The organism is Agrobacterium sp. InxBP2 (assembly GCF_026191755.1).
Lineage (GTDB): Bacteria > Pseudomonadota > Alphaproteobacteria > Rhizobiales > Rhizobiaceae > Agrobacterium > Agrobacterium pusense.
The window spans coordinates 113,459-342,743 of the sequence record NZ_JAINDY010000034.1 but is presented as its reverse complement, the minus strand read 5'-3'; the positions used below and the strand labels follow the sequence as shown (position 1 = coordinate 342,743).

The 229,285-nt window shown below is 59.5% G+C and carries 208 protein-coding genes, 1 tRNA gene and 1 other RNA gene (2 of these 210 cut by a window edge); 96 read left to right on the top strand and 114 right to left on the bottom strand.

Annotated elements, in window-relative coordinates; translation table 11 throughout:
* From lpxC to K7A42_RS23410, 5 genes are all read right to left on the bottom strand, one after another.
* Positions 1 to 38, bottom strand: the start of a protein-coding gene (gene lpxC / locus K7A42_RS23430; RefSeq protein ID WP_282455961.1) for a UDP-3-O-acyl-N-acetylglucosamine deacetylase. Its footprint begins 922 nt before the window's first position; only the first 38 of its 960 coding nucleotides appear in the window; the start codon lies at positions 36 to 38; the stop codon falls past the left edge of the window.
* 271 nt (positions 39 to 309) lie between these two features.
* Positions 310 to 2,064 carry a cell division protein FtsZ gene (ftsZ, locus tag K7A42_RS23425; protein ID WP_004442782.1) on the bottom strand — a complete coding sequence of 585 codons (1,755 nt, stop codon included), beginning with the start codon at positions 2,062 to 2,064 and terminating at the stop codon, positions 310 to 312.
* A 91-nt stretch (positions 2,065 to 2,155) separates the two neighbouring features.
* Positions 2,156 to 3,487: a cell division protein FtsA gene (ftsA, locus tag K7A42_RS23420; protein WP_004442783.1), complete on the bottom strand. Its 1,332-nt coding sequence runs from the start codon at positions 3,485 to 3,487 to the stop codon at positions 2,156 to 2,158.
* Positions 3,484 to 4,416: a cell division protein FtsQ/DivIB gene (locus tag K7A42_RS23415; RefSeq protein ID WP_022556596.1), complete on the bottom strand. Its 933-nt coding sequence runs from the start codon at positions 4,414 to 4,416 to the stop codon at positions 3,484 to 3,486. Before K7A42_RS23415 ends, ftsA begins: the two co-directional genes overlap by 4 nt.
* Positions 4,404 to 5,330: a D-alanine--D-alanine ligase gene (locus K7A42_RS23410; RefSeq protein WP_004442785.1), complete on the bottom strand. Its 927-nt coding sequence runs from the start codon at positions 5,328 to 5,330 to the stop codon at positions 4,404 to 4,406. Before K7A42_RS23410 ends, K7A42_RS23415 begins: the two co-directional genes overlap by 13 nt.
* A gap of 236 nt (positions 5,331 to 5,566) precedes the next feature.
* Between K7A42_RS23410 and K7A42_RS23405 the strand changes: the two genes are divergently transcribed.
* Together K7A42_RS23405 and K7A42_RS23400 are read left to right on the top strand one after the other, a co-directional pair.
* Entirely contained in the window at positions 5,567 to 5,695 is a 129-nt protein-coding gene (locus tag K7A42_RS23405) for a hypothetical protein (protein WP_267889667.1), read from the top strand.
* A 175-nt stretch (positions 5,696 to 5,870) separates the two neighbouring features.
* Positions 5,871 to 7,175 carry an MFS transporter gene (locus K7A42_RS23400; RefSeq protein WP_004442787.1) on the top strand — a complete coding sequence of 435 codons (1,305 nt, stop codon included), beginning with the start codon at positions 5,871 to 5,873 and terminating at the stop codon, positions 7,173 to 7,175.
* 89 nt (positions 7,176 to 7,264) lie between these two features.
* Here the strand turns inward: K7A42_RS23400 and murB are convergent, their stop codons facing one another.
* From murB to mraZ, 12 genes are read right to left on the bottom strand one after another with little or no spacing between them, the layout of a single operon-like run.
* Positions 7,265 to 8,230 (bottom strand): UDP-N-acetylmuramate dehydrogenase, encoded by a 966-nt coding sequence (gene murB, locus K7A42_RS23395; protein WP_004442789.1) that lies wholly within the window; start codon positions 8,228 to 8,230, stop codon positions 7,265 to 7,267.
* Positions 8,227 to 9,642, bottom strand: a complete 1,416-nt coding sequence (gene murC, locus K7A42_RS23390) for a UDP-N-acetylmuramate--L-alanine ligase (protein WP_004442790.1) — start codon at positions 9,640 to 9,642, stop codon at positions 8,227 to 8,229. Before murC ends, murB begins: the two co-directional genes overlap by 4 nt.
* On the bottom strand, positions 9,639 to 10,775 hold the full coding sequence (murG, locus tag K7A42_RS23385; protein WP_004442793.1) for an undecaprenyldiphospho-muramoylpentapeptide beta-N-acetylglucosaminyltransferase: 1,137 nt from the start codon (positions 10,773 to 10,775) through the stop codon (positions 9,639 to 9,641). Before murG ends, murC begins: the two co-directional genes overlap by 4 nt.
* A 6-nt stretch (positions 10,776 to 10,781) precedes the next feature.
* A complete protein-coding gene (gene ftsW, locus K7A42_RS23380; protein ID WP_004442795.1) occupies positions 10,782 to 11,936 on the bottom strand; it encodes a putative lipid II flippase FtsW in 1,155 nt (384 codons plus the stop codon).
* 5 nt (positions 11,937 to 11,941) lie between these two features.
* A complete protein-coding gene (gene murD, locus K7A42_RS23375) occupies positions 11,942 to 13,351 on the bottom strand; it encodes a UDP-N-acetylmuramoyl-L-alanine--D-glutamate ligase (RefSeq protein ID WP_037089883.1) in 1,410 nt (469 codons plus the stop codon).
* 3 nt (positions 13,352 to 13,354) lie between these two features.
* Positions 13,355 to 14,455 carry a phospho-N-acetylmuramoyl-pentapeptide-transferase gene (mraY, locus tag K7A42_RS23370; protein WP_003522196.1) on the bottom strand — a complete coding sequence of 367 codons (1,101 nt, stop codon included), beginning with the start codon at positions 14,453 to 14,455 and terminating at the stop codon, positions 13,355 to 13,357.
* Positions 14,456 to 14,478: 23 nt separating this feature from the next.
* Positions 14,479 to 15,912: a UDP-N-acetylmuramoylalanyl-D-glutamyl-2,6-diaminopimelate--D-alanyl-D-alanine ligase gene (locus K7A42_RS23365; RefSeq protein WP_004442800.1), complete on the bottom strand. Its 1,434-nt coding sequence runs from the start codon at positions 15,910 to 15,912 to the stop codon at positions 14,479 to 14,481.
* Entirely contained in the window at positions 15,909 to 17,378 is a 1,470-nt protein-coding gene (locus K7A42_RS23360) for a UDP-N-acetylmuramoyl-L-alanyl-D-glutamate--2,6-diaminopimelate ligase (RefSeq protein WP_004442802.1), read from the bottom strand. Before K7A42_RS23360 ends, K7A42_RS23365 begins: the two co-directional genes overlap by 4 nt.
* Before the next feature lie 57 nt (positions 17,379 to 17,435).
* Positions 17,436 to 19,178 carry a peptidoglycan D,D-transpeptidase FtsI family protein gene (locus tag K7A42_RS23355; protein WP_004442804.1) on the bottom strand — a complete coding sequence of 581 codons (1,743 nt, stop codon included), beginning with the start codon at positions 19,176 to 19,178 and terminating at the stop codon, positions 17,436 to 17,438.
* Complete coding sequence (ftsL, locus tag K7A42_RS23350) at positions 19,178 to 19,735, bottom strand: cell division protein FtsL (RefSeq protein WP_004442805.1); 558 nt, start codon at positions 19,733 to 19,735, stop codon at positions 19,178 to 19,180. The genes K7A42_RS23355 and ftsL overlap by 1 nt, the downstream gene beginning before the upstream one ends.
* Before the next feature lies 1 nt (position 19,736).
* On the bottom strand, positions 19,737 to 20,762 hold the full coding sequence (rsmH, locus tag K7A42_RS23345) for a 16S rRNA (cytosine(1402)-N(4))-methyltransferase RsmH (protein ID WP_044459621.1): 1,026 nt from the start codon (positions 20,760 to 20,762) through the stop codon (positions 19,737 to 19,739).
* Between the two features lie 14 nt (positions 20,763 to 20,776).
* Positions 20,777 to 21,217, bottom strand: coding sequence for a division/cell wall cluster transcriptional repressor MraZ (gene mraZ / locus K7A42_RS23340; RefSeq protein WP_282455960.1), 441 nt, complete (start codon positions 21,215 to 21,217; stop codon positions 20,777 to 20,779).
* 618 nt (positions 21,218 to 21,835) lie between these two features.
* On the opposite strand from mraZ, the gene K7A42_RS23335 reads away from it, so the two are divergent.
* The 3 genes from K7A42_RS23335 to K7A42_RS23325 are packed head-to-tail and all read left to right on the top strand — an operon-like array spanning position 21,836 to position 23,999.
* Positions 21,836 to 22,237 (top strand): DUF350 domain-containing protein, encoded by a 402-nt coding sequence (locus tag K7A42_RS23335; RefSeq protein ID WP_174150170.1) that lies wholly within the window; start codon positions 21,836 to 21,838, stop codon positions 22,235 to 22,237.
* 9 nt (positions 22,238 to 22,246) lie between these two features.
* The gene (locus K7A42_RS23330) at positions 22,247 to 22,840 is read left to right on the top strand and encodes a DUF1190 domain-containing protein (protein ID WP_282455959.1); all 594 of its coding nucleotides are present in this window, start codon (positions 22,247 to 22,249) and stop codon (positions 22,838 to 22,840) included.
* Between the two features lies 1 nt (position 22,841).
* A complete protein-coding gene (locus K7A42_RS23325; RefSeq protein WP_282455958.1) occupies positions 22,842 to 23,999 on the top strand; it encodes a glutathionylspermidine synthase family protein in 1,158 nt (385 codons plus the stop codon).
* A 25-nt stretch (positions 24,000 to 24,024) separates the two neighbouring features.
* On the opposite strand, the gene rnpB is transcribed toward K7A42_RS23325, so the two are convergent.
* From rnpB to K7A42_RS23295, 6 genes are all read right to left on the bottom strand, one after another.
* Positions 24,025 to 24,427: RNase P RNA component class A (rnpB, locus tag K7A42_RS23320), an RNA gene on the bottom strand.
* A gap of 56 nt (positions 24,428 to 24,483) precedes the next feature.
* Positions 24,484 to 25,674, bottom strand: a complete 1,191-nt coding sequence (locus K7A42_RS23315) for an NAD(P)/FAD-dependent oxidoreductase (protein ID WP_282455957.1) — start codon at positions 25,672 to 25,674, stop codon at positions 24,484 to 24,486.
* 60 nt (positions 25,675 to 25,734) lie between these two features.
* A complete protein-coding gene (locus K7A42_RS23310) occupies positions 25,735 to 26,922 on the bottom strand; it encodes an FAD-dependent oxidoreductase (RefSeq protein ID WP_113381185.1) in 1,188 nt (395 codons plus the stop codon).
* Between the two features lie 88 nt (positions 26,923 to 27,010).
* On the bottom strand, positions 27,011 to 27,550 hold the full coding sequence (locus K7A42_RS23305; RefSeq protein ID WP_004442810.1) for a lytic transglycosylase domain-containing protein: 540 nt from the start codon (positions 27,548 to 27,550) through the stop codon (positions 27,011 to 27,013).
* Positions 27,551 to 27,798: 248 nt separating this feature from the next.
* The gene (locus K7A42_RS23300; protein WP_107339236.1) at positions 27,799 to 28,578 is read right to left on the bottom strand and encodes an N-acetylmuramoyl-L-alanine amidase; all 780 of its coding nucleotides are present in this window, start codon (positions 28,576 to 28,578) and stop codon (positions 27,799 to 27,801) included.
* Entirely contained in the window at positions 28,575 to 29,315 is a 741-nt protein-coding gene (locus K7A42_RS23295) for a J domain-containing protein (RefSeq protein WP_034498855.1), read from the bottom strand. The genes K7A42_RS23300 and K7A42_RS23295 overlap by 4 nt, the downstream gene beginning before the upstream one ends.
* 327 nt (positions 29,316 to 29,642) lie before the next feature.
* Between K7A42_RS23295 and K7A42_RS23290 the strand changes: the two genes are divergently transcribed.
* The 7 genes from K7A42_RS23290 (at position 29,643) to K7A42_RS23260 (ending at position 37,408) form a co-directional block, all read left to right on the top strand.
* Positions 29,643 to 30,854, top strand: coding sequence for a pyrophosphate--fructose-6-phosphate 1-phosphotransferase (locus K7A42_RS23290; RefSeq protein ID WP_004442813.1), 1,212 nt, complete (start codon positions 29,643 to 29,645; stop codon positions 30,852 to 30,854).
* 52 nt (positions 30,855 to 30,906) lie between these two features.
* The gene (locus tag K7A42_RS23285) at positions 30,907 to 31,542 is read left to right on the top strand and encodes a LysE family translocator (protein WP_022556608.1); all 636 of its coding nucleotides are present in this window, start codon (positions 30,907 to 30,909) and stop codon (positions 31,540 to 31,542) included.
* Between the two features lie 123 nt (positions 31,543 to 31,665).
* A complete protein-coding gene (locus K7A42_RS23280) occupies positions 31,666 to 32,745 on the top strand; it encodes a lytic transglycosylase domain-containing protein (protein ID WP_282456034.1) in 1,080 nt (359 codons plus the stop codon).
* Between the two features lie 333 nt (positions 32,746 to 33,078).
* Positions 33,079 to 34,329, top strand: coding sequence for a DUF3419 family protein (locus K7A42_RS23275; protein WP_282455956.1), 1,251 nt, complete (start codon positions 33,079 to 33,081; stop codon positions 34,327 to 34,329).
* A complete protein-coding gene (locus K7A42_RS23270; protein WP_037089868.1) occupies positions 34,326 to 35,045 on the top strand; it encodes a class I SAM-dependent methyltransferase in 720 nt (239 codons plus the stop codon). Before K7A42_RS23275 ends, K7A42_RS23270 begins: the two co-directional genes overlap by 4 nt.
* A gap of 234 nt (positions 35,046 to 35,279) precedes the next feature.
* Positions 35,280 to 36,059 carry a GH25 family lysozyme gene (locus K7A42_RS23265; protein WP_004442823.1) on the top strand — a complete coding sequence of 260 codons (780 nt, stop codon included), beginning with the start codon at positions 35,280 to 35,282 and terminating at the stop codon, positions 36,057 to 36,059.
* Positions 36,060 to 36,181: 122 nt separating this feature from the next.
* Positions 36,182 to 37,408 carry a lytic murein transglycosylase gene (locus tag K7A42_RS23260; RefSeq protein WP_282455955.1) on the top strand — a complete coding sequence of 409 codons (1,227 nt, stop codon included), beginning with the start codon at positions 36,182 to 36,184 and terminating at the stop codon, positions 37,406 to 37,408.
* Positions 37,409 to 37,872: 464 nt separating this feature from the next.
* On the opposite strand, the gene metF is transcribed toward K7A42_RS23260, so the two are convergent.
* The 3 genes from metF to ettA all read right to left on the bottom strand — a co-directional run bounded on the left by metF (position 37,873) and on the right by ettA (position 41,591).
* Entirely contained in the window at positions 37,873 to 38,766 is an 894-nt protein-coding gene (gene metF / locus K7A42_RS23255; protein ID WP_167497160.1) for a methylenetetrahydrofolate reductase [NAD(P)H], read from the bottom strand.
* Position 38,767: 1 nt separating this feature from the next.
* Positions 38,768 to 39,781, bottom strand: coding sequence for an ArsR/SmtB family transcription factor (locus K7A42_RS23250; RefSeq protein ID WP_004442828.1), 1,014 nt, complete (start codon positions 39,779 to 39,781; stop codon positions 38,768 to 38,770).
* Between the two features lie 160 nt (positions 39,782 to 39,941).
* The gene (gene ettA, locus K7A42_RS23245; RefSeq protein WP_022556616.1) at positions 39,942 to 41,591 is read right to left on the bottom strand and encodes an energy-dependent translational throttle protein EttA; all 1,650 of its coding nucleotides are present in this window, start codon (positions 41,589 to 41,591) and stop codon (positions 39,942 to 39,944) included.
* A 147-nt stretch (positions 41,592 to 41,738) separates the two neighbouring features.
* On the opposite strand from ettA, the gene K7A42_RS23240 reads away from it, so the two are divergent.
* From K7A42_RS23240 to K7A42_RS23225, 4 genes are all read left to right on the top strand, one after another.
* Positions 41,739 to 42,719, top strand: a complete 981-nt coding sequence (locus K7A42_RS23240; protein ID WP_037089860.1) for an alpha/beta hydrolase — start codon at positions 41,739 to 41,741, stop codon at positions 42,717 to 42,719.
* A gap of 167 nt (positions 42,720 to 42,886) precedes the next feature.
* Positions 42,887 to 44,089, top strand: coding sequence for a CaiB/BaiF CoA transferase family protein (locus K7A42_RS23235; RefSeq protein WP_282455954.1), 1,203 nt, complete (start codon positions 42,887 to 42,889; stop codon positions 44,087 to 44,089).
* Positions 44,086 to 45,753 (top strand): thiamine pyrophosphate-binding protein, encoded by a 1,668-nt coding sequence (locus K7A42_RS23230; RefSeq protein WP_037089856.1) that lies wholly within the window; start codon positions 44,086 to 44,088, stop codon positions 45,751 to 45,753. Before K7A42_RS23235 ends, K7A42_RS23230 begins: the two co-directional genes overlap by 4 nt.
* Before the next feature lie 67 nt (positions 45,754 to 45,820).
* A complete protein-coding gene (locus K7A42_RS23225) occupies positions 45,821 to 46,585 on the top strand; it encodes a HugZ family protein (protein ID WP_037089855.1) in 765 nt (254 codons plus the stop codon).
* Positions 46,586 to 46,854: 269 nt separating this feature from the next.
* On the opposite strand, the gene K7A42_RS23220 is transcribed toward K7A42_RS23225, so the two are convergent.
* From K7A42_RS23220 to K7A42_RS23210, 3 genes are all read right to left on the bottom strand, one after another.
* Entirely contained in the window at positions 46,855 to 47,196 is a 342-nt protein-coding gene (locus tag K7A42_RS23220) for a RidA family protein (protein ID WP_037089854.1), read from the bottom strand.
* Positions 47,197 to 47,246: 50 nt separating this feature from the next.
* Entirely contained in the window at positions 47,247 to 47,585 is a 339-nt protein-coding gene (locus tag K7A42_RS23215; RefSeq protein WP_003522797.1) for a TIGR01244 family sulfur transferase, read from the bottom strand.
* A 218-nt stretch (positions 47,586 to 47,803) separates the two neighbouring features.
* Positions 47,804 to 48,637: an aldose 1-epimerase family protein gene (locus tag K7A42_RS23210; protein WP_282455953.1), complete on the bottom strand. Its 834-nt coding sequence runs from the start codon at positions 48,635 to 48,637 to the stop codon at positions 47,804 to 47,806.
* Between the two features lie 155 nt (positions 48,638 to 48,792).
* Between K7A42_RS23210 and K7A42_RS23205 the strand changes: the two genes are divergently transcribed.
* Positions 48,793 to 50,178: a L,D-transpeptidase family protein gene (locus K7A42_RS23205; protein ID WP_006697737.1), complete on the top strand. Its 1,386-nt coding sequence runs from the start codon at positions 48,793 to 48,795 to the stop codon at positions 50,176 to 50,178.
* Positions 50,179 to 50,235: 57 nt separating this feature from the next.
* Here K7A42_RS23205 and K7A42_RS23200 read toward each other — a convergent pair whose 3' ends face one another.
* From K7A42_RS23200 to K7A42_RS23165, 8 genes are all read right to left on the bottom strand, one after another.
* Entirely contained in the window at positions 50,236 to 51,441 is a 1,206-nt protein-coding gene (locus K7A42_RS23200) for an MFS transporter (protein WP_282455952.1), read from the bottom strand.
* Between the two features lie 46 nt (positions 51,442 to 51,487).
* Positions 51,488 to 52,135: a TetR/AcrR family transcriptional regulator gene (locus tag K7A42_RS23195; RefSeq protein ID WP_282455951.1), complete on the bottom strand. Its 648-nt coding sequence runs from the start codon at positions 52,133 to 52,135 to the stop codon at positions 51,488 to 51,490.
* 145 nt (positions 52,136 to 52,280) lie between these two features.
* Complete coding sequence (locus K7A42_RS23190) at positions 52,281 to 52,997, bottom strand: ParA family protein (RefSeq protein WP_004442847.1); 717 nt, start codon at positions 52,995 to 52,997, stop codon at positions 52,281 to 52,283.
* Between the two features lie 286 nt (positions 52,998 to 53,283).
* The gene (locus K7A42_RS23185; protein ID WP_282455950.1) at positions 53,284 to 54,429 is read right to left on the bottom strand and encodes an iron-containing alcohol dehydrogenase; all 1,146 of its coding nucleotides are present in this window, start codon (positions 54,427 to 54,429) and stop codon (positions 53,284 to 53,286) included.
* Positions 54,426 to 55,814, bottom strand: coding sequence for an aldehyde dehydrogenase family protein (locus K7A42_RS23180; RefSeq protein ID WP_282455949.1), 1,389 nt, complete (start codon positions 55,812 to 55,814; stop codon positions 54,426 to 54,428). The genes K7A42_RS23185 and K7A42_RS23180 overlap by 4 nt, the downstream gene beginning before the upstream one ends.
* 18 nt (positions 55,815 to 55,832) lie before the next feature.
* Entirely contained in the window at positions 55,833 to 57,200 is a 1,368-nt protein-coding gene (locus K7A42_RS23175) for a glutamine synthetase family protein (protein ID WP_022556628.1), read from the bottom strand.
* Positions 57,201 to 57,264: 64 nt separating this feature from the next.
* Positions 57,265 to 58,779 carry an amino acid permease gene (locus tag K7A42_RS23170; RefSeq protein WP_022556629.1) on the bottom strand — a complete coding sequence of 505 codons (1,515 nt, stop codon included), beginning with the start codon at positions 58,777 to 58,779 and terminating at the stop codon, positions 57,265 to 57,267.
* A gap of 214 nt (positions 58,780 to 58,993) precedes the next feature.
* Positions 58,994 to 59,767 carry an N-formylglutamate amidohydrolase gene (locus K7A42_RS23165; protein WP_006697732.1) on the bottom strand — a complete coding sequence of 258 codons (774 nt, stop codon included), beginning with the start codon at positions 59,765 to 59,767 and terminating at the stop codon, positions 58,994 to 58,996.
* Between the two features lie 174 nt (positions 59,768 to 59,941).
* Between K7A42_RS23165 and K7A42_RS23160 the strand changes: the two genes are divergently transcribed.
* The 8 genes from K7A42_RS23160 (at position 59,942) to K7A42_RS23125 (ending at position 68,434) form a co-directional block, all read left to right on the top strand.
* Positions 59,942 to 60,820 (top strand): MurR/RpiR family transcriptional regulator, encoded by an 879-nt coding sequence (locus tag K7A42_RS23160; protein ID WP_282455948.1) that lies wholly within the window; start codon positions 59,942 to 59,944, stop codon positions 60,818 to 60,820.
* A gap of 288 nt (positions 60,821 to 61,108) precedes the next feature.
* A complete protein-coding gene (locus K7A42_RS23155; protein ID WP_006697730.1) occupies positions 61,109 to 62,215 on the top strand; it encodes an ABC transporter substrate-binding protein in 1,107 nt (368 codons plus the stop codon).
* A 100-nt stretch (positions 62,216 to 62,315) separates the two neighbouring features.
* The gene (locus K7A42_RS23150; protein WP_004442861.1) at positions 62,316 to 63,200 is read left to right on the top strand and encodes an ABC transporter permease; all 885 of its coding nucleotides are present in this window, start codon (positions 62,316 to 62,318) and stop codon (positions 63,198 to 63,200) included.
* Positions 63,197 to 63,979, top strand: a complete 783-nt coding sequence (locus K7A42_RS23145; RefSeq protein ID WP_004442862.1) for an ABC transporter permease — start codon at positions 63,197 to 63,199, stop codon at positions 63,977 to 63,979. The genes K7A42_RS23150 and K7A42_RS23145 overlap by 4 nt, the downstream gene beginning before the upstream one ends.
* 12 nt (positions 63,980 to 63,991) lie before the next feature.
* A complete protein-coding gene (locus K7A42_RS23140) occupies positions 63,992 to 65,050 on the top strand; it encodes an ABC transporter ATP-binding protein (RefSeq protein ID WP_022556631.1) in 1,059 nt (352 codons plus the stop codon).
* Positions 65,051 to 65,145: 95 nt separating this feature from the next.
* Positions 65,146 to 66,189 carry a zinc-dependent alcohol dehydrogenase family protein gene (locus K7A42_RS23135; RefSeq protein ID WP_282456033.1) on the top strand — a complete coding sequence of 348 codons (1,044 nt, stop codon included), beginning with the start codon at positions 65,146 to 65,148 and terminating at the stop codon, positions 66,187 to 66,189.
* Positions 66,190 to 66,248: 59 nt separating this feature from the next.
* Positions 66,249 to 67,025 (top strand): AAA family ATPase, encoded by a 777-nt coding sequence (locus K7A42_RS23130; protein WP_112635562.1) that lies wholly within the window; start codon positions 66,249 to 66,251, stop codon positions 67,023 to 67,025.
* 77 nt (positions 67,026 to 67,102) lie between these two features.
* Positions 67,103 to 68,434: an MFS transporter gene (locus K7A42_RS23125; RefSeq protein ID WP_004442867.1), complete on the top strand. Its 1,332-nt coding sequence runs from the start codon at positions 67,103 to 67,105 to the stop codon at positions 68,432 to 68,434.
* A gap of 69 nt (positions 68,435 to 68,503) precedes the next feature.
* On the opposite strand, the gene metH is transcribed toward K7A42_RS23125, so the two are convergent.
* A complete protein-coding gene (metH, locus tag K7A42_RS23120) occupies positions 68,504 to 72,277 on the bottom strand; it encodes a methionine synthase (protein ID WP_282455947.1) in 3,774 nt (1,257 codons plus the stop codon).
* A gap of 179 nt (positions 72,278 to 72,456) precedes the next feature.
* Between metH and K7A42_RS23115 the strand changes: the two genes are divergently transcribed.
* The gene (locus tag K7A42_RS23115; RefSeq protein WP_037089834.1) at positions 72,457 to 73,716 is read left to right on the top strand and encodes an AGE family epimerase/isomerase; all 1,260 of its coding nucleotides are present in this window, start codon (positions 72,457 to 72,459) and stop codon (positions 73,714 to 73,716) included.
* A gap of 130 nt (positions 73,717 to 73,846) precedes the next feature.
* On the opposite strand, the gene K7A42_RS23110 is transcribed toward K7A42_RS23115, so the two are convergent.
* On the bottom strand, positions 73,847 to 74,407 hold the full coding sequence (locus tag K7A42_RS23110) for a dual specificity protein phosphatase family protein (protein ID WP_034498853.1): 561 nt from the start codon (positions 74,405 to 74,407) through the stop codon (positions 73,847 to 73,849).
* A 199-nt stretch (positions 74,408 to 74,606) separates the two neighbouring features.
* Positions 74,607 to 75,059 carry a hypothetical protein gene (locus K7A42_RS23105; protein ID WP_112553951.1) on the bottom strand — a complete coding sequence of 151 codons (453 nt, stop codon included), beginning with the start codon at positions 75,057 to 75,059 and terminating at the stop codon, positions 74,607 to 74,609.
* 436 nt (positions 75,060 to 75,495) lie between these two features.
* On the opposite strand from K7A42_RS23105, the gene K7A42_RS23100 reads away from it, so the two are divergent.
* A complete protein-coding gene (locus tag K7A42_RS23100; protein ID WP_022556638.1) occupies positions 75,496 to 76,128 on the top strand; it encodes an outer membrane protein in 633 nt (210 codons plus the stop codon).
* Positions 76,129 to 76,339: 211 nt separating this feature from the next.
* Entirely contained in the window at positions 76,340 to 76,705 is a 366-nt protein-coding gene (locus tag K7A42_RS23095) for a hypothetical protein (RefSeq protein ID WP_006699675.1), read from the top strand.
* Between the two features lie 177 nt (positions 76,706 to 76,882).
* Here K7A42_RS23095 and K7A42_RS23090 read toward each other — a convergent pair.
* A tRNA-Ile gene (locus K7A42_RS23090) sits at positions 76,883 to 76,958 on the bottom strand.
* Positions 76,959 to 77,136: 178 nt separating this feature from the next.
* Here K7A42_RS23090 and K7A42_RS23085 point away from each other — a divergent pair.
* Entirely contained in the window at positions 77,137 to 77,880 is a 744-nt protein-coding gene (locus K7A42_RS23085) for an SIMPL domain-containing protein (protein WP_022556640.1), read from the top strand.
* 155 nt (positions 77,881 to 78,035) lie between these two features.
* Here the strand turns inward: K7A42_RS23085 and K7A42_RS23080 are convergent, their stop codons facing one another.
* Together K7A42_RS23080 and K7A42_RS23075 are read right to left on the bottom strand one after the other, a co-directional pair.
* On the bottom strand, positions 78,036 to 78,371 hold the full coding sequence (locus tag K7A42_RS23080; protein ID WP_004442876.1) for a hypothetical protein: 336 nt from the start codon (positions 78,369 to 78,371) through the stop codon (positions 78,036 to 78,038).
* Positions 78,372 to 78,521: 150 nt separating this feature from the next.
* Positions 78,522 to 78,944, bottom strand: coding sequence for a secondary thiamine-phosphate synthase enzyme YjbQ (locus K7A42_RS23075; RefSeq protein ID WP_282455946.1), 423 nt, complete (start codon positions 78,942 to 78,944; stop codon positions 78,522 to 78,524).
* A 253-nt stretch (positions 78,945 to 79,197) separates the two neighbouring features.
* Here K7A42_RS23075 and K7A42_RS23070 point away from each other — a divergent pair, with 253 nt between their 5' ends.
* Positions 79,198 to 81,750 (top strand): HWE histidine kinase domain-containing protein, encoded by a 2,553-nt coding sequence (locus tag K7A42_RS23070; RefSeq protein ID WP_282455945.1) that lies wholly within the window; start codon positions 79,198 to 79,200, stop codon positions 81,748 to 81,750.
* A 78-nt stretch (positions 81,751 to 81,828) separates the two neighbouring features.
* Here the strand turns inward: K7A42_RS23070 and K7A42_RS23065 are convergent, their stop codons facing one another.
* From K7A42_RS23065 to K7A42_RS23050, 4 genes are all read right to left on the bottom strand, one after another.
* Positions 81,829 to 82,746 (bottom strand): DUF930 domain-containing protein, encoded by a 918-nt coding sequence (locus K7A42_RS23065; RefSeq protein WP_282455944.1) that lies wholly within the window; start codon positions 82,744 to 82,746, stop codon positions 81,829 to 81,831.
* Between the two features lie 193 nt (positions 82,747 to 82,939).
* Positions 82,940 to 84,994, bottom strand: a complete 2,055-nt coding sequence (rpoD, locus tag K7A42_RS23060; RefSeq protein WP_004442883.1) for an RNA polymerase sigma factor RpoD — start codon at positions 84,992 to 84,994, stop codon at positions 82,940 to 82,942.
* Between the two features lie 393 nt (positions 84,995 to 85,387).
* Entirely contained in the window at positions 85,388 to 87,373 is a 1,986-nt protein-coding gene (dnaG, locus tag K7A42_RS23055; protein ID WP_282455943.1) for a DNA primase, read from the bottom strand.
* 390 nt (positions 87,374 to 87,763) lie between these two features.
* On the bottom strand, positions 87,764 to 88,213 hold the full coding sequence (locus K7A42_RS23050) for a GatB/YqeY domain-containing protein (protein ID WP_004442886.1): 450 nt from the start codon (positions 88,211 to 88,213) through the stop codon (positions 87,764 to 87,766).
* 338 nt (positions 88,214 to 88,551) lie between these two features.
* On the opposite strand from K7A42_RS23050, the gene carA reads away from it, so the two are divergent.
* Entirely contained in the window at positions 88,552 to 89,757 is a 1,206-nt protein-coding gene (gene carA, locus K7A42_RS23045; protein WP_137068851.1) for a glutamine-hydrolyzing carbamoyl-phosphate synthase small subunit, read from the top strand.
* A gap of 37 nt (positions 89,758 to 89,794) precedes the next feature.
* Here the strand turns inward: carA and K7A42_RS23040 are convergent, their stop codons facing one another.
* Positions 89,795 to 91,192, bottom strand: a complete 1,398-nt coding sequence (locus K7A42_RS23040) for an MATE family efflux transporter (protein WP_142184914.1) — start codon at positions 91,190 to 91,192, stop codon at positions 89,795 to 89,797.
* A gap of 330 nt (positions 91,193 to 91,522) precedes the next feature.
* Here K7A42_RS23040 and K7A42_RS23035 point away from each other — a divergent pair, with 330 nt between their 5' ends.
* Positions 91,523 to 93,613: a methyl-accepting chemotaxis protein gene (locus K7A42_RS23035; RefSeq protein ID WP_077987414.1), complete on the top strand. Its 2,091-nt coding sequence runs from the start codon at positions 91,523 to 91,525 to the stop codon at positions 93,611 to 93,613.
* A gap of 286 nt (positions 93,614 to 93,899) precedes the next feature.
* Positions 93,900 to 94,379 carry a DUF2938 domain-containing protein gene (locus K7A42_RS23030; RefSeq protein WP_107339155.1) on the top strand — a complete coding sequence of 160 codons (480 nt, stop codon included), beginning with the start codon at positions 93,900 to 93,902 and terminating at the stop codon, positions 94,377 to 94,379.
* Positions 94,380 to 94,409: 30 nt separating this feature from the next.
* On the opposite strand, the gene K7A42_RS23025 is transcribed toward K7A42_RS23030, so the two are convergent.
* Positions 94,410 to 95,327 (bottom strand): neutral zinc metallopeptidase, encoded by a 918-nt coding sequence (locus K7A42_RS23025; protein WP_004442894.1) that lies wholly within the window; start codon positions 95,325 to 95,327, stop codon positions 94,410 to 94,412.
* A gap of 98 nt (positions 95,328 to 95,425) precedes the next feature.
* Complete coding sequence (locus K7A42_RS23020) at positions 95,426 to 95,914, bottom strand: DUF2306 domain-containing protein (RefSeq protein ID WP_035209300.1); 489 nt, start codon at positions 95,912 to 95,914, stop codon at positions 95,426 to 95,428.
* 92 nt (positions 95,915 to 96,006) lie between these two features.
* Between K7A42_RS23020 and K7A42_RS23015 the strand changes: the two genes are divergently transcribed.
* The 3 genes from K7A42_RS23015 (at position 96,007) to K7A42_RS23005 (ending at position 100,885) form a co-directional block, all read left to right on the top strand.
* Entirely contained in the window at positions 96,007 to 96,825 is an 819-nt protein-coding gene (locus K7A42_RS23015; RefSeq protein WP_244455582.1) for a LytTR family DNA-binding domain-containing protein, read from the top strand.
* A 158-nt stretch (positions 96,826 to 96,983) separates the two neighbouring features.
* On the top strand, positions 96,984 to 100,472 hold the full coding sequence (carB, locus tag K7A42_RS23010; protein WP_107339153.1) for a carbamoyl-phosphate synthase large subunit: 3,489 nt from the start codon (positions 96,984 to 96,986) through the stop codon (positions 100,470 to 100,472).
* 209 nt (positions 100,473 to 100,681) lie between these two features.
* Positions 100,682 to 100,885, top strand: a complete 204-nt coding sequence (locus K7A42_RS23005) for a hypothetical protein (RefSeq protein ID WP_006699640.1) — start codon at positions 100,682 to 100,684, stop codon at positions 100,883 to 100,885.
* A gap of 18 nt (positions 100,886 to 100,903) precedes the next feature.
* Here the strand turns inward: K7A42_RS23005 and K7A42_RS23000 are convergent, their stop codons facing one another.
* From K7A42_RS23000 to K7A42_RS22990, 3 genes are all read right to left on the bottom strand, one after another.
* Positions 100,904 to 102,043 carry a GGDEF domain-containing protein gene (locus K7A42_RS23000; protein WP_282455942.1) on the bottom strand — a complete coding sequence of 380 codons (1,140 nt, stop codon included), beginning with the start codon at positions 102,041 to 102,043 and terminating at the stop codon, positions 100,904 to 100,906.
* A gap of 136 nt (positions 102,044 to 102,179) precedes the next feature.
* Positions 102,180 to 103,622 (bottom strand): UdgX family uracil-DNA binding protein, encoded by a 1,443-nt coding sequence (locus tag K7A42_RS22995; protein WP_035209291.1) that lies wholly within the window; start codon positions 103,620 to 103,622, stop codon positions 102,180 to 102,182.
* Positions 103,622 to 104,854 (bottom strand): putative DNA modification/repair radical SAM protein, encoded by a 1,233-nt coding sequence (locus tag K7A42_RS22990; RefSeq protein WP_035209288.1) that lies wholly within the window; start codon positions 104,852 to 104,854, stop codon positions 103,622 to 103,624. The genes K7A42_RS22995 and K7A42_RS22990 overlap by 1 nt, the downstream gene beginning before the upstream one ends.
* Before the next feature lie 221 nt (positions 104,855 to 105,075).
* Here K7A42_RS22990 and greA point away from each other — a divergent pair, with 221 nt between their 5' ends.
* Together greA and K7A42_RS22980 are read left to right on the top strand one after the other, a co-directional pair.
* Entirely contained in the window at positions 105,076 to 105,552 is a 477-nt protein-coding gene (gene greA, locus K7A42_RS22985) for a transcription elongation factor GreA (protein WP_003522847.1), read from the top strand.
* Positions 105,553 to 105,637: 85 nt separating this feature from the next.
* The gene (locus K7A42_RS22980) at positions 105,638 to 106,693 is read left to right on the top strand and encodes a glycosyltransferase family 4 protein (protein ID WP_282455941.1); all 1,056 of its coding nucleotides are present in this window, start codon (positions 105,638 to 105,640) and stop codon (positions 106,691 to 106,693) included.
* Between the two features lie 19 nt (positions 106,694 to 106,712).
* Here the strand turns inward: K7A42_RS22980 and K7A42_RS22975 are convergent, their stop codons facing one another.
* Positions 106,713 to 107,180, bottom strand: coding sequence for an Lrp/AsnC family transcriptional regulator (locus K7A42_RS22975; protein ID WP_004442906.1), 468 nt, complete (start codon positions 107,178 to 107,180; stop codon positions 106,713 to 106,715).
* Between the two features lie 249 nt (positions 107,181 to 107,429).
* Between K7A42_RS22975 and trxB the strand changes: the two genes are divergently transcribed.
* The 4 genes from trxB to K7A42_RS22955 all read left to right on the top strand — a co-directional run bounded on the left by trxB (position 107,430) and on the right by K7A42_RS22955 (position 111,434).
* Positions 107,430 to 108,404: a thioredoxin-disulfide reductase gene (gene trxB, locus K7A42_RS22970; RefSeq protein WP_035209282.1), complete on the top strand. Its 975-nt coding sequence runs from the start codon at positions 107,430 to 107,432 to the stop codon at positions 108,402 to 108,404.
* Positions 108,405 to 108,428: 24 nt separating this feature from the next.
* Entirely contained in the window at positions 108,429 to 109,325 is an 897-nt protein-coding gene (locus K7A42_RS22965) for a LysR family transcriptional regulator VtlR (RefSeq protein ID WP_034498849.1), read from the top strand.
* A 596-nt stretch (positions 109,326 to 109,921) separates the two neighbouring features.
* Positions 109,922 to 110,212, top strand: coding sequence for an ArsR/SmtB family transcription factor (locus K7A42_RS22960; protein WP_282455940.1), 291 nt, complete (start codon positions 109,922 to 109,924; stop codon positions 110,210 to 110,212).
* A gap of 106 nt (positions 110,213 to 110,318) precedes the next feature.
* Positions 110,319 to 111,434 (top strand): alkene reductase, encoded by a 1,116-nt coding sequence (locus K7A42_RS22955; protein ID WP_006699634.1) that lies wholly within the window; start codon positions 110,319 to 110,321, stop codon positions 111,432 to 111,434.
* Positions 111,435 to 111,481: 47 nt separating this feature from the next.
* On the opposite strand, the gene K7A42_RS22950 is transcribed toward K7A42_RS22955, so the two are convergent.
* Positions 111,482 to 111,871 (bottom strand): DUF6220 domain-containing protein, encoded by a 390-nt coding sequence (locus tag K7A42_RS22950; protein WP_244455577.1) that lies wholly within the window; start codon positions 111,869 to 111,871, stop codon positions 111,482 to 111,484.
* A complete protein-coding gene (locus K7A42_RS22945) occupies positions 111,871 to 112,908 on the bottom strand; it encodes an NAD-dependent epimerase/dehydratase family protein (RefSeq protein ID WP_282455939.1) in 1,038 nt (345 codons plus the stop codon). Before K7A42_RS22945 ends, K7A42_RS22950 begins: the two co-directional genes overlap by 1 nt.
* An 89-nt stretch (positions 112,909 to 112,997) precedes the next feature.
* Here K7A42_RS22945 and K7A42_RS22940 point away from each other — a divergent pair, with 89 nt between their 5' ends.
* Positions 112,998 to 113,942, top strand: coding sequence for a LysR family transcriptional regulator (locus K7A42_RS22940; RefSeq protein WP_006699631.1), 945 nt, complete (start codon positions 112,998 to 113,000; stop codon positions 113,940 to 113,942).
* 102 nt (positions 113,943 to 114,044) lie between these two features.
* On the opposite strand, the gene K7A42_RS22935 is transcribed toward K7A42_RS22940, so the two are convergent.
* Entirely contained in the window at positions 114,045 to 114,311 is a 267-nt protein-coding gene (locus K7A42_RS22935; protein WP_004442919.1) for a DUF2188 domain-containing protein, read from the bottom strand.
* 195 nt (positions 114,312 to 114,506) lie between these two features.
* Between K7A42_RS22935 and K7A42_RS22930 the strand changes: the two genes are divergently transcribed.
* Positions 114,507 to 115,613 carry a calcium:proton antiporter gene (locus K7A42_RS22930; protein WP_282455938.1) on the top strand — a complete coding sequence of 369 codons (1,107 nt, stop codon included), beginning with the start codon at positions 114,507 to 114,509 and terminating at the stop codon, positions 115,611 to 115,613.
* 59 nt (positions 115,614 to 115,672) lie between these two features.
* On the opposite strand, the gene K7A42_RS22925 is transcribed toward K7A42_RS22930, so the two are convergent.
* Positions 115,673 to 116,875: a pyridoxal phosphate-dependent aminotransferase gene (locus K7A42_RS22925; RefSeq protein ID WP_004442922.1), complete on the bottom strand. Its 1,203-nt coding sequence runs from the start codon at positions 116,873 to 116,875 to the stop codon at positions 115,673 to 115,675.
* A 213-nt stretch (positions 116,876 to 117,088) separates the two neighbouring features.
* Between K7A42_RS22925 and K7A42_RS22920 the strand changes: the two genes are divergently transcribed.
* From K7A42_RS22920 to K7A42_RS22905, 4 genes are all read left to right on the top strand, one after another.
* A complete protein-coding gene (locus K7A42_RS22920) occupies positions 117,089 to 118,012 on the top strand; it encodes an EAL domain-containing protein (protein WP_022556666.1) in 924 nt (307 codons plus the stop codon).
* Between the two features lie 136 nt (positions 118,013 to 118,148).
* Positions 118,149 to 118,460, top strand: coding sequence for a hypothetical protein (locus K7A42_RS22915; RefSeq protein WP_004442924.1), 312 nt, complete (start codon positions 118,149 to 118,151; stop codon positions 118,458 to 118,460).
* A gap of 152 nt (positions 118,461 to 118,612) precedes the next feature.
* Complete coding sequence (locus K7A42_RS22910) at positions 118,613 to 119,515, top strand: DMT family transporter (RefSeq protein ID WP_048902730.1); 903 nt, start codon at positions 118,613 to 118,615, stop codon at positions 119,513 to 119,515.
* A gap of 445 nt (positions 119,516 to 119,960) precedes the next feature.
* Positions 119,961 to 120,176, top strand: a complete 216-nt coding sequence (locus K7A42_RS22905; RefSeq protein WP_003494703.1) for a cold-shock protein — start codon at positions 119,961 to 119,963, stop codon at positions 120,174 to 120,176.
* 86 nt (positions 120,177 to 120,262) lie between these two features.
* Here K7A42_RS22905 and K7A42_RS22900 read toward each other — a convergent pair whose 3' ends face one another.
* The gene (locus K7A42_RS22900; RefSeq protein ID WP_004442926.1) at positions 120,263 to 120,907 is read right to left on the bottom strand and encodes an MBL fold metallo-hydrolase; all 645 of its coding nucleotides are present in this window, start codon (positions 120,905 to 120,907) and stop codon (positions 120,263 to 120,265) included.
* A gap of 229 nt (positions 120,908 to 121,136) precedes the next feature.
* Between K7A42_RS22900 and K7A42_RS22895 the strand changes: the two genes are divergently transcribed.
* From K7A42_RS22895 to K7A42_RS22880, 4 genes are all read left to right on the top strand, one after another.
* Entirely contained in the window at positions 121,137 to 121,736 is a 600-nt protein-coding gene (locus K7A42_RS22895) for a DUF1236 domain-containing protein (protein WP_004442927.1), read from the top strand.
* Between the two features lie 237 nt (positions 121,737 to 121,973).
* Positions 121,974 to 122,480, top strand: a complete 507-nt coding sequence (locus K7A42_RS22890; RefSeq protein ID WP_022556671.1) for a MarR family winged helix-turn-helix transcriptional regulator — start codon at positions 121,974 to 121,976, stop codon at positions 122,478 to 122,480.
* A 2-nt stretch (positions 122,481 to 122,482) separates the two neighbouring features.
* Positions 122,483 to 123,196: a response regulator gene (locus tag K7A42_RS22885; RefSeq protein ID WP_006699625.1), complete on the top strand. Its 714-nt coding sequence runs from the start codon at positions 122,483 to 122,485 to the stop codon at positions 123,194 to 123,196.
* Positions 123,197 to 123,227: 31 nt separating this feature from the next.
* Positions 123,228 to 124,607: an ATP-binding protein gene (locus tag K7A42_RS22880; RefSeq protein WP_022556672.1), complete on the top strand. Its 1,380-nt coding sequence runs from the start codon at positions 123,228 to 123,230 to the stop codon at positions 124,605 to 124,607.
* Between the two features lie 14 nt (positions 124,608 to 124,621).
* Here K7A42_RS22880 and K7A42_RS22875 read toward each other — a convergent pair whose 3' ends face one another.
* The 4 genes from K7A42_RS22875 to K7A42_RS22860 form a co-directional block, all read right to left on the bottom strand.
* Complete coding sequence (locus tag K7A42_RS22875; protein ID WP_112554068.1) at positions 124,622 to 124,963, bottom strand: tRNA-binding protein; 342 nt, start codon at positions 124,961 to 124,963, stop codon at positions 124,622 to 124,624.
* A gap of 11 nt (positions 124,964 to 124,974) precedes the next feature.
* Complete coding sequence (proC, locus tag K7A42_RS22870) at positions 124,975 to 125,793, bottom strand: pyrroline-5-carboxylate reductase (protein ID WP_004442932.1); 819 nt, start codon at positions 125,791 to 125,793, stop codon at positions 124,975 to 124,977.
* A gap of 1 nt (position 125,794) precedes the next feature.
* Positions 125,795 to 126,295, bottom strand: coding sequence for a YbjN domain-containing protein (locus tag K7A42_RS22865; protein WP_004442934.1), 501 nt, complete (start codon positions 126,293 to 126,295; stop codon positions 125,795 to 125,797).
* A gap of 426 nt (positions 126,296 to 126,721) precedes the next feature.
* Entirely contained in the window at positions 126,722 to 126,985 is a 264-nt protein-coding gene (locus tag K7A42_RS22860; RefSeq protein ID WP_004442935.1) for an accessory factor UbiK family protein, read from the bottom strand.
* A gap of 308 nt (positions 126,986 to 127,293) precedes the next feature.
* Here K7A42_RS22860 and lgt point away from each other — a divergent pair, with 308 nt between their 5' ends.
* From lgt to K7A42_RS22830, 6 genes are all read left to right on the top strand, one after another.
* A complete protein-coding gene (gene lgt, locus K7A42_RS22855) occupies positions 127,294 to 128,106 on the top strand; it encodes a prolipoprotein diacylglyceryl transferase (protein WP_282456032.1) in 813 nt (270 codons plus the stop codon).
* Between the two features lie 16 nt (positions 128,107 to 128,122).
* Positions 128,123 to 129,223 carry a class I SAM-dependent methyltransferase gene (locus tag K7A42_RS22850; protein ID WP_004442937.1) on the top strand — a complete coding sequence of 367 codons (1,101 nt, stop codon included), beginning with the start codon at positions 128,123 to 128,125 and terminating at the stop codon, positions 129,221 to 129,223.
* Positions 129,224 to 129,374: 151 nt separating this feature from the next.
* A complete protein-coding gene (gene pgeF, locus K7A42_RS22845; protein WP_153776209.1) occupies positions 129,375 to 130,169 on the top strand; it encodes a peptidoglycan editing factor PgeF in 795 nt (264 codons plus the stop codon).
* A gap of 1 nt (position 130,170) precedes the next feature.
* Entirely contained in the window at positions 130,171 to 131,322 is a 1,152-nt protein-coding gene (locus tag K7A42_RS22840; RefSeq protein WP_282455937.1) for a M24 family metallopeptidase, read from the top strand.
* Between the two features lie 89 nt (positions 131,323 to 131,411).
* Positions 131,412 to 132,146 (top strand): hypothetical protein, encoded by a 735-nt coding sequence (locus K7A42_RS22835; RefSeq protein WP_137068869.1) that lies wholly within the window; start codon positions 131,412 to 131,414, stop codon positions 132,144 to 132,146.
* 220 nt (positions 132,147 to 132,366) lie between these two features.
* Positions 132,367 to 133,299, top strand: a complete 933-nt coding sequence (locus tag K7A42_RS22830; protein WP_003522877.1) for a ribose-phosphate pyrophosphokinase — start codon at positions 132,367 to 132,369, stop codon at positions 133,297 to 133,299.
* Between the two features lie 229 nt (positions 133,300 to 133,528).
* Here the strand turns inward: K7A42_RS22830 and K7A42_RS22825 are convergent, their stop codons facing one another.
* The 4 genes from K7A42_RS22825 to K7A42_RS22810 are packed head-to-tail and all read right to left on the bottom strand — an operon-like array spanning position 133,529 to position 136,997.
* Complete coding sequence (locus K7A42_RS22825; RefSeq protein ID WP_282455936.1) at positions 133,529 to 134,377, bottom strand: phosphatase PAP2 family protein; 849 nt, start codon at positions 134,375 to 134,377, stop codon at positions 133,529 to 133,531.
* Positions 134,367 to 135,875, bottom strand: a complete 1,509-nt coding sequence (locus K7A42_RS22820; protein ID WP_282455935.1) for an ArnT family glycosyltransferase — start codon at positions 135,873 to 135,875, stop codon at positions 134,367 to 134,369. The genes K7A42_RS22825 and K7A42_RS22820 overlap by 11 nt, the downstream gene beginning before the upstream one ends.
* Entirely contained in the window at positions 135,850 to 136,137 is a 288-nt protein-coding gene (locus K7A42_RS22815; RefSeq protein ID WP_035209260.1) for a lipid-A-disaccharide synthase N-terminal domain-containing protein, read from the bottom strand. The genes K7A42_RS22820 and K7A42_RS22815 overlap by 26 nt, the downstream gene beginning before the upstream one ends.
* A gap of 20 nt (positions 136,138 to 136,157) precedes the next feature.
* The gene (locus K7A42_RS22810) at positions 136,158 to 136,997 is read right to left on the bottom strand and encodes a glycosyltransferase family 2 protein (RefSeq protein ID WP_282455934.1); all 840 of its coding nucleotides are present in this window, start codon (positions 136,995 to 136,997) and stop codon (positions 136,158 to 136,160) included.
* Between the two features lie 189 nt (positions 136,998 to 137,186).
* Between K7A42_RS22810 and K7A42_RS22805 the strand changes: the two genes are divergently transcribed.
* The gene (locus K7A42_RS22805) at positions 137,187 to 139,451 is read left to right on the top strand and encodes a methyl-accepting chemotaxis protein (protein WP_322784321.1); all 2,265 of its coding nucleotides are present in this window, start codon (positions 137,187 to 137,189) and stop codon (positions 139,449 to 139,451) included.
* Between the two features lie 142 nt (positions 139,452 to 139,593).
* On the opposite strand, the gene adh is transcribed toward K7A42_RS22805, so the two are convergent.
* From adh to K7A42_RS22790, 3 genes are all read right to left on the bottom strand, one after another.
* Complete coding sequence (adh, locus tag K7A42_RS22800; protein ID WP_004442948.1) at positions 139,594 to 141,111, bottom strand: aldehyde dehydrogenase; 1,518 nt, start codon at positions 141,109 to 141,111, stop codon at positions 139,594 to 139,596.
* Between the two features lie 173 nt (positions 141,112 to 141,284).
* On the bottom strand, positions 141,285 to 142,244 hold the full coding sequence (locus K7A42_RS22795; RefSeq protein WP_006699467.1) for a helix-turn-helix domain-containing protein: 960 nt from the start codon (positions 142,242 to 142,244) through the stop codon (positions 141,285 to 141,287).
* Positions 142,245 to 142,338: 94 nt separating this feature from the next.
* A complete protein-coding gene (locus K7A42_RS22790; protein ID WP_282455932.1) occupies positions 142,339 to 144,420 on the bottom strand; it encodes a putative bifunctional diguanylate cyclase/phosphodiesterase in 2,082 nt (693 codons plus the stop codon).
* A 302-nt stretch (positions 144,421 to 144,722) separates the two neighbouring features.
* Here K7A42_RS22790 and K7A42_RS22785 point away from each other — a divergent pair, with 302 nt between their 5' ends.
* The 5 genes from K7A42_RS22785 to K7A42_RS22765 all read left to right on the top strand — a co-directional run bounded on the left by K7A42_RS22785 (position 144,723) and on the right by K7A42_RS22765 (position 150,024).
* Positions 144,723 to 145,331: a 50S ribosomal protein L25/general stress protein Ctc gene (locus K7A42_RS22785; RefSeq protein ID WP_004442950.1), complete on the top strand. Its 609-nt coding sequence runs from the start codon at positions 144,723 to 144,725 to the stop codon at positions 145,329 to 145,331.
* 298 nt (positions 145,332 to 145,629) lie between these two features.
* A complete protein-coding gene (locus K7A42_RS22780) occupies positions 145,630 to 148,017 on the top strand; it encodes an EAL domain-containing protein (RefSeq protein ID WP_282455931.1) in 2,388 nt (795 codons plus the stop codon).
* A gap of 17 nt (positions 148,018 to 148,034) precedes the next feature.
* Positions 148,035 to 148,748 carry a substrate-binding periplasmic protein gene (locus K7A42_RS22775; protein ID WP_048902733.1) on the top strand — a complete coding sequence of 238 codons (714 nt, stop codon included), beginning with the start codon at positions 148,035 to 148,037 and terminating at the stop codon, positions 148,746 to 148,748.
* 99 nt (positions 148,749 to 148,847) lie between these two features.
* Positions 148,848 to 149,564 carry an aminoacyl-tRNA hydrolase gene (gene pth / locus K7A42_RS22770; protein ID WP_022556690.1) on the top strand — a complete coding sequence of 239 codons (717 nt, stop codon included), beginning with the start codon at positions 148,848 to 148,850 and terminating at the stop codon, positions 149,562 to 149,564.
* 7 nt (positions 149,565 to 149,571) lie between these two features.
* Positions 149,572 to 150,024, top strand: coding sequence for a GNAT family N-acetyltransferase (locus tag K7A42_RS22765; protein WP_035209248.1), 453 nt, complete (start codon positions 149,572 to 149,574; stop codon positions 150,022 to 150,024).
* 3 nt (positions 150,025 to 150,027) lie between these two features.
* On the opposite strand, the gene clpS is transcribed toward K7A42_RS22765, so the two are convergent.
* Positions 150,028 to 150,339 (bottom strand): ATP-dependent Clp protease adapter ClpS, encoded by a 312-nt coding sequence (gene clpS, locus K7A42_RS22760; RefSeq protein ID WP_006699463.1) that lies wholly within the window; start codon positions 150,337 to 150,339, stop codon positions 150,028 to 150,030.
* Positions 150,340 to 150,580: 241 nt separating this feature from the next.
* On the opposite strand from clpS, the gene ychF reads away from it, so the two are divergent.
* The 3 genes from ychF to K7A42_RS22745 all read left to right on the top strand — a co-directional run bounded on the left by ychF (position 150,581) and on the right by K7A42_RS22745 (position 152,918).
* A complete protein-coding gene (ychF, locus tag K7A42_RS22755; protein ID WP_004442957.1) occupies positions 150,581 to 151,684 on the top strand; it encodes a redox-regulated ATPase YchF in 1,104 nt (367 codons plus the stop codon).
* A gap of 296 nt (positions 151,685 to 151,980) precedes the next feature.
* On the top strand, positions 151,981 to 152,454 hold the full coding sequence (locus K7A42_RS22750; protein WP_004442958.1) for a MaoC family dehydratase: 474 nt from the start codon (positions 151,981 to 151,983) through the stop codon (positions 152,452 to 152,454).
* A complete protein-coding gene (locus tag K7A42_RS22745; protein ID WP_004442959.1) occupies positions 152,451 to 152,918 on the top strand; it encodes a MaoC family dehydratase in 468 nt (155 codons plus the stop codon). Before K7A42_RS22750 ends, K7A42_RS22745 begins: the two co-directional genes overlap by 4 nt.
* Before the next feature lie 43 nt (positions 152,919 to 152,961).
* Here the strand turns inward: K7A42_RS22745 and K7A42_RS22740 are convergent, their stop codons facing one another.
* From K7A42_RS22740 to petA, 4 genes are all read right to left on the bottom strand, one after another.
* Positions 152,962 to 153,504, bottom strand: a complete 543-nt coding sequence (locus tag K7A42_RS22740; RefSeq protein WP_282455930.1) for an adenine phosphoribosyltransferase — start codon at positions 153,502 to 153,504, stop codon at positions 152,962 to 152,964.
* A gap of 225 nt (positions 153,505 to 153,729) precedes the next feature.
* A complete protein-coding gene (locus tag K7A42_RS22735) occupies positions 153,730 to 154,617 on the bottom strand; it encodes a cytochrome c1 (RefSeq protein WP_004442961.1) in 888 nt (295 codons plus the stop codon).
* A gap of 22 nt (positions 154,618 to 154,639) precedes the next feature.
* Entirely contained in the window at positions 154,640 to 155,923 is a 1,284-nt protein-coding gene (locus tag K7A42_RS22730) for a cytochrome b (protein ID WP_004442963.1), read from the bottom strand.
* Between the two features lie 14 nt (positions 155,924 to 155,937).
* Positions 155,938 to 156,516 (bottom strand): ubiquinol-cytochrome c reductase iron-sulfur subunit, encoded by a 579-nt coding sequence (gene petA / locus K7A42_RS22725; protein WP_004442965.1) that lies wholly within the window; start codon positions 156,514 to 156,516, stop codon positions 155,938 to 155,940.
* A gap of 309 nt (positions 156,517 to 156,825) precedes the next feature.
* Between petA and K7A42_RS22720 the strand changes: the two genes are divergently transcribed.
* On the top strand, positions 156,826 to 157,758 hold the full coding sequence (locus tag K7A42_RS22720; RefSeq protein WP_113381223.1) for an endonuclease/exonuclease/phosphatase family protein: 933 nt from the start codon (positions 156,826 to 156,828) through the stop codon (positions 157,756 to 157,758).
* A 9-nt stretch (positions 157,759 to 157,767) separates the two neighbouring features.
* Here the strand turns inward: K7A42_RS22720 and K7A42_RS22715 are convergent, their stop codons facing one another.
* From K7A42_RS22715 to K7A42_RS22705, 3 genes are all read right to left on the bottom strand, one after another.
* Positions 157,768 to 159,636 carry an ABC transporter ATP-binding protein gene (locus tag K7A42_RS22715; RefSeq protein WP_004442969.1) on the bottom strand — a complete coding sequence of 623 codons (1,869 nt, stop codon included), beginning with the start codon at positions 159,634 to 159,636 and terminating at the stop codon, positions 157,768 to 157,770.
* A 144-nt stretch (positions 159,637 to 159,780) separates the two neighbouring features.
* Positions 159,781 to 161,631: an ABC transporter ATP-binding protein gene (locus K7A42_RS22710; protein ID WP_045532037.1), complete on the bottom strand. Its 1,851-nt coding sequence runs from the start codon at positions 161,629 to 161,631 to the stop codon at positions 159,781 to 159,783.
* 377 nt (positions 161,632 to 162,008) lie between these two features.
* Complete coding sequence (locus K7A42_RS22705) at positions 162,009 to 162,884, bottom strand: phosphodiesterase (RefSeq protein ID WP_037089774.1); 876 nt, start codon at positions 162,882 to 162,884, stop codon at positions 162,009 to 162,011.
* A 234-nt stretch (positions 162,885 to 163,118) separates the two neighbouring features.
* Between K7A42_RS22705 and K7A42_RS22700 the strand changes: the two genes are divergently transcribed.
* The gene (locus K7A42_RS22700; RefSeq protein WP_004442975.1) at positions 163,119 to 163,592 is read left to right on the top strand and encodes a tRNA (cytidine(34)-2'-O)-methyltransferase; all 474 of its coding nucleotides are present in this window, start codon (positions 163,119 to 163,121) and stop codon (positions 163,590 to 163,592) included.
* A gap of 173 nt (positions 163,593 to 163,765) precedes the next feature.
* Positions 163,766 to 165,418: a Na/Pi cotransporter family protein gene (locus K7A42_RS22695; RefSeq protein ID WP_022556698.1), complete on the top strand. Its 1,653-nt coding sequence runs from the start codon at positions 163,766 to 163,768 to the stop codon at positions 165,416 to 165,418.
* A 59-nt stretch (positions 165,419 to 165,477) separates the two neighbouring features.
* Here the strand turns inward: K7A42_RS22695 and K7A42_RS22690 are convergent, their stop codons facing one another.
* Positions 165,478 to 165,753 (bottom strand): hypothetical protein, encoded by a 276-nt coding sequence (locus tag K7A42_RS22690; RefSeq protein WP_004442978.1) that lies wholly within the window; start codon positions 165,751 to 165,753, stop codon positions 165,478 to 165,480.
* A 128-nt stretch (positions 165,754 to 165,881) separates the two neighbouring features.
* Between K7A42_RS22690 and hemF the strand changes: the two genes are divergently transcribed.
* From hemF to K7A42_RS22675, 3 genes are all read left to right on the top strand, one after another.
* Positions 165,882 to 166,793 (top strand): oxygen-dependent coproporphyrinogen oxidase, encoded by a 912-nt coding sequence (hemF, locus tag K7A42_RS22685; RefSeq protein WP_004442979.1) that lies wholly within the window; start codon positions 165,882 to 165,884, stop codon positions 166,791 to 166,793.
* A 121-nt stretch (positions 166,794 to 166,914) separates the two neighbouring features.
* The gene (locus K7A42_RS22680; RefSeq protein WP_112554090.1) at positions 166,915 to 167,181 is read left to right on the top strand and encodes a hypothetical protein; all 267 of its coding nucleotides are present in this window, start codon (positions 166,915 to 166,917) and stop codon (positions 167,179 to 167,181) included.
* A 119-nt stretch (positions 167,182 to 167,300) separates the two neighbouring features.
* On the top strand, positions 167,301 to 167,486 hold the full coding sequence (locus tag K7A42_RS22675) for a DUF1059 domain-containing protein (protein WP_004442982.1): 186 nt from the start codon (positions 167,301 to 167,303) through the stop codon (positions 167,484 to 167,486).
* A gap of 26 nt (positions 167,487 to 167,512) precedes the next feature.
* Here the strand turns inward: K7A42_RS22675 and K7A42_RS22670 are convergent, their stop codons facing one another.
* From K7A42_RS22670 to K7A42_RS22660, 3 genes are read right to left on the bottom strand one after another with little or no spacing between them, the layout of a single operon-like run.
* Positions 167,513 to 168,769 carry a CCA tRNA nucleotidyltransferase gene (locus tag K7A42_RS22670; protein WP_282455929.1) on the bottom strand — a complete coding sequence of 419 codons (1,257 nt, stop codon included), beginning with the start codon at positions 168,767 to 168,769 and terminating at the stop codon, positions 167,513 to 167,515.
* Positions 168,766 to 169,404 (bottom strand): CoA pyrophosphatase, encoded by a 639-nt coding sequence (locus K7A42_RS22665; protein WP_153776220.1) that lies wholly within the window; start codon positions 169,402 to 169,404, stop codon positions 168,766 to 168,768. The genes K7A42_RS22670 and K7A42_RS22665 overlap by 4 nt, the downstream gene beginning before the upstream one ends.
* A complete protein-coding gene (locus tag K7A42_RS22660; protein ID WP_077987389.1) occupies positions 169,401 to 170,030 on the bottom strand; it encodes a DUF1285 domain-containing protein in 630 nt (209 codons plus the stop codon). The genes K7A42_RS22665 and K7A42_RS22660 overlap by 4 nt, the downstream gene beginning before the upstream one ends.
* A 175-nt stretch (positions 170,031 to 170,205) precedes the next feature.
* Between K7A42_RS22660 and K7A42_RS22655 the strand changes: the two genes are divergently transcribed.
* The 5 genes from K7A42_RS22655 to K7A42_RS22635 all read left to right on the top strand — a co-directional run bounded on the left by K7A42_RS22655 (position 170,206) and on the right by K7A42_RS22635 (position 177,564).
* On the top strand, positions 170,206 to 171,216 hold the full coding sequence (locus K7A42_RS22655; RefSeq protein ID WP_004442986.1) for an AAA family ATPase: 1,011 nt from the start codon (positions 170,206 to 170,208) through the stop codon (positions 171,214 to 171,216).
* Between the two features lie 25 nt (positions 171,217 to 171,241).
* A complete protein-coding gene (locus K7A42_RS22650) occupies positions 171,242 to 172,168 on the top strand; it encodes a DUF58 domain-containing protein (protein ID WP_004442988.1) in 927 nt (308 codons plus the stop codon).
* Positions 172,165 to 174,975, top strand: coding sequence for a DUF4159 domain-containing protein (locus K7A42_RS22645; RefSeq protein ID WP_282455928.1), 2,811 nt, complete (start codon positions 172,165 to 172,167; stop codon positions 174,973 to 174,975). The genes K7A42_RS22650 and K7A42_RS22645 overlap by 4 nt, the downstream gene beginning before the upstream one ends.
* Position 174,976: 1 nt before the next feature.
* On the top strand, positions 174,977 to 177,061 hold the full coding sequence (locus K7A42_RS22640; protein ID WP_282455927.1) for a hypothetical protein: 2,085 nt from the start codon (positions 174,977 to 174,979) through the stop codon (positions 177,059 to 177,061).
* An 89-nt stretch (positions 177,062 to 177,150) separates the two neighbouring features.
* A complete protein-coding gene (locus K7A42_RS22635) occupies positions 177,151 to 177,564 on the top strand; it encodes a GNAT family N-acetyltransferase (protein WP_282455926.1) in 414 nt (137 codons plus the stop codon).
* Between the two features lie 19 nt (positions 177,565 to 177,583).
* Here K7A42_RS22635 and K7A42_RS22630 read toward each other — a convergent pair whose 3' ends face one another.
* Positions 177,584 to 178,537 (bottom strand): LysR substrate-binding domain-containing protein, encoded by a 954-nt coding sequence (locus tag K7A42_RS22630; RefSeq protein WP_022556707.1) that lies wholly within the window; start codon positions 178,535 to 178,537, stop codon positions 177,584 to 177,586.
* Between the two features lie 86 nt (positions 178,538 to 178,623).
* On the opposite strand from K7A42_RS22630, the gene K7A42_RS22625 reads away from it, so the two are divergent.
* Positions 178,624 to 179,589, top strand: coding sequence for an MBL fold metallo-hydrolase (locus K7A42_RS22625; protein ID WP_282455925.1), 966 nt, complete (start codon positions 178,624 to 178,626; stop codon positions 179,587 to 179,589).
* A 56-nt stretch (positions 179,590 to 179,645) separates the two neighbouring features.
* Here the strand turns inward: K7A42_RS22625 and K7A42_RS22620 are convergent, their stop codons facing one another.
* Both K7A42_RS22620 and K7A42_RS22615 read right to left on the bottom strand, forming a co-directional pair.
* On the bottom strand, positions 179,646 to 180,959 hold the full coding sequence (locus tag K7A42_RS22620) for an MFS transporter (protein WP_112554104.1): 1,314 nt from the start codon (positions 180,957 to 180,959) through the stop codon (positions 179,646 to 179,648).
* Between the two features lie 336 nt (positions 180,960 to 181,295).
* Positions 181,296 to 181,865 (bottom strand): GNAT family N-acetyltransferase, encoded by a 570-nt coding sequence (locus K7A42_RS22615; RefSeq protein ID WP_107339111.1) that lies wholly within the window; start codon positions 181,863 to 181,865, stop codon positions 181,296 to 181,298.
* 295 nt (positions 181,866 to 182,160) lie between these two features.
* Between K7A42_RS22615 and K7A42_RS22610 the strand changes: the two genes are divergently transcribed.
* A complete protein-coding gene (locus K7A42_RS22610; protein ID WP_004443005.1) occupies positions 182,161 to 183,153 on the top strand; it encodes a glutathione S-transferase family protein in 993 nt (330 codons plus the stop codon).
* 15 nt (positions 183,154 to 183,168) lie between these two features.
* On the opposite strand, the gene K7A42_RS22605 is transcribed toward K7A42_RS22610, so the two are convergent.
* Positions 183,169 to 183,660 carry an NUDIX domain-containing protein gene (locus K7A42_RS22605; protein ID WP_004443008.1) on the bottom strand — a complete coding sequence of 164 codons (492 nt, stop codon included), beginning with the start codon at positions 183,658 to 183,660 and terminating at the stop codon, positions 183,169 to 183,171.
* A gap of 65 nt (positions 183,661 to 183,725) precedes the next feature.
* On the opposite strand from K7A42_RS22605, the gene K7A42_RS22600 reads away from it, so the two are divergent.
* Positions 183,726 to 184,691 carry a metallophosphoesterase family protein gene (locus K7A42_RS22600; protein WP_282455924.1) on the top strand — a complete coding sequence of 322 codons (966 nt, stop codon included), beginning with the start codon at positions 183,726 to 183,728 and terminating at the stop codon, positions 184,689 to 184,691.
* 198 nt (positions 184,692 to 184,889) lie between these two features.
* On the opposite strand, the gene leuA is transcribed toward K7A42_RS22600, so the two are convergent.
* The 4 genes from leuA to K7A42_RS22580 all read right to left on the bottom strand — a co-directional run bounded on the left by leuA (position 184,890) and on the right by K7A42_RS22580 (position 188,625).
* Positions 184,890 to 186,599: a 2-isopropylmalate synthase gene (gene leuA / locus K7A42_RS22595; RefSeq protein WP_006699443.1), complete on the bottom strand. Its 1,710-nt coding sequence runs from the start codon at positions 186,597 to 186,599 to the stop codon at positions 184,890 to 184,892.
* A gap of 318 nt (positions 186,600 to 186,917) precedes the next feature.
* Positions 186,918 to 187,160 (bottom strand): type II toxin-antitoxin system BrnA family antitoxin, encoded by a 243-nt coding sequence (brnA, locus tag K7A42_RS22590; RefSeq protein WP_004443014.1) that lies wholly within the window; start codon positions 187,158 to 187,160, stop codon positions 186,918 to 186,920.
* Entirely contained in the window at positions 187,120 to 187,410 is a 291-nt protein-coding gene (locus tag K7A42_RS22585; protein ID WP_004443015.1) for a BrnT family toxin, read from the bottom strand. The genes brnA and K7A42_RS22585 overlap by 41 nt, the downstream gene beginning before the upstream one ends.
* A 36-nt stretch (positions 187,411 to 187,446) precedes the next feature.
* Positions 187,447 to 188,625, bottom strand: coding sequence for a benzoate/H(+) symporter BenE family transporter (locus K7A42_RS22580; RefSeq protein WP_282455923.1), 1,179 nt, complete (start codon positions 188,623 to 188,625; stop codon positions 187,447 to 187,449).
* Positions 188,626 to 188,899: 274 nt separating this feature from the next.
* Here K7A42_RS22580 and K7A42_RS22575 point away from each other — a divergent pair, with 274 nt between their 5' ends.
* Complete coding sequence (locus tag K7A42_RS22575) at positions 188,900 to 189,982, top strand: esterase-like activity of phytase family protein (RefSeq protein ID WP_282455922.1); 1,083 nt, start codon at positions 188,900 to 188,902, stop codon at positions 189,980 to 189,982.
* A 79-nt stretch (positions 189,983 to 190,061) separates the two neighbouring features.
* On the opposite strand, the gene K7A42_RS22570 is transcribed toward K7A42_RS22575, so the two are convergent.
* Complete coding sequence (locus tag K7A42_RS22570; RefSeq protein WP_282455921.1) at positions 190,062 to 190,706, bottom strand: NrsF family protein; 645 nt, start codon at positions 190,704 to 190,706, stop codon at positions 190,062 to 190,064.
* Entirely contained in the window at positions 190,703 to 191,251 is a 549-nt protein-coding gene (locus K7A42_RS22565; protein WP_006699438.1) for a sigma-70 family RNA polymerase sigma factor, read from the bottom strand. The genes K7A42_RS22570 and K7A42_RS22565 overlap by 4 nt, the downstream gene beginning before the upstream one ends.
* A 182-nt stretch (positions 191,252 to 191,433) precedes the next feature.
* On the opposite strand from K7A42_RS22565, the gene K7A42_RS22560 reads away from it, so the two are divergent.
* Entirely contained in the window at positions 191,434 to 191,676 is a 243-nt protein-coding gene (locus K7A42_RS22560; protein WP_282455920.1) for a pentapeptide MXKDX repeat protein, read from the top strand.
* Positions 191,677 to 191,747: 71 nt separating this feature from the next.
* On the opposite strand, the gene K7A42_RS22555 is transcribed toward K7A42_RS22560, so the two are convergent.
* A complete protein-coding gene (locus tag K7A42_RS22555; protein ID WP_003523060.1) occupies positions 191,748 to 192,329 on the bottom strand; it encodes an ATP-dependent Clp protease proteolytic subunit in 582 nt (193 codons plus the stop codon).
* A 233-nt stretch (positions 192,330 to 192,562) separates the two neighbouring features.
* Here K7A42_RS22555 and K7A42_RS22550 point away from each other — a divergent pair, with 233 nt between their 5' ends.
* Both K7A42_RS22550 and K7A42_RS22545 read left to right on the top strand, forming a co-directional pair.
* Positions 192,563 to 193,153, top strand: coding sequence for a HupE/UreJ family protein (locus tag K7A42_RS22550; protein ID WP_004443023.1), 591 nt, complete (start codon positions 192,563 to 192,565; stop codon positions 193,151 to 193,153).
* A 100-nt stretch (positions 193,154 to 193,253) separates the two neighbouring features.
* Positions 193,254 to 194,006, top strand: a complete 753-nt coding sequence (locus K7A42_RS22545) for a DUF2076 domain-containing protein (protein ID WP_184288160.1) — start codon at positions 193,254 to 193,256, stop codon at positions 194,004 to 194,006.
* 25 nt (positions 194,007 to 194,031) lie between these two features.
* Here K7A42_RS22545 and queF read toward each other — a convergent pair whose 3' ends face one another.
* The 4 genes from queF to K7A42_RS22525 all read right to left on the bottom strand — a co-directional run bounded on the left by queF (position 194,032) and on the right by K7A42_RS22525 (position 197,144).
* The gene (gene queF, locus K7A42_RS22540; RefSeq protein ID WP_004430149.1) at positions 194,032 to 194,496 is read right to left on the bottom strand and encodes a preQ(1) synthase; all 465 of its coding nucleotides are present in this window, start codon (positions 194,494 to 194,496) and stop codon (positions 194,032 to 194,034) included.
* A 16-nt stretch (positions 194,497 to 194,512) separates the two neighbouring features.
* Positions 194,513 to 195,415 (bottom strand): cation diffusion facilitator family transporter, encoded by a 903-nt coding sequence (locus K7A42_RS22535; protein ID WP_004443025.1) that lies wholly within the window; start codon positions 195,413 to 195,415, stop codon positions 194,513 to 194,515.
* Between the two features lie 160 nt (positions 195,416 to 195,575).
* The gene (locus tag K7A42_RS22530) at positions 195,576 to 195,974 is read right to left on the bottom strand and encodes a glyoxalase superfamily protein (protein ID WP_006699433.1); all 399 of its coding nucleotides are present in this window, start codon (positions 195,972 to 195,974) and stop codon (positions 195,576 to 195,578) included.
* A gap of 66 nt (positions 195,975 to 196,040) precedes the next feature.
* The gene (locus K7A42_RS22525; protein ID WP_004443027.1) at positions 196,041 to 197,144 is read right to left on the bottom strand and encodes a branched-chain amino acid ABC transporter substrate-binding protein; all 1,104 of its coding nucleotides are present in this window, start codon (positions 197,142 to 197,144) and stop codon (positions 196,041 to 196,043) included.
* A gap of 286 nt (positions 197,145 to 197,430) precedes the next feature.
* Here K7A42_RS22525 and K7A42_RS22520 point away from each other — a divergent pair, with 286 nt between their 5' ends.
* Positions 197,431 to 198,606 (top strand): DUF3095 domain-containing protein, encoded by a 1,176-nt coding sequence (locus K7A42_RS22520; protein ID WP_037089968.1) that lies wholly within the window; start codon positions 197,431 to 197,433, stop codon positions 198,604 to 198,606.
* 127 nt (positions 198,607 to 198,733) lie between these two features.
* On the opposite strand, the gene K7A42_RS22515 is transcribed toward K7A42_RS22520, so the two are convergent.
* The 4 genes from K7A42_RS22515 to K7A42_RS22500 form a co-directional block, all read right to left on the bottom strand.
* The gene (locus K7A42_RS22515; RefSeq protein ID WP_003524068.1) at positions 198,734 to 199,054 is read right to left on the bottom strand and encodes an ArsR/SmtB family transcription factor; all 321 of its coding nucleotides are present in this window, start codon (positions 199,052 to 199,054) and stop codon (positions 198,734 to 198,736) included.
* Positions 199,055 to 199,591: 537 nt separating this feature from the next.
* A complete protein-coding gene (gene choV, locus K7A42_RS22510; protein WP_004443032.1) occupies positions 199,592 to 200,638 on the bottom strand; it encodes a choline ABC transporter ATP-binding protein in 1,047 nt (348 codons plus the stop codon).
* A complete protein-coding gene (gene choW / locus K7A42_RS22505; protein WP_004443035.1) occupies positions 200,635 to 201,486 on the bottom strand; it encodes a choline ABC transporter permease subunit in 852 nt (283 codons plus the stop codon). Before choW ends, choV begins: the two co-directional genes overlap by 4 nt.
* Positions 201,487 to 201,673: 187 nt before the next feature.
* The gene (locus K7A42_RS22500; RefSeq protein WP_373887382.1) at positions 201,674 to 202,576 is read right to left on the bottom strand and encodes a choline ABC transporter substrate-binding protein; all 903 of its coding nucleotides are present in this window, start codon (positions 202,574 to 202,576) and stop codon (positions 201,674 to 201,676) included.
* A gap of 373 nt (positions 202,577 to 202,949) precedes the next feature.
* On the opposite strand from K7A42_RS22500, the gene K7A42_RS22495 reads away from it, so the two are divergent.
* From K7A42_RS22495 to K7A42_RS22485, 3 genes are all read left to right on the top strand, one after another.
* A complete protein-coding gene (locus K7A42_RS22495) occupies positions 202,950 to 203,531 on the top strand; it encodes a thymidine kinase (protein ID WP_004443038.1) in 582 nt (193 codons plus the stop codon).
* Between the two features lie 111 nt (positions 203,532 to 203,642).
* Complete coding sequence (locus tag K7A42_RS22490) at positions 203,643 to 204,092, top strand: pseudoazurin (RefSeq protein WP_072494710.1); 450 nt, start codon at positions 203,643 to 203,645, stop codon at positions 204,090 to 204,092.
* A 236-nt stretch (positions 204,093 to 204,328) separates the two neighbouring features.
* Positions 204,329 to 205,486, top strand: a complete 1,158-nt coding sequence (locus K7A42_RS22485) for a DUF2333 family protein (RefSeq protein ID WP_282455919.1) — start codon at positions 204,329 to 204,331, stop codon at positions 205,484 to 205,486.
* Between the two features lie 30 nt (positions 205,487 to 205,516).
* Here K7A42_RS22485 and K7A42_RS22480 read toward each other — a convergent pair whose 3' ends face one another.
* Both K7A42_RS22480 and K7A42_RS22475 read right to left on the bottom strand, forming a co-directional pair.
* Entirely contained in the window at positions 205,517 to 206,233 is a 717-nt protein-coding gene (locus K7A42_RS22480) for a helix-turn-helix transcriptional regulator (protein WP_282455918.1), read from the bottom strand.
* 95 nt (positions 206,234 to 206,328) lie between these two features.
* The gene (locus K7A42_RS22475) at positions 206,329 to 206,850 is read right to left on the bottom strand and encodes a TIGR00645 family protein (protein ID WP_004443046.1); all 522 of its coding nucleotides are present in this window, start codon (positions 206,848 to 206,850) and stop codon (positions 206,329 to 206,331) included.
* A gap of 355 nt (positions 206,851 to 207,205) precedes the next feature.
* Between K7A42_RS22475 and K7A42_RS22470 the strand changes: the two genes are divergently transcribed.
* Entirely contained in the window at positions 207,206 to 209,446 is a 2,241-nt protein-coding gene (locus K7A42_RS22470; RefSeq protein ID WP_282455917.1) for a TonB-dependent hemoglobin/transferrin/lactoferrin family receptor, read from the top strand.
* Between the two features lie 56 nt (positions 209,447 to 209,502).
* Here the strand turns inward: K7A42_RS22470 and K7A42_RS22465 are convergent, their stop codons facing one another.
* Positions 209,503 to 210,453, bottom strand: a complete 951-nt coding sequence (locus tag K7A42_RS22465; protein WP_282455916.1) for an extensin family protein — start codon at positions 210,451 to 210,453, stop codon at positions 209,503 to 209,505.
* A gap of 282 nt (positions 210,454 to 210,735) precedes the next feature.
* On the opposite strand from K7A42_RS22465, the gene K7A42_RS22460 reads away from it, so the two are divergent.
* Both K7A42_RS22460 and K7A42_RS22455 read left to right on the top strand, forming a co-directional pair.
* A complete protein-coding gene (locus tag K7A42_RS22460) occupies positions 210,736 to 212,925 on the top strand; it encodes an anthranilate synthase (RefSeq protein ID WP_022556731.1) in 2,190 nt (729 codons plus the stop codon).
* Positions 212,925 to 213,434 carry a GNAT family N-acetyltransferase gene (locus tag K7A42_RS22455; RefSeq protein ID WP_282455915.1) on the top strand — a complete coding sequence of 170 codons (510 nt, stop codon included), beginning with the start codon at positions 212,925 to 212,927 and terminating at the stop codon, positions 213,432 to 213,434. The genes K7A42_RS22460 and K7A42_RS22455 overlap by 1 nt, the downstream gene beginning before the upstream one ends.
* Here the strand turns inward: K7A42_RS22455 and K7A42_RS22450 are convergent.
* Positions 213,431 to 214,375, bottom strand: coding sequence for an HD-GYP domain-containing protein (locus tag K7A42_RS22450; protein WP_282455914.1), 945 nt, complete (start codon positions 214,373 to 214,375; stop codon positions 213,431 to 213,433). The genes K7A42_RS22455 and K7A42_RS22450 overlap by 4 nt on opposite strands.
* 276 nt (positions 214,376 to 214,651) lie before the next feature.
* On the opposite strand from K7A42_RS22450, the gene ade reads away from it, so the two are divergent.
* A complete protein-coding gene (gene ade / locus K7A42_RS22445) occupies positions 214,652 to 216,346 on the top strand; it encodes an adenine deaminase (protein WP_282455913.1) in 1,695 nt (564 codons plus the stop codon).
* A 67-nt stretch (positions 216,347 to 216,413) separates the two neighbouring features.
* On the opposite strand, the gene K7A42_RS22440 is transcribed toward ade, so the two are convergent.
* From K7A42_RS22440 to K7A42_RS22430, 3 genes are all read right to left on the bottom strand, one after another.
* Positions 216,414 to 216,965 (bottom strand): hypothetical protein, encoded by a 552-nt coding sequence (locus tag K7A42_RS22440; protein WP_282455912.1) that lies wholly within the window; start codon positions 216,963 to 216,965, stop codon positions 216,414 to 216,416.
* Between the two features lie 265 nt (positions 216,966 to 217,230).
* A complete protein-coding gene (gene aac(6'), locus K7A42_RS22435) occupies positions 217,231 to 217,686 on the bottom strand; it encodes an aminoglycoside 6'-N-acetyltransferase (protein WP_282455911.1) in 456 nt (151 codons plus the stop codon).
* Positions 217,683 to 219,347 carry an alpha-glucosidase family protein gene (locus K7A42_RS22430; protein ID WP_282455910.1) on the bottom strand — a complete coding sequence of 555 codons (1,665 nt, stop codon included), beginning with the start codon at positions 219,345 to 219,347 and terminating at the stop codon, positions 217,683 to 217,685. Before K7A42_RS22430 ends, aac(6') begins: the two co-directional genes overlap by 4 nt.
* A gap of 155 nt (positions 219,348 to 219,502) precedes the next feature.
* On the opposite strand from K7A42_RS22430, the gene K7A42_RS22425 reads away from it, so the two are divergent.
* Both K7A42_RS22425 and K7A42_RS22420 read left to right on the top strand, forming a co-directional pair.
* Positions 219,503 to 220,423, top strand: a complete 921-nt coding sequence (locus K7A42_RS22425; RefSeq protein ID WP_282455909.1) for a sugar kinase — start codon at positions 219,503 to 219,505, stop codon at positions 220,421 to 220,423.
* 138 nt (positions 220,424 to 220,561) lie between these two features.
* Positions 220,562 to 221,611: a bifunctional monoglucosyl/glucuronosyl diacylglycerol synthase gene (locus K7A42_RS22420; protein ID WP_022556737.1), complete on the top strand. Its 1,050-nt coding sequence runs from the start codon at positions 220,562 to 220,564 to the stop codon at positions 221,609 to 221,611.
* 170 nt (positions 221,612 to 221,781) lie between these two features.
* Here the strand turns inward: K7A42_RS22420 and K7A42_RS22415 are convergent, their stop codons facing one another.
* From K7A42_RS22415 to K7A42_RS22400, 4 genes are all read right to left on the bottom strand, one after another.
* A complete protein-coding gene (locus tag K7A42_RS22415) occupies positions 221,782 to 222,390 on the bottom strand; it encodes a DUF2026 family protein (RefSeq protein WP_282455908.1) in 609 nt (202 codons plus the stop codon).
* Between the two features lie 196 nt (positions 222,391 to 222,586).
* Positions 222,587 to 224,017, bottom strand: coding sequence for a ribosome biogenesis GTPase Der (der, locus tag K7A42_RS22410; protein ID WP_004443070.1), 1,431 nt, complete (start codon positions 224,015 to 224,017; stop codon positions 222,587 to 222,589).
* Between the two features lie 132 nt (positions 224,018 to 224,149).
* Positions 224,150 to 224,821 carry a tetratricopeptide repeat protein gene (locus K7A42_RS22405; RefSeq protein WP_004443073.1) on the bottom strand — a complete coding sequence of 224 codons (672 nt, stop codon included), beginning with the start codon at positions 224,819 to 224,821 and terminating at the stop codon, positions 224,150 to 224,152.
* Between the two features lie 156 nt (positions 224,822 to 224,977).
* Positions 224,978 to 225,562 (bottom strand): NnrU family protein, encoded by a 585-nt coding sequence (locus tag K7A42_RS22400; RefSeq protein WP_006699417.1) that lies wholly within the window; start codon positions 225,560 to 225,562, stop codon positions 224,978 to 224,980.
* A gap of 149 nt (positions 225,563 to 225,711) precedes the next feature.
* Here K7A42_RS22400 and K7A42_RS22395 point away from each other — a divergent pair, with 149 nt between their 5' ends.
* On the top strand, positions 225,712 to 226,695 hold the full coding sequence (locus tag K7A42_RS22395) for a polysaccharide deacetylase family protein (RefSeq protein WP_282455907.1): 984 nt from the start codon (positions 225,712 to 225,714) through the stop codon (positions 226,693 to 226,695).
* A gap of 48 nt (positions 226,696 to 226,743) precedes the next feature.
* Here the strand turns inward: K7A42_RS22395 and sbmA are convergent, their stop codons facing one another.
* The gene (gene sbmA / locus K7A42_RS22390) at positions 226,744 to 228,018 is read right to left on the bottom strand and encodes a peptide antibiotic transporter SbmA (protein WP_006699415.1); all 1,275 of its coding nucleotides are present in this window, start codon (positions 228,016 to 228,018) and stop codon (positions 226,744 to 226,746) included.
* Positions 228,019 to 228,203: 185 nt separating this feature from the next.
* On the bottom strand, positions 228,204 to 229,285 hold the 3' portion of the coding sequence (locus K7A42_RS22385; protein ID WP_282455906.1) for an MFS transporter. The gene runs 109 nt beyond the window's last position; the window shows 1,082 of its 1,191 coding nt (coding positions 110-1,191); the start codon falls outside the window, past its right edge; its stop codon occupies positions 228,204 to 228,206.

Sequence of the window (229,285 nt, the reverse complement as noted above, 5' to 3'; positions counted from 1 at the left end):
GCGATAGTTGTCTGAAATCCGAGCAGTCCGATAGTCATTAGTGTATGCCTTTTTTGCAAACCGCGCCGCTTGGGGCCAGCGCCGTTCAAGTTTTCAAGCCGGGTTTTAACGACCGGCGAAGTCAGTCTGTTCCTTTACCCAGCCTCATACATACGCACATGTACGTGCCACGACAAATCACTGTTCGTTTCGGATTGTTACATGCGTAAGTAGCTGACAACGCTAATTAATTTAGTGTTAATAACGTAAAATAAACAAAACGCCCGGATCGTCGGATCCGGGCGTTTCGAGAGGCTATTGGAATCGCATTCAGTTGGACTGGCGGCGCAGGAAGGCCGGGATTTCCAGCTGGTCATCATCGTGGTGGCTGGACGATGCAGGCGTTGCACGGCCGTGATCGTCGAGCTGGCCGCGACGCGGTGCGTAGAGGCTTGCTTCCGGCGAAAGCGGTGCGCGGCGCTGCGGTGCCATGCTCGGCGCATCCATCATGTCGGAAGGAACTTCTTCTTCTTCGCGGCGACCAAGCGAGTTGGTGATGCGCTTCAGAAGACCCATCGGGCCACGCTCTTCCTGGGCAGCAGGAGCAGCATGGGTGCGGTGGTCCAGCTCGGCCTTAACGACCGGCGGGAAGTCTTCGACCTTCGGCATGCGGACCGGCTCAGGCTGGCGGGCAACCGGTGCAGGTTCCTGATAGACGGGAGCCTGCGGCTGCTGCATGCGCGGTGCCGGAGCAGCATGCTGTTCCGGAGCGTGATAGACCGGTGCCGGAGCAACCGGAGCCGGAGCGGCCTGCTGAACCGGCTGGGCCGGACGAAGTGCCGCCGGTGCTTCAGCCGGAGAGGATGCGAACAGCTTGCTCTGCGGACGGAAGTCCTGGGCCGGCTGCTGATGTGCGGCAAAACCGAGTTCACGTTCCATTTCGGCTTCTGCCGAACGGATGGTCTGGGCGATCGGGTCTACGGCCTTCGGTGCCTGCGAAACTGCGGCAGGCTGTACTGCGGCCGGAGCGGGAGCAACGGCCGCGGAAGGACGGATAAGCGGCTTTGCAGCGGCGGCTGCGGCGCGCATTTCGGCAACGTTCTGTTCGCCGACGCCCGCAACGCGGTCAATGCCGGTTGCAACGACGGAGACGCGGATGAGGCCTTCAAGCGCTTCATCGAAGGTTGCGCCGAGGATGATGTTCGCATCCGGATCAACTTCTTCGCGAATACGGGTCGCAGCTTCGTCGACTTCGAAGAGGGTGAGGTCGCGACCGCCGGTGATGGAGATCAAGAGGCCCTGTGCACCCTTCATCGAGGTTTCGTCGAGCAGCGGGTTGGCGATCGCCGCTTCCGCGGCCTGCATTGCGCGGCCCGGACCGGAAGCCTCGCCGGTGCCCATCATCGCGCGGCCCATTTCGCGCATGACCGAACGGACGTCGGCGAAGTCGAGGTTGATGAGACCTTCCTTCACCATCAGGTCGGTAATGCAGGCAACGCCGGAATAGAGAACCTGGTCGGCCATGGCGAAGGCGTCCGCAAAGGTCGTCTTGTCATTGGCAATACGGAAGAGGTTCTGGTTCGGAATGACGATCAGCGTATCGACGGACTTCTGCAGTTCCTCGATGCCCTGTTCGGCAAGACGCATGCGGCGGCCGCCTTCGAAGTGGAAAGGCTTGGTGACGACGCCAACCGTCAGGATGCCCTTGTTGCGCGCAGCCTGCGCGACAACAGGAGCAGCACCGGTGCCGGTGCCGCCGCCCATGCCGGCGGTGACGAAGCACATATGCGTGCCGTTAAGGTGATCGATGATCTCGTCGATGCATTCTTCAGCGGCAGCGCGCCCGACTTCCGGCTGGGAACCGGCGCCGAGACCTTCAGTGACGTTGACGCCGAGCTGAATGACCCGATCTGCCTTCGTCATGGTCAACGCCTGGGCATCCGTGTTGGCGACAACGAAGTCGACGCCCTGGAGGCCAGCCGTGATCATGTTGTTGACAGCGTTACCACCACCGCCACCGACACCGAAGACGGTGATGCGTGGCTTCAGCTCTGTGATATCAGGCTTCTGCAGCTGTATCGTCATTTTAACATTCCTTCTTTCTCTGGCCGCATCGCCCCGCTGGCCGATTCTTGAAACTCAACTCTGAAACCTCCGGCTTGCGCCCCGAGGCTACTCAAAAACTCTCTTTCAGCCATTGCCCCACCCGGGCTATCCGGCCGCTACCGTTACCAAACGGCGAGAACATTCCGCCTTGCGCCGCATGAATTTCGATGTCCGCCACCTGCGGATAGATCATCAGTCCGCAGGCGGTTGAAAACGCCGGGCCCTTTGCCGCGACCGGAAGACCAGCCACGCCCATGGGGCGGCCGATGCGAACGTTGCGGGCAAGAATGCGCCGCGCCGTTTCCGGCAGCCCCGTCAGCTGGCTCGCGCCGCCGGTCAGGACGACGCGCTTGCCGACGATGGGGCTGAAGCCGGACTTCTGGATACGATCACGGATCAATTCCAGCGTCTCTTCGATACGTGCCCGCACGATGCGGGTAACCAATGCTCTTGAAACTTGCGATGGTTGATCGCGATCATCTTCGCCAATCGGCGGGATCGAAATCATGTCGCGCTCATCCGCGCCATTCAGCAAAGCCGAACCATGCACCACCTTCAGTCTCTCCGCATCTTCGATTCGTGTCGAGAGGCCTCGTGCAAGATCTGTTGTAACGTGATGGCCGCCAAGGCCGATCGCGTCCGTATGGATGAGCCGGCCCTCGGCAAAAACCGAGATCGTCGTCGTGCCGCCGCCCATGTCGATGGCGGCGCAGCCGAGTTCGACTTCATCGTCCACCAGTGCTGCTAGACCGCTGGCATAGGGCGTCGCGACCATGCCCTCGACGGACAGATGCGCGCGGTTGACGCAAAGTTCGAGGTTCTTCAGCGCCGTGCGTTCGACAGTCACCACATGCATGTCAACGCCGAGAAGATCGCCGTACATCGACAGCGGATCGCGGATACCGCGCTCGCCATCCAGCGAATAGCCCGTCGGCAGCGAATGCAGGATCGCCCGGTCCTGACGCATGGACTGCTGGCTTGCCGCCACCAGAACCTTGCGCAGATCGCTTGCTTCCACTTCCTGCCCGCCGAGATCGATGCTCGCGGTGTAGATATCGCTTGCTAGTCTTCCTGCCGAAACATTGACGATCAGGCTGTCGACGGTCAGGCCCGCCATGCGCTCAGCCGCATCGACTGAAAGACGAATGACGCCTTCCAGCGCGTCGAGGTCAGCAATCACGCCAGACTTCACGCCGCGCGAACGCTGGTGGCCGATGCCGATGATTTCGACCTTATGGGTGCGGCCAGGCAGGATTTCGCTTTCCTGACGCGGCGTCAGCCGGCCGATCATGCACACGACCTTGGTCGACCCGATGTCGAGCACCGAAACGATGTGGCTGCGCTTGGAAGAAAGCGGCTTCAGACGAGGCAGACCGAAATGGGAAGAACCGAAAAAGCTCATGTGTTCTTCTCCGCTTTCTTGAGAGCCTTGGTGCGCGCATCGACGGCAGCCTGGCGGCGTTCGGCGGCACCTTCGGTCAGCTGGATCGTTGTACGGTCGGACAGGCGCAGGTCCACGGCAGCGACATCGCGCGACAGAACTTTCTCTTCCAGATCGAGCCGCGCCAGCAACTGCAGCGCCTGCGGCAGGTTTTCTTCTGGCAGCTTGACGACGATGCCGTTGTCGAGATGCAGGTCCCAGCGGCGGCCGGCGATACGCACGTAGGCTCGGACGCGGCTGCGGATTTCCGGCCAGTCAGCCAGCTGCTCGACGAAACCGGCAGCACCGGTTTCCGCGTCGCGGCCGACGAAAAGCGGCAGCGAGGCAAACTTGTTGTCACGCAGCGGCGCGATGACACTGCCGCTCTTTTCGATCAGCGACAGCTCCGAGCCGTGCTGCCAGATGCCGAAAGCCTCACGCTCCTTCAGACGAACCTCGACCGTCTTCGGATAGATCTTGCGGATATCGACATCCTCAACCCAGGGAAGCTGCACCAGCTTGCGGCGCGCGGCGTCGATGTCGAGCGCGATCAGGGACGTGCTGCCATCGAGACCGAGAAGCTGGAAGACATCGATTTCGGAGGTCTGCAGGTTGCCGGAGACCTTCACGTCCTCAACGGCGAAACCGGCCGCGGAGGTCGTTGCCTGCGTGACGATATTCGTATGGCCGCCGAGTGACATGCCATAAAGCCCGGTCGCCGCATAAAAGGCGACGGCCGCAATCGTACCGGTATGGGCGGGAATGTGGATACGTCCGGTCGCAAGGCTGACGCCGAAACGCACGACGCGACGCAGCGGACGCGGCAACACCATGCGATCGTCGGCACTGGCCGCCGCCGCGAATTGCTCGCGCTTTTTTGCCGTCGACTTTTTGCCGATCACCGCAAACACGAAGCGTCCTCCACCATCCAGCTGACAAGGTTACCAAAGGAGCGGCCAGCATGGGCCGCCATTTCAGGCACCAGGGAGGTCGGCGTCATGCCCGGCTGTGTATTCACTTCAAGCCAGATAACTTCGCCATCTTCTGAGAAACGGTCGTCGTAACGAAAGTCTGAACGGCTTACGCCACGGCACCCGATCGCCCGATGCGCCATAACCGCCAGTGTTTGAATTTTTTGGTAAATTTTCGGTGAAATTTCTGCGGGAATGACATGTTTCGAGCCACCAGCAGCGTATTTCGCGTCGTAATCATAGAAATTGTGACCGAGCGGCACCACTTCGGTGACGCCCAGCGCCTCGCCGTCGAGCACCCCGCAGGTCAGTTCGCGGCCATGGATATAACGCTCGACCATGACATGGTCGCCGTATTTCCATTCAGAGGACGTGAGTATCTGCGGCGGGTGCGACTGGTCTTCCTTGACGATAACGACGCCGAAGCTCGAGCCTTCGCGCACCGGCTTCACCACATAAGGCGGCGCCAGCGGATGTTCGCTGGTGAAATCGAAGCGGTTCATGACTCGCTCGGCGGCGACAGGAATGCCGGCAGCAGCAGCAACCTTCTTGGCCTGCGCCTTGTCCATCGCAAGCGCCGAGGCGAGCACGCCGGAATGGGTATAGGGAATGGCGAGATATTCGAGGATGCCCTGAATGGTGCCGTCTTCGCCGAAGGGCCCATGCAGCGCGTTGAAAGCGACGTCCGGGCGCAGCGCATCAAGCACGGCGGCGACATCGCGGCCGACATCGACACGGGTGACCTTGTAGCCCTCGTCTTCCAGAGCCTGCGCGCAAGCGTTGCCCGACGACAGGCTGACCGGCCGCTCCGACGAAAATCCACCCATAAGAACAGCTACGTGCTTGCCGCTCATCGATACCTCTGACACCAACTCTCCGTTACGGACCACGCTCCGAACCGACCGGATTTCACGAACGGTGATTCTGGCACATGACCCTTGAGACCAGTTAAACGCCATTAAGGTTAATGAATCGTTTACTTTCGTTAACCGCCGCGCCCAACATGCCGAGTTTGTTAAAGAATCAGCATTGATCCGAATTCCCTCCTTGGAATCAGAGAGTTGCGCGGAATGCAACATGCAGGTTTTCAATGATCGGAAATAAAACGACGCCGGCGCGTCTGCTGCCGCGCGACAAAGGCAAGGCCGAAACGTTAACAGACGGGATTATTCCCCAGGCAAATTATCTGCCGTTTCAGGGTTTTAAAACCGCAGCCTGAATCAGTCTCTCAATCGACGAACGTTCTCCGAGGCCGTGACCACACGTGTCGCCCTGATGGATCACATTATCTGCATTATTTCTTTTTTAGCATTCCATAAGAACAAAAATTGCGTTAACGCAGATGTCGCCTCCCAAGGCATGACATTGCAATCATCCAAAATGGAACCAATACCATGACCGACGCGATATCTCCGGTATCGCCGACCGCTGACAATTCGAACGCTGTAAAGACAAATTCGCCTGCACGAGTTCTCACTGCCAGTCTGGTCGGTACGACCATCGAGTTTTTCGATTTCTACGTTTACGCCACGGCCGCAGTGCTCGTGTTCCCGACATTGTTCTTCCCGAACAATGATCCGATGACGGCGCTTCTGGCGTCTTTCGCAACTTTCTCCATCGCCTTTTTCGCCCGCCCCCTCGGCGCCGTGGTCTTCGGCCACTATGGGGACCGCGTTGGCCGCAAGACGACGCTTGTCGCGGCGCTGCTGACCATGGGTGTCTCGACGGTCGTGATCGGCCTGCTGCCGTCCTATGAGACGGCCGGCGTTCTGGCGCCGCTGCTGCTCGCACTTTGCCGCTTCGGCCAGGGCTTCGGTCTCGGTGGCGAATGGGGCGGTGCCGTCCTGCTCGCGACGGAAAACGCCCCTCCCGGCAAGCGCAGCTGGTACGGCATGTTCCCGCAGCTTGGCGCACCCGTCGGCCTGTTCCTCTCGTCAGGCGTGTTCTGGATCCTGCTGCACTTCATGTCGCAGGAAGCGCTTCTCAGCTGGGGCTGGCGCATTCCCTTCGTCGCCTCGATCATCCTGATCGCGGTCGGCATGTGGGTTCGCCTGTCGATCACCGAAACGCCCGACTTCCAGAAGGCCATCGAAAAGGAAGAACGTGTGGCCGTGCCGGTTGCGGAACTGTTCCGCAACCACAAGCGCAGCCTCGTGCTCGGCACCTTTGTGGCGCTCGCCACCTTCGTGCTCTTCTACATCGGCACGGCCTATCTGCTCTCCTACAACGTCAAGGTCCTGAAAATTCCGTTCCTCGACGCGCTGGAAGTGCAGATCCTCGGCTCCGTCGTTTTCGGTATCTTCATTCCGATTGCCGGCAAGCTTGCGGAAAAATTCGGTCGCCGCGAAATTCTGATCCTGACGACAGTGCTGATCGGCCTGTTCTCCTTCCTGCTGCCCGGCCTGATGACCGGCAGCGAAGGCTCGATCTTCGTCTTCGCGGCTCTCGCGATGATGCTGATGGGCATGACCTACGGCCTGATCGGAACGGCGCTCGCCGCCCCCTTCCCGACCCGCGTCCGCTATACCGGCTCTTCGATCACCTTCAACATGGCCGGCATCTTCGGCGCGTCGCTGGCGCCTTACATCGCCACATGGCTGCAGGTGAACTACGGCATGGGCTATGTCGGCTATTACCTCTGCGTATCCGCGCTCATCACGCTCGCCTGCATTCTTCTGTCCCGCAAGGACGAAGTCTGAGTCCATAGATACCGACAGTAACAAAAAGCCCGCGAAACGAGAGTTTCGCGGGCTTTAATGTGTTTACATCTTAGCAAGGCCGACTGGCATCAAGCCCCCAGAAAAGGCTCCACTTCACGACCGGGCATGAACAGCCCGAGCCGCTTGATTTCCCACTCAAGCCGAATGCCCGATTTGTCAAACACGCGCTTGCGGATGGTCTCGCCTAGATATTCCAGATCGTAACCGGTCGCATGGCCGGTATTGATCATGAAATTGCAATGCAGTGATGACATCTGCGCGCCGCCGATCACGAGACCACGACCGCCCGCCTCATCGATAAGCTCCCATGCGGAATGACCTTCGGGGTTCTTGAAGGTCGAGCCGCCGGTCTGTTCGCGGATTGGCTGCACGGTTTCACGGTGATGACGCACCGCATCCATATCGGCGCGGATTTTCGCCTTGTCCTCGGGATAGCCCTCGAAGAGCGCACCGGTGAAGATCAGGCCTGCGTCGGCGCCGGAATGACGATAGCTGTAGCCCATATCGGCATTGGAAAGCACATGCTGGTTGCCCTGACGGTCGACCGCGTAGACTTCCACGACACGTTCACGCGTCTCGCCGCCGTTTGCGCCCGCATTCATGCGCAGCGCTCCGCCGATGGAGCCCGGAATGCCGTAATAGAAGTGGAAGCCGCCAATGCCATTATCCATGGCCATGGCTGCAATATGCTTGTCCGGGCAGATCGCGCCCGCCTTGATGCGGTTTTCACCGGCAAGCTCCACCTGGCCGAAGCCCTTGGCGGACAGGCGCACGACCACGCCCGGAATACCGCCGTCACGCACCAGAAGGTTCGAGCCGACGCCAACCACGGTCAGCGGCACATCTTCCGGCAGAATTTTCAGGAAGGCAATCAGATCATCCGTATCGTGCGGCTGGAACATCACCTCCGCAAGACCGCCGGCTCTGAACCACGTCACGCGGTCCATAGGCGCATCCGGTGTCAGACGTCCCCGCAATTCCTTTACCCCGTCGCCGAGCCTCCCCAGCAATTTAACCCCATCGACCTGTCTCATTCAGACTTTCCTGATATGCTCTTCAATTCCGAAGGCAGCGACGCTGCCCATTGCGTGATATTCCCAGCCCCCAAGAGAACCACGAAATCACCCGGATTCGCAATGGCTGCGACCTGTGACGCAAGGTCCTCCCGCTTTTCGAGGAAACGCGCGTCACGGTGGCCAGCGGCCTTGATGGCCGAAACCAGCGCTTCGGAGCTTGCGCCTTCGATGGGATCTTCGCCCGCTGCATAAACCGGAGCAAGAAGAATCGTATCGGCATCGTTGAAACAATGCGCGAAATCATCAAACAGGCTCGAAAGACGGCTGTAACGGTGGGGCTGGTGCACGGCGATGATGCGGCCCTTGCAGGCTTCCCGCGCCGCCTTCAGCACGGCCTTGATCTCGACCGGGTGGTGACCGTAATCGTCGAAGACCTGCACCCCGTTGGCTTCGCCCGTCAGCGTGAAGCGCCGCTTGACGCCGCCGAAGGAGGCAAGCCCCTTCTTGATGTCGGCTTCCGAAATACCGAGACGATTGGCAACCGCGATTGCCGCTGTCGCATTCGAAACGTTATGGCGGCCGGGCATCGGCAGGACGAGGTCCTTGAAAGAGAAAATCTTGCCGGTGCGGCGACGGCGGATTTCCACGTCGAAGACCGAGCGCGTACCATCGATGCGCACATTCGAAAACCGCACGTCGGCCTGCGGGTTCTCGCCATATGTGATGACCTTGCGGTCCTCGATCCGGCCAACCAATGCCTGTACTTCGGGATGATCGAGGCACATGACGCCGAAACCGTAGAAAGGCACATTCTCGACGAACTGACGGAATGCGGCGCGTACGGCGTCGAAATTGCCGTAATGGTCGAGATGTTCCGGATCGATATTGGTGATGACGGCGACGTCGGCCGGCAGCTTCAGGAAAGTGCCGTCGGACTCGTCGGCCTCCACCACCATCCACTCACCCTCACCCATGCGGGCATTGGTGCCATAGGCATTGATGATGCCGCCATTGATGACGGTCGGGTCGAGATTGCCGGCTTCCAGGAGCGTGGCGACCATGGAGGTCGTCGTCGTTTTGCCGTGCGTGCCGCCGATGGCAATGGCGTTACGGAAGCGCATCAGCTCGGCCAGCATTTCCGCGCGGCGCACGATCGGCAGGTGCTTTTCCCGCGCGGCGACGAGCTCCGGATTGTTCTTCTTGATAGCGGTCGAAACGACGACGACCTCTGCATCGCCGATATTGTCAGCCGTGTGGCCCACAAAAACCTCGATGCCCTTGTCACGCAGACGCTGCACATTGGCGCTGTCGGCCTGGTCCGATCCCTGCACCCGGTGGCCGAGATTGTGAAGCACTTCGGCAATGCCGCTCATGCCGATCCCGCCTATGCCGATGAAATGCACAAGGCCTATGGCTTTCGGCATCTTCATGCCCCAACTCCTTCAATATTCTTCTTGAATTCCTGTACGGACCGGCCAGAGGCAATCGCCTCCACCAGATCGGCCAGCACATCCGCCGCGTGCGGTTTGCCGGTTGCCTTCGCCGCCGCCGCCGTTGCGGAAAGCCGCTCGGGTTCGGCAAGCGCCGAGGACAGCAGGCCGGAGAGCTTCTGCGGCGAGAGCTCCGCCTGCTTGATGACGCTTGCCCCACCCGCCGCCGAAAGCGCAGCCGCGTTCGCCGCCTGATCATGATCCAGCGCATGCGGATAAGGCACGAGGATCGACGGACGGCCGATCACCGAAAGCTCCGATACCGTCGAAGCGCCCGAGCGGCTGATGACCAGATCGGCCTCGCCGATACGCGACGCCATATCGCCGAAGAAGGGCGAAACATCCGCCTTCACGCCGAGCTTCTGGTAGGACGCGATGACGCTGTCCTTGTCTTCCGGCCGCGCCTGCTGGGTGACGACGATGCGCTTGCGCTGCTCGTCTTTCAGGAGGCAGATTGCGGCGGGTACCGCGCTCGAGAAAAACTGCGCGCCCTGGCTGCCGCCAAAGACAACGAGCTGGAAAGGCTCGCCTGTCTGCGAGGCCGTGTAGGGTATTTCAGATGCCGCCAGCACCGCTGGGCGCACCGGATTACCGGTCGCGACGGTCTTGTCGGAATATTGACCATTGGCGGGCGGCAGGAAGCCGCCGGCAATTGCCTTTACCCGCCCGGCAAGTGCCTTGTTGGCGCGGCCCATCACGGCGTTCTGTTCGTGAATAATCGACGGCACTCCAAGCCCGGTGGAGGCCAGCAGCGGCGGCACGGTCGGATAGCCGCCGAAACCGACAACCGCGACCGGCTTCAGTTTTGCGACCAGCCGACGCGCCGCGCGCAGGCCAACCCAGAGCTTCCAGAGCGAACCCGCCACGGAAATTGGGTTTTTGGAGCCGATGGTGGCAGACGGAACCACATGAATTTCATCTGCCGGAAACTTGCCCGCATAACGCTCGGCGCGACTGTCGGTGACGAGATGCACCTGATAACCGCGTGCCTTCAGCGTATGCGCCAGCGCTTCTGCCGGAAACACATGGCCGCCGGTTCCACCGGCGGCAAGAAGAACAATACCCTTGCTCATGATCGTTTACTCCGCGGGAACGCCGGAACCAACGCGGAAGAAACTCCGCTCCTGCGCCCGCTTTTCGGGTCTGTGGCGTGTCAATGCCAGAAGGAAACCGGCGGTCACGCATATCGCCATCATTGACGAACCACCATAGGAAATCAGCGGCAAGGTCATGCCCTTGGCAGGCATCAGTTCCAGATTGACGCCGATATTGATCATCGACTGCATGCCGATCTGCAGCACAAGGCCAGCCACGGCGAAGCGGCAGAAATCGTCCTTTTCCTTGAAGGCGTGCGACAGGCCGCGCAGCACGATGAAGGCGAAGATGGCAACAAGAAACATGCAGAAAACGATGCCGAATTCTTCCGCCGCAACCGAGAAGATGAAGTCGGTATGGCTATCGGGAATGATGCGCTTGACGATACCCTCACCCGGTCCGCGACCGAACCAGTCGCCACGAATGATCGCTTCACGCGCCGTGTCCACCTGGAACGTGTCGCCCTCACCCGTCCAGAAACGGTCGATACGGCCGGCCACGTGCGGCAGCATGAGGTAGGCGGAGATGATGCCGCCGACGCCGAGACCACCGAGCATGATGATCCAGAACCACGGCACACCCGCCATGAAGAACATGCCGCCCCAGACAACGGAAGTCAGGATCGTCTGGCCGAAGTCAGGCTGGGCGATGAGAAGTGCGGCCACGATTCCGAAGGTGATGATCGCAAAGAGATTGCCCGGAATTTCCGGATGGCGCGCCCGCTCCGCAAAAAGCCATGCGCAGACGATGACGAAAGCCGGCTTCATGAATTCCGAAGGCTGGATCGAGAAAGTGCCGATGGAAATCCACCGCCGCGCGCCCTTCACCTCGATGCCGAAGAACAGTGCAAAGATCATCATCAGCAGCGAGGCGATCAGCATGATGACCGCCACGCGGCGCACCTGGCGCGGCGACAGGAAGGACAAGCCGACCATGATCGCCAGCGATGGCACCATGAACATGGCCTGACGCTCAACAAAAAAGAAGCTGTTGAGGCCGATACGCTCGGCAACGGCCGGCGACGCCGCGAAGGACAGCATCAGGCCGATGCCCATCAGCGCGATGAATGCCGCCAGAAAGAAACGGTCGATGGTCCAGAACCATTCCGCGACCGGACCGCGATCAACTCGGCTTACCATGGCCTTCAGCCCCCTTTTCCAGAGTGAACGAGCATCGTCATGCCATCGAGCGCCGCGACCTGCGCGACAAACGAATCACCTCTCACTTCAAAGTTCTTATATTGATCGAAACTTGCGCAAGCCGGGGACAACATCACGATATTGCCGGGCGTCGCGTCTTTTTCCGCATCCGCCGCCGCATGCTGCACGGCCTTGTCCAGGGTGCCGGATATTTCGTAGGGCACCGCTTCACCGAGCGTCGCTGCAAATTCCGCCGCCGCCTCGCCGATCAGATAGGCTTTTGCAATGCGCGGGAAAAGCGGTGAAAGGCTGGCAATCCCGCCGGCCTTCGGCAGACCGCCGGCGATCCAGTAAATGCGGTCAAAGCTCGAAAGCGCAGGTGCCGCCGCATCGGCATTGGTGGCCTTGCTGTCATTGACGAAGGTGACATTGCCGCGTCGGCCAACCGGCTGCATGCGATGCTTGAGGCCGGGGAAGGATTTGAGACCTGCACGAACTTCATCCTCGGAAACACCGACTGCAAGGCAGGCCGCAATTGCCGCCGCCGCATTTTGCGCATTGTGGCTGCCGCGAAGCGTCTGGATACCGTCGAGATCGACCAGTAACGACGAAGTTCCCCCATGCGCCCGCAGGATGCGGCTGCCCTCGGCATAAAGACCTTCGGAAACAACATTGCGCTTGGAAATGCGCTCGACCCTGACGCCGGCACGCTCAACGCGATCGGCAATCAGCGTCGAGTAGCTGTCATCGACACCGACAATCGCCGTGCCGCTGCCGGCAACGAGCCGTTCCTTGACGTCGGCATAGTGCTGCATCGTACCGTGCCGGTCGAGATGATCGGGGGTGAGATTGAGAAGAATGCCGGCTGTTGGATTGATCGTGGGCGCCAGGTCAATCTGGTAGGACGAGCACTCAACAACGTAGAAGCGTCCCGCCTTCGGCGGATCGAGGCTAAGCACTGCCGTGCCGATATTACCGCCGAGCTGCGTATCGCGACCAGCCGATTTCAGAATATGTGCGATCAGCGCCGTGGTGGTCGACTTGCCGTTGGTCCCGGTAATCGCAATGAAGGGGCAATCCGGCGCGTGGGCGCGACGTTCTCGGACAAAGAGCTCGATATCGCCGATGATCTCGACGCCGGAGGCTTTCGCCAGATCGACGGACCAGTGCGGCTTCGGATGCGTCAGCGGCACGCCCGGTGCCAGCACGAAGGAGGAGAAACTCGACCAGTCAATCGTCCGAAGATCCGCCGTCTTGATGCCCTCGGCCTCGGCCTTTGCAACGCTGTCAGGATTATCATCGAAAGCCACGACGTCGGCACCGCCGGCGACCAGCGCCCGGGCCGTGACAAGACCCGAACCGCCGAGCCCGAAGAGAGCGACTTTCTTACCCTTAAACGACGTGACCGGGATCATCGCTCACCTCAGCTTCAGGGTAGCGAGGCCAAGCAGCGCGAGGCCAACGGAAATGATCCAGAAACGGATGACCACCTGGCTTTCCGTCCAGCCCTTTTTCTCGAAATGGTGATGGATCGGCGCCATCAGGAAGACGCGCCTGCCGGTGCGCTTGAACCAGAAGACCTGGATGATGACCGACAGGGTTTCCATGACGAAGAGACCGCCGACGATGACCATGACGATCTCGTGCTTGGTGGCGACTGCGATGGAGCCGATCAGGCCACCCAGCGCGAGCGAACCCGTATCGCCCATGAAGATGGCGGCGGGCGGCGCATTAAACCACAGAAAACCGAGGCCGGCACCGATGACGGCGCCGACAATAACGGCGAGTTCACCCGTGCCGGGCACGAAATTGATCTGCAGGTAATTGGCAAAAACGGCGTTACCGGCGAGATAGGCGATCACACCGAAAGTGGCGGCCGCGATCATGACCGGCACGATGGCGAGCCCGTCGAGACCGTCGGTCAGGTTCACCGCATTCCCCGCGCCGACGATGACGAAAGCACCGAACAGCACGAAGAAATAACCGAGATTGATCACAAATTCCTTGAAGAAGGGAAAAGCGATGGAGCTGCCGAGCGTGCCGCCATGCGGTGCCGAGGCAAGCGCCATCTTCATCATGAAGAACACGGCAATCGCCGCGATCAGGAATTCGATGCCGAGACGAGCCTTGCCGGAAAAACCCTTGTCGCTCTGTTTCGTCACTTTCAGATAATCGTCGTAGAAGCCGATGGCTCCGAAACCAAGCGTCACCATTAGAACGGCGACGACATAGACATTCGACAGGTCGCCCCACAGAAGCGAACCGCCGAGAATGCCGGCGAGGATCATCAAGCCGCCCATGGTCGGGGTGCCGGCCTTCTTGAAATGCGTCTGCGGTCCATCGGCGCGGATCGGCTGGCCTTTGCCCTGGCGCACGCGCAGCGAATTGATGATGGCCGGTCCAAACAGGAAGACGATCAACGCAGAGGTGAACATCGCCGCCCCCGCCCGGAAGGTGATGTACCGGAACAGGTTGAAGATTTGAATTTTATCCGACAGTTCGACGAGCCAGATCAGCATAATTGCCCTTTCAAAAGGCTATTTCAGACTTGGCGTTCCGTCTCGGGGAATGCCGGATACTTGTCAAGCAGGGCGGCGACAATCTTGCCGAAACCAAGCCCAAGTGACGATTTTACCATCAGCGCGTCTCCCGGTTGCACCCATTGCAGGGCGAAATCGGTGAGTTCCGCCGTCGTCGGGAACCAGATGACGGTGACGCTGTCAGGCAGCGCGTCCCGCAAAGCGGCCATCGCCTCGCCTGCCAGCCACACATGTTCGATACCCGCCGCAAGCAATGGCCCGGCCAATTCCTCATGCAGTTGTGCCGAAAATTCGCCCATCTCCAGCATGTCGCCGAGAACGGCAACGCGACGGCCATGGCCCTGCGTCGGCGTTTCCGCCAGCACCGCGATTGACGCCCGCATGGAGGCAGGATTGGCGTTGTAGCTTTCATCGATCAGAAGGAAGGAGCCGCCGTTGATCTGCAGATGGTGGCGCTGGCCACGCCCCTTCACCGCCTCAAGCGATCCCAGCGCTTCGAAAGCACGGTCGAGATTGGCGCCCGTGATCGCCACTGCGCCAAGCACCGCCATCGCATTGTCCGCAATGTGCCGGCCCGGAATGTTGAGATGCAGCTCGCTGGTTTCGCCGTTCAGGATCGCCCAGATCGTCGAGCCAGTCGTCGTGCTCTCGAAATCCGCGAGGCGGAAATCCGCCTTGGCATGCTGACCGAAGGTCAGGATGTGTTCGATGCCCTGCTCCTGCGCGGCCTCTTCAAGCTGCTCGAACTGGGCATTGTCACGATTGAGGATGACGGAACCGCCCTGCTCCACGCCCTCGAAAATCTCCGCCTTGGCGGCGGCGATCTCTTCGATGTTGTTGAAGTTGCCGAGATGGGCAGGCGCGATGGTGGTGATGATCGCCACATGTGGGCGGACCATCTTCACCAAAGGCCGGATTTCGCCGGAATGGTTCATGCCGATTTCGAACACGCCGAATTCAGTATCGGCGGGCATGCGGGCAAGCGTCAGCGGCACACCCCAATGGTTGTTGAAGGAAGCCACCGCCGCATGCACCCGGCCCGATGGCGCGAGCGCCTGCCGCAGCATTTCCTTCGTCGTCGTCTTGCCGACCGAGCCCGTCACCGCGATGATGCGCGCCGATGTTCTTTGACGCGCCGCGATGGCAAGCTTGCCAAGGGCTGCAAGAACATCTTCGACCACGATCATCGGCACCGTCAGGCGGCCGAGCGCTGGCAGCTTGGCTTCAGCAACGACCAGAAGTCCTGCCCCGTTGGCAACCGCGAAACTCGTATAGTCGTGACCGTCGACACGATCACCCTTGATGGCGAAGAAAGCTTCACCCGGCTTCACCGTCCGGCTGTCGATGGAAATGCCGGTGATTCCTGTCGGCAGGTTGCCCACCGGGCGTCCTGCGGTGATGGCGATCATATCGGCGACTGTCCATAACCAGCTCAAATTTTCGATCCTTCCAGCGCTGCCAGTGCAGTGCGCACCTGTTCATGATCGGAAAAAGGCAGTGTCACGGAGCCAACGATCTGCCCTTCTTCATGCCCTTTGCCCGCGACGATCAGCGTATCGCCATGCGACAGCATCGATACCGCATGGCGGATCGCCTCGGACCTGTCGCCAATTTCCAGAGCGTCGGGCGCCGCCGCCATCACCTCGGAGCGGATCGTCGCCGCGTCTTCCGAGCGCGGATTGTCGTCCGTGACGATGACGATGTCGGAAAGACGGGTCGCGACCTCGCCCATGATCGGGCGTTTGCCCTTGTCGCGGTCGCCGCCGCAGCCGAAAACGGTGATGATGCGGCCGGAGGTGAAGGGCCGGACCGAGGTCAGCACGTTTTCCAGCGCATCGGGCTTGTGGGCGTAATCCACATAGGCAAGCGCGCCGTTTTTCGTTTGTCCCACTAATTCGAGACGGCCGGCAGCGCCGACAAGCTTTTCGAGCGCCTTGAGCGCCGTTGCGGCGGGAACACCCGTCGACATGGCAAGACCGGCGGCAACAAGCGCATTGGCCACCTGGAAATCACCCGCGAGCGGGATATCGACTTCGTGGATGACGCCGTCATGATGCACTTCGATCATCTGCTTGTGGCGGAAATGCTCAACGCGCTTCAAAGCGAGATATTGCCCGTTCCGTCCGACGGTGCGGACATCGAGACCCGCTTCGCGCGCCGCATGAACCGCCTTGTCCGACCAAGGATCGTCGGCGAAGATCACGGCGGGAGCGCCTTTTTCCATCAGCGTATCGAAAAGCCGCATCTTCGCGGCCATGTAATCCTCGACGGTCGGATGGTAATCCATATGGTCGCGGCCAAGATTGGTAAAGCCGGCGGCAGAAAGGCGCACGCCATCGAGGCGGCGCTGGTCGAGACCGTGGCTGGAAGCTTCCATCGCCGCGTGGGTGACGCCCTCGCTCGCAAGCTCGGCCAGAAGCGCATGCAGCGTCACCGGATCGGGCGTCGTCAGCGCGCCATAATCCTCCCGGCCGGGAGCGATGACACCGGTTGTGCCGATCTGGGCTGCGGCATGGCCGGCGAAAGCCCAGATCTGCCGCACGAAGGAGGCAACCGAGGTCTTTCCCGCGGTGCCAGTGACGGCGACCATGGTTTCCGGTTGTTTTCCGTAAAAGCGGGAGGCGGCAAGGGAGAGATAAAGGCGTGGGTCGGTCACGACCAGAACCGGCACTTCGGCTTCCACCGCGTGCCCGGAAACAACGGCAACGGCACCCTTGGCAACCGCATCCTTTACATAGGTCGCACCATCAGCCTTGGTGCCAGAAACCGCAACGAACAGGCTGCCCGGCGCAGCCTTGCGGCTGTCTGCGGTGATCCCCCCGATTTCGATCGCCCCGATCTCAGACAGGAGCAATTCTTTCAATTCCGGAAACGCATTTCCGGATATATCTCGCAAATTCATCGACTGTTTCCGTCTTGTCCCCCCGGCACGAATCGCCGGAACATCATAAGCTAACAATCAATAAGACACGAGCAAGGCCGAGCCATCCTTGCCGAACTTCGGCTTCACACCCAGCACCGCCGCCGTGCGGCTGATGATATCGTGCACCATGGGTGCTGCGGACGTGCCGGCGAGTGCCGCGCCATTGCCCTTGTCGGTCTTCGGTTCGTCGATGAAGGACAGCACCACATATTGCGGATCATCCATCGGGAAAGCCGACAGGAAGGCGTTGAAGTTCTTGTCGTGCACATAACGGCCGTTGACGACCTTATCGGCCGTGCCGGTCTTGCCGCCGACGTTGAAGCCATCGACGCGCGCATTTCGGCCTGAACCGTTGACGCCGTTCCATTCGAAGAGGAAGCGCATATCCTTGCTGGCGCCGGGTTTCAGCACCTGCTTTGCCACCTGATCCGCCTGTTCACGGGTGCGCGGCAGGAAGGTCGGCTCGATGAGTTTGCCGCCATTGACGAGTGCCGCACCGGCAACCGCCGTCTGCAGCGGTGTGGTTGAAACGCCATGGCCGAAGGAGATGGTGATGGAGTTGATCTTCTTCCACTCACGCGGCTGCGAAGGCAGCGCTACTTCAGGCAGTTCGGTCTGCATGCGGGTGAGAAGACCAAGCCGCGTCAGGAATTCCTTGTGCCCTTCGGTGCCAACGGTATCGGCAATCTTGGCCGTACCGATATTGGACGAAAACTGGAAGATTTCCGGCACCGAGAGCATGCGGCCCTTGCCGTGGAAGTCCTTGATGGTGAAGCCGCCGATGCGGATCGGGTAACGCGCGTCGAACATATCACCGAGGCGGACGCGGCCCGAATCAAGACCCATGGCAATGGTGAAGGATTTGAAGGTGGAGCCCATTTCGAACGTGCCGTTCGACATGCGGTTGAGCCAGCCTTCTTTCGCGCCTTCGGCCGGGTTGTTCGGATCATAATCCGGCACCGAGGCCATGGCCAGCACTTCGCCGGTATGCACATCCAGAACCACGGCACCGGCGCCGATCGCCTGGAACTTGGTGATGGCCGAAGTCACGACTTCGCGCACGATGGACTGCACGCGCAGGTCGATGGAAAGCTTCACAGGCTCGAGCGGCTGATCGCTCGTCATGCCGAGCGCCGTGAGATCGGCAAGACCCTGGCTGTCGACGTAACGCTCCATGCCGGCAACACCGCGGTTGTCGATATTAACGTGACCGACGACATGCGCTGCGGTCGGCCCGCCGGGATAGAAGCGGCGTTTTTCCGGACGGAAGCCGATGCCGGGAATGCCGAGCGCGAGAATCTGGCTCTGCTGCTTTGGCGTCAACTGGCGGCGCAGCCACTGGAACCGCGAATTGGAGGAGAGCTTCTGATAGGTCGTGCGCTGGTCGAGATCCGGCAGGACGGTGCGCAGCTTTTCGATGGCCTCGTCAATATCGACGATACGATGGGGCTCGGCAAACAGCGAGACGGTGCGGATATCGGTGGCCAGCACCTCGCCGTTACGGTCGAGAAGATCAGGGCGCGACGCCATCAGCCTGTCGGCCGGCGCGATGCTCGACACCGTCTCCTGCTCTGCCATGCCATATTGCACCAGACGGCCGCCGACGACGGCGTAAAAGGCGACGAAACCGAAAATGAGAAGGCCGACGCGGCTTTTCGCCTGCGCCGCGCGCTTCTTGCGCGCGCCTTCAAACGCCGCATGATCGGTGTGGATGCCGGTCGTGCTGGCGGAAAAGTGAGCCTTGCTCTTCAAAACCATGGCGCGGGAGAGAAAAGACATCAGCGGTTCACCGATCCTGTTATCGTGTCGTCCATGTCGGTTTCATCACCGGCGGTGGCGGAGGCAACGGGCACGGGTGCCGGTGCCGGGCGAGAAACACGGGCACGCGGCGTAGGCACCGGCACGCCGTTGACGGCAATCTGGCCTGCCGGCGGTGATTTTGGCTTGGAAGCGCCACCCAGCGTCGCGCCGGGTTTGGAGCCATTGACGGCAGCGGCGATGACATCCTCGACGCTCATGCCTTCAGGCTCGGGAGGCTGCGGCAATTGCGAACGCAGCATCGGCAGCTCGCGCGGCTGCGCCAGTTGCGTCGGCAGTGTCGGCGAAAGACCGAGTTCCGTTTGATAGGCATTGACGAGACGGTGCAGACGGTTCGGCTGCGTCAGCAGCGCCCAGTCAGCGCGCAGGAGATCGATCGTATCTTTCTCAAGCTTGATTTCCGCCTCCAGCTTGCGGACCTCCTCAAGCTTGAGATCGGCCTTGTGCTTGATCGAATAGGTCACGACCGCCGCAGCGACCATGACCCCCATCAAGATGACATCGAAAGTGCGCAGCATATCAGCCTCCCATCTTTTCAAGGCTGGCGAGATCGGGAAGCTCGAATATCGAGAAATCCGCAGCGCGCGCCGGTGCCGTGGTGCGCAGGCCCGCGCGGAGCTTGGCCGAACGGGCCCGCGGATTGAGCTCCGCCTCCTCGTCGCTGGCAGCAATCATCGGCTTGCCGATATTCTCGAAAATGGAGGGCTTGTCCTCCACCATCGGCAGATGCCGGGAACCGGCTGCCTTGCCCGAACGGTCGGAGAAGAATTTCTTGACGATACGGTCTTCCAGCGAATGGAAGGTGACGACGACCAGCCGACCTCCGGGCTTCAGAACCTGCTCGGCGGCAAACAATGCCTGCGCCAGCTCACCCAGCTCATCATTGACGAAAACACGCAGCGCCTGGAAGACCCGCGTTGCCGGATGAATCTTGTCCTTGGCTTTCCGTGGCGTGACGATCTCGATCAGGCCCGCCAGATCGCGCGTGGTGCGGAAAGGCTCTTCCGCCCTCTTCTTCTCAATGGCGCGGGCAATGCGACCCGGCTGCTTTTCTTCCCCGAGAAAACCGAAGATGCGGATGAGATCACCAACCTTGGCGCGGTTGACGACATCGGCTGCCGAAACGCCGGAAGCGGACATGCGCATGTCGAGCGGGCCGTTCTTCTGGAAGGAAAAACCGCGCTCGGCCTCGTCGATCTGCATGGAGGATACGCCGATATCGAGAACGACGCCATCAAGGCCGCCCTCGGGCGCATGTTTCGCGAGATCGGAAAATTGCGATTGGATGAGCGAAAGCCGGCCGCCATTGGCTGCGACCATTGCCTGACCGCCGGAGATCGCCGTTGGATCGCGGTCTAGTGCGATGACATTTGCGCCGTGATCGAGAATGGCCTGGGTATAGCCGCCGGCGCCGAAAGTGCCATCCAGAATAATTTTGCCGGGGGCGGGTTCAAGCGCGCTGATGACTTCACGAAGCAGCACGGGGATATGGCGCTGAGGTCCGCCATCGGCATCAGAAGATCGTCCGCCAGAATTCGCCGCCATTGAGTGTCCCCGTCCTAGGCGGGGCGAGCAGCCGAAAAACCGCGCCCCGCTCTTGCTTCCGCCTGCGCCGCCAAAAACGCATCCGGTTGCCAAAGCTGAAAATGATCCGCTCGTCCGACGAAGGTGACCTCGGTAGAGATGCCGGTGAATTCCCGCACAAAATCCGTCACCATCAATCGACCTTCCTGGTCGAGCTTCATGAAAACACCGCCGCCGTGAACCAGCACCGACATTGCGTTCGCTTCCGGCGAGAAGGCATCCATGGACGCAATCTGCCGCTCGTAGCGCTCCAGCAGATCCGGACCGCCGACACTGATTGCCGGAAACGCAAAATCCTGGAGACAGTAAAGCTCCTGAACGCCGCGCTTGGCCAGCACCGAACGAAACGGAGACGGAACCGAAACGCGCCCCTTGGCGTCGATCCTGTTCGTCACGTTCGATAAAAAGCGGTCCATTACTCAACTCGCCAAAACCGCATGCCGCAAAGCGATTCATCCGCCCCGCAGCCGACACCGGTACGCACGACACATCGCCAAGCGCCAGGGCGACATGCCCTGCAGCAGCCCCTTGCAGGCTCCTCACTCGTTTCAGCGATTGCGGGTCAAAAACACGACCCAATGTGGTGTGCATTTGGGATACCATGGGACACTATGGGCGTCAATGGGATGAAGCCGGCACGATACCGCCTTCGCATCGGAAATTCATAAGCCGTTAAGTTTAACGAATGGTTTACTTTGCGAACCGATACGACATCAAAACGATGAAAGCCTGGGCCAACGTGCCCATTTTCTGATTGAGAAACAAATGCTTGCCAGTTCACGCGGAACATACGTCAATTAAATCTCTCAAGTGCGCTGACGCCGCCAGGGGAAACCGCAGCCGGTGGGCATCGACCATCCATAGCATTTTGCGACAGATCAATTGCTGCGGCCCGGTTTGTGCCGGAGCGACACACGTGTGCGCTTCAGCCAGAACCGTCATTCTCCCTCAACAACAACACGGCGACGGGTTGACTTTTTAAACTTTCAATTGATTTTGATTTCTGAAGTTGTGTTTTTCATTGTGAGATAATGATGTTGAATTACGTGGCAGGCTTGCCTGCCTTCATAAGTTATTTTCTGACCACCCTGCTCTGCCTCGCAGCTTTTTCCGCCGTTTACACCCGCCTTACTCCCCATCGCGAAGGAGAGTTGATCAAGGCCGGCAACATTGCCGCCGTCGTCGCCTTTTTGGGGGCGTTGATCGGCTTCAGCCTGCCGCTGGCCTCGGCGGCTGCCAACTCCGTCAGCCTTCCCGACTATGTGATCTGGGCAGTGATCGGGTTGCTGGTTCAGGTTCTTGCATTCTACATCGCCAAGCTCAGCATGACCGACCTGCACCTCAAGATAACCGAGGACAATGTGGCGGCCGGGCTCTGGAGTGGCGGCATCGCTGTGGTCATCGGGATTCTGAACGCCGCCTGCATGGCCTATTGAGGAACGGACATGTATTTGGACGTGACAGAACATCCGCGTCTTGCGCTCGGTACGATTGCCGCAATAGGCCTCTTTATGGCTTTTTCACCGGACGAAGAGGTACTTTATACCTCAGTGGAAAAATGCCTCGCCTCAGGTGTTTATCCCAAGGCCTGCCAGGCGGCATCCGAAGACGCCAGCCAACATCACCTCGCAACCGCACCGAGATTTCGCAATATGGTCGCGTGCGAGATGGAATACGGTGCGGGAAACTGCTCTGAGCTGAAGCAAAATCTCAATTCCACCAACCCCACCGGCACCGGCGTTTTCACGCCTTCACCAGCCGGATTTGTGATGCCTCGGTCCGTCGAGAACTTTGCTGACTATAGCGATTATCGACGCCGACAGAAAAACGGCACATCGGGTTCCTCGGGCGCGATGTCGGCCTATCGAAAACGCAACGGCGATCTCGTCACGCCGAATGTGAGAGCGGGCGAACAGAACGGCGGCTCGTTCGGAGGCGGTCCAAGCGGCGCGCTGGCAAATGACGTGAAGACGCTCAACGCCAAAACGAACGTCAAGGGCCGTGGCGGATTTGGCGGTCACTCCTTCTCCGGAAGCTGACATGCGGCGCATCACAGTTCCGCCGCGCCCGGATTGGCGCGAGAAAGCCAATGCCGTTGGCTTCTCCTTTCACGAAATGCATGGCGAGCCTTATTGGGTGGATGATGCTGCCTATTGCTTCGGGCTCGATGAAATCGAGCGCGAGATCGAAGAGCCGAGCCAGGTTCTGCACGATATGTGCATGGATCTGGTCGCCGACATCGTAAACAGCGAGGAGGCACTGGCCCGCCTCGCCATTCCTCGCGATCATCATGATATGATCCGGAATTCCTGGCGGCGGGGTGACCGGCACCTATATGGTCGCTTCGATCTTGCCTACGACGGACACGGTCCTGCAAAACTGCTCGAATACAACGCCGATACGCCCACATCCGTCTTCGAAACGGGATATTTTCAATATAATTGGCTGACGGATCAGGTTGCCCTTGGAAACCTGCCGACGCAAACAGACCAATTCAACTCGGTTCAGGAGGCTCTCATCGAGGCCTTCGGGCAATTCTCGAAAGACAGGATTTTCCATTTCGCGGCGGTGAGCGACGATCAAGAAGATTGCGGCACGGCGATTTACCTTATGGACTGCGCCATTCAGGCCGGCCACCGCGCCCAGTTTCTCGACATCAGGGATATAGGCATCGATGCGAGCGGGCGTTATGCCGACCTCCAAAGTCGTGTCATCGAGCGCTGCTTCAAGCTTTATCCCTGGGAATATATGTTACGCGAGTCGTTCGCCGCCCAGTTGCCCGAACAAAGTGGCGTTTTCGTCGAACCGGCATGGAAGGCCGTGTTATCGAACAAAGGCCTGCTGCCCATGCTTTGGCGGCGCCACCCCAATCACCCAAATCTGCTACCGAGTTTCTTCGTCGACGATCCGGCAATAAATGAACTACGGGATTACGTGGTGAAGCCACTTCTCTCGCGTGAAGGCGAAAATGTGAGCCTTTACCAAAACGGTCGGGAGATATTCTCGGCGCCAGGCGGTTACGGTCAGGAAGGATATGTTTTTCAAGCCTACGCGCCTTTGTTCAAGAGCGAGTTTGGATACGCCGTGCTCGGCAGCTGGATCGTCGCCGACCGACCCTGCGGGCTCGGCATCAGGGAGGACGCCTCGCCCATCACGGCAAATCTCTCCCGTTACGTTCCCCACATCATCGAGGGATGATCCTCGCCGAAATTCGGAAGGAAAATTCGCCAGTTGGCCTGTAAGCCGGGTTCTGTATGGCCCCGGTTTGACCCGGAACGTGGCAGCCATTCATCTGGGACGGCATTTGCATGCCGCCTCGCGCAACCCACCCGGATGACGGGCCCGGAAACCGGCTGTGAACGGGCTTTCGCCCGCCCCGTGTCATCCCTATTCGGTCTTGCTCCCGGTGGGGTTTACCTTGCCGCCGCTGTTACCAGAAGCGCGGTGGGCTCTTACCCCACCCTTTCACCCTTACCATGCGGATGCATGGCGGTTTGCTCTCTGTGGCACTTTCCCTGGGGTCGCCCCCGCCGGACGTTATCCGGCACCGTATTTCCGTGGAGCCCGGACTTTCCTCACCTTACCGTCTTTCGACATTGGTAAAGCGCGGCTGCCCGGCCAACTGGCATGGGCTGCATAACCATGTTCCGCAGCGAAAGCCACCGAAAAGCGACGGCCAAGATTAAAGAAATGCGGGTTTGAAATCCGTCGAGAAAGCACCGTCGGCGATTTCTCCGTCTCGTAGCAGCAACGCGCCAAGCCGTCCGATCTCATCGGAGCTCTTGGCCGCCGTGCCGTTTCCGCCGGTCAAGACCGCAATGCGCGGCGAGGCTGTGAAACCAATGGCCGGATAACCGCTGCCGGTTTTGGAGACGACACAGGCGGCCATCGAGACACGCGAGAGATCGATGGCAGGCACCAGCGTTCCGACGATGTCAGCGAGATGATCCCGCACGCTTTCACGTCCGCCGGAATGGAACCATTCCCGGATTTCCGGATCACTGCCGAGCCGCTTGTCATCGGGATCGCCGCCAATCTTCAGGTAGAATTTGCCATCGGGATAGCGGACCGGCGGCAGAAGATAGATATGTTTTGTCGTATCGCGCGGCTCGTAGATCAGCGACGGCATGCCGGCATATTGATCCAGATCACCCCCATCTATCTCAAAGAAAGCAACGGTGCGTGCATAGACATCCAGCGCTACCGGCTGGGGCAACAGATCTTTGGTAATCGAGAAGCCGCCAGCCGCCACCAACACCCGGTCTGCGGTGTAAACCGCACCTGATGCCGTATGAACCGATGCCCGGCCACTTTCTTCCCGGGTGGAAACAACGATATCGTCGATCAGCGTAACACCCGCCTTTTCCGCCAGTATGGCCTGTGCTTTCACCAGCGCGCGGGGATTGACGTAACCGGCATTTTCCCTCTCGAAGACGCCTTCGCAGCTCTGTTCAAAGGAGAAATAGGGAAAGCGGCTTTTCAGGCTCTGGTCATCCAGGAGTTCCGTGGAAACCCCGAGCCGAGCAGCCGCCTTCAGAACATCATCGACAAAGGGATTGGCGCCGCCCCGCTCAGGCCCAACCATCAGGCAGCCGACCGGCGCGTAAAACTCGACACCGCTGCGTGTGGCAATATCGCCATAACGTGCAATGGAACGGTTGGCGAGCAACGCCCAGTCGGCATCGCCATCGATGGTGCGGGTAATCCGCGCCTCGTCATAATGGCTGGCGAAGACGCCTTGATGCGATTTTATATCTGCAGGCTCACCGGGACCGATCAGCGCGACGCCATCCACTGTTTCGGCCAGATGGCGGGCGGCGGCGGCGCCCATCATGCCGCGGCCCACGACGATATATTTGAAATGTCCCGACATGCCGCCCCTCTTTACCCGCTCACTTCCGTCGAAACCTTTTAGCCGCTTCGCCCGAAAATGTCAGACGAAAACCGGGGCCATTTCGGCGGCGAACTCATCCTCTGCCAGCTGACCGTTCAAAAGCAGCACGGCTCCCAGCCGTCCGATTTCGTCCGAAGATTTGGCGGAAACGAAATTGCCGCCGGTCAGAACCGCGATGTTGGAAGATTGCGTATAGCCGATGTAGGGATAGCCGCTGCGGGTGATGGAGGCGACACAGGAGCCGGAGGTCACGGGGCAGCCGGCAAGCTCCGGCATCAGTGATAGCGCCCGCTTCTTCAAAAACTCCACCTCCTCAGGCGTGCCGTCCGAATGGAACCAGCCAACCGCGTCAGCCAGCGTTTCCAGCCTGCCCTTCTCGCTCTCGCCGCCGATCTTCAGATAGACCTTGCCGTCGGGATAACGCACCGGCGGCAGGATGTAGACGATGTCGTCCTCGGTCTCCGCGAGGACGATGGTGGATGGCATCGCTCCAAACAGGGCCTGCCTTGCCTCGTCCAGCTCGAAAAACACGATGGTTCGGCCCGTTGCCGCCATATCGACCGGCGATGGAAGAAGTTCTGCCATGTTGGTAAAACCGCCGGCGGCTACGATGACCTTTTCGGCGGTGTGGATGGCCCCTTCGCGGGTCGAAACCTCAACGCCACGGGAGGTATCGCGAATATGCGTCACCGTCTCGCGCAGCAACCGTGCGCCCTGCGCTTCCGCAATGGCGCACTGCGCTTTCACCAGGGCCCGTGGATTGACGTGACCGGCATTCCGCGCCTCGAAATAACCGCCTTGATCGGCTGGCAGGGAGAACATCGGAAACCGGTCGGCAAGCACATCATGGCCCAGCGTCTCTATGCCGAGGCCTAGACGGTCGGCCGAGGAAAGGGCGCGCGAGACATAATCACCGGCAAGACCCTTGCCGTTGCCGGTGAACAGGCAGCCCGCTTCGGTGAAAAAGCGGATGCCGCTCTTAGCCTCGATCTCGGCATAACGGTGGATGGAACGTTGCGCCAGTTCCGCCCAGACGGGATCACCGTCAAACCCGCGAGTGATGCGCGCCTCGTCGTAATGGCTTGAGAACACGCCCTTATGGGTCTTGGGATCGGCGGGTTCACCCGGGCCGATCAGCGCCACGTCATCCGTTTGCACTGAGAGATGCCGCGCCGCAGCCGCTCCCATCATCCCGGCCCCGACGACGATATATTTGAAATCAGGCATGTCATGCTCCGTATCAGCTTTGCTTCTGACTACAGCATGACGGGTGGGAGCGGAATCGCTTTTCGCAATTTCTCAGACGATGGAGGCCTCAGCCGGCCAGCAGCGCCTGCACCTTGCCGCAATAACGCTTGGAGACCGGGTTCATGCGGGTAGCGCCATGGCCGGCATTGTACCGCAGGATCGTGCTGCAAACCTGACCGCCGCCCAACTGATGCGCCGTCGCCAGATATTGCATGCCCCAGCGAATGTTGGTCTCGGGGTCGTACAGCGCCTTGGTCGTGCCGCGATAACCCATCATCCGCGCCGTTGCCGGCTTGATCTGCATCAGCCCGACTTCGCCGGCGCTGCCACGAGCCTTGGGGTTGAACTTGCTTTCAACCGAAACCACGGCATGCGCCAGATTGGTGGGAACGCCGTAACGCTTGGCATATTTGACGATCAGATCGGAATAATCGTTCCTGAGCGAAGAAGGCAGGCTCTTTTCTGGCATGGGATAACCGGGCTTGCGGAAGAAATTCTCCAGCGTCACGGTCTTGGTCTTCACGTCTTCATCTTTGGCAAAAGCAATCCCCGCCTGCGAAGCGAGTACAGCAATACCCACTACGACAGCAACAACAACCCTGTTCATATGTAGAAAAAGTCTCCAGATCGGAGGACCGGAACAATGAATCGGCACAATTAGTCAACGCCCGGAAAGTCGATCGCGACTCTCCGCTGTCCGGTCTCCTTGATTGATATTGACGGCAGGTTCCCCTGAAGAACGTCACCGCATACAGTGCTGTTCTTAAACTTCCTCAATGCGGATTAACTGTGGCAACCCAAAAAAAGCGACTTGCGGAGCGCGGCAAACCGGGATTCGTTTTCCAGAAACTGCGTTCAGGCGACCGAAAATTTCGGCAGGCTGGCAATCAGCCGGTGCAGGGTGTCAATGGTGGAAAAATCCGCAATGCCATCCACCAGTGCGGGCCGGAAATGCCTCTGGAACGCCGCCACGGCGCCCTCGGTTTTTTCACAATAATTGCCCGTTATTTCAACGCCGTAACCATAGATGGACAGCATAGACTGCAGCGCTTCGACGGGCTGGCCATGGTCGCCGCGCTGGAAAAAACGCCCGCCGCGGATTGGCGCGGGTTCAACCCAATGGCCGACACCGTGCTGCGACAGGATGTCCCACGGGAATTTTTCGCCCGGATCGACCTTGCGGATCGGCGCCACGTCCGAGTGGGCAAGCACCCTTTCAGGGGCGATATGCCACCGCTGGCCGCAATCGCGACATAATTCGATGACGGCTTCCACCTGCTCCATGGGGAATTCCGGCAGCCCGCCGGGATGACCCTGATTGGCGATTTCGATGCCGATGGAGCGGGAGTTAATGTCCTCGTCCCCGGCCCAGGAGCTTTTTCCCGCGTGCCATGCACGTCGGGTCTCCGGCACAAGCTGGACGATGCGCCCGTCTTCGAAAACAAAGTAGTGGCTCGATACCTGGCTTTCGGGATTGCAGAGCCACGACAGAGCGCCATCGGCTGTCGTCATGCCGGTATAATGAAGAAGAATGATATCGGGACCGGGCACGCCGATCCTCTCGCCGTGATTAGGCGAAGGCGCAACAGTTGCGCCCCCGAAATCCGGGGTAAAATCCGGCAGACATTCACTCATGCGACGCGGCGTTCTTTCTCGATGGCCGCATAGGCGGCGTTGAGAGCCGCCATACGCTCATTCGCAGCCGCATGCAATTCCATGGGAACGCCACGGGCGATGAGCTTGTCGGGATGATGCTCCGCCACCAGCGAACGGTAACGCTTGCGGATATCCAGGAAGTCGTCGGACGGCGAAACACCGAGCACGCGGTAGGGATCGCGCCCATCCATATGCACATGCCGCGCCATGATCGTTTCGAAATGATCTTCGGTGATATGGAAGATTTCCGCGATACGGCCGAGGAAGGCAAGCTCACGCTCGTGGATCAGGCCATCCGCCTTGGCGATATGAAACAGGCCGTCGATGACGCTTTCCAGCATCTCGCAATTATCGTGACCGGAACCGCAAAGACCGGCCAGCCGCTCCGCATAGGCTTCGTAACCCGCAACGTCCTGACGCGCGAGGTTATAAAGACGGGCTACGTTTTTGGCTTCTTCTTCCGGAAAATCGAAAATCTGCCTGAAGGCCCGCACCTCGGCATCGTTGACGATGCCGTCGGCCTTCGCCATCTTGGCGGAAAGCGCGATAATGGCCACGGAAAAAGAGACCTTGCGGCGCGTTTCCGGATCACCTTCGAACAGGGTGCGGATGGCTTCCACCACGCGACCAAGCGCGTTGCCTGCCGCGTCGCCGATTGCGCCGAGCAGCCGTTCCCACAGGGATGAAATTTGCAAACAGGCGAAATCGAACATCATGACCGCAAGCATGACGGGATATTGCCGCGAATGCAATATCCACAGCGGGTAAGCGGCATTAACTTTTATTCATCTTTGCGACAGTTTTGCTTCAGGAACAAGATAGCGGGGTGAACGGAACTCCGGGTTTTCCACAGGGCCTGGGCCCGTGTCGGCAATGGGCCTATTGAAACGATTATATTTGCCCGGTCAGGTCAAGCCGCTGAAAAAGCGCGAGAAATCGGCGTTTTTCTTGATAAATTCACTTTACACCTACACGCGGCTGTCGCATCCATTTGCCAGACATGTCCAGACATGTGTTTGAGTATACGCAAAAGGAGAGCCATGATGGCCAAACAGAAAGTCGCAATGCTGACCGCGGGTGGCCTTGCGCCCTGTCTCTCTTCGGCCGTGGGCGGCCTGATCGAACGATACAGCGATATAGCGCCTGAGATCGACATCATCGCTTACCGCTCCGGTTATCAGGGCGTGCTTCTGGGTGATCGCATCGAAATCAGCAAAGACATGCGGGAAAAGGCGCATCTGCTGCATCGTTACGGCGGCTCGCCGATCGGCAACAGCCGCGTCAAGCTTACCAACGCTGCCGATTGCGCCAAGCGCGGCCTCGTCAAGGAAGGCGATAATCCGCTTCGTGTCGCTGCCGAGCGGCTGGCGGCTGACGGCGTCACCATTCTTCATACCATCGGCGGTGACGACACCAATACGACCGCAGCGGACCTCGCCGCCTATCTCGGCGCCAACGGCTACGACCTCACCGTCGTCGGTCTGCCGAAGACGGTGGACAATGACGTGGTTCCGATCAAGCAGTCGCTTGGCGCCTGGACGGCCGCCGAAGTCGGCGCGTCCTTCTTCGACAATGTCAGCAACGAGCAGAGCGCAGCCCCCAAAACCTTCGTTATCCACGAAGTCATGGGCCGCCATTGCGGCTGGCTGACGGCGGCTACCGCCCGTGCCTATATCCAGAAGACCAACGGCAACGAATATGTCGAAGGCCTGATGATGAACACGCAGATGAAGAACATCGACGGCATCTACCTGCCGGAAATGGCCTTCGACATCGAAGCGGAAGCCGAGCGCCTGAAGGAAATCATGGACAGACATGGCTACGTCACGCTGTTCGTCTCCGAAGGTGCCGGCCTCGATTCCATCGTCGCTGAACGCGAGGCTTCCGGCGAAGCGGTAAAGCGCGATGCCTTCGGCCATGTGAAGATCGACACGATCAATGTCGGCGGCTGGTTCCAGAAGCAGTTTGCCAGCCTCATCGGCGCGGAACGCTCCATGGTGCAGAAATCGGGCTATTTCGCCCGCTCTGCCCCCGCCAATGGCGACGATCTGCGCCTCATCCAGGGCATGGTCGATCTCGCCGTGGAAAGCGCACTCAACAAGGTCTCCGGTGTAACCGGCCACGACGAAGACCAGAATGGCAAATTGCGGACCATCGAATTTCCGCGTATCAAGGGCGGAAAGCATTTCGACCTCTCTGCCAAATGGTTTACCGAAGTGATGGAACATGTCGGTCAGCCGTTCACAGCGGCCTGATTTTACGGTAGGCTAAAATAAGACGGCGACAGGGAGGGCAAGGAGGAAGAGAATGTCTGGACAGGCCTGGCTGATTTTTTGCGCAGCATGTGCCGTGGTGTTCGCACTCCCCTCTCCCCTTGTATTTTCTGTCGCCTCTTATGCCGCCATCCGCGGCAAAAAGACGCTTTTGGCTTCCGTCAGCGGCGGCGCTCTCGGTATCGTAACCGCCATGACGATTTCAGCCATTCCTGTGGCCGGCTTTGCCTATATGCCGCAGTCTTTCGTGGAAATCGTGCAATGGGCCGGGCTCGGTTGGCTGATGCTGTTTTTCCTGTGGACTTTCGCCACTCCCGCCGCCCAGGCGGCCAATGCCGATAATGACAATCTGGCTGGCAAGTCCGGGAGCGGAACGTTCCGCGATTGTTACGCAACCGCTGCCCTGAGACCGCGCTATTTCACCTTCTTCCTGGCGCTGTTGCCGCAATTCATCTCCACCACCGGCAATGCGGTAGAGACGTTTGCCGTGGCGCAGGCCGCAGTCCTGCTTCTGGCTCTGGCCATTCTCATCGTGCAGGGGCTGTTTCCCGAATCGACTCTGGCACTGGTGCGGCGCATGTCTGGCGACAAGAAAATCCGCCAGAAGTACCGCACGCACTTTATTTCCGGCCGCGCGGTCAGCGCCGGATACAGGCGCATCGCGGCCTGAAACACTGCAAGTCGCCTCCCGGCTTGCCGCTTTCCTTACAATAGGTTAATGAAGCTCGACGGGACACTGCCTGCTTCGCTCGACGCGGGGGTATCGAAAGACAGGCATAACGAAGGCGGCAACATGCGAAATTCGGGCAAATTCCGCGGAAGAAGGACACTTCTTCTGTCTTCCACCGTGGGTCTGGCACTGGCATTGAGCGCATGCACCAGCGTCGAATATACCGCGAAGGATGGGCCAAAGGGCCCTAAAATCGCAACGGTCAACCCCGCGACCACTCCTGCGTCGACATCCGCGCAGCCGGCAGCGACCGAGGCCGCAGCAGCAACCCCGACAGCTGCATCGGTTCAGACCGCCGAAACCGCAGCCTCTTCTCAGGCAGCAGCACTTCCCACAGCCGTCGCCGTCAAGGGCGGACGCGTGGCGCTGCCGCCGGCTTCCGAAATAGCTGCCGCCGCTGCGATCACTGCCCAGATGCAGCCGCAGCAGACCGAGGTCGCCCAAGCCGCCGTGGCGGCATCTGCACCCACCGCGGCCGCAGCACTCGCACCGGCAAGCGCCGCTCCCGCGGCGGCAGCCATCGAAACGGCGGCTGCGGCGGCCAAACCTGCCTCCCATAATGCCGCGGCCGATCTGCCGCAGGTGGTTGCCGTCAAGGGCAGCTTCCCGCCGGCACCGCCGCCGCCCGGCTCACCCTCCATCGGCACCGAACTGACGGCCGAACGCAAAGTCATTCCGCTGCCCAAGCCGGACAGCACCGTTCTCGCCTATGCCGCCGGGCCGACCAACGCCGCCCTTGCCGCCATCCGGCAGAATGAAGCGATGACTGCGCCGCTTAATACGCCACCTGCCGGACGCGAAAAACTGAGCGGGCTGATTTCCAAATACGCCAGCATGTATGATGTACCGGAAGATCTGGTTCATCGCGTGGTGCAGCGCGAAAGCCGGTATAATCCCGGCGCCTATAACAGCGGTAACTTCGGCCTGATGCAGATCAGGCACGCTACGGCACGCTCCATGGGCTTCGATGGCCCCGCCTCGGGCCTGTTCGACGCCGAAACCAATCTCAAATACGCCGTAAAATATTTACGCGGCGCATGGGTGGTAGCGGGCAACGACCGCGACAACGCCGTCAGGCTTTACGCGCGCGGTTATTATTACGATGCAAAACGCAAGGGCATGCTGCACGTTCTGCGCAAGTGATCGCCTTTGGCGTCGCTCTGAGCGCGGTGCAGCCGTTTGCCTTCCTTGAGCGTCGGGCATTTTCCATTCGCCATCCCTGGTTTTGTCCCAAGGATTTGAAAACCTCGCAAATATCAGGACGTGCAGATCCTCGTGACGAGCCCGAGGCGACGTATCCGTAGCGGCGCCAGTTGCCTCCCCATCCGTCGCTGGGGCGGTTCTTTGTGTCCCGCACTGCCGGCCCCGTCTGGTTTTCCAGCGTCTCCATCATTCCCCGCCTTCGCCCACAGCCCCTGTCATCAAACTGTAGCGTCACGGCTGTAGACGCCTCTCAATCGACTGAGAGGTGAACAAATGACGAGTGCGGCACCCAAGACCGGCTTCAGCAAGAACACGAAACTGAAGTCCGCATTGCTCCAGCACAAGGCTCTCTCGAAAAGCGGCCTCTCCGAACGGTTCTTCGGCGTTCTCTTCTCCGGTCTCGTCTATCCGCAAATCTGGGAAGATCCCGAGATCGACATGGAGGCGATGGAGCTGGGCGAAGGTCACCGTATCGTCACCATCGGTTCCGGCGGCTGCAACATGCTGGCCTATCTCTCGCGCAACCCGGCCAGCATCGACGTGGTTGACCTCAATCCGCATCACATTGCGCTGAACAAGCTGAAGCTCGCCGCCTTCCGCCATCTGCCCGCCCATCAGGACGTGGTGCGTCACTTCGGCCGCGCCAATATGCGCAGCAATAGCCACGGTTACGATCGCTTCATCGCCGAACATCTTGATGCCACGACCAAGGCCTACTGGTCGAAGCGCATGCTTTCCGGCCGTCGTCGCATTTCGGTGTTTGACAGGAACATCTATCACACCGGCCTGCTCGGACGCTTCATCGGCGCAGGCCATCTCATGGCCAGGCTGCACGGTGTGAAGCTCACCGAAATGGCCAGGGCCCGGACGCTCGAAGAACAGCGCCAGTTTTTCGACAGCAAGGTCGCGCCGCTCTTCGAAAAGAAGGTGGTCCGCTGGTTGACGAAACGCAAAAGCTCCCTCTTCGGTCTCGGCATACCGCCCCGCCAATATGACGAACTGGCAAGCCTTTCCGATGACGGCACGGTTGCCTCGGTTCTGAAGCAGCGGCTGGAAAAACTCGCCTGCAACTTTCCGCTGAGCGACAATTATTTTGCCTGGCAGGCCTTTGCACGCCGTTATCCGGAGCCGCATGAAGGCTCTTTGCCCGCCTATCTCAAGTCCGAATATTACGAGACAATCCGCAACAATACGGCGCGCGTCGCCGTGCATCACGCCACCTACACCGAGCTTCTCTCCAAAAAGCCGGCAAGCGCCGTCGACCGCTATATCCTCCTGGACGCGCAGGACTGGATGACGGATGTGCAGCTCAACGAATTGTGGTCGCAGATCAGCCGCACCGCCGCATCGGGCGCCCGCGTCATCTTCCGCACCGCAGCCGAAAAGAGCGTGATCGAAGGCCGGCTTTCCCCCGATATCCGCAATCAGTGGGTCTATCTGGAAGAGCGCTCCAGCGAGCTCAACGCCTTGGACCGCTCGGCCATTTATGGCGGTTTCCATATTTACCAGAGGGCTATGGCATGAAAACCGTCGGTGAGAATGTAAGTCTTGCAGATAGTGCACATGCGAGCCTGATGGACCGCATGTATCGCCACCAGCGACATATCTACGATATCACCCGCAAATATTACCTTCTTGGCCGCGACCGGACCATTTCCGGCCTGAACGTACCAAAGGGCGGCACGCTCCTGGAAGTCGGCTGCGGCACCGGTCGCAACCTGCTGCTGGCCGGCCGCAGGTTTCCTGACGCCAAACTATTCGGCCTCGACATCTCCGCCGAAATGCTGCTGACCGCAGCCGAGAATTTCGCCGGCAGGGCGGAACGCCCGATTTTGCGCGTGGCCGACGCCACCGCTTTCCGCCCCGCCGAGTTCGGTCAGCCCGACGGGTTCGACCGGGTCATGATTCCGTATGCGCTGTCGATGATACCGGACTGGGAAAAGGCAGTGGAACAGGCGCTCAAGGCGCTGAAACCCGGTGGCGCGCTGCATATTGTCGATTTCGGCCAGCAGGAACAGCTGCCGAAGTGGTTCCGCACGCTTCTGCACGGCTGGCTCACGCGCTTCCATGTCACGCCCCGCGCCAATCTTCGCTATGTTCTGGCCAATATGGCAGGCCGTTTTGATGGCAACCTCGAATTTGAGGAAATCGCCCGTGGTTACGCCTGGCGGGCTGTCATTACCCTTCCGGTCACTGAAGCGCAGCAACCGAAAATCCACCGCATCCTGGCCGAGGCCTGATTCCAGAGGGCAGAACGGACCCCGCGCAGCGCCGAGGGGCGTCACCGTCAAGGCTCCTGCAGCGCCTTATTCGGCGATGGATGCGCAAATCGCTTCAAAATCCAGCGACTGTCGGGTGCAAAAAGCACGTTGCCACTTGCCATATCAGTTTGTTTACCATGTTATGCGTAAATCGGGAGATACGGCGCGCCGTTTTGGCGGCCGTATAGGGGCAATATTTTCATCAGGGTTCCAATGCGGCTGCGTTTATCGGCACTATTGTCGGCTTTGCTATTGATCGGCGGCTGCACCTCCACGAGTTACGATCTGCTCGAAACCGCGTCCGTATCCAAGCCAAAATTTTCCGATACCGACCCGCAGGATTTCGGCGTCAACAACCCGCACCGCCATGAGGTGCACGGCATCGACGTGTCCAAATGGAATGGCGATGTCGACTGGCAGACCGTGCGCAAGTCGGGCGTGTCATTCGTCTTCATCAAGGCAACGGAGGGGTCGGATCGAATCGATCCGAAATTCGGCGACCATTGGCGCAGCGCCGCAGCCGCGAATATTCTGCATGCGCCTTACCACTTCTATTATTTCTGCTCGACGGCAGACGCGCAGGCCGACTGGTTTATTCGCAACGTGCCGAAGGACGCCGTTACGTTGCCACCGGTTCTCGACGTGGAGTGGAACCCTGCCTCCCCCACCTGTAAGACGCGCCCGGCCCCCGGCATCGTACGCGCCGAAATGCAGCGCTTCCTCGACCGCATCGAAGCCCATTACGGCAAACGTCCGATTATCTATACCTCGGTTGATTTCCACCGCGACAATCTCGTCGGCCAGTTCAAGGACTATCATTTCTGGGTGCGGTCCGTCGCCGCGCATCCGACCAAGATCTATGAAGACCGGCAATGGGCCTTCTGGCAATACACCGCAACAGGCGTCGTACCCGGCGTAAATGGCCCGACCGACATCAACGTCTTTGCCGGAAGCGAGAAAAACTGGCGGAAATGGATCGCTTCGGCCAAATAGAACGGCCAAGAAGCAACACTTTCCAAAATTCGGCGTTGTTCCACCACGTCAGATCGCCCGATCCGTTTTTTTGTCGCAAACATATGGGTAAAGCGGGCTAACAACCTATCGAGGAAATTCCCATGCCCACGTTCCGGTCGCGCAGCATCATCTTTGCCGCCGCTTTGTCTCTTTTGTCTTCCAGCGCAGCCCTCGCCACGCCACCGGTTGCATCGCCTGACGATCCCAAGCAGGTCGCCTGCGGTGGTGATCTCGGTACGTTTCTTGAAGGCGTCAAGGCCGATGCGCTTGCCAAGGGCATTCCGGCAGATGCGATCCAGAAGGCATTGGCGGGCGCACAGATCGACCAGAAGGTGCTATCGCGTGACCGCGCGCAGGGCGTTTTCCGCCAGACTTTCCTCGAATTCTCGCAGCGCACCGTCAGCCAGGCCCGCCTTGATATCGGCCGCAGGAAGCTGCAGGAGCTCTCCTCCACCTTCGCCCGCGCCGAAAATGAGTTTGGCGTGCCCGCTGGCGTCATTGCCGCCTTCTGGGCCATGGAGACCGATTTTGGCGCCGTTCAGGGCGATTTCAATACCCGCAACGCGCTGGTAACCCTGTCGCATGATTGCCGCCGCCCGGAGCTCTTCCGTCCGCAGCTGCTCGCGCTGATCGAAATGGTTCAGCATGGCGATCTCGATCCTGCCACCAATACGGGCGCATGGGCCGGCGAAATCGGCCAGGTGCAGATGCTGCCGAAGGATATCATCGCCTTCGGCGTCGATGGTGATGGTGACGGCCACATCAACGTCAAGAGCAGTGCGCCCGATGCCATTCTGACGGGTGCAAAATTCATCCAGCACCTCGGCTTCAAAAAGGGAGAACCCTGGATTCAGGAAGTTTCCCTGCCCGAGAACCTGCCCTGGGAAAAATCCGGCCTTGGCGGCCCGCTGACCGCCGGCGAATGGTTTGCGCTTGGCGTCACCCCGCGCGATGGCAACAAGAACTTCGCCTCCCTTCCCGCCGCACTCATCATGCCGCAGGGCCGCAAGGGTCCGACTTTCCTCACCTATCCGAACTTCAACATCTATCTGGAATGGAACCAGTCGTTCATCTACACGACCTCGGCCGCCTATTTCGCTACCCGCCTGATGGGCGGCCCGGTCTATGACAAGGGCAACCCAGATCCCGGCTTTGATGACGCCACCATGAAGCAGCTTCAGTCCAAGCTCGAAGCACGCGGCCACAATGTCGGCAAGGTGGATGGAATTCTCGGTTCTGGCACCCGCGTCGCCATCCAGAAGGAACAGCAGCGCCTCGGCATGCCGGCGGACGGCTGGCCTACGGCAGCTCTTCTACAGGCGCTTTAACCTGTCTTAACGCTGCTCTCCGACCCTTAATCTGTCGGTCGGAATCAAGGCGGAAATCGTTAATCTCGACCGGATGACTGGGGATAAAACCCCGGTCATTTACTTTTTTTAAACACATGAAGCACTGCGTGATAAGAAAATAACCATTCATTTTCAAATAATTACGGAAATTCCTTTTTTGAGGCCCTGAAAGACGTGCTGCGCCGCATCACAAAAACCGCTTTTCAACTGCCACAAAACGGTCATATTATCGAAGCTGTCAACAAGAGGAGGCACCCATGGGACTTACAAAATCTCTCAATGCCTTGGCAGTCGGTTTGGCGTTTTTGTTCGTAGCGATGATGCTTTTCATCTGACGAGACGTGAAGACCAAACGCAGTGAAGAACCGTAGATGACACGAATTAAAAAGCGCAGGCCCCGAGGGACCTGCGCTTTTTTCTGTCCGAAAATAGACTGGCTGAAATCACGCGGCGCTGCGGCGCAGACGCTCCAGGCCCAGATTTTCAAGCACGGCATCCACCAGCGGCGCGCGGTTCATGGTATAGAGGTGGAACTCATTGACGCCGCGCCGCTGGAGATCGGCGATCTGCTCGGCCGCAACCTCTGCGGCCACGCGGGCGCGGCCCTCCAGATCCTCGTCATAGCCTTCAAAACGCTCATCCAGAAACGCAGGAATGCTTGTGCCGCAACGTCCGGCGAAACGCTTGAGCTGGGTGAGATTCTGGATCGGCATGATGCCCGGAACCACCGGAATGGTGATCCCCGCCGCCGTAACCCGTTCCATGTAGCGTTCGAACACGTCATTATCGAAGAAGAACTGCGTCAGCGCCCGGGTAGCGCCATTATCCGCCTTGCGCTTCAGCATGTCGATATCAACAGCTTCACTTGCGCTTTCCGGATGCTTTTCAGGATAGGCGGAGACGGAAATCTCAAAGTCGCCCAGCTCCTTGAGGCCCTTTACCAGCGCTGCGGCGTTCTCGTAACCCTGCGGATGCGGCTGGTAAGCCGTGCCGATACCGGTGGAGGGATCACCGCGCAGCGCCACGAAATGACGAACGCCCGCATTACGAAACTCGTCGACGACCTGATGCACCTCATCGCGGCTCGCGTCCACGCAGGTCAGATGTGCAGCCGTCGCCAGATGGCTGTCGCCGATCATCCGGCGCACCGCGTCCAGCGTCGGCGCCTTGGTGGAACCACCGGCACCGTAGGTGACGGACACGAAGTCCGGGTTCCACTTCTTGAGCTCGGCAACCGTTTCCCAGAGCTGGGTTTCCATCTCCGGATTCTTGGGCGGGAAAAATTCGAAAGACAACCGGATGTCGCCATCACGGCGTGCGGTTTCCGACCTCAACATATCATGCCCTCCCAGAGCGAAGTAAAACCGCCTCTTGCGCCACATCGTCTGCCATCAGCAGCCGCTGGTCGCGGGCAACCCAAATCGTGACGTCCAGAGCTTCGTCGGACGCCTTTTCAGAATGCAGATCGACGGCACGCTCCAGAGAAAGCCCGGCCTTCTTCATCCACTCTTCCATCAGCGGGTGCGAGAAGCCTAGCCGCACATGCGCGTGCTCGTCGCGCAGATATTCAAAGGAATGCGGCGCAAGATCGATGACGATCAACCGACCGCCCGGACGCAGCATACGCGCGGCTTCCGAAAGGGCGATCTCCGGCTGGTCGAGAAAATGCAGCACCTGATGGATGACGATCAGATCGAAATCCTGTCCCTCAAGCGGCAGATTGAGAATATCGCCATGGCGCACAGAGGCGTTCACCACGCCCGCCTTGTCCAGATTGGCGCGTGCTACCGAAAGCATGTCGCGGCTCGCATCCACGCCGATGGCACGGCGATAAATGCCGCTCAGAAGCTGCAGGATACGGCCGGTGCCCGTGCCGAGATCGAGCAGCGAATCGACGGGCGTGGTGCCCACCAGCTTCAGCAGCGCGCCTTCCACGGCTTCGTCGCTGACATGCAGGCGACGCAGTTCGTCCCAGGCGGACGCATTACGGCTGAAATAATCCTGCGCCCGCTCCGCCCTCACCCGCTTGACGGCGGCCAGTCGCTCACTGTCACGCTGAAGAACCGCGTCGGAAGGCGAGGCCGCTGCAAGCAACTGCCGAACGACACCCGCAGGCTCGCCATCCTGCCGCAAGCGAAAATAGGCCCACGCACCTTCCTGATAACGCTCGATCAGCCCCTCTTCCGTCAAAAGCTTGAGGTGACGGGAGATACGCGGCTGCGACTGGCCAAGGATTTCGGTAAGGTCGGTCACCGTCAGATCGCCGGCCGAAAGAAGCGCCAGCAACCGGAAGCGCGTCGGCTCACCCGCCGCCTTCAGGAGATCCACCAATTTGTCCAGACCGAACGCCACTCTGCCGCGCCTCGCAAGCTAATCAAGATATAAAGATATCTTTATGTCGATGTGGCGCGAGATGCAAGCGCAAAGTGCCGCGCGAGACGATCATCTCCACTTATTACACGGAAAAAGGCCCGCTTTGCGGCGGGCCTTTTTTGAAGTGATGACAAACGGATCAGCGTGTCAGACGCTTGTAGCTCACGCGGCCGGGCTTGATGCTTTCCGGGCCGAGGCGACGGACCTTGTCCTTTTCGTAGTCTTCAAAGTTGCCTTCGAACCATTCCACGTGGCTGTCACCCTCGAAAGCGAGAATGTGGGTCGCGAGGCGGTCCAGGAACATGCGGTCGTGGCTGATGATAACGGCGCAACCGGCGAAGGCTTCCAGCGCTTCTTCGAGCGCCGCCAGCGTTTCCGTATCAAGGTCGTTGGTCGGTTCGTCGAGCAGCAGTACGTTGCCGCCCGCCTTCAGCATCTTGGCAAGGTGCACGCGGTTGCGCTGACCACCCGAGAGGTTGCCGACCTTCTGTTGCTGATCGCCGCCCTTGAAGTTGAAGGCGCCACAATAGGCGCGCGAGTTCACTTCGAACTTGCCGAGCTTGATGATGTCGTTACCACCGGAAATTTCTTCCCACACGGTCTTGTCACCCGCCAGCGCGTCGCGGCTCTGGTCGACGTAACCGAGCTGGACGGTATCACCGACCGTGATCGAACCGCTATCCGGCTGCTCCTGACCCGTGATCATCTTGAACAGCGTGGTCTTGCCAGCGCCGTTCGGGCCGATGACGCCGACAATACCGCCCGGGGGCAGCTTGAAGGACAGGTTCTCAATCAGCACGCGGTCGCCATAGGATTTGGTGAGGTTCTCAGCCTCGATGACGACGCGGCCCAGACGCTCAGCGACCGGAATGACGATCTGCGCATCGCCGGGACGGCGGTTTTCCGCTGCTTCCACCAGCTCGTCATAGGCCTTGATACGCGCCTTGGACTTCGTCTGGCGGGCCTTGGGGCTGGAGGCGATCCATTCCTGTTCGCGGCTGATGGCCTTCTGACGCGAAGCATCTTCGCGGGCTTCCTGCTGCATGCGCTTGGCTTTCGCCTGCAGATAAGCGGAGTAATTGCCCTCGTAAGGAATGCCGCGACCACGATCGAGCTCGAGAATCCAGCCCGTCACGTTGTCGAGGAAGTAGCGGTCGTGGGTGATCATCATCACGGCGCCGGGATAGTCGCGCAGGTGCTTTTCGAGCCAGGCGATGGTTTCAGCGTCCAGATGGTTGGTCGGTTCGTCGAGCAGCAGCAGGTCCGGCTGCGACAGCAGCAAACGGCACAGTGCCACGCGGCGGCGCTCACCACCCGAAAGGCCGGTCACCGGCGAATCGCCGGGCGGGCAGCGCAGGGCGTCCATGGCCATTTCGACCTGATTTTCGAGGTCCCACAGGTTCTGGCTGTCGATGATGTCCTGAAGCTTCGCGCCCTCTTCCGCCGTTTCGTCGGAATAGTTCATCATCAGCTCGTTGTAGCGGTCAACGATCGCCGTCTTGCTCGCCACGCCTTCCATGACGTTTTGCATCACGGTCTTGTTTTCGTCGAGCTTCGGCTCCTGCTCGAGATAACCGAGCGTCGCACCTTCAGCGAGCCAGGCCTCACCGGTATATTCCTTGTCAAGGCCGGCCATGATCTTGAGAACGGTCGACTTACCCGCGCCGTTCGGGCCGAGGATACCGATCTTGGCGTCAGGGTAGAAGGAGAGATGCACATTCTCCAGAACCTTCTTCGCGCCATAGGACTTGTTCAGCCCAGCCATGTGATAGATGAATTGACGTGCCATTGTAGCGAATGCTCCACATCGGATTTTTAAGAGTACGTATCGGGAAATTTGCCGCTATGTAGGGTAAATAGGACCTTGGGGCAACCTCTGGCACGATTATGACCCCATGATTATGACACGCTGCGCGATGAGACGACGGGTGCGACGATGAATGAGACGACCGATAACTTCGCATTCAGCCGGATTGAGAGGCTGGAAGCCCCTTCTGGCGCATCCATCGCCTTCCGTCATCAACCTTCCGCCCTTGCTCCCGCCCGCGGCGTGCTGATGATCTGCCACGGCCTTGTGGAACATGCCGGCCGTTACCGCCGTTTTGCCGACGTCATGTCGCAGCAGGGTTTCGAGGTCTATGCCCACGACCATCGCGGCCACGGTCGCACGAAAGCAGCGGATGCGCCTCTTGGCCGCTTTGCCTGGAAGGATGGCGCGGACAAGGTCGTGGCCGACGTCATGGCGATGCGCCGGCTGGCCGGCGAGCGGCATCCCGGCCTGCCGGTGATCCTGTTCGGCCACTCCATGGGGGGCCTCGTGGCGCTCAATACCGCTGTCAGTTACCCCGACCCCTTCGATGGTCTGTCGATCTGGAATTCCAATCTCAATCCCGGTCTTATGGGCCGTTTCGCGCAGATTGTGTTGCGGCTGGAAAAAATGCTGAAAGGCTCGGATGTGCCGAGCGCCATCCTGCCGAAAGCCACTTTCCGCGCCTGGAACGCGAAAATGCCGGAAAAGCGCACCCATGCGGACTGGCTGAGCCACGACAAGGCGGCGGTTGACGCCTATGTGGAAGACCCGCTCTGCCAGTTCGAGGCGAGCGTTTCTCTCTGGCAGGATGTCTTTGCACTCTCCTATCGCGGCCCGAAACTTATCGAGCGTCTGCCGAAGGCTTTGCCGCTTTTGCTGGTGAGCGGTGATGAGGACGCCGCCACCAATGACGGCAGGGAGATCGTGTGGCTTGCCGAACGTTTCCGGGAGGCGGGCTTCAGCCATGTCGAGCACACGATTTACAAGGGCATGCGGCACGAAACCCTGAACGAAATCGGCTGGCAGCCCGTCGTAGCGGATTTCGCCGCCTGGTGCGGCCGCGTCGTGGATGACAGTAAAACGCCCTCCCCGTCATTCCGGCCTTGAGCCGGAATGACGGAATTAGGGGACTCTCAAAATACCGAATGTCGAAGCTGCCGTGTCAGCCCCAGTTTAGTGCCGTTCCAAAACGGAATAAGTCCATGAGATAAAATCACATGCGACGCGGCAAGCAGCGGTCTATAAACCGGCAGACACCAAGTACCGGGGGATAGATGACCGACAAGCCGAACAGGAAACCGCCGCTATCGGGCATCCGCGTCATCGAATTGGCGCGTGTTCTCGCCGGTCCCTGGGCGGGGCAGATGCTGGCCGATATGGGCGCAGACGTTATCAAGGTCGAAAACCCCGAAGGCGGCGATGATACACGCGCATGGGGACCGCCCTTCGTTGAGAGCAATGACGGAGAAAACCTCTCCGCCGCCTATTACCACGCCACCAATCGCGGCAAACGCTCCATCGTCGCCGATCTCAAAACACCCGAGGGCTGCGAACTGGTGCGCCGGCTGGTGCGCACCGCCGATGTCGTCATCGAGAATTTCAAGCGCGGCGGACTTGCAAAATATGGCCTCGATTACGAAAGCCTCAGGGCGCTCAATCCGAAGCTAATCTATTGCTCCATCACCGGCTTCGGCCAGACCGGGCCCTATGCCGATCTCGCCGGATACGATTATATCGTGCAGGGCATGTCCGGCTTCATGTCGATTACGGGCGAAGCCGACGGACAGCCGATGAAGGCGGGCGTGGCGGTTGCCGATATCTTCACCGGCATCTATTCCGTATCGGCCATTCAGGCGGCCCTGATCCACGCCCTTCGATCTGGCGAAGGCCAGCATATCGACATGGCGCTTCTCGATGTGCAATCGGCCGTTCTCGCCAACCAGAACATGAATTACCTGATCTCCGGCAGGCCTCCCGTCCGGCTCGGCAACGCCCACCCGAATATCTCCCCCTATGAGGTGGTGCCAACGGCCGACGGCTTCCTGATCCTCGCGGTCGGCAATGACGGTCAGTTCCGCCGCCTCTGCAATATCCTCGGCATCGGCTCGATCGCCGATGACGAACGTTACGCGACAAACAAGGCCCGCGTGGCGCATAAGGTCGAGGTGCGGCAGATCATTTCCACGGAGACGCTGAAATGGCAGAAGCGCGATCTTCTGACCGCCTGCGAGAAGAACGCCGTCCCCGCCGGACCGATTAATTCCATCGAGGAAATGTTCGCGGATCCGCAGGTGAAGGCACGCGGCCTCCGTATCGATCTGGAAGCGGAAGACGGCACTGTCATCCCCGGTGTCCGCACACCCATTATCATGTCTCAGACGCCGCTGCGTTATGAACGCCCGAGCCCTAAGCTCGGCGAACATCAGGCGCAGGTGCTGGCCGAACTGGAAAACATCGAAAGGACCACGACGCCATGACTGCAGCCGGAATGAAAAGAACAGGCGGGCAATTGATCGTCGAAGCGCTGAAGGCCAATGGTGTCTCCCGCGTTTCCTGCGTTCCGGGCGAAAGCTATCTGGCCGTTCTGGATGCGCTTTATGAAAGCGGCATCGAAACCGTGGTCTGCCGTCAGGAAGGCGGCGCAGCCATGATGGCCGATACCTGGGGGCGGCTGACGGGCGAGCCTGGCATCTGCATGGTGACCCGTGGCCCCGGTGCCACAAATGCTTCGGCCGGTCTGCACATTGCAAGGCAGGATTCCATTCCGATGATCCTGTTCATCGGTCAGGTGCAGCGGGATGCCCGCGAGCGCGAGGCCTTTCAGGAAGTGGAATATCGCCGCGCCTTTACCGAATTCGCAAAATGGGTGGGCGAGATCGATGATGCCCGCCGCATTCCCGAATTCGTTACCCGCGCTTTTGCCGTCGCCACTTCCGGCCGCCCCGGCCCCGTGGTGCTGACGCTGCCCGAAGACATGCTGGTGGAAGAGGTCGAAGCTCCCGAGGCAAAGCCCTATACGCCCGTCGAGGCACATCCAGGCCTGTCGCAAATGGCCGCCTTCGCCAAAATGCTGGGCGAGGCAAAACGCCCGGTCTTCATCGCCGGCGGCACCCGCTGGTCCGAGGAAAGCGTCACGGGCTTCAAGGCTTTTGCGGAAAAGCACAAACTTCCCGTGGGCTGTTCATTCCGCCGCCAGATGCTGTTTGATCATCTGAGCCCCTCCTACGCAGGCGATGTCGGCATCGGCATCAACCCGGCACTGGCCAGGGAAATCAAGGAAGCCGACCTCGTGGTGCTGCTCGGTGGCCGCCTCTCCGAAATGCCCTCCTCCGGTTATACGCTGCTCGATATTCCCTACCCGTCGCAGAAGCTCATCCATATCTATCCGGAGGCGGAAGAGCTTGGCCGCGTCTATCGGCCGGACCTCGCTATCTGCGCCTCCCCGAACGATTTCGTTGCCGCCCTTGCCTCCATCGATCTTGCCGGCAATGCCGCCTGGGCCGATCGCACGGCCTCAATGCATGAGGCCTATCTCAAATGGTCAACGCCGCCACAGACAGGCCCCGGCGCCGTGCAGATGGGTCCGATCATGGACTGGATCGAGGCGAACGTTGCTGAAGACGCCATCTTCACCAATGGCGCCGGCAATTACGCCACCTGGCTGCACCGCTTCCACCGCTTCCGCCGTTTCCACACGCAATCGGCCCCGACATCAGGTTCCATGGGTTACGGCCTGCCGGCGGCGGTGGCCGCCAAGCACCTGTTCCCGGAGCGCGAGGTGATCTGCTTTGCCGGTGACGGTTGCTTCATGATGCACGGGCAGGAATTCATCACCGCCGTGCGTTACGGGCTGCCAATCATCACCGTGCTGGTCAATAACGGCACCTATGGCACGATCCGCATGCATCAGGAGCGGGAATATCCCGGTCGTGTCAGCGGCACCGATCTCGTCAATCCGGATTTCAACGCCTTTGCCAAAGCCTATGGCGGACACGGCGAAACGGTAGAAAGAACGCAAGACTTCGCCGCCGCCTTCGAACGGGCACGGGCAAGCGGCAAACCGGCGATCATCGAGGTGAAGCTGGATGCGGAAGCGATCACGCCGACGCGTACCCTGACGCAGATCAGAACCCGAAGCTGATAACGCGCATGGACATGGCTTCGGCATGGTGTAAATCCTGACTGTGACTCACAGCTTAGGAAACGCCATGCCGGATACAGCCCCTCCCGTCATCACCCCACGCGGCGCGAAGATCGAGCCCTCGGCCGGCGCGCCTTTCGAGGCAGTGCGCGTGGCCCGCGATGTGCTGCACACGTCCCGCACGGCAGCACTCGCCACGCTCGATCCCGTCAGCGGTTATCCCTATACAACCGCGACCAATATCGGCATCGAGCCGGATGGCACGCCGTTCTTCTTCGCGGCCGGGCTGACGCTGCACGCCCGCAATATGGAAAGCGATTCTCGTATCTCGCTGACACTCGCCCCTTTCGGCAAGGGTGACGCGCTGACGCTGCCGCGCCTGACACTGGTGGGCAGGGCGGAACAAATCAGCCCGGATGAAGTGCCGATCGCCATCGCGCGCTACATTGCCCGCTACCCCAAAGCGAAACTTTATCTCTCCCTTCCCGACACAAGGCTTTACCGGCTGCGGACGGAAGGCGTGCAGATTAATGGCGGCCCGGCCCGCAACAACAGCAATATCATCCCCGCCGATCTGCGGACCGATCTGTCAGGCGCAGAAGAACTGATGGCGGCGGCGGAAAGCGAAGCGACCCGCCTTAACGCCATCAAGGGCGAAGCAGCTCGGCTCGCCGTTCTAGCTGGCGCAAAGGCTGGCCGATGGACGATCACCTCCATCGATCCGGATGGTATCGATTTCGCCTCGGCCAGCGATCTGGCCCGGCTTTGGTTTACGGAGCGGGTGACGACGCTGAAGCAGTTTGAGAAGGCGCTTGCTTCGCCGGTGAGGTGACGGACGCAAGCGATTCAAAAAACATGAAAATTGCTTCTACTTGGCATTTTGTGGCCATGTCGCCGCGCCGCGCCGTCACCCCGGACTAGATCCGGGGTCCAGCGCGATCAAGTCCTTGATCGCGAAAGACTCTTTTCACGGCGCAGACGCGCCGTGGCTGGATGCCGGGTTAAGCCCGGCATGACGGGGGCGAGTTTTTGACCCCATCCCATCAAAAAGGCCGGGCCGCATTCCGCGACCCGGCCTTTTCTTGAAGATCAGACTGATGCTCAGAGAGCAGCGGTGACGATGAATTCAACCTTGTAATCAGGCGTTGCCAGCGCGGCTTCGCTGGTGGCGCGGGCCGGCGGGTTTGCCGGGTCGATCCAGCCTTCCCAGACAGCGTTCATTTCGCCGAAGGTGGACATGTCGGAGAGGTAGATGATGGTCTGCAGGATCTTCGACTTGTCGGAACCGACAGCGGCCAGCAGGCGGTCGACTTCAGCGAGAGCCGACTTGCTCTGTTCCGTCACGCTCGTACCTTCGCCAACCTGGCCGGCCAGATAAACGGTGTTGCCGTGAACGACGGCGCCGCTCATGCGCTTGCCCGGCTCGATACGCTTGATGGTCATGGAAAACTCCTGTTGATTGGCACTTGAAAAATAGAATGATGCGCGAAAAATCAGCCGCGCAGGTGATGGGTCTTTTCGTAGATCGCCGTGGAGCGCGCGCCGGAACGGCAATAGCCGAGCATCGGGCGCTGCAATTCATCGAGCGCATCCACCATGCCGGCAACGGCATCGGCGTCGACGCCATAGCGGCCGACCGGCACATGCATGATCGTCAGGCCAAGCTGCTCTGCACGCTCGGCAATATCGGCAAAAAGCGGCTGACCGTCTTCTTCGCCGTCCGGGCGGTGGCAGACGATCGACTTGAAGCCGAGTGCCTTGATCTCATCCAGATCGGCGACGCTGATCTGTCCAGTTACCGAATATTCGTCGTCTATGCGCCTGATATCCATGTCATGCCTCCTGAAACCGGCGTCCGCGCTGCTGGCCGTCATCCTTAGAGCGTTTCCAGTAAAAGCGGAAACGCTTTTACGTCCGGACAACGCGTAAAATCAAAGAGCTAGATCGTTTTGGCGATTCGAAGAAAAGCCAAAACGATCTAGAAATCCGCATCCGATGTAAGCGGTCAAATCCCATGCGTCAATGATGCCCGGTCTTCATTCGGTACGGCTCAGAGGATGGAAAAGCGCAGACCGAAGGAACGGCTTTCGCCCGGCTGAAGAATATTGAACTCACCGGCTGCCTCAAGCTCGCTACGCCCCACCCAGCGATGCGAAACCGGCTCGATGCCGAGCACGTTCGCCGGTGCCTGCTGGTTGCGCCACATCTGCAGATAGGGCAGCGTCTCCGTGCGAAAACGCACGGTGAGCGTCTTCCCGCCAATGGCCGCAATCGGGCCGAGTTTCAATTCCGCCCATTCAGTCTTGCCGGCCGAGACACAGAAAACAGTGCCCGGCTCCTCGCCAAAACGCCAGCCATGGCCGCCGCCATCCAGCATTGCGCCTTCAAGCCGCACCGCATCGTCAAACAGGCGGGCGCCGACATTCATATGGTACATCAGGAATACTGGAATCTGCCGCCCGGACGTATTGACGATCCTGTCATCGAGGCTGACCTCGCCGCTTTCGCCATCGATCTTCCATGTCCGTTCCAGCAGCGCCGTGCCGCCATCCGCAAGCTTCACGGGAACCTCGACGCGCGCCAGCGCATTGGACTCGAGAACATCGAACGCGGTGATCGTTGCGGGATGCGAGGAGAAGGAGCCATGCAAGGGATATCGACGCCCCTCGCGGTCACCATCAATCGGTTCGGGATGACGGATATGATCGGGACCACAGGTAAAAAGAAAGCCTTCAAGCGAGTGGTCGATACGCGCATCGCCATCATCGGGAATGGCGCGGCCGGGCGCGATGTCTATGCCATCGACGACGCAGGCGCCGATATCGAAAACGGAGGTCTCATCGAGGAAAATGCGTGGCGATCTGCCAGCCTGAAACGAACGCAAGACAACCTCCCTGTGGCAGTAAAAACGCATGGTTCACGGAAACGCTACTAACCGTGACGGAAATTAAGATTGCATTAACCGCGAATTCACCTTTTTCACAATAGGGTCAAGATTACGGTGTGTTTATCGGTGACGAAGCAAGGGATAGCAGAATCGTGAAACAGTTTCTTAACGCAGCTCTGGGCCTGACGATCGCCGTGGCGTCGATTTTCGCTCCGCTACAGGCTGGCGCGCAGCAGCGTTATGGCGAACAGACCATGCTGGTTACGCCGGATGGCCGCGTTCTCGATTTCATGCCGGAACGTGGCGACATCGTCATCAGCCGTGACGCGATGGGCCGTACCGTGTTCTACGACCAGTACGGCAACCTGCTGGCCACCGAAATGCCCTCCGGCTACCAGCAGCGGCAGCAGGTACGCCAGCGCGACACCACCTATTATCCACCCGCCCCCGGTGGCCAGTATCGTGAGCCGCCGCGCGACTACGGTTATCAGGACAACGGCAACGTGCGCGATTATCGCGAATATCGCGGCGACGGCTCCGATGAGAATCTCTACACCGGTTCCGTGCCAGCCCCCGGCGCGGTGGAAAGCGGCCCGCTCGGCCAGCCGATGCCGGAAGAAAGCACCACGGCCGCCGTTCCGCAACCGGACCACCTGATCGAGCGGCATACGCCGGTAACGACGCCGGTCAACCGTTCCCGCCAGGAAATCGTCGCGCTCCAGACCTTCCTCGACCGCGAGGGCATCTCCCCCGGCGTGATCGACGGGAAGATGGGCGACAATGTCAACAAGGCCATAGCCGCCTGGCAGGACATGACGGGCGAAAAGCTCGACCCGAACAATTCAGAAGACATTCTGGAACGCCTGCGCGCCTCGGGCGGCATGCCGATTGTGGATTACACGATCACCGCCGCCGATGCCGCCGGCCCCTACGTGGCCTCCATCCCGGACGACTATGCCGAGAAATCGCAGCTTCCTGCCCTTTCCTTCACGTCGACCTCGGAAGCGCTGGCCGAACGCTTCCATATGGATGAGAACTATCTGAAAGAGCTGAACCCCGGCGTCGATTTCTCCGTGCCCGGCACCATCATCAAGGTCGTCAATCCCGGCGAGGCGAAGAAGGGGCAGGTCGCCCGCATCGTTGCGCACAAAGGTATCAAGCAGGTCTTCGCCTATGGCCAGGACGGCAATCTGATTGCCGCCTATCCCGCCACGATCGGCTCCACGGACACGCCCTCGCCAAGCGGCACCCATACGGTAGAGCGTATCGCGCTCAATCCGGGCTACACCTATAATCCCAAGATCAACTTCAAGCAGGGTCAGAACGACAAGATCCTGCAGATCCCGCCGGGCCCGAACGGTCCTGTCGGCACGGTCTGGATCGCCCTGTCGAAGCCGACCTACGGCATTCACGGCACGCCGGAACCCTCGAAGATCGGCAAGACGAACAGCCATGGCTGTATTCGCCTGACCAACTGGGATGCCACCGAACTGGCGAAAATGGTCCGTCCCGGTGTGGTGGTCGAATTCGCGGAATAAATCGACTGGGAGAAAAGGAAAAAGCCCGGTGGTCCGGGCTTTTTTAGTTATGACGTTTCAGTCGCGCTTTTCCGTCAGGAAATATAGCAGCGCGGCTACCGGAAGAGCAAAGCCGATCCAGGAGGCGGCTTGCCATTCGCCAACCGCATAGGCCCAGCCGCCAACGGCGGAACCAATTGCACCGCCCATGAAAAATGTCGCCATATAGATGCCGTTCAGGCGGCTGCGGAATTCCGCCCCCAGCGTGAAGATCGCCCGCTGCCCGAGCACCAGATTGGTGGTGACCCCGAAATCCAGAACGATTGCGGCAATGACAAGAATGGCGAGCGCCAGATGCGATCCCTCGGGCGCAAGATGCGTGACGGCGAAAGAGAGTGCTACCGCCAGCAGTGCGAAGAATGTCGCCGCCCGCGTCCATCCGCGATCGGCCATCCGCCCGGCAATCGGGGCGGCGACGGTGCCGGCCGCACCAGCCAGTGCGAAGAGTGCGATCTCACCCTGGCTGAGATTGAAATGCGGCCCACTCAGATAAAGAGGCGTCGTGGTCCAGAACAGGCTGAAGGCCGCGAAGAGAAAGGCATGATAGATCGCCCGCCGCCGCAGGACCGGCGTGTGAAGCGCCAGCCGGCCCATCGAAGCCATCAAGGCGCCATAGCTCAGCCGCGCTTCAGGCATACGGGTCGGCAGGAGCCGGAAAAGCACCACGGCAAGAAGCGCCATGACGGCCGCAGACGTCAGAAACACACCGCGCCAGGAGACAACTTCCGACAGAAGGCTGGAAACCGGCCGCGCCAGCATGATGCCGGCCATCAACCCGCTCATGACATTGCCGACCACCCGCCCGCGAATGGCGTGCGGCGCCATATGGGCCGCATAGGGAACGATGACCTGCACCGCCACCGAACTGACCCCTACCAGGAAGGCTGCGATCAGAAACGGCGTCGCATGTGGCGCGAATGCTGCGGCCGCAAGGGAAAGAACCGCCATGGAGACGGAGCCGACGACCAGCTTGCGGTTTTCCACGAGATCGCCGAGCGGCACGACAAACAGCAGACCGACACCGTAACCGATCTGTGTCAGGGTCACGATCAGCCCCGTCGCGCCAGCGGAAAGACCAAGCTCCGCACCGATGATGCCGGCAAGCGGCTGACCATAATAAAGATTGGCCGCGATCAATCCGCAGGCTGTCGCCAGCAGGAAAGTCAAAGCCGGGGAAATGGATGGTGCCTGAATATCATCCCCATCAATTACACGCGTCGTCATCATTTTCTCCAATATGGAAACAATCGTTTCCTAAATATTCACAAAATTACTCGGCAAGCCTCATGGCAATATCCACCACGGCCACCATGTCTTTAAGGCTCCGCCCTGTCTTTCCCACCACGCGCATACCGTACATCATGCACAGCATCGCCCGGGCAAGATCATCGGGATCGGCCTTGGACCGCACGGAACCATCCCTCTGCCCTTCGGCAACGAGGCGGGCGATGATCCGCTCCCTCGCCTTCACGGCCCTCTCGACCACAACGGCGATGTCGTCGTCCAGTGCCGCCAGATCGGCAGCAGCACCAACCACCAGACATCCGTCTGAGCCGACACCGCCGTGGGATCGTTCGGCGTAAAACATCAGCCCCGCTCTCAGCCGCTCATAACCGGTGTCGAAACCGGCCACAGCTGCCTCAAAACGCTCGGTCTGTATGATCCTGTAGCGTTCCATCGTCGCGATGAAGACGGCTTTCTTATCCTTGAAGGCCTTGTAGAGGCTTCCCTGGGCCAGCTCCATCGCATCGGTAAGATCGCCTACCGAGGTGGCGTGATAACCGCGCCGCGAGAATACCTTGATCGCGCCATCGAGCGCGCGTTCAAGATCGAACTCGCGCGGTCTGCCGCGATGGCGCTGTTCCGGGGAATGGGGCTGGCTGAAATTGCTCATGAGCGGAATATAGGAAACGATCATTTCCAAATCAAGCAAAAATTTCGCGCCATGAAGAGGACGTGGGAGCGCCTCGTAAAGGCCGCCTCTTCTCCGCATTTTGGTGGGGAACCCATTTCACCAAACCGTCGCACCGTCGCCGCAACCGGGCGGGATTCGCAACGCGAGGTCAGGCAGCCCTGCGTGTCACGAGACGTGCCAGGTGCGCAACGCGCCTCGGAAGTCTTTTCGGCAGGAGGTTGATGACTTCCTCGGCAAAGGCCGCCGCATTTTCTACCGCCTTGTCGATATTGCTAACCTTCTTGCCATCCAGACAGAGAAGCGTGCCGCCATAGTCGAAAATATCGCGATAGGCCGCCCGCTCGACAATCGCCGTGTTGAGCACGGAGACGTTCTTTTCCGCCAGCAGCATCTTGACGAGCAACAGCGAACGCGTTGCCACCATGGCGTTGACCCGTGTCAGCACGATGGAATGGGCGATCGCCTTACCCATCTTGCGGTTCAGGAATTCGATGTGATCGAGAACTTCGGCAGCGCCACGCGCATCCATGGCCGATCCCTGTACCGGGATCAGAACATGATCGGAAATACCGAGCGCCATGGTCAAAAGCGGCGTTTTTGCGCCGGGCAGGTCAATGATGAAACAGTCTGTATTGGCCCGGTTTTCGCGAATGTGGCCTTCAAGCGAAGCCATCGTCACATGCGAAATCACTGACAGGTTTTCTACCATGCCCGAGAGTTCGTACCAGCGGGAAATCCACAATTGCGGATCGGCATCCAGAACCGTCACCCGATGGCCGCTACGGGCGAGTTCGGTCGCCAGAAGCAGCACAGCCGTGGTTTTTCCGGCGCCGCCCTTGGTATTGGCGAAAGTGATGACTGACATGATACCCCCTGTTTGTCAGAGCCGTTTCATGCTCATTCACGCACCGACGCACTTCATGGTGCTTTCCATAATCTTAACGAACAGGGTTAATAAAACGCTAATAACGATTACGCCGCGGAACAAAAAGCCCGCGATGGCGTCGCGGGCTTCATGGATTAGAGGTCGTATGGTCGCTCGGCACCGATGCGGGGTACAGCGTCGCCGCAGGTTTCTTCTCCCCGCCGGGGAGAAGAAACAAGCGGCACCCTCTCAGCCTCTCACAAACCTGGCGATCAAAGGTAACTCCTTAAAAGCAAGCCTCAAAAAGTGCCTTGGTATTCTCAAGCGTCATCGGCACCGGATTGCCACCGCAGCTCGGGTCCTTGATCGCTTCCGCCGCCAGTTCGTCGATACGATCCGGCTTGATGCCCATGGCGGTGAGGTTCTCAGGCACGCCGAGTTCCTTGCGAAGCTCCAGCACATAGTCATAAAAGCCGTCGAAACCGCCGGAAATGCCAAGATAGGCAGCGGCGCGGGCAATCTTGTCCTCGATGGCAGGACGGTTGAAGCGCAGCACGGCCGGCATGACGACGGCATTGGTCATGCCGTGATGGGTGTTGTAGACAGCGCCGATCGGATGCGAGAGCGAATGGATGGCGCCGAGGCCCTTCTGGAAGGCAACCGCCCCCATGGCCGCCGCCGCCATCATGTTGGTGCGCGCTTCGATATCCGTGCCATCCTTATAGGCGCGCGGCAGGAATTCCTTGACGAGACGCAGGCCCTCCAGCGCCACACCGGCACTTATCGGATGATAGAAGGGCGAGGAATAGGCCTCCAGGCAATGGGCGAAAGCATCCATGCCCGTGCCGGCCGTGATGACTTTCGGCATACCAACCGTCAGTTCCGGATCGCATATGACGACACCGGGCAAGAGCTTCGGATGGAAGATGATCTTTTTCACATGCGTCTGCGAATTGGTGATGACGCTGGCGCGACCGACTTCCGAACCGGTGCCGGCCGTCGTTGGAACAGCGACAATGGGCGCGATCTTTGAGGCGTCTGCGCGGGTCCACCAGTCGCCAATATCCTCGAAATCCCAGACCGGGCGGGTCTGCCCGGCCATGAAGGCGATGGTCTTGCCAAGATCGAGGCCCGAGCCGCCGCCGAAAGCGACGACGCCGTCATGGCCGCCATCGCGATAAGCTTTCACACCCGCTTCCATGTTGATTTCGTTCGGGTTCGGATCGACCTCGGCGAAGATCGCCCGGCCGAGACCCGCCTCTTCCAGCACATCCAGCGCATGCGCGGTGATCGCCATATTGGCAAGGTCGCGATCCGTAACGAGAAGCGGCTTCTTGATACCAAGCGTCTTGCAGGCTTCCGCCAATTCCTTGATCCGGCCACGGCCAAGCTTGACGGCGGTGGGATAGCTCCAGTTGGCGACGATATTCATTTCGTGACTTTCTTCAGATGGTAGGATTTCGGACGGGTCAGGTTCTGGAAACCGAGGACGGAGAGCGAACCGCCACGGCCCGTTTCCTTCACACCGGTCCAGCAAAGCGCCGGGTCGAGATAATCAGCGCGGTTCATGAACACGGTTCCGGTTTCGATCTCGCGGCCGATGCGCCCGGCACGGGCGGCATCTTGTGTCCAGAGCGAAGCGGTCAGCCCGTATTTGCTGTCGTTCATCAGCGCGATGGCTTCGTCATCGTTCTTCACCTTCATGATGCCGACCGCCGGGCCGAAGGTTTCTTCGGCCATGAACTCCATGGAGTGATCGACGTTGACGAGGACTTGCGGCGCGACATAGGCGCTTTCGCCATCATCGGCAGGGAACAGCTTTGGATCGACCAACGCCTTGGCCCCCTTCGAGACGGCATCGGCAATCTGCGCACGAACCACCTTGGCAAAACGCTTGTTGGCCATCGGCCCGAGCGTGGTTTCCTGCTCCAGCGGATTGCCGAGCTTGTAGTTCGACACCCACGCGACCGACTTCTCGACAAAGGCGTCATAGAGGTTTTCGTTGACGTAGATGCGCTCGATGCCGCAGCAGCATTGCCCGGAATTATAGGTGGCGCCATCCATCAGCGTATCGACGGCGGCATCGAGGTCGGCATCTTCCATGACGTAACCGGGATCCTTGCCGCCGAGTTCAAGACCTAGACCGGTGAAGGTGCCGGCAGCGGCGCGCTCGATCGCGCGGCCACCTTCCACCGAACCGGTGAAGTTGACGAAGTTGAAAAGGCCCTCGGAAATGAGCGCCGAGGTCGTGCCATGGTCGAGGAAGACATTGATGAAGACATCGTCAGGCACACCGGCCTCGACAAAAGCCCGCACCATGCGCTCGCCGACCAGCAGCGTCTGCGCCGCATGTTTGATGACGACCGTATTGCCGGCCATCAAAGCCGGCGCGACGGTGTTGATCGCCGTCATGTAAGGATAGTTCCAGGGCGCTATGACGAAGACCACGCCATGCGCCTCACGCTCGATGCGGCGTTCGAAATTGCCGCTTTCCTCGATGACGAGCGGCGCCAACGCATCGGCTGCAATCGAGGCGACATAGTTGGAGCGTTCGTTGAAGCCTTTGAACTCGCCGCCATAGCGCACCGGACGGCCCATCATATGGGCAAGTTCCGGAACGACCTCGTCCACCATTTCGTTGAGGCGTGCGACACCTTTCAGAACCAGCTGAACGCGGTCCTCAAGCGGGCGTCGAGCCCAGTCCTTCTGCGCCTTGCGCGCCTTTGAAACGGCGGCCCGTGCCGCCTCCAGCGACATCGCCTCCCGCTCGGCATAAACCGAGCCGTCGATGGGCGAGATATTCTGGATCATGGTCATGATGTTTTCCCGTAATGATTAGGCTCTTTCGAAACCGCGCGCCACTTCCCAGTCGGTCACGCGGCGGTCGTATTCTTCCTGTTCCCACGCCCCGGCGCGGACGTAATGATCGATCACATCGTCGCCGAAGGCGCTGCGCAGCATTTTCGATCCGTCCAGAAACGCGGTGGCGTCACGCAATGTCTTGGGTATCTCGCGCACGTCCTTGCCGCCATAGGCATCACCGACAAATTCGGGCTCAAGTTCAAGTTTATTTTCGATGCCGTCAATGCCTGCTGCAAGCAGGGCGGCCATGGCGAGATAGGGATTGAGATCGGAGCCGCCCACGCGGCATTCGATGCGGATGCCCTTGGTATCGGCGCCGCAGAGGCGATATCCCGCCGTGCGGTTGTCGAGGCTCCAGATCGCTTTTGTGGGCGCGAAGGTACCCGCCATGAAACGCTTGTAGGAATTGATGTACGGGGCGAGGAAATAAGTAATTTCACTGGCGTGGGCCAGCAGCCCGGCAACATAATGCCGCATCAATTGCGACATGCCGTGCTCCGCATCTTTGTCCAGGAACGCGGGCGTCTTCCCGTCAAGGCTCCACAGCGACTGGTGAATATGTGAGGAACTGCCGGCGGCATTGTAGTTCCACTTGGCGAGGAACGTCACGGCCTTGCCTTTGGACCACGCGATCTCCTTGGTGGCGTTCTTGATGATCGCGTGCCTGTCTGCCATGGTCAGCGCATCGGCATAACGAACATTGATTTCCGCCTGCCCCGCGGACGCTTCGCCCTTGGAATTTTCAACCGGAATACCGGCCCCCTGCAGGCCCTTGCGCAGCGCCCGCATCACATCTTCCTCCTTGGTCGTCTGGAAGATATGGTAATCTTCATTATAGCCGCTGGCGAGGTTCAGCCCCTTGTAACCGCTGGCGCGCGCCGCGTCGAAAGTCTGGTCGAAGAGGAAGAATTCAAGTTCGGTCGCCATATAGGCCTTCAGCCCCATGGCCTCCAGCCGAGCCACCTGCTTCTTGAGAAGTGCGCGCGGCGAATGCGGAACCTCTTCGTGGGTGTGATGATCGAGCACGTCGCACAGCACCAGCGCCGTGCCTTCCAGCCACGGCACACGGCGCAGCGTCGAAAGATCGGGCTTCAGGGCATAATCGCCGTAACCCTTCTCCCAGCTGGAGGATTTGTAACCGGGAACGGTCTCCATCTCCATATCGGTGGCAAGCACATAGTTGCAGCTATGGGTTTCCTCAAAGGCGCTTTCGACGAAGAATTCAGCCTGGAACCGTTTGCCCATCAGACGCCCCTGCATGTCGACAAGGCAGGCCAGAACCGTGTCGATGCGCCCTTCGGCGACATCCATTTTAAGCGCGTCAAATGTGTAGCTCGTCATTTTATCCGTTCCCTTTATTGTCGTGACCGGGCGGCCGGAATGCGGCCGCCCGTTTGTTTAAGCATCAGGCCTTTGCAGCCGCCGCTGCCATGGCAGCCTGCTTGTGCTCCAGCGCGAATTCCTCTTCCGGCGAGAGGATGAGGCGATGACGGCCGATGAAAGCGAAATAGGCGATGGCGACCGCAAACCAGACGGCGACCCAGAGCACGCCCTTTGTGAAGTTCGGATCCTGGATCTGGTAAAGCAGCGTGACGATGGCGATGATGACAGTCAGCACCGCACCTGGAATGCCGAAGGGCGAACGGAACGGCCGCTCGATATGCGGCAGGTTCTTGCGGAGCAGGATGAAGGAAATCGCCTGCATGATGTAGGAGAACATCGCGCCGAACACAGCCATGTTCAAAAGCACGCTGCCGATGATGCTGCCGCCCTGTTCCGCACCCAGCGCGAACCAGATGACCAGCATGACCGCAAGGCCGACGATCGCGCCGGTGATGTTGGCCACGTATGGCGTGCGGTATTTCGAGTGGGTGATCGACAGCACCGTCGGGAAATAACCCGCACGCGACAGCGAATAGATCTGGCGGCCCTGCGCATAGAGGATCGTATGGAAGCTGGCGATGAGGCCGGTAAGCGCGACGAGACCGAGCAGCACCACACCGCCATCGCCATAGATCGCCTTGAAGCCATCAAGCAGCGGCTCAAGCGAGGAGCTGAGATGGAAGGCGCCGACGCCCGGCAGCGACGGGTTGAGCAGCACGATCATGAAGGCCGAAACCATCAGCGTGACCATGCCAAGGATGATACCCTTCGGCATGTCGCGTTTCGGATCGACGGATTCCTCAGCCGCGAGCGGCAGCTGCTCGATGGCGAGGAACAGCCAGACCGCGAAAGGCAGCGTGGCGAGAACGCCCGAAAAACCGAACGGGAAGAACGAGCCACCGCCCTCCGGCAATTCCACCGCCTTGCCATCAGGTCCGACGCCGATGTTGAGCGCAAAACGCGAAAAATCGATATTGGGAATGGCACTGATCCAGAAGAACACCAGAACGGCGAGCGAAATCAGCGTGATGACGAGCGTCACCTTGAAGGAAAGCTCGAGCCCGAAGACGTTGAGCGCAAGGAATATCGCGTAAAACGCTATCCACACGAAAGGTGAATAGGCCGGATCGAGGCCGAGAATGGAGTTCACATAGGCTGTGATGAAGGTGACGACGACCGCCGGCGTCAGAACGTATTCAACATTCTCGCAAAGACCGGTGATGAAGCCGCCCCAGGGGCCCATGGCCGTGCGGGCGAAGGAATAGGCCGCACCCGTGTGGGGCAGCGCCGGGCTCATTTCGGCGATCGAGAATGTCAGCCCGAGATACATGATGGCGATGATGATGCCCGCCACCAGCATGCCGCCCCAGCCGCCGGTGGAGAAACCGAAATTCCATCCGGAAAAATGCCCTGATATGACCGCGCCGACGCCAAGCGACCAGAGCGACCACACGCCCGCATAACGGGATAGTCCGCGTTTTTCGAAATAGGATGCATCAGCTTTCTTGTAGCTGACGCCTGACGATGAACTGTCCATGCCCTTCTCTCCTGATAAGAAAAAAACAAGCCAGTCAGCCGTTATTGGCCGATTGTGCCCCAGTCTTCGGCGCCATCAGGAAACTCCCGGATCGCGCCGCACGCATCTGCTGTTCCCGTACCGCTTCGTTTTCCCGGCTTCTTTGACCGGATGGCGGCAGTCTCCCTTCGATGCCTGACCCCGGTGTGTTCACCATCGGCCGGCCCCTGCTCCCTCACTCGTCGATCGATGCGAGTGCCTTCCCCATAAGCTCGTGTAGAAATGCGGCGATGTTCGCCTGCTCTCCTTCATCGGCGATCAGATCGTTGCGGATCTCGATCATGACGTTCAAAAGCCCGTCCGGCAGCGCATGGAGTCGCAACGTATGCGTCACGCCATCTTCCGGGCCATAAGGATCGTTGCGATTGACCGTGAGCGAGGCCCCTTCGGCGCCTGTCAGCATGGCGTCAGCGAGACGGCTGTCGGTATCATGCAGGATGCCGATCTCAACCTCGCGGAACCGGCCGTGATAAACCGGCGTGAAACTGTGGATGGTCACCACCACCACCTTGCGGCCCTTCGCCTGCCGCTCGGCGATGATCTCGCTCACCCGGTCGTGAAACGGCACATACAGCGCTGACGTTCGGGCAAACCGCTCCGCTTCGGTGAGGTCGAAATTGCCCGGAATATCATATACTTCGCTTTTTACCGGCATGGCGGACGGCGATTCGGGGGGCCTGTTGCAATCATAGACCAGGCGGGAAAACCTCTGATAAATGAGCGTCGCGTCGAGCTTCTCCGAAAGCAGACGGGCAACGGCCAGAGCGCCGGGGTCCCATGCCACATGACTTGAAAGAACCTCGGGCGACAGGCCGAGCGTGCTTAATCTTTGCGGGACGGTGGCCGAAGCATGTTCGCAGACGAGCAGGACATCGCCCGCCGCACCGGCATTCTCGATGCCAACGGCCTGCCCTTCCGCTTCTGTGAAAAACCGCGAACGCACCGTCATGCACGTACCCCACCCGGAAAACCGTCTTCCCTAACGGCGAAAAGAATTCTTCACATTATGGCGGGTGTCAAATGGAATTTTGAAATTTTCTCTTCATTTTTTCATTGACTCAATCACGGGCAGAGATGTTTATTTTAGCGCACACACCGGCAGAAAGACCGGAAGGGGAAAGATTTGCGCAACACCGCGGCCACCGTGTCGGACGTCATCCATGCCCATTACGACGCGCTGACACGTTCCGAAAAACGGCTGGCAGAAAGCCTGCTCGGCAATTATCCGGTGTCCGGCCTCGGCAGCATCACCGCGATTGCCGAAAATGCCGGTGTTTCCACCCCGACAGTGGCGCGGATGGTGCAGAAGCTCGGCTATAAGGGCTACCCCGAATTTCAGGCCCATCTGCACCAGGAGCTGGAAGCGACGATCTCCGGTCCGGTGGCCAAACATGACCGCTGGGCAACCAACGCGCCGGGCCTGCACATTCTCAACCGTTTCGCCGACGCCATTACCGGCAATCTGCGCGATACGCTTGGGGATCTCGATACCGCCGTCTTCGACAATGCCGCCGCGCTGCTTTCCGACCGCAAGCGCAGCATCTACTTCGTCGGCGGGCGCATCACCGGTGCGATTGCCGAATATTTCTTCACCCACATGCAGGTGATCCGGCCGAAGACAACGCTGATGTCGTCCAACTCCAGCGCCTGGCCGCAATATATGCTGAATATGAGCGCCGGCGATGTGCTCGTCATTTTCGACATCCGCCGTTACGAGCACGATATGACGACGCTGGCAGAGGTGGCCAAGGCAAATGGGGTGCAGATCATCCTCTTTACCGACCAGTGGACATCGCCGGTGGCGCGTCATGCGCTGCATATTTTCCGGGTCAAAATAGAGGCCCCGTCCGCGTGGGATTCGTCTGTCGTTACGCTTTTTGTCGTCGAGGCGCTGATCGAAGCGGTGCAGAGCGGCACGTGGGACGAGACCAAGGAACGCATGAACGCACTGGAGGGCCTGTTTGAACAGACACGCCTGTTCCGACGCCCTGACAGAACGTGAATATGCGTAGCCGGCATACGACTTGACGCCGATGCCGCACGCTGATTGGATACCTGCGATCGCTACCAGCACGATAAAGCAGGGGAAAAACCAAGCTGGGGAACGCATCTGGTCTAACGGACAAAAACGGTCAACTCCCGCAATTGCTGGCAAAAAGCCCGATAATGGCGGAAAATGGGTTTAAAGTGGCGGAATCCGGATAAATGAATTGCCATCCAGCCGTCACATTAGCTTCATCGAGAATCCGTATCAGCGTCCGCAATATGAGAACACGAAGAGGAGAAAAAAGTGATCTCTCACTGCCGCCGACTGCTTGCTACAACCACCGCACTGGTCATCGCCTCCACCGCTATTGCCGCCGCTGAGCCGAGCGCCGAACTGATCGCCGCCGCCAAGAAGGAAGGCATGCTGACCACCATCGCCCTGCCGCACGACTGGTGTGGTTACGGCGACGTGATCGCCGCCTTCAAGGCGAAATATCCGGAAATCACCGTCAATGAACTGAACCCCGACGCCGGCTCCGCCGACGAAGTCGAAGCAGTCAAGGCAAACAAGGACAATAAGGGCCCGCAGGCGCCTGACGTCATTGACGTCGGTCTTGCTTTCGGCCCGCAGATGAAGGCCGAAGGCCTGCTGCAGCCCTACAAGGTCTCCACCTGGGACGAAATTCCTGACAACGTCAAGGATCCCGAAGGTTACTGGTACGGCGATTATTACGGCGTGATGTCGTTCTTCGTGAACAAGGATCTTGTCAAGGAAACGCCGAAGGACTGGGCAGACCTTCTGAAGGCTGACTATTCCGGTCAGGTCGCGCTTGCGGGTGACCCGCGCGCCTCCAACCAGGCTATCCTCGGTGTTCTCGCCGCCGGTCTTTCAACCGGAGCAAAATCCGGCAAGGAAGCCGGTGAAGCCGGCCTGAAATATTTCGCCGACCTCAACAAGGCTGGCAACTTCCTGCCGACTATTGGCAAGGCCGGTACACTTGCACAGGGTGCCACGCCGATTATCGTTGCCTGGGACTATAATGCGCTGTCCTGGAAGAAGACGCTGAACGACAACCCGCCGACGGAAGTCGTCGTTCCCGAGAAGGGCGTTCTCGCCGGTGTTTACGTGCAGGGCATTTCCGCTTACGCCCCGCATCCGAATGCTGCCAAGCTGTGGATGGAGCACCTCTACTCCGACGACGGTCAGCTCGGCTGGCTGAAGGGTTATTGCCACCCGATCCGCTTCAACGCCATGGTCAAGGCCGGCAAGGTTCCGCAGGACCTGATCGACAGCCTGCCGCCGGCAGCAGCCTATGAAAAGGCGATCTTCCCGACGCTCGAGGAAGTCGATGCCAACAAGGCGGCCGTCACTGGCGGCTGGGATAGCGTTGTCGGCGCGAACGTGAAGTAAATTGTTGAAAACGCACCCCGGCCGATCAAAGCCGGGGTGCTTCTTTTATAATATAGACCTTTATAGACAGACCGTTTGAAAACGGCGTTTGGGGACAAGGATGCCATCAACCAACACCGGCGGACCATCCGACGCGCGCAGAAAGCTGCCGCTGCATTGGATAGGCGTCGTACCTTTTGCCGTTTTTGTGCTGCTGTTTCTGATTATGCCGACGATGAAGATCGTCGTTGGCGCGTTCCAGCGGACAGACGGAACTTTCACGCTTGAAAACATTGCAGGGCTTTTTACCGCATCCATCCTTTCGGCCTACTGGATCTCGATAAAGATCAGCCTCGCTTCTGCAGCGCTCGGCTGCCTGATCGGCTTTGCCGTCGCCGCGGCCGTAGTGCTCGGTGGTCTGCCGCAGCGTATCCGCGGACCGCTTCTCACCTTTTCAGGCGTCGCCTCGCAATTCGCCGGGGTACCGCTTGCCTTCGCCTTCATCGCCACGCTTGGCCCGGTCGGCCTCCTGACCGTCTTCCTGAAGACGCAGATCGGCATCGATCTCAGGATGCTCGGCTTCAACATCCTGTCCTTCTGGGGTCTCACCGTCACCTATCTGTTCTTCCAGATTCCGCTGATGATCCTCATCATCACGCCCGCGCTTGACGGCCTGAAGCGCGAATGGCGCGAAGCGGCGGAAATTCTCGGAGCCACCGGCTTTCAATATTGGCGCATGGTGGCCTTTCCGATCTTGCTGCCGTCGCTGCTCGGCACCATGTCGCTGCTGTTTGCCAATGCCTTCGGCGCAGTGGCCACCGCAATTGCGCTCACCGGCTCCTCGCTCAACATCGTACCGATCCTGCTCTTCGCGCAGATTCGCGGCGACGTTCTCGGCAATCCGCATCTCGGTTACGCGCTCGCCTTCGGCATGATCGTCGTGACAGGCATTGCCAATGCACTTTATATCTGGCTGCGCGCCCGCAGCGAAAGGTGGCTGAAATGAAGCGTTTCTTCGCCTGGGGCGCGCTGATTTTCGGCCTGCTCTATTTCGCCCTGCCGCTGATCGGCATGACCAATTTCTCGCTGAAAATGCGGCGCGGCGAATATTCTTTCGACGCTTATGCCAAGGTGCTGGGCGACCCGCGCTTCCAGGAGACCTTCAGCTATTCCGTCGTCATGGCGCTGTTCACCATCATTTTCGGCGTCCTGCTGGTGGTGCCGACCGCCTATTGGGTGCGTCTGAAACTGCCGGGCCTGCGCCCCTATATCGAATTCATCACGCTTCTGCCGCTGGTCATCCCGGCCATCGTCATCGTCTTCGGTTATATCAGGCTTTACAACACCTCCAGCTGGCTGCCGCTGACCGGCACGAGCTTCGGCACCAACCTGCTTCTGATGTTCGGTTATGCCACGCTCGCCCTGCCCTATATGTACCGCGCCGTCGATACCGGCCTCAGAACCATCGACGTGGCGACACTGACGGAAGCGGCGCAGAGCCTCGGCGCGGGCTGGACGACCATCCTCTCGCGCATCATCCTGCCCAATGTTCTGGTCGCCGTGCTGTCGGGCGCCTTCCTGACCTTTGCCATCGTCATCGGTGAGTTCACCATGGCAGCCCTTTTGAACCGCCCGGCCTTCGGCCCCTACATGCAGCTGCTGGGTGCCAACCGCGCCTATGAACCGGCAGCGCTTGCCGTGATTTCCTTCGGCATCACCTGGGGTTGCCTCGGTCTGATCCAACTCGTTTCACGCTACCAGAAGGGCGCGCCTCCCAAGGCCTGAGGACAATATTTCATGAGCTTTTTGACACTTAGCAACATCAAGAAATCCTTCGGCTCCGTCCAGGTCGTACATGATTTCAACATGGCCATCGAAAAGGGCGAGTTCGTCTCCTTCCTCGGGCCATCGGGCTGCGGCAAGACCACGGTACTGCGCATGATCGCCGGTTTCGAAATCCCGACCGGAGGCTCGATCGTCATCAACGGCAGGGACCAGACAACGCTCCGGCCCAACCAGCGCAATATTGGCATGGTGTTCCAGGCTTATGCGCTGTTCCCGAACATGAACGTCTATGAAAACGTCGCCTTCGGCCTGAAAGTCGCTGGCAAACCGAAAGCCGAAATCGACGCGCGCGTGAAAGAAATGCTCCAGCTCATCCACCTGGAGCATCTGGCTGACCGTTATCCCTACCAGATGTCGGGTGGCCAACAGCAACGCGTGGCGTTGGCCCGTGCGCTCGCGCCGAAGCCGGAAGTGCTTTTGCTGGACGAACCGCTCTCGGCACTCGACGCCAAGATCCGTGTTTCGCTGCGCGAGGAAATCCGTCAGATTCAGCAGAAACTCGGCATCACCACCATTTTCGTGACCCACGATCAGGAAGAGGCCCTGTCGATTTCCGACCGCATCGTTGTCATGAATGCCGGCCGCGCCGACCAGATCGGCTCGCCCTTTGATATCTACAACACGCCCGCGACCCGCTTCGTCGCTTCCTTCGTGGGCACGCTGAACCTCATCGACGCGATCGTGGCGGACTCCTCATCCAACACCATCCAGGTCGGGGAGCAGCAGATCACCCTGCAAAAGCCGGTCAATGCGGCAAACGGTGAAAAAATCACCCTTGCCCTGCGCCCTGAAGCGGGTTCGCTCGGCAGCGACGCGAAAGGCGATGTCGCCATTTCCGGCACGGTCACCTCCAGCCAGTTCCTCGGCTCGGTCATCCGCACCCGTCTCGATCTCGGCGGATCCACGCTGTCATTCGACATGTTCAACGATCCCGGCACAGCACCGCCCGCCGTCGGTGAGCAGGTCACGCTGAAATTCGCAGCCGGTGACCTGATGCTCATCAAGGACTAAAACGCTTTTCCAGACGCAAAACCGCTTCGCCCATTTGCGGGAGATGGTAGAGCAGGTATGACTTCGAACCTGCATACCAACGATGTGAGGCCATGATGCGCGCGCTTTATTACGAACGATTCGGTGAGACCCCCGTTGTCGCGTCCCTGCCGGATCCGGAACCGACAGATGGCGGTGTGGTCATCGAGGTAAAGGCCACCGGCCTTTGCCGAAGTGATTGGCACGGTTGGATGGGACATGACCCGGATATTCGCCTGCCGCATGTTCCCGGCCACGAATTCGCCGGGGTGATTGCCGCTGTCGGCAAAAACGTCACCCGTTTCAAAACCGGTGATCGCGTCACCGTGCCCTTCGTCTCCGGCTGCGGTCATTGCCATGAATGCCGCTCCGGCAACCAGCAGGTCTGCGAGGCGCAGTTCCAGCCCGGCTTCACCCATTGGGGCTCCTTCGCCGAATATGTCGCCATCGATTATGCCGATCAGAACCTCGTGCATCTGCCCGATACGATGAGCTACGCAACGGCGGCCGGCCTCGGCTGCCGGTTTGCCACCTCCTTCCGGGCAGTGACCGATCAAGGACGCCTGAAGGGCGGTGAATGGCTGGCGGTGCATGGCTGCGGCGGCGTCGGCCTGTCTGCCATTATGATCGGCGTCGGCCTCGGTGCGCAGGTCGTCGCCATCGACATCGCCGAAGACAAGCTCGAAATGGCCCGTCAGCTCGGCGCAACGGCCACCATCAACAGCCGGTCCGTGGCCGACGTCTCCGAAGCGGTGCGCGAGATCACTGGCGGTGGTGCACATGTTTCGGTCGATGCGCTGGGTCACCCGCAAACCTGCTGCAACTCCATCAGCAATCTGCGTCGGCGCGGCCGTCACGTGCAGGTGGGCCTCATGCTGGCAAACCACGCCATGCCCGCCATCCCCATGGCGCGGGTGATCGCGCATGAGTTGGAGATCTATGGTAGCCACGGCATGCAGGCGTGGCGTTATGAGGACATGCTGGCGATGATCGAAAGCGGCAGGCTCGCGCCGGAAAAGCTGATCGGCCGCCACATCACGCTTTCCGAGGCCGCAACCGCCCTGCCCGCCATGGACAGCTTCAGGGAAAGCGGCATCAGCATCATCGACCGGTTCGAATAGCGATAATGGCTTTTGACACGGGGCACCGTTTAAGTGTCTTTCGTCAGGAGGAGCCCAACATGCTGTTTCTCGATAGCGTAACCACAAAAGAGAACCTCGACGGAAGCAACGTCTATCCCTTCTCCGTCCCTGCGCTACGCCATCTGCAACGTCTTGAGTTCAAGACGCCGATCACCTTTTTCGCCGGCAATAACGGTTCGGGCAAATCAACGCTGCTGGAAGGACTGGCGGCGGGAATGACTGCCTATGCCATCGGCAATCACGGTCAGGTAACCGGCGACCTTTACCTTCAGCACGCCGAGACCGTGGCGAAGTCGTTCTATTTCGCCCGCAAGAAATATCCGAAAGTCCGCATGTTTCTGCGCGCCGAAGACGTGCTTGGCTATATCCGCCGCCAGAATGAGGAAGCGCTGGACGATTTTCGCTGGGAGCGGGAAAAGGCACTTAAAAAAGGCGAGGGTTTTCCAGAGGAAACGCCCGAGACATTTCGCAGGATCGTCAGGAACAATATCCTCGACCGCCGTTCCCACGGCGAAGGGTTTATGGACATCATGCAGCAGAGGTTGCACGGTGCCGGTCTTTATTTTCTGGATGAACCGGAAAGCCCGCTTTCAATGCAGAAACAGCTCGAACTCGCCGCGCTCATCCGCCATGCGGCCGATCGAGGCGGGCAATTGATCATCGCCACCCATTCGCCCGTCCTTCTGGCCATTCCAGAGGCAACGATTTATCATTTCGACGAGGATGGCATCACCGAACGTCTTTATGACGAGTTGGAGACCATAATCTTCCTGCGGCGCTTTCTCGACAGCCCATCGAAATACCTGAGTGATTGAACAGCATAAGGCTTGAAATCGCGCTGTGCTTGCCGCATTCCCATAAGTAATACGAAATTTAGAAAAGAAGCAGCCTCATGTCTCCCACCACCACACCGGCGGCAGCCCGGCCCCTCAATAGCCAGGATTACAAAACGCTCGGCCTTTCGGCCCTGGGCGGTGCGCTCGAATTTTACGACTTCATCATTTTCGTATTTTTCGCGACCGTGATCGGCCATCTGTTCTTCCCGCCTGAGATGCCGGATTGGCTGGTGATGATCCAGACCTTCGGCATCTTTGCCGCCGGTTATCTGGTGCGGCCGCTCGGCGGTATCGTACTGGCGCATTATGGCGACCGTTACGGCCGCAAGCGTGTCTTCGCTTTCTCGATCCTCTTGATGGCTCTTTCCACGCTGGGCATGGCACTGATGCCGACCTACGCCACCATCGGCGTGGCCGCTCCCATCCTGCTCATCATTCTGCGCATGCTGCAGGGTGCCGCCATCGGCGGTGAAGTGCCCGGCGCCTGGACCTTCGTTGCCGAACACGTGCCCTTCCGCCGCGTCGGCCTCGCCTGTGGTTTCCTCACCTCCGGTCTTTCCTTTGGCATCATGCTGGGCTCGTTGATCGCCTTTGCCATCAATTCGCTTTTCACGCCGGAAGACGTGGCCGGTTACGCCTGGCGCATCCCCTTCCTGCTCGGCGGCATTTTCGGCCTCATCGCCGTTTATCTGCGCCGCTGGCTGGAAGAGACGCCAATCTTCATGGAAATGAAGAAGTCGAAGTCACTGACGGACAAGCTGCCGCTCGGGCTGGTGCTGAAGCACCATATGCGCGGCGTGATCATCTCCGCCCTGCTGACCTGGGTTCTGTCAGCGGCAATCGTCGTCACCACGCTGATGACGGCGACCTTCCTGCAAAAGCTCTACGGCTATACGCCAACGCAGGCGCTCGCCGGCACCAGCTTCGGCACGCTGTTCCTGATCTTCGGCGTCATCATTGCCGGGGCGCTGATCGACCGTATCGGCTCCGGCCTCTTCTTCATGGGCGCCAGCATCTTCTTCGGTATCGCCACCTTCACCTTCTACAGCTACGCCGGCACCTCGCTTCAGACCATGTTCTTGCTTTACGGCGTCATGGGCCTTTCGGTCGGCATGGCCGGTGCGGTGCCCTATGTCATGGTGCGGGCGTTCCCGGCATCCGTCCGTTTCTCCGGCCTCTCCTTCGCCTACAATGTCTCTTATGCCGTCTTCGGCGGCCTGACGCCGATCGGCGTGACGACGGCGCTTGCGATCAACCCCATGGCCCACGCCTGGTATCTGGTCTTCATCGCCGTCCTCGCCTTCGCGATCGGTCTCTACCTCTATCTGCGCGGCAGCGAGATAGAGAGCCATGTCGGTATTGAGGAACTGGCGGCATTGCGGTCGTAGGTTCCACAGTAAACAAAAAAGCGCGGGCAAGACCCGCGCTTTTTATTTGTCCCGGCAATGCGTGAACCATCAGGCCGCGCTATCGATTTTCTCCTCGCCGTTCGTCGGCACGTAGTTGAGCACAGGGCCGAGCCAGCGCTCCACTTCCTCAACCGGCATATCCTTGCGGCGCGCATAATCCAGCACCTGATCACGCTCCACCTTGGCAACGCCGAAATAATAGCTTTCGGGGTGGCCGATATAGATGCCGGAGACGGAAGAGCCCGGCCACATGGCGTAACTTTCCGTCAATTCCACACCCGCCGCATTGGTGGCGTCGAGCAGGGCAAACAGCGTCTTCTTTTCGGTGTGGTCGGGCTGGGCCGGATAGCCAGGTGCCGGGCGGATACCGGCATAGGCCTCGCCAATCAGCTCATCACCGGCAAAAGCCTCATCCGGTGCATAACCCCAGAACTCCTTACGCACCCGCTCATGCATGCGCTCGGCGAAGGCTTCCGCGAAACGGTCGGCCAGCGCCTTGACGAGGATGGACGAATAATCATCATTCGCCCGCTCGAAACGCTCGGCAATCGCCACTTCCTCGATACCCGCCGTTACCACGAAGCCGCCGACATAATCGGCAACACCGCTATCGACAGGCGCGACGAAATCGGACAGCGCCACGTTGGGACGTCCGTCTCGCTTGGAAAGCTGCTGGCGCAACGTGAAGAAGGTCGCCAGCTCTTCTTTACGGCTCTCATCGGTAAACAGCCTGATATCGTCGCCCACCGCATTAGCCGGCCAGAAGCCGATCACCGCGCGCGGCCGGAACCAGTTCTCCTCAATGATCTTCTTCAGCATCGCCTGCGCATCGCTATAGAGCTGACGCGCCGCCTCGCCCTGCTTTTCGTCATCGAGAATCGCGGGGAAGCGGCCCTTCAATTCCCAGGTCTGGAAAAACGGCGTCCAGTCGATGTAACGGGAAAGCTCTTCCAGATCATAGGTCTCGAACACCTTGGTGCCGAAGAATTGTGGCTTGACGGCGCTATAGCTCGACCATTCAATCTTGTGCGCATTCTCGCGGGCGCGAGTAAGCGGCAGGCGCTGCTTCTCACGCTCGTTGCGGGCGTGAGCCTCTGCCACCTTGGCATATTCGCTGCGAATACCGTCGATATAAGCCGGCTTCTGCTCGGCGGAGAGAAGCGCCGACACGACGCCCACGGCGCGCGAGGCGTCGGTCACATAGATCGCCTGCCCCTGCTCATACCGCGGATGAATTTTTACCGCCGTATGCACACGGCTCGTCGTCGCACCACCGATTAGCAGCGGGATGTCGAAACCCTGCCGTTCCATTTCTGCGGCCACATGCACCATCTCGTCCAGCGACGGCGTAATGAGGCCGGAAAGGCCGATCACATCCACCTTTTCGGCGATTGCCGTTTCGAGGATTTTCGTCGTCGGCACCATGACGCCGAGATCGATGATCTCGTAATTGTTGCAGGCGAGAACGACACCGACGATGTTCTTGCCGATATCGTGCACATCGCCCTTGACGGTCGCCATCAGCACCTTGCCGGCCGCCTTCTTCTCCTCGCCGCCGTTCAGGCGCTTTTCTTCTTCCATGTAAGGAAGAAGCACCGCCACGGCCTGCTTCATCACGCGAGCGGATTTCACCACCTGCGGCAGGAACATCTTGCCCGAACCGAAGAGGTCACCCACCACGTTCATGCCGGCCATCAGCGGCCCTTCGATGACGTGCAGCGGACGCTCCGCCTTCTGGCGCGCCTCTTCCGTATCGGCCTCGATATATTCGGTGATGCCGTTGACCAGCGCGTGCTCCAGCCTTTTCTCGACGGGCAGTTCACGCCAGGAAAGATCCTGAACCTTGGTATCCTTGGCGCCCGTGCCCCGGAAACGCTCCGCGACCTCCAGCAGGCGTTCGGTCGCGTCATCGCGGCGGTTTAGCACCACGTCCTCGCAGGCCTCGCGAAGCTCCGGGTCGATATTGTCATAAACCGCAAGCTGACCGGCGTTGACGATGCCCATATCCATGCCAACCTGGATGGCGTGATACAGGAACACGGCATGCATCGCCTCGCGCACCGGTTCATTGCCGCGGAAGGAGAAGGAAAGGTTGGAAACGCCACCGGAAATATGCGTAAGCGGCATGGTTTCGCGGATGGTCTTAGTGGCCTCGATGAAATCAACGCCGTAATTATTGTGCTCCTCGATACCGGTCGCGACAGCAAAGACGTTCGGATCGAAGATGATGTCCTCAGGCGCCAGGCCGGCCTTTTCGGTCAGCAGCTTGTAGGCCCGCGCGCAGATTTCCACCTTGCGCTGATAGGTATCCGCCTGCCCCACCTCGTCAAAGGCCATGACAACGACTGCCGCGCCGTAATTGTGGACGAGCCGCGCCTGCTGGAGAAACTTCTCCTCGCCTTCCTTCAGCGAAATCGAGTTGACGATCGACTTGCCCTGAACGCATTTCAGACCGGCCTCGATGATCTCGAACTTCGACGAGTCGATCATGACAGGCACGCGGGCGATGTCGGGCTCGGCAGCGATGAGGTTCAAAAACTCCACCATCGCCTTTTCGGAATCGATCAGGCCTTCATCCATGTTGATGTCGATGATCTGCGCGCCGTTTTCCACCTGATCGCGGGCAACGGCCAGCGCCGCCGTGTAATCACCGGCGGTGATAAGCTTGCGGAACTTGGCCGAGCCGGTGACGTTGGTGCGCTCGCCGACGTTGACGAAGGGAATGTCCTTGGTCAGCACGAAGGGCTCAAGGCCCGAAAGCGACATGAAGGGCTTGTGCTCGGGGATCGGGCGCGGCTTGTAATCCTTCACCGCCTCGGCAATCGCCCGGATATGCTCCGGCGTCGAGCCGCAGCAACCGCCAACGATGTTCACGAGGCCGTCGCGGGCGAAACCCTGCACCTGACGCGCCATCATCTCAGGCGTTTCGTCATATTGCCCGAACTCGTTCGGCAGGCCTGCATTCGGATAGGCACAGACGAAGGTATCGGCGACATCGGACAATTCCTGCAGATGCGGACGCATTGCATCCGCACCGAGTGCGCAGTTAAGGCCGATGGTAAAGGGGTTGGCGTGGCGCACCGAATTCCAGAAGGCAGACGGCGTCTGGCCGGAAAGCGTGCGGCCGGATAGGTCTGTGATCGTGCCAGAGATCATGACCGGCAGGCGGATGCCCTTGGCCTCGAAACGCTCCTCGCAGGCGAAGATCGCCGCCTTTGCATTCAGCGTATCGAAGATCGTCTCGATGAGGATGATATCGGCGCCGCCGTCGATCAGGCCGTCGATCTGCTCGCCATAGGCGATGCGCAGATCGTCGAAGCTGACGGCGCGGTAACCGGGATTGTTGACATCTGGCGAAATCGAGGCCGTACGGTTGGTGGGGCCGATGGCGCCAGCGACAAAACGGCGGCGGCCATCTTCCCGCTCGGCGCGCTGGGCGGCGCGGCGGACGATCTGCGCACCCTCGCGGTTGAGGTCATAGACCGCATTTTCCATCTCGTAATCGGCCTGCGCGATGCGGGTCGAGGAAAACGTGTTGGTTTCGAGAATATCCGCACCCGCGATGGCGTAGCGATAGTGGATGTCTTCGATAGCGTCCGGCTGGGTCAGAATCAGAAGGTCGTTATTGCCTTTCTGGTGACAGGCGCAGCCGATGAAGCGGTCACCACGAAAATGATCTTCGTCAAAACCGAGACCCTGGATCTGCGTGCCCATGGCGCCGTCGAGAATGAGGATGCGCTCGCTGGCGGCTTCGCGCAACGCCTTGAAAATTTCCGCGCCGTCGCGCTTTGCCCCTTCAGGGCCAAACAGATCGTCAAACACGGGCATACTCCTCATTTCGATTTGCAAGATCGCACGTCGTCAAGTCACATAAAGATATGTTTATGTCAATATATCTTCAAGGGACAGGCATGGCTTTGCGTCGTTGCGTCACGTTACGAAATATCGCTGACAGATGACAGGTTTATACGGCAAGGATATAAGCCGAAGCAGCAAACCGCATGGAGGACGCGATGTCTGAGGACGATCACAACAGCCGAAACTGGAATACCCTGCCCTGGCACCGCCAGTGGCTGGTAAAGCAGGCCGAGGGGCTTTTCGACTTCTTCCAGTACCGGGCGCTCAATACTGCCGGCGGCTTCTTCGATCTCGATGTCAAGGGCGCGCCGTTGCAGGCAAACGATCCCGTGCGCGGCATCCATGCCTCCGCGCGCATGGTGCATTGCTTCTCCATCGGCCATCTGCTCGGACGTCCGGGCTGTGGCGATATTGTCGACCACGGCATGACCTATCTCTGGAACAGGCATCGCGACAGCGAGCATGGCGGCTATTTCTGGCAGGTTAACGATGCCGGCCCCCTGGACGCCACCAAGCAGGGTTACGGCCATGCCTTCGTGCTTCTGGCCGCCTCCTCCGCCAAGACCGTCGGCCACCCGCTCGCCGACCAGATGCTGGCCGATATTACCGAAGTGCTGGAAACCCGTTTCTGGGAAGAAAAGCACGGCGCGATCGCCGAGGAATTCAACCGCGACTGGTCGCCCATCGATAATTATCGCGGCCAGAATTCCAATATGCATCTGACCGAAGCGTTGATGGCCGCCTATGAGGTGACCGGCGACAAAAACTACCTCGGCAAGGCCGAACGCATCGCCGATCTTCTCATCCGCCGTCGCGCCGGTGAACTGGATTTCCGGGTTCCGGAGCATTTCGACGACAACTGGACACTCGACAAGGACTATCGCGGCAACGAGATGTTCCGTCCCTCCGGCTCCACCCCCGGCCATTGGCTGGAATGGGCGCGCCTCCTACTCCAGCTTTGGGTGTTGGGTGATCGCCGCCACGACTGGATGCCGGTGGCCGCCAAATCGCTGTTCGTGCAATCCATGGCGCTTGGCTGGGATCGGGAAAAGGGCGGCTTCTTTTATACGCTCGACTGGAACGACAATCCCGACAAGCGGGCAAAGCTCTGGTGGCCCATGTGCGAAGCGGCGGGTGCGGCCCATTTTCTCAACGAAAACCTGCCGGCGGACCCGTTCTATGAAGACAGCTACCGCCGCATCTGGAGCACCATCGCCAACAGCTTCATCGACCATGAAAATGGCGGCTGGCATGAGGAACTGACGGAAAATCTGGTTCCCGCTCACACGCTGTTCCCCGGCAAGGGTGATATATACCACGCCCTCCAGGCCTGCCTCATCCCGCTTTTCCCGGCTACGGGCAGCCTGACAAGGGTGATCGGGGAAAGCGGCGGGGTTTATTAAGCGCGTTGTTCGCAACGGCGTTCGAAGACTTCTCCACTGTCATGCTCGGGCTTGTCCCGGGCATCTGCAGCCTATCGGCCGGACGCAACGCGGTTAGATCCCCGGCATTGGGCCGAGGATAAAGCAGCAGTCAGAACCCGATGGTTTCCTCGAAGTCATCCCAGGACTGATACATTTCATAACGCCCGATGCCGGGGATCGGCACATGGCCGTAATAGGGCGAAAGTTGAAACTCGGCGGCCGCCTCGCTCTTGCCTGCCACGGCGGCCACATAGATCGCAGAGGCAAGCCCGGTGCGGTTCGCGCCATGTTCGCAATGGATGAGAACAGGCTTTTCCGCATTGCGCAGCACCGCCGCCAGCGTTTCTGAATCTTCCACCGAGACTTTCTCGCTTGAGCTCAGCGGATAGTCGACCAGCCGGATGCCGTTGTTTTTCGCTGCCTTGCTTTCGGTATCATACCAGGCTTCACGCTTTTCATCGCGCAGGTTGATGATGGTCTTGATGCCATAGGCCTTGGCGTAAGCGGCGATGTCCTTGCCACTCGGCTGAGCCGAACGATAAAGCTCGCCGGGAATGACCTCATGAAAATTCCCCGTCAGCTGGCCGATGCCCATATGTGCGCCGGCCAAAACCGGGAGGGCAACGAGGCCAATAGCCGTGATCTTCAAAAACTTCAGAAAAATACGCAAAACATCAACCCGCGACATCAATCGAATGTGTGGCAGATGACACCGCAAACCGGCGAAAACAAGTCACGCCCCGTCGCGGCCCGTGCGCTTCGCAAGCAGCCGGGGCACGGCAGGCCCATGGAGCGGTTGCAATGCAGGGCCTTTGGACCCAAGCATAAATTCTCAAAATACCGTGATTGCCGGCACCGGCGTGATCTCTTCAATCAAATTCGGCGGAAATGACGGTAACCCGCCACTCCAGCCTTTGCGGTTCCACCCGCTCGTTGTTGCGCAGGCGAAATGTCCGGCAGGCGGCGAAGGTTTCCCCGGCTTCGATCCGCCTTTCGCTGACCTGATAGGGATCGAACGATACGGAAGCTCGAAAGGCCGGTTCGAAGCCCTCCAGCGTGTAGGTCAGACGCTGCACCGCGACATTGTTATCATTGCGGAAGCTGACGCGAATGGGCAGTGCAGGATCCGGACAGGTGGCCTCGAACCCGGCAGTCGCGACGATATGCTCCAACCGCTGGCTGCTGCGACGCCAGTCGTAAATGACAAAGGCAGCCGTGCCGGCCCATATCAGGAGCAGGCAAATGACCACCGGTTTGAGATGCCGCGGAAATGCAATAAGGGTGAGGAGAAGAATGGCGCTGAGAACGGCTCCGACAATCACGTCGCCCCTCCTCCGCTAAAATAAAGCTCCATACGTTTCTGCCCTCCCATGCCCTTCCAGCCACAAACGGCCGCGCGAGGCGGTCGTTTGGGTATTATCTCGACGGCGGCTCAAGCCTCTAGCATATGGCGCGAAGCACCGGCATCGCAGCCGTCAGCCACAACTCTATGGGCGCTCCCCCCGGTGTCAAGACAACCAAGCGTGACAGATAGCGCCGGCATTGCGGTCCTCAGAAGGAACGGCGAAGGGAACCAAACGCCGCCGAAGACGTTCGCAGCATCAGAACAGCATGGCGGGACATAACGAAACGCCGCGGCATGGAGGTCAGTAGGCCAGCCGGCAGGGACGACAAGCCGCCCCTTGGCACCGCCGAAAGCCACCCCATATTAAAAGTTACTAAACTATGCTACATATCAGTCAGCTCAGGGAGAAAACGATGAAAACGCTGATCGTAACGTCGCTCCTGGCCCTTTCGGCCAGCACCGCAATGGCCGCGGATGCCGTCTACGAAACACCGGCGCCCCCGGTCGCACAGGAAACGTTGCCGGTCTTCACCTGGTCTGGTCCTTATCTTGGTATTCAAGGTGGCGCGGGCTGGGCAAATGGTGATTTTTCGGCCGGTGCCCCCATAGGCTCGGATAATTTCGATGGCGGCATTCTCGGCGCCTTCGCCGGTTACAATTACCAGTTCGACAATAATTTCGTTCTCGGCATCGAGGGTGACGTCGACTATAACTGGAATGACAATGATTATGCGGGTGTGAATATCGGCACCGACTGGCAAGGGTCCGTTCGTGGCCGCGTTGGTTATGCCTTCGATCGCGCCCTGCTTTATGGCACCGCCGGCTGGACCGCCACACGCGGTTTCATCGACACCCCCGGCGCCGGCAAGGATAGCGCCACCTTCAACGGCTACACCGTTGGCGCAGGTCTGGATTACGCCTTCACCGACAATGTCTTCGGCAGGCTGGAATATCGTTACAACGATTACGGCGACAAGGACATATTTGGCATCAATACCGACCTTGACCAGCACACCGTCAAGGTGGGCCTCGGCGTGAAGTTCTGATCACAATCGAGTTTTGTAGACCCGAAGCCCGGCCATCCGCCGGGCTTTTTTCGTTGCAGAAGATCAGCGCAGGCTACGATCCGCTCTGCGAAAAAACGGAACAATATGAACTCCGTAAAAATGAAACATTCACAAGCCGTTCAGCAGTTCCGTGCCATCATGCGGGCATAATGAGCCTCTATCTCCCGAAGCAGGCTTATGGAGTAGCCCGATGAAAAAGATAATTCTTTCCACGATTGCCGCGCTTGTTGCCACTGGCAGCATCTTCGCATCCTATGGCAGCGCCGGCGCGCAGGACTATCCCTACCGTCCGCGTTACGATCGCGGTTACGACCGTGGCGGCCCGCCGCCACCGCCCTATCGCGAACACCGTCGCCACAACGATGGCGCAGCCATTGCCGGAGGCCTCGCCGCAGGCGTCATCGGTGGCCTGATCGGCGGCGCCATCGCCAATAATAGCGGCCCCCGTTATTACGAACCGCCACCGCCGCCGCCGCGCTGCTGGTTTGAAGACCGGCGGGTTCCGAATTCCTATGACGGCGGCTGGCACACCGAAAGCATGCGGGTCTGCAACTGATGTCCGATCCTGCGACCCGGTTTGCTTCAAATGGCAAGCCGGGCTGCTTTCAGCGAATGAGATTGCGGGACACGATTTTCATCCCCACCACGCGCTCTCACCGACACTGCGTGAGGCGCGACAGCACCCCTGCGATCAGCACAGAAAATCAACAACCATCTGATTAAAAAAGAAAAATGGTGGGCCTGGAGAGACTCGAACTCCCAACCAAGCGGTTATGAGCCGCCGGCTCTAACCATTGAGCTACAGGCCCCTTCGGAAAACGCTATCCGAAACACCGGTTTCGCAATGGTTCGAATCCGGTGGTCACGCTCTAACGCAATTTTTACAGCCCGACAAGCCATTGATGCTTTCGCTAAACAGTGCCGCCGTATTAGCTACACAATCTAAGGCAATACCCGTTCAAGGGACTCAATCAACGAGGAAACACCATGAAGACAAAATCGGCCCGCCTTTTTGCACTTACCGCAATGACAGCAGCAGCCATGATGCCGCTCTCCGGCCAGTTGCTCGCGCAGGAGGCCACCCCGCGTGAAGCCACAATCAGCGTTTCCGGCGAAGGCCAGGCGGCCATCGCTCCTGATATGGCAATCCTGTCGTTCAGCGTCGTCAAGCAGGCAGAAACCGCGGCCGCCGCTCTTTCGGAAAATTCAAAGGCGCTGGCCGATGTTCTGAAGGCGCTGAAGGAGGCGGCGATCGAGGATCGTGACCTGCAGACCAGCAACTTCTCGGTGCAGCCGCTTTACAAGCATTATGAGCCAAAGGACGGTGTCTATGTCGCTCCCGAAATCACCGGTTACCAGGTATCCAACGGCCTGACTGTTCGGGTGCGGGATCTGAAGAAACTCGGCGCGATCCTCGATACATCCGTCAAGCTCGGCATCAACCAGGGTGGAGACATCAGCTTCACCAACGACAAGCCTGAAGCCACCGTCACCGAGGCTCGCAAACAGGCCGTGGCCGACGCTCTTTCCAAGGCCAAGACCCTGACGGAAGCTGCTGGCGTAAAGCTCGGCCGTGTTATCCAGATCACCGAAAACACGCAGCGCCCGATGCCGGTGCCGCAGGCCATGATGCGCGCCTCCATGGCGAAGGAAGCGGACAGTGTCCCGATTGCCTCTGGTGAAAACAGCTACAGCGTTGTGGTCAACGTCACCTTCGCGCTCGAGCAGTAATCGGCAAGGGGCGGCTTTTGGGTCGCCCGCACCGGCTCGGCCTCCGCCATAGCACAGATAAAATGAAACGCCCCTCGCTACCGTTCAGGAAGCGAGGGGCGTTTTGTCCATCTGCCGGGACGGGGATGCCGGCAGATCGATCAGGATCGCTGCCGTTAGCGGCGGATTACCGGGCAGCCGCGCTCATTGGCGAATACGATGCGGTCACGGCCGTGGCGGTCAAAACCTGCAACGACGACGCGGCGCGGAGATACATCAACAACACGCGCGCGGCGAAGACCCATGCGGCTTGCCTTTTCTTCCGCAAGCCAGGGCGAGCAGCCACGGCGCGGGCGATCCGGGCGGCCCCAGCCGGGACGATGACCATAACCATCCTGAACCTGAACTCGGAACTGTACATCCGAGCCGGCCGAAGCAGCTGGAGCGGTGACGGAAATACCACCAAGGGCGATGAGGGCAGCCAGGCCGGCTTTTGCGAAGGTGCTGAACATGAACTCACTCCGTTTGTTTCTTTGACGTCGGGGGAACATCCCCCGGCGATTGACGAGACCCTAGACTCGCCCATCTGAATATCAGCAGAACCGAATGTTCAGCAGGCGTTCAGGGTGGTTAACGCGCACACCCCGATCAGGATCCGCACATCACGGCGAGATATGCAGCACGACTTCGCGCCGATGCGACTGATCGCGATGTTCGAAGAGATAAAGGCCCTGCCAGGTGCCAAGCACAAGCCTGCCATCCGTGATGGGAGCGCCGATGGAAACCATCGTGAGCGCCGATTTGATGTGGGCGGGCATGTCGTCGGGCCCCTCCAGGGTGTGGACAACCCACCGCATGGAAGGATCGCTCGAAGGCGGGACAAGACGGGAGAAAAACTCCGTGAGATCGCTTCGGACGTCGGGATCGGCATTTTCCTGGATGAGCAGGGAACAGGACGTGTGCCGGACAAAGACTGTCAGCAAGCCTTCCGTTACGCCGGCCTGATTTACAAAGCCTTTTGCTTCAGAGGTAAACTCGTAAAGGCCCTGCCCGTGGGTAGAGATGATTATTTTCTTCTGCGGCACGTTTTTCTTTCAAATAGTCGGGAACAAAATCGGCGCTGCGAACGTTGCCCCATGTCAAATTCTATCCGATGGCGATAAGTATAAGACGACAGGGCGATAACAGCCCATGACAGCAGAACGGAAAACCGCCACTGCAGTTGCATAAAACGGGGAAGGGTTGGCAATATAATAATGAATTATCCAGGCTATCCCTTCCATAGACAAATACGGCATTTACAGCGCAGGACTGACACAGGGTGCGAAAGACTTTCTCATGGCACCCACTGACTATCGTGTCGATCTGACCAATTGCGACCGCGAGCCCATCCATATCCCCGGCTATATTCAACCCCACGGCTGTCTCATCGCCTGCGATAACGCTTTGCGCATGGTGCTGCGGCATTCGGCAAATTGCTGCGACATTCTGGGTGTGGAAGGCGATATCAATGGCCGGACCGCCGAAGAGGTTCTGGGCAAGGACCTCGTACACAACCTCCGCAACGCGCTGACTGTAACCGGGAGGACAACGCGCCCGGCCATGTTGCCCGCAACGGAAATGGGCGACGGCCGAAGCTTCGACATTTCGCTCCACCGCTACAAATCCACCACGATCATCGAATTCGAACCGTCCCGCAGCGAAACCCAGCCCCTGGGCACCGCACGCAAGATGGTGGATCGCATTCGCGAGGCGGACAGCGTGGAAAGCCTCATCTCCAGAACGACCAGGCTGGTAAAGGCGACGCTTGGCTACGACCGGGTAATGATTTACCGCTTTGAGGAAGATGGAGCTGGCAAGGTCGTCTCGGAAGCAAAGCAACCGGAACTGGAAAGCTTCCTCGGCCAATATTTCCCCGCCAGCGACATACCCCAGCAGGCCCGCACGCTTTATCTCAAAAACACGCTCCGCATTATCTCTGATGCCAGCGGCACACGAATTCCCGTGTTGCCCGCCCTCGATATCTCCGGCGAACCGCTCGACCTCTCTTTCGCGCATCTGCGCAGCGTCTCTCCCATCCATTGCGAGTATCTTCGCAATATGGGCGTCGCCGCGTCCATGTCGATTTCGGTGATTGTCGATGGCGCCCTCTGGGGTCTGATCGCCTGTCACCATTATTCCCCGCGTGTCCTGACCATGCCGGTGAGGATTGCCGCTGAAATGTTTGGAGAATTCTTCTCCATGCATTTGCAGGTCCTCAAGCAGAAACGTCGGCTGGACACCGTCAACCATGCCCACGCCGCGCTCGATCGCTTCCTGCGGCTCGCCGCGCACCACGCCAATATCGAAGAACTGCTGATCGACAGTTTTCAGGATTTTGCCGATCTGATGCCGTGTGATGGTGTCGGTCTCTGGGTAGACAACAACTGGCACGGCCATGGCGCAACACCACCGCATGACGCCATTCCAAGGCTCGCGCGTTTCGTCGCCTCGGCTTCGGAAGGCAGGGTCTGGGCGACCCATGCGCTGTCACAGGCGATACCTGAGGCGGAAATCTACGCCGACACGGCAGCTGGAATGCTCGCCATCCCACTTTCTCAGGTGAAACAGGACTATCTCCTGTTTTTCCGCAAGGAGATCGTGCAAAATCTGAACTGGGCCGGCAATCCGGAAAAATCTTATGAAACCGGCCCGATGGGGGACCGTCTCACACCACGCAAGAGTTTCGCGATCTGGAAAGAGACGGTGCATCAGAGGGCGCAGCCCTGGTCCGAAGATGACCGGGAAATAGCAGAAGCCGCCAGAATTGCGCTGGTCGAGGTCGCCTTCCATCACAGCGAGCTAATGGCCGGCGAAAGGGAACGCGCCGAAGTGCGGCAGCGCATGTTGAACGAGGAGCTCAACCACCGCGTCAAGAATGTTCTCGCCATCATCAAATCGCTGGTCGGCAATCCCTCACAGGAAGGCAAGACCCTGCAGGAATATGTGGCTGCCCTGAAGGGCCGTATTCAAGCCTTGTCCTTTGCCCATGATCAGATCATCCGAGGCGAAGGCGGCGGCGCGCTGCGCGATCTTCTCGACGCGGAATTGTCGCCGCATCGTTCCCCGGAAACGACGGTGAAACTCGAAGGTCCCCACGTCACACTTGATTCGCGCGCCTTCTCCGTCATGGCGCTCGTTCTGCACGAACTGGCGACGAACGCCGCCAAATACGGTGCGCTTTCGCAGAACGGTGGGCAATTGCATGTGCGCTGGTGGGTGAACGAAAACCGCGATTGCGAAATCGAGTGGCGGGAAGTGCTGACCACCAAGCTGCCGACGCCATCCCGCGCCGGCTTCGGCACGGCGCTTATCAGCCGCAGCATTCCTTACGATCTCGGCGGACGCAGTACGTTGCGCTATTTGCCCGATGGATTGGAGGCAGAAATTATGCTGCCCTTCCGTCATGTCTCGTCAGCCACCGAAAGTGTCGAAATACCGACAGAAAATGAGCCCGCGCGGCAATCCAGCCGCTATAACCGGGAGGAGCCGTTGAAAATATTACTCGTCGAAGATCAGATGCTGATCGCCATGGACGTCGAAAACATGCTCGAGGATAACGGCATCAAAACCATCGAAACGGCGACTTCGTCTGCGATGGCAATTGAAAAGCTGAAAAGCTATGTGCCTGACGTGGCAATTCTTGACATCAATCTCGGTTCGGACACCTCCATTCCCGTCGCCCGGGAACTTCACCGCCGTGGCATCCCGTTCATGTTCGCTACCGGCTACGCCGATGGCAGCATGGTGCCGGATGAATTCGGCGCTGTTCCGGTTATCAGGAAGCCCTATGACGAGGATGCTCTGATGGCCGGGATTGGGGTTTTGGTGGGCGATACGGAGCGCGTTTGAGCGACAAGTGACAAACGTCAACCGAGAGGTTTTCCGTGCGTTTGGGGGCGGATCATTTTTAATTCGACGACCGATCTGCTACCGACCGGTGAAACCCCGTTTCCTTGCTTCAGCTGGCGTGATGACGTCCCCCATCTTAATTCTGAAGGCCGTCACTGCATAGTTATCGACATCCACCTCGCATTGAAACGTGACATCGCGCCAGACGTCGCCGACGTTGAATGCGCCGCCAGTAGCGTCAAGAACATTGCCCGATATACGTCCGCCCGTGTCGGAAAAGCCATACATGCCACGGGTATCAGCGTAAACCTGTCTTATTTGGGCCAGTGCTTCCGCTTGGCAAAGCTGCACGATACGACGCCGCGGCGGTAGATCGCCAAACATCTGCCGTCTCTGCGCCGGTGTCAGTAAAGCCGATGAAAGCAAACTCTTAGCCGCAGGAAGTTTCGCGGGCTTGTTTTCCCTTGCCTCAGAAGGCTTTTCCTCAGGCGGCTTTGGTTGCGGTACTGGCGGCTGCTCCGGTGACGTTTCTTCTTTCATCGGCGCAACCGCGATCTCTCCCTGCTCGGCGGAAGCTTTGAGGTCGCTGTTGGCGGCGGCGGGCGCAGGCTTTTTCTCGGCCGCTTTCTCGGGCTCGCGCGGCGGTTCTGCGGATGGCTGTGTCTTTTCCGCTTCTTCAGTCTTGCCGGCCTTGTCCTCAGGGTCTGCCTGCGCCTCTTCCGGCCGCATGGCGATGGAAGGCAACGTCGCCTGCGGTTGCGGCACCGGTTTCGCTTCTTCAGCCGGTGGCGCGGGAGGTGGTGGCGGAGGTTGCGGTTTTTCCTCTTTCGCCTTCTCCTCACCGGGCGGCGGGGCCTCTTCTGCCTTTTTTTCCTCAGGCGGTGGCACCAGATCGACGCTGATGCTTTCCGGTTCCTGCGGCTCGGCTACACGCTCCGGCAATTCGAAAAGGAAAATCGCCACGACGACAAGATGCAGAAGAACGGAGACGGGCATCGCCCATCCCTTCCACCGCCACCTGCCTGCCGAAACCTGTTGCATCTTACCGAACCAAATCGAACCCGGACATATCCAGCGGAAGCGGATCGCCTGCCTCACACATAAGGCTTGTCGCAGAGTTCGCCAGTGCGGAAAACAAAAACCCGGCCAGAGCTGACTGACCGGGTTCAATTTTAAAGGAAGCAAAAGCTTAGCTGTCGAGGAAGCTGCGGAGCTTTCTTGAGCGGCTTGGGTGCTTCAGCTTGCGCAGCGCCTTCGCCTCGATCTGGCGAATACGTTCGCGCGTGACCGAGAACTGCTGGCCGACCTCTTCCAGCGTATGGTCAGTGTTCATGCCGATGCCGAAGCGCATGCGCAGAACACGTTCCTCACGCGGTGTCAGCGAGGCCAATACGCGGGTGGTCGTTTCGCGCAGGTTCGCCTGAATGGCGGCGTCGATCGGCAGCAGCGCGTTCTTGTCCTCGATGAAGTCACCGAGATGCGAATCCTCTTCGTCACCCACGGGGGTTTCGAGCGAGATCGGCTCCTTGGCGATCTTCAGAACCTTGCGCACCTTTTCCAGCGGCATGGCCAGCTTTTCGGCCAGCTCTTCCGGGGTCGGCTCGCGGCCAATCTCGTGCAGCATCTGGCGCGAGGTGCGAACGATCTTGTTGATCGTTTCGATCATGTGCACCGGAATACGGATCGTGCGGGCCTGGTCAGCAATCGAGCGGGTGATCGCCTGTCTGATCCACCATGTCGCATAGGTCGAGAACTTGTAACCGCGACGGTATTCAAACTTGTCCACCGCCTTCATCAGGCCGATATTGCCTTCCTGAATGAGATCGAGGAACTGCAGACCACGATTCGTGTACTTCTTCGCAATCGAGATCACGAGACGCAGGTTGGCCTCGACCATCTCCTTCTTGGCGATGCGCGCTTCGCGCTCACCCTTCTGCACCATCGAAACGATGCGACGGAATTCGGCGATGGAAATGCCGGTTTCCGTGGAGAGGTTCTGGATCTCCTGGCGGATTTCCCGGATCGTGTTGCTTTCTTCGCGCGCGAATTCCTTCCAGCCGCGGGCGGCCAGATTGGCGATCGACTTCATCCAGTTCGGATCGAGTTCCGCACCGTGATACTGCTCGAGGAAGCTGTCGCGCTTGACGCCATAGGATTCCGCAAGGCGCAGCAGCCGGCCTTCGTTCTGCATCAGACGCTTTGAAATGTCGTAGAGCTGCTCGACAAGGCTGTCGATGCGGTTCTGGTTCAGCGAAAGCGACTTCACGGCCGTGATCAGCTGATCCTTCAATTCCTTGTAACGGCGCTCCTGGCCGGAAGAGAGCGTACCGGTGCAGGCCAGACGCGCTTCCACCTGCTGATCCTGAAGCTTGCGCAGCTTCTTGTAGGTGTCGGCAATGGTGTCGAGCGTTTCCATGACCTGCGGACGCAGTTCGGCTTCCATCGCGGCAAGGGAAAGATTGGACTCGTCGTCGTCCTCTTCTTCCTCTTCCGGCGGCAGGCCGTCACCACCAACATCGGTGACATCCTCGTCACCGGTCGGAGCACGCAGCTTGCGGGTCTTTTCCTTTTCTTCGGCGGCCTTGCGGTCGGCCTCGATCTTTTCCGGGCTCTGGAACTGCGGCGCAGCCTTGGCTTCCGGGCCGGAATAGGTCGTTTCGAGATCGATGATCTCGCGCAGCAGCGTGGTGCCTTCGTTGAGTTCGTCGCGCCAGATGATCAGCGCCTGGAACGTCAGCGGGCTTTCGCACAGGCCCGAAATCATCGTCTCGCGGCCAGCCTCGATGCGCTTGGCGATGGCGATTTCGCCTTCGCGCGACAGAAGCTCGACAGAACCCATCTCGCGCAGATACATGCGCACGGGGTCGTCGGTGCGGTCGGTTGGTTCTTTCTTCTTGGCGGTCGCAAGCGCGGTGCCGCTGGAAGGCGCAAGTTCGCCACCCTCGGAATCGTCACCATCGGAATCGCCGTCGTCATCGCCACCGGCGGCTTCCTCGGCATCCTCGTCCTCGATCACGTTGATGCCCATGTCGGACAGCATCGCCATCGTGTCTTCGATCTGCTCGGAGGTCACCTCTTCGGACGGCAGGACGGAATTCAGCTCGTCCATCGTCACATAGCCGCGCTTCTTGGCGGCCTTGATCATTTTCTTGACCGCGTCATCCGAAAGGTCGAGAAGCGGGCCGTCCGTCGCACCGTCGCGTTCGTTTTCTGCTTCTTCGTTTTCTTTGACTTTGGTTGCCATCTATCTCGTCGCTTTCCCTGACGCTAACACCTGTTCCGCCGCATCGCCGTCCGCCCCTTGAGCATCCGGCGCATTGCCGCGAATCACTGTCAGACACCTAACGGAGTGATCTTTAATTGCCGATTAACCACGGCAGCCTCAGGCAGAATGCAAGGACAGTGCACCCGGAAATGCTTGCTCATGCAATTTCTATCCGCCAAGGCTCATTCCACCTTACTTTTCCTGAATTGGTGATTCCCGCTATTTCCCGCCCCGTCAAGCCTTTGAAGGCGAGACAGCCACGGAAATTCTTAAAAAGAGCCGCATTTTGCGAATTATCACCAGACTATCCCCTATTTAGGACGCCTGCCGCAAAAGGCAACCCCACACACCTTTCAATTCTTGCCGCGACGATCATCCATGACCGACGGCCGGTCCCTTCACCCGGCCGGACATGACCCCGAAACCATCGATGATGGCCTCCTGATTTTCCATTCGGCCGATCTCCAGCTGAACCTCGGCAAGCGCGCGCACCAGAAGGGTGCCGCGCTCATCATCCGTCGCCTCGGCAATTTCGCGCTCCAGCTCCTTTTTCTGCCAGAGGAGCGACTTTGTCCTTTTGTGCAGGGAAAGCGCCTGCACGTAACCTTCCCGTGCATCCTCCATCGCCGCCTCGCCGGTCGCCGTCCACAGACGGGCATTGCGCACCTGCTGATCCATGGTTTTCAGCAGCACGTCGAAGCCCTGCTGCGACAGGCGCTCGATCAGCCCCGCCCGCGATATCGCAGCCGCATTTTCGGCCGCGTAGGTCAGAACCGTAGACCACAGGCGTTGCAGGTCACGGTTCTCATAGTCGATCGCGGCGATCTCGTCATATTCCTCGAGAAGCAGTTCGGGATGGTTGACGATGGTGATGGCCAGAACGCTTTCCCGAAGCGACGGCTTGGTCTGATAACCCCTGACGAGGCCGGATTGCGCCAGCCGTTCCGAGATACTGCTGGCAGGTGCCGCCATAGCCCCACCCCGGCCCGGTGCGTTGCGCTGAAAGCCACGCCCCGGCGCCTGTGCGCCATTGCGGCGGAAATTGCCACCCTGCTGCCCGCCTGCCTGAAAGCGCGGCTGGAAGAAGGCATTCAGCCTGTCACGCATGTCCTGTTGATAGAAGCGCCGCACCGTCTCGTCACCAATAACGGCCACGATCTGCCGCAGGCGACTCTCAAGCTGGGCACGCTTTTCCGGCGTATCGAAAGTAACGCCTGAGGTCTCGCGGCTCCAGATCATCGCGGCCAGCGGCTTTGCCTCGGAAAGAACGCGGTCGAAAGGCGCCCTACCCTCCAGACGCACGAGATCATCCGGATCCTTGCCGTCGGGCAGAAGCGCGAAGCTGACGGAGCGATCCGGCTTGATATGTGGCAAGGCGAGATCAGCGGCACGGTTGGCGGCGCGAATGCCGGCGCCGTCGCCATCGAAGCAGAGGATCGGCTGCGGCGACATCTTCCAGAGCAGATCGAGCTGGCTTTCGGTCAAGGCAGTGCCGAGCGGTGCGACGGCATTTTCGACGCCCGCCTGATAAAGCGCGATGACATCCATATAGCCTTCGACGGCAATGACCGTGCCGCCCGCCGCCTGTGAGGCCCGACGTGCACGGGCGAAATTATAGAGAACATTGCCCTTGTGAAAGAGCTCGGTCTCGTTGGAATTGAGATATTTCGCCACCGCATCCGAAGCCATGGCGCGGCCGCCGAAGGCAATCACCTTTTCCCGCGAGGACAGGATCGGGAACATGATGCGGTCGCGAAAACGGTCATAGGAAACCGGCACGTTTTCATGGACCACCAGCCCGCAGGCTTCCATCTGCTCCTTGGAAACACCCCTGCTTGCAAGATGCTCCTTCAGCGCGTTTCGACTGTCAGGCGCATAACCCAGCCGAAAAGTCTCGATGGTGCGCCCGGTCAGCCCGCGATCGCGCAGATAAGCCCGAGCCCGAGCGCCGAGCGCCGTTTGCAGCTGATCCTGAAAGAACAGCGTCGCCATTTCCATGACGTCCTGCAGAGAGGTGCGCTCACGCTCCCGCTTCTCCGCCTGCGGATCGGGCTGCGGCATTGAAATGCCGGCCATATCGGCGATCTGCTGCACGGCTTCCGGGAAACTTAAGCCCTCAAGCTCGGTCAGAAAGCGGAAATGATCGCCGGAAACGCCGCAACCAAAGCAATGATACCGCCCCTTGCGGTCCTCACAGTGAAAGCTCGGGCTTTTTTCGCCATGGAACGGGCAGCAGGCCCAATAATCCCCCCGCGGCGAATTGGTCTTCTTCTTGTCCCAGGACACGCGTCTGCCGATCACATCGGAGATGTTCACGCGGTCGCGTATCTCATCAAGGAAAGAGTTGGAAAAGCGCATGGGTTACCTGTTCGAGGCCAGTCTTTCATATAAGCGCAGAATGGCGCCAGCACCAAGCCTATGAACCAGTTCACAGCCACAATACCCGATATTCACAGGGTGGCGCAAAAAGCTGGCAAAGCTCTTTGCGCCCGCTTTGGGCAAATTTGTGGCGCTGCATCATCACTAAAAATTATGTTTTTGTAATTTGAGCAGTCCGTCCGCGCGATGTAAAAACATAGTCACAGTCAAAGTAACGAAATCGCAGAAATCTGCCGACGCCCGCAGGCACGTCCCCCGAAAAAGCCTGCGCTCGAGAGCATTCTGATCCGCCGGAATGCCGTTTCGTCGACAGAAAAAGGCAGGGCAGCCCACATCTGCCCTGCCTTTACTTTTTTGGCATTGCCGAATTTACTTCAGCAAATCCTTCACGACGCCGGAGGCCTTCGCAAAGTCGATCTGACCGGGATAACGTTCCTTCAGCGCATTCATGCATTTGCCCATGTCACGCAGGCCGGAAGCACCGGTTTCGGCGATGACGGCCTGGCAAAGTTCGCGCACCTTCTCGGCCGGAATTTCTTCCGGCATGAATTCCTTGATGATGACGATTTCTTCGCGCTCCTGAGCGGCAAGTTCGGGACGGCCCGCACCTTCATAGATGCTGGCGGATTCTTCCCGCTGCTTCACCATCTTGGTCAGAATTTGCATGATATCTTCATCACTGACGGGGTCCTTGCCCACGCCGCGGTTGGCGATATCGCGATCCTTGATGGCCGTCTGGATGAGACGCACGGTCGAGGTGCGGCGTGCATCACGAGCCTTCAATGCGTCCTTCAAAGCGTTTGCGAACGTGTCGCGCATCATTTTTCTTCTCCTTGGGAAAGCGCTTTCCGCAGCTTCTCGATACGGAAACTTTCCACCTCATTTTGCGAAACGACATAAACGAGCCGACACGCTCAAGCAAATCAAATGCATAAGGCCTTGAATATACGGTGGTTTAATTCCGCGTAAATCTTGGCCCTGCGGTTGACCGTTTGGGCTGCTTTCGTTATTTTCCGGCACCTGCACGAGATTTTAACGAAGGGTCGGAACGCGAGCTTTATCGCGCGCCCCTTTATGTCACGAAGCCTGCGACAAAAATGGCCCCTTACCCCCTGCCTTTCAAGAGGCGGGGTGCGAAGCGGCAGAAACGGAACGAGATGACCGAGACAGCGCCCTGGACTACCCGCAAACCGACCGCAATGCTTGTTCTTGCCGATGGCACGGTGATTGAAGGAACAGGCATAGGCGCAACCGGCAAGGTTCAGGCCGAGGTCTGCTTCAACACGGCGCTCACGGGTTACGAGGAAATCCTCACCGACCCTTCCTATCTCGGCCAGATCGTTACCTTCACCTTCCCGCATATCGGCAATGTCGGCACCAATGAAGAAGATATCGAAGACCTGACGCCCGCCGCGCGCCGCGGCGCCGTCGGCGTCATCTTCAAGGCCGACATCACCGACCCCTCGAACTTCCGTGCCGTCAAGCATCTGGATGCCTGGCTGAAGGCCCGCGGCGTCATCGGCCTCTGCGGCATAGACACCCGCGCCCTGACGGCATGGATTCGCGAAAACGGTGCCCCGAACGCGGTTATCGCCCATGATCCGAACGGCGTCTTCGACATCGAAGCGCTGAAGGCGGAAGCCAAGGCATGGAGCGGCCTCGTCGGCCTCGACCTCGCCATAGAAGCCACCTCCGGCCAGTCTTCCACCTGGGCTGAAACGCCGTGGGTCTGGAACAAGGGTTACGGCACGCTCGGCGAAACCGATGCCAAGTATCACGTCGTCTGCGTCGATTTTGGCGTCAAGCGCAACATCCTGCGCCTGTTTGCCGGTCTCGATTGCAAGGTCACGGTCGTTCCGGCCCAGACTTCGGCCGAAGACATCATGGCGCTGAAGCCGGATGGCGTGTTCCTGTCCAACGGCCCCGGAGACCCGGCCGCGACGGGCGAATATGCCGTTCCCGTTATCCAGAACCTCATCAAGACCGACCTGCCGATCTTCGGCATCTGCCTCGGCCACCAGATGCTCGGCCTTGCGGTTGGCGCAAAGACCGAAAAGATGCATCAGGGCCACCATGGCGCGAACCATCCGGTCAAGGACTTCACGACCGGCAAGGTGGAAATCGTTTCGATGAACCACGGCTTTGCGGTGGATACCAAGTCGCTGCCCGAGGGCGTCGAAGAGACCCACATCTCGCTGTTCGACGGTACCAATTGCGGCCTGCGCATCACCGGCAAGCCGGTGTTCTCCGTCCAGCACCACCCGGAAGCATCGCCGGGCCCGCAGGACAGCCACTATCTCTTCCGCCGCTTCGTCAATCTGCTGCGTGAAAAGAAGGGCGAGGCAGCGCTCGCCGAGCGCTGATACTTTTCCAATCCGGACGTTACATGCGGCCCGCTTCTCAGCGGGCCGTTTTCATTTCACGCTTCACAAGCAGCACGAAGCGGATGGTAAGAAGAACGGCGGCTGTCGAAAGACCGATCACAAAGCCGAACCAGACACCGCGCCCGCCGAAACCGAGCGGAAAAGCCATGGTCCAGGCAAGCGCCAGCCCAATCGGCCAATAGGAGATCAGCGCCAGCATCGCCGGTATACGCGCATCCTTCAACCCGCGCAGCAGGCCTGCCGTGACGGCCTGAATGCCATCGACAAGCTGGAAGATGCCGGCAATCACCACCAGGCTGCTCGCATAAGCGAGCACTTCCGCAGCTTCCGGAAGTTTGGGATCAAGGAACCACTTCGCCAGAAATTCCGGCACCGCCGCAAACAGGATGCCACCGCACAGGGCGATGCCACAGGCGATGGCGTAAATCATGATCGAAGCGCGGATGAGGTTCTTGAAGTCCCCCTGGCCCCGCGCCACGCCGACGCGAACGGTCGCTGCCTGCGAAAGGCCGAGCGGGATCATGAAGGCGATGGAGGCGAGCTGCAGGGCGATGCCGTGCGCCGCAAGCTGCACCGTGCCGATCTGCCCCATCAGGATAGAGGCGGCCGCAAACAGGGTCACCTCGGCAAGAATGGTGATGCTGATCGGCAGGCCAAGACGCAGCACTTCGAAAAGCGCGTGCCAATCAGGCCGCCAGAAACGCACGAACAGCTCGTATTTCTTCGTTTCCTCGCGCGTCTGCACATAAGCCACGATGAAGATGAAGCTGAAGGCGTTGACGATGACCGCAACCACGGCCGCGCCATTCATGCCCATGGCCGGCAGCCCGAAATGCCCGAACACAAGAGCATAGGCGAGTATACCATTCATCACCAGCATGATGATGGTGACATAAAGAATGATGCCTGCGCGGCCGATGGCGCTGACAAGGCCGCGCAGCACATAAAACAGCAGCGCCGGCAGAAGGCCGAACTTGGCGATGGCGAGATAATGGCCGGTCAGTGCCGCTACGTTGGCATTCTGCCCAAGCGCAACCAGAATGCGCTCTGCATTCATGAAGATCGGCAGCGCCAGCAGCCAATAGGCAATGGCCACCCACATGCCCATGCGCAAAGAGCGGCGCGCAGACGTTGCATCACCCTGCCCGTAAGCCTGGGCCACCATGGGTACGACGGCAACGGAGAAGCCCGAGCCAAAAATGAAGACGACAAAGAAAAACTGCCCGGCCAGCACCATGGCCGCCAGCTTCTCTGCACCCAGCTGACCGACGATCACCATATCGGTGGTATGGATGCCAAGCTGCGCGAGCTGCGCGCCGATAAGCGGAATCCCGAGAACAAGCGTAGCCTTGAAATGAGAAAACCACGACCCCGATCCGGAAGGAACGGTTCCTGCAACAACCGACGAAGACATTGTAATTCACCCGAACATTGGCCGTTGCCCGCGATTTGCGCAACGGCAGCACGAGGATGAATAAAATAATCGCTGTCTGCATGCAACCGGCAGCAGTGCATGGTTAAAAATTACGCAGTTCTGAAAAGGCTCGACAAATTCGCAATACGAGCCCTCGCCAAACACAAGTTTAGTCGAATTTTACCATTCGCCTTTATCCATTAGAACATCGAATAGTTCTTCTAAAATCATAAGCTGCATGACGCAGAATATTCCCGCCTTCGAGGCATGTTTCCCCAACCATTGTTCAAGATGACCTTATCGGTGCATCGGGCTTCAAGGATCTGTAGCTTGCCAAAGAAAACCAATCTTATGACGCGCATTCTGGTTGCCGCGTCATCTCTTGTCGTCGCCGCCTTTGCGGGCTTTTCGTATTATATCGACAGCCTTCAGCATCGGGTCACCACCGAAGCGGTGGCGGAAAATATCGATTCTTCCGGCAAGCAGGCCGCCCAGAGCATCGCGAATTGGCTGAATGGCCGCATCATGCTGACGGAAACCGTGGCAAAGACGCTTGCCAAGCTTCCCGAGGACGGTGCGAAGCTGCAGTTTCTGGAGAATGAGGTGCTGACCGCGCAATTCATGTCCACCTATTTTGGCAATGCGGAAACCGGCACCTTCACCACCTTCCCGAAGACACCGCTGCCGGAAGGCTACGACCCGCGCAAGCGCCCGTGGTACCTGGATGCGGTGAAAGCCGGCAAGACGGTGCTGACCGAGCCTTATAACGACGCCTCCACCGGCGGCCTCATCATCACGGCTGCCATTCCGGTCTCCGTCGACGGCAAGCTTGCTGGTGTGACCGGCAGCGACTTCTCGCTCGACTCCCTGGTCAAGATGATCACGTCAGTGGATGCCGGCAAGGACGGTTACGCCTTCCTGGTCAGCAAGGATGGCAAGATTCTCATCCATCCCGATGCAAAATTCGTCGACAAGCCGCTGACCGATCTCTTCAAAGTCGATACGCCGGTGATTTCTTCTGCAATTTCCCAGACGGAAATCGACGGCAAGGGCAAAATCACCAGTTTCATTCCCGTTGCCGGCCTGCCTTCGGTCGATTGGTATCTTGGCTTTGTTGTTGATTCCGATGTTGCCTATGGCGCCATCGGGCAGTTCCGCATGGCCGCCACCATCGCCACCATTCTCGCCGCTACGATCATGATCGGCCTGCTGGCGACCGTGCTCTCCCGCTTCATCGTTCGCCCGGTAACGCAGATGACCTCCGCCATGGAAGGCCTGGCTGCCGGCAATCTCGAGGTCGCCATTCCTGGCCAGGAACGCACCGATCAGATCGGCTCCATGGCTGCGGCCGTTGCCGTGTTCCGCTCGAACGCCATGGAACGCCTGCGACTCGAAGGGGACGCCGAACAGAACCGCACACTTTCCGAACAGGAGCGTAACGAGCGGGAAAGACTGGCAGCAAAAGACGCGGCCGATATTCAGTTTGCAGTCGATTCACTGGCAAAGGGTCTTGCTCATCTCTCCAACGGCGATCTCAATTATCGTATCGATACGCCGTTTGTGTCCCGCATCGATCGCCTGCGCGACGACTTCAACAATTCCGTTGCGAAGCTGAATGCTGCGCTCAGCACCGTCGGACAGAACGCGCTTGCGATCGATGCCGGCGCCGGCGAAATTCGCCAGTCAGCCGACGATCTGGCGCGACGCACCGAACAGCAGGCAGCCTCCGTCGAAGAAACGGCGGCGGCGCTTGAGGAAATCACCACGACTGTCAAGGATTCCGCCCGCCGTGCGGAAGAAGTCGGCCGTCTGGTCGACCGCGCCCGCGGCAATGCCGAACAGTCCGGCGTCATCGTGGAGGATGCCGTGCGCGCCATGGAAGGCATCGAAAAATCATCGTCCGAGATCAGCAACATCATCGGCGTGATCGACGAGATCGCCTTCCAGACCAACCTGCTCGCGCTCAACGCCGGTGTTGAAGCCGCCCGCGCCGGTGAGGCCGGCAAGGGCTTTGCTGTGGTCGCCCAGGAAGTGCGCGAACTTGCCCAGCGTTCCGCCAATGCGGCAAAGGAGATCAAGACGCTGATCAACGCCTCCACCTCGCAGGTGCAGTCCGGCGTCGAACTCGTTGGCAATGCCGGCAAGGCGCTGGAAACCATCGTCCGCGAAGTGCAGGAGATCAATCGCCACATCGACGCGATCGTCACCGCATCGCGCGAACAGTCGACCGGCCTCCAGGAAATCAACACCGCCATCAACACCATCGATCAGGGCACGCAGCAGAATGCCGCCATGGTCGAAGAGCAGACGGCAGCAAGTCATGGCCTCGCCTCGGAAGCGGCGGCGCTGAATGAGTTGCTAGCGCAGTTCCAGCTCGCCACGGCTACGCGGCGGCAGGCGGAATATGGGCGGGCTGCTTAAGGGAGAATGGATATTGGCCGATCGTTATAGCACCGGATCATGGCCAACCGTCACCCACTCTCGACGTTATCCTCGGGCTTGCCCCGAGGACCCAACCACGTCTCATATAAAACATACGTCGCAGATGCTCGACACGCCCGAGCATGACGCAGGTGAAATCTTACGCCTTTCTCACCTCATGGCCGGAGCGATCCGGCCATTTTTTTGTCCACCCTCCTAATAGTCGGTTCCCGCCATTCACTCGATCCGCTAGAGCTTGATCGATCATGATCATGCGGAGGGATTCATGCTGGAACTGATTTGGCGCGGCATTGCCATGGGCATTGGCGGCACCGTGTTTATGGACATATGGGCAATCATACTGCACCGGTTCTTCGGCCAGTCCGCCCCGAACTGGGCGCCGGTCGGCCGCTGGTTCTGGCATGTGCCGAAAGGCAGGATATTTCACGACAGCATCGCCACGGCTGAACCCTACGAGCATGAACTGGCGCTCGGCTGGATTTCGCATTACGCCGTCGGGATTCTCTATGGTGTCATTCTTGCCCTGGTGGTCCCAGTCACCTGGTTTGCAAACCCGTCCTTCATAGCGCCGTGGGTCGTCGGCATCATAACGGTGGGCGCAGGCTGGTTCCTGCTGCAGCCGGGTCTCGGCATTGGCTGGGCCGCATCGAAGACACCGAACCCAACGAAGGTTCGCGTCCTCAACCTCGTGGCCCATACCATCTTCGCCCTCGGCATGTATGTCGTGGCGCTCTTGATGAGCTAAACGAAAAGGGGGCTGAAAAGCCCCCTCTCCTCAGATATTCGCCGAGAAGGTATCGCAGTCCTCGACCCGGCCGCTCTGGAAGCCGCGCTTAAACCATTCCATGCGCTGCGCCGAGGTGCCGTGGTTGAAGCTATCAGGCACCACATAGCCTTGAGTCTGCTTCTGCAGCGTATCGTCGCCGATCTGGTGGGCGGCGTTCAGGGCTTCCTCAAGGTCGCCGGTCTCAAGAATGCCCTTCTGTTCGGTAAATTTGCCCCAGATGCCCGCATAACAATCCGCCTGAAGCTCCACACGCACCGACATCTTGTTGGCGTCCGTCTGGCTCATCGACTGACGGCGGCGGTTGAACTCAGGCAGAACGCCGGTCAGGTTCTGGATGTGGTGGCCGACCTCATGAGCAATCACGTAAGCCTGCGCGAAATCGCCAGCCGCGCCGAAACGCTGGTCCAGTTCCTTGAAGAAGCTGGTATCGAGATAGACCTTACGGTCGCCCGGGCAATAGAACGGACCGCTGGCAGCGGAAGCATAACCACAGGCGGAAGACACCTGCCCGGAGAACAGAACCAGCGTCGGCTTCTGATAGGTTTCGCCTGCCGACTGGAAAATGCCGCTCCACGTATCCTCGGTCTCGGCAAGAACGGTGCGGACGAAGGCGGTCGTCTCGTCGGACGATTGCCCCTGTGGTCGCGTGCCGGACTGCTGGGTCCCCGATTGCGTCGTACCGCCGCCATCCATCGACAGATCGCCGCCGGTCAGCAGCGTCAGTGGGTTGATGCCGAGCACCCAGCTGATCAACAGAATGACCAGAAGACCGCCAATCCCGATACCGCCGCCGCGACGCCCGATTGGCACGCGCATCCCGCCTCGGGAAAAAGGATCACTCGGCCCCGCCGACATGCCGCGCCGATCCTCAATATTGTCCGACTGGCGGCGCCCTCTCCATTCCATGCTATTCTCCCGGCGACTATCGCCTCAACAAGCTGCCTTATAACGGCACTATAATACATCTTGTTCCGGAAGAAAGCAGAGGCGCTCAGCGGAGTCTTTCATGCGGCTCTGCGTCTTTGTTTCAGCACGGTCAGAAACAGGAAGGCAAAGACCAGAGCGCCGGCGGAAATGGCCACAAATCCCGCTCCGCCGCCACCGAAAGCAACCTTATTCATGAGGCGTCCGGGAACGAAGGTGAATCCTCCCGCAATAACGATGCCGCCCAGATAAACGCTCTGCATAATCCGCATATGGCGTCTGATATCGCCACGCCGGGCGAAGTAGATCGATTGCAGACAGCCATATATCGTGAAAGCGGAGAGGAGATGGATCGGGCTGAAACCGTAAAACATCCTCAATTCATGGATGAAGAAGGTTGAAATGGAAGTCGAAACCATCAGCATCACCCAGATCTTGCCGAGCAGCCGGTGGATGGCGGTTCCCTTGGGACGCAGGAAGATGAAGGCCCCGAGAATGGCTGCGGGCATGACGGTGGCGACATGGAATTGCACGGCAAGCGGTGCGTCTAACAGAGGCTGGAATGACATGGGTGCTGTTTCGGCTCGGTTGAAATCACCGGCAATTTCGGCGAAACATGCGGACAGGAAAAACGGATTGGCGCCATCAGCAGGAAAACTTCGTGGATCACCCGTATCTGCAGTCCACGCTTCGTGAAATGCACGCCGTTCTGCAATCGCGCAGGCTGTGGCTGACATTCCTCGCGGTGCTGGCGATCTTCATCGTGACCGGGCCCTTCGGAACGAGCGAAACCATGAGCTTCGCCGACCGGTTGCTTTACTGGACAATCATTCAGGCCGGCGCCTGGATATTTGCCATATCCTTTTCCATCATCGCCAACAGCATCCTTGCCGGCCGCATCGAAAATATGCTGGCGCGCATGATGATCGGCTCGCTGACGGCCGCCTTGCCGATCGGGCTCTTGCTTACCATCACAAACGGGGTCTTTTCAGGCAGGGAAATGGGTTTCGGCCCCTTTGTGCAGAGCAGCCTGTCCTCCCTGCCTCTCTGCGCCATCTTCTGCCTGCTGAGTTATCTCACCGCCTGCCAGTCGTTCGAGACGACGGCCAATGCCTCTAAGGTCAGAGACGAAGACATCAAACACGCTAAGGGCCTCGCACCGCTGCTGGAGCGGATTCCACCGCAAAAGCGTGGCGAACTGCTGCGGCTCTCAGTGCAGGACCATTATACCGAAATCGTCACCACGCGCGGGCGTCAACTCGTCCTCTTGCGTTTTGCCGATGCGCTGAAGGAGATTGGCGAGACGCAGGGCTTGCAGGTGCACCGCTCCCACTGGATTGCCGATACGGATGTCGTCGCGCTGCGTAAACAGACAGGCCGCCTGCTTCTCATGACAAGGGACGGTTCCGAGATCCCCGTCAGTCGCTCCTATGCTGCGGCGGTACAGGCCCGTTTTACCGCGCTTGCCCCTGCCCGTTAAGAGTTTCTGTCGATTCCGGAATTTATGGGGTTCCGTTCTCAAAAACATTTGCCTATAAGCCGCTTCTAGCCTGAAAACATTTGAATTGCGCTCCCCGGCCGGTGATCTTCCACCCTGGCCGGTGTTTTGCGCAACCGAAAAGCGGAACGAGAGAGCCCATGCCGAAGCGCCAAGATATCAAGTCCATCCTCATCATCGGCGCGGGACCGATCGTTATCGGTCAGGCATGTGAATTCGATTACTCCGGCACGCAAGCCTGTAAGGCGCTGAAGGAAGAAGGTTACCGGGTCATCCTGGTCAACTCCAACCCGGCGACGATCATGACCGATCCGGGCCTTGCAGATGCAACCTATGTCGAGCCGATCACCCCTGAGGTCGTCGCCAAGATCATCGCCAAGGAGCGCCCGGACGCGCTGCTGCCGACCATGGGCGGCCAGACCGCGCTCAACACCGCGCTTTCTCTCAAGCGCATGGGCGTTCTCGACCGCTACAATGTCGAAATGATCGGCGCGAAGCCCGAAGCCATCGACATGGCCGAAGACCGGGCCCTCTTCCGCGAAGCCATGGCCCGCATCGGCCTTGAAACCCCGCGCTCGATGCTCGCCAACGCCACGGAAATCAAGGATGCCGACCGCAAGAAGCATGAAGCTGCGCGGGCGGAACTCAAGGGCAAGCTCTCCGGCCCCGAACTCGACAAGGCGCTGGACGACCTCGAAAACCAGTGGAACCTCGGCGAAACCGACCGCAAGCAGCGTTACATGGCCCACGCCATGGCCATTGCCGCCCAGGCCATCGATCATGTCGGCCTGCCCGCCATCATCCGCCCGTCGTTTACGCTGGGCGGCACGGGCGGCGGCATTGCCTATAACCGCTCGGAATTCTTCGACATCGTCTCCGGCGGCCTCGACGCCTCGCCGACGACGGAAGTTCTGGTCGAAGAATCGGTTCTGGGCTGGAAGGAGTATGAGATGGAAGTCGTCCGCGACACCGCGGACAATTGCATCATCATCTGCTCCATCGAAAACATCGATCCGATGGGCGTCCACACCGGTGACTCCATCACTGTCGCGCCAGCGTTGACGCTGACCGACAAGGAATACCAGATCATGCGCAACGCCTCGATTGCGGTGCTGCGTGAGATCGGCGTCGAGACCGGCGGCTCCAACGTGCAGTTCGCCGTCAACCCGAAGGACGGCCGCCTCGTCGTCATCGAAATGAACCCGCGCGTGTCGCGCTCCTCTGCGCTGGCTTCCAAGGCAACCGGCTTCCCGATCGCCAAGATCGCCGCCAAACTGGCCATCGGCTACACGCTGGACGAACTCGAAAACGACATCACCGGCGGCGCCACCCCGGCATCGTTCGAACCGTCCATCGACTACGTCGTCACCAAGATCCCGCGTTTCGCCTTCGAGAAGTTCCCGGGCGCGTCGCCGATCCTCACCACCGCGATGAAGTCGGTCGGTGAAGTCATGGCCATCGGCCGTACCTTTGCGGAATCCCTGCAGAAGGCGCTGCGCGGTCTCGAAACCGGCCTTACCGGTCTCGATGAAATCGAAATTCCCGGTTACGAAGAGGGCGAAGGCTCCAAGAACGCGATCCGTGCTGCCATCGGCACGCCGACGCCGGATCGCCTGCGCATGGTCGCCCAGGCGCTGCGCATGGGCATGACCGAAGAAGAAGTCCACGAGAACTCGAAGATCGACCCCTGGTTCATCGCCCAGTTCAAGGCCATCGTCGATACGGAAGCCCGCATCCGCGAGCACGGCCTGCCACAGGACGCCGAAAACCTGCGGATGCTGAAGGCCATGGGCTTTTCCGATGCCCGCCTCGCCAGCCTGACCTCCAAGCGCCCGAAGGAAGTGGCAGAGCTGCGTAACAGCCTGAACGTCCGCCCGGTCTTCAAGCGCATCGACACCTGCGCCGCTGAATTCGCCTCGCCGACCGCCTACATGTATTCGACCTATGAAATTCCCTTCGTCGGCGCCGCCCGCTCTGAAGCGCAGGTCTCCGACCGTAAGAAGGTCGTCATCCTCGGCGGCGGCCCGAACCGTATCGGTCAGGGCATCGAGTTCGATTATTGCTGCTGCCACGCCGCCTTCGCGCTGAAGGATGCCGGCTTTGAAGCGATCATGATCAACTGCAACCCGGAAACGGTTTCGACCGACTACGACACCTCCGACCGTCTCTATTTCGAGCCGCTGACGGCCGAAGACGTGATCGAGATCATGCGCGCCGAACAGGAAAAGGGTGAGCTGGTCGGCGTCATCGTGCAGTTCGGTGGCCAGACCCCGCTGAAGCTTGCCGAAGCGCTGGAAAAGAACGGGATCCCGATCCTCGGCACCGCGCCTGACATGATCGACCTTGCAGAAGATCGTGACCGTTTCCAGAAGCTGCTGATGAAGCTCGATCTCGCCCAACCGAACAACGGCATCGCCTATTCGGTCGAGCAGGCCCGCCTCGTCGCGTCTGAAATCGGCTTCCCGCTGGTGGTTCGCCCGTCCTACGTTCTCGGTGGCCGCGCCATGCAGATCATCCATTCGGAAGGCCAGCTCCAGACCTACCTGCTCGACACGGTTCCGGGTCTCGTACCCGAGGACATCAAGCAGCGTTACCCGAACGACAAGACCGGCCAGATCAACACCCTGCTCGGCAAGAACCCGCTTCTGTTCGACAGCTACCTGACCAACGCCGTCGAAGTGGACGTCGACGCGCTGTGCGATGGCGAAAACGTCTTCGTATCCGGTATCATGGAGCACATCGAAGAGGCCGGCATCCACTCGGGCGACTCGGCCTGCTCGCTGCCTTCGCGTTCGCTCAGCAAGGAAACGCTCGACGAACTGGAGCGCCAGACGACGGCGCTTGCCAAGGCGCTCAAGGTCGGCGGCCTGATGAACGTCCAGTACGCCATCAAGGACGGCACGATCTACGTTCTCGAAGTCAACCCGCGCGCCTCGCGTACCGTGCCTTTCGTCGCCAAGACCATCGGCGCGCCGATCGCCAAGATCGCCGCCCGCGTCATGGCGGGCGAGAAGCTTGACCCGGCAATTGCCGCCTATGGCGAGAAGCCCGATCCGCGTAACCTCAAGCACATTGCCGTCAAGGAAGCCGTCTTCCCCTTCGCGCGCTTCCCCGGCGTCGACATTCTGCTCGGACCGGAAATGCGCTCGACCGGTGAAGTCATCGGCCTCGACACTGATTTCGCGCTCGCCTTCGCCAAGAGCCAGCTCGGCGCAGGTGTCGACCTGCCGCGCTCCGGAGCGGTCTTCGTCTCGGTCCGTGATGAGGACAAGGAAGGCGTTCTGCCCGCCATCCGCATTCTCGTGGAAAGCGGCTTCAGAGTGCTGGCCACCGGCGGCACCCAGCGTTTCCTTGCCGAAAAGGGCATCAACGCCGAAAAGATCAACAAGGTGCAGGAAGGCCGTCCGCATATCGAGGACGCAATCCGCAACCGTCAGGTCCAGCTCGTCATCAACACCACCGACAGCAACAAGGCGATTTCCGACTCGAAGTCGCTGCGCCGCGCAACGTTGATGCAGAAGGTGCCCTATTACACGACGATGGCAGGTGCCGAAGCAGCCGCCCTCGCCATCAAGGCGCTGAAGGCCGGCAATCTGGAAGTGAAGCCACTGCAGAGCTACTTCAACTAAGAGATCAGCAAGAAAGCCTGACGAACTGAATGAACGCCGCGAACCACCAGGTTGGCGGCGTTTCTCATTGCGTAATACACCTGCAATCCAACGCCGGTATCAAAAAAACATCATTTCCACCCGCAGGCCGATGACGATTTTTCCCTGTCCCGAGAATTCTCCGCCATCGCCGATCACCCAGTTCCTGAAGCCGCATCTGGAGTAAAAGCATGACTGGACGACCGCCCGGCCCGATGCGTGTAGCTTTCCCACTGCGCATCGAACCGGTGATTTTGAACGCTGTCCGCCAGACTGCGAGCGACGAGCTGCGCAGCATTAACGCGCAGATCGAAATTCTTCTGAAAGAAGCCCTTAGGCAGCGTGAGCGAGAGGTAGGCCATGACATGGGCCAAAAATCGAACGAGAGCGAATAGCATCTGAAACGGCAGGCTTTAAGCCGCCAGTGCTTCCCGGACGCAGTTGCGGCCTTCGCTCTTGGCGCGGTACAGCGCGCGGTCGGCCATGTCGGCCAGCGTCTGGAGATCACAGTGTATCTCGCCGCTTGTCGCAATGCCGATGCTGATTGTCACACCGACACGCAGCCCGCCGCAGTCCACCTCTTTCAAAGCAACGGCGTTGCGAATGCGCTCGCCTATCATTGACGCCTTTTGGCTTCCTGCGCCGGGCAGGAAGATGATGAATTCCTCGCCGCCATAGCGGGCCAGCACGTCGCCACTGCGAATACTGCCGCCGATCCGCTTTGCCACTTCCTGCAGGACGCTGTCACCGACGGAATGGCCGAAGCGGTCGTTGATTGATTTGAAGTGATCGATATCGAGCAGCATTGTCGCATCGGTGGGATCAGGCCTTGTGGGCATCGTCTGAAAGAAGAAGCGCCTGTTCTTCACGCCTGTCAGCGGATCCGTATTGGCAAGGATCAACAGTTTCCGCTCCGAGCGTTCAGCCACCAGCACCATCACGAACAGGGCAATCGCAAAGTTGAGCATAATGATGAGGAAGAACGCATTGACGATGTTGATGGAGGCGAGAGAGGGTGAAAGCACCCCCTTTACCACCAGAAGTGAAATCAGCCCCGAGACGGTGGTGATCGCGCCCAGCGCGATGCGGGAAAGAAGCGGCTCTTTGCGCCAGCCGCTAAACAGCACCACGGCCGCGCCGAGATAGGCGAGCGCCGCACAGCCATTGAACAGCGCAGCGCGCAACGCATTGTTCTCCGCCACCTCATACGCGAGGACAATCCCGAGAACCACGACAAGACAAGTCCCAAGCAGAGTTTTCTGCGATACAAAACGGCCGTCGCTCAACGTTTTCAGACCAAGCCAGATAAGCGCATAACCTGCAATACCGAATACGATACTGCCCAACCGCCACAAGGCCGGCGACAATATCTTCCACTCGCCATATCCGGCAAGCGTTGAGCCGACGGCCATTGCCGCAAAGCCCGCGGCAAGAGTGACAGGACCGCGCAGGCCGCGATTGGTCAGCATCAAATAGATAAAACTCATTAGCCCTACGATGTAGGAGCATTTTTGCATTAGTATGACTGTTGCAAGGTCAAGTTCACCAAGCATAATACGCCCGTCTATAAATATTTTGATGAGACATATAAAATGACTCGAATAAATTTCAATTAAAACGAAAAACTAACGATGCGTAAAGCATAACAACGCCAAGTTGATATTCGATAGAATATATACTTAGAAAAGACTATTCAAAATTTCTTACATAAAGCATGTCCTGTTTGAATTTCTTGATTTCCATCTCTTTAGCCTGCTCATCAGGGAGGCGAAGCAGGTAGGATGGGTGCACGGTGACAAAAAGCGTCCGCCCTTCTTGCATTGGCAAGGGACGGCCGCGAATCTCCGAGACCTTTTCTTTGCCGCCGGTCAGCGCATATAGCGCCGTTGCACCCATCGCAACGATCAGCTTCGGCTGAACAAGCGCGATTTCCTGGTTGAGCCACCAGCGGCATTGCTCCACTTCCCCCGCATTCGGCCGCTGGTGGATGCGCCGTTTGCCGCGCGTTTCGTATTTGAAGTGTTTCACGGCATTGGTAACGTAAAGCCCGCCGCGGTCCACACCGATCTCTCTAAGCGTCCTGTCGAACAGCTGGCCTGCGGGGCCGACAAAAGGTTTTCCGGCCAGATCCTCATGATCGCCCGGCTGCTCGCCGACGACCATGATCTTCGCGTTTTCCGGCCCGTCACCAACAACGGTCTGCGTCGCCTTGCAATGCAGGGCACACCGTGTGCAGTGGCGCGCTTCATGCGCCAGCGAAGCAAGCGTGCCACCCGGCAAAGGTGGCTGCTCTTCCCGTGCGGAAGCCGCTGCCTGGAGGCGATGGTGAAACGGCTTCGGTTGGCTCGCCTCCTTCGCCGCCATCTCCAGCACCCGCGCCTCCGCGCCCAGAATCAGGTCAGGGATGAGCTCGGCTTCCGGCAGATTCTTCCAGTATTTCTTCGGCATCTCCGCTGTCATGGCCTTGATCTTCAAGCGGGCCGGGTTGAAAATATTGGCGTAATAGGTCCGCCAGAGATCGTCCGTTTCATCCTTGAGATCAGGCTTGGCGGCAGCCTCCCGTGATGTCTGCAGCAGGTTTCCGTCCCATCGGGCGCTGCCCTTCGGCGAGACAATCAACCAGTCCATGTCGGTGAAGCGACGTTGAAAAAACGGAGCCGTACGTTCGATGATGAAATGGTCCGGTTCGAACCACGCCACGAACCGCCGTCGCCCGCCCTGCCCTTGCGGCAATGGCAGCTCCTTGAAACGCACGAAGGCCGTCATCTTGTGATAATCGCGACGGACAGACTTTTCGAGCAGCCGCACATCGGAAACATCCGGATCGGACTTGAACTGCAGCAGGGCCCGATCCCGTTTCAGCCGCCACAATAGCCTGTAGAGCAGCGCGAAACGGCCGGGATCGCTGTGGCAGATGACAGCCTGCGCCAGTGCGACAAATGCGGCAGGTACGGGAACCGGGGCGCCGACCTCCGTTGGCAATGGCGCACCGGAAAAGTCGAGAAGCCCAAACCCGTCATCCTGCAGCCGCCAGTCGATCTTCTCCGGCGGTATATTGGCCGCAAGCGCCGCGCGCGCAGCATCGCGCCACTCGGTGAAATCCCCCCGCCCCTCCAGCACCGGGCCATACATCACAACAACGACAATTGTTCAGGCTGCGGCGCAAACATCGCGCGCAGATCCGGCCGTTCGATCAGCTTGCCCGGTGTCCATCCCTCTGCGACGATAAAGGCCTTCACCTTTTTGAGAGATACGCCGAAGCGGGCGATATCTTCCAGCCGCAGACTGCGGAACTTCCGCGACGAGAGAATCGAGGCAACCGTCTTGGTGCCGAAACCGGGTACACGCAGCAACATTTCGCGATCCGCCGCATTGACGTTTACCGGAAACTGATCGCGATGCTTCAATGCCCAGGCAAGCTTCGGGTCGATGTCAAGATCCAGCATGCCGTTTCCGCCGATAGCGGTGATCTCGCCGATATCGAAACCGTAAAAACGATAAAGCCAGTCCGCCTGATAGAGGCGGTGTTCGCGCATCAGCGGCGGCTTGATGAGTGGCAGGTTCTTCGACGAATCCGGAATTGGGCTGAACGCCGAATAATAGACGCGCCGCAGACCATAGCTTCCATAGAGCCGCGCGCTGGTGGAAAGAATGGTGCTGTCATCGGCGCCGTCGGCGCCCACGATCATCTGCGTGCTCTGTCCGGCGGGCGCAAAACGCTTGGTTTTTCGCGTTCTGACGGTAGGCTCGCCCGCCTCCTCGATCTTCAGGCGAATATCGGCCATAGAGCGGCGAATATTGGCGGGCTGCTTTTCCGGCGCAAAACGGCCGATGCCGCTATCGGTGGGCAACTCGATGTTGATCGACAACCGGTCCGCATAAAGCCCCGCCTCCTCGATCAATTTCGGAGACGCTTCCGGGATGGATTTTAGGTGGATGTATCCACGAAAGCCATGGGTGACCCGCAGTTCACGCGCCACACGCACCATCTCCTCCATCGTGTGATCAGAGGAACGGATGATACCCGAGGACAAGAACAACCCTTCAATATAGTTGCGCCGGTAAAATTCGAGCGTCAGCCACACCACCTCTTCTGCGGTAAACCGCGCCCGTTCCACATTGCTGGAAGAACGGTTGATGCAATAGGCGCAATCATAGATGCAGAAATTGGTGAGCAGGATTTTCAGGAGCGATATGCAGCGCCCATCCGGCGCATAGGCATGACAGATGCCAGACCCTTCTGTCGAGCCCAATCCGCCAGAGGCTGCGGAGTTCCGTTTCGCCGTCCCGCTCGATGCGCAGGAGGCGTCGTATTTCGCGGCGTCAGAGAGAATGGCCAGCCGTTGCCTGATTGACTTCTTCATAATAATGTTCACTATATGTTCTCTTGAAGATTGTCAATCAGGATGTTCAAGTCATTGGAAAGACGAAGAAATATTGATGCCTCAAATTTGCTGGCATTTCGCTGTCGTCTTCTGATATAGTCCGCTCAGTTATGATTTTGGCATGGTTCCGGAGTTCCCCTCCGGAACCTGTTTCTTTTTGTGTCTGCAGGTAAAGCGACCGGAATGCGAAGGATAAAAAAATGGTAGAAAAAGTACCGATGACCCAGGGTGGATTCGTCAAGCTTCAGGAGGAGCTTCGCTGGCGCCAGCAGGAGGAACGCCCCCGCATCATCGAGGCGATTGCGGAAGCGCGCGCCCATGGCGACCTTTCGGAAAACGCCGAGTACCATGCTGCCAAGGAAGCGCAGAGCCATAACGAGGGCCGCATCACGGAACTCGAAGATCTGACGGCGCGCGCTGAAGTCATCGACCTTTCCAAGATGTCGGGTTCGAAGATCAAGTTCGGTGCCACCGTGAAGCTGGTTGACGAAGACAGCGATGAGGAAAAGACCTATCAGATCGTCGGCGACCAGGAAGCCGACGTAAAGGCCGGCCGTATTTCCATCTCTTCGCCGATTGCCCGCGCCCTGATCGGCAAGGAAGTTGGCGACAGCATCGAAGTCAACGCGCCTGGCGGCGCCAAGGGTTACGAGATCCTCGCGGTTCAGTGGGGCTGATTGCCCCATGCAATGCGCCCGCCAGCGGGCGCATTGCTTTTGACCTGTTGCTCCCCTGAACCAGCCGCAAAGACGGAAGCCCATCTTGTCCCACGTCAGCCTGAAAGATGTGCAGGTGCTTGCGCCGAATTTCAAACGCAGGCTCTCCGGCGTCACCTCTACAATCGTTCAGCTGATACCGGTGCAGAACCGGCTGGGACAGAAGGTCGCCACCATCGGCCCCGGCCTGCCGCCGCATCTGCCGCATGTGCGTTTCCGCGACCTGTGGCGGCTCTGGCAAGGCGGCCCGTTTGGCGGCCCGCGCATCTGGCATGCCCGCCGCAACCTCGAAATGTTGCCGGGAATTTTCATGCGTGATGTGCTGCGCATGAAGGTGAAGCTTCTCTTCACCTCGGCCGCGCAGAGGCGGCATTCCGCCTACACCCGTTTCCTGATCTCCAGGATGGATGCCGTGGTGGCCACCAACATCCGCTCGGGCTCATTTCTTGAAGTGCCCCATCGCGTTGTCATGCATGGCGTGGATACCGAACTTTTCCACCCGGCAACCGGTCCTGAGGACACGATAGCCGCGACCGGCTTGCCGGGACAATATCTGATCGGCTGCTTCGGGCGGGTCCGCCACCAGAAGGGCACCGATCTTTTCGTGCGTGCCATGATCGAACTTCTGCCCGCCTATCCGCAATGGACAGCTGTGGTTTCAGGCCGCGTGACGGCGGAACACAAGGCTTTTGCCGAAACCCTTGAAGCAGATGTCAGGGCCGCCAGCCTCTCAGATCGTATCGTGTTTCAGGGTGAAGTTGATGACATCAAGCCGTGGTACAGGCGGCTGACGCTCTATGTCGCGCCTTCGCGCAACGAGGGTTTCGGGCTGACTCCGCTTGAAGCAATGGCCTCGGAAACGGCCGTCGTCGCCAGCAATGCCGGTGCCTACGAGGAAATGATCGTCACGGGCGAGACCGGGGCGGTTGTTGAAGCGGGCGACTATGCATCACTGAGGGATGCAATAAAGACCTATCTCGCCGATCCCGCCATGGCCAAAGTCCACGCGAGTACCGGACTTGCGCATGTGCGCAGCACTTTTCCGCTGGAAAAAGAAGCGGCCAGTCTTGGCGAAGTCTATGAGGCGTTGCGGCGGGGGTAATGCGTCGCAAGCCGGAAAATCAGATTTCCACGAGACCGACGCGCTTGACCTGACGGATGGTCAGCATGGTGCGCACCGTATCGACATTCTCATCCGCAGTCAGAACCTCGATCACGAAGTCCTGAAATTCCGTCAGGTTTCTTGCGACGCAATGTAACAGGAAGTCGCTTTCGCCGGATACCATCCAGGCCTGGCGCACGAGAGGCCACCCGGCCGTCGCCGCGGCAAAGGCCTTCAGATTGCTGTCCGACTGGCGCTTGAGACCGATCATGCAGAAGGCGACGAGATCAAAACCGAGCTTCGGCGCGTTCAACATGGCGTGATAACCCTCGATTACCCCCGCCTCCTCGAGCTTGCGGACGCGCCTCAGGCACGGAGGAGCCGAGATACCGACCCTTTCGGCCAGTTCCACATTGGTCATGCGCCCGTCGCGCTGCAATTCGCGCAGGATTTTCAGATCGATGGCATCGAGTTCGACGCTGGTCACGGAGGAGTACCTCGTTAAGCTGGAGAACTTCCTTGTACTATTCGGCGCGGGATTCGCAACAATATGCCGCCAGCCGGTCACAAAATTGCGCGTGCATCCACAACTGCCTTGTTGGTAACGCAAGGCTGCCCTTGAATAAAGACACTAGACAACCTTAAATACCCGCCAACGAAGGGGTTATGGCCCGTCCGCCCTGCCGCGGCTGGAAGGCCCTCGCTGAAGACCCTGCTATTGAGAAGGAAATTTCCCATGTCTGCCCGCCATACCAAGGTATTGATCATCGGCTCCGGTCCCGCAGGCTACACGGCGGCGATCTACGCGGCGCGCGCAATGCTGAAGCCGGTGCTGATCGCCGGCATGGAACAGGGCGGTCAGCTGATGATCACCACCGATGTCGAGAATTACCCGGGCTTTGCAGACCCTATCCAGGGCCCGTGGCTGATGGACCAGATGCTGAAGCAGGCGACGCATGTCGGCGCGGAAATCGTCAGTGACCTGGTGACCGAAGTTGAAACCAGCGTTCGCCCGTTCGTCGTGAAGACCGATTCTGGCCAGGTATGGACCGCCGACACGCTGATCATCGCCACCGGCGCCAAGGCCAAGTGGCTCGGCATCGAGAGCGAGCAACATTTCCAGGGCTTCGGCGTTTCCGCCTGCGCCACCTGCGATGGTTTCTTCTATCGCAATAAGGATGTGATCGTGGTGGGCGGCGGCAATTCCGCCGTGGAAGAGGCGCTTTATCTCGCCCATATCGCCAAGTCGGTAACGGTCGTGCACAGACGCGACAGCTTCCGTTCGGAAAAAATCCTTCAGGAACGGCTCTTTGCCAAGGACAACGTCAATATCCTCTGGAACACGGAAGTTGCCGAAATTACCGGCGCGCCCGCAAAACCGCCGATGCCGCCCTCCGTTTCCGGCGTCAAGCTGCGCGACACCAAAACCGGCGCGATCAGCGAAAGGCCCATTGACGGCGTCTTCGTCGCCATCGGCCACGCGCCTGCCGTGGAGCTCTTCAAGGGCAAGGTGAAGCTGAAGGACAACGGTTATATGTGGACCGCTCCCGATTCCACCGCCACCGACGTGGAAGGCATTTTCGCGGCCGGCGACGTCACCGACGACATCTACCGTCAGGCAATCACCGCCGCCGGCATGGGCTGCATGGCCGCGCTGGAAGCGGAACGTTATCTCACCGCGCATCAACCGCTTGCCGTCGCAGCGGAATAACTGAAAGGCAGGATAGGCATGGCAATGCCATTGGACTGGGATAAACTGCGCATATTTCATGCCGCAGCCGAAGCAGGGTCTTTCACCCATGCTGCCGACAAGCTGCATTTGTCCCAGTCGGCCATCAGCCGCCAGGTCAGCGCGCTGGAGCAGGATGTCGGCGTCAAGCTGTTTCATCGCCACGCCCGCGGCCTGATTCTTACCGAACAGGGCGAACTGCTCTATCGCACCGCTCACGATGTGCTGCTGAAGCTCGAAACGGTGAAGATGCAGCTGACCGAAACGACGGAAAAGCCGAGCGGCAAGCTGCGCGTCACGACGACGGTGGGCCTCGGTCAGGGCTGGCTGACGGACAAGGTGCAGGAATTCCTGCAGCTCTATCCGGAAATGTCGATTCAGCTCATCCTCGACAATGAGGAGCTGGATGTGAATATGCGCCACGCGGATTGCGCCATCCGCCTGCGCCAGCCGCAGCAATCGGACCTCATCCAGCGCAAGCTGTTCACGGTGCACATGCACGTCTATGCCGCGCCGTCTTATATCAATCGCCATGGCGAGCCCCAGTCGGTTGAGGATCTGGACAACCATCGCATTATCTCGTTTGGCGAACCCGCGCCGAACTACCTGCTAGATGTCAACTGGCTCGAAAATGCCGGGCGGTCTTCCGACAACACCCGCACCCCGCATCTGCAGATCAACAGCCAGACCTCGATCAAGCGCGCCTGCCTGCTGGGAATAGGTATCGCCTGCTTGCCGGATTACATTGTCGGCCGGGACCCCGGCCTCATCCAGTTATCGCTCGCGGCCGACATTCCGTCATTCGACACCTATTTCTGCTATCCGGACGAGATGAAAAATGCTGCAAAGCTGAAGGCCTTCCGCGATTTTATCGTCGCCAAGGCGCGCAACTGGAATTTCTGACGTTTAAATAGCCGAACGGCTGAAATAGACGTTATTTTTCAAAGAGCTACAGGGGAATTCATGGAAGGGCGACCAGTCGCCCTTCGCCAGCTTTGCACATAAAATATACCTGAAATATCGAGGCCTGCACCCGACGCATGCCTGACCTGCACAAAAAAGAATTGTTTCGTGCACAAAAAAGCACCATATCGCTCTCAGCTGATGCACACGGTGGCTTTTCCTCCCAGTTCCACCGCATCAGCTGTTCCCCTCTGGAGGTTTTTGACCTTCACACTTAAAGGGCCCTGGATACATCCGGCGGCCCTCTTTTTTTACCCGCAAGAATTTTCTCCAAATTGGCGAAATATCGGATGATGCAACCTTGTTTTGCATTGTCGCTCCCACCATATCTTGGTTGGCTGTCACGCTCGCTCAGGCACGCGACAGCTGTTCCCCTCTGGAGGTTTTGACCTTCAAACTTATCAGGCCGCGGAAATATCCAGCGGCCTTTTTTTTGCCGATGCCACCGCGCCCGTGCAGTCCTCACAGAGACGTGACTTGTATATCGATAATGATCGATATAAATATCGGGTATGTCAGATATTGAAGAAACCCCAATGAACCCGGAGGAAGTCCTCAAGGCCCTTTCGCACCCCGCACGGCTGAAATTTCTGGAATGGCTGAAGTCTCCGGAAAGTCACTTCTGTCAGGAGCATCCGCTCAGCATGGGTGTTTGCGCCAACCAGTTTCAGATCAGCGGCCTGTCGCAATCCACCGTCTCCTCGCATCTTGCGGTACTGCAGGCGGCGGGCCTGATAAGGTCGAAGAAGGTGGGGCAATGGGTGTTTTTTGAGCGCAACGAGGAAACCATCGATGCTTTCCGCAATTATCTGAAAACCAAGCTTTGAGCCCGGGGTGCCGGACCGGAACCGCGACACGGTTTCGCACCGGCACCCATATCAGGATAGCGCGCCTGCCGCGCAATTTCGCCAACCGACCAGAAAGTGAAGTCGCATGACCAGTCTTTTCGAACCGGCACAGGCCGGCGATATCGCACTCGCCAACCGCATCGTCATGGCCCCTCTCACCCGCAATCGCTCCCCGGGCGCCATTCCCAACAATCTCAACGCCACCTATTACGAGCAGCGGGCGACAGCCGGCCTGATCGTCACTGAAGGCACGCCCATTTCCCAGCAGGGCCAGGGTTACGCCGATGTTCCCGGTCTTTATAAGCGGGAAGCGATTGAAGGCTGGAAAAAGATCACTGACGGCGTTCATTCGGCGGGCGGCAAGATCGTTGCCCAAATCTGGCACGTGGGCCGAATTTCCCACACCTCGTTGCAGCCGCATGGTGGCCAGCCGGTCGCCCCCTCGGCCATCACCGCCAAATCGAAGACCTATATCATCAATGATGACGGCACCGGTGCCTTTGCCGAAACCTCCGAACCCCGTGCCCTCACCATCGACGATATCGGCCTCATCCTCGAGGATTACCGCAGCGGCGCGCGCGCGGCACTGGAGGCCGGTTTCGACGGCGTCGAAATCCATGCCGCCAATGGTTACCTGATCGAGCAGTTCCTGAAATCCAGCACCAACCAGCGCACGGATGATTACGGTGGCTCCATCGAAAACCGCGCTCGCTTCCTGCTGGAAGTCGTCGACGCGGTGGCGGAAGAGATCGGCGCCGGCCGCACCGGCATCCGCCTCTCGCCAGTTACCCCTGCCAACGATATTTTCGAGGCTGATCCGCAACCGCTCTATAATTACGTCGTTGAGCAGCTGGGCAAGCGCAATCTCGCCTTCATCCATGTCGTAGAAGGTGCGACGGGCGGTCCGCGCGATTTCAAGCAGGGCGACAAGCCTTTCGATTACGCGTCCTTCAAGGCGGCCTATCGTAATGCCGGCGGCAAGGGCCTGTGGATCGCCAACAATGGTTACGACAGGCAGAGCGCCATCGAAGCCGTGGAAAGTGGCAAGGTTGATGCCGTTGCTTTCGGCAAGGCCTTCATCGCCAATCCTGATCTGGTGCGCCGCCTGAAAAACGACGCGCCGCTGAATGAACCGAACCAGCCGACCTTCTATGGCGGCGGCGCCGAAGGTTACACCGACTATCCGGCCCTCGCCCAATAGCAATGAAAAAGACGCCGCATCGTTGAAAAGCGATGCGGCGTTTTCGTTCATTGCGCGCTTCTCGCCTGCCGGGCGGCAAAATCGGAAAAGGCGCCCATTACGAAGGCATTGGGCAGATGCAGCGCCTGCAAAAGGCCATTGCCCGTTTCCCGACCGATGCTCATCAGCGCCACCTGCAGACAATAGATAGCTAGCAGCACCAGCGAACGGCCAAGATTGGGCCGCAGGTCCTCGTATCGCAAAGCGAGGACCGCCAGCGACAGGATCGGAACGGCGATCAGAAGGCCGAGCCCCTTGTGCAGCGACAGCAGCGATCCATCGTAATAGATCGACAGCCCGGCCAGCAGCACCTGAGCGAAGATCAGCACGGGCACGCTTGCCGAAATCGCGGCAAAGGCGCGACGCCTGGTCGACATTCCGTTCGCAACCGCGCCCATCACGCCCTGCCTTCGGCGTCGGCCGGATGCGCAAGGTTCGACGGCTGCGGCCTCTCGTCAAGGCAGCCGAGACCCGCCAACGTGGTCGCCACCGCAATGTCGATAGGTGTCTTCGGCTCGCTTCCAAGGAAATCTGTTAGCTTACGATTGCTCATCCTGATCGGCATCTGCCAGAGATATTGCATTTCCAGCACTTCGCGGAACAGCGGAACGAAGGGCGCAGCCAGTTTGATGCCTGTCCAGGATAAACGTCGCCGCTTGACCGGATGGCCCACAACCCGCTCGATCGCTTCAATCAGTTGCAGCCCGTCGAAATCCCAGAAACCTTCCATGTGATAGACGGCAAAGGCCGGAAGCTCGTCTGCACGGTCGAGCAGTCGGCCAATGGTTTCCGCCACGTCAGGCAGATAAGCCCATTGGTGTCCTGCATGGCGGGCGGAAGGGTTCTGCACGCTGCGAACCGGCCTGCCGGGTCGCACCAGCATCTGCGAAAACCAGTTGTTTCTCGCATCTGGCCCAAAGAAGTCGCCCGCCCGGACGATCAGCACCGGCACGCCGCGCATTGAAGCCAGTTTAAGCCGCCGCTCCATCTCCACACGCAACGCGCCCTTGCGGGTAAAGGGCTTTTGCGGGCTCTCCTCGCTCAGCAGCGGAAAGGCGTCAGAGCCGAAATTATAGATGGTCCCCGGGAAAACAATCCTCGCCCCACAGCTTTCAGCAGCCGCGATCGTGTTGTCCAGCATCGGCAATACCTGCTTCTCCCAATCGCGGTATCCGGGAGGATTAACCGCATGGACGATCAGCCGAACACCTTGTGCCGCCTTCAAGACGTCCTGACCGTTCATGGCGTCACCCACCACGAACTCGACATCGCCAGTGATGTGGGAAGCCGCCTTCCGCCGCGTCATCGCCCTCACGCGCCATCCCCGTTGCTGCAGCATACGGGAGATCTGGCCGCCGACACCCCCATTCACGCCCAGAACCAGCGCCAGTGGCCGATCATTCTCTGCTGAATTTACGTTGTTTTCATATATCATCGCCGTACTCCTTGTTCTGGGATGGAGTATCGTCGCGTTTCGCGATATACGAAATTATCGAAATCAGTGGATCGGCTATACAAAATTTTATGAGCAAGAACCGCGACGTCAGCTGGGATTTTTATCGCACCTTCCTTAGCGTGCTGAGCGACGGTTCGCTGTCCGCCGCCGCCCGCGAGCTTGGCATCACCCAGCCGACGGCGGGACGTCATATCGGCGCGCTGGAAGAGGCCGTCGGCTTTCCTCTGTTCATCCGCTCGCCGCACGGCTTGATGCCGACGGAAGCAGCCCTTGCGCTCCGCCCCTATGCGGAAAATCTGGCGGCGACGACCGCCGCCCTCATGCGCGCGGCCTCCGGCGAAGTCGGCAAGATCGAAGGCACGGTGCGCATCAGCGCATCTGACATCATCGGAGTCGAAATGTTGCCGCCGATTATCACGGCCATGCAGGAGGTTCACCCGCGGCTTGAAATCGAGCTGTCATTATCAGATACGCTGGAAGACCTTCTAAGACGCGAGGCGGATATTGCCATTCGCATGACCGAGCCGCTGCAGGACGCGATCGTCATGCGTTACATCGGCAATTTCCGTCTGGGATTTCATGCGACGCGCGACTATCTGGCAAAAGCCGGAACGCCAAAGAGCATGGAAGACCTGAACCACCACCGGATGGTCGGTTTTGATCGCAAGACGCCGTTCATCCGGGCGGCCATCCAGCGGATGCGTTCGCTCGATCCTGACATCCCCGATGTTGAGGAAATTTCCTTCGAAATACGCGCCGACAGCAACCTTGCACAACTTGCCATGATCCGCGCCAGCGCGGGCATCGGCGTCTGTCAGATTGGCTTGGCCCGCAAGGACCCGCGACTGGTTCAGGTTCTGCCGAACATCGATATCCCGCTCCATACCTGGGTCGCGATGCACGAAAACCTCAAGACCTCACCGCGATGCCGCGCCGTCTTCAGCGCCCTGGTCGAAGGCCTCAAGGGTCATCTCAAGGAAACCGATCCGGGCGCGCCACCGAAACGGCGCTAAGGCAGTGCCGCGTCGATACGAGGCAGCCCGCGATCCCCAACTGGAAGGGACCGGCGGAACGGAAAAGCGATCCTGGTTTGCTTAAAATCCACGGATCGCCCGTCAGAATGGTTCGGCCTGCTGCGTCGTCTTGTCCACCACCTCGGCTTCCGGGCGGTCGCCGCCCTGGCTGTATTCTTCATGCCAGTGGCCGCTCTCATCCTGATAGCTGATTTCCTCGTCATCGCCACCCACCTGCTGTTCGGCAGCGACGATGCGCGCAGCCTCGACGGCATCCGCATAGGTAGGAAATGTTTCGGAATAAGCGCCGTTCATGCGGTAGGCGAAGCCCCCGTCATGTTCGACGATTTCATACACCACTTTGGTCATGCATGTTCCTCCTGTTTCGGTAGGCGACATGGCAACCACAACCGCGCTTCAAGCATTGCACCCGATGGGGACACCGCGGCATGAGCAGCATGTCCTGCGACATCACTATCCTACCAAAAGCACTCAAGCGCAAATCCTGCTTGATCTGAGGGACGATACGTCACAGCCTAAGCAGATCCGGGGGAAGGGAAATCAATGGCGGGTTCTATTCTGAAACAGGAGCGTATGCTGCTTCTGGCGATACCGACGGCAATCGTCGCCTATCTGGTCGAACATGCAATCTTCGAAGCGGGAAAGACGGCGACGATCATCGCTGCCGTCGTGCTGATCGGGCTCATTGTTCTCGTCTCGATGCGGGTTGCCCATCACGCCGAAATCCTGGCCGCCAAGGTGGGCGACCCCTATGGCACCATGATCCTGACGCTGTCGGCGGTTGCGGTGGAAGTGCTGATCCTCGCCATCATCATGAGCGAATCCAGTTCACCCACGCTGGTGCGGGATACGATCTATTCCGCCGTGATGATCGACATCAACGGCATTCTTGGTCTCGCCGCGCTTCTTGGAGGCCTTCGCCACGGAGAACAGCCGTATAACGACGATTCCGGCAAGACCTATGGCGTGATGATCCTGACGGCGATGGGCATATCGATGATAGTGCCTGAGTTCATTCCTGAACAGAGCTGGCACATCTACTCGGTGTTCACAATCGTGGCGATGATTGCGCTTTATGCGCTGTTCCTCAAAATGCAGGTGGGCCCGCACAGCTATTTTTTCAGCTACACTTACCCTCGAAAGCCACATCCGGCCGGCCAGCCAGCAGGCAGCCATGTGGAAGAGGACGATGAAGGCAACGTACCACTCTCCATCGGCCTCATCATCGCCGGCGTGGTTCTGATCGGCGTACTGGCGGAATTCATGTCCGCCTTCCTGGGCGAAAGTCTTGAAGGCACCAGCGCACCGCCGGCGCTGATGGCCGTGGTGGTGGCGACGATCTCGGCATCGCCGGAAATCCTCACCGCGCTCAGGTCTGCCCTGCGCAACCGTATGCAGGCCGTGGTCAATATCGCCATGGGCGCATCGCTCTCGACGGTTATCCTGACCGTGCCCGTGATGGAGGGTATCGCGCTCTATACCGGCCAGCCCTTCATCATGGCGATGACGCCCGTTCAGACCGTCATGGTCTTCATCACGCTCATCGCCGCCGCCATCAACCTCAATGACGGTGAAACCAACGCGATTGAAGGAATGACGCATTTCATTCTCTTCGCCACCTTCATCATGCTGCTGTTCCTGGGGCTCTGACCGAAACGAAAAAAGCCCGGCATCGCTGCCGGGCTTTTTCAATCGAGGTTACAAACCGATCAGCGGCAATCGGCGCAGAAGCGCTGGATGCGCTTGCAGGCCTCTTCCAGCAACTCTTCCGAGGTGGCATAGGAAATGCGGAAGTTCGGGCCGAGACCGAAGGCCGAGCCCTGCACAACGGCAACGCCTTCGGCTTCAAGAAGCTCGGAGACGAAATCCGTATCCGTCTCGATGACCTTGCCCGACGGCGCGGTCTTGCCGATCAGGCCGGCGCAGGACGGGTAAACGTAGAACGCACCTTCCGGAGCCGGGCAGCTGATGCCCTTGGCCTGGTTGAGCATGGAGACGACCAGGTCACGGCGGCCTTCGAAGATTTTCTTGTTCGCCGGAATGAAATCCTGCGTGCCGTTCAAGGCTTCGACCGCGGCCCATTGTGCGATGGAGCTCGCGCCCGAGGTCTGCTGACCCTGGATCATGTCCATGGCCTTGATGAGCGGCAGCGGGCCGGCAGCGTAACCGATACGCCAGCCGGTCATGGCATAGGCCTTGGAAACGCCGTTCATCGTCAGCGTGCGGTCATAGAGCGAAGGCTCTACTTCCACCGGCGTGACGAATTTAAAGTCGCCATAGGTCAGGTGCTCATACATGTCATCCGTGAGGATCCATACATGCGGGTGCTTGACGAGCACATCGGTCAGCGCCTTCAACTCGTCGTGCGAATAGGCCGCGCCCGACGGGTTGGACGGCGAGTTGAACACGAACCACTTGGTCTTCGGCGTGATCGCCTTTTCCAGCGCTTCCGGCTTCAGCTTGAAATTGTCTTCCAGCGTCGCGTCGACGAATACCGGCGTACCGCCGCAGATCGAGACCATCTCGGGATAGCTGACCCAGTACGGCGCCGGGATAACGACTTCATCACCGGGGTTCAGCGTCGCCATAAAAGCGTTGAACAGGATCTGCTTGCCGCCGGTGCCGACAATCGTCTGCTCCGGCTTGTAGTCGAGGCCGTTTTCACGCTTGAACTTGTCGGCAATCGCCTTGCGCAGTTCCGGAATGCCGGAAACAGGCGTGTATTTCGTTTCACCGCGTTTAATCGCGTCAATGGCCGCTTCCTTGATATTGTCGGGCGTATCGAAATCCGGCTCGCCGGCGCCAAGGCTAATCACATCGCGGCCCTGCGCTTTAAGCTCGCGGGCTTTCTGGCTAACGGCGATGGTGGCGGATGGCTTTACGCGGGAGAGAATGTCGGCAAGGAAGGCCATTTTTAATCGGTCCTATTGGGGTTGACATCGCAGAGCTTGGAAATCTCGTCTGCTGCGGCAATTTCTATGTCGAAAGACGGGCCTAGTTTCAAGGCCAAAAGCCAGCCTATCCGCCGTGGGGGTACAATTTAAGCCTTCCTTAACCCGGAAGTAACGCTTGTTGAGCTACATTCGCGAGCCTAGGGGTCGTGTCTCTCTATAGCTGGTTGAAAAATGGCGCCCAAAAGCATCTTTTCCAGTCTTGTCCGCGAGGCCGATGGCACATGGTCCACCGCCTATAACAGCTTCAACCTCAAGTCCGCCCTGCAGCCCATATTCCGTCGCACATCAAGCGGCCCGCTGGACATCGATTCCTTCGAAGGTCTTGTGCGCCCCCACCGTAACGGCGAACCGGTAACACCAGGTGAATTTTTCTCGCTGGTGGCACCGGAAGACATCGAAAATATCGACAGCATCCTGCGGACCATCCACATTCTCAACACCGGCAGGCTCAGCCGCTCCCGCGCGCGCATCTTCGTCAATTTCCATCCCGGCCTGTTCCAGACGCCAGCCAAGATGCGGCAGGAAGTGGAGCGCATGCGCCTCGCAGCCCACGAGGCCGGCATGACGGCAGACCGTATCGTCTGCGAAATCTCCGAGAAGAAGGCCTCCGACACCCAGATGGTCGCAGATTTCGCCTACCACATGCACGATATCGGCTTTCGCGTGGCGCTCGATGACTACGGCGCCGGCGATACCGCCATCGAACGGGTAAAGCTCATCAAGCCGGACTATGTGAAATTCGAGGCGGGCTGGGTGCGCGACTTCATGCAGAATTCTGCGGGCGCCGCTCTCCTGCGCGTCATTGTCAGCCAGTTTCGGGAGGATGGGATAGAGCCGGTTTTCGAGGGGTTGGAAACCGGTTGGCAGGTGGAGCAATGTGAAGAACTCGGCGTTTTCCTAATGCAGGGCTACATTCTGGCAAAACCGGAACTTGCGCCCACCAGTTTCGACGCGCGCTTTCCCGAGCTGGGCAGCGCATATTTTTCTCCTGCCGCACGACTGGAGAAAGGCTCCGCGGCTTTTTTCCGTGAGGAGCGCACCTCTGACGCGCATCCCCTGCGCCAGACCCGGACATTCGGAAAACGCGGCCTCTGACGCCAATTCCGGTTCAAAAACGCCCCCGCCACAATATTGCCGCAATAAATGCCGCGGAACGCCAGAATTCGGTCTCCAAGCCGTCCATTTCGAAGCCTCTTTTGTCCTTTAAGAACAGGGACAAGAGGCGACAGCCATGTTTACCAACGACCGCACTTCCGTTGAAAGGTTAAGGGCACAGAGAACGCTGTTTTCCCTCTGGATGGCGGTCGCGGCTTTCCTTGTCATCATCACCATGGCAGCCGGCATCGCGACATCGGCCAATGCGGCTGCGCAAGCGGTGGACACCCTGCATACCTCCGCCATACCGCAGGTGGCTGCGACGACGAAGGCAGGTCCGCATATCCTGCTCATCGTCCTCTCGGCCGCGGCGTTCGTCGGCCTAGGCCTTGGCGGCCTGATGCTTACCCGGCGCAGCCTGAAGGACGAGGCCCGCCGTTATAGATAACGGCCCTCCCCTCGACTTGCGGCATCGGCATGTTGCTGCTAAAGCACCCGGGAAACAGTCGTCCGACACAGCTGGATGACACCTCACAAAATCCCCTGTTTGCCCGGCCGTGACGTCAATGATCTCCCGGCCCCGCATTGCTGGTGCCAATAATGACGCGAATTCAGGCCAATATGCTGCTTCTGCTCGCCGCAGCAATCTGGGGAGGCGGCTTTGTCGCACAATCCTCAGCCATGGCCTCGATTGGCCCTTTCTGGTTCGTTGGTTTGCGTTTCGCCATCGCCGCCATCGCCGTGCTGCCCTTCGCGCTCATGGAAACCCGGTCCCTGAAATCACCGCCCCGCCCGCGTCAGATCGGCAGCTTCATTCTCGTCGGTCTTGCGCTGTTCGGCGGCGCCACCACCCAGCAGGTCGGGCTGCTGACCACGACGGTCACCAATTCCAGCTTCCTGACCGGGCTCTATGTCATCTTCGTGCCCGTGATTGCCGTTCTGCTTTACCGCCGTCACCCCCACTGGGTCGTCTGGCCCTGCGCGCTGATGATGCTCGGTGGTATATTCCTCCTTTCCGGCGGCGCCTTCGAGACGCTGACGAAAGGGGATATTCTCAGCATCATCTGCGCTTTCTTCTGGGCGATCCAGATTACGCTCGCAGGGCGCTTCGTCTCCGAAAGCGGCCGGCCGCTTGCGCTCTCCTGCACACAATTCGCGGTTTGCTCCCTTCTTAGTTGCATGATCGGCGTTGTGTCCGAACCGATCAGCATGGTCGCCATCGAGGCGTCGATGGTAGAAATTCTCTATGTCGGCCTCGTTTCTTCCGGCCTCGCCTTTGTGCTTCAGGTGATTGCCCAGCGCTACACAACAGCGCCGCAGGCCGCGATTTTCCTGTCGTCGGAGGCGCTCTTCGGCGCCCTGCTGGCCTCGATTTTCCTCAAGGAAACCATTTCCGGTGCCGGCTATGTCGGCTGCCTGATCATTTTCATCGCCATCCTGATCGTGGAATTGGTACCGGAACTGACGCGCAAACGGCAAAAAACCGCGACAGAAGCGGCGTGACGCGAAAAGAACTGTTTTTTCTGTTTTCTCGGGAAATCGCGGTCACGCGTCCAAATTTTTGCCGGGAAAGCTCAGACCGACCGGCAATTATTTCATCAACTATCACTTATGCGAAAAAAATGTGCGGTTCCCACGCGCAACTCTACCGCAGGTTTTTTATCTGACAAAAAGCCCGTAAAAACTTTTGCTTGCCAATTTTCGATAAACGCAGCAATCTACTGCGGTTCGGGCAATTTGCGAGCATGGGAAGGCCTATAAATTTGCGCACTGGGGACGCTATAAACCTCGGGCGGTGGGACGAAAAACGTTGGATGAGAACGCCATTACTTCCCGCTGCGAAGGTCCATTTTCTCAATAGTCAAAAACTGCCTGCCAACGCCCACGCGGGGCAAAACTGTAATGCTGCCTGTAGCTGAACGCGGGCAGAGCGAAAAGGACCTGATGCATGGCCGAAACTGGCACCGTAAAATTCTTCAATACAGACAAAGGCTTCGGCTTCATCAAGCCAGACAATGGTGGCGCTGATATCTTTGTTCACATCTCTGCCGTACAGGCTTCCGGCCTGTCCGGACTTTCAGAAAATCAGAAAGTGAGCTTCGACACGGAACCGGATCGTCGCGGCAAAGGGCCGAAGGCAGTCAATCTGCAGATTGCTGGCTGACCCTAAAACGGCTTTCTTTTCTAGTTGAAGCCCGGCAGGAATGCCGGGTTTTTTTGTGCGCGCCGCAGGCCGCAGCCGTCCGGCGCTCACAGTCCCTTGAGATAGGGGTTGGTCAGCCGCTCCTCACCCAGCCGTCCGCCCGGGCCGTGGCCGCAGATGAAGCCGACATCGTCGCCAAGCGGCAGCAGCTTATCGCGAATGGACGCCATCAGCTGCTCGTGGTTTCCACCCGGCAGATCCGTGCGCCCCACCGACCCGGCAAACAGCACGTCGCCCACATGGGCGAAGTTCTGGTCGCGGTTGTAATAGATTACATGCCCGGGCGCGTGCCCCGGGCAATGATAGACCTCGAAGACGTGATCACCAAAGGAGACCTTGTCACCTTCCTTCAGCCATGAATCCGGCACGACGTTCTTCAGACCGCTGATGCCGTATTTCTGCGCCTGCACCTCAATTCTCTCCAGCAGGGGCCGGTCATCTTCATGCGGCCCGATCACCGGCAGGGAGAGTTTTTCGCGCAACTCATCCGCACCACCGGCATGGTCGAGATGGCCGTGCGTCAACCATATTTCCTTGAGCGTGATGCCGTTTTCAGCAACTACCTGAAGAATGACGTCCACATCCCCGCCAGGATCGACGACGACGCCTTCCTTGGTGTCCTGATCAAACAGGACGGTACAATTCTGCTCAAATGGCGTGACCGGAATAATCCCGGCCTGCAACTTTCCCATATCCCGTGTCTCCTGTCTGAAAGATCCGCCATCCTATAGCCCGCTACCGGTTACGGCACAATGGCGACAGGTCACCTTGTTCTCAGCGGCGAATTCACGAAGAAAATCCCTATTCCATACAGTCAGATAACACGAAGAGGCGGCTTGATGAGACATGATCTTCCCGAAAAATGTGGAACGCCCTGGGGATTGCGACGTTGTAGCACCAGTCTTGAAAGGAGTGAGACACATGGACAAGACGCTTAAAATGCTGATCGCTGGTGGCGCCTTCGCCTTGATGGCGGGCTATGCAAATGCCGCCATGGTCGCAACAACCGCCTCGGATATTTCTGTCCGGTCCGGCCCCGGTGACGACTATCCGGAAGTCGGCCTCGCCACGCGTGGCAGCAACGCCGTGCTGGACGGCTGCATGGAAGGTAGCAGCTGGTGTCGCATCGAGGTGAACGGTCTGCGCGGCTGGGCCCATGCCGATTACCTGAACGTGATGTATGAAGGTTCGCCCGTCATTCTCAAGGAACGCCGCACGGAACTCAGCGTGCCGGTCGTGACCTACGAAAAAACCTCGAGTGTCCAGGCTGAACCGAACCCCGGGGATCCGAATCTGGGCCGCGTCGGCGAAGTCGATCCGCCGCAGTCGGTCATCACCTATATTGACGAGCACCCTGCCGATACCATCACCTATGACGGTGACATTGCCGTTGGCAGCGTCCTGCCGGCCGATACCCGTCTGGTTGAAGTTCCAGATTATCAGTATCGGTATGTGAGGGTGAACGATGTACCTGTACTCGTAGAACCCTCGACACGTCGTATCGTCTACGTCTACCAGTAAGACGGCCATTACCACAGTAATGCTTGAGAGCGCGGAGTTTCCGCGCTCTTTTGTATTTGCGGTGAAGGTCGCGCAGGATTCCAGTTGCACCGGCACCCTCGCCATATTATCCACCGCAACAGAAAATGATCGCGGCATTCTCCCGAGCGGACGCATTTTCGGCTATGTTTACAGAATATTGGCGCATCGACGCCTGCAACATATGATCAGACAGCCGCAGAATATGAAGGAACCGCAGTGCCACCGCAATCGCTCAAAACCGCCGCCGCCAGACAGACACCGGCACTGCCGAAGGTTGACGACGGCAAGATTGACTTCGACACGATCGAAGCGCTGTTTTTCGCCTATCGCGATTTCGTCTCCGATCCCGACGTCATCCTGTCGAAACTTGATTATGGGCGCGCGCATCACCGGGTGGTCTATTTTGTCAGCCGGCAGCCGGGCATGACCGTGGCGGATCTCCTCGATACGCTGCAGATAACCAAACAGAGCCTCGCCCGAGTGTTGAAGCAATTGATCGACGACGGTTACATCCGCCAGATGGCAGGTCCTGAAGACCGCCGCCAGCGCCGGCTCTATCCGACGCTGACAGGCCGCGAACTGGCGTTGGCGCTCAGCGAACCACAATCACGTCGCATCGACCGCGCGCTGGAAGGCCTCGGTCCCGATGCGCGCACCTGCGTGCGCAAATTTCTGGCGCAGATGCGCAGCCCGGCGACGATGACCAGCGTGGAGGATGAGTGACGATGGCGCAAGCTCCGGCAAAACGTCCACCGGCGGACGACGATGCGGCTCATCTCCTGATCGTCGACGATGACGCCCGCATCCGCGATCTCCTGCAGCGTTTTCTTGGCGACAAGGGATATCGCATCTCCGTTGCGGCCGATGCAGCAGAAGCCCGCCGCAAGATGGTGGGCATCCGTTTCGATCTGCTGATCCTCGACGTGATGATGCCCGGAGAGAACGGGCTTTCGCTGACCCGCTCGCTGAACGAAGATAAATCCGTGCCGGTCATTCTTCTGACCGCCCGCTCGGAAGCGGATTCACGTATTGCCGGGCTGGAAGCGGGAGCGGACGATTATCTCGCCAAGCCTTTTGATCCGCGCGAACTGGTCCTGCGCATCAACAATATTCTGCGGCGCAACACCTCCCCGGACACGCCGAAGATCGAACAGATCATGTTCGGCCCCTACAGCTTCTCCATTCCCAGAAGGGAACTGCGGCGCGGTCCGGAAACGATCCGCCTGACAGATCGTGAACAGGAGATCATGCTGCTTTTTGCGCTACGCGCCGGCGATACCATTCCACGGCACGAGCTGGTGGAAGCGGAGTCGGAAGTGGGCGAAAGAACGATCGACGTGCAGATCAACCGTCTTCGCCGCAAGATCGAAGACGACCCTGCCAACCCGGTCTATCTGCAAACGGTGCGTGGCATCGGTTACCGCCTCAGCGTGGACTGACGAGCACCCAACGAAGGGCGAACGCACGACCATGGCGAGCCTCGATTTTCTCGACACGTTTAAAAAAAGCGCCGTCGCAAAGACCTGGCGCTCCATCGGCAGATGGCTGCGACACTGGCTGCCCACCGGGCTTTACACCCGTTCGCTCCTCATCATCATCCTGCCGATGATCCTGCTACAGGCCGTGGTCGCGGCCGTCTTCATGGAGCGCCACTGGCAGCTGGTGACCGAACGCCTTTCGGCAGCGGTGACCCGAGATATCGCCGCGATCATCGAACTTCTACAGACAGACCCCGAAGAGGATGACTATCAGCGGGTCATCCGTATCGCCCGCGACAAGCTGGGTCTCAGCGTCTATATCGAGCCCAAGACGGATCTGCCGGCGCCACGGCCGGAGCCGCTGTTCTCGATTCTCGATACCATCCTCGCAAACCAGCTCAGCCAACAGATCGGCAGGCCCTTCTGGATCGATACCTATGGCAACGGCTCACTGGTGGAAATCCGTGTCCAGCTGGATGACAAGACGCTCCGCGTCTTCACCAGCAGAAGCGCGGCCTATGCCTCCAACACCCACATCTTCCTTGTCTGGATGGTTGGCGCATCGCTGGTGCTCATTGCCATTTCGATCCTCTTCCTGCGCGGCCAGATCAAGCCGATAGAAGCGCTTGCCAAGGCGGCGGAGAATTTCGGCAAGGGCCAGAAGGTCAGCGCCTATTCTCCCCGCGGCGCGGATGAAGTACGCCGGGCGGGCCTTGCCTTCATCCTGATGCGGGAGCGCATTGAACGGCAGATGGAGCAGCGCACCGCCATGCTGAACGGTGTCAGCCACGACCTGCGCACCATCCTCACCCGGTTCAAGCTGCAGCTGGCGCTCGCCGGCGACAATCCGGATCTCGAGGGCCTCGACAAGGATGTGGAAGACATGCAGTCGATGCTGGAAGCCTATCTGACCTTTGCCCGTACCGATGTGGAAGAGGATGTCGGCACGCTGGAGCTTCCTGCACTTCTCGAAAAAATCGGCCATGATTTCGAACTGCACGGCAAGAAATTCAGCTACGAACTCTATAATATCGAGAGGATCATCGCGCGGCCGAACGCACTTTCACGGCTCGTCGCCAATCTCGCCGAAAATGCCCGGCGTTACGCCAGCAACCTCCACGTCGATATCCGCAAGGCGCCACGCTCCATTATCATGACCTTTGACGATGACGGTCCGGGCATTCCGGAGAACTCACGCGAGGATGTATTCAAGCCGTTTTTCCGACTGGACGAGGCGCGCAACCTCAATGCCTCGGGCACCGGCCTTGGCCTTTCCATCGTCCGCGACATCGCCCGCAGCCATGGCGGCGACGTGTCGCTGGATAAAAGCCCGATGGGCGGATTGAGGGTTATCGTCAAAATCCCGGCTTGACGGCAGGCCGCCAATCAGCACATTTTCTCGCCGTTTGGCACCGGCCTTTCAACCGCAGCCAGTACGATATCTCCATTGGCGTCGGCAAAGCCAAGCGTCAGGACCTCGGAGCGGAACGGCCCGATCTGTCGCGGCGGAAAATTCACCACGCCCAGAACCTGCCGGCCGATAAGGCTTTCCGGCGTATAGTGCACCGTGATCTGCGCCGAGGACTTCTTGATGCCGATCTCCGGCCCGAAATCGATCTTCACCTTGATTGCCGGTTTGCGCGCCTCGGGAAAAGGCTCGGCTTCCACGATCGTACCGACGCGGATATCCACCTTCTCGAAATCGGCATAGGAAATTTCGCCGTTCATCGCCCGCCTCCTCAGCCCGCCAGTTCTTCAGCGCGGGTCTTGGCAGCGGCGACCGCCCTGTCGAACAGGGGCTGCATGCCGTCTTCGGCCATCAGCACGGAAAGTGCGGCAGCCGTGGTGCCGCCCGGCGAAGTCACATTCTGGCGCAGGCGCGCCGCCTCGTCGGAGGACTGGTGCAGAAGCTCGCCGGCGCCAGCCACGGTTTCACGCGCCAGACGCATGGCCACATCCGCCGGCAGACCGGCCTTACGGCCGGCTTCAGCCATGCATTCCACGAGATAAAAGACATAGGCTGGCCCGCTGCCCGAAACCGCGGTCACGGCATCGATATCGCTTTCGGCATCCACCCATTCGACCGGACCGCTGACCTTCAGCAATCCGTCCACCACGGCTTTAAGCTCGGGCGTCACAAGTTCATTTGCATATGCGCCGGTAACACCACGGCCCACCATCGCTGGCGTATTGGGCATGGCGCGCACCGCGGCAATCGCACCGAAATGCGAAACGAAGGTGGCAATGGTGGTGCCCGCCGCGATGGAGACGACGACCGTTTCCGGGCCCAGCAGGGGCTTCAGCGAAGGCAGCACTGCTTCCATCATCTGCGGTTTCACCGCCACGAAAAGAATGCCGGCCTTGACGCCTTCAGGCGCGCTTTCGCTATGGGCCGCACCCGCTTCCGTAATCGTTGTGCGCATGGCGTCGGAGGGCCGCGGGTCAACGACAATGACCTGCGATCCCGGCACGCCCTTTTTCAGCCAGCCAGACAGCATGGCGCCGCCCATATTGCCGGCGCCCACTAGGACGAGCGGCCCGGAAGCCTTGTACACCATGTTACGCTTCTCCAACGGTCTCGAACATGACCGCTTCGATTGCACTTTTCGCATCCAGACCCGACCAGACGACGAACTGGAATGCCTGATAATATTGCTCGCAGGCCTCCAGCGCGCTGGAGAGCAGCACTTCCACCTGCTGGTTGTTCGGCTCGGCACCGCCTGACAGAAGCAGCGACTGGCGGAAGATCACGACATCTTCCTGCCGCCACAGATCGAAATGCCCCATCAGCACCTGACCGTTGACCTGCGACAGCAGGCAAATGACTTCGTTGACACGGTGATCGGGCACCTTGATGTCAAAGGCGCAGGCAAGATGCAGCGCTTCGAAATCTTCCATCCACGCAAATGAAACGTGATAATCGGCCCAGTGGCCCGCCACAGTCATGGCGATCTCGTCCTCGCCCGAACGCTCGAACGACCAGTCATTCGAGGCAGCGACAATCTCGATCATATCGACGGGATTGGACTGACGCTCAATTTCAAATTCTATCAGACTCATGCGGCACCTTCTCAGCCGGTCGGAATGTCGTGTTTTGAACGCCGGGCACAAAACGCACATACAAACCGGGATAAACATTTGAGACGATTGCCCGACACCACCAGAATAACGCATTCACCCTGTCTGGAGCTTACCGGTCTTTTCGAATCATCATTTAAAATCAGTGTATAATGGCCGAGTCCCGCTGCCACCCCTCGCTCGCCATTTTTGCTTTTTGAGCAGTGGATATCTTCTCCCCCATCACCTCAGGCGAGAGTCTTAAGCGACTCTGCCGATTGTGTTTTTTGGAAGTGTCCACAGGCCCAAAAAATTCGCGTCTGAGCACGACTTTCGGCAACCGGAGACCAAGTCGGCCAGAGAGAGCCGAAAAACAAAAAGCCCCGGAATCGCCTGCGATCCGGGGCTTCTGAGAAAAGTGATGAAGAATCAGTCCTTCGTGGCCGAAAGCTTTGCTTCGAGAGCCTCGATCCGGGCGCGCAGGGCGTCATTTTCATCCCGCGCCTGGATAGCCATCTCCCGCACGACGTCGAATTCCTCGCGCCGGACGACATCCAGACTGTTCAGCCAGCGATCGGCCTGTGCGTGGAACGCAGCCTCGGCTTCCTTGCGCACGCCCTGGGCCGCGCCGGCCGCATCCGTCATCAGCTTGGCGAATTCATCCAGAAAACGATTGGTGCCTGTCGTGCTCATGGCGCTCATCCTTCGTCGGTTCAGGGGCATCATCTTGCCCGCTGTTGATAGCATTCAGGTAGGCACTCCACCGTCGCCTTGCAAGCGAAATCGAAAAATCCCAAGAGCTTGCGTCACCTTTGGTATGTTGAGCCATAGCTTAAAGAATCACCTTGACCGCCGCCACCGCAATCGCCATTTTCCTTGGCGTCAAAGAACCGGTGAGCATCATCGCCCGGTCCTTTGAGACAATGGATGATCCGTTGTCCGCCCAGCAACGATGACGGAATATATACGGATTGATAGCCGCTCCCACTTCACTCGCCATCATGCCCTTCCCGAACATCGACCCGATAGCGTTGTCCATCGGTCCTCTGGCGATCCACTGGTACGGCATCGCCTATGTTGTGGGGATCATGCTCGGCTGGCTTTACGCCCGCCGCCTCGCTCGCACGGATCGCCTGTGGCCTAACGACGCCTCACCCATCTCGGCGCAGCATCTTGACGATTTCATCCTGTGGGCTGCTGGCGGCATCGTGCTCGGCGGACGCATCGGCTACATCCTGTTTTACGATCTCGCTGCGGTCGCCGCCAATCCCATCAGAGCCATCGAAATATGGAATGGCGGCATGTCGTTCCATGGCGGCCTGATCGGCACGACGATCGCCATGCTTCTTTTCGCCCGCAAGAACGGCATTCCTGTCTGGAGCATGTTCGATATCGTCGCGGCCGTAGCGCCCATCGGGCTGCTGTTCGGGCGCATTGCCAATTTCATCAATGGCGAATTGTGGGGCCGCATTGCCGATGTGCCATGGGCGGTCGTCTTTCCCACAGGCGGCCCTTTCGCGCGCCATCCGAGCCAGCTTTATGAGGCTGGCCTCGAAGGCCTCGTGTTGGCCATCGTTCTGGCCATCGCCATTTACGCCTTCAAGGCTCTGAAGCGGCCCGGCACCGTCACTGGCATCTTCGTCTGCGGTTATGCGCTGTCACGCATCTTCGTGGAATTCTTTCGCGAACCGGACGCGCAGATCGGTTACCTCGCCGGCAACTGGCTGACCATGGGCATGGTTCTGTCCACTCCAATGTTCCTTCTGGGCCTCTGGGCCGTCCTGCGCGCGCGCCGCGCGACAAAAGTCGCCTAAAGCGGTATGGCCAGCCATGACCACACCGCTCGCGCAACGCATCAAATCACTTATCCGGCTCAACGGTCCGCTTAGCGTAACCGACTTCTTTTCACTTTGCCTCGCCGATCCGGAACATGGCTATTACAAGAGCCGCGAACCCTTCGGCCGTTCGGGTGATTTCATCACCGCCCCGGAGGTGAGCCAGCTTTTCGGTGAAATGCTTGGTGTTTTCGTGGTTCATGCGTGGCAGAGGCACGGTGCACCCGCTGAAACCCGGCTGGTGGAAATCGGCCCCGGCCGCGGCACCATGATGGCGGACATGCTGCGCGTCATCCGCCGCATCGCGCCGCCGCTCTATGAGACGATGCGGGTGCATCTGGTGGAGACAAGCCCCCGCCTTTCCGCCATCCAGAAGGAAACGCTGGCCGAACATGCGGGTCGACTGGCATGGCATGACAGTTTCGACGATGTGCCTGATGGTTTCCTGCTGCTTGTCGCCAACGAACTTTTCGACGCCATTCCGATCCGGCAATTCGTCAGGACGCCGCAGGGTTTCCGCGAACGCGTGGTCAGCCTCGATGCCAATGGCGACCTCGTCTTCTCCACGGGTCTTGCCAGCATAGACCCGGCGCTGCTTCCGCCGCAGCCCGAACGGCAGCCGCTTGGCACGATATTCGAGATTTCGCCTGCCCGGGAAGCGGTGATGACCGCAATCTGCCAGCGCCTGTCCGCCCATGGCGGCACCGCGCTCGCCATTGATTACGGCCATCTGGTTGCCGGCTATGGCGACACGCTGCAGGCCATGCGCAACCATGCCTTCGATCCGCCGCTCGCCCATCCAGGCGAAGCCGATCTGACCAGCCATGTCGATTTCGAAAGTCTTGTGAAAACGGCCGAGGCGACCGGTGTTCACGTTAACGGCACCCTGAGACAGGGCGATTTCCTCTACGGCCTCGGCCTCAAGGAACGGGCCGGCGCGCTCGCCGCCAAGGCAACCGCGGACCAGACCCTCGCCATCGCCGAAGCCGTCAACCGCCTCGCCGGCGAAGGCGCCGGCAAGATGGGGGAACTTTTCAAAGTCATCGCCGTTTCCAGTCCCGCGCTCCATCTTCTGCCGTTTCGTGCGGTGGATTGACAGCGTAATAACCTCTGGGCCAACATCGTCGCGACACACGAAGCAGGCACACTGCATCACACACGCCGCGCAACGCCGCGGCAACAGGAAACATCTCGCTTGACCCTGCTCCACTGGGCTACAGCGAAATTCTCCAAGGAACTCCCGCACCATGCAGAACGTAACGCTGCCGCTCCCCATCCAGAGTCCCCTCCTCGCCGCCTTCGATAAAAATCGCATCCGCCATGGCTTTTTCACCCGGCAGGGCGGCGTTTCCGATGGTCTTTATCAAGGCCTCAATGTCGGGCTCGGATCTGATGACGAGCCGGAACGGGTGCAGGAAAACCGCCGCCGCGTAACCCAATGGTTCGGCCTTGCCCCAGACCGCCTCGCCACGGTCCATCAGGTCCACTCCCCCGAGGTTGTCGTGGTTGACGGAACCTATGACGGCAGCCGTCCGCAGGCAGATGCGATGGTGACAGCGACACCCGGTTTCGTCCTCGGCGTGTTGAGCGCCGATTGCGGCCCCATCCTGTTCGCCGATGCGGAAGCGGGCGTCGTGGGTGCCGCCCATGCCGGCTGGAAGGGTGCTTTGTTCGGCGTGCTGGAAAACACGATCGAGGCGATGACGAAGCTCGGGGCCAACCGCGATCGTATTGCTGCCTCGCTCGGCCCCTCCATCAGCCAGGACAATTATGAGGTCGGGCCGGAATATGTCGCGCGTTTCACCGATATCGAGCCCGCTTACGCGGATTATTTCTCCAGGGCGGAGAAAGAGGGCCACGCCTTGTTCGATCTCAAGCAGTTCACCATCGACCGCCTGACCAAAGCCGGTGTGAAGGCGGAAAATCTTGGTCTCTGCACCTACCCGGACGAAGAACGCTTCTATTCCTACCGCCGCACCACCCACCGCGCCGAACCCGATTACGGCCGGCAGATTTCCGCAATCGCAATTCTGGAGGACTAAGATGGCCCTGCATTTCGAGCTTTCGGAATTCGATGCCCGCCGCGAGCGGCTGCTCGCGAAAATGGCCGAGGAGAAGCTGGATGCGCTGCTGCTTTTCGCCCAGGAAAGCATGTACTGGCTGACCGGCTACGATACTTTCGGCTACTGCTTCTTCCAGACGCTGGTGGTGAAATCGGATGGCTCCATGACGCTGCTGACACGCTCGGCCGATCTGCGTCAGGCCCGCAATACTTCGATCATCGAGAACGTCCTCCTCTGGGTCGATCGACCCAATGCCGACCCGACGCTCGATCTCAAAAATCTGCTGAGCGATCTCGACCTTCTGGGCGCAAAGATCGGCGTGGAATATGACACCCACGGCATGACCGGCCGTGTCGCCCGCCTGCTGGATAACCAGCTTGCGAGCTTCGGCCAGATGGTCGATGCGTCGTATCTCGTCAGCACCCTCAGGCTCGTCAAAAGTCCCGCCGAAATCGCCTATGCCCGCAAGGCTGGCCAGCTGGCCGATGATGCTCTCGATGCCGCATTGCTGCTCATCAAGCCCGGCGCGGACGAAGCCGCCATTCTTGCGGCAATGCAGGGTGCGGTGCTCGCGGGCGGCGGCGACTACCCCGCCAATGAATTCATCATCGGCTCAGGCGCGGATGCGCTTCTCTGCCGCTACAAGGCAGGCCGTCGTATCCTCGACAGCAAGGATCAGTTGACACTGGAATGGGCCGGCGTCAGCGCCCATTACCATGCCGCCATGATGCGCACGGTGGTGATCGGCGAACAGGATTTCCGCCAGAAGGAGCTTTACAGCGCCTGCCTGCAAAATCTGACCGCGATCGAGGAGGTACTGCGCCCCGGGCACACATTCGGCGACGTCTTCGATGTGCATGCCCGCGTCATGGACGAGCGCGGCCTCACCCGCCATCGGCTGAACTCCTGCGGTTATTCGCTGGGCGCGCGCTTCTCCCCGTCCTGGATGGAGCATCAGATGTTCCACTCCGGCAATCCGCAGGAGATCACCGCTGACATGACGCTCTTTGTGCATATGATCGTGATGGATTCCGATTCCGGCACGGCCATGACGCTCGGCCAGACATATCTGACCACGGACGGCGCGCCGGAGCCACTGTCGCGTCACAGCCTCGATCTTCTCACAGCTTAAATCGCCCCCGGGTTTGACACAGCGGGAAAACCGCCCTTACATTGCGCCACCTTGGGCAAGAAGGAGCGGAACATGAGAGGGAAAATCGCATGAGCCGGTTGGGGGTTGCCCTCATTGTTCCGGCTTTGGCACTGATCCTGTCCGGCTGCAACACCACGGAAGCGCTGACGCCACAGGTGGATGTTGGCCACAACGCATCACAGTCGACGCCGGTAACACAGGGTGATCTCGACCAGATGGCGGCAGCCGCCGACCGCGCACCCGCAGGCGGGCCGGCAATCGCATCGTCCGTCCCTGCCTATGCACCCCAGAACTCCCTGCAGGCACAGGCACAGGCGCTCTCCAATGGCAGCCAGTACGGGGAACCGCTCCGTCAGAACCAGACCGCGGCCGCGGCCCCCGCCGTCACGCAACAACCGCCGTCACAGCAGACGGCTTCCCTTGCACCTGCCACCGCCGCGAATTCCATCCGCTTCCTGCCCATCATCGGCGCACCGGTACAGGCGGTGACACCGCTATCCCGCCAACTGGGGGCCGAAGCGCGGGCCAAGGGGCTGACAATCCGCGCATCCAACGACAATTCCGCCGAAAATATTCTGAAGGGATATTTTTCCGCCTTTGCCGATGGCGGCAAGGTCAATGTCGTATACGTGTGGGACATTCTCGACGCCAATGGCGTGCGGCTGCACCGCCTGCAGGGGCAGGAGGCAGTGACCGCGCGAGGCAGTGATCCATGGGCCGCCGTGACCGACAAAGTCATGCAGGACATCGCTGCAAAAACACTCAACGACTACACGTCATGGAAGCAGTCTCAAAGCGGATGAGGTGAAACGACGGGAGAAGTCACAGAGATTTCACGAAAATCATTGCGAAAGCGCGGAGTCCTCTTGCAATCGGAAGCAACAGCGCTATTAAGGCGCGCATGGCAACAAGGCGTATCCGGCAAAGGCTTTTCAGCCGGATGTTCCTCCCCTTGAACGACGCTTGGTTACGGCGGATTGAGCCCCGTGGCGCAAGGCGATGGCATGGAAACAGGCGGCCGCAATGAAGGTTTTCGCAGGCAATTCGAACCGGCACCTTGCCGAAGCGATCTGCAAGTATCTTAATGTTCCTCTCGGAAATGCCACTGTAAAGCGGTTTGCTGACCAGGAAATATTCGTAGAAATCAGCGAGAACGTGCGCGGCGAGGACGTCTTTATCGTCCAGTCCACCTCCTTCCCGGCAAATGATCATCTGATGGAACTGCTCATCATGATCGATGCCATGCGCCGCTCCTCGGCCAAACGAATTACCGCGGTGCTTCCCTATTTCGGTTACGCCCGCCAGGACCGCAAAGCCGGCCCCCGCACTCCGATTTCCGCCAAGCTCGTTGCCAATCTCATTACCGAAGCCGGCGCCGACCGCGTTCTCACCCTCGATCTTCATGCCGGACAGATCCAGGGCTTTTTCGATATCCCCACCGACAATCTCTTTGCAGCACCGATTCTCGCCCGCGACGTGAAGGATCACTACGACACCAACAATGTCATGGTCGTTTCGCCTGACGTCGGCGGCGTGGTTCGCGCCCGTGCGCTGGCAAAGCGCCTCGACTGTCTTCTGGCCATCGTCGACAAGCGCCGTGACCGTCCCGGCGAATCCGAAGTCATGAACGTCATCGGCGATGTCTCCGGCAAGGACTGCATCCTCATTGACGACATCGTCGATTCCGGCGGCACGCTCTGCAACGCCGCTGAAGCCCTGCTGAAAAAGGGCGCGACCAGCGTTACTGCCTATATCACCCATGGCGTACTGTCCGGCGGCGCGGTGGCCCGCGTGGCCTCTTCCAAGCTGCGCGAACTCGTCATCACCGACAGCATCCAGCCGACCACCGGTGTCCAGTCCGCGCATAATATCCGCGTGGTGAGCACCGCCGGCCTGCTCGGCGAAGCAATCAACCGGACCGCGCAGGAACAGTCGGTTTCCGGCCTGTTCGACTGAATAAATTCAGCAATCACGCTGAGGGTTGCCTACGTCTGCCGGTTTTTCCGGCATGCGCTTGAGCCGAAGTGGGCGCATATTCACTCAACGTGATCCTCGGCCTTGTGCCGAGGAGCTAACCACGTCGATAAGATCAAGGCGCGCGGGCAATAGGGACAACCCCTAGGATGAGTCGGAACCGTCTTGCCGCTCGCTCCCACCCCAGCGATGCTGCACCTCGAACTCCCAACTAAGACGACGCCGCACCCGTGTCCGGGGGCCGTTGGAGACGGGTGGCTGCAGCCCTGATTTTCGGCCACCAGCCCCGAACGCGGGTAAGTATGGCGTGGCGGCCATTGCGCCAAAGGCTGATCGTATCGGCCGAGATGGCAGCACCGCTGAAGAGGTGACGGTGGTGGCTTATCGCCAGCACCCGGTACAGAAACAGTGTCGTCAGGGCCGAAAATAGGATGGACATCACCACATCGCTGAGGAAATGCCCGCCGGCCGCGATGCGAAGACCGGACATGAGAATGATTGCCCCGGCGGCAAAGGCTCCCACCACCCATCGCCGATAGGGCCGCAGGCGCGGCCAGACAAGCACACAGAGGGGCAGGAAAAAACTCGCGATCAGCGCGGTTTCACCCGAAGAAAACGAACAGTTCGAATAGCATTGAGTGCTGAACTGAAAAGGTGGCGTGAAAAGCTGATGCCCGCCAAATTCGGTAACGCTGAACGGACGCGCGCGACCGATCATGGCCTTCAGCACGCCGTTGACCAGCAGCCCGGCACAGAGGATCACGGGGCCACAAAGGAACGCCCAGACTCGCCAGCCGGTTCGCTGCGAAGTGCCGAGCCGGAGATTGCCGACAAGGACCAGGAAAGTCAGAAGCGCGGCGAGCTCGACACCTTCCCGCAACGTGTCGCGCAGCCATTCGGGAAACGGCTCCCGGCCAGGCCATGGCTGGCCCACCGGCGAGAAAAACAAGGCGGAAAAGCGCAGATCTATAGAGGGAAAGGTCGCAAACAGGATCACCAGCGCAAGCGTTGCGAACGTAACCCAGATGGTGATCCGCATATGCGAGACATCATTGTCCATTGGCGCTCTCCGGGATGCACTGTGGTGGCAGGCGCCACAGCCCGATTTCCCTGCCCTCGACAAAGCCCGGGCCGGCGGTCCAGTGCGCCACCGGCGCCTCGCCTGCAAGACACGCCGGCAAGCCATCGGCACTTGCCAGAAACAGCGGATTTTTCGCTTCGCCCGGCTTCAATGGATAAAGAAGGGCATAATGGCTGGACGGCACGCCGGTTTCCGGAAGCGCACGCGTCAACATCTGTTTCTCGTCCCGCAACTGGTAAAAGAGCTCGGCCAATATCGAACGATCATTGGCGACAATAGCGTCCGCACCTGCTTCACGCGCCCGCGACAGGCCGGTCGACACCAACTCGGAGCTTCCAAGATAACGTGCCATCGCCAGTTTACCGTTCGGCAGGCGCAGGCCCGTTCCCACTATCGTCATCAGCGGCAGCGCGATTGCGACGATGCCGCCGAGGACCAGTGTGGATACGATGAGCCAACGTCGCGATGCCAGGATCGGCACCGCCAGCAGTACGCCTGCCGCATAAGCTCCCACCGCCCAATTGGCGAGTGCCCGCGACATGAGACCCTGTGCCGTGATCAAAAGCACGATCGGTACGGAAAGAGCGACGAGCGCCCGTGCTTCACCGGTTTTTGCGCGGATTGTCGCAACAATCATGCCGACGAAGACGTATGGCCCAACCACACCTGCCTGGGAAAAGAAGAATTCAAGCGCGGAGCCGATCTTGAGTTGGACACCGTGCCAGTTGGCATTGTCGGCGGTGTGGCGTGCAGTCATGAAATCATGGGCCGCATTCCACCACAGATTGGGCGCGATGACGGCAACGCAGACGAGCGCAGCAATGGCCGCGTCACGCAGCCGGATCCGCCATGCTTCGCAAAGCCAGCCGGCGGCGATGAAGCACGGCAGAAAATAGATCATCGCATATTTCGACATCAGCCCGAGGCCGAAACAGAGACCCAGAGCGATGCTCCAACCCAACGCCGCCCTGCCCTCGCTGCGGGCGAGCGCAAGCTTGCGCACGGATATCATCGACAGCACGATGAACAGCATCATCGGCGTATCGGTCGAGATCAGCAGGCTGCCGAGCGTCACGGCTGGCAAGGTCAGATAGATCACTGCCGCAAGCGAGGCCAGCCTGACATCATAGATCATGCGGCCGAGCACAAAAATGGCCGCCGCCGCAACGCCATGCACGACGGGTGCGGCGAGCCGCACCTGAAACGTGCCCTCCCCGCCGCCCAGAATGGTGGCCGCGCGAATAAGCCAGCCGATGAGCGGTGGCTTGGAATAGGCGCCGAGCGCCATTTCGCGACCCCACAGCCAGTATTGCGCCTCATCGACAAAAAGGTCGGTGCGGTTGAAGGCGAGCCCGAGGACGCGCAGGGCAGTTACGAGGACAATCGCCGAAAACGCGAATGTCAGCCATTGGCGCTCAACGCCTGCCCGCGCATAAGGCAGGGTCGCCGCCTCATGCATGCTGGCGGCGTTCTGCATGGATCAACCAGAGATTTCGAGCATAGATAAAGAGGCCGGATGCCTGCCCGAGAACAAAGACCGGATCGCGCCGCCACAGTGCATAGGAGAGCAGCACCACACCGCCAAGAATCGAAAAATACCAGAAAGCCACCGGCATGACCGACCGGTTGGCCCGTTCCGATGAAATCCATTGAACCAGAAAACGCATGGTGAACAGCATCTGGCCCATGAAACCGGTCAAGACCCATACGAATTCTTCCCAGCTGTTCACATGCAGCATGGACCATAAAGCCGGTACGTTCACGGCAATGTCTCCGTTATGAAAGTTTCAGCCCAGCTTGACCGCTTGCGCCGGCGCAAAAGCCATGCGACGCCGATCAGATCGTGGATGCCCACCAGCGCCCGGTCGATATTGGTATAATGGGAATTTCCATGCAGCCGTGCCCGGTGCGTGACGTCGACATGGGCGACCTGCCAGCCGTCACGATTGAACAGCGCCGGGAAGTAGCGGTGGTGATGGTCGAAATAGGGCAAAGCGAGGTAGGCGTCGCGGCGAAAGGCCTTGAGGCCGCAGCCGGTATCGCGCGTGCCATCCTTCAAAATTCGCGCCCGAAGCCCGTTGGCAAAGCGGGAGGAAAGGCGTTTTCCCAGCGTGTCGCGCCGGCCGACGCGCTGGCCGGCCACCAGCCCAAGCCGGCGAGGTGCATTGGTGGACAGAAGCGGTGCAAGAAGTGCCGGCAGATTATCCGGCGGATTCTGGCCGTCGCCGTCCAGCATACATACGATAGGCGCGCGCGCCGCCTGCACTCCGCTGTGGATCGCAGCCGATTGACCGCCCTGGCGGTCGTGCCGCACCAGCCGCAACATGCTGTAACGGGCAGCGAGCGCCAGAACCGCTTCCGCCGTGCGGTCAGAAGAAGCGTCATCCACCACAACGATCTCGAAGCGGCCGACCGGCGCACAGGCGCTCACGATCTCTGCCACCAGCGTTTCAACGCTCGCTTCTTCATTGTGCATGGGCACGACAACGGCAAAATCCGGGGCAGATCGCAAATTGGCTCCGTCACATCCGTCTGCGCGGGTTCCGCAAACATCATCGATTGTGGCGAGAGAAGGAGCGTGAAAAGCTTGCATGAACATGAACAGCCGTTGATCTTCGCTGGATATGCGCCCGTTCTGTTGCAGTTTTATTACGTGGTGCCTATCGGCGCGGCTCTTCGATTTTTTCACGCCATGCGGGAAATTATCCTACAATTCCCTGTCTTTTAACGCGACCGTAAACAATTTTTGCAACGGTACGGCCACGTTTTTTGGGGGGAGGAAAACAGGATGCCGGGTGGAAATCCGACTGCTGTCAAAGCTAAATCATTGTCAATCAAAGCCAAATTTGCCGCGCTGGTTACCGGTGCGACACTGGTTTCCTGCCTGTCGGTGGGGCTGCTGTCCTACGAGATGGGTAAATCGGGGCTGATCGACGCCAGCAAGATCAGGCTCGAAACGGTTGCAGGCAACCAGTCCAAGCAGCTTGATGCCTATACGTTGCGCGTCGAACAGAGCATTTCCGAACTGTCGCAGAACGCCGCGGTGGCCCAGGCGCTCGAAACGATGACCACCGTTGTCCCAACGGAAAAGGACGCCATCATCCAGGCTTTCCGCCGAGAGGGCGTCTCCGAAGAGGAGCGCGCCTCCTTCAACGGCGAAGGGTTGCGGCTGCTCTACGCCATTCGTCATGCGACCATCAACGCCGCCATTGCCAGCGTCTGGCGTAATACCCGCGTCAGCGATATCTACGTGATCGACAAGAACGGCCTGATTATCTATTCCGTGACCAAGGGAAAGAACTTCCTGACCAATGTAACGGAACCGGAGAACGCCGCGATCAAGGAGCTGTTCGACCGCATCGAAGCCGGCAAGGACGGCGTCGTCAGCACCACGGGCTTCAGCGATGGCGAGAATAATTCGGCCATGATCGGCATGCCGCTCGCCGTCTCCAACTGGGGTCAGCTCCAGCGCAAGGGTGCCGTTATCATGCGCATCGCCGCCGATCGCATCGGCGCGGTGGTGACGCCCGAGGAAACCGGCAAGACCATCGACGACGCCGTTCTCCTGAGCTCCGACGGGAAACTCAGGGCTGGCGTCCTCTCGGGCGGTGCGGATGCTGCCGTTTCCGAAAGTCTCGCTGCCCTTTCCAACGTAAACGACGCCGGAACGGTCATGGCGCAGACACCTGCGGGCAATATCTTCTATGCCTATCGTCCGGTCGCCGTCTTCGGACAGAAACATCTTCTTGCCATCGGCCAACAGGAAAGCAAGGTTCTCGCCGCTGCCAACGATCTCGCCTTCTGGGCAGCGGTCGCAACGCTGGCCGTACTCGCAATAATGACGCTGATCGGGATTTTCGTTTCCGCGAGCCTGACCAAGCCGTTGACCGGACTAGCCGGTCTTATGGAGCGCCTGAACGGCGGTGAAAACAACATCGAGATCAAGGCAGTTTCCCGTGGCGACGAGATCGGCACCATGGCGCGCGCGCTGGAATCCTTCCGCCAGGGCATTCTGGACAAACAGCGGATGGAAGCCGAAGCCCACCGCAAGGGTGAAGAACTGGACGAGGAACGCGCCCAGCGCGAGATGGAGAAGGCAAGAAGCGCCAGGGAACTGGAAGAAGCCGTGGACGCGCTCGCCACCGGTCTTGCCAATCTGGCCGCCGGCAGGCTCGATCTTCGCATCGAAAAATCCTTCGTTCCGTCACTCGATCATCTGCGCATCGACTTCAACAACTCCATGGCAGGGCTGGAAGCGACGATCTCCAATATCGGCGGAAGCGCCAATGCCATCCGCTCCGGTTCCGGCGAGCTGAAAAGCGCCTCGGAAGACCTGTCGCGGCGCACAGAACGTCAGGCAGCAGCCCTTGAGGAGGCGGCAGCGGCGCTCGGAGACATGACGCAGGCTGTCAATCTGTCGCTGTCGCGCTGCAATGTCGCCGTCGCCGCCACGGCGGATACGATGCAGGATGCCCATAGATCCACGGCTGTCGTCAAAGAAGCGATCGTTGCCATGGAACGCATCGAGACCTCTTCGGCCAAAATCCGCCAGATCATCGATGTCATCGACCAGATTGCCTTCCAGACCAATCTTCTGGCGCTGAATGCCGGTGTTGAAGCAGCGCGCGCCGGCGAGGCCGGCAAGGGCTTTGCAGTCGTGGCGCAGGAAGTTCGCGAACTAGCCCAGAAATCGGCCGCCGCCGCCCGCGACATCACGCAGCTCATCGCCACCTCTGCGGGTGATGTGGAAAGCGGTGTGGCGCTGGTGCTGAAGACCGGTGAAAGCCTGGAACAGATCCAGAAACGCATCCAGTCGGTCAACGACCAGATCGGCGAAATCGCCACCGCGTCGCGCGAACAATCCGGCCGTCTCAGCGAGATCAATGCCTCCGTCAATGAACTCGACCACGTGACGCAGCAGAACGCCGCCATGGTGGAGGAGACAACGGCCGCCGCCTTCTCGCTCGCCAACGAGGCGGATGGCCTGACCGAACAGGTGGGGCAATTCTCCGTGGGCGATCCTCGCCGGCGAGACCAGCGTTACGCGGCATGATGCGCAACAAAAAGGGCCGGAGGCAAAACCTCCGGCCCTTTATTTTGCCTGAAAACCCGATCCGGGCTCCCAGGGGCAGAAGCCCCTGGGAACACGCCGGCGACCTGGCACCACAGCCCCTCGCCGGCTTCCGGGGAGGACCTCAGAAGAAACCAACCTTGTTCGGGCTGTAGGACACGAGCAGGTTCTTGGTCTGCTGGTAGTGGTCGAGCATCATCTTGTGGGTCTCGCGACCGATACCAGACTGCTTGTAGCCGCCGAAGGCCGCACCCGCCGGATAGACGTGATAGCAGTTCGTCCACACACGGCCCGCTTCGATGCCCCGCCCGGCGCGGTAGGCGATGTTCGTGTCACGGCTCCAGACGCCAGCGCCCAGCCCGTAAACCGTGTCATTGGCGATTTCGAGCGCCTCTTCCACCGTCTTGAAGGTCGTGACGGAGACAACAGGACCAAAGATTTCCTCCTGGAAAATCCGCATCTTGTTGTTGCCCTCAAAGACGGTCGGCTGAATGTAATAACCGTCCTTCAGATCACCCGTCAGCGTCTTGCGATCACCGCCGGTCAGAACCTTGGCGCCTTCCTTCTTGCCGATCTCCAGATAGCTCATGATCTTGTCGAACTGTTCCTGCGAGGCCTGTGCGCCCAGCATGGTCGACGGATTGAGCGGATCGTCCTGGCTGATGGCCTGAACGCGCTTGATCGCTTTTTCCATGAAACGGTCATAGATCGATTCATGCACCAGAGCACGAGAGGGGCAGGTGCAGACCTCACCCTGGTTCAGCGCGAAGAAGGCAAAACCTTCCAGCGCCTTGTCGAGGAAGGCATCGTCCTCGTTCATCACGTCGGCAAAGAAGATGTTCGGCGACTTGCCGCCCAGTTCCAAGGTGATGTTGGTGACGTTGTCTGCGGCATAACGCATGATTTCCTTGCCGACCGAGGTGGAGCCGGTAAAGGCGATCTTGGCGATGCGGTTGCTCTGCGCCAGCGGCTTGCCGGCTTCAAGGCCAGTACCATTGACGATGTTGAGGACGCCAGGCGGCAGAAGGTCTTCAATCAGCTCCATCACGATGAGAATGGAGGCCGGCGTCTGTTCGGCCGGCTTCAGCACCACGCAATTGCCTGCTGCAAGCGCCGGTGCGAGTTTCCACGCAGCCATCAGGATCGGGAAGTTCCATGGAATGATCTGGCCGACGACACCGAGCGGTTCATGGAAGTGATAGGCGACGGTATCGTTATCGATCTCGCCGATCGTGCCTTCCTGAGCGCGGATGCAGCCTGCGAAATAGCGGAAATGGTCGATGGCGAGCGGGATGTCCGCATTGGTGGTTTCACGCAGCGGCTTGCCGTTATCCCAGGTTTCAGCCCGGGCGATGAGATCTAGATTGTCTTCAATGCGCTGGGCGATCTTGAGCAGGATGTTGGAGCGCTCGGTTATGCTCGTCTTGCCCCATTTGTCGCGGGCCTTGTGGGCCGCGTCGAGCGCAAACTCGATGTCGGCTGCATCCGAACGCGGCACTTCGCAGATCTTGTGGCCGGTCACCGGCGAGAGATTATCCATGTAGCGGCCGGATTTCGGCTCCACCCACTTGCCGCCAATGTAATTGCCGTATTTCAGCTTGAAGGGCGCTTCGCCCGCTTTCTGCTGAACCTGAATATTCATGATTTCATCCTCCCTGATGAAAACGATCCTGAGCGGACCGCATGAAAGGAAGGTGGGCCCAGATGGCACGGTTCGGTAGAGGGGCGACGCGGTTCCGCAGCGCACATTGTCTCACATCTGCGACAAAGCCGCGTTGATCCGGCGCGATCGGCCGGATCGCAACAACAAGAACGTCAATGAACGTCGAATTTCTTCATCTTGCGATGAAGCGTGGCCCGGCTGATGCCGAGCAAGGACGCGGCCTGCGTGACATTGCCGTTGGTGCGCGACAACACGCGCCGCAGCGCCGAACGCTCCGCTTCCGCGAGGTCGGAACCGCTGTCATGGCGCTGTTCCTGCAGGATATCCGCGGCCGGGAGACCCTGCGCGATGCGGGCATCGTCCAGCTTCAGCGCAAGACGAGCGGCGCGGGTCGCGCCGAGCACGAGATCGTCCTGATCCACGGCGAGCAGCGAAAGCGCCGCCCCGAACCCACTTGGCACGACGACGATGCGTGCCCCCGGAAAGGCACGGCGGAACAGATTGCCCTCGATGCGCTGCGCCGCGTCCTTCACCGCCTGGGTGACAAAAGAAAAGGTCATCTCGTTGATGTCGTCGCGGCAGGTGGAAATATCGAGCGCACCCGTCACCCGGCCGGTATGATCGCGAATGGGAGCCGTGGTGCAGCACAGTTCCGTATTCGACGTGAAGAAATGTTGGTCACGATAGACAACCACCGAACGCTCGTCGACGAGCGCGGTGCCTATGCCGTTTGTGCCAACGCTCTCTTCGCTCCAGACGGCGCCGGACCAGAGGCCGAGCGCCCGGAAATCGCGATCATCGCCGGACGCGCCTCGCCGCTCCAGCGCAACGCCCTGAGCATCGGTCAGGAGCAGGCAGCAGCCGGACCTCCCGACACTGTGGAAAATTCGGTCAAGTTCGTCGGTGCTTTCAGCAATCAGGCCAGCGGCACTTTCACGGGCGCGCCGAAACTCCGTCTCGCTGAGAAAGATCGGCTTGCGATTTTCTTCCGGTGCAAGACGGTGCTTGACCATGCAGCGACGCCACGAGGCGACAATCGGCGAACTTGCGGCTGCGGAACGGTGGCGTGCGGTTTCATACACGCGTTCCGCATGGGCGATGTCTGTCGGCATGCGCTCCTCCCAAAGCTTTTGGGCGATGGTGCGCTGGAAGCGTCGATGTTTCAACAAAAAACTTCGCGACCGGCATCGGAGGCGCAGCTGACGGTCAGACCGCCTTGAAGTAACGCCTGCCGGCAGTGACCTCAGGTTCGTCCTCAACGGACAGGAAGGTGTCATCCACGAGGCTGGCAATGGATGTCAGCGGACCGGGCTTGCCGAAAAAGAAGCCCTGCACCTGCAGGCAGCCTTCGCGGCGCAGGAACTCGACATGGGCCTTGGTCTCCACACCCTCCGCAAGCACGGGAATATTCAGGCTATGCGCCAGAATAAGCGTCGAACGCACGATCGCTTCGGACTGCACATTGGTCGACAGCCCGTCGATGAAGGCGCGGTCGATCTTGATCTTGTCGAAAGGGAAACTCTGCAACGTCGAAAGCGAGGAATAGCCCGTGCCGTAATCATCCATCGCGATCTTGACGCCGAGCGCCTTGAGCTTGCGGATGGTGACAAGCGCATGGCGGTGATCGGCGATGATGCTGCCCTCGGTGATTTCCAGCTCGAGCCTTTCAGGCGCAAGGCCCGTTTCTGTCAGGATTTTTTCGACCTTGTCCGGGAACTCGTTATCCGCAAGCTGCTGCGGCGCCACATTCACCGCAATGGAAAGCGATTTTTTCCAGAGTGCCGCCTGCGCGCAGGCTTCTCTCAGAACCCACTCGCCGAGTTCGACGATGAACCCCGTCTGCTCCGCGATCGGGATGAATTCGGCGGGAGAAATCATGCCCCGATCGGGATGGTTCCAGCGCAAAAGCGCCTCGAAGCCGACGATACTGCCGCTTCTGGTGTCGTTCTGCTGCTGGTAATAAAGCTCGAACTCGTTATTGGCGAGGCCGCTGCGCATGGCGACGGCAAGCACATTGCGCTCACGCGCGGCCTCATCCATCGATTTGTCGTAAAAGCAGATCGTATCCGAACTGCCGCTTTTTGCCCGGTACATCGCGACGTCCGCCTGCGCCATCAGCGTATCGGCATCGATGGAGCCGGTATTGCGGACCGAAATGCCCACACTCGCACCGACCGAAAATGTCTGCCCGTTCCATTCCACCGGCCTGCTGATCTGGTCGATCAGCCTCTGGGCGAATTCGGTGCCGTCGGCGCGGGTATAATAGGAATTTGTCATCGCCACGAATTCATCACCGCCCATGCGCGCCAGAAATTCGCCGGCCTTCAGCACGGAACTCGCCCGGTCGGCGATGGTGCGAAGCACGGCGTCGCCCGCCGCATGGCCGTGAACGTCATTGATTTCCTTGAAACGGTTGAGATCGATGGAAAGAAGCGCGGTGTGTGCGCCCAACGAAATATGACGGGTGCGACGATTGAGATGTTCGATGAAGGCTGCCCGGTTGGGAATGCCGGTCAGCGGATCGTGCAGGGAAAGATGGCGATAGCGGGCGACTGCCTGCTGGGTGGACTGGGCGTCGATGACATAAGTGGAAAGCCCCAGTGCCAGCAGCAACAGCGTCACCGCGATGGCGCCTCCGCCCATGATGGCCGGCGGCAGCAGATTTTCAGGAATGATGATACGCGGGTCGAAGGCGAAAGACATGGAGGCCATGCCCGTATAATGCATCGACGCTATCGCCAGGATGAGAAACGCCACCGCGCTGTACTGGCAGAACCGATTGACGGGCCGCGAGACCCGATTGACTGCAACGGCGCCCAGCACTGCCCCCAGCACGAGGGACGCGATGACATAGTTCTGATCCCAGAAAATCATGCCCTGAACATTGTAGGCCGCCATGCCGGTGTAGTGCATGGCTGCAATGCCGAGACCAAGGATGATCCCGCCGGCTTCCACCAGCACGCTGCGCCCGCCATAGGCAGAAATTCCGAAACCGGCAGTCGTTGTGGTAATCGCAATCAGAAGTGACAGCCCGGTCAGATACGGATCGTATCCCACGTCACCCGCAGCAACATAGCCCAGCATCGCCACGAAATGGGTGGTCCATATCGCCGCGCCGCCATTGACACCTGCCAGAAACAGCCAGTTGACCTTCTGCACCCCCGTCGCCAGACGTGCTTTCGAAAAAAGGCGCATCGACACGAAACTACCGAGCATGCAGACGAAAACCGCTGCGACGGTATATCGATAGTCGTGATCGATGGTAAGGCACTGGAGAACTTTGAGCATTGTCATCTACGCAGTTGGAATTTCGCGTAGCCTTATCATTCGCCAAGTTTTCGCCCGGTTTACATGAATGGATAAGCACATATTAAAAGTTGCAACATGCGAGTGAATTAGTACAACCTAATAAACCCGCAAGGCGTGCGATCGAAAAGCAGGCCTCTCTTGTCTTTGTCTCCCGTTTGTATTATAGCGCCCGCACCCGTGTAGACACCCTTGGAGGCAACGCGGGTGGGATGGCGCTTGCCGCCTCCCCAGTTCAGCGCCCGCGGGCATGAACTCTCCATATAACCTCGAAAGGAATTGCCATGAGCAAAGAATCGTATGAGCTCAAGGCCGAGGCGCGCGAACGAGTTGGTAAGGGGTCCTCTCGTGAACTTCGCCGCAACGGTTTGATTCCCGCTGTCATCTATGGTGACAAGCAGGCCCCCATTTCTATCGCCCTGTCCACCAACGAAGTCACCAAGCGTATCCACGCCGGCGGTTTCATGACGACGGTTGCGACGATCGACGTCGACGGCAAGAAGATCAAGGTTCTCCCGAAGGATTACCAGCTTGATCCGGTCCGCGACTTCACCATGCATGTCGACTTCCTGCGCGTTTCGGGCAACACGCTCGTCAACGTCGAAATTCCGGTTCACTTCGAAAACGAAGAAAAGTCGGACATCAAGATCGGCGGCGTTCTGAACATCGTTCGCCACACGGTGGAATTCCACTGCCCGGCCAACGACATTCCGGAAGCCATCACGGTTGATCTCTCCGGCCTGAAGATCGGCGACAGCGTTCACATCTCGAACGTCAAGCTGCCAAAGAACATCACGCCCGTTATCGCCGACCGTGACTTCACGATCGCAACGATCGTTGCCCCGGCAGCAGGCGTTGAAGAAGAAGCAACTGAAGAAGCTTCCGAGGAATAAAATCGGCGGCCGCAAGGCCGGACAGCTTTGAAGAACAAGGCCCGTTCCGTTTCCGGAACGGGCCTTTTAGTTTTTATGAACTTTAAAAACAGAAAGCCCGCTCCCCGCCAGCGATGCGGGCCCTGTTTCAGCGTCGATTAACACTTCCATGAAACGATACCCTTGCGCCCTCATGGAAACACCGGCGGGTCGAGAAATAGCGTGGGGAAAGGGCTCGGCCCGGAATCTGACGCATCTCTGTCCGAAAGGATGAAACAGGGCGCAGCAAGTCTGGGGCAAAGGGTAGCTGCAATCGAACATGGCTCATTCCGTCGAAAGTCGCTTTATCGCGATTGTTTCCGGCGCACTTCTTACAGTGGTCGCCCCGCTCTTCACGCTTTTGCTGACACTTTCTTATAACGAGGCTATTCGCAGCCAGCGCAACCATATCGAAATTCTGCTGTCGACGAATACGCAGGCGCTGGCCCGCCCCCTGTGGGACCTCGATGACGACACGATAAACCAGATTACCGGAACCCTTGTCTCCGATCCCATGATCCGTATGGTCGAGGTTAAGGATACGTCCGGCCAGCTTGATGTCGTTCAGACCGCCGGCAGCGACATCATCCAGGATGCCGCCTCGACGACGCGCGAGGTTATCTACAAGACGACCAAGGGGCCCGTCACGGTCGGCCAATTGACGGTATATTACGATGATGTCGGTCTTCTGACCTCCCTCAGCCGCACCGAACTGGCCTTTATCACGATTTTCATCCTCGCCATTCTCACCATGGTCCTTGCCGCCATTGCCGGTAACCGCTTCATGGTCATCCGCCCGCTGATGCGGCTGGCCGCGGCAATAGAAGCGACACGACGCCTCGGCTCCCGCCACCACGTCGACTGGCGGTCGAAAGACGAGATCGGCCGGCTGGCGAAAAGCTTCAACGAAATGCAGAGCCAGCTCGAAAAGGAAGAGCTGGAGATAAAGAACGCCCACGCCCGCAAGACGGAAATCTACAACCGCACGCCGGCCATGCTGTTTTCGCTGGACAGGCACGACAGGATCGCCGCCGTCAGCGACTACTGGGTGCAGGCGACCGGTTATGACCGCGCCAGAATACTCGGCCTGAATTTCGCCGACCTCATCCACCCCGATGACCGGACATTATTCCAGGAACGCAAGGCGGCGCATCAGGCGGCTGACACCCAACAGGCAGGCATCACCGTTCGCTTCCACTGCAGGGATGGCAGCGTCATGGATGCCCTCATCCTAGAAAAAGCCCTCGATTCCAGCGATACGGCCCATCACAGCACCTGCCTCTGCGTTATGACCGACGTAACCGAACTTCGGCAGTCGGAAAAGCGTAATCGCCAGCAGGCCATTTCCGACCATCTGACCGGCCTCTTCAACCGTCAGGGCTTCGAGGCCATCCTCGACCTGCAGATTCGCGATGCGGACAGGAACGGCAGCGAACTCGCGTGCCTGTTCATAGATCTCGACCGGTTCAAGGCCATCAACGACAATCTCGGTCACGCCGCAGGCGACGCCGTTCTGCGCGAATTCACATTAAAACTGCAGCCGCTGCTGACACCGCTGGACAGCGCCTCGCGTCTGGGCGGAGACGAGTTCGCAATCCTGCTGGCCGGTGACAAGGTGGAAGAGCGCGCCCTGCAGTTCTGTGAGCGCATCTGCACCCTGCTGGACACTCCATTTGAAATCGAGAACAACAGCATCCGCCTCAGCGCCAGTATCGGTATGGCGGTCTACCCCCTTCACGCCGCGAGTGCCTCCGAGCTTCTGCAGAACGCCGACATGGCCATGTATACCCGCAAGCGGACGGGCAAGAACGGCTCCCAGGTCTTCGACAGCTCGATCATGGACAGGGCCCGCGAACATGCGGAACTGGAACGGGATATCGCGCAGGCGCTTTCCGAAGACTGGTTCGAGGCCTATTTTCAGCCAATTCAAAACATTGCAACCGGCCAGACAGCGGGTTTCGAGGCCTTGCTGCGCCTCAACCATCCGGATAAGGGGCTGCTTTCCCCTGCTGCCATCATCAGCCTTGCGGAAGAGAACGGAACCATTCACCGTATCGGCAACGTGATCCTTGATCAGTCGGTCGCCAATCTCGCCAGGCTGTCGCGCCTGCCGGGCATGGCGCAAACCTATGTGGCGGTGAATTTTTCGCCATTGCAGTTCGAACCGGGACTGCCGACACGCATTGCCGGACTGTTGCACCGGCACGGCATTCTTCCCGGGCGGCTGGTCATCGAAATCACCGAAGCGGTCATCATGAAGGACGATCCGCAGATCCGGGCGATCCTCACCGCCATCCATCAGCTGGGTTGCCGCATCGCGCTGGATGATTTCGGCACGGGTTACTCGTCGCTCAGCTATCTCAGCCGCTTTCCGGTCGATATTGTAAAGATCGACCAATCCTTCACCCGCTCGATCTGCGACGATACGGTGGAAATCCGGCAGCGCAACCGCATGCTGGTCGAAGGTATCGCAGCCATCTCGCACAAGATGAATTGCGTTGTCATCGCCGAGGGTGTCGAGACGGAGGAGCAGAAGCTGCTTCTGGCGGATATGGGTGCCGATTATGGCCAGGGTTACTTTTTCGCTCGCCCGCAGCCCGTCGAGCGGCTGATTGCCGCCTATGAGGCCGGGGCTGGACAAAGCCGCGCAGCGGCGCGACAAGCCTGAGCCGACGGGGAGTAGTCATGGGATTGATCCGCTTTTGTCTGGTCTTTCTTGCTCTTGCCAATCCCGTCTGCGCGGCCAAGCTTTTCCTGACCACGGAAGTCTACCCGCCCTACAACCTGCAGGGCAGTGACGGCAGCGTACGCGGCGTCTATTTCGACCAGCTCAAGATCATTCTTGAGGACACCGGCACCAGCTACGAGGTCGCCGTCATGCCGTGGGCCCGGGCGATCGCCCTTGCCACAACACAGCCGATGCATTGTGCCTTCGCCACGGCGAGGACCGCCGAGCGGGAAAAGCTCTTCAAATGGGTCTCGCCAATCCACATCGATCGCAACATTCTCGTGGCGCGGCGCAAGGCGAATATCAATGTCGTGAGCCTCGAAGACGCCAAGAAATACCGGGTTGGAACCCAGCGCGGCGACTACACCGAAACCCTTCTGGAAACGCTCGGTTTTCCGCAGGTGGATGTCGGCGCGGATTTCGAGATCACGCTTCACAAGCTGACGGCCGGACGCATCGACCTTATGCCCATGTCGGAAAGCACCTTCAAGAGCCTGCCGGCGCACACTTTCAGGGAAGTGATAACGCTGTCGAGACAGCAGCTTGGGCTTGCCTGCAACAAGAGCGTGCCGGACGAGGTTATCGCGAAATTGCAGGCCCGTCTCGATGAGCTGATCGCCGACGGGACACAACAGCGGATCTTCGACCGTTACGATCTCATCAGGCCCTGAGCGTCGGCCGGCATTGCCGCAACCCCACAAAAAGATTGACAGCCAGCGGATTTCAGGGTGGTGACAACAGCATCATCAGGCACAACGCGGACATGCTTCATGAAGATCATCGCAGGACTTGGTAATCCCGGCACGCAATATGCCGGAAACCGGCACAATATCGGCTTCATGGCGGTGGATGCGTTACAGCGCCTGCCTTCGTTCGCGCCCTGGTCAAAGAAATTCAAGGCCGAGATTTCCGAAGGCGAGATCGCCGGAGAAAAGGTCCTGCTGATGAAACCGCAGACCTATATGAACCTGTCGGGCGAATCCGTGGGCGAAGCGATGCGCTTCTTCAAACTCACGCCGGCGGACATCATCGCCATCCATGACGAACTCGATCTTCCGGCCGGGCGCGTGCGCATCAAGACCGGCGGCGGTCACGGTGGCCATAACGGCCTGAAATCGCTCGACGCCCATTGCGGCAAGGATTACCGACGCCTGCGCCTCGGCATTGGGCATCCCGGTGACAAGGAGCGCGTGCACGGCCATGTGCTGGGGGATTTCGCCAAGGCCGACCGGGTCTGGCTGGAGCCGCTGCTGGATGCGATTGCCGACAACGCCGCCATGCTGGTGAAGGCCGAGGATTCCCAGCTGATGAACAAGCTGGCGCTGGCCACGGGCAGCAAGCCCGAAGCCGAGAAGCCGGCCAAGGCAGCCAAACCCGCCGCGCAGTCTCATATCCACCAGGCACGCAACAGCGCCCAGCCTACAAAGCTGCCGGAGACCGGGCCGATGGCCGAGATGCTGAAACGGATGTTCGGCAAGAAGGATTAGATCGCGAATGTCTTCGAAGACCATCGCCCCGCGCGAAGCCGGAACCAGCGATCTGGCTGGATTGCTTGATCTCTACCGGGCGCTTAATCCATCCGACCCGGAAATGACGACGGAAGAAGCAAAGACGGCTTTTGCGGCCATGCTCGCCCAGCCGGGTCTGACCGTGTTTCTTGCGACCGAAGGCGAGGAAGCGGTCGCTACCGCCACGCTGCAGATTGTTCCAAATCTCACGCGCGCCGCCCGTCCCTATGCTCTTATCGAAAACGTGGTGACAATGGAAAACCGTCGCGGCCGCGGATATGGCCGCGCGGTCGTGCGCCATGCCGTCGAGGCGGCTTTTGCGGCGAATTGTTACAAGGTGATGCTGCTGACAGGGCAACAACGCCCGGAGGTTCACGCCTTTTACGAAAGCTGCGGCTTCGTGCAGAACAAGACCGGCTTCCAGATCCGGCAGGATTGATGCTCACTCCTCCGGCTCGGTCGTGAACATCAGCGGAAATCCCGCTTCCTTGCCGAGATCGGTCGCCTCCTTGGCCTTCGTCTCGGCAATATCACGTTCGCAAACGACGACCACCGCGCTGCCGAAACGGTGCGCCGTCATCATCACCCGGTGGCCGGCCTCCTCGCTCATGCGGAACACGGCTTTCAGCACCACAGTCACGAACTCACGTGGCGTATAGTCGTCATTCAGCAGAATGACCTTGTAGAGCTTCGGCCGCTCCAGCTTTGGCTTGACCTTCGGTTTTGGTTTGAGATCGACAGGACTGTCGCTCATCATGGCCGCTCGTGCCTGCCGTTCATCGCGGTTGCTCATGGGAAAACCCCGTTGATGACGAAAGATCGATCGCTTGACCCGCTTATATTGCGCCGCAACCACGCCATCGGCAAGTCTGTCAGGAATTCCTCGCCTTTAAGAAGCCTTTGCCGGCCCAAATCGACCCGCGGGCTTGACCTTCCCCCGCCCTTTCCGCAAAAGGCTCCTCAACGAATTCTTTCAAACGGACAGGTTTCAAGCCATGGGCTTCAAATGCGGTATCGTTGGATTGCCGAATGTCGGCAAGTCCACTCTTTTTAACGCGCTGACGAAAACGGCCGCCGCACAGGCCGCCAACTATCCCTTCTGCACCATCGAACCGAATACCGGCGAAGTGGCGGTGCCCGATGCGCGCATGAAAATCCTTGCCGACATCGCCGGCTCGAAGGAAATCATCCCGACCCGCATCTCCTTCGTCGATATTGCCGGTCTGGTTCGCGGCGCATCGAAGGGCGAGGGTCTCGGCAACAAGTTCCTCGCCAACATCCGCGAAGTCGATGCCGTCGTACACGTGCTGCGCTGCTTTGAAGACGACGATATCACCCATGTGGAAGGCCGCATCAACCCGGTCGGCGATGCCGAAACGATCGAGACCGAGCTGATGCTCGCCGATCTCGAAAGCCTGGAACGCCGCGTCGAGCAGACGCGCAAGCGCGCCACCAGCAAGGACAAGGAATCTCTGGCCCAACTGCCTGTCATGGAAGCCGTCATCGCGCTGCTCACCGACGGAAAGCCGGCACGCCTGCTTTTGAAGACACTGGCGGACGAGGAAATCGAAATCCTCAAGGGCCTCAACCTTCTGACATCGCACCCGGTGCTTTATGTCTGCAACGTCTCGGAAGCCGACGCATCGTCCGGCAACGAGCACACAGCAGCCGTCGCAGAAATGGCGAAGCAACAGGGTGCGGAATGCGTGATCATCTCGGCGGCGATCGAAGCCGAAGTCGCGCAGCTTCCAGCCGATGAAGCCGAAGAATTCCTCTCGGCCCTTGGTCTTAACGAGGCCGGCCTCGACCGGCTGATCCGTGCGGGATACCACCTGCTCGACCTCATCACCTATTTCACCGTCGGCCCCAAGGAAACACGCGCATGGACGATCGTGCGCGGCACCAAAGCACCCGCCGCCGCCGGCGTCATCCACAGCGATTTCGAACGCGGCTTCATCCGCGCCTTCACCATCGGCTTTGACGATTACGTTACCTACAAGGGCGAAGTCGGCGCCAAGGAAGCTGGCAAGGGACGCGACGAAGGCAAGGAATATGTGGTTCAGGACGGTGACGTCATCCACTTCCGCTTTAATACCTGATTTGATCTGAACGGGCTTGCTTCTTTTATGGGGCGGACCCAGCCGCTTGTTTCTTCTCCCCGACCGGGGAGAAGATTGCCCCAAGGGTCGGATGAAGGGCGACGTTGCCGCAGCTCACTACCTTCGCCCGCTTCATCCCGCTGCCGCGACCTTCTCCGCGGCGGGGAAGATGCGAGACGCATCAGCTCGCTCCATAGCGCCTTCCCGCTCCGATATTGCGCCACCGATTTGACCTTTACGTAAAGGGAAAAATCCTCTTAGATGCGACGGTATTGACTGTGCGAAGGGAGGAAACCATGGCGCCGGTCGCGACCTATGCTTACGAGGATTTCACGGTAGGGCGGGAGTTTCCGCTTGGACCGCAACCGATCTCCGCGGGGCAGATCATTGCTTTCGCCAGCGAATTCGATCCGCAACCCATGCATCTATCCGAAGAAGCAGGCCGCCAGAGCATTCTTGGTGGGCTTGCAGCTTCCGGCTGGCACACCTGCAGTCTGCTGATGCGAATGATGGCGGACAGCTATATCTCGGATTCGACGTCTCAGGGCAGCCCCGGCATCGACTACGTTGATTGGAAGAAGCCGGTTCTGGCAGGAGATACGCTTTCTGGGAAATCCATCGTGCTGGAGCAGCGCCCTTCGGCTTCGCGCCCCGGTATCGGCCTCGTGAAATTTCGCCACGAGCTTTATAACCAGCGCGACGTTCTGGTGTCGCACGGCGAAAACACCGTGATGTTCCTGATGCGCGGCAATGGAGGTATTGCGGCATGAGACTGGCAGAACTCTCCCCGATCGGCGAACGAGTGACCCTCGATACGCTGCATTTTTCCGCCGAAGACATTATTCGCTTCGCCCGCGATTTCGATCCGCAGCCATTTCATCTTGATGCCGAAGCCGCAAAGAACAGCGTTTTCGGCGCACTTTGCGCATCTGGATGGCACACTGGTGCAGGCTGGATGAAGTGTTTTCTCTCGTACTGGGCCAAAGAGGTAAAAAGACTGAAGCTTGAGGGCCTTGAACCGCCAAAACTCGGCCCTTCACCGGGCTTTCGCGAACTTAAATGGAAAAAGCCGGTCTTCGCGGGAGACGATGTCACCTACTTCGTCACCCTGCTCGATACCCGGGCGCTGGAATCCCGGGCCGGTATCTGGCTGAACACGACATTTAACGAAGGGGTCAACCAGTCGGGAGAGACCGTCCTGACTTTCCAGAGCGGGGTTCTGGAATTCGAATAATCGAGCTTCGGGGCATGTCATTGCGACCTGCCCCACCCGCCGCTCAATGACCGGAAAATTCCACCAGAGTCCGTACCTCGACATCGAGGTCCTCGAGTTTCTTGCGGCCGCCGAGATCAGGCAGATCGATAACGAAGCAGGCGGAGACGATCTCCGCGCCCATCTGGCGCAAAAGCTTGACCGCGCCCTCGGCAGTCCCGCCGGTCGCAATAAGGTCATCGACCAGAATGACCTTTTCACCCGGCTGCACCGCATCAACATGCATTTCCATTTCATCGACGCCGTATTCCAGGCTATAGGCAACCCTTACAGTGGCATGCGGGAGCTTGCCCTTCTTGCGGATCGGCACGAAGCCGGCCGAAAGCTGATGCGCCACAGCGCCGCCCAGAATGAAGCCGCGCGCTTCCATGCCCGCGATCTTGTCGATCTTCGTTCCCGCATAAGGTTGTACGAGTTCGTCCACGGCGCGGCGGAAAGCGCGGGGGTTGCCAAGCAACGTGGTGATGTCCCTGAAGATGATGCCCGGCTTCGGATAGTCGGGAATGGAACGGATGGCAGCGGAAAGCTCCGAAGCGATAACGGTCATGGTATTTCCAGTTAAAAATGGGAAATGGATGGTTCGGGCCACCCTATCAACTTGACGGCGGCGCACCAACTAAAAAGGACCGGCGCAACCTTCGGCCAACGCGATTGGTATGGAGCATCGCAAATCCGCATCTTGTGAACGACAACCAGGTCAATGCCAGACTTCAAATAAAAAGGCCCCCATGGAGACCATGGGGGCCGATGACTGCCGGCACCGAAGTGCCGATCAATGTTCCTTGTTGGCGTAGACCGATTTCTTGGTGAGATAGATCAGCGCGGTGAAGATGAACAGGAACACCATGACCATGAAGCCGGTGCGCTTGCGCTCTTCCAGATGCGGTTCTGCAGCCCACATCAGGAAGGCGGCCACATCCTTGGAATACTGATCCACGGTCTGCGGCGCGCCATCGTCGTAAGTCACCTGATCGGCGCTGATCGGCGGCGCCATCTTCAACGCGACCGCGCTGACGAAATACGGATTGAAATGTGTGCCTTCGGCCACTTCAACACCAGCCGGCGGGTCCTGATATCCGGTCAGCAGCGCATGGATGTAATCCGGGCCGCCCTCCTGATAACCGCCGACGATCGGGATCATGTCGATGATGAATTGCGGGAAACCACGCTCCACGCCGCGCGCCTTGGCAAGCAGCGACATGTCTGGCGGTGCGGCGCCACCATTGGCGGCAGCAGCCGCCTCATGGTTCGGGAATGGCGACGGGAAATGATCTGACGGCACGGCCTTGCGATTATACATTTCGCCGTCGGCATTCGGACCGTCCTGCACTTCATATTCAGCGGCGAAAGCCTTTACCTGCTCTTCCGAATAGCCAAGATCCTCCAGCGTACGGAAAGAGACAAGGCTCATGGAATGGCAGGCGGAGCAGACTTCCTTGTAGACCTTGAGACCACGCTGCAGCTGGCCCTTGTCATATTTGCCGAAAGGACCGGCAAATGACCAGCTCTGCTCCTCGGGCTTGATCACCGGGAAGTGGCCCCCGGCAATCGCATGTTCCGTCTTGGTGGCGAGGTCATGGCTCTCCTCCGCCGCCGAGGCGACGGTGAAGGAACAGCCGATGGCGGCGAAAAGCGCGATGCTCGTTACAAGCTTCTTCATTGTCGTCATCCTTCCTTCGCGCTCAGATTTCGGCAGCCGCAGGCGCGGCACCCGACTTGGCGGCGTTCTTTTCGAGAACGGCCTCGGTAATGGAATTCGGAATACGCCGGGGCGTTTCGACCAGACCGAGGATCGGCATGATGACGAGGAAGAAACCGAAGTAATAAAGCGTGCCGATCTGCGACATGATGACGTAGGTGCCTTCCGCCGGGCGCGAACCCAGCCAGCCGAGCATGATGGCATTCACCACGAACAGCCAGAAGAACATCTTGTACCAGGGACGATAGACGGCGGAGCGAACCTTCGACGTATCGAGCCAGGGCAGGAAGAACAGCACGACGATTGCGCCGAACATCACGAGAACGCCACCCAGCTTGGAATCGATGACCCAGATGTTGAAGGTGATGGCGCGCAGCATGGCGTAGAACGGCAGGAAGTACCATTCCGGAACGATATGCGCCGGGGTCTTCAAGGGATCTGCCATGATGTAGTTATCAGGGTGGCCAAGGAAGTTCGGCATGTAGAAGACGAACCAGGCATAACCGATCAGGAACACGGAAACACCGAGCGCATCCTTCAGCGTCGCATAGGGCGTGAAGGGAACGGTGTCGGTCTTGCTCTTCACTTCGACGCCGGTAGGATTGGTCTGGCCGGTGACGTGCAGCGCCCAGATATGCAGGATAACGACGCCCGCAATCATGAAGGGCAGCAGATAGTGAAGCGCAAAGAAGCGGTTCAGCGTCGGCTGATCCACGGCAAAGCCGCCGAGCAGGAACTGCTGGATCCATTCGCCGATGGCAGGAAACGCCGTGAAGAAGCCGGTGATGACGGTCGCGCCCCAGAAGGACATCTGACCCCAGGGCAGAACATAGCCCATGAAGCCCGTCGCCATCATCAGCAGGAAGATGACGCAGCCAAGAATCCAGAGGATTTCACGCGGCGCCTTGTAGGAGCCGTAATAGAGGCCACGGGCGATGTGCAGGTAAACCGCGATAAAGAAGAACGACGCGCCGTTGGCATGCATGTAGCGCAGCAGCCAGCCGTGGTTGACGTCGCGCATGATCTTTTCGACGGAATTGAAGGCAACCGTCGTTTCGGCCGCATAATGCATGGCCAGCACGACGCCGGTGAGGATCTGCACGATCAGCATGACGGAAAGCATCGCGCCGAAAGTGTAGGCGTAGTTCAAATTACGCGGGACAGGATAGGCAACGAAGCTGTCATAGATCATGCGCGGCAAGGGAAGCCGCGAATCGATCCACCTCTCGATGCCGGTGGACGGCTGATAACTGGAATGACCACTCATGAATATCTGTCCCCTTATCCGATCTTGATCACGGTATCGGATGTGAATGCAAATGTCGGGATGGCGAGGTTCTGCGGCGCCGGACCCTTACGTATGCGGCCCGCCGTGTCGTAGTGCGAGCCATGGCAGGGACAGAACCATCCGCCGAAATCGCCGGCCTGGCCGAGCGGAACGCAGCCGAGATGGGTGCAGGAACCGACCATGACGATCCAGTTTTCCTTACCCTCGCCGGCGGAACGGTCGATATCGGTCGCCTGCGCGTCGGCGGCAATGTTGGCATTGCGCGCCACCGGATCCTTGAGTTCGCCAAGAGCGACCGCCTTGGCTTCCTCGATTTCCTTTTCCGTGCGGTTGCGGATGAAAATCGGCTTGCCGCGCCACTTGACGGTAAGTGACATGCCCGGCTCGACCGCCGCGACATCCACCTCGATGGAGGCCAGCGCCAGCGTCGATGCATCGGGGCGCATCTGGTCAATGAAAGGCCATGCAACTGCGGCGGCACCGACGGCACCCGCCATTCCTGTCACTAGATAAAGAAAATCGCGACGGGTCGGTTCACCCGAAGCGTCGTGATTGGTTACGTGCTCGCTCACCGCTACACCATCCTCTGCGCTGTTTTTGCCGTAAATCGCATGAGTCCTCCCGCTATGATTTGATCCAGGACAATCTCCGTCCCACCGTCCTGGACACAACTGCGGCATCAAGAAACCGCGTCACTCTGTGTGATCGCAAAATATTGACCGACTTGGCAAGAGCAAAGCACACAAAGCTGCCGTAATTCTGCCCGAAGCGCCCGATTTGCTTCTCATTTTTTCGCCGCCTCTGGCAGTCGGGCAACATTGTGCACCCAAAGGCGCCATGTTAGGAGACTACGAGGGAGAGCTTGGAAAGCAGGGATTCGGATGACGGCGAAGCTCTCGTGCATGGTCTCCACGGCGGTTGCTGCCGTTCTCGTCATTGCCAGTCTGCGCTACATCACCGATTTCTGGCTTCTTGCCTTCGTCACCAGCTTCCAGCTTCATATCGCCATCATCTGCGTCCTGTTGTCATGGCTGGTATTTTGGCTCATGCGCGACGCCTTTTCCGCCGTGCTCTTGGTCTGGTCGATTGCGCTCGCCGTCCATGCGGTGGCCATGCTTCTGGATTTTTCGACATCGGCCACGGCCGCACCGGATGCGCAGCCGTTCCGGCTGCTTTCTTTCAATGTTCTGATGGATAACGCCGCCAATGCGGAGGTTATTGCCGACGCGATTGTCGAATCACACGCCGATGCGGTTTATCTCTTTGAAGCGGACGCCCTGCAATCGGCTCTGCCGCGTCTGCAACAGACATACCCGCACAGGCTGGGCTGCTTCGAGGGAACGCCGGGCTGTGACCTCGTGATCCTATCGAAGCGGCCTTTGCTCGAAGGCCATTTTCATAGTCTTAGCGACCTGCGCCGCGACCGTTTCGCGATCGCCAAAATCGATCTCGACGGTAGGGAAGTCACGCTTGCCGCGGCACATCTTACCAAGCCCTATTTCGACGATTATCACCGCGACGAGCTGGACGAGGTCAGCGAAATTCTCTACCGCGTCACCGGACCGCTCATTCTTGCAGGAGACTTCAATTCGGCAAGCATCGCTCCCGATATGCGGGATTTTCTGGCCGCCAACGATCTCAGGAAAGCGCCCTGGGAGCCCGCGACTTGGCCAACGGAAGCAGGACGTTTCGGCATAGCCATCGACCATATTTTCGCCCGTGAACCGGCAACGCTGATAAAAACCACGCGCCTGCCGGACAGTCTCGGCTCCAATCATTACGGCCTGATGGCCGACTTCATGATCGGCAAATAGCGCCGCGCTTTACGGGATCGCCTCGTCTGCCGCGAGAAACCCGCCCGATTGCCGCGCCCAGAGCTCCGAATAGAGTCCGCCCCGCGAGACCAGTTCCGAATGCGTGCCCTGCTCGACGATGCGCCCCTGATCCATCACGATCAACCGGTCGAGCGCCGCGATGGTCGAAAGGCGGTGGGCGATTGCCAGCACCGTCTTGCCCTGCATCAGCTCGTCCAGATTACTCTGGATCGCAGCCTCTACCTCGGAATCGAGCGCCGAGGTCGCCTCATCAAGCACGAGGATTGGTGCATCCTTCAGCATCACACGGGCAATGGCTATGCGCTGGCGCTGGCCGCCGGAGAGTTTCACCCCGCGTTCGCCCACATGGGCGTCGAAACCGGTGCGTCCGCGCTGATCCTCCAGCCGCTTGATGAAGTCGTCCGCCTTGGCCCGTCGCGTCGCCTCCTGCAATTGCGTTTCGCTGGCGTCGGTGCGGCCGAACAGGATGTTGTCCCTGATAGAGCGATGCAGCAGCGAGGTGTCCTGCGTAACCATGCCGATATGGGCCCGCAGCGATTCCTGGGTTACCCCCGCAATATCCTGCCCGTCGATGAGAATGCGTCCTTTCTCGACATCGTAAAACCGCAGCAGCAGATTGACGAGGGTAGATTTTCCCGCGCCGGAGCGTCCGACGATGCCGACCTTTTCCCCTGCCCTGATGTCGAGATTGAGATGATCGATGACGCCGTTCTTTCGGCCATAGTGGAAACTGACATTCTCGAAACGAATGCTCGGTTTTTTAACCTCCAGCATAACCGCGTCAGGCGCATCGACGAGACCGATCGGCTGAGAGATCAACTCAGCGGCGTTCTGCACCGTGCCGAAATTGCGCATGATGCCGTTGAACTGCGTCATCAGGCGCCCCAGCAGGAAGTTGAGACGCAGCACCAGCGCCAGCGTGAAGGCCACCGCACCGGAACTGATCTTGCCGGAAAGCCACAGATCGATGCAGAGAGCCGCCATGGACGTGATCATAACGCCTGACAGCAGCGCCATCGATGCCCGCACGCCGGTAATGAACCGCGTGAACGTCATCGTCGCACGCTGAAAGATATCGAAGCCCTGCCGCATGTAGCGGTCATTGGCGTCGTCGCGCCCGAACAGCCGCAGGGTCTGGATATTGCTGTAGGCATCTACCATGCGGCCGGAGAGCATGGAGGCGGCTTCCGCCGTTTCTTTTGAATGATAGCGGATGCGCGGCACGAAATAGCGCGCCAGCAGCGAGAAGATCGCCACCCAGACAACGACGACGACCGCAAGCCGCCAGTCCAGCCCCCCGATCAGAAACAGCATCGAGACGGAATAGATGCCGACGAACCAGACGCTTTCCATCAACGAGGTCACAAGGTCGCCCGCCGCCTGCCCGCCGGACCAGACCTTGGTGACGATGCGGCCGGAAAAATCGTTCTGGAAAAAGGTCAGCGACTGCCGCGCCACATGCATGTAGGATTGCCAGCGCACCAGGTTGTAGAAGCCGGGCGTGATGATCTGCTGATCCACCAGCGCCGTCAGCATCGTGACGATGAAGCGGATGACCCCGATCAGGACAAGCATGCCGACGAGCTCGCCGCCATGGGTGGAAAGCAACCCGGCCCAGCCTTCTTCCGGTTTTACCGTCGAGAGAATATCAACAAGCCGACCGACGAACCAGAAAAGCGCCGCCTCGATGGCCGCAGTCAGCCCACCCAGCACCAGCATCGCGAAGAACGGCGCTTTCGCCTGCGAAATATAAAACCAGATGAAGGCGAACGTGCTTTCCGGCGGCCGCAAATCGTCCTTGCGGTCGAAGGGCTTTATCCAGTTCTCGAAATACTCGAAGATGCGGGTAATGAGCATGATCCGGATATAGGCGGATTCCCGGTGCGGGAACAGCCGCGGAGGCTACGGTGAGAGATTATATTTCGGTAACGTTCGGGAACTGAAAAAGGCGGGAATAAAAGACGGAGGGCGGGAACCCTGTTTCCCGCCCTCCGTCTTTCCTTACTCCGCGGCCGCTTCCGCCTCGTGATCGGCGATGAAGCCGCCGGACTGGCGCCGCCACAGATCGGCGTAAATGCCGCCCATTGCCACCAGTTCCGCATGGCTGCCCGCTTCCACGATCCGGCCCTTGTCCAGAATGATCAGCCGGTCCATTTCGGTGAGCGTCGAGAGACGGTGGGCGATGGCGATCACCGTCTTGCCTTCCATAAGCGAGAACAGGTTCTCCTGAATTGCCGCCTCGACTTCTGAATCGAGCGCCGAGGTCGCCTCATCAAGTACCAGAATCGGCGCATTCTTGAGGAAGACGCGCGCAATTGCGATACGCTGGCGCTGGCCGCCCGACAGTTTCACGCCGCGTTCACCTACCTGGGCATCGAGGCCCTGGCGACCATGCATGTCGACCAGCGTTTCGATGAAATCCCAGGCATTGGCCCGCTTTGCTGCCGCAATCACCTGCTCGTCGGTGGCTTCCGGATGACCATAGGCAATGTTGTCGCGGATCGAGCGGTGCAGCAGCGACGTATCCTGCGTCACGACACCGATCAATTCTCGCAGGCTGTCTTGCGACACCTTGGAGATGTCCTGACCGTCGATGGTGATCCTGCCGCCTTCCAGATCGTAAAAACGCAGCAGCAGGTTCATCAGCGTCGTCTTGCCCGCCCCCGAACGCCCGACCAGACCGACCTTTTCGCCCGGCTTGATATCAAGCGTCAGCCCGTCGATCACGCCCTTGTTCTTGCCATAGTGGAAGCGGACGTTGTCGTAGCGGATGCCGCCCTGCGGGGCCGCAAGTTCCGGAGCCTTCGGAACGTCGACGATGTCATGCGGCTTCGTCATCATCGACATGCCGTCATAGACCGTGCCGATATTTTCGAACAGTGAGGTGACTTCCCACATGATCCACTGCGACATGCCGTTGACGCGCATCGCAAGGCTGATGGCGATGGCAACCGAACCGGCCGTCACCGAACCCTGCATCCAGAAATAGAGACCGAGCGCGGCCGTTGAAAACAGAACCACCGCATTGTTCAGGTCGATCAGGATGTTGAAGCCGGAAATCTTGCGCATCTGGCGGTGAACGGTTCCGAGAAACACGTTCATGCCCTCACGCGCGTATCTCTCCTCGCGGCCCGCATGGGAAAACAGCTTGATCGTCGAAATATTCGTATAGCTGTCGACGATCCGGCCCGTCATCATGGAGCGCGCATCGGCCTGCTCCTGCGCCAGCCGGCCGAGCTTGGGCACGAAATAGGCGAGGATACCCATGTAGATACCCAGCCAGACCAAAAGGGGGATAACCAGTCGCCAATCGGCAGCCGCGACCATGAACAGCATCGAAACGACAAAGCTGATCGCGTAGACGAAGACGTCGATGACCTTCAGTGCCACTTCGCGGATCGCCAGCGCCGTCTGCATGACCTTGGTCGAAACCCGGCCGGCAAATTCATTGGCGAAAAACGTCATGGAATGGCGCAGCAGGAAACGGTGCATTTTCCAGCGCGCAATCATGCCGAAATTGCCGGCAAGCGTCTGGTGCATCGTCATGGTGTGGATCGCGCCCATCAGCGGCAGCAGAAACAGCACCAGCCCGGCCATGATGATCAGATGCCAGCCCTCATCGGCAAAAAACGTCTCGCGATTGGCCGTGGAAAGCCAGTCGACGATATTGCCGAGGAATTTGTAAAGCATCGCTTCCGCAACGGCGATGCCCATCGACATCAGGCCGAGCAGCAGCAGCCACGGCCAGGCGGGCTTCACATAATGCCACAGGAACGGCAGAAGCGTCTTCGGCGGCACGGAAGGCGTCGAAGACGGAAAGGGATCGAGACGTTTTTCAAACCAGCCAAACATAGGCCAAGCTCCGGCAATAAATCGCCCCGTCGTCAAAGGTAAGCGGACGCAATATGGCCCACGACGGAACGGAAAAGTCTTTGAACATGGCCGTGACAGCCACATGACGAATCGGAATATGGGAAACGCGGCCGAGCCGCGGAGTAACACCTAGGCCAGCAGCAGCACTACTGGGGCCGGGAGGCGAATACGAATGTCATTTGGCATAAGAACCTCCCTTGGCTGGTGTTGAAGATATGGCCTTGTAGCGCAAAAATTAAGCAATGACCAGCCGGAAAGACACCGACACGCTCGAAAACTCGAGATGTGTCGAGTAGCACAAAGGGACGGATTTACCCGCAAAGGTTTCCGACCGCCGCCTGCCGTGCTGCACCGCCTTATTCGGCTGCGTCCTGCGCCTGACCACTCTCATATTCCGTGATCAACTCGATCATTCCGGCCTGAGTATGGCGCTTGAGTTCCCGCCGGTCGCTGGGCTGCGGGGCAAAGGTGACGGTCAGGCCGGTATCCCTTATCGTGCCGATGGCGAAAGATGCGCCGGAGAGCATGCGTACGCCCTCATGCAGCCATAGAGGATCGGTCGCGAAATGCTGGCCGATACCGACCACGATGGGAATGCCCTGCCAGTGTGACATGCGGTCGTAATGGATGTGGCCTGCCAGAATACCAATGACATCATGTTCGAACAGCAGCTCGTCCAGAATCTCGGTATCGTCAAAGGACAGGGATTCCCACTCCGCATCGGGACGGTCGAAATCAAGCGCCGGCGCATGGTGCATCACCAGCAGCTTCGGCAATTCGGGATGGTTTTCCAGCTCATCCTCAAGCCATTCGACCTGTCCGGGTTCGAAAGCACCCCCGACCTTGCCGGGAACGCTGGTGTCCATGACGATGATGTGAATGCCGGCAATCACCTCGGCATGGTCATAGGGCTCGTCCAGATCCTCGTGGCGATCGAGCATCACGGGATAAAATCCATCGCGGCGGTCGTGATTGCCGAGCGCGAAGAGCACAGGCATACCGAGTTCCGCTTCCTTTATCAGACGCTTGAGCTCCTCATAGCTGCCGGCATCGCCCCGATTGGTCAGATCGCCGCTGACGATGATGAATTCGGGCGGCGGCACCAGCGCCTTGATCTGCGCAAGCGTCGTGGAAAGCGTGGCCGAGGTCTCTGAATAAAGATCGTCATCCTGCACCTGCGGATTGCCCACATGCAGATCGGTCAGATGGACGAAATTCACCCGTTCGGACATGCTATCCCCCTGTTCCTGCGTGCAGAAGATCCGGCTCAAGTAGGCCGACGTCAACCGTTCCCGATGGTTCGGGCAAGCCTGATGATGTACTGGTGAATGGGTAGCCGCCCAGTGTGTCACGCGCATGAATATCCGGTCTGGAATGACACCCGAGAGGGACTTTTCGCAAACTGCCTGTCGTCCCCTGTCCGCGCGTGATAATCGGACGAGCACAGCAACCGCAGTGAGATCTCCATGTCCGGCACCACGACCGAAATCAGAATCGCCCTTTACCAGCCCGACATTCCCGGCAATACCGGCACCATCCTGCGGCTGGCCGCCTGCCTTGGCCTTGGCGTCGACATCATCGAACCCGCAGGTTTCGACATCTCGGATCGCAATCTGAAACGGGCCGGCATGGACTACATTGCGGCGGCCGCCCTCACGCGCCATGTCAGCTGGGATCGCTTCGAGGAATGGCGGGCAACCACCGGCCGGCGGCTCGTCCTCGCCTCCACCAAGGCAGCCCAGCCCTATACTGATATCACCTATCGTGCCGACGATATCCTGCTCTTTGGCCGCGAAAGTGCGGGCGTGCCTGATCACGTGCATGAAAAGGCGGATGAGCGAATCATCATTCCGATGGTCGCCGGGCAGCGCTCGATCAACGTTGCGATGTCGGCTGCGATGGTCACCGGTGAGGCCTTGCGCCAGACCTCATGGTCCTGACCTGCCATCTTTACAGCCAATTTTTCAGGCAAATTTGAAAATTGGCCGTTTTTGCCGCGAAACTGTCGCAACCCGGCCTGTACCGGAGGCGTTCACGCTCCTATACTGATTAGCCGGACAATAAAAATCGCCCTCGCCGAGACGGTCCGCCGGCGGGTGTGTGGAGACGTCGCATGCAGTCCACCATTGTCATCGTCAATCTTCTCGGCGCGGTCGCGCTGCTGCTCTTCGGCCTCGCCCAGGTGAAGGATGGCGTGACCCGTGCCTTTGGCATGAAACTGAGGAGCGTACTCGCCACCGGCACCCAGAACGGGCCCCGATCCTTCTTTTCCGGCTTCTTCGCCACCGTCGCGCTGCAGAGCTCCACGGCAACCGCTCTCACCGTCGCCTCCTTCGCCGAACGTGACCTCATCAAGCCGCGCATGGCGCAGGTTGTGCTGCTTGGCGCCAATGTCGGCACCGCCGTGACCGCGTGGATCGTGGCGGCGGGCGTCGAATGGTTGTCACCGCTTCTGATCCTCGCGGGCATCGTGCTCAAGAAGGGAAGCTCCAACGCCAGGCAGGGCGGCGGAACGGCGCTGATCGGCATCGGCCTGATGCTTTTGTCACTGCATCTGCTGAGCGGCGCGACCGAGCCCATGCGCGCCTCGCCCGCGCTTGCCGTCTTTATCGGCCTGCTCGACGGGGCCTGGCCGGTTGCGCTGATTTTCTCCGCGGTGCTTGCCTTCGTCTCCTCCTCCAGCCTTGCCGTGGTGGTGTTGATCCTGTCGCTTGCGGCCACCGGAACGCTTTCCACCGGCCTCGTCATCGTCCTCATTCTCGGCGCCAATCTCGGCGGCGCCATTCCTCCGGTCATCGCCACGCTTTCCGGCCCCGCCTCGGCGCGGCGCATCACCATAGGCAATCTCGCGGTGCGCACCACTGGCTGCCTCATCGCCCTGCCGCTCGCCTCCTATGGCGCGGAGTTCCTGCAGCAATTGCCGCTTTCACCCGCGAAACTGCCGGTCGACGCCCATCTCATCTTCAACGTCATCCTGGCCGCGCTCGCATGGCCCTTCTCGGGCCTCATCTCGGATCTGATGACGAAGCTGGTTCCCGGTGATCCGAAAGCCGAAGACGGCCCGAATTTCCTCGATCAACAGGCGCTGGCAACGCCGGTGGTGGCACTGGCCAATGCAACGCGGGAGGTCCTGGTCGTCGGCGACAGCATCGAGCGAATGCTGATCCGCGCCGAAAACGCCTTCAAGCACAACGACCTGGCGCCGCTTGCCGAAATATCCCTGCTCGAAAAAAAGGTCGACCGCCGCCAGCAGGAAGTAAAGGTCTATCTGTCCCAGCTCGGCCGCAAGGGGCTTGACGATGAGGATGCCCGCCGTTCGATCGCAATCATCGATTATGCCATCAACCTCGAACATATCGGCGACATCATCGAAAAGGGCATTTGCGAACAGATCCGCAAGAAGGTGCTGAACAGCTTCAAATTTTCCGATGACGGTTATGAGGAGTTGAAGACCCTGTTCGACATGACCATCGAGAACCTGCGCGCCGCCCAGAGCATTCTGGTGACCGGCGATTTCGAACTTGCCCGCAGGCTGATGGAAAGCAAGGTGGATATTCGCCGCCTCGAAAAACAATCCTCCAACCGCCATCTGGAGCGGCTGCGCGACGGGCTGACGGAAAGCATGCAGACAAGCTCGCTGCATCTCGACATGCTGCGCGACCTCAAGCGTATCAACGCCCATATCGTTTCGGTGGCGCACCCCATTCTGGATGAAAGCGGCGTGCTGATCGAAAGCCGTTTGCGATATGCTGAGCCGCGCGCCTAGAGGATTTTAGAAAATCTGGTCCGTTTTTTCGGTACGGAAAGACGAAAGCACTCTAAAAATCAGTCTGCCGAGGGAAGCCGGCGCATGGTGAATTCGATGCGGTCACCTTCCAGCTGCCGCCAGCTTTCCACTTCCGTCCAGTAAGCGGCCTTGGGAAAGCTGTCGAACCATTCTCGGGCCTTGGCGCGGGCTTCTTCGCGTCCCAGACAAAACGTTTGCCGCACGAACATGCCCTCACGCTTTTGTTCGCCGCCGGCGCTGTCGCGCTCCCTGCGGTGATTGGCAATTCTGCGCTTCAGCCCGTCGAGGGGCGGCGGTCCGGTAAATTTCGTCATGATATTCACCTCTGGCACCTACGTCTTTAAAGATAGTGTCGACACGCTGACTTGGCGAGTCGAATTTGTGCGCGGCGCAAACACCTGCTAGAGGCGGCATGACAGACTACACCGCAGGAGAATGAGACATGGAACGGCCGATCTTGCCGAAGGGCTTGCCCGAGGACATTGAAGACAAGAAGGCCGTTGCCCAGGCATGGTTCCAGCATCTGCGCGACACCATCGTCGCCTCCTTCGAAACCCTGGAAAACGAACTGACCGGCCCCTTGTCCGATCAGGAACCGGGCCGTTTCGTCCAGAAAGACTGGCTGCGTGACAATGGTGAAGGCGGCGGCGGCAAGATGTCTATGATGGAAGGGCGCGTCTTCGAAAAGGTTGGTGTGCACACCTCCACCGTCTACGGCGAATTTTCACCGGAATTCCGCAAGCAGATACCGGGCGCTGAAGAAGACCCGCGCTTCTGGGCATCGGGACTGTCGCTCATCGCCCATCCGGTCAATCCCAATGTGCCGGCCGTGCATATGAATACCCGCATGGTCGTCACCACCAGCCACTGGTTCGGCGGCGGCGCGGACCTGACGCCGGTGCTTGGCCGCAGGCGGACGCAACAGGACGCCGATACCCAGCTGTTCCACCGCGCCTTCGAGATCACCTGCAACCGCCATCCCGTGGCGGACTATCCACGATACAAGACGTGGTGCGACGAGTATTTCTACCTGAAGCACCGCGACGAGCCGCGCGGCACCGGCGGCATCTTTTTCGACTGGCTGCATCCGCAAGAGCAAAATGGTGGCTGGGACGCCAATTTCGCCTTCGTGCAGGATGTCGGCCGGGCCTTCAATCTGGTCTATCCGAAAATCGTCCGCGCCAATTTCAACCAGAACTGGACGGAAGAGGACCGCGACGAGCAGCTTATTCGCCGTGGCCGCTACGTGGAATTCAACCTTCTCTACGATCGCGGCACCATCTTTGGACTGAAGACCGGCGGCAACGTCGAATCGATCCTGTCCTCCCTGCCGCCGGTAGTGCGCTGGCCCTGAAAACCTCACGCAAATTTGACGCTTATCAGCCATTTTGTCGCAAATAGCGTAAATTAGGACTTATGGAAAAATCAAGGCAGTGGTAGTCTCCTTCCGCAGACGTACTGGAGGAGCTATCGTCATGATTACTTCGAACAGCATGCCTATTTCTGCTTCCGCCGAGGGAGCATCGCAATCCATCGATACCACCGCATTGATTGACCGCCTGGCAGCCGAAATGCGCTCAACGGGTGATCGCGAACTGCCGCATTCCTTTTATGTCGAACAGGTGAAACGCACGCTCGCCGGAAAAGCCGTGAAGCGCGCGGATAACGACGAACGATCCAGCACAAAAATCCCGCCGGCCGGGACGTCCTCCGTTTTCCAGTGCTGGGCGATGCCCGAATAAGTCCGGTATCAGCGCTCAAGGACGCCGCTTTGGAACATAAGCGGCGGACTTTTGTTTCATAACGGAAGGGCAGCACGTCACTTCAATGCTGCCTTTTTCTGAAGCAGGGAGGCAAGACCATGAGACTTTTTGAATGTGGAACGCTCGTGCCGGGCTGCGCCTGGCATACACGCGCAGATGACGATGCTGAAGTCGTCCGCCGCACGGTGGAGCATATGCGCTCGGCCCACGGCGAAACCGTTATCCGCGAAAATATGATCGAGAACATCAAGGCCCGCATCCGCGACGAGGCGAATGCGGCTTAGACCGGAGTGTCAGCGCTCTGGCAATATCAGTTCTGAAGCATCTCTTTAAGCCGGGCGGTCAGCGCTGCCCGGTCAAGCGAGAAATTCACGTCGATCCACTTTTCCTCAAGGCTTTTCAGCACCTCGCCGACCTGCGGACCGGCCGCGACGCCCGCTGCCATCACGTCTGCACCGCTTAACGGAAATCCGGGCTTCTGGAATTTCTCCGCCCTCGCCAGCAGTGTCGAAAACCGCGCAACCTTCTGCATGGCTGTCTCGCCGGCCGAAATATCGGCACGAGCGGAGGAAAGCGCGAGTTTCAGCCGCGTCTTCACGCCTTCAACACCTTGACGATAAAGCAGCCGGTCGAGCGCCGTCTCCTTCAGTTCGGGATCTGCCGGCGGGGCCGCGGCCCAATGGGCAAGGTAGGCAGCTTCTGCCTTCGACAGCCTCAGCCGCGCGGCCAGAGAGGCCATCCTCTCGCCATCCGGCGGCACGATCGCGGCAAGCCGCAGCATTGGATCTACCGCCCAGCCAAGAGCCTGCTCGGTCGCGACCAGACCGTGAATGGCGTCGATACCCCATTTCTCGGTTTCGGGAAGAATTTCCGTTAGAACGCCCGATTGCCGCATCCAGAGCAGGGCGCGGGAAGGATCGCGGGCCGAAAGCAGCTTTTTCAACTCGCTCCACACCCGCTCGGCCGAAAGCGTCGCCAGCCTGTCCTTGGCCCGTGCGCTGGCTCGCAAGCCATCGGCATCCGGGCGGCCAGAGCCATAATGGGCAAAAAAGCGGAAAAAGCGGAGAATCCGCAGATAATCTTCCGAAATTCGCGTCGCCGCGTCGCCGATGAAGCGCACGGTTCCGGTTTCGATATCGGGCAACCCGTTGATAAGGTCGATGATCTCGCCCTTTTCATCGGCATAAAGAGCATTGATGGTGAGATCGCGCCGCTCGGCATCGGTCTGCCAGTCGGTGCCGAAGGCCACCTGTGCGTGGCGGCCATTGGTCTCCACATCGCGGCGCAGCGTCGTCACCTCGAAACCTTCACCGTCGATGACCAGCGTTACCGTGCCATGCTCGATGCCTGTTGGCACCGCCTTGATGCCCGCAGCCTTGGCCCGCGCAACAACCACGTCGGGGGTCAGCGTCGTGGCCATGTCGATATCGACCACCGGCAGGCCCATCAGCGCGTTGCGCACCGCGCCGCCGACGATCCGCACCTCGCCGCCATCGGCATTCAAAAGCGCGAAAATGCGCTTCAGCGCCGGTTTTTCGAACCAGTCCTGGCCGGCAAGGCTGTTCATAAATAAAACCTTTCGTAAATCGTCCTGACGATGCCCGCCGTAATGCCCCAAATGTAGCGTTCACCATAGGGCATTTCATAGAAAAACCGCTCCTTCCCCTGAAAGATGCGGCTACCGCGCGCGTGGTTTTCAGGGTTCATCAGGAAGGACAGCGGCACCTCGAAAACTTCGTCCACTTCCGCCGGATTGAGCGTGAGGTCGAAGCCCGGCCGAACAACGGACAGCACCGGCTTTATCCGGAAACCCGTGCCGGAGATATAATCCGGCAATCGCCCCACCGTTTCCACGAAGGACCGGGACAGACCGATTTCCTCCTCCGCTTCGCGCAATGCTGCCTCTTCCGGCGTGCGGTCCTCGGCGTCGATACCGCCGCCCGGGAAGGAAATCTGACCTGAATGTTTGCGTAAGGTGGAGGTGCGCTGGGTGAAGATCACCCGGGCATCATTGCCGTCATCGATAACGGGGACCAGCACGGCGGCGTCTTTCAGTTTGATGCCGTTCCCGGACAGCACCACGCCCGGATTGAGGACATGGTCGCCATTTTCGCGCTCGGCCACGCCCTCGCCCTCCTGCAGCACCCGGCGGCGGAAGTCGCTGGCAGTAAAAGCCTTGAGGCCTATTGTCGTGATCGTCATTGCGAAAGCCGTTCCAGTTCATTGGCGGGCATGACTGGAAAAACGACGCCGCCCGAGCGCACCGCGAACATGTCGACGCCGTTTACCTCGATCGCTTCACCGAGGGCGACGAGGTCGTACATCACGGCTCGCGAGACAAGCGCTTCCAGACGGCCGCGGACCAGAAGATAAGGCTTCAACTCGCGGTTTTCGCCCGAAATTTCAAACCGCAGCGGATGCTCCCGCCCCGCCTCTACCACGTCGCCAACATTCGTCCGGAAAGTGAGCACAGGCTCCCCATCCTCCTCGCCCACCGTCACCTTCATTTCCACGGCGACGAAAGGCGCATCGACGACCCGGATGCCGACTTTTTCCACAGGAGTTACAAGATAGGTTTTGCCATCCTCATCCTTGCGCAGAACGGTCGAAAACAGCCGCACCAGCGGCGCCCTGCCAATGGGCGTGCCGAGGTAGAACCAGGTGCCGTCAGCGCGGATTTCCATGTCGAGATCGCCGCAAAAGGGTGGATTCCAGCGGTCCACCGGGGCCGGTCCGCGCCTGGCGTCACCGGTCTGTTCCGCGGCGCGGGAAATCAACGCCGCAAGGCCAGCCGCATCATCAGCCGAATTTATCGTCTCCGCTGCCATATTCGAGTCTCGCTTTGCCGATAAGGAAATACTAAGTCACGACATAGTCATTCGAATGGCGCTTGTCAGCGGCCAAGAGAGCAATAAGCTATATGCAGCGCAAAATCCGTTCCGGCTGGCGGCCAGTAAAACCGGAATGCAAATGTGACAGCGGCGAAGGTATGAGGAGAGCGACATGGGCGTGATGAATACCGGCGAAACCCTCGATGAAAAGGCGATCATCGCCTCGGCCGAAAAGGCGCTGTCCGACATTGCGGCGATCCGCGCGGAAGTCTCCAAGGTTATCTTCGGCCAGGAAAAGGTGGTGCAGAACACGCTTCTCGCCATCCTCTCCGGCGGCCATGCCCTTCTTGTAGGCGTTCCCGGCCTTGCCAAGACCAAGCTCGTCACCACACTCGGCACCGTGCTTGGCCTCGACGCCAACCGCATCCAGTTTACCCCGGATCTGATGCCGTCAGATATTCTCGGTTCCGAAGTCATGGACCAGGATGAAAACGGCCGCCGCTCGTTCCGCTTCATCAAGGGACCGGTTTTTGCGCAGTTGCTGATGGCCGATGAAATTAACCGCGCCAGCCCGCGCACGCAGTCCGCGCTGCTGCAGGCCATGCAGGAATACCACATCACCATGGCCGGCCAGACATATGAGCTGCCGAAGCCGTTCCACGTTCTCGCAACGCAGAACCCGCTGGAACAGGAGGGCACCTATCCGCTGCCCGAAGCCCAGCTCGACCGCTTCCTGCTGCAGGTGGATGTCGGTTATCCCGAACTTGCCGCCGAACGCCAGATCCTGCTCGACACCACGGGCACCGCCTCGGGCGAAGCACGCGGCGTCATCGATGCGCCCCGCATGATGGAGATACAGGCGCTCATCCGCCAGATGCCGGTCAGCGACAAGGTGGTGGACGCCATTCTGTCGCTCGTCCGTTCCGCCCGCCCCGGCCACGGCAACAAGTTGACCGATAAGAACGTTGCCTGGGGTCCCGGTCCGCGCGCCGGCCAGTCGCTGATGCTGACGGCCCGTGCACGTGCGCTTTACGAAGGCAGGCTCGCGCCCTCGCTTGACGATGTCTATGCGCTGGCCGAACCGGTGCTGGAACACCGCATGGCGCTGACCTTTGCGGCCCGCGCCGAAGGCATGTCGGTGCGCGATGTCATCGCTGCCCTCGTGGAGCAGGCGAAGAACTGAAGCGACGTTCGCGAAAGGACTGCATGTGGCATCCATCGGCCAGATCGTAGACAAGACGCCGGGTAGCGAAGTTCTGGCGCGCGCGCGCCAGCGCGCCGCCCTGGTGCCGGACTGCATGGTCGAGGCAAAGCGCATCGCCAACACCGTCACCGCAGGCTGGCATGGCCGCCGCAAGCGCGGCATCGGCGAAAATTTCTGGCAGTTCCGCCCCTATGCCGAAGGCGAAAGTCTCTCGCGTATCGACTGGCGGCGTTCGGCCCGCGACGATCATACCTATGTGCGTGACCGCGAATGGGAAGCGGCCCACACCATCTGGCTCTGGGCTGACATGTCGCCGTCGATGATGTTCAAATCGACCCTCGGTTCCGTTTCCAAGGAAAGCCGGGCCCTGGTGCTGATGCTGGCGCTGGCGGAAATCCTCGCGCGCTCCGGCGAGCGCATCGGCTGCCCCGGTATCATGGAACCGGTTTCGGCCCGGAATGCCGCCGAACGGCTCGCCACCGCGATCATGCATGCGCCGCCGACCGAAGGCATGCCGGAAACGGGCATGATCCGTGGCGCGAGCGACATCGTGCTGATCGGTGATTTTCTCGATGATGCACAGGCCGTGATGGAACGCATTTCACCGCTCGCACGGCGGGGCTTGCGCGGCCACGTGGTGGAAATTGCCGACCCGGCCGAAGAAACCTTCCCCTATTCCGGCCGCACCGAATTCAGCGATCCGGAAACCGGCGAAAAACTGGTGTCCGGCCGCGCCGAGACCATTCGCGAAGACTATACCCGCGCCTATCTCGCAAGGCGCGAGGCACTCTCCTCATCGCTTCGCCGGCTGGGCTGGAACTTCGTGTTCCATCGCACCGACCATCTCGCTTCCGAGGCATTGGTGGCCATGCACATGTATCTTTCAGGCGCGCCGGCACAGGGCGGTGGGCAAGGCGGTGGCCGCCGATGAGCGCATTGCCTTTCGTCTTCACCAGCCCCTACATCCTCTTCGGCTTGCTGGCGCTGCCTGCCATCTGGTGGCTGCTGCGGCTGACCCCGCCGCGCCCCAAGGCGGAGGTCTTCCCGCCACTGAAGATTCTGGCGACGGTGTTGAAACGAGAGGAGACGCCGTCGAAAAGCCCGTGGTGGCTCACCTTGCTGCGCATGGCGCTTGCCGCCGCCGTAATTTTTGCTCTCGCCGATCCCGTGGTAAATCCACGCAACAGCGGCATCGCCGGCAGCGGCCCGCTGGTCCTTGTGGTTGACAATAGCTGGGCGTCTGCGCCCGACTGGGAGCGGCGCGTGGCGACCGCGGAAGCCCTGATCGGGGATGCAGAGCGTGCCGAGCGCCCCGTCGCCATCGCTTTTACAGCTGATGCCGAACATGACGCCGTGCCCGGAACGACAGCGGTCGCCCTGGAAAAGCTGGCAGCGGCAAAACCGAAGCCGCTCGTGCCCGATCGTGTCCGTACGGCCGAAGCCATCACCGAAGCGCTTAACGGCACGACCCCCGGCACCCTCGCCTATATCGCTGATGGCGTGCAGACGGCGCAGGACGAAAGCGCCCTGAAAACGCTGGCCAGTCTTTCACCAGCCGAATTCCGTATCGTCAGCGGCGACGGCAAGGCCATTGCCGCGATAACGGGCGCAACCAACAATGCCGACGCCATGAGCGTTTCGCTTTCAAGGCTCGATACTGCGGAAGCTGCCCGGTTGACGGTCAACGCGCAGGACAGCCAGGGCCGCATTCTCGCCAATGGCATCGCCACCTTCGCCCCCGGCCAGGCTGAAACAACGGCAACGGTGGAAGCACCCTTCGAATTGCGCAACGATTTCGCCCGTCTTTCCCTTGAAGGTGTTTCCACGGCGGGTGCAGTGCATCTTCTCGATGACGGCTTCCGCCGCCGCCGCGTGGCGCTGCTGGCAGGCGAAACCGGCAATGATTTCCAGCCGCTGCTGCAACCGCTTTATTACATCAGCCGCGCACTTCAGCCCTTCGTCGATCTCATTCCGCAGCGGCAGGCCGATCTGGCGCAGGCCATCCCGGAAATCCTGCAATCCAACCCCTCCGTCATTGTCATGGCCGATATCGGCCGCCTGCCGCAGGAAACATATGAGCCGATGCAAAAATGGCTTGCGGGCGGCGGCACGTTGATCCGCTTCGCCGGGCCACGCCTTGCTGCAGCCCCCGCCGACGACCCACTGGTGCCGGTGACGCTGAGACAGGGCGAACGCGCGCTCGGCGGCGCACTCTCCTGGGCTGAACCGCAACCGCTTGCCGATTTCCCTGCCTTCGGCGCTTTCGCCGGCATGCCGAAAGCCGATGGCATTCTCGTCAAACGTCAGGTTCTGGCCGAGCCGACACCGGACCTCGCCGAACGCACCTGGGCAAGCCTCGCCGATGGCACGCCGCTCGTCACCACCCGCAACGTCGAGGCAGGCCGCATCGTGCTGTTCCATGTCAGCGCCGAGGCCAGCTGGTCCGACCTGCCGATATCAGGCCACTTCGTCGATATGCTTCGCCGTATCGTGCAACTGTCCAAGGCGGGCGGCGCTTCGGCTTCCGCCAATGCCCCGGCCGCCGCTCTGCCACCCTTCCGGCTGCTGACGGCGGAAGGCGCGCTATCTGCCGAAATCGGCACTGCCCGGCCGCTGGAAATGCGCGCGGGCCAGCTTCCGCGCACCGGTTTCGACAATCCCCCCGGCCTTTACGGCACAGAGGATGGTTTCGTGGCTCTCAATCTCCTGCCCGCAGGTGCGACGCTGCGCCCGCTCGATACCTCGGCCGCCGGTGTCAGCACGTCAAGTGAAGCGCTGATTGGCGAGACGGCGAAATCGCTGCGTCCCGCCCTCTTCATCGCTGCCTTCCTGATGCTGATTGCCGACAGCCTGATCGTGCTTTTCATGAACGGTGCCTTTGCCCGCCTGCCGAAAGCCAGAAGCGCCACAGTGGCCACAATGCTGCTGGCGCTTGGCGCCTTTGCCGCCATGGCGCCAAACGATGCCCGCGCCGACGATCCCAAACCCGGCGACGAGCAGATATTCGAGCGGCTTGATACAACGCACCTCGCATATGTCCGCACTGGCGAAGACGACGTCGATCGCATTTCAGAACAGGGTTTACAGGGTTTGAGCGAATTCCTGACCTGGCGCACAACATTGGAGCCCGGGCAGCCTGTCGGCCTCGATATTTCCAAGGATGAATTGTCCTTCTACCCAATCATCTACTGGCCGGTTTCGGCCTCCGCGCCCATGCCGTCCAGCGCCGCCATCTCGCGCATCGACGCCTATATGCGCGCCGGCGGCACCGTGCTGTTCGATACGCGTGACCAGTTCTCCTCGCTCGATACCGGCGCGACCAGCGCCAATGGCGAGCGTTTGCAGGCGATCCTCGCCAATATCGATATTCCGCCGCTGGAGCCCGTGCCGGAGGATCACGTCCTGACGCGTTCCTTCTACCTGCTCACCAATTTCCCCGGCCGTTACAATGGCTCGCCGCTCTGGGTGGAATCGCGTCAGGGTGCCGCCAAGACCACCTCCGGCCTCTCCTCCTCCGGGGACGGCGTGACGCCGATCATGATTACAGGCAATGATTTCGCCGGCGCATGGGCCGTCGATGCGCAGGGCGCACCGGTTCTGCCCACCGTGCCGCCTGACGAGATGCAGCGCGAACATGCCTTCCGCTCCGGCGTCAACATCATGATGTATATGCTGACCGGCAACTACAAGGCCGATCAGGTCCACGTTCCGGCACTTCTCGAACGGTTGGGGCAGTGACATGACATTGACCTTCGCTCCCTTCCTGCCATGGATCGTGATCGCCGTTCTGGCCGTCGCAGCACTTCTCCTTTCCTTCATCGGCCTGTGGCGCGGCGTGCGTGGCGCATGGTTGCGCGGGCTGGCGCTCGCCGCCCTGCTTGCCGCCATCGCTAATCCGCTTTTGACGCAGGAGGAGCGCGAGCCGCTTTCCACCATCGTCCCCGTTATCGTGGACCGCTCGCAGAGCCAGGACGTGCAGGACCGGCCGCAGATGACGGATACGGCGCTTAACGCGCTGAAAGACCGGCTGTCCCGCTTCCCGCGCATCGAGCCGCGCGTCGTTGAAGTGCGCGACAATGGCGAGAGCGATTCGCCCTCGACCCAGCTTTTTTCGGCCTTGTCCTCCGCCGTTTCGGATGTCTCGCCTTCCCGCGTGGGTGGCGCGATTTTCCTGAGCGATGGCCAGATTCACGATATTCCCAATGCCCTGCCCAACGCCGAGCAGGCGCTCGGCTTCCGCGCGCCCGTGCACGGCCTGATCACGGGCAAGGCTGATGAGTTCGACCGCCGTATCGAAATCGTTCGCGCCCCGCGCTTCGGCATCGTCAATGAGGAACAGCAACTGACGCTGCGCGTCTTCGATGACGGACGCCCGGCAGGCGGTGGCGCGGCTGAGGTGACGGTGAAGATGAATGGCGAAGAGATCGCCACACTACAGGCGACACCCGGTCAGCCGACGCCGTTCCGCTTCAAGGTCCCACGCGGCGGCAACAATGTCATGGAATTTTCCGTCGCCGAAATCCCGGGCGAAGTGACTGTTGCCAATAACCGCGCCGTTCACCTGATCGAAGGCATCCGTCAGAACCTGCGCGTGCTGCTCGTCTCCGGCGAACCGCACGCCGGCGAGCGGGCATGGCGCAACCTCCTGAAATCCGACGCCTCGGTCGATCTGGTGCATTTCACCATTCTGCGTCCTCCGGAAAAGCAGGACGGCACGCCGATCAACGAACTCTCGCTGATCGCCTTCCCCACCCGCGAGCTGTTCGTCGAGAAGATCAATGATTTCGATCTCATCATCTTCGATCGCTACCAGCATCGCGGCGTGCTGCCGATCCTCTATTACGATTACATCGCCCAATATGTCGAAAAAGGCGGCGCGCTGCTGATTGCCGCCGGGCCGGAACATGCCGGTCAGGATTCGATCGCCATGACGCCGCTCGCCTCCGTCCTCCCGGCGCAGCCGACCGGTCAGGTGCATCAGGCTGCCTTCTATCCGCGTCTTTCGGAAGCGGGCAAGAAACACCCGGTCACCCGCGGGCTAGAGGGATCGGGCAATGAGCCGCCGCAATGGGGCCGCTGGTTCCGCACCATCAGCGTCGACCCGCCGCAGGGCCAGACCGTGATGCTGGGCGATGGTCAGGACCCGCTGCTGGTGCTCAACCGCCAGGGTGAAGGCCGTGTCGCCATGCTGCTGTCGGATCAGGGCTGGCTCTGGGCGCGTGGTTATGAAGGCGGCGGCCCGCATGTGGCGCTTTACCGCCGCATCGCCCACTGGCTGATGAAAGAACCCGAGCTTGAGGAAGAGGCGCTGACGGCGCGCGCCAACGGACGCACCCTGCAGATCACCCGTCAGACCATCGGTGACGATCCCGGTCAGGCCAGCGTGCGTTTCCCTTCCGGCAAAACCGAAAACATGGCTTTCACCAGCAGCGAGCCCGGTCTCTACAGGATCGAACGCCGCATGGATGAGACCGGCCTGTTCGAAATCAAGAACGGCGATTTCACCACCCTCGTCCATGTTGGCGCAGTGGACGCACCCGAATTCAAGGCGATGATTTCAACGACCGAAACGCTGAAGCCGCTGGCAGATGCCACCAAAGGCAGCGTGCACCGTGTCGCCGATAATTCCGGCCGGGTCGCACTGCCGGATATATTGCCGGTCCGCGGCGATATCAGGGTTGCCGATGAGGATCGCATGCTGATACGCATGACCGACGAGACGGTGCTGAAAGGCGTCAACACCCTGCCGCTCTTTGCAGGTTTCGCCGGGCTAGGCGCGTTGCTGCTTGCCTTCTCCGCTCTATGGTGGCGTGAAGGCCGGTAAGGGCGTTCCAGCAAGGATCGTGGGGCCTTCCCCTCGTCTCGGCACGTAAACGGGAAACGGCCACCGCCCGGCGGCCGGGGAAGATGAACATGAATTTCGTTTTAAGCGATGCCGCCGATCCAGAGGCCGAAAAAGCCATCCGCGATCCTCTGGTGGCCTATAATCTTGCTCGTTTCGGCGAAAGCGACAAACGCGACATTATCATCACCATCCGCAATGACGACAATGAGGTCACCGGCGGTCTGGTGGGCCACACCGCCCGCGGCTGGCTTTATGTGCAGCTTCTTTTCGTGCCGGAGACGATGCGGGGACAAGGCACGGCCTCGAAACTTCTGGCCATGGCCGAAGACGAGGCGAAAAAGCGCAGCTGTATGGGCGCCTATATCGACACGATGAACCCGGATGCGCTGAGGACTTACGAACGGTACGGTTTCACCAAGATCGGCTCGCTTGGGCCACTCTCCAGCGGCCAATCCATCACCTGGCTGGAGAAACGGTTCTAGAGCACCGGCCACGCAAATTTCAGGCGGCGATGCCCGACACCTCGCTGTCGACCGTGCGTCCCATGGTGTCGCGAATCTGTTGACGCAGCCACACGGCTCCCGCATCCGCATCGGTCTGCAATGTCCAGACCATGGCGACAGGCGGGAAATTCAACGTCACCGGCACCGGGCTCACTTCCAGTCCCAGCATCGGCGCATAACGCTGAGCAATGCGCGAAGACACGGTCGCCAGCACGGCTGAGGAGCGCGCCGTTGCCAGCACGGAAAGAAAATCCGGCGCAGCGGCGACGACGTCGATTTCCAGTCCGGTCAGTTCCAGCGCGTCCTTGATACAGCCATGCAGACTGTCGGTCTGCGATATCACCGCGTGCTTGGCCGACAGATAGGCGTCCAGTCCAACGGGATTGGGCAGATCGAGCAGAGCTGGGTTGAAGCAGCAGAGCACGCTGGAAGAATAAAGCGGTTCGCAATGGTGCCGCTGTTCCTTCGAATAGGTGCATCCGACAGCCATGTCGATCACGCCCGTATCCAGCATAGCGGTGATTTCCTGCTGTTGCCCGTTGCGCGCAAGGATACGGATACCGGGTGCGATCTCGCGCAGCCGCGCGGACAGATCCGGCAAAAGCAGCAGCTCCACCTCACTGGACATGCCGAGCCGGAACGTCCGCCGCTCGGTCGCCGGATCGAACACATCAGCCGTCAGCACCGCCGCCTGCGCTTGTCTCAGCGCCTGGCGTACCGGCCCCGCCAGATTGAGCGCCCGCGCCGTCGGCTTCATTTCCTGCCCCACACGAATGAACAGCTCATCCTGAAACAGTGTGCGCAGGGTGGAGATATTATGGCTCATGGCAGGTTGCTGGATTTTCAGCCGCCGCGCCGCGCGCGTGACGTTCATCTCTTCCATCATCGCATCGAAAGCGACGAGGAGATTGAGGTCGAAGGAACGGAGATTGAAATGATCGATAGTTTGCATAAGTCACATCGATTTGATTGCTAACCTGCCTACACTTAACTGGAGATCGGAAAGTTTCAAGACATTCCTAAACCCAGGAGCCTTCAATGCCATCACGTCGCTCACTTCTCAAAGGCGCCGCCAGCGCCCTCATCGCCGCCCCCTTTGTTGCGCCCTCCGTCGCATTTGCCAAGGCACCGCTTGTCGCCACGCAGGCGCCCGGCTTCTACCGGCTGATGGTCGGCAAGGTGGAAGTTACTGCGCTTTCGGACGGGGTCATTGCGCTGCCGCTTGCCAAAATTTACACCAACACCACACCGGAACATGCGACGAAGGCGCTTCAGGATGCGTTCCTTCCGGAAGAGACGCCCACGTCCGTCAATGCGTTTCTCGTCAACACCGGTGACAGGCTGGTGCTGATCGATGCCGGCACCGGCTCCTATCTTGGCCCAAGCCTCGGCAGGCTCGTCGCCAATATCGAAGCCTCGGGCTACAAAGCGGATGAGATAGATGATGTCGTTCTCACCCATATCCATACAGATCATTCGGGCGGTCTCTCCGCGGATGGCAAGCGCGTCTTCGCCAACGCGACCCTGCGCGTGAACAAGCGCGAAGCCACTTTCTGGCTGGACGAGGCAAAGGCCAAGGCAGCACCGGAGGCGCTGAAGAAGGGCTATGCCGAAGCCAAAGAAAGCATCCAGCCCTATATCGATGCCGGCAAGTTCGAGACGTTCGGCGACAATGCCGCGCCGGTTCCCGGTCTCGGTTCAGTCCTTTACGCCGGCCACACGCCGGGCCACAGCGGCGTCGTTCTCGAAAGCAACGGCCAGAAAATCGTCTTCTGGGGCGATATTACCCATGGCGATATCCTCCAGTTCGATGAACCCGATGTCGCCGTCGCATTCGACGTCGATCAGAAGGCAGCCGTCGCCACGCGTGATCTGGCATTTAAACAGGCGGTGGAAGGCAAATATCTGGTGGCAGGGGCGCATATCGCCTTCCCCGGCATCGGTCATGTGCGCACCGACAGCACCAATTATGATTGGCTGCCGGTGAATTACACGACGCTATAAAGCCGAACAGAATGGCCTGATCCTCAAGGGTCAGGCCATCGTCCCGCACTGACACCCTATGTCAGCGCCACCTGGCGCGTTTCCGCATTGATCATCGTCGCCGCAATGGCGGCCAGTACCAGCAGCCCGGCAAATATGCCGATCGCGACACCAAAACCCTGCGCAATGGCATAACCGAGGAGTGACGGCGCCAGCAGGCCCCCAAGCCGCGCCATCGCCCCTGCGGCACCCATGCCGGTTGCCCGTGATTCCGTCGGGTAAAGTTCCGGCGTGAATGCATAGAGAGCGCCCCAGGTGCCGAGCAACGCAAAGCTCATGATGAGAAGCGAGGCGGCAATCATCGCACCGCCGGAAGCAAGCGTGAAAAGCAGGCATCCGAGCGCGGAGAGCAGGCAGAAGCCGATCAGCGTCGGCTTGCGACCCCACTTTTCGACACCATAGGCCGCAAGCGCGTAACCGGGGATCTGTGCCAGCGCCACCAGCACAAGGAAACCATAACCGCGCACGAAACCGAAGCCATCTCCCGCGAGCTTCGCCGGCATCCAGGTGAAGACGCCGTAATAGGAAACGGAGACGAGAAACCAGATTGAGAGGATCATGATGCTGCGTTGGCGCAGCGCCGGTGAAAATATCCCCTGCCCCTTGGACACTTCAGGCTGGAAAAGCGCTGTCCCGGCATCGAGCGGAGCGCGGCCATTCGTGACCAGCATACGGTTGACGACGGCCTTTGCTTCCTCCGACCGACCCGTGCGCAGGAGATAAAGCGGCGATTCCGGCACGAGAAAGCGAAGGCCAAGGCCGAGGACAGCCGGGAACGCGGTTACGGCAAAGATATATCGCCAGGCATCGGCAACACCGGCAAGGCTGGCACCCCAGGCTGCAAGCGCCACGATCAGCGTCCCGACAGCCCAGAAACCTTCCAGAAAGACGAGCCAGCGCCCACGATTCTTGGCGGGCAGGAATTCCGCCATCATCGCATAATCCACCGGCAGCGTGCCGCCCACGGCGGCCCCGGTGAGAAAGCGCAGGACAAGCAGAATGGTGAAATCCGGCGAGAATATCGAAAGCACGCCGAACAGGGCATCACAGGCCACCGTGACGATTAGCACCCGGCGACGGCCGTAACGGTCCGCCAGCCGTCCGAAACCCGCAGCACCCAGCAACATGCCGAAAAAGAACGCTGTTCCGGTCTGCAGCGCCTGCGGCACCGTCAGCCCAAAGGTTGCGGCAATTGAGGCCGCAGTGAAACCGACGGCCAGAACCTGCATGGCATCCGCCGCCCAGACGAGGCCGAATATGCCCATCAGCCTGCGCTGATAGGCGCCTGCGCCCGCGCGCTCCAGCGCATCATTCATGGTGATTGCCGTCATGCCTCGTCCCTTCGCAAAAACCGACTTTCACTTGCTATCGTATGGGGGGAGGAAACGGAATTGAATTCTGTGGAGGGAGACGCGTTGTTTCGAAACAGGCTACTGGAAGAAGATTTTACCAGACAAAAAGATGTGCACAGCAGTCTCGATGTTTGCCATAGCGCGCAACGCCCCTTCCGTCATCCCGGCCTCGAGCCGGGATCCAGTCACGGCGCGTCTGCGCCGTGGGAAGGGTCCTTTTCAGCCCAAAGACTTGGCCTGGCTGCATTCCGGCTCAAGGCCGGAATGACGGGGCCTATGTTGCGCCAAGAAGCAAAAAGCTCTTCGGATATCCCGTCACCCGTAAACCCGAAGAGGCGCCTCGAAACCCTCATCTTCCACTGTCGCGGCCGGCATCACGGCCTCGCATTTGCGCCAGCCGATATTGCCCTTCAGCCGCTGGTGCACGTCATTGCCAAGCGGCACGACCAGCACCCGGTTCGGATCAACCGGCCCCGGAAAATCAAGCGCCGCATAAGCGACCTTCTCGAACCCGAGCGGCATGTAATAGGGCGGATCGCCGATCAGTATCACGGCTTCGGAGCCCTTGCGCCTTGCCGCCGCAATGGCGATCCGGACGAGTTCCCGGCCGATGCCCTTGTTCTTGTGAGAGGGCCGAACCGCAAGCGGGCCAAGCATATGACCCTTCACATTGCCTGCCAGAACCGGCGTCATGCGCACCGAGGCAATCGTCTCGCCATCATCGGCACAGACGAAGGAGAGCGACCGGTCATGCGGACCCTGCTCGCGGATGCGTGCTGCCGCACGGGTGTGCCGGCCGGGGCCAAATGCTTCTTCGTTGATGACTTCGATGATGGCGTCGTGCGACGCGTCCTCGGTGAGGTAGACAAGATCGTGCTTGGACATGAAGAGACCGAAACTTCCAGAATGCGGATGCGACAATAGATGACGGCTGCGCCGGTTAGGGCGTTCAGGAGCGTCAGCGTCGTCGGAGCATCCGTAGTTCGATCATAATCAAAAATTTCCTCAGATTTGTGAAAATCGCAATTATCAGGAAAATAACGACCCGTCCAGAACAAATCTCGTCGCGGCCCCATTCCAGCTCTGCAGCACGGAAACGCATTGTTCAATGCCTTGCGGGTTCGCGACAACGAGTGAAACGGGTAGGATTGCCGCCAAGGAAACAATCAAGGAGATCGTCATGGGCATGCTGGTGGAAGGCGTATGGAAAGACGTCTGGTACGACACCAAGGAAACCAAGGGGCATTTCAAGCGCAGCGCCTCGCAATTTCGCAACTGGATAACGGCGGATGGCGCACCCGGCCCTTCAGGAGAAGGCGGCTTCGCGGCGGAGAAGGACCGTTACCACCTCTATGTCTCCTTCGCCTGCCCCTGGGCGCACCGAACCCTGATTTTTCGCAAGCTGAAAAAGTTGGAAGAGCTTGTTTCGGTCTCGGTTGTCGACCCTTTGATGCTGGAAAACGGCTGGGAATTTAAGCCTGAAGGTGAGCGGACGCCAGGTGCGACCGAGGATCACCTCTTCGGTTCATCCGCGCTCTGGCAGGTCTACACCAAAGCGGATCCCAAATATTCCGGCCGCGTGACCGTGCCGGTGCTCTGGGATAAGAAGCGCGGCACCATCGTTTCCAACGAATCGGCGGAAATCATCCGCATGTTCAACTCCGCCTTCAACGACCTCACCGGCTCGCAGACCGATTATTATCCTGAGACGTTGCGCGCCGAAATAGACGCGTTGAACGACGTGATTTACGACACCGTCAATAATGGCGTCTACAAGGCTGGCTTTGCCACAACGCAGGATGCCTATCAGCAGAATGCGGTCAAGGTCTTCGAAACGCTGGACATGCTGGAAGACCGGCTGAAGCACCGCCGTTTCCTGTTCGGTTCGGAGCAGACGGAAGCGGACTGGCGCCTGTTCACCACGCTGGTTCGGTTCGACCCGGTCTATGTCGGCCATTTCAAGTGCAATATCCGCCGCATCCACGACTATCCGCACCTCACGGGTTACCTGCGCGATCTTTACCAGACGCCGGGCGTGCCTGACACGGTCGATATGCGCCATATCAAGGAACATTATTACCGCAGCCACCGCACCATCAACCCGACAGGCATCGTGCCCATCGGCCCCGAGCTGGACCTGACAAAGGCCCATGGCCGCGACTCGCTTTCCTGACGAGGGTGGGCACGGCTACCAGTGATCGGCGAGCGCCGCCTCGCCGGCAAGTTCTGCAAGGCGGCGGCGGGTTGCGGCCGTCACCCCTTCGGGCAGATTTGAAAGATCGAAAAAGCCGCTTTCGGCGATTTCATGATCCGGCTTTTTCGGCTTGGTCTGGGTAACCTCAAGCCGATAAAGCGCGACATGGTCGCGATTGCTGCCTTCCAGATTGAGATAAACATGGAAAAGCTCAGGCTTTGACGTGGCTTCGAGATTGCCTTCCTCCCGAATTTCCTTGTGAAGCGCCGCGAGCAGGGTTTCACCCCGCTCCACCCCTCCACCCGGCAGATACCAGCCCGGCAGATAGGTGTGGCGGACGAGGAAAATCCTGCCGGTTCCATCATAGCAGGCGGCACGCACGCCAAGAGTTGCGCCGCGCGTGAACAGAAAAACGAAATGCAGCAAACGAATGAAGACGCGCATATGGAACGGACGGGCCTGCCGCCCGGTTGTCTCGTCATTCACCCTGTTTCTCCCCGCCTGCCGGCTTTTGTTGGACGTGCGGCATATCATAGGTTATCTCTGCCGCCATGTTCAAACTTGCGCATATTTCAGACGTCCATTTGGGGCCACTTCCAAAACTCACTTTTCGCGAACTTGCATCCAAGCGTATCACCGGTTTCGTCAACTGGCATCGCAACCGCCGCAAGCATCTCTTCACCGATACGCTGGAAAAGCTGCTGGACGATCTGGAGACAAAATCACCGGATCATCGGGCTATCACCGGCGATCTCGTCAATCTTGCGACCGGCATTGAAATTCGCGCCGCCGCCGACTGGCTGGAAGAGGTGGGTGACCCCGAAAAGACCTCCGTCGTTCCCGGCAATCACGACGCCTATGTGTCCGGCGCGCATGACAAGGCCATGCAGGCCTGGTACCCCTATGTTCGTGGCGATGGCGACCCTGCCGAGTGGGACGACGACCGCAAGATATTCCCCTATATGCGCGTGCGCGGCCCCATCGCGCTGATCGGCTGCTCCACCTCGATTGCGACGCCACCTTTCTCGGCCACCGGCTATTTCGGCAACCGGCAGGCGCGCGCCACCGCGGAACTGTTGAAAAAAGCCGGGGAACAGGGGCTGTTCCGCGTCGTGATGATCCACCACCCGCCGATCCGTGGCGCCGCCCCAACGCACAAGCGCATGATCGGCATACGCCGTTTCGCCGCGGCGCTAGGCGTCGGCGGTGCGGAGCTCGTGCTGCATGGCCATACACATTTGAACACAGTCTATTGGCTGAACACGCACCATGGTGAAGACCACATTCCCGTGGTCGGCATCGCCTCTGCCAGCCAGGGGCCCGGTGGGGAAAAACCGCGCGCGGCCTATAATCTCTTCAACATCTCCGGCGGTCCCGGCACCTGGAACGTGACCTGCGAGCGGCACAGCCTCAATGAGACGGCAACCGGTGTCGCGCTTGAGGATATCAGGGTATTTTATGAAAACGGGCGGCCGCTGGGGTTTTCGCGGCCTGCGGAGCAGAGCCCGGAGGATTGAGAGGTAGGAGGTTGGGGCTACCCCCCTCTGCCCTGCCGGGCATCTCCCCCAAGGGGAAGATCAGCAGGAAGCGCTACCGCCATTTCATTCACAAACGTTGAGATGGGCGAGACCTGTCCGCGATTCGATCTCCCCCCTTGAGGGGGAGATGCCCGGCAGGGCAGAGGGGGGTGCTTTGCCCCACCCTCAACGCAAGCCTTACTTCGCCCGCTCTTCCAACACTCGGTTGGCCGCAGAAACGATCGCTTCCAGCGAAGCCGCAACGATATTCGTATTCACCCCTGCCCCGAACAGCTTGCCGCCCGGATGTTCCATCTCGACATAAGCGATGGCCGAGGCATTCGAGCCGTGCTGCAGCGAGTGCTCGGAATAATCGTTCACCGAGAGATCAATGCCGAGATAAACCGACAGCGCATTGATGAACCCGTCGATCGGACCGGTCCCCTTGCCTTCAATGCGCTTCACCTCACCATTGTCGGTGATCTCCGCGGCAACGATGCGCACGCCCTTGAAATCGCCGGCCGGATAGGTGTGGTGATCGACGAATTTGAGGCGCGCATTCGGCTGCGTCACGTAGCGCTCGATAAAGCGCTCATAGATGCGCTTGGCCGGCAGCTCGACACCCTCTTCATCGGTGATGCGCTGGATATCCTCGCGGAACTCCACCTGCAAATTGCGCGGCAGGTTGATGCCGTAATCCTGCTGGAGGATATAGGCGATGCCACCCTTGCCGGATTGCGAGTTGATGCGGATGATCGCCTCGTAGGAGCGTCCCACATCCTTTGGATCGATCGGCAGATACGGCACTTCCCAGACGGGATGATTGGCAACCTTGATCGCCTTCATGCCCTTGTTGATGGCGTCCTGATGCGAGCCGGAAAACGCCGTGTAGACCAGTTCGCCCACGTAAGGGTGGCGCTCGGGGATCGTCATCTCGTTGGAATATTCATAGACCGCCTTGATGCGCTCGATATCGCGGCAGTCCAGCTCAGGATCCACACCCTGCGTATACATGTTCAGCGCCAGCGTCACGACATCGACATTGCCGGTGCGCTCACCATTGCCGAACAGGGTGCCTTCAACGCGGTCCGCACCCGCCATCAGGCCCAACTCGGTCGCCGCAATGCCCGTGCCGCGGTCATTGTGCGGGTGGAGCGAGATGATGACGTTTTCGCGGTTGTCGATATTGCGGCACATCCATTCGATCTGGTCGGCATAGATGTTCGGCGTCGCCATTTCCACCGTCGATGGCAGGTTCAAGATCAGCTTGTTGTCGGCCGTCGGCTTCACAACCTCGACCACGGCGTTGCAGATTTCCAGCGCCACTTCCAGCTCGGTTCCGGTAAAGCTTTCTGGAGAATATTCGAAACGGTAACCGCCGCCAGCCTTGGCCGCCATGTCGGTGATCATCTTGGCCGCATCGACCGCGATCTGCTTGATACCGTGCACATCCTTGCCGAACACCACGCGGCGCTGCAGTTCCGATGTCGAATTGTAGAAATGGATGATCGGCTTGTTGGCGCCTTCCAGCGCTTCGAAGGTGCGGGTGATCAGTTCCGGGCGGCATTGCACCAAAACCTGCAACGAGACGTCATCGGGCACATTGCCCTCTTCCACGCACCAGCGGGCGAAATCGAAATCCGTCTGCGACGCGGAAGGGAAACCGATCTCGATTTCCTTGAAACCCATTTCGAGCAGCAGCTTGAACATGCGGGCCTTGCGGTCGTGACCCATGGGGTTGACCAGCGACTGATTACCGTCGCGCAGGTCCACCGAACACCAGATCGGCGCCTTGGTGATCGTCTTGGAAGGCCAGGTGCGGTCGGGGATGTTGATCGTGGGATAAGGGCGATACTTCACGCTCGCGTCGGTCATGCCCTTGGAAACAGTGGTGGTCTTGGCGTCCATGTCGCTTCCTCCTTGCGCCATCCGCGGGCTTCTTCAAGCCATCGGCGGATGCGCGGCCCTTGATGGCCTAAATCCAGTATAAAATGAGATTTCGAGATGAGGAGCGTTTGCACCAGCGGGCTTTCGGCCGCCGGGCGCTCCTCACTGGACCCGGCAACCGCGTGTAAGGTCGAGGCTAAGAAGCGAGAGTGCACCGCACGGCGAGGCCTTCGCAGAAATCTGCGCGCTCATGCCGGAAATGGTTGCGATGCTGTTGCTCATGGCGATGTGTATAAACAGCGGCTGGCGGTCTGACAAGTGATCTTGTGCGGTGCAGGCCTATTTTGCGTGTCGGCCGATCTCAAGCCTTTCCGCGATCCACAATTTGACAAGCGACTGCCGGGTCACCCCAAGTCTCCGAGCCTCATTGTCCAGGTCGTTGACGACCCACGTCGGAAAATCGATGTTGACACGTTTGGGCTCGATATTCAGATGCCGCGCCGTTGTCCAGTCGAGATACTCACCGATGTCCTCGCCATCATCAGCCATTCTGTCGAATTCTTCTGCGCTTATTGTCTTCATAATGATGCCTCTCTAACTCACGGGCGCGCCGAACGGAAATGATTCGAATACGCCCATCCCGCAGCGTATGCACTGCGAGCCATAATTTGCCGCCGAGAAGAGCGATGAGCGCAAACCGCTCTTCACCGACGCCCAGCGCGGTAACGGTCAAACCGAATTTGTCGTGCCACAACGCCTGAGCATCGACAAAATCAATCCCGTGCTTGTCTTTATTGCCAGCGCTCTTGGCCGGATCAAATTCGAATTCCATGAGAATATAATATAAAAACTATACCATTTCCACTATCTAACCACGCCTTACCAACCGTTGCAACGCCATCATCAACCCGCCGCCGATCAAGCCCCAGAAAGCGCCGGAAACGCCGCCGAAGGAGAGGCCGGAGGCCGTGATGAGGAAAGTGATGGCCGCAGCCTCGCGGGTTTCGGGGTCCTTGAACGCGGCGACCGCTGAGCCGGAAAAGGCGCCGACCAGCGCCAGCCCCGCCACCGCCTGAATGAGGATGGGCGGCGCAAGCGCCACGAAGGCCGTGACCACGCCGGCTAGCAGACCGAAAATAACATAGCCGACACCGCCGATGATCGCCGCCCAGTAGCGCCGCTTTGGATCGGGATGGGCATCCTCGCCCGCGCACATCGCCGCCGTTATTGCCGCAAGATTGACCGCATGGCCGCCAAAGGGCGCGGAAAGCAGCGAGAAAAAGCCGGTCGCGGCGAAAAGCGGGCCGGGCTGCGGGTCGTAGTGATTGACCTTCAGCACCGCAATGCCGGGAATATTCTGCGAGGCCATGGTGACAATGAAGAGCGGCAGCGCGATGGAGACGACGGCATGCAGGCTGAAGACGGGCGTTACCCATTCCATCGGCGGCGTCAGCGATTGCGCGACGCTATCGAACGCACCCGCCGGAATATCGACGCCGAAAATCATCACCAGCACGAAGGCGGCAAGGGCCGCAGGTACTGCAAACAGCCGCCTGAAAGCCCCCACGACAATCCACGCCAGAATGATCGGCAGGCCAAGCGCCGGGTTGAAGCCGATCGCCTTGATCGGGGCGAAACACAGGCCGATGATGACACCCGACAGCATGGCATTGGCGAGTGGCGCCGGAATGGAGGCAACCGCCCGACCGAGCGGCTTGAACAGGCCGGCAACGATGATCAGGACGGCGCAGACAATGAAGCCGCCGACAGCCGCAGGAAAACCGCCCTCGATCACGCCCGTCGTGGCCAGAAGTGCGGCGCCCGGCGTCGACCATGCAATGCTGACCGGCAGCCGGGTGGCGACGGAAAGAACGATGGCGCAAAGCCCCATCGCCACCGAAAGCGCCATCAGTCCAGACGCGGCCTCGAAATCGGTCGCGCCCACGGCTTTGAGGCCCTGCAGCACGACGGCAAAGGAACTGGCGAAACCGACAAAGGCGGTGAGGCAGCCCATGAACAGGCTCTGGACGGAAAAATCTCTCAGCATGAAGCACTCTGCGGCCTGCTGCCCGTCGCAAGAAACCGCAGCGATCTGCACTGGCGACGGACACGAACAAATTTGAAGCGTGAAGCGCGAATCTGAAGATAGCAGCACGCTCTGGATGAAGCATGGCTATATTCAGGATCAAAAAAGACGGGGCTTGGCAAGATGAACCGCCAGGCTTCGGGTACGCCGGCATGGAAAACGTCATCAAAGTTTAGCGGCAGCACGCTAATCCTCCCTGCATCGCAACGGATCATCCGCCACAGGAGGGAGCTTCATGTTTCGTATCGTCACCGTTGCAGCCCTGGGTTTTGCAGCCCTTCCGGCGGCTGCCCAGACCCTGCCGCAGCCGGCCTTTCTGGGCCAGATCGTCGTTCCCTCCGGCCTCGCCATCGATGGCGTCACCTTCGGCGGGATCTCCGATCTCGCTTTCGACAGCGAAACCGGGCGTTATCTCGCAATTTCCGACGACCGCGTGGAAAAGGGCCCGGCCCGTTATTACGAGCTGGAACTGGCGGTGTCGGAAGGCGTCGCCACCCTCAATATCGCCGCCATGCATGAATTGAAGGATGAGACCGGCGCGGCCTTCGCTCCCAAAGGCATCGACGCGGAAGGCATCACACTCGACCGCAAGGGCGGCAAGCTCTATTGGTCTTCGGAACGCGACCTGAAAAACCAGCCGGCGATTTATGTGTCAAACCTCGATGGAAGCGATGTCAAACGGCTGGCGCTGCCCGACGCCTATCTCATCGATGACGCGAAGACCAGGGGCGTGCAAAACAATCTTGGCTTCGAAGGCCTGACGTTGACACCTGGCAGACTGATCGCCGCCACCGAAAATGCGCTCACTCAGGATGGTCCGAAGGCGACGCCGCAGGCGGGCAGCCCGGCCCGTATTCTCGTCATCGATACCGCGACCCTGAAGCCGGTCGCTGAACATGTCTATGTGACGGAGGCGATCTCCAACACACCGACAGCCGCCGAGCCGAAATACAATGACAATGGCCTCTCCGCTCTTGCGGCCCTGCCGGACGGGCGCCTCGTCGCCGTCGAGCGCAATTTCGCCTCCGGGGTCGGCAACCATATCCGCTTCTTCGTCGTCGACCTCTCCCGCGCCGAGAATATTCTCGGCAAGGACAGGATCGATCCGGCATCCGTGGCCGCCGTTTCCAAATCGGCATGGTTCGAAATCAGGGAAGGCGACTTCGGCCTCGACATAGACAATATCGAAAGCCTTGCTTTTGGACCGGTCGTGGATGGCAAACAGCTCTTTGTCATCGCCTCGGACGATAATTTCAACCCGGGCAAGCAGTTCACCCAGTTTGCAGCCTTCGCAGTGCCGGCAAACCTCGGTCAGTAACACACGATAAGGATCGTGCCGGCCCCTGACAGCCCACAGGGCCGGCATGAGCGGACACGACACAACAGGAAACCTGCCTTCACCAGCGGAGAAGACGTGAACCGGCGAAGGCCCCGATCAGACCGGTGAGGAGAATACCCAGCGAATACCAGATCAGCACGAAGGCCAGGCCGTTTTCGCTGCAGAACCAGGAATAGACCCAGGCTCCGGCCGCTCCGGCCGCAAGTCCCGCAGCAAAACCTGCCAGGGCGGGATCGGCAGGAGCAGATCGTTTGAGAGCGGCAAAATTCGCAAAAAACACCGGAACAGAAAAGGCGACGATCAAGAGCGGGCAATGCAGGGCTGAAGAACCCAGGATGAGCCTGCGGTAAGCTTCAGGCAGGGCAAATCCCAGCTGCACGAAGGCCATCACCGCCATTGCCGAAACGATCACCGCGATCCCGACAAACAGGCAGCTTCTTTCTCCCTCCGGCCGGGCAAGACGCCTGACCGCGAAAAAAGCGACCATCGCCAGCAGGGCATTGTAGAAAGACTTCACCCAGAAAGCTGGCTCGCTCACCGCATCCCGCATATCGCCGCGCGGTCCCAAAATGATGAACATCAGCAGAAGTGAAACGCCAATCGCCGGCAGGGCTGCAAAGGCCAGCCGACGCTCGAGCGCAAAAGCCGGAACGGGCCTGAGATCTGCTGCCAGTCGCTCGATAATATCTTCCGTCTTCTTCACGTGTCGCCTCGCAACTTCGCCGCCAGGGTTTTTAATGTCCTGTGAATGCCGACTCGTGCCGCAAGCTCGGTCTGGCCGGTTTTTTTTGCCGCTTCGGCAATGGACTGCCCTTCAAGCTTCACGCTGCGAATGAGCTCGCGTTGCCGCTCCGGCAAATCCTCGAGCAACCGTTCGACATCCATCCGCGCGGTGACGGCGTCGACAGACCAATCCGCCTCCAGGGTCTCATCCAGCTCCACCTCCCCCCGCATGCGCGCGCCCCTGCCGCGATAGTGATCGATGAGCTTGTAGCGCGCTATCGAAAAAAACCAGGCCGTGAACGGTCTTGAGCGATCATAGGTCGCCCGCTTCGCATGCAGCGACAATAGCGTTTCCTGCACAAGATCTTCCACTTCTGCCCTTGAAGCGGCGCCCATGCGCCGACCGTAGTAAGCAGTCAGCAGCCGGCGCAGGGCATGAAGCAAATGCCTGTAGGCGCCTTCGTCCCCGTCGAGGGAACGCAGCATCAGCGTCTTTAAAGTGTCTTCTGAAAGGCTGCCTGTCATTGTCACTATCGGGTTATTCGCGGTCGGCAGCATATTGTTACACGGTGGTTTGAAAAATCTCGCCCGAAGATGTTGTCACAAACGTGTGAAGCTGTAACGACCGCCCATTTCTCCCGAATGGACAATCGTGATCCCCGACATGATGCCGGCGGACATTCGATAACGTCCAGAGGAGACCCTTCATGACCCGCATTTTCACCGCCGTTGCCGCCGCCTCCCTGCTCTCTACTGTTTCCCTCACGGGCATCGCCCATGCCGACGGCATGAAGACAGACGCCACGAAGCCCGACGCGATGAAAATGGAGACGATGAAAAAAGATGGCATGTCCGTGACCGGCAAGAAGGCCTGCATGCACAAGGCCGGTATGGAAATGGACAAGATGAAGAAAGCCGACATGATGAAGGCCTGCGATATGATGAAATAACAACGGCCCGAAAGGAAAAAGCCCGCATCGGTTTTCACCGATACGGGCTTTATCGACTGAAAATCCGGAACTTAGAGTTCCGACTGGCTTTCGACTATCTTGCCGACGAGGCCATAGTCCTTGGCCTCCTCCGCGCCGAGCCAGTAATCGCGGTCGATATCCTTGGCGATCTTTTCTTCGCTCTGGCCGGTGGCCTTGGAGAAGATCTTGATCAGGCGCTGGTTCATCTTGATGATTTCGCGGGCCTGGATTTCGATGTCGGACGCCATGCCGCGCGTACCGCCGGAGGGTTGGTGCAGCAGGAAGCGGGTGTTCGGGAGGCAAAGGCGACGTTCTTTCGGCACCGAAACATAGATCAGCGCGCCGGCGGAAGCGACCCAGCCCGTGCCGATGATGTAAACCTTCGGCTTGATGAACTTGATCATGTCGTGGATGGAATCACCCGATTCGACATGACCGCCCGGAGAATTGACGTAAACGCGGATGTCGTCGTCGCTGGCGGCGGCAAGGGCCACGAGCTGCGTGCAGACCTTCTGCGCCAGTTCCTGCGTGATGCCACCATAGATGAAGATCGAACGCGACTTGAAAAGATTCGCTTCCGTTTCCTTGCCGATCGGCAGTTCCTTGCTCTTGTCGTCTTCGTCTTCGTTCATCAACGGCTCTCTCCAGCAAAATTCGTGCATGCCCTTCGGACATAGTGCGACTTGTTACGTAAGGCAATGAGCAAAAAAGACAAGGTTCGCGCCCGAACAATAAACAGCACCCCCGGCAGATGACGCATGGACAGCTCGTTCGTCTTCGCGATATCGTCAGCGTGTCATTGCAGTGCCGCACGCTGCGGAACCCCAAGACAGCAGGTGAGCGGCGATAATCTTAAGAGGGAACCATGCTGAAAAGACTAAGCCTTGCAGCCGCCGCGCTCGGCCTTACCACCCTGCCCGCTTTCGCGCATTTGAACCCGGAAGAACACGGCTCCTTCATGGCCGGTGTCTCTCACCCCTTCTTCGGTGCGGATCATATTCTGGCGATGGTGGCGGTCGGCATCTGGGCCTCCCAGATTGCTGTCGCGCAAAGTGACCGAAGGGCGCTGTGGATCGTGCCGGCCGCCTTCGTCGGCACCATGGCTGTGGGCTTCCTGATGGCGGTTTACGGCATCGACCTGCCCTTCGTCGAGCCCGCCATTCTCGCCTCCGTCATCGGCCTTGGCCTTCTGGTCGCCATGGCGGCAAAGCTTCCCACCGCAGCAGCCGCGGCCGTTGTCGGCGCTTTCGCGCTTTTCCACGGCCATGCGCATGGCGGCGAACTCGGCAGCGCGGGCGCGCTGCAATTCGGCATCGGCTTCATGATCGCCACCGCCATCCTGCACCTTGCCGGCATCGCCCTCGGTCTCGGCATCGCCCGCTTCGGCTCGGTCGCCAGCCGCACGGTTGGCGCGCTCACGGCGATTGCGGGCCTCTCGCTCGCTTTCGGCGGCTGAGGATCATTACCGAAATTTAAAATTCGGACCGCTTTGAAAAGCCAAAATTGTGGCCTACCTCCTTATCGTAGAATTTCGCTTCACGGTAAGGAGGCAGCACATGTCACCGGAAGAAAGCCAGCTTCTCAAGGGCCTGTTCGAAAGAACCAAGGCCGCATCCGCCACCCCGCGTGACCGCGAGGCGGAAACGTTGATCGCAGACGCCGTGCGCGATCAGCCCGCAGCTCCCTATTATCTCGCTCAGGCAGTGATCGTGCAGGAGAAGGGACTGGAGGCGGCAGCAGCCCATATCAAGCAGCTCGAAGAGCGCATCCACGCATTGGAAAGCGCCAACCCGGCCCCTCAGGCCGCAGCGCAGGGCGGCTTTCTCAGTTCCATCTTCGGAACCGGCCAGCCGCAGCCGCCAGCTCCGACACCAGCACCTGCTGCTGCCGCGCCGGCCTCGTGGCGCAACGATACCGCTGGCCAGACGGCCGGTCCGTGGGGATCGCAGGCAGCCCAGCAGCAGCCCGGTGGACCGTGGGGTCAGCAGCCCGCAGCAGCCGGCCGATCTGGCGGCGGTTTCCTGCAGGGCGCGCTTGGCACCGCAGCCGGCGTTGCAGGTGGCATGCTGCTTGCGAATTCGCTGAGCGGCATCTTCGGAAGCCACATGTCGTCGCTCGGTCTCGGCTCGCCCTTCGGCGGCAATAGCGGCACTGGCAATGCGCCAGTCGAAGAAACGGTCATCAACAACTATTATGGTGACAGCGCGAACCCGCAGGATAACAATGACGACGATATCCAGCAGGCCGATTACGACGACAGCGCCGATGATGCCGATTTCGACTCAGGCGACGACAGCTCGTTCGTTTGAGCTTTTTATCACCTAAAGAGCCGGATCAGCCGCGGCCGCGATAAGTGGCAACGCCCTGATCCGGCAGCCATACGCCCTCGGGCGCCGGTCCGGTCTGCCAGAACACGTCGATCGGAATGCCGCCGCGCGGATACCAGTAGGCGCCGATACGCAGCCACTTCGGCTGCAGCAATTCCACAAGGCGCTTGGCAATATAGACCGAGCAATCCTCATGGAATGCGCCATGGTTGCGGAAGGACTGCAGGAACAGCTTCAGCGACTTCGATTCCACCAGAAAGTCGCCGGGAATATAATCGATGACGATATGGGCGAAATCCGGCTGGCCGGTCATCGGGCAAAGCGAGGTGAATTCGGGCGCGGTAAAGCGCACGACATAATCGGTGCCGGCATTGCCGTTGGGCACCTTTTCGAGAACGGCCTTTTCAGGGCTCTCTGGCGTATCGACCTTCGTGCCCAGCTGCGACAGGCCGGAAACATCCGTCACGGACATGGAAAACTCCTGTTTTTTAAACGATCACTTTGACGCCATGCGCCTTTTCGCCTTCCGGCTCGACGTGAATGGCAAGGCTGGCGCCCGGTATGACGTCCCTTATGGCATCTTCAAGGCGGTCGCAAATATCATGCGCCTCACGCACCGTCATGATGGCAGGAACGACGACGTGAAAATCGATGAAGGCGGCCGAACCGGCGCGGCGGGTTCTGAGATCATGGACACCGATAATGCCACCGGAATTGGCTGCGATCGCCTTCTTGATCGCCTCATCCTCCTCGGGCTCCACTGCCCGGTCCATCAGGCCACCCAGCGAATGCAGGATGACCTTCGAGCCCTGAAACAGAATGTTGACGGCCACGAGAATGGCAAGCGCGGGATCGAGAATGGCATAGCCCGTCAGCAATGCCAGGACGAGGCCGACAAGTACGCCTGCCGATGTCACGACATCAGACATGATGTGGTGGCCGTCGGCCGCAAGCGCCGGCGAAGAATGCTGTTTGCCGACGCGGATCAATATTGTCGCCCAGACAGCGTTAATGATCCCGGCCGCGGCATTGATGGCAAGACCAAGTACAGGCGCTTCCGGCAGTCTCGGATTGAAGAGTGCGCCCCAGGCCTCCTGCACGATCAGCAGGGCAGCGACAACGATCAGCACCCCTTCGACAACAGCGGAAATATACTCCGCCTTGTGGTGGCCGAACTGGTGATCGTCATCGGCGGGCTTCTGCGCATAACGAATGACGAAATAGGCGATGAAAGCCGCGACCACGTTGACGGTCGATTCCAGACCGTCGGACAGCAGCGCGACCGAGCCGGTAACCCACCAGGCCACAAGCTTGAGGCCGAGTACACCGAAAGAAAGCGGAATGCCCCAGAATGCGAGCTTCCTGACCAGCGCATTGCCTTCAACGTTCATTTTCTGTCCCCGTGCGGATGCGAACGAATTGCATCATCAAGTCCCAAAACGCACGAACCGCGCGCACGGGGGTACCCGTGCGCGCGGTTCGCTATTTGAGCGTTCTATCGTTCAAACGAGGATCAAGGTCAAGGGCCTTGCGCTCGCGTCCAAAACATCACTATCCGCTTTTCTGCTCGCAGAAACGAATGCGGTTGCCGAAGGGATCGGTCACTTCCATCACATTACCCCATGGCAGTTCTTCAACGCCGGGCTTCATGAAGCGATAATCCTTTGCCGCCAGTTCCCGCTGATAGGCGAGAACGCCATGCATCGTGACAAAGACGTTGGAGCCCGGCGTCGCATCGCCGTGGTGGCCGCTGAGATGCAGCCCCATTCCGGCGCGTGAAATCTGCATGTAGAGCGGGAAATTTTCGCCGAAGCGGTGTTCCCACTCGACCTCGAAGCCGAGAAAATCGATATAGAACTCCCGTGCCTTGGCCTCGTCGAACATCCTGAGGATGGGGAATATCCGCTCGAAAGCGATATCTCCGTCTATGCGCGTCCCGGCATCGGCCATGCTGCCTTCACCCTCTTCAGGCCATAAATGAAACCGGCCGCAACAGGTGCGGCCGGTAAGGTCAGCTTATTCGGCTGCGACGATCTTGCCGTCCTGCCACTTGAACAGCGAGAAGGTCTGCGAGGTCAGGTCACCGCTTTCGCCATAGGTGACCTTGCCAATTGCGGTCGGGAAGGCTTCACCGCTCTTCAGGACCTTGGCAACCGCTTCGGAATCCTTGGCACCAGCCTTTTCGATGCCGGCCTTCAGGACTTCGACAGCAGCGTAAGCATTAAGCGTGAAGGCTTCCGCCGGAATGTTGGCGGCCTTCAGCGCTTCCGCAGCAGCCTTGGAATCAGCGTTCTTCAGCGCGTCGGAAGCATTGGTGAAGATCGTGCCTTCGCCAGCCTGCGAACCGATGTTCCAGAACTCGCTGTTCGACAGGCCGTCACCGCCGATAACGGCAGCCTTGGAGCCGATATCCTTCAACTGGCGCACCAGAAGACCGGCTTCCGGATGGTAACCGCCGAAATAGATGATCTCGGCATTGTCGGACTTCAGACGTGCCGTCAGCGCGCCGAGGTCCTTTTCGCCCGGCGTCAGGGCATCGTAGAGAACTTCGGTCACGCCGCCGGCATTCAGCGTCGCCTTGAAGGCATCTGCCAGGCCTTTGCCGTAAGCGCCCTTGTCGTGAATGATGGCGACCTTCTTGTCCTTGAGGTTGGCGAGAACGTATTTCGCCGCAACCTCGGCCTGCTGGTCATCGCGACCGCAGGTGCGGAAGACGTTGGAAAGGCCGCGGTTGGTAAGGCCCGGCGCAGTCGCCGTCGGCGTCACCATCAGCACGCCGTTTTCGGCAAAGACGTCCGAAGCGGGAATGGCGACGCCGGACGTCACCGGACCGACGACGAAGTGAATGCCTTCGGCAACCAGCTGATTCGCGGCTGAAACGCCCTGCTTCGGCTCGCCGCCATCGTCGGCCAGCTTCAGCACGACCTGTTCGCCGAGGATGCCGCCCTTTTTGTTGATTTCATTGACTGCCGTCTGGGCGCCGTTCTTGACCTGGTCGCCATAAGCGGCGACAGGACCGGTAAGCGGCGCAATCAGGCCGATGACGATTTCGGCATGGGCAAGGGGTGCGAATGCGAAGGACGCTGCAAGCGTCACGCTGGTCAATGTCTTCAGTTTCATCCTGGTGTCTCCTTAAAGGGGGTCGCGGGACCCGGTGAGCGCCATGGGCGCCGACCGAATGAAACTATCGGACGCCTCCCGGCGAAAACTCGTTCCATTTTTGAATTCCGAGCCTTCCACTCAACTCATACGGAAGGATTGATGATCTATGCAAGTCACCTTTGCTGGATTAGGTCTATTAGAGGTAAATCAAACGCGAAGCGGGCCATGATCCTATCACTCCGAAGCACGGTATCGCCCCATGGAAATGCTTGGCGTTTGGCCGCCGCTGGAGGATAATCGCGGCATGATCACAGCAGATGACGAATTTCTGACGGGCCTGCCCGTTTTCCAGCGCTTTGAGGACGTGGTTGATCCGGCGCTTTATCGTGCCCTGCCACCGGGATGGGGGCTTGCCATCGCCGATATCGTCGATTCAACGACGGCGATCCAGACCGGCCGATACAAGGCGGTGAACATGGCCGGCGCGGCGGTCATTTCCGGTGTGTCGAACAGTCTCGGACGTCACGACCTGCCCTTCGTTTTCGGCGGCGATGGCGCCGCCGTCACCGTGCCCCCGGGCGGGCTGCCGCTTGCCAGCGCCGCTCTTTCTTCCGTTCAGCGTTGGGTCAAGGACGATCTCGACCTTACGATGCGGGTAGCGCTGGTTCCGGTTGAGGATATTCGTGAGAATGGCTTCGATGTGCGCGTCGCGCGTTTTCAGGCAAGCGACGATGTATCCTATGCGATGTTTTCAGGTGGCGGCAATAGCTGGGCTGAAGCACGGATGAAGGAAGGCCTTTATATCCTGCCCACCGCAGCCGCAGGCGAACGCCCGGATCTGACCGGCCTCTCATGCCGCTGGAATCCCATTCCGGCGACCCGTGGCAAGGTTGTATCCATCATAGCGGTGCCGGGGCCGTCGCGGGACATGCCGGCATTCCGGAAGCTTGTTACCGATCTTGTCGATCTGGCCGAGCAGGACGGAAGGCATGGCCACCCCGTGCCAGAGGAGGGCCCGAAGCTCGGTTTCGTGCGGGAGGGACTGAATCTCGAGGCACGAGCAGGAGCGGCCCATCGCGACGTCTGGGGCCAGTTGCGCCGTTCGTCCCGTATTCTCGGCGAGACCCTGCTTATCAATTTGCTCGGCTTGACGGGTCTTTCGCTCGGACGGTTCAATGCGGAGCGCTATCGGCGCTCCGTCGCCAGCAATACCGATTTCAGGAAATTCGACGACGGTTTGAAGATGACCGTGGATATCGACGGCGCAAGGCTCGAAAAAATTCGCGACCGGCTGGAGCAAGGCCGCCTGTCTGGAAGCTGTTATTTCGGCCTGCATGAGCAGGACGCCGCATTGATGACCTGTATCGTACCCTCCCCGCTTTCACGGGATCACATGCATTTCGTGGACGGCGCTGACGGCGGATATGCGGCTGCAGCAACCCTGCTCAAGCAGCAGATGCAGGCTGTGCCCGCCCGCTGATCGCACCCGGCGCAAAGACCAGCGCGCTCCTTGCGGGCCACCCGCCCGGTCAGGTGACTCACAAACGAAAAACCGGCGTCAAGCGCCGGTTTCAATTCAATGCTGCCGGAGGCCTGACGGCCCCGGATCAGGCGGCTGTCTTGCTGCTCTTCTGCGCCTGGCAATAAATTTCCTCAAGGGAGGCCAGGATTTTCTTAACGGATTCGGAGTTGCTGGAATAATAGATGGTCTGCGCATCCCGTCGTGTCTTTACCAGCCGCTGGGCCCGCAATTTCGAAAGATGCTGCGAAAGAGCGGACTGGCTGAGACCAACCTGAGAGGCGAGAACACCGACCGGCACTTCCGTATCCACCAACGTGCATAAGATCATCAGGCGCTTGGGATTCGCCATCGCTGAGAGCAAGTCTGCAGCGGCGATGCTATGTTCCGACAGAGATTGGTTATCCATACGCTCAAGTCTCCTGATGACAGTCGGAAAGACGGTCATGGTGGCTATTATAGGTGTTCCAAAAGGTGTTTTTATAATTCGGTGGATACGTTGTATATACCTAAATCTTGCTTATATCGTGTCCCTTTCAAAGACTATTCTTCACTAATTATCCATCTAAGACACTTCACCTAAAATATCGGCGTTCTGCCTGATTTTTATCCCATTTACAATAAAAACATGTATTAGAATAAGTATTCATAAGCAACAAATGATAAAAATTTCAGCTCCCAAATCACCATAATCCACGACCGATTTTGAGGCTTTAAGCTTATACCACCTTAAATTTAGCAACGGGCTACAGAATCTAGTTTTACTTTGCGCAATTTTCTCGAAATTTGCAATATGGTTTTTATTAGTAATAATTTTCATGCATAACTTATGATGTCAAAGATACTCTTTCCAACAGGGGGAAGGTAACTTGCCCGGAATATCTGCGGAAAAACAAAAGGGACCACCCGGTGAGGGAGGTCCCTTTTGTTTCCTGGCAAAAGCCAGTTATTTTTTGCGATGACGGGTCAGCCCTGCCACGACTTCGTCAGCGGAAATCGTGCCGACGATTGCGCCATTGTCGACGACACCGATTGCGCCGGAATGTTTGGCCAGCGCATCGAGAATGTCAATCAGGGGGGATGACGGGCGGGCGGTGGCCGCAACGGTCATCTGGCCGTTGCGTTCATCTACGCCCCGCTTCATCACATCCGCAGCAGTCAGCATGGAGATCGGGTTCATATTCTGCACGAAATCCGCGACATATTGCGTGGCCGGTTGCTTGACGATCTGCTGCGGCGTCCCGCACTGGATGATGCGTCCGCCTTCCATCATGGCGATACGATTGCCGATGCGGAAAGCCTCATCCAGATCGTGGCTGACAAAGAGAATCGTTTTCTTCAGCCGGCTCTGGAATTCGAGAAGCTCATCCTGCAGGCGGCTTCTGATAAGGGGGTCGAGCGCCGAGAATGGTTCGTCCATCAGCAGGATCGGCGCGCCGGTGGCAAACGCTCTCGCCAGTCCCACACGTTGCTGCATGCCGCCGGAAAGCTCTCCCACCTTGCGGTCGGCCCAGGCGGAAAGATTGACCAGTTCGAGCTGCTCGGCCACCATGCGTTTGCGCTCCGCTTCCGGTACGCCGGAAAGCTCTAGCCCGAAACCGACATTGTCGGCCACGTTACGCCACGGCAGAAGACCGAATTGCTGGAACACCATGGAAACCGTATGCATGCGCAGGTCGCGGAGCGATTTGGCCGTTGAGCGATAGGGATCGACAAAGCCGGTCTTGGTCTTCACCCCCACATTGCCACGTACCACGGGCGCAAGCCCGTTGACGGCCCTGAGCAGCGTCGACTTGCCCGAGCCGGAAAGCCCCATAAGCACGAGTATCTCGCCTTCGCTCACCGACAGCGATGCATTGGCGACACCGAGCACCAGGCCGGTCTCGGCATTGATCTCGTCGCGCGTACTGCCTCTGTCGATCATCGGCAGCGCGGCATCGGGCCGATCGCCAAAGACGATATCGACATTTCCGAAGATGATGGCGTCACTCATAGATCATCCTCCGTACCGGGAAGGCGGAAAAGCCGGTCAAGAACGATCGCCAGTATGACGATACACAATCCCGCCTCGAAGCCCATGGCGATATTGACGGTGTTCAAGGCGCGCACGACAGGCACGCCCAAACCATTGGCGCCGACAAGCGCAGAAATGACCACCATCGACAACGACAGCATGATCGTCTGGGTAAGACCGGCCATGATCTGCGGCGCGGCAAAGGGCAGCTCCACCTTGCGCAGCACCTGCGACGGCGTTGCTCCGAAGGCGACGGCCGCCTCGACCAGCGCCGGCGGCGTGGAGACAATGCCGAGGCGTGTGAGCCGCACCGGAGCCGGAATGGCGAAGATGACGGTGGCGATCAGCCCCGGAACCATGCCAAGGCCGAACAGCACCAGCGCCGGAATGAGATAAACGAAGGTGGGGATGGTCTGCATCAGGTCCAGCACCGGGCGCATGCCGGCATAGATCCATTTGCGCCTCGCCGCCAATATGCCAAGCGGTATGCCGATGATCATGCACACGGCGCTGGCGGCGATGACCAGCGCCAGCGTCTCCGTCGTCGCTTTCCAATAGCCGAGATTGATGATGAGCAGCAGGCCGAGTGCGGTGAAGACGGGCATGCCGATCGAGCGTCGCGTCCAGGCCGAAAGCGCCGTGACAATCGCCACGATGACCAGCGGATGCGGCGCCTGGAGCACATAAAGCAGGGCGTTGATGACGCTTTGGAAAATGAAGGAAAGCCAATCGAAGAAAAAAGCGAGATTGCCGGTCAGCCAGTCGATGGCCTCCTTGGCATATCGGCCGACGGGCAGGCGGTTTTCAGGAGCGCTGAGCCATTCCACGGTAAGAAAAGACCTTTCTTAAACAAATGCAGAAACAACGACCGGCAGACGGCGGCCGGACGCGGTGCTGGCGCATGACCTGCAATGCGTTGAAAATGCGCGGGCAAGGTCATGCATGGGCATCGATATTTCCCGCTGCATCCAGCCTGTCGCAGAGGCCGGATACAGTCATGCACAGTCTTGCGTTTTAAAGGCCAAGCGCCTTCTTGACGGCGGGCAGGGCGTCGGCGCTGCCATCCTTGGTCTTGACGTTGGCGAGCCAGGGCTCGACCGCAGCCGGATTGGCCTTCAGCCATGCGGTGGCGGCAGCTTCGCCCTCAAGCCCGTCATTCAGGATTTTGCCCATGATCTCGTTTTCCATGGGCAGGGAAAATTGCAGGTTCTTGAGGAAGGCGCCGACATTGGGGCATTCCTCGACATAACCCTTGCGAACATTGGTGTAGATCGTCGCACCACCGAAGTTGGGACCGAAGACCTCATCGCCGCCCGTCAGGTAGGTGAGCTTGAAATTCGCATTCATCGGATGCGGTTCCCAGCCGAGGAAAACGATCGGCTCGCCGGATTTTTCCGCGCGGGCGACCTGCGACAGCATCCCCTGCTCGGAGGATTCGACGACTTCGAACGCCTTCAATCCGAATGTATCCTTGGCCACCATGTCGAGGATCAGGCGGTTGCCGTCATTACCGGGCTCGATGCCGTAAATCTTGCCGCCAAGCGCGTCGCTGTGCGTGGCGATGTCCTTGAAATCCTTGATGCCGAGTTCGGCACCCTTGGCGTTGGTCGCCAGCGTATACTTGGCGCCGGTCAGGTTTTCTCGCAGCGTTTCGACCGATTTGTCTTCGCGGTAAGGCGCGATATCCCCTTCCATGGTCGGCATCCAGTTGCCGAGGAAGACATCGATGTCTTTGTTTTTTAGGGATGTATAGGTAACGGGAACAGAGAGAAGCTTGACGTCAGTTTCATAGCCTAGGCTTTTCAGTAGCACCGTGGCGGTGGCCGTTGTGGCAGTGATGTCGGTCCAGCCCACATCGGAAAACCGCACCGTGCCGCAACTTGCCGGTTCGGCGGCACCGGCCGCGCTGAACGTCATGGAGGAGATTGCTGCGGCCAGAACCAGACAGCGACGTCTATTTGCAAACATTGTTTGCTCCCTTTTTTTCGTTCCCTTGCCATTATCAATATCTTCCGGCCACAATCAACTCGCGTGCATTTGCGTGCTTTGGCCCGCCCGTTTGCGACAAAAACGGCAAAAGCGTCGGGATTCGAACCTGCAAATGGGAAAGAGCGGACCGCAGAAATCTGTGTTTTTCGCGCCTGCGCACTTTTCAATCCAAATCTTCCTCGTCAAAAGACGCCTGATGCGGCATCGGACCGGGCTTTGTGATCGCCTGGTGAAATCCGGCGCGCCGTTTCGTGAGGTTGCGAGGCGCCCGAAAGGCGCGAAGGCGCTCCGGGAGTGGATAATGGCAAAACTCTATTTCAATTATTCGACGATGAATGCCGGCAAATCGACCATGCTGCTTCAGGCGTCCTATAATTATCAGGAGCGCGGCATGCGCACGCTGATCTTCACGGCCGCGTTTGACGACCGCGCCGGCGTCGGCCGTGTCGCCTCGCGCATTGGTCTGTCCTCCGACGCCCTGACCTTCGATGAAAATACCGATTTGTTCGCTGAAGTATCGGCCTTGCATGTACAGGCGCCCGTCGCCTGCGTTTTCGTCGACGAGGCCAATTTCCTCTCAGAACACCATGTCTGGCAGCTTGCCGAGATTGTCGACCGGCTGGACATCCCGGTCATGACCTATGGTCTGCGCACGGATTTCCAGGGCAAGCTCTTCCCTGCCTCGAAAGAACTGCTTGCGATTGCCGACGAGCTTCGCGAAATCCGCACCATCTGCCATTGCGGCCGCAAGGCGACGATGGTGGCCCGCTTCGACAATGAAGGAAATGTCGTCACGGAAGGCGCGCAGATTGAGGTAGGCGGCAACGAAAAATATGTTTCCTTCTGCCGCCGCCACTGGGTGGAGACGTTCAACGGCGGCTGAACGGCTGCGTCCGGTTGCCGCATTTGATTTTTCGCAAAGATGACCGCCCGGCTCCTGCGCTAGAAAGGCGGGGACATCCGCTTGGATGTGCTTTCTCTCAGGAGCAAAATTATGCAGAACAAAATTGCCGGATTTGCCAGCCTCGTCATTGCTGGAATTTTTGCCTTCCCCGCCCTGTCTGCCGAAATCGAAGTGAAGATGCTCAACAAGGGCAGCGATGGTCAGGCGATGGTCTTCGAGCCCGCAACCGTCAAGGCTGCCGTAGGTGACGTCATCACCTTCATTCCGGTGGACAAGGGCCATGACGCGGCAGCCGTGAAGGATATGATCCCCGAGGGGGTTTCCGAGTTCAAGGGCAAGATGAACGAGGCGGTGAAGCTGACGGTCGAGAAGGAAGGCGCCTACGTCGTCAAATGCACGCCGCATCTCGGCATGGGCATGGTCGCGCTCGTTGTCGTGGGCGACGCCGTGCCGGCCAACCTCGATGCCGTCAAGAGCGGCAAACTGCCGAAAAAGGCACGCGACCGGCTGAATGAGGAGATCGCCAGGCTCGGCCTCTGACTGCTTGCCCTCCGGCTCCGCGGCGGCCATTACGTCGCAGTCCGTATGGAGAGCGATGGTGGCGGGCGCGGACCGCAGGTTGAGAAAAGTTTCGCAATCATGTTGTATCCCGGTTGACCGGGACATATCTGCAGGACAGTAAATGACCGGAGTCCGACCAGGCGCCGAAGGGCGCCCCACCGGATGGCGGTTTTATTCCGGCATCCAGCCCCACGGGCAGAGGAGACTATGACGACATGATAGACCGGATCACCGCCACGATTCAGGCAGCCTTCAGTGCCATCGGCAGGGCCGCCGGTCTTCTCGTCGCCTGGCTTTTATGGCCCTTCATGGCCGCCCATGGCTGGTACAGCGGCCGCAACTGGCTCATCAAGGGCCCGATCGCTCTGGTTCTCATCCTGCTTGCCGGCTTCTACGGATATTTCGTCTGGCAAACGCAGGTCTGGAGCAATTTCGATCCGGATTACATTTCCCGTTACAAGCTTGCTGAACGGACCGTGCCGCCCGGACAGGAACTGCCGGCCGCCTCCCCGACGTCGCCCGCTGGCGCAACCGGTGCAGCCGCCAACACATCCGCACCGGTGTGCCAGCGCTCGGCCATCGTTGACGCTGCCGCCGATCTCACCGATTTCAACGTCAACCAGAATGCGTGGATTTCCTCCATGCTGCTCTATCGCCTCGGTCTCTTCGGCTTGGACTGGGATAGCACACCGTTTCTCGACAACAAGGCCTCATTCCAGCGCGGCGTGAACCAGGCCGTGCGCCGCACCTCGGTGGAGCTGGTGGATACGCTCGGGCGCGTGCGCGGGACATCGGGCATCAACAACAACCTCCAGGAAGCGCGTGGCAATATGCAGTTCAGCGAATATTCCTGGTATTTCGGTCTCGATCCTTTCGGCCCGAAGACGCCGACTCCCAGCTATTACCGCGCCGCGATCCGCAGCTTCCAGGCCTTCAATGGCGAGCTCGTCGCCTGCAAGGCCGTCTTCGACACCCGCGCCGACAACCTGATCCAGTTCATCGACCGCATTGCCGGCGATATCGGCTCGACATCGGCCATCCTGCGTGAGCGTTCGGAAAACTATAATGGCGGTTGGTTCGATACCCGCGCCGACGACCGTTTCTGGTTCGCCTATGGCCAGCTCTACGGTTATTATGGCGTACTTTCCGCAGCCGGATCCGACTTCGCGCAGGTCATCCGCGAACGCAACCTCACCAACCTGTGGAACGACACGCTCCTGCAGACCCGCGCAGCCTTGCGCATCCAGCCGGCGATCATCTCCAATGGTGAGGAGAGCGGCTGGATCATGCCGTCGCACCTGGCCACCATGGGATTTTACGTTCTGCGGGTTCGCTCCAATCTCGTCGAGCTTCGCTCGGTTCTCGACCGATAAGGCGCAGGTTTCCCCGAAGGGCGGGACCGATCAGACGATCAGGCCAAGGCGTATGGTCTTGGCCACCAGCTGGGTGCGGTTCACGCAGTCGAGCTTGCGGATGGCGTTGTTCATATAGGTGTTGACGGTATGTTCCGAGATGGACAGAAGCTCGGCAATCTCCACCGAGGTCTTCCCCTGCGCCGTCCAGCGCACCACGTCGAGTTCCCGCTTCGTCAGCGGTGAAGGCCCTCTGGAGCCGGTGCGGCAAAGCCGGTCATAGACCTCCAGCGCATGTAGCGCGATCATGCCCAGCTCGTTCAGCGCGGCCTGTTGCAGGGTATCGCGATCGCCTGCGAAATTCATCAGATACCGATTGCCGTTCATGCCGTGTACCGGGACCATGAGACCCGAAGTAATGCCCATGCTGCGCACGGAGGATACGGCATCCTGAAGCGTTTCACACGCAATGTCCGGGTCCTGCAACGACCAATATTGCGGCATCATCGATGATGCGCCGCGCCTGATGACGGGACAATCCCCGAGCGCACCGTCGCTGGTCATCGCATTCACGACCCAGATTGGCAGGCTGCTTTCAATGACCGTCGGCAAACCATAGGCATTTTGGCCGCCGGGCAGGAGCAGCAGGGTCACATAGGCGTAACCGAAAGCGTGCATCACTTCCTGCAGCGCCTCCAGCCATTGGGACTTGTCGGCAGCAGCCGACAGATCATCGCATAGCCTCGCCTGACGCTCCGTCTTCACCATTCACGCCCCTTCTCCGCGCCGGGTCTTGACGCCAGGAGCGAAAAAATGCGTGGCCATGACGGGGTTGCGACCTTCATATCGTCTGGATTACCCTGCTAAAGCACCGGCTTTTCGGCCTTGTCCTTCGGCTTGGCCATCAGTTTCTCCAGGAAACCAAGCATGACCGCCGAGGCGACAAAAGCCAGATGGATGATCGTGAACCACATCAGCTTGCTGTCCGAGTACTGATTGGCATTGAGAAAGATTTGCAGCAGGTGAATGGACGAAATGGCCACGATTGACGACGCGACCTTGATTTTCAGGCTTCCGGCATCAAGCTTGCCCAGAAACGAAACCTCTGCATCGGCATCGTCGAAACGGCTGACAAAGTTCTCGTAACCGGAAATCATCACCATGACGATCAGGCTGGCGACGAGTGCAGCATCGATCAGGCCCAGCATGGCGAGGATCATGTCGGCTTCGTCGTAGGTAAAAACGTTCTTCGCAACTTTCAGAAACTTGAGCGCGAAAGAAAAGGCGTAGACAGCCAGTGCCGCGACCAGGCCGAGATAAAAAACGACCAGCAGCCAGCGGCTGGAGAGAATGATCCGCTCGACGAGCAGTTCAAGAGACTTCATTTCCGTATCCGATTATTAAACTGTTATTTTCGGGTATGCTTTCTTTCGCCATGTAAACTGGCCGCGAAGATCGTAGCAAGCATCAATGTCGGCACTTTGACCGCATCGTGGCGTTTTCGTCCCTACCCATCTTTTTTGGCCACGGCCCGCAAACGTAATATTTTTGCAACATAGCGCCCCGCTTTAAAACATGATGCTAAAAGTCATATATAATAATGTTGACAGTTATAATCATGTTTTTTAGTCCTCGCTTACCGGCTCGCCCGTAACAATCAAAACAGTTTCAGCCGCGACGGCAAACGCGGCGTGCTTTCGCACGCCGTGGCCTATTCGCGCGCCTACCTGGGGGTATTTAATGTCCATTTCGCGCACGCATTCCGCGCTGCTTCTGTGCACTGCCATCTCTCTTCTGCCGCTCGCCGGCCCCGTGCGGGCGCAGGATGCCGCGGCGCAGGCGGACGGCACCACCACGCTCGAAAAAATCGTCGTCAAGGGCAAGCGCGTCAAAAGCGCCAATGCCGTCGCCGATACGCCGCTGGCGAGCCAGACGACTGCGGAAGACATCCGCAAGAAGGACATCGGCAGCATCAAGGACCTCGGCAACAGCACGGAACCGGGTGTCGATTACGTCGACGCCAAACCCGGCCGGCCCGGCGGCCTGTTCATTCGCGGCCTCGGTGGCGCACGCGTCGTCACCTTGATCGACAATATTCCCGTTCCCTTCTTCGAAAACTTCGCCCGGCAGGGTCAGGCCACCACCACATTGAGCAATACGAATTCGAGCTTTGATTTCTCATCGCTTTCGACCGTTGATGTGGTGCGTGGCGCCGATTCCAGCCGCATCGGCTCCGGTGCCCTTGGCGGCGCTCTGGTACTGCGCACGCTCGAACCGGAGGACCTGATCGGTGAAGGCAGGGACTGGGGCGGTGTCGCCAAGACCACCTATGACAGCGAGGACAGGAGCGTGGGCGGATCGCTCGCCGTCGCCAGGAAGATCGAGAACACCTCGGTCCTGTTCCAGGGCTCCTACAAACGCGGCAATGAAACGGACAACAAGGGTACGGCCGACATCTACGGCACGCGTCGCACCAAGCCCAACCCCGCCAACACCTATGAAAGCAACCTGATGTTCAAGATCCGCCAGGATCTGGAAGGTGGCCACCGCATAGGACTTACTGCCGAACGGTATTCGCTGAGAGACCGCAGCGACATGAAAACCCTTCAGGGTGTCAGCGTATCGGGCTCGACCTATCGCATCGGCGATTACCGCGGTTACGAGGACACTGAGCGCGACCGCGTCTCGCTTGATTATGAATACGAGGCGCCCTCGACTGACAGCGTGATCGATGCCGCCAATCTGTCGCTCTACTGGACGCGCCTCTCCAAGGAATCCGGCGCCGGCGACCGGCTGACCAATAATTCCCTCTATATTCGCGAAGACAGCATGCGCAACAGCGCCTTCGGTATCGTCGGCGGCCTGGAATCCGGGTTCGAGCTTGGCGGCGTGCAGCACACAGTCCGTTTCGGCGGCAACGCCATGACCACAGATTTCAGCCAGGAGCTTTTCGCCAATACGGCCGGTTCGACCTCATCGTCGCAATCGGACATGCCTGACGTGAGCGGCAAGAGCCTCGGCCTCTATCTCGATGACGAAATCGCCTTCGGCAACGGCTTCCGACTGACCCCCGGCCTGCGCTTCGATTCCTACGATTACGATCCCGATGGCTCGGTTTCCAGCAACAGCGGCTACCGAACATTCGGCCTACCGAGCGGCAATAGCGGCTCGCGCTTCTCGCCGAAGCTTCTTGCCACCTATGACGTCACGCCCGAACTACAGCTTTTCGCACAATGGTCGATGGCCTATCGTGCCCCCACGATCAACGAACTGTATCTGAACTTCTCCAACGTCAGCTCCGGTTACGCTGTTGTCGGCAACTCCGCCCTCAATCCCGAGACCAGCAACGGTTTCGAGATCGGTGCGAACTACGCCTCAGGCGACCTGACGGGAAGCCTGACGCTGTTCCACAACAAGTACAAGAACTTCATCGAACAATATACGACCTCGACAACGCTCTTCCCCGGCTTCGGCGGCAGGGGCAACGGATCGCTCTTTACCTATCGCAACCGCAACAACGTCGAAATCTCCGGTGTGGAGGCCAAGGTCCGCAAGGATCTGGCAAACGGCTTCTTCGCCCACGCTTCGCTCGCCTACGCCTATGGCAAGGACACCGACACCAACGAGTTCATCCGCACGGTGGCACCGTTCAAGTCCGTCCTCGGCGTGGGTTATGCGCAGGATGTCTGGGGCACGGAACTGACGGGCGTTTTTTCCGCCGGCATGCGTGACGACAGGGTGGCCAACACTTTCGACGCCCCCGGTTACGGCGTCTTCAACCTGACCGGTTGGTGGGAACCCGAGCAGACCAAAGGCCTGCGCATCCAGGCCGGCATCTACAACCTGTTCGACAGGAAATACTGGAATGCCGTCGGCGTCCGCGACGTGAACCCGAATTCGGTCAGCACGGTCAATCAGCCGGTCGATTTCTACACGGAAGCAGGCCGCACCTTCAAAATCTCCCTGACCCAGAAGTTCTAAATCCGGGGCGGAAGCATCAACTCCAGTCGGGCGGCCTTTCGGGTCGCCCCTTTTTGTCAGCGGCAATAGAGATAGCCGCCTTTTCGCTCCAGCACGTCGAGATGCAGGTGATCCTGATGGGTTGCGTCGCTGCCGGGCGAAAGGACCGTGCGGAAAAACAGGCAGGCGGCAGCGGTAATCGTGCGCTGAAAAGCACCCTCCGGCGTCCCGTCCTCACCGCGCGGCTTCATCACCAGCGGCTCGCCCTTATCGAAGGAAATGGTGGAAATATCCACGGCATTGCCCTTGGCATGTTCGGAAATCTTGCCGTTTTCCGCGCTGTTGCGGTTGCGGCAAATGTAGGTCGAAGCGTTGGCGATCGTCGTCACCTTTCTGTCCGGGAAAGCGAGAGCCGTCGCCGGCACCATCATCTCCTTGGTCCAGCGTGAAAGGGCAAGCGCGGTTTCGCAGCGCATGGTCCCCGATGGCTCCAGCTTGATGCCAGGCAGAACCACCGATAGCTCGACGGGCGATTCGATGCCGCACCCCTGTTCCTCGTCGCGGACGGGCTCAAGAGGTTTGAACTCGGCGCCAATCTCCTTCAACGAGGCAAGACATGCCTGGAGTGCGGCCGGGTCCTCCGGCTTCACCGGCTCCGGTGGCTTCTCGTCAGGTTTCGCCGTTTCGACAGTCGGTTTCTTCTGCTCCACGCCATCCTTGTCCTCGCCTTCCTTCTTGGCGTCATCGGAACCCTTGTCTGCGGGTGTCTTTTCGCCATCGGATTGCTGGTTTCCGGAAGCATCGGGTTTCGCGACCGGCTGCTCCTCGGGCTGCTCCTCGGGCTGCGGCTTGGGAACGGGTTTGGGTGCTTCCGCCGGCCTTTGCGGCGTCTCGTCGGATGGCTTTTCCGAGGGGGTGGAGGACTGCCCCTCACCCGGTTTCGGCTGCGGCACCGGCACCTGCGCCGGCGGTTCAGAGGCAGAAATCAGTGCGAGGGTGGTTACCAGAAGACACAGGCGATGAAGCATTTGACGGGGCACTCCTGACCGTTTCGGCAGGGGTGCAACGCCGCGGCGGCCCGTTAGGTTCATTCCCTTGCCGAAATCCGCTTGCCAAGGCGGATCGTGCACGCTAACAATTTTCGCATGAACATCGTGTCTAAGAACATTGCTAACTGGTGGTGGAGCAGCTTTACGCGGCCTTGACCAGTCATGTCTTCAGACAAAGTCCAAGCCGCCCGAATTTTCAGGCGGCTTTTTTGTTATCTTGCCGCCTGTCATCGGGCCTGAACAACGGGAAGTGCGAAAGAAATGGTAACGATCATTCAGGATGACGGAGCGGAAACCTACGAGACGAAAGGCGGCATCAAGGTCAGCCGAAAGCGCCGGCCTGCCGATTATGCCAACGCCATCGACAATTATGTCGAAAAGCTCGATTCCCATCGCGGCGCGGTTTTCTCATCCAACTATGAATATCCCGGCCGCTATACGCGCTGGGACACGGCCATCATCGACCCGCCGCTCGGAATTTCCTGTTTTGGCCGCAAGATGTGGATTGAGGCCTATAATGGCCGCGGCGAAGTACTGCTTTCCTTCATCACCGAAAAGCTGAAGGCGACGCCCGATCTCACGCTCGGCGCTTCCACCACGCGTCGTCTTGATCTTACCGTCAACGAACCGGACCGCGTCTTCACCGAAGAAGAACGCTCAAAAATCCCGACCGTCTTCACTGCGCTGCGCGCCATAGTCGACCTCTTCTATTCGAACGCGGATTCGGCAATCGGCCTGTTCGGCGCCTTTGGTTACGACCTCGCTTTCCAGTTCGACGCCATCAAGCTGTCGCTGGCGCGCCCGGAAGACCAGCGCGACATGGTATTGTTCCTGCCCGATGAAATCCTGGTCGTTGATCACTATTCCGCCAAGGCCTGGATCGACCGTTACGATTTCGAAAAGGGCGGCGTGACGACGGACGGCAAGTCCTCCGACATCGCGCCCGATCCCTTCAAGACAACCGATACGATCCCGCCCAAGGGCGATCACCGTCCCGGCGAATATTCCGAACTTGTCGTGAAGGCCAAGGAAAGCTTCCGCCGCGGCGATCTGTTCGAGGTCGTCCCCGGCCAGAAATTCATGGAACGCTGCGAAAGCAACCCGTCGGCGATTTCGCGCCGCCTGAAGGCGATCAACCCGTCCCCCTACTCCTTCTTCATCAATCTCGGCCATCAGGAATATCTGGTCGGCGCTTCGCCGGAAATGTTCGTGCGCGTCTCCGGCCGCCGCATCGAGACCTGCCCGATCTCAGGCACCATCAAGCGCGGCGATGATCCGATTGCCGATAGCGAGCAGATCCTGAAACTGCTCAACTCGAAGAAGGATGAGTCCGAACTGACCATGTGTTCGGATGTGGACCGCAACGACAAGAGCCGCGTCTGCGAACCCGGTTCGGTCAAGGTCATTGGCCGCCGCCAGATCGAGATGTATTCGCGCCTCATCCACACGGTGGACCACATTGAAGGCCGCCTTCGGGACGATATGGACGCCTTTGATGGCTTCCTCAGCCACGCCTGGGCCGTGACCGTCACCGGTGCACCGAAGCTCTGGGCCATGCGCTTCATCGAAGGCCATGAAAAGAGTCCGCGCGCCTGGTATGGCGGCGCCATCGGCATGGTCGGCTTCAACGGCGATATGAACACCGGGCTTACGTTGCGCACCATCCGGATCAAGGACGGCATTGCCGAGGTGCGTGCGGGTGCGACCCTGCTTAACGATTCCAATCCGCAGGAAGAAGAAGCCGAAACCGAACTCAAGGCATCCGCCATGATATCAGCCATTCGCGACGCGAAAGCCACCAACGCCGCTTCCACCAAGCGCGATGCGGCTAAGGTCGGTACCGGTGTGAAGATCCTGCTTGTCGATCACGAAGACAGCTTTGTCCACACGCTGGCGAATTATTTCCGCCAGACCGGTGCGACCGTCTCCACCGTCAGATCGCCGGTCGCAGCCGACGTATTCGATCGCTTCCAGCCCGATCTCGTCGTGCTTTCCCCCGGACCGGGCAGCCCGACGGACTTCGACTGCAAGGCGACGATCAAGGCGGCCCGCGCCCGCGAATTGCCGGTCTTCGGCGTCTGCCTCGGCCTTCAGGCTCTGGCGGAAGCCTATGGCGGCGAGCTTCGCCAGCTTGCGGTGCCGATGCATGGCAAACCCTCGCGCATCCGCGTGCTGGAACCGGGCCTCGTCTTCTCCGGTCTCGGCAAGGAAGTGACCGTTGGCCGTTACCACTCGATCTTTGCCGACCCCTCCACCCTGCCGCGTGATTTCATCATCACGGCCGAAAGCGAGGACGGCACGATCATGGGCATCGAACATGCCAAGGAACCCGTGGCTGCCGTTCAGTTCCACCCGGAATCGATCATGACGCTTGGCCAGGACGCCGGCATGCGCATGATCGAGAACGTGGTGGTGCATCTCACCCGCAAGGCGAAGACGAAAGCCGCGTGATGGCTGCCGCCGATACCACCAACATCGAGCCAATACGGGCGGAGCACGTTGAGAGCTTTCATCGTGCCCTTGATGCGGTATCGCGCGAGCGGAAATATCTGAGCTTCCTGGAGGCGCCGCCGCTCGATGCGGTGCGCGCCTTCGTTCTCGACATGATCGAAAACAACCATCCGCAATTTGTAGCGATTGCGGATGGCGAAGTGGCGGGCTGGTGCGACATTCGGCGCCAGGACAGAGCAACCCGCGCCCATTGCGGCACACTCGGCATTGGTATCCTACCAGCCTACCGTGACAAGGGACTTGGCGCGCAGCTGATGCGGCGAGCGCTCGATTCCGCCCGTCAAGGCGGGCTGCATCGTGTCGAGCTGAGCGTGCATGCGGACAACGCCAGAGCGATAGCGCTGTACGAAAAAATCGGCTTCGTGCATGAGGGCCGGGCCCGCGATGCCGTTCTGATCGACGGGCGCTATATCGACAGCCTGAACATGGCGATCATCCTCGGCAACTAAACCCTCGGCAGCGCAGCGGAAATACAAAGCGCGAATTTCTTCAGCAGCTGCAGGTCGAAATGTCCCTCCCGACGCAGCATCCAGGTCAGCGCGTCATTCGCCGTCCATGGCTTCTTGTAGGGTCTGACCGAAGTCACGGCGTCGTAAACGTCGCAGATGGCCGCGATACGCGCGTAAAGGCTGATCTCGCTGCCGGCACGCCCGCTGGGATAACCGCCGCCGTCAATTCGCTCATGATGATTGAAGCAGACATCAAGCACCATCTCAGGCATCTGCTCGTTTCGCGACAATATTTCCCGCCCGAATGCCGGGTGGAGATTGATGATTTTGCGTTCGTCGGTGCTCAACCCATCCGCCTTGTTGAGAATGGACGAGGGGATTTCCACCTTGCCAATATCATGCAGCAGGCCACTGACGCCGAGCAGATCGACCGTTCCGCGGTCGAGCCCGAGATAATTACCGAAGAGGATCATCAGCCCGCTGACGGAAACCGAGTGCACGAAAGTCGTTTCATCTTTCGATTTCAGGCGGGTGACCCCGATGAAGATCGCCGGGTTCGACTGTACGGCATCGGAAATCTTGCCCGCCGCCGCCGCCATGCCCTTCAGCGACACAAGGCCGCCGGCTTCTGCGGAAGCAAAGGTCTCGGAAATAGTGCCTGCGGCTGATCGGACCGCATGGGTTACGGCGGCAATGGTTTCCGGGCAATTGTCCGGCGCCAGCGAAACCGCAGCCGAACGCCTGCCGCCTTCGGTATCGTATCCCCTGGCCGTGTTGATGATGATGCTTTCAGCGCCGCTTGATTTCAGTTGCCGCATCAATTCCTCCTGCCGCAAAAGAAAGCGGTGCCGCTTTAAAAATCCCTGATTCGAAAGCGTTCCTTCGACCGCTTCGATAAACATGCCAAGTGTCAGTTGCTGGGTGGAAATTCGTTTGAGCATCAGACGCTTTTATTTTCCTTCCCGGGAATATAACCTAAAACCGCAATTCGTAAAAATGCCGGCGTACAACCGGATGAACTATAAAGGTGAAGTCAAGCCTTCCCAATCCCGCCTAAACTTGAACCTTGAAGATTAGATACCACAAATATGAAAATTTTTTACTCTCGATATATTTAAAACTCAAAGAATCAATTCGAATAGATCCAGAAACAACCCTCGAATGTAAATAATGAAGATTCTCGCATACGACGTAAATCAGGAGCCGAAGAAAGCCGCATGAATTCCAGACTTGAAAAGCGCATCGACCAGGGTACGGGCCGTGAACCGGCAGACATGGTTCTCAAGAACGGCCGCTTCTTCGATCTCGTCACCGGAGAACTCGTTGCCTCGGATATCGCCATTTGTGGCGATACGATCGTGGGAACCGGTGAAAGCTATGAGGGTTACCGGGAAATCGATATTTCCGGCAAAATCGTCGTCCCCGGTTTCATCGATACGCATCTCCATATCGAATCGTCGCTGGTGACACCGCATGAGTTCGATCGCTGCGTTTTGCCGTATGGCGTCACCACCGCCATTTGCGATCCTCATGAAATTGCCAATGTGCTCGGGGTGGAGGGGCTTCAGTTCTTCCTCGACAGCGCCATGGAAACCATCATGGACATCCGCGTGCAGCTTTCCTCTTGCGTGCCCGCCACTCACTTGGAAACCGCTGGCGCCGACCTGCCTATTGAAAAGCTGCTGCCGTTCCGGAACCACCCGAAGGTCATCGGCCTTGCTGAATTCATGAATTTCCCCGGTGTCATCCACAAGGACCCGGTGTGCATGGCGAAGCTGGAGGCTTTTCAGGGCCAGCATATCGACGGGCACGCACCGCTTCTTTCCGGAACAGCGCTGAACGGTTATCTCGCTGCCGGCATCCGCACCGAGCATGAATGCACGAGTGCAACGGAAGCGCTGGAGAAAATCCGCAAGGGCATGCACATTCTGGTGCGCGAAGGCTCGGTCTCGAAAGACCTGCATGCCCTGATGCCCATCATAACCGAGCGGCTGTCGCCCTATCTGGCGCTCTGCACCGATGACCGCAACCCGCTCGACATCGCCGAACAGGGCCATCTCGACTACATGATCCGCACCGCGATCGCCAGCGGCGTGGAACCGCTCGCCATCTATCGCGCCGCCTCTATTTCGGCCGCCAAAGCCTTTGGCCTGCGCGATCGCGGCCTGGTCGCGCCGGGCTGGCGCGCCGATCTCGTGGTGATCGACAGTCTGCAAAGCTGCAAAGCCAGCATGGTTCTTTCCGGCGGCCGGATCGTCAACGATGCGCTCTTTGCCACGCGCAAACCGGTCGCACCGGTCGGTCTCGACAGCGTCAAGGCAAGACCCGTGCTCGCCTCGCATTTTGGCGTGCCGGTCACGGAAGGCGAAAGCCCTGTCATGGGCGTGCTTCCAGGCAAGATCATTACCGAGCACCGTCGCTACAGACTGCCGACGGACGGCAACCAAACCACCGTCGATCTCGAAAACGATATCATCAAGGTCGCCGTCATCGAACGCCACGGCAAGAACGGCAACCATGCCAATGGTTTCGTTCAAGGTTTCGGCCTGAAAAAGGGCGCCATCGCCTCCACCGTCGGTCATGACAGCCATAATATCTGCGTTGTCGGGGTGAGCGAAGACGACATGGCGCTGGCCGCTAACCGGCTGGGCGAAATCAAGGGCGGTTTTGTCGTGGTGGAAGACGGCAGGGTGACAGGCGAAATCGCTTTGCCCGTCGCCGGGCTGATGAGCCTTGAACCCTACGAGACCGTTCGCGATACGCTGCACACCCTGAGAAAAGCAGCCTATGCGCTGGGCACCACGCTGGAAGAACCCTTCCTTCAGGTCGCCTTCCTGCCCCTGCCCGTCATCCCCCATCTCAAGATTTCCGACATGGGCATGGTGGATGTGGACCGGTTTGCGCTGATCTGATGGTGGCTTGGCGACTAGCGGCAGCGAAGAACGCTTCGCCTCCGTTTTTGAGGCCGCTGGCGCGGCCTCATGCCTTCGTCTCCGCAGGCCAGGTGACATAATAATATTTGCCCGCGACCCTGCCGAAATAGGCATTTTTCCCCGTCGCCTTTTCGACATAACTCCCGTTTCCGTCCTTGGAAAGCGCACCGTCTTCGCTGCGCTTCAGTTGAGTATTGAGGAAGTCGACCCAGTTGGTCTTGGCGGTATCGGTAGCTGTGGTCGGCGTTGCTTTTTTCTGGTTGGGATCCCACGCATTGATCGTTTTACCCTGAGTGGGATTGGTAACCTGCAGGGCCCCGCGCTCGAGAGCGCCTACCATTGCCCGGGCGCGCAGATATTGCGCCGGATCGTCGCCAGCCAACGAGAGCTTCGCTTTCAGATTCCGCATGAAAGCGGGCGACGCGATATAGTCGGCCGAAGAGGTTTTTGCCGCTGGCGTCGATGAGGATGTGCGGGCCGCCGATTTCCCGGCAGGAAATACATCCCGGATGGACGGAAGGGCAGCCTTGGCTTTGCCGCCTGAGGATCTAGTATTACCGCTGTTGGGCTGATTGAAATTCTTGATTGAAACGGACATGACAATTCCTGCTTCACTAACGAGTGGTGATGGAAATATGCAGGACTCGATGTTTGACGCCGAAAGCTTGCCCAGGACTTGCAGTACAGCCGAAATAAATGCGAAACCATTATTTATTCGGAGGAAAAACGATAATATAAACATCCGAAATTATGAATATACTTAAATAGCTTCGTTACGACGTTAAGACAAAGCCATGACGTAACATGCGGCGGTGGCAACCCGCCCCGCAGCCAGAGACTCTTCGCGGATCAGCACAGGCAGCTTATCGCCTCGGGATCAGCGACCTGCGAAAATAAACGACGCGCTCCGTTTCCTCAAATCCCAGGGCCGCATGCATGCGATGGGAGCTGAGATTGGCGATATCTGCATCGGACGCAAGTTCGCTGACGCCTTGGTCGATGGCCCATCGGGTCACCTGCTCCACCAGAAGGGCGGCGACGCCCTGCCTGCGAAACGCCTCCTCCACGTAGATTCCCTCAAGAAACGCCACGGGTGACGTATCGCAGCCGTTGACGTAATCCCGCCGCAGGCTGACCTCGGCAAAACCAATGGCCGATCCGGCAAGATCGTGAACGATAAATCCAGCCCCGGTTTCGCAAACGTCCTGCAACTCAGCCCGATGGTCTTCAGGCGCCGTATCGGGCCAGAGACGGTGTCGCAGAAGGCACCAGTCATCCGGATAGTCGCCAGCATTTCGGACGTCGAAAGTCCCGCTCATTCAATGCTCCCGCAAAACACGTCCAGCCCCTCAAGCTTGACGATGCCGCCATCAAACAGCGGCTCGAAACCCGGCATCGGCAGGATTGTCGTCACGTTCATGCCCCTGGGGATGGGAAACTCCACCGGCTTGCGCGTCAGGTTGAAAACGAAAAGCAGCGTATGCTCGCCCTTGTGACGCGTGAAGGCCAGCACGTCGAGATTGGTTTTCAGGAACGTCATGTCCCCGTCACGCAGCGCGCCATGGCTTTTCCGGAACGACAGAACCGCCCGGTAATGGTTCAGGATCGAGTCCGGCCTGCGTTCCTGCGCATCCGCAGCGTGCATGGCATGCGCATAGGGCACCGGCAGCCACGGTTTGTCAGCGGTTGAAAAGCCGGAATTCTGCTTGCCTGTTTCCCACACCATCGGCGTGCGGCATCCATCGCGCCCCTTGAAGGCTGGCCAGAAGCGGATGCCATAGGGGTCACGCAAATCAGCGAAAGCCAGCTCAGCCTCCGTCAAGCCAAGTTCCTCGCCCTGATAGAGGCAAATGGACCCGCGCAGGCTGGCGAGAACGCAGATGGCAAGCTTGGCAACCCGCGTCTGTTCTTCGGCGCCTTCCGAAAACCGGCTGAGATGGCGCACCACGTCATGGTTGGAAAAGGCCCAGCAGACCCACCCGTCCGTCACCACCTTGCCGAAAGTCTCGACCGACCCGCGGATGTGTTTGGCGGTGAAATCCGGCCCCAGAAGGTCGAAGGTGTAGCACATGTTGAGCTTGTCGTTGCCGGATGTGTAAGCAGCAACGGTCTTCAACGACCGCGCGCCGTCACCCACTTCACCCACGGTGGCGCGGCCCTCATACTCATCGAGCAGTGCGCGGAAGCGCTTCAGGAATCCGATATTTTCCGGCCGGGTCTTGTCATAGAGATGGTCCTGCATGCCGTAGGGATTGACGTCGGAAGCGTCGAGCCCGAAGCTTTCCTCGTCGAACAGCGGCGGGTTGTCACGCAGGAGCTTGTCGTGGAAATAGTGATTGACGGTATCGAGCCGGAAACCGTCCACGCCGCGATCCAGCCAGAAGCGTACCGTTTCCAGCAGCGCATCCTGAACCTCGGGATTGTGGAAGTTCAGGTCCGGTTGCGACGTCAGGAAGCTGTGCATGTAATATTGCTTGCGCACGCCATCCCACTCCCAGGCCGGCCCGCCAAAAACTGAAAGCCAGTTCGTCGGTGCCGTGCCGTCCGGCTTGGGATTGGCCCACACATACCAGTCAGCCTTGCTGTTCGTCCGGCTCGCCCGGCTGTCCACGAACCATGGATGCTGGTCCGACGTGTGCGAGATGACCTGGTCGATGATGACCTTCAAGCCGAGACGATGCGCCTCGGCCATCAGCGCATCGAAATCAGTGAGCGTGCCGAACAGCGGATCGACATTGCAATAATCCGAGACGTCATAGCCCATATCCGCCATGGGCGAGGTGAAGAAGGGCGAAAGCCAGATTGCGTCGACACCGAGCGAGGCGATGTATGGCAAGCGCTTGGTCACGCCGGCGAGATCACCATAGCCGTCGCCTGTCGTGTCCTGAAACGAACGCGGATAGACCTGATAGATCACCGCTCCCTTCCACCAGTCCGATTGCGCTTGGGGTTTGTGGACCGGGGCATGGGATAACGTCATCGGCAATCTCCTGATCGTGTCTGACGGAGAGAATATAAAGCCGCCGCCTCCGCGTAAACCTTAACTTCGCACCTGCACAAACGGCCAAAACCACCTTGTCAGCAGCGCGCACTCGTCGTAAGCCGCATGGCTGGAAAAAACGGGAGGATGACGGCGTGGGCGGACGATTTCTGTCGATTGGCGAATGTATGGTGGAACTGTCGCAGGCCGGCAACGGGCTGCTGCGTAAGGGTTTTGCCGGCGACACCTTCAATACCGCCTGGTATGCGCGCGCCTGCCTGCCGGAGGAGTGGTCCGTCGATTATTTCACCGCACTCGGCGACGATCCGCTTTCGGAAGACATGCTGGCATTCATTGCGGAAGCCGGCATCGGCACGGAAAAAATCCGCCGCATCAAGGGCGGCACGCCCGGTCTTTACCTGATCAACCTGAAAGACGGCGAACGTACCTTCAGCTACTGGCGCAATGCCGCGGCGGCAAGACAGCTCGCTGCGGACGCGGACCACCTGCGCAAAACGGTCGAAAACGCCGACGTGGTCTATTTCTCCGGCATTACGCTCGCCATCCTCGCCTCCGCCCATGATGTCGATACATTCCTTGCGGAACTGCGCCGCGCTAGGGCGACGGGCAAGCTCGTGGTCTTCGATCCCAACATCCGCCCGCGCCTCTGGGCGGACAAGGACATCATGCTGGAGACGATCTCCAATGGCGCCCGCGCCGCGACGCTTGTCATGCCAAGCTTCGATGACGAGGCGAGCCATTTCGGCGATACCTCCGTGGAAGCGACCATTGCCCGTTACCGTTCGCTCGGTGTTGAAAACATCGTTGTGAAGGACGGCGCCAAGGGCGCAACACTCGATTTCGGCGGCACCCGCAGCCACGCCCCGGCGATGAAGGCCGTTGAGGTGGTGGACACGACGAGCGCCGGCGACAGTTTCAACGGCGCCTTCCTCGCCCGTTATGTGACCGGAAGCTCTCCGGAAGAAGCGGCCACTTTTGCCGCTAGGGCGGCGGCAACCGTGATTGGCCACCACGGCGCGCTGATCAGCCCCGAATTGCTCCCTCTCGTCGGATAGCCGCCACGCCCGGCCAGCAAACAAGGTTTTGCAGCCGTCACAGACCCTGACATGATCCTGTAACACGCGCGCCGCATATACGGGCGGAAGCCGGGCAATGGGGATTCGCCCGTGCGCAGATGAGCAGGATCGGTGTTCATGACGAGAATCACGATTGTCACAGATGCCTGGCACCCGCAGGTCAACGGCGTGGTTCGCTCGATCGAGAACACCAATACCGAACTGGCGCGGCTCGGCGTCGACGTGCGCATGGTGACGCCGCAGAGTTTTTACAGCATCCCCTGCCCCACCTATCCGGAAATCCGCCTTTCGGTCGCCGGTTATCGCCGCGTGGCGGCGGAGATCGAAAAAAGCCAGCCCTCCTTCGTGCATATTGCCACAGAAGGCCCGCTGGGTTTCATGGCGCGGCGCTGGTGCGTAAAGAACCGCATGCGTTTTTCAACCAGCTATCACACCCGTTTTCCCGAATATGTGGCGGCGCGCTTTCCCGTGCCGGAAAGCTGGCTTTATGCCTTCGTGCGCTGGTTCCACAATGGCGGCAACACCTGCATGGTGGCGACGCCAAGCCTTGAGACAGAACTGGAGGCGCGCGGTGTGCGCAACCTCAAGCGCTGGAGCCGCGGCATCGACGCCGAACTCTTCCATCCCCGCCCGAAGGCAAAGCTGCCCTTTGACCTGCCGAGACCGATTTTCATGACCGTGGGACGTGTAGCGGTGGAGAAGAACCTGCCGGAATTCCTCGATCTCGACCTGCCGGGATCTAAGGTCGTCATCGGCGACGGCCCCGCCCGCCATGAATTGCAGGAAAAATACCCTGACGTCCTTTTCACCGGCGTCAAGACCGGCGAGGATCTTGCCGACGCCTATGCGCAGGCCGATGTCTTCGTTTTCCCGTCCAAGACAGACACCTTCGGCAACACCATTCTGGAAGCTCTGGCAAGCGGCGTGCCCGTGGCCGCCTTCCCCGTTACCGGACCAATCGACATCCTTGGCGGCAACCCGGCGGCCGGAGCGCTGGACGACAATCTTCGCGATGCCTGTCTTGCCGCCCTTCATTGTTCGCCCCAGGCGGCGCTGACGCTCTCCAGGAGCTACAGCTGGGAAAAGGCATCCAGGCAATTCCTCGACAATGTCATTCATGCCGCTGGCAAATCGCTGCCGCTGCTCTCCCGCTCCCAACTTGCATGAGTCGATCCCAGAGATTTTCTTCAGGGATAGTGGACGAAACCGATCGGGAATGTCACAAGGCGATCAGGACGCGACTGCCGTTATCTTTAGAACGGGGTCGGGCTGCTGATTGACGTCAGGCGGCTGCCGCGAGATTACGCTGGCCGTCCTTTAGTCCGATAAACCGGTGCCTACCAGGCACCGACCAGAGATTCGCCCGTCAGTGGCACGGTCCGCGCCTTACCGTCCCGATCCGTTACCGAAAGCGACGCGGCCATCTGCTTGGGTGACTTGCGGAACCAGTTGGCGGCGACGCTTGCCATATCGCCGATCATCGCGTGTTTGTGCCATTCGGCAAAGCGCTTGGCTGTTGCTTCCGGCTCCGAACGATAGAAGAAATTGCCGGATTGGCCGAGATCGTTGATGGATGCCGCCATGGCGGAGAGTGGCCGCTGGAACATTTTTGCCGGCACCGACAGCCCCCGGGCGCTATCGGCAAAAGCCGGCGCCATGACATCGATCGCCCAGCCATCGGCCTCGATCCAGCAGTGGAAATTCTCGCCCGCACCTGTCACGTAACCATCGTCGCGATGATCCGCGAACAGGAGCACCTTTCCGCCAAGATTATAGGCCGCAAGCCCGCCCTTCGGCACCGCTTTCACCTTGTAGTGCTGCTGCAGGATGAAGGCGCCGAAAGTGCTGAAATACATCGAGGCCGAAGCGGGATCGGCATTCTGGGCGAGGAGCAGGCTGTTGATGACGCGGTAGATCCGCCGATAGTCGGTCTGCTTGATCAGCATGATTTTTACTCTTCAAAACAAGGCGTTGGATGAGCGTCCGCCGCTTGTTTCTTCTCCCCGAGGGGGAGAAGTCCGCGGCAGCGGGATGAGGGGGCTAGGCCAGCGATATACGGAGAGCTTGCCCCCTCATCTGACCCTTCGGGCCATCTTCTCCCCGGCAGGGAGAAGAAAATTGCCGCGACGTCTCACGCCAAAATCAACGTCTCTTCTTCGCCTTGCTCTCAAACGGATTGTCCGAGCCGCGATAATGTACGCGGATCGGCACGCCCGGCATGTCGAAATCCTTGCGCAGGCCATTGACGAGATAACGCGTATAGCTCTCCGGAATGGCTTCCGGCCGCGTGCAGGAAATCATGAAGGCGGGCGGGCGGGCCTTGACCTGCGTCATATATTTCAGCTTCAGGCGGCGGCCGGAGACGGCCGGCGGCGGGTGCTGCGTGGTCTGCGCGTCGAGCCAGCGGTTAAGCCTTGCGGTGGAGATGCGGCGGTTCCAGACCTTGTCGGTATCGATGATATTCTGCATCAGCCGGTCGAGACCATACCCCGTCTGTCCGGAAATCGGCACGGCGCGAATGCCGCGCGCCTGCGGCAGCAGACGCTCGGTCTTTTCACGCAGATCGGCGAGATAGGCCTGCGGGTCTTCGACGAGATCCCATTTGTTGAAGGCGAGCACGGCGGCGCGGCCTTCGCGAATGACGAGATCGACCAGCTGCAAATCCTGCTTTTCGAACGGAATGGTGCTGTCGAACACGATGACCACGGTTTCGGCGAAGCGGATGGAGCGCAGCGAATCCGCAACCGAGAGCTTTTCCAGCTTCTCCGTCACCTTGGCCTTGCGGCGCATGCCAGCCGTATCGAACATCTTGATAGTGCGGCCGCGCCAGTCCCATTCGACGGAAATACTGTCGCGGGTGATACCGGCTTCGGGGCCGGTCAAAAGGCGATCTTCGCCGAGGAAACGGTTAATCAGCGTCGACTTGCCCGCATTCGGCCGGCCGATGATCGCGACGCGCAGCGGCTTGGTCTCGTCATAGACGGGCTCTTCGTCTTCCTCGTCCTCGCTGCCGGGCTCGCTGCGTGGCAGAACGATATCCGTTTCCGCCTCGTCCACCTCCGGAGGGAAGGCGACGTCTTCGCCGATCGCCTCGACAATGGCGTCGCGCAGGTCGATCATTCCCTGGCCGTGTTCGGCCGAGATCGGGCAAGGATCGCCAAGACCGAGCGTGAAGGCATCGTAGAAACCGGCGTCGGAACCGCGCGCTTCGGACTTGTTGGCCACCAGCACCACCGGCTTGCCGCGTCGGCGCAGCATTTCCGCCAGCGTCTCGTCGGCCGGCGTCAGGCCTGCCTTTGCATCCACGACGAAGAGTGTAACGTCGGCATCGTCGATCGCCGCTTCCGTCTGGGCCCACATGCGGCCCTGAAGCGTTTCCGGCCCGGATTGCTCCAGACCGGCGGTATCGATGATGGTGAAACGCAGGTCGACGAGCTTTGCCTCGCCAGGCCGGCGGTCGCGGGTCACGCCGGGCGTATCATCCACCAGCGCCAGCTTCTTTCCGACGAGACGGTTGAAAAGCGTGGACTTGCCGACATTGGGGCGCCCGACTATGGCGACGGTGAAGCTCATTGATCCTGGTTCCTTAAAGCACGTCTGCCCAAAACGTTACCTGTTTTGGGCAAAGGACATGCGTAAAATAATGCGTTGGATCGCTTTGGCAATGCGAAGATTGTCGGCGCGATCTCGGGCGGGGCAGCGGCGTTAGGCAGCCTTGCCCGAAGCGGTGATGTTATCGAGCATGATCTGCGCGCGGTTGGTGACGTTGCGCGGCGCCTGCGTGTCGCCGACGATCTGCTCGAACCATTGCTTGGCCTTGGCGAAATCGCCAGCCTTATAGGCGGCAAGACCGAGCGCCTCGCGGGCGGAAGCGCGCATGGTCTGGCCGTCAGTGCTGAGCGGTTCGGCAAGCGCAGCCACCTGATCATAGGTGCCATTATCGACCAGCAGCCAGGCGGCGCGAACCTTGGCGGCATCACGGAAGACCTGCGGCGCGGAATTATCGTTGCCGATCGCGGTGAAGGCGGCGATCGCACCGGCCGCATCGCCCTTCTGTGACAGCAGCGTTGCCGAACGGAACTTCGCCAGAACGGGATAGTTGCCGTGACCGGAGGTTTCGAGATCGGCGAAAGCCTTCAGCGCCTCATCCGTCTTGTTTTCGGAAGCGAGTGTCAGGGCCGCCAGGAACTGATCGCCGGAATTGGAGGCACGGCTGGTGTTCCAGTATTCGTAGATGCCGGCACCGGCGGCACCGAGAACAACGAGGACGGCGGCACCCACGACCACGATACCGTAACGGCCCCAGAAACGCGACAGCTGCTCGGAGCGGATCTGCTCGTTCACTTCGCGGATAAAGGTATCATTCTCGTTTGCCATCAAATTCTCCGTTACCCGCGCGGAGATCGTGTCCCGATCCATCCGTCCGCGGACATACCAAGCCGCTTACCCGGATCGGCAAAAGTAAGGCCAACCGGGTCATGGTCGGCCTTCTAGCCTATTTTGCCTGATATGTAAGGGGGAAACGTCGATTTCCTACATGGCGATGGGCTGAACGCCGATCAACCATTCGTGCAGTTTCAGGATGAAAGCCCCCCACAGAACGATGCCGCCGACGACCGCCACCAGATCGTAGCGGCTTGAAACGAAGTCGCGGACCACTTTTTCGCCTGCCCGTTCCCGGCGCTTCAGCGAAATCCGCATCACCACGCCCCAGGCAAGGAACGACACGAAAAGCAGGATCGAAGACGTTTCTCCATTGGCGAGAAGATGCGCGAGCGCCCAGATTTTGACGGCCAGAATGAGCGGATGTTTGGTCTTCGTTGCGATATGGCCAGCCGGGATGAGGCTGGCCACGAGACAGATCATCGCCAGCAACATCAGGGTAATGGCGATGTGGCTCATCCAGACCGGCGGATACCAGAGCATGCCCGTCTCCTGCCGCGCTTCGCCGAAAGCGTAAATGACAAGGCCGAGCGTGATGAGGCTGACGACGGAATAAACGCCCTTGAATGGCCCTTCACCCATCGTCGCGATCATGCGCGCGCGAAACTGCGGTGCGATCACCTTCAGGAGATGGGTGAGCAAAAACAAGGCAAGACAGAGTGCGAGAAAAAGCATGGAACACGGCCCCCGGAGTGGAACGAAGCGGCTCAATCACCGCAGTCAAGAACAGGAATTAGGCTGAAAGTCATGAAAACGCCAGACTATTCAAAGCTTCGCCTTATTCCACCCGCAAAAGGCCACGGTGTTCATATGACGGAAGACTGATGTTTCGCCCCTTTGCCGCCTTTTCCCTGTCGCTTCTCGCCGCCCTTCCCGCTTTTGCGCAAGAGGTGCAGAAGCCAAAGCAGCTTGTCATCGTTTCCTTCGACGGTGCGGGCGACAATACGCTTTGGGAAAGAAGCCGGACGACGGCGAAAGAAGTCGGGGCGCATTTCACCTATTTTCTCGCCTGTACGCTGGTGATGGATCGCAGGACCAGCGCCAAGACCTATCAGGGACCGGGCCAGAAGGCCGGCCGCTCCAATGTCGGCTTCGGCCAGTCGCCGGATGAGGTGGAGGCAAGGCTTAGAAACATCTGGGCCGCCTATCGCGAAGGCCACGAGATCGCCAACCACACCTGCGGCCATTTCGACGGCGGGCAATGGACCGCCGAACAGTGGGAGGGCGAATTCACCACCTTCACCAGCACGCTGGAAAACGCCTGGCAGATGATCGGCAAGAAGGGCGAGGAGCCCGAAGGCTGGCGCGACATGGTCAAAAAGATCAATGGTTTCCGCGCGCCCTATCTGTCGCAGGGTCCGGCGCTGACCGCCGCGCAGAAAAAGCATGGCTTCGTTTACGACGCCACCAGCATTACCAAGGGACCGGAATGGCCGGTGGAGCGGGAAGGTATCCAGCATTTCGGCCTGCCGCTGATACCCGAAGGCCCGGGCAACCGCCCGATCATTGCCATGGATTACAACCTCTTCATCCGCCACTCCGTCGGCGTCGAAACGCCCGATCGCTCGAGCGAGTTCGAAGAGCGCGCCTACACTGCCTTCCGCAACGCTTTCGACAGGCAGTACAATGGCGAACGCATTCCCCTGCAGATGGGCTTTCACTTCGTGAAAATGAATGGCGGCGCCTACTGGAACGCCTATGAAAGGCTGCTGCGCGAGGTTTGCCACAAGACCGATGTCGCCTGTGTGAGCTATGCTGAAGCCATGCCGATGATCGAGGCGCGCAAGAAGCTGAAGACCGAGGGCTGAAACCTCTTCATGAAAAAAAGGCGGCCGATTGGCCGCCTTTTTGTTTGGTCATGGGCGATCAGCATCCAGCTCGCCGCCTCTTGCTTCCCGAAGCAGGTAGCGCTGGTCGATTTCAGGCAGTTCCTGCCCTTCGATGGCCGCTTCGAAAGCTTTAAGACGTTTGTAGATCGACAGGAGTTCAACAATGGTCGTCCATGAGTTGACGAGGTACTGGAACGAGCCACGGACCTGTTCAAAGACGTTGAGTACCTGGTTCATCAGCCCGAGCGTTACCTTGCCGGCAACGATCGACGGGATGAGTACCAGTGTGCCAAAGATGTTGTCCGCCTGCAGATAAAAGATGCGGGCGACGTTGAAGTAGAGATAGTGGAAATAGAGGCGGAAATAATTCTTCCGGACATTCGCGAACAACTCGCTGATGGTCAGGGGATCCGCGCGATCTTCATGGTCTTCACCATAGACAAGTTCTTTTCGATACGCCGCTTCGACGCGCTGATTGCGGAACTCGAGGCCGGGCAGTTTGATACCCACGAGCGCCAGGAAAACGGTTCCGAACACTGACCAAACGATCGCAGCCCATACCAGCGCATGCGGCACGGTCCCGAAAAACGGCAGGTCCGTGATGGTTTCCGAGAAAGTGAACAGGACAGGTAGAAATGCAATCAGAGTCATGATCGCGCGCACGAAGCCCACGCCCAGCCCCTCGACCGTGGAGGAAAAGCGCATCGTATCTTCCTGCACACGCTGCGAGGCACCTTCAATATGCCGCAGACGATCCCAGTTCGACATGTAGAATTCGTTCATCGCCGTGCGCCACCGGAAAATGTAGTGGCTGACGAAAAACAGATTTAGAACGCCAACGAAGATGGCGACGAAGGCAATGCCTGCGAAACCAAGCGACCCCATATATAGCTGCTCAGCCGTAACAGGCGCCGTTCGCGCCAGAGCCTGCTGGATGAGGTCGTAGAACGGCCCGTACCAGGCATTCACCGCAACACTCACCTGCACCGAAAAATACGTTGCGAAAATAATAAGCGCCGAACCGAGCACTGACCAGTTTTGCCAGCGATGGGGTCGATACCAGAACCAGAATGCGGAAAAGATCAGCGCGGCAACGGCGTAATAGATGTAGAACCACAGGAACGGCGTGGACCAGAAAACCGAAACGCCGATGACAGGCTCCTGTCCGGCAGGCAAAGGCGGCAGACCAATGGCGGCGCCCCAATTGCGGCCGCCGGCATACCAAACGCCGATCATGGCCATCGCCCAGACGAAGGCAGACGTGAAGAACAATTTCGGTTTGGGAAAGAAGGAATGAAACACGTTTCGAACTCACGCGCGTTTGAAATCAGCCATTATTGGCGAAGCACTAGATTGCCCGAACCTAGGGCAGAAATTTGTGCACAGCAACGGCGAAGCGCTGACCTTAACAAGATGTAAGGCAGAGTCCGTGGACGATACCCAGCGGAAACGCAGGATGAAAGGGGAAGAGACGGCGGCCCGCGGCCTTAACCACGCCGCTCCGTGGCGAGCACCGGCAGCATCAGCAGAATGCTGACGACGAGCACGGCGGAGGCGAGAACGCTGGGCGCGGTAAAACTTCCCGTTGCCTCGGCAATCCAGCCGGCGGCAAGCGGCCCGACGATCTGGCCCGTCCCGAAAGCGGCCGTCATCAGCGCAAAGGCGCGACGCGGGCTCGGACCCGCAAATTCCCGGCCGAGCTGTAGCCCGTAAGCGGTGATGACCATGAAGGTCAGCCCCAGGAGCAGACCACCCATGAGTACACCGGACACGGGCGGCAGCATCACGGAGGCGAAGACGCCGACGGCTTCCACGGCAAGAACGATCACGAAAGCACGTTTCAGCCCCTGCGCCCTCAATAGCGGCGTCCAGAGGAACAGGGATACCGCAGCGGCGCAGCCGGTGATGAACCAGGCGAGGAACTCCACGAAAACACCGGCTGCTGCCATGCGCGCTATCGCCACGATGAAGGTGGCTGTGATGACATAACCGAAGCCAAAAAGACCGTAGGCCAACGTCGTCAGGAAAAGCGGTCGTGTCCAGCTGAGCGGCGGTTCCGCCACCGCGGAAGCATGCCGCGGCGGGCCTGCCGGCAATATCCTGAAGACGAGCATAAAGGTCAGGAAGGAGAAGACGGCGCCGGCGATCCATTCCTCCCGCCACGAGGCGCCACCTCCATCGAACACGACACCGATGAGATAGACCGCAAGCGAGGAGATTGCGATCCCCGCGCCAACGCCACCATAATGCAACGCCTGGATATTGTCCCTGCCGGCCTTGACGGCATGGCCGATGACGATCTGCGAGGTGAAGATCATGGTCAGCGCACTGGCGATACCGGCGAGAAACCGGATGACTGTGAAAGCGGCGACGGAGTTGAAAGCCGCCATCGCCAACAAAAGCGCTCCGGTTGCAAACAGGCCGCTCAGCGCCACCAGCCTTTCCCGTCCCGAGCCCCATGAATAGGCGGCGAGAACCGCACCCGCCAGATAACCGGCAAAGTTACCAGCCGCCACGATCCCCGCATCCCCCGCAGACAGGGGCGCGTTCGCCATCATGCCAGGCAGGA

What these genes read in the sequence shown, in the direction of transcription:
- ftsZ (WP_004442782.1), bottom strand. Translation starts at nt 2,064, where the DNA reads ATGACGATACAGCTGCAGAAGCCTGATATCACAGAGCTGAAGCCACGC.
- ftsA (WP_004442783.1), bottom strand. Translation starts at nt 3,487, where the DNA reads ATGAGCTTTTTCGGTTCTTCCCATTTCGGTCTGCCTCGTCTGAAGCCG.
- K7A42_RS23410 (WP_004442785.1), bottom strand. Translation starts at nt 5,330, where the DNA reads ATGAGCGGCAAGCACGTAGCTGTTCTTATGGGTGGATTTTCGTCGGAG.
- K7A42_RS23405 (WP_267889667.1), top strand. Translation starts at nt 5,567, where the DNA reads ATGATCGGAAATAAAACGACGCCGGCGCGTCTGCTGCCGCGCGACAAA.
- K7A42_RS23400 (WP_004442787.1), top strand. Translation starts at nt 5,871, where the DNA reads ATGACCGACGCGATATCTCCGGTATCGCCGACCGCTGACAATTCGAAC.
- murB (WP_004442789.1), bottom strand. Translation starts at nt 8,230, where the DNA reads ATGAGACAGGTCGATGGGGTTAAATTGCTGGGGAGGCTCGGCGACGGG.
- murC (WP_004442790.1), bottom strand. Translation starts at nt 9,642, where the DNA reads ATGAAGATGCCGAAAGCCATAGGCCTTGTGCATTTCATCGGCATAGGC.
- murG (WP_004442793.1), bottom strand. Translation starts at nt 10,775, where the DNA reads ATGAGCAAGGGTATTGTTCTTCTTGCCGCCGGTGGAACCGGCGGCCAT.
- ftsW (WP_004442795.1), bottom strand. Translation starts at nt 11,936, where the DNA reads ATGGTAAGCCGAGTTGATCGCGGTCCGGTCGCGGAATGGTTCTGGACC.
- murD (WP_037089883.1), bottom strand. Translation starts at nt 13,351, where the DNA reads ATGATCCCGGTCACGTCGTTTAAGGGTAAGAAAGTCGCTCTCTTCGGG.
- mraY (WP_003522196.1), bottom strand. Translation starts at nt 14,455, where the DNA reads ATGCTGATCTGGCTCGTCGAACTGTCGGATAAAATTCAAATCTTCAAC.
- K7A42_RS23360 (WP_004442802.1), bottom strand. Translation starts at nt 17,378, where the DNA reads ATGAATTTGCGAGATATATCCGGAAATGCGTTTCCGGAATTGAAAGAA.
- K7A42_RS23355 (WP_004442804.1), bottom strand. Translation starts at nt 19,178, where the DNA reads ATGTCTTTTCTCTCCCGCGCCATGGTTTTGAAGAGCAAGGCTCACTTT.
- ftsL (WP_004442805.1), bottom strand. Translation starts at nt 19,735, where the DNA reads ATGCTGCGCACTTTCGATGTCATCTTGATGGGGGTCATGGTCGCTGCG.
- rsmH (WP_044459621.1), bottom strand. Translation starts at nt 20,762, where the DNA reads ATGGCGGCGAATTCTGGCGGACGATCTTCTGATGCCGATGGCGGACCT.
- mraZ (WP_282455960.1), bottom strand. Translation starts at nt 21,217, where the DNA reads ATGGACCGCTTTTTATCGAACGTGACGAACAGGATCGACGCCAAGGGG.
- K7A42_RS23335 (WP_174150170.1), top strand. Translation starts at nt 21,836, where the DNA reads ATGTTGAATTACGTGGCAGGCTTGCCTGCCTTCATAAGTTATTTTCTG.
- K7A42_RS23330 (WP_282455959.1), top strand. Translation starts at nt 22,247, where the DNA reads ATGTATTTGGACGTGACAGAACATCCGCGTCTTGCGCTCGGTACGATT.
- K7A42_RS23325 (WP_282455958.1), top strand. Translation starts at nt 22,842, where the DNA reads ATGCGGCGCATCACAGTTCCGCCGCGCCCGGATTGGCGCGAGAAAGCC.
- K7A42_RS23315 (WP_282455957.1), bottom strand. Translation starts at nt 25,674, where the DNA reads ATGTCGGGACATTTCAAATATATCGTCGTGGGCCGCGGCATGATGGGC.
- K7A42_RS23310 (WP_113381185.1), bottom strand. Translation starts at nt 26,922, where the DNA reads ATGCCTGATTTCAAATATATCGTCGTCGGGGCCGGGATGATGGGAGCG.
- K7A42_RS23305 (WP_004442810.1), bottom strand. Translation starts at nt 27,550, where the DNA reads ATGAACAGGGTTGTTGTTGCTGTCGTAGTGGGTATTGCTGTACTCGCT.
- K7A42_RS23300 (WP_107339236.1), bottom strand. Translation starts at nt 28,578, where the DNA reads ATGAGTGAATGTCTGCCGGATTTTACCCCGGATTTCGGGGGCGCAACT.
- K7A42_RS23295 (WP_034498855.1), bottom strand. Translation starts at nt 29,315, where the DNA reads ATGATGTTCGATTTCGCCTGTTTGCAAATTTCATCCCTGTGGGAACGG.
- K7A42_RS23290 (WP_004442813.1), top strand. Translation starts at nt 29,643, where the DNA reads ATGGCCAAACAGAAAGTCGCAATGCTGACCGCGGGTGGCCTTGCGCCC.
- K7A42_RS23285 (WP_022556608.1), top strand. Translation starts at nt 30,907, where the DNA reads ATGTCTGGACAGGCCTGGCTGATTTTTTGCGCAGCATGTGCCGTGGTG.
- K7A42_RS23280 (WP_282456034.1), top strand. Translation starts at nt 31,666, where the DNA reads ATGCGAAATTCGGGCAAATTCCGCGGAAGAAGGACACTTCTTCTGTCT.
- K7A42_RS23275 (WP_282455956.1), top strand. Translation starts at nt 33,079, where the DNA reads ATGACGAGTGCGGCACCCAAGACCGGCTTCAGCAAGAACACGAAACTG.
- K7A42_RS23270 (WP_037089868.1), top strand. Translation starts at nt 34,326, where the DNA reads ATGAAAACCGTCGGTGAGAATGTAAGTCTTGCAGATAGTGCACATGCG.
- K7A42_RS23265 (WP_004442823.1), top strand. Translation starts at nt 35,280, where the DNA reads ATGCGGCTGCGTTTATCGGCACTATTGTCGGCTTTGCTATTGATCGGC.
- K7A42_RS23260 (WP_282455955.1), top strand. Translation starts at nt 36,182, where the DNA reads ATGCCCACGTTCCGGTCGCGCAGCATCATCTTTGCCGCCGCTTTGTCT.
- metF (WP_167497160.1), bottom strand. Translation starts at nt 38,766, where the DNA reads ATGTTGAGGTCGGAAACCGCACGCCGTGATGGCGACATCCGGTTGTCT.
- ettA (WP_022556616.1), bottom strand. Translation starts at nt 41,591, where the DNA reads ATGGCACGTCAATTCATCTATCACATGGCTGGGCTGAACAAGTCCTAT.
- K7A42_RS23240 (WP_037089860.1), top strand. Translation starts at nt 41,739, where the DNA reads ATGAATGAGACGACCGATAACTTCGCATTCAGCCGGATTGAGAGGCTG.
- K7A42_RS23235 (WP_282455954.1), top strand. Translation starts at nt 42,887, where the DNA reads ATGACCGACAAGCCGAACAGGAAACCGCCGCTATCGGGCATCCGCGTC.
- K7A42_RS23230 (WP_037089856.1), top strand. Translation starts at nt 44,086, where the DNA reads ATGACTGCAGCCGGAATGAAAAGAACAGGCGGGCAATTGATCGTCGAA.
- K7A42_RS23225 (WP_037089855.1), top strand. Translation starts at nt 45,821, where the DNA reads ATGCCGGATACAGCCCCTCCCGTCATCACCCCACGCGGCGCGAAGATC.
- K7A42_RS23220 (WP_037089854.1), bottom strand. Translation starts at nt 47,196, where the DNA reads ATGACCATCAAGCGTATCGAGCCGGGCAAGCGCATGAGCGGCGCCGTC.
- K7A42_RS23215 (WP_003522797.1), bottom strand. Translation starts at nt 47,585, where the DNA reads ATGGATATCAGGCGCATAGACGACGAATATTCGGTAACTGGACAGATC.
- K7A42_RS23200 (WP_282455952.1), bottom strand. Translation starts at nt 51,441, where the DNA reads ATGACGACGCGTGTAATTGATGGGGATGATATTCAGGCACCATCCATT.
- K7A42_RS23195 (WP_282455951.1), bottom strand. Translation starts at nt 52,135, where the DNA reads ATGATCGTTTCCTATATTCCGCTCATGAGCAATTTCAGCCAGCCCCAT.
- K7A42_RS23190 (WP_004442847.1), bottom strand. Translation starts at nt 52,997, where the DNA reads ATGTCAGTCATCACTTTCGCCAATACCAAGGGCGGCGCCGGAAAAACC.
- K7A42_RS23185 (WP_282455950.1), bottom strand. Translation starts at nt 54,429, where the DNA reads ATGAATATCGTCGCCAACTGGAGCTATCCCACCGCCGTCAAGCTTGGC.
- K7A42_RS23180 (WP_282455949.1), bottom strand. Translation starts at nt 55,814, where the DNA reads ATGACCATGATCCAGAATATCTCGCCCATCGACGGCTCGGTTTATGCC.
- K7A42_RS23175 (WP_022556628.1), bottom strand. Translation starts at nt 57,200, where the DNA reads ATGACGAGCTACACATTTGACGCGCTTAAAATGGATGTCGCCGAAGGG.
- K7A42_RS23170 (WP_022556629.1), bottom strand. Translation starts at nt 58,779, where the DNA reads ATGGACAGTTCATCGTCAGGCGTCAGCTACAAGAAAGCTGATGCATCC.
- K7A42_RS23165 (WP_006697732.1), bottom strand. Translation starts at nt 59,767, where the DNA reads ATGACGGTGCGTTCGCGGTTTTTCACAGAAGCGGAAGGGCAGGCCGTT.
- K7A42_RS23150 (WP_004442861.1), top strand. Translation starts at nt 62,316, where the DNA reads ATGCCATCAACCAACACCGGCGGACCATCCGACGCGCGCAGAAAGCTG.
- K7A42_RS23145 (WP_004442862.1), top strand. Translation starts at nt 63,197, where the DNA reads ATGAAGCGTTTCTTCGCCTGGGGCGCGCTGATTTTCGGCCTGCTCTAT.
- K7A42_RS23140 (WP_022556631.1), top strand. Translation starts at nt 63,992, where the DNA reads ATGAGCTTTTTGACACTTAGCAACATCAAGAAATCCTTCGGCTCCGTC.
- K7A42_RS23135 (WP_282456033.1), top strand. Translation starts at nt 65,146, where the DNA reads ATGCGCGCGCTTTATTACGAACGATTCGGTGAGACCCCCGTTGTCGCG.
- K7A42_RS23130 (WP_112635562.1), top strand. Translation starts at nt 66,249, where the DNA reads ATGCTGTTTCTCGATAGCGTAACCACAAAAGAGAACCTCGACGGAAGC.
- K7A42_RS23125 (WP_004442867.1), top strand. Translation starts at nt 67,103, where the DNA reads ATGTCTCCCACCACCACACCGGCGGCAGCCCGGCCCCTCAATAGCCAG.
- K7A42_RS23115 (WP_037089834.1), top strand. Translation starts at nt 72,457, where the DNA reads ATGGAGGACGCGATGTCTGAGGACGATCACAACAGCCGAAACTGGAAT.
- K7A42_RS23100 (WP_022556638.1), top strand. Translation starts at nt 75,496, where the DNA reads ATGAAAACGCTGATCGTAACGTCGCTCCTGGCCCTTTCGGCCAGCACC.
- K7A42_RS23095 (WP_006699675.1), top strand. Translation starts at nt 76,340, where the DNA reads ATGAAAAAGATAATTCTTTCCACGATTGCCGCGCTTGTTGCCACTGGC.
- K7A42_RS23085 (WP_022556640.1), top strand. Translation starts at nt 77,137, where the DNA reads ATGAAGACAAAATCGGCCCGCCTTTTTGCACTTACCGCAATGACAGCA.
- K7A42_RS23080 (WP_004442876.1), bottom strand. Translation starts at nt 78,371, where the DNA reads ATGTTCAGCACCTTCGCAAAAGCCGGCCTGGCTGCCCTCATCGCCCTT.
- K7A42_RS23070 (WP_282455945.1), top strand. Translation starts at nt 79,198, where the DNA reads ATGGCACCCACTGACTATCGTGTCGATCTGACCAATTGCGACCGCGAG.
- K7A42_RS23065 (WP_282455944.1), bottom strand. Translation starts at nt 82,746, where the DNA reads ATGCCCGTCTCCGTTCTTCTGCATCTTGTCGTCGTGGCGATTTTCCTT.
- rpoD (WP_004442883.1), bottom strand. Translation starts at nt 84,994, where the DNA reads ATGGCAACCAAAGTCAAAGAAAACGAAGAAGCAGAAAACGAACGCGAC.
- dnaG (WP_282455943.1), bottom strand. Translation starts at nt 87,373, where the DNA reads ATGCGCTTTTCCAACTCTTTCCTTGATGAGATACGCGACCGCGTGAAC.
- K7A42_RS23050 (WP_004442886.1), bottom strand. Translation starts at nt 88,213, where the DNA reads ATGCGCGACACGTTCGCAAACGCTTTGAAGGACGCATTGAAGGCTCGT.
- carA (WP_137068851.1), top strand. Translation starts at nt 88,552, where the DNA reads ATGACCGAGACAGCGCCCTGGACTACCCGCAAACCGACCGCAATGCTT.
- K7A42_RS23040 (WP_142184914.1), bottom strand. Translation starts at nt 91,192, where the DNA reads ATGTCTTCGTCGGTTGTTGCAGGAACCGTTCCTTCCGGATCGGGGTCG.
- K7A42_RS23030 (WP_107339155.1), top strand. Translation starts at nt 93,900, where the DNA reads ATGCTGGAACTGATTTGGCGCGGCATTGCCATGGGCATTGGCGGCACC.
- K7A42_RS23025 (WP_004442894.1), bottom strand. Translation starts at nt 95,327, where the DNA reads ATGGAATGGAGAGGGCGCCGCCAGTCGGACAATATTGAGGATCGGCGC.
- K7A42_RS23020 (WP_035209300.1), bottom strand. Translation starts at nt 95,914, where the DNA reads ATGTCATTCCAGCCTCTGTTAGACGCACCGCTTGCCGTGCAATTCCAT.
- carB (WP_107339153.1), top strand. Translation starts at nt 96,984, where the DNA reads ATGCCGAAGCGCCAAGATATCAAGTCCATCCTCATCATCGGCGCGGGA.
- K7A42_RS23005 (WP_006699640.1), top strand. Translation starts at nt 100,682, where the DNA reads ATGACTGGACGACCGCCCGGCCCGATGCGTGTAGCTTTCCCACTGCGC.
- K7A42_RS23000 (WP_282455942.1), bottom strand. Translation starts at nt 102,043, where the DNA reads ATGCTTGGTGAACTTGACCTTGCAACAGTCATACTAATGCAAAAATGC.
- K7A42_RS22995 (WP_035209291.1), bottom strand. Translation starts at nt 103,622, where the DNA reads ATGTATGGCCCGGTGCTGGAGGGGCGGGGGGATTTCACCGAGTGGCGC.
- K7A42_RS22990 (WP_035209288.1), bottom strand. Translation starts at nt 104,854, where the DNA reads ATGAAGAAGTCAATCAGGCAACGGCTGGCCATTCTCTCTGACGCCGCG.
- greA (WP_003522847.1), top strand. Translation starts at nt 105,076, where the DNA reads ATGGTAGAAAAAGTACCGATGACCCAGGGTGGATTCGTCAAGCTTCAG.
- trxB (WP_035209282.1), top strand. Translation starts at nt 107,430, where the DNA reads ATGTCTGCCCGCCATACCAAGGTATTGATCATCGGCTCCGGTCCCGCA.
- K7A42_RS22965 (WP_034498849.1), top strand. Translation starts at nt 108,429, where the DNA reads ATGCCATTGGACTGGGATAAACTGCGCATATTTCATGCCGCAGCCGAA.
- K7A42_RS22960 (WP_282455940.1), top strand. Translation starts at nt 109,922, where the DNA reads ATGAACCCGGAGGAAGTCCTCAAGGCCCTTTCGCACCCCGCACGGCTG.
- K7A42_RS22955 (WP_006699634.1), top strand. Translation starts at nt 110,319, where the DNA reads ATGACCAGTCTTTTCGAACCGGCACAGGCCGGCGATATCGCACTCGCC.
- K7A42_RS22950 (WP_244455577.1), bottom strand. Translation starts at nt 111,871, where the DNA reads ATGGGCGCGGTTGCGAACGGAATGTCGACCAGGCGTCGCGCCTTTGCC.
- K7A42_RS22945 (WP_282455939.1), bottom strand. Translation starts at nt 112,908, where the DNA reads ATGATATATGAAAACAACGTAAATTCAGCAGAGAATGATCGGCCACTG.
- K7A42_RS22940 (WP_006699631.1), top strand. Translation starts at nt 112,998, where the DNA reads ATGAGCAAGAACCGCGACGTCAGCTGGGATTTTTATCGCACCTTCCTT.
- K7A42_RS22935 (WP_004442919.1), bottom strand. Translation starts at nt 114,311, where the DNA reads ATGACCAAAGTGGTGTATGAAATCGTCGAACATGACGGGGGCTTCGCC.
- K7A42_RS22930 (WP_282455938.1), top strand. Translation starts at nt 114,507, where the DNA reads ATGGCGGGTTCTATTCTGAAACAGGAGCGTATGCTGCTTCTGGCGATA.
- K7A42_RS22925 (WP_004442922.1), bottom strand. Translation starts at nt 116,875, where the DNA reads ATGGCCTTCCTTGCCGACATTCTCTCCCGCGTAAAGCCATCCGCCACC.
- K7A42_RS22920 (WP_022556666.1), top strand. Translation starts at nt 117,089, where the DNA reads ATGGCGCCCAAAAGCATCTTTTCCAGTCTTGTCCGCGAGGCCGATGGC.
- K7A42_RS22915 (WP_004442924.1), top strand. Translation starts at nt 118,149, where the DNA reads ATGTTTACCAACGACCGCACTTCCGTTGAAAGGTTAAGGGCACAGAGA.
- K7A42_RS22910 (WP_048902730.1), top strand. Translation starts at nt 118,613, where the DNA reads ATGACGCGAATTCAGGCCAATATGCTGCTTCTGCTCGCCGCAGCAATC.
- K7A42_RS22905 (WP_003494703.1), top strand. Translation starts at nt 119,961, where the DNA reads ATGGCCGAAACTGGCACCGTAAAATTCTTCAATACAGACAAAGGCTTC.
- K7A42_RS22900 (WP_004442926.1), bottom strand. Translation starts at nt 120,907, where the DNA reads ATGGGAAAGTTGCAGGCCGGGATTATTCCGGTCACGCCATTTGAGCAG.
- K7A42_RS22895 (WP_004442927.1), top strand. Translation starts at nt 121,137, where the DNA reads ATGGACAAGACGCTTAAAATGCTGATCGCTGGTGGCGCCTTCGCCTTG.
- K7A42_RS22885 (WP_006699625.1), top strand. Translation starts at nt 122,483, where the DNA reads ATGGCGCAAGCTCCGGCAAAACGTCCACCGGCGGACGACGATGCGGCT.
- K7A42_RS22880 (WP_022556672.1), top strand. Translation starts at nt 123,228, where the DNA reads ATGGCGAGCCTCGATTTTCTCGACACGTTTAAAAAAAGCGCCGTCGCA.
- K7A42_RS22875 (WP_112554068.1), bottom strand. Translation starts at nt 124,963, where the DNA reads ATGAACGGCGAAATTTCCTATGCCGATTTCGAGAAGGTGGATATCCGC.
- proC (WP_004442932.1), bottom strand. Translation starts at nt 125,793, where the DNA reads ATGGTGTACAAGGCTTCCGGGCCGCTCGTCCTAGTGGGCGCCGGCAAT.
- K7A42_RS22865 (WP_004442934.1), bottom strand. Translation starts at nt 126,295, where the DNA reads ATGAGTCTGATAGAATTTGAAATTGAGCGTCAGTCCAATCCCGTCGAT.
- K7A42_RS22860 (WP_004442935.1), bottom strand. Translation starts at nt 126,985, where the DNA reads ATGAGCACGACAGGCACCAATCGTTTTCTGGATGAATTCGCCAAGCTG.
- lgt (WP_282456032.1), top strand. Translation starts at nt 127,294, where the DNA reads ATGCCCTTCCCGAACATCGACCCGATAGCGTTGTCCATCGGTCCTCTG.
- K7A42_RS22850 (WP_004442937.1), top strand. Translation starts at nt 128,123, where the DNA reads ATGACCACACCGCTCGCGCAACGCATCAAATCACTTATCCGGCTCAAC.
- pgeF (WP_153776209.1), top strand. Translation starts at nt 129,375, where the DNA reads ATGCAGAACGTAACGCTGCCGCTCCCCATCCAGAGTCCCCTCCTCGCC.
- K7A42_RS22840 (WP_282455937.1), top strand. Translation starts at nt 130,171, where the DNA reads ATGGCCCTGCATTTCGAGCTTTCGGAATTCGATGCCCGCCGCGAGCGG.
- K7A42_RS22835 (WP_137068869.1), top strand. Translation starts at nt 131,412, where the DNA reads ATGAGCCGGTTGGGGGTTGCCCTCATTGTTCCGGCTTTGGCACTGATC.
- K7A42_RS22830 (WP_003522877.1), top strand. Translation starts at nt 132,367, where the DNA reads ATGAAGGTTTTCGCAGGCAATTCGAACCGGCACCTTGCCGAAGCGATC.
- K7A42_RS22825 (WP_282455936.1), bottom strand. Translation starts at nt 134,377, where the DNA reads ATGGACAATGATGTCTCGCATATGCGGATCACCATCTGGGTTACGTTC.
- K7A42_RS22820 (WP_282455935.1), bottom strand. Translation starts at nt 135,875, where the DNA reads ATGCAGAACGCCGCCAGCATGCATGAGGCGGCGACCCTGCCTTATGCG.
- K7A42_RS22815 (WP_035209260.1), bottom strand. Translation starts at nt 136,137, where the DNA reads ATGCTGCATGTGAACAGCTGGGAAGAATTCGTATGGGTCTTGACCGGT.
- K7A42_RS22810 (WP_282455934.1), bottom strand. Translation starts at nt 136,997, where the DNA reads ATGTTCATGCAAGCTTTTCACGCTCCTTCTCTCGCCACAATCGATGAT.
- K7A42_RS22805 (WP_322784321.1), top strand. Translation starts at nt 137,187, where the DNA reads ATGCCGGGTGGAAATCCGACTGCTGTCAAAGCTAAATCATTGTCAATC.
- adh (WP_004442948.1), bottom strand. Translation starts at nt 141,111, where the DNA reads ATGAATATTCAGGTTCAGCAGAAAGCGGGCGAAGCGCCCTTCAAGCTG.
- K7A42_RS22795 (WP_006699467.1), bottom strand. Translation starts at nt 142,244, where the DNA reads ATGCCGACAGACATCGCCCATGCGGAACGCGTGTATGAAACCGCACGC.
- K7A42_RS22790 (WP_282455932.1), bottom strand. Translation starts at nt 144,420, where the DNA reads ATGCTCAAAGTTCTCCAGTGCCTTACCATCGATCACGACTATCGATAT.
- K7A42_RS22785 (WP_004442950.1), top strand. Translation starts at nt 144,723, where the DNA reads ATGAGCAAAGAATCGTATGAGCTCAAGGCCGAGGCGCGCGAACGAGTT.
- K7A42_RS22780 (WP_282455931.1), top strand. Translation starts at nt 145,630, where the DNA reads ATGGCTCATTCCGTCGAAAGTCGCTTTATCGCGATTGTTTCCGGCGCA.
- K7A42_RS22775 (WP_048902733.1), top strand. Translation starts at nt 148,035, where the DNA reads ATGGGATTGATCCGCTTTTGTCTGGTCTTTCTTGCTCTTGCCAATCCC.
- pth (WP_022556690.1), top strand. Translation starts at nt 148,848, where the DNA reads ATGAAGATCATCGCAGGACTTGGTAATCCCGGCACGCAATATGCCGGA.
- K7A42_RS22765 (WP_035209248.1), top strand. Translation starts at nt 149,572, where the DNA reads ATGTCTTCGAAGACCATCGCCCCGCGCGAAGCCGGAACCAGCGATCTG.
- clpS (WP_006699463.1), bottom strand. Translation starts at nt 150,339, where the DNA reads ATGAGCGACAGTCCTGTCGATCTCAAACCAAAACCGAAGGTCAAGCCA.
- ychF (WP_004442957.1), top strand. Translation starts at nt 150,581, where the DNA reads ATGGGCTTCAAATGCGGTATCGTTGGATTGCCGAATGTCGGCAAGTCC.
- K7A42_RS22750 (WP_004442958.1), top strand. Translation starts at nt 151,981, where the DNA reads ATGGCGCCGGTCGCGACCTATGCTTACGAGGATTTCACGGTAGGGCGG.
- K7A42_RS22745 (WP_004442959.1), top strand. Translation starts at nt 152,451, where the DNA reads ATGAGACTGGCAGAACTCTCCCCGATCGGCGAACGAGTGACCCTCGAT.
- K7A42_RS22740 (WP_282455930.1), bottom strand. Translation starts at nt 153,504, where the DNA reads ATGACCGTTATCGCTTCGGAGCTTTCCGCTGCCATCCGTTCCATTCCC.
- K7A42_RS22735 (WP_004442961.1), bottom strand. Translation starts at nt 154,617, where the DNA reads ATGAAGAAGCTTGTAACGAGCATCGCGCTTTTCGCCGCCATCGGCTGT.
- K7A42_RS22730 (WP_004442963.1), bottom strand. Translation starts at nt 155,923, where the DNA reads ATGAGTGGTCATTCCAGTTATCAGCCGTCCACCGGCATCGAGAGGTGG.
- K7A42_RS22720 (WP_113381223.1), top strand. Translation starts at nt 156,826, where the DNA reads ATGACGGCGAAGCTCTCGTGCATGGTCTCCACGGCGGTTGCTGCCGTT.
- K7A42_RS22715 (WP_004442969.1), bottom strand. Translation starts at nt 159,636, where the DNA reads ATGCTCATTACCCGCATCTTCGAGTATTTCGAGAACTGGATAAAGCCC.
- K7A42_RS22710 (WP_045532037.1), bottom strand. Translation starts at nt 161,631, where the DNA reads ATGTTTGGCTGGTTTGAAAAACGTCTCGATCCCTTTCCGTCTTCGACG.
- K7A42_RS22705 (WP_037089774.1), bottom strand. Translation starts at nt 162,884, where the DNA reads ATGTCCGAACGGGTGAATTTCGTCCATCTGACCGATCTGCATGTGGGC.
- K7A42_RS22700 (WP_004442975.1), top strand. Translation starts at nt 163,119, where the DNA reads ATGTCCGGCACCACGACCGAAATCAGAATCGCCCTTTACCAGCCCGAC.
- K7A42_RS22695 (WP_022556698.1), top strand. Translation starts at nt 163,766, where the DNA reads ATGCAGTCCACCATTGTCATCGTCAATCTTCTCGGCGCGGTCGCGCTG.
- K7A42_RS22690 (WP_004442978.1), bottom strand. Translation starts at nt 165,753, where the DNA reads ATGACGAAATTTACCGGACCGCCGCCCCTCGACGGGCTGAAGCGCAGA.
- hemF (WP_004442979.1), top strand. Translation starts at nt 165,882, where the DNA reads ATGGAACGGCCGATCTTGCCGAAGGGCTTGCCCGAGGACATTGAAGAC.
- K7A42_RS22680 (WP_112554090.1), top strand. Translation starts at nt 166,915, where the DNA reads ATGATTACTTCGAACAGCATGCCTATTTCTGCTTCCGCCGAGGGAGCA.
- K7A42_RS22675 (WP_004442982.1), top strand. Translation starts at nt 167,301, where the DNA reads ATGAGACTTTTTGAATGTGGAACGCTCGTGCCGGGCTGCGCCTGGCAT.
- K7A42_RS22670 (WP_282455929.1), bottom strand. Translation starts at nt 168,769, where the DNA reads ATGAACAGCCTTGCCGGCCAGGACTGGTTCGAAAAACCGGCGCTGAAG.
- K7A42_RS22665 (WP_153776220.1), bottom strand. Translation starts at nt 169,404, where the DNA reads ATGACGATCACGACAATAGGCCTCAAGGCTTTTACTGCCAGCGACTTC.
- K7A42_RS22660 (WP_077987389.1), bottom strand. Translation starts at nt 170,030, where the DNA reads ATGGCAGCGGAGACGATAAATTCGGCTGATGATGCGGCTGGCCTTGCG.
- K7A42_RS22655 (WP_004442986.1), top strand. Translation starts at nt 170,206, where the DNA reads ATGGGCGTGATGAATACCGGCGAAACCCTCGATGAAAAGGCGATCATC.
- K7A42_RS22645 (WP_282455928.1), top strand. Translation starts at nt 172,165, where the DNA reads ATGAGCGCATTGCCTTTCGTCTTCACCAGCCCCTACATCCTCTTCGGC.
- K7A42_RS22640 (WP_282455927.1), top strand. Translation starts at nt 174,977, where the DNA reads ATGACATTGACCTTCGCTCCCTTCCTGCCATGGATCGTGATCGCCGTT.
- K7A42_RS22635 (WP_282455926.1), top strand. Translation starts at nt 177,151, where the DNA reads ATGAATTTCGTTTTAAGCGATGCCGCCGATCCAGAGGCCGAAAAAGCC.
- K7A42_RS22630 (WP_022556707.1), bottom strand. Translation starts at nt 178,537, where the DNA reads ATGCAAACTATCGATCATTTCAATCTCCGTTCCTTCGACCTCAATCTC.
- K7A42_RS22625 (WP_282455925.1), top strand. Translation starts at nt 178,624, where the DNA reads ATGCCATCACGTCGCTCACTTCTCAAAGGCGCCGCCAGCGCCCTCATC.
- K7A42_RS22620 (WP_112554104.1), bottom strand. Translation starts at nt 180,959, where the DNA reads ATGACGGCAATCACCATGAATGATGCGCTGGAGCGCGCGGGCGCAGGC.
- K7A42_RS22615 (WP_107339111.1), bottom strand. Translation starts at nt 181,865, where the DNA reads ATGTCCAAGCACGATCTTGTCTACCTCACCGAGGACGCGTCGCACGAC.
- K7A42_RS22610 (WP_004443005.1), top strand. Translation starts at nt 182,161, where the DNA reads ATGGGCATGCTGGTGGAAGGCGTATGGAAAGACGTCTGGTACGACACC.
- K7A42_RS22600 (WP_282455924.1), top strand. Translation starts at nt 183,726, where the DNA reads ATGTTCAAACTTGCGCATATTTCAGACGTCCATTTGGGGCCACTTCCA.
- leuA (WP_006699443.1), bottom strand. Translation starts at nt 186,599, where the DNA reads ATGGACGCCAAGACCACCACTGTTTCCAAGGGCATGACCGACGCGAGC.
- brnA (WP_004443014.1), bottom strand. Translation starts at nt 187,160, where the DNA reads ATGAAGACAATAAGCGCAGAAGAATTCGACAGAATGGCTGATGATGGC.
- K7A42_RS22585 (WP_004443015.1), bottom strand. Translation starts at nt 187,410, where the DNA reads ATGGAATTCGAATTTGATCCGGCCAAGAGCGCTGGCAATAAAGACAAG.
- K7A42_RS22580 (WP_282455923.1), bottom strand. Translation starts at nt 188,625, where the DNA reads ATGCTGAGAGATTTTTCCGTCCAGAGCCTGTTCATGGGCTGCCTCACC.
- K7A42_RS22575 (WP_282455922.1), top strand. Translation starts at nt 188,900, where the DNA reads ATGTTTCGTATCGTCACCGTTGCAGCCCTGGGTTTTGCAGCCCTTCCG.
- K7A42_RS22565 (WP_006699438.1), bottom strand. Translation starts at nt 191,251, where the DNA reads ATGACAGGCAGCCTTTCAGAAGACACTTTAAAGACGCTGATGCTGCGT.
- K7A42_RS22560 (WP_282455920.1), top strand. Translation starts at nt 191,434, where the DNA reads ATGACCCGCATTTTCACCGCCGTTGCCGCCGCCTCCCTGCTCTCTACT.
- K7A42_RS22555 (WP_003523060.1), bottom strand. Translation starts at nt 192,329, where the DNA reads ATGAACGAAGACGAAGACGACAAGAGCAAGGAACTGCCGATCGGCAAG.
- K7A42_RS22550 (WP_004443023.1), top strand. Translation starts at nt 192,563, where the DNA reads ATGCTGAAAAGACTAAGCCTTGCAGCCGCCGCGCTCGGCCTTACCACC.
- K7A42_RS22545 (WP_184288160.1), top strand. Translation starts at nt 193,254, where the DNA reads ATGTCACCGGAAGAAAGCCAGCTTCTCAAGGGCCTGTTCGAAAGAACC.
- queF (WP_004430149.1), bottom strand. Translation starts at nt 194,496, where the DNA reads ATGTCCGTGACGGATGTTTCCGGCCTGTCGCAGCTGGGCACGAAGGTC.
- K7A42_RS22535 (WP_004443025.1), bottom strand. Translation starts at nt 195,415, where the DNA reads ATGAACGTTGAAGGCAATGCGCTGGTCAGGAAGCTCGCATTCTGGGGC.
- K7A42_RS22530 (WP_006699433.1), bottom strand. Translation starts at nt 195,974, where the DNA reads ATGGCCGATGCCGGGACGCGCATAGACGGAGATATCGCTTTCGAGCGG.
- K7A42_RS22525 (WP_004443027.1), bottom strand. Translation starts at nt 197,144, where the DNA reads ATGAAACTGAAGACATTGACCAGCGTGACGCTTGCAGCGTCCTTCGCA.
- K7A42_RS22520 (WP_037089968.1), top strand. Translation starts at nt 197,431, where the DNA reads ATGATCACAGCAGATGACGAATTTCTGACGGGCCTGCCCGTTTTCCAG.
- K7A42_RS22515 (WP_003524068.1), bottom strand. Translation starts at nt 199,054, where the DNA reads ATGGATAACCAATCTCTGTCGGAACATAGCATCGCCGCTGCAGACTTG.
- choV (WP_004443032.1), bottom strand. Translation starts at nt 200,638, where the DNA reads ATGAGTGACGCCATCATCTTCGGAAATGTCGATATCGTCTTTGGCGAT.
- K7A42_RS22500 (WP_373887382.1), bottom strand. Translation starts at nt 202,576, where the DNA reads ATGACGTTCAGCGCGGCCGGTGCCGCCGAACCGGCAAGTTGCGGCACG.
- K7A42_RS22495 (WP_004443038.1), top strand. Translation starts at nt 202,950, where the DNA reads ATGGCAAAACTCTATTTCAATTATTCGACGATGAATGCCGGCAAATCG.
- K7A42_RS22490 (WP_072494710.1), top strand. Translation starts at nt 203,643, where the DNA reads ATGCAGAACAAAATTGCCGGATTTGCCAGCCTCGTCATTGCTGGAATT.
- K7A42_RS22485 (WP_282455919.1), top strand. Translation starts at nt 204,329, where the DNA reads ATGATAGACCGGATCACCGCCACGATTCAGGCAGCCTTCAGTGCCATC.
- K7A42_RS22480 (WP_282455918.1), bottom strand. Translation starts at nt 206,233, where the DNA reads ATGGTGAAGACGGAGCGTCAGGCGAGGCTATGCGATGATCTGTCGGCT.
- K7A42_RS22475 (WP_004443046.1), bottom strand. Translation starts at nt 206,850, where the DNA reads ATGAAGTCTCTTGAACTGCTCGTCGAGCGGATCATTCTCTCCAGCCGC.
- K7A42_RS22470 (WP_282455917.1), top strand. Translation starts at nt 207,206, where the DNA reads ATGTCCATTTCGCGCACGCATTCCGCGCTGCTTCTGTGCACTGCCATC.
- K7A42_RS22465 (WP_282455916.1), bottom strand. Translation starts at nt 210,453, where the DNA reads ATGCTTCATCGCCTGTGTCTTCTGGTAACCACCCTCGCACTGATTTCT.
- K7A42_RS22460 (WP_022556731.1), top strand. Translation starts at nt 210,736, where the DNA reads ATGGTAACGATCATTCAGGATGACGGAGCGGAAACCTACGAGACGAAA.
- K7A42_RS22455 (WP_282455915.1), top strand. Translation starts at nt 212,925, where the DNA reads ATGGCTGCCGCCGATACCACCAACATCGAGCCAATACGGGCGGAGCAC.
- K7A42_RS22450 (WP_282455914.1), bottom strand. Translation starts at nt 214,375, where the DNA reads ATGCTCAAACGAATTTCCACCCAGCAACTGACACTTGGCATGTTTATC.
- ade (WP_282455913.1), top strand. Translation starts at nt 214,652, where the DNA reads ATGAATTCCAGACTTGAAAAGCGCATCGACCAGGGTACGGGCCGTGAA.
- K7A42_RS22440 (WP_282455912.1), bottom strand. Translation starts at nt 216,965, where the DNA reads ATGTCCGTTTCAATCAAGAATTTCAATCAGCCCAACAGCGGTAATACT.
- K7A42_RS22430 (WP_282455910.1), bottom strand. Translation starts at nt 219,347, where the DNA reads ATGACGTTATCCCATGCCCCGGTCCACAAACCCCAAGCGCAATCGGAC.
- K7A42_RS22420 (WP_022556737.1), top strand. Translation starts at nt 220,562, where the DNA reads ATGACGAGAATCACGATTGTCACAGATGCCTGGCACCCGCAGGTCAAC.
- K7A42_RS22415 (WP_282455908.1), bottom strand. Translation starts at nt 222,390, where the DNA reads ATGCTGATCAAGCAGACCGACTATCGGCGGATCTACCGCGTCATCAAC.
- der (WP_004443070.1), bottom strand. Translation starts at nt 224,017, where the DNA reads ATGAGCTTCACCGTCGCCATAGTCGGGCGCCCCAATGTCGGCAAGTCC.
- K7A42_RS22405 (WP_004443073.1), bottom strand. Translation starts at nt 224,821, where the DNA reads ATGGCAAACGAGAATGATACCTTTATCCGCGAAGTGAACGAGCAGATC.
- K7A42_RS22400 (WP_006699417.1), bottom strand. Translation starts at nt 225,562, where the DNA reads ATGCTTTTTCTCGCACTCTGTCTTGCCTTGTTTTTGCTCACCCATCTC.
- K7A42_RS22395 (WP_282455907.1), top strand. Translation starts at nt 225,712, where the DNA reads ATGTTTCGCCCCTTTGCCGCCTTTTCCCTGTCGCTTCTCGCCGCCCTT.